Raw genomic sequence first — 223,159 nt, 5'->3', positions numbered from 1 at the left:
CGTCACCGCCGTCCAGCGCGCGGGGGAGGCACGCGGCTGCATCGACGTCGGCAGCGTGAAGGGCGGCGCCAGGGCCGCGGTCCGCGAGGGCGGCGGTGACCTCGCCGGGTACCTCGGCACGCACCCGATGTCCGGCCGGGAGCAGAGCGGCCCGCTGGCCGCGACCCCCGAACTCTTCGAGGGCAGGCCGTGGGTGCTGACGCCGACGGCCGAGACGCACACCGAAGTCCTCAACCTCGCCCTGGAGCTGATCGCGCTCTGCGGCGCCGTGCCCGTGATGATGGACGCCGACGCGCACGACCGTGCCGTGGCGCTCGTCTCCCACACCCCGCAGCTGGTCTCCAGCATGGTCGCGGCCCGGCTGGAGGACGCGGACGAGACGGCGGTACGGCTGTGCGGCCAGGGCATCAGGGACGTGACGCGGATCGCGGCCTCCGACCCCGCGATGTGGGTGGAGATCCTCTCCGCGAACCCGGGCCCCGTCGCCGACGTCCTCACCGAGGTCGCCGGGGACCTGGAGGAGACGGTGCGGGCGCTGCGCGCGCTGGAGTCCGAGGGTGCGGGCCGGAAGGAGACCGGGGTGAAGGGCATCGAGGCGGTGCTGCGCCGGGGCAACGCGGGCCGCGCCCGCGTCCCGGGCAAGCACGGCCAGGCGCCCGCCGCGTACGCGACCCTCGCGGTGCTCATCGGCGACCGCCCGGGCGAGCTGGCGCGGATCTTCGCGGACGCCGGTTCGGCCGGGGTCAACATCGAGGACGTGCGGATCGAGCACGCCACCGGGCAGCAGGCCGGGCACGTGCAGCTGATGGTCGACCCGGGCGCCCTGGCCTCGCTGGAGAAGGTGCTCCGCGAGCGCGGCTGGACGATGCGCCAGCAGTGAGGCGGCCCTGCCCTCGCGGGGGCGGGGGCCGGGCGTGAAGGGTTGTCCCGGGCAGCCGGTAGCCTGGTGCGGGGCCACCTGGCCCGATGAACGTGCCCGTGTTTCGAGAAAGGTCACCCACACCGTGTCTGCAGTGATTGTCGCCATCGACGGCCCCTCCGGCACGGGCAAGTCCAGCACCTCCAAGGCCGTCGCCGCCCAGCTGGGGCTGAGCTACCTCGACACCGGTGCCCAGTACCGGGCGATCACCTGGTGGATGCTGAACAACGGCGTGCCCGTGGACGACGCGGCAGCGGTCGCGGCCGCCGCCGAGCGTCCCGTCATCACCTCGGGCACGGACCCGCAGGCCCCCACGATCTCCGCCGACGGCGAGGACGCCTCGGGTCCCATCCGGACCCAGGAGGTCACCTCGTCCGTCAGCGCCGTGAGCGCCGTCCCCGAGGTGCGTACCCGGATCACGCAGCTGCAGCGGGACATCGCCGCCGCCGCGCCGCGCGGCATCGTCGTCGAGGGCCGGGACATCGGCACCACCGTGCTGCCCGACGCCGACCTCAAGATCTTCCTCACCGCCTCGCCCGAGGTCCGCGCCGCGCGGCGCAGCGGTGAGCTCAAGGGCAAGGACGCGGCGGACCTGGCGACCACCCGCGAGGCCCTGATCAAGCGGGACGCGGCCGACTCCGGCCGCAAGACCTCCCCGCTGAAGCAGGCCGAGGACGCGGTGGAGGTCGACACCTCCGAGCTCTCGCTGGAGCAGGTCATCGAGTGCGTCGTCACGCTCGTCGAGAAGGCGGCGGCCCAGAAGCCCGAGGCCGCGGAGCAGGCGGCGCAGTGACCGACACCGCTTCCGTGCCGAGCGCGCGGGGCGCCGCGACGGGGCGCAGGATCGGCATCGGCCTGATGTACGGCCTGTGGAAGCCGCGGGTGCTGGGCGCCTGGCGGGTTCCGGCAAGCGGGCCGGTCATCCTCGCGGTCAACCACACGCACAACATCGACGGCCCGATGCTGATGGGCACGGCGCCGCGCCCCGTGCACTTCCTGATCAAGAAGGAGGCCTTCGTCGGCCCGCTCGACCCGTTCCTGCGGGGCATCGGGCAGCTGAAGGTCGACCGGGAGGCCACCGACCGGGCCGCGGTCACGGACGCGCTGGGCGTCCTGCGCCGCGGGGGAGTCCTCGGGATATTCCCCGAGGGCAGCCGCGGCGAGGGCGACTTCGCCTCGCTCCGCTCGGGCCTCGCGTACTTCGCCGTCCGCTCGGGTGCCCCGGTCGTGCCCGTCGCCGTACTCGGCAGCGGGGAGCGGCACAGCCGCGTGGTGCGCGGGCTGCCGCCGCTCCGCGGCCGGGTCGACGTCGTCTTCGGGGACCCGTTCGAGGCGGGCGACGGCAGCGGCCGGCGTACGCGTTCGGCGATGGACGCGGCGACGGTACGCATCCAGCAGCGGCTGACCGAGCACCTCGGGCAGGCGCGGATACTCACGGGGCGCCCGGCGTCCTGACGGCCCCGGCCGTCACCACAGCACAGCACAGCAGCGAGCCGCGCGTCCGCACCCGCGGCGGCGGCAGCAGACCACCTGACACCGATCTACCCAGATCGACTCGCACAGATCGACGAGGACGAGACGTCATGAACGACCAGCACCATTCCGGCGGCGAGGAGCACGAGCACGGTGAGCTCGGCGACGCCGAGTTCGCGGAGTTCATGGAGCTCGCCGCCGAAGAGGGCTTCGACATCGAGGAGGTCGAGGGCGCGCTCGGCGAGGCCGGGCACGGCCCGCTGCCGGTCCTCGCGGTCGTCGGCCGGCCGAACGTCGGCAAGTCGACTCTGGTGAACCGCGTCCTCGGCCGCCGCGAGGCCGTCGTCGAGGACCGCCCCGGGGTCACCCGGGACCGTGTGACGTACGAGGCCGAGTGGGCGGGCCGGCGCTTCAAGGTCGTCGACACCGGCGGCTGGGAGCAGGACGTCCTGGGCATCGACGCCTCGGTCGCCGCGCAGGCCGAGTTCGCGGTGGAGGCGGCGGACGCCGTGGTCTTCGTCGTGGACGCGCAGGTCGGCGCCACGGACACGGACGAGGCCGTGGTCAAGATGCTGCGCCGCGCGGGCAAGCCGGTGGTGCTGTGTGCCAACAAGGTCGACGGCCCCTCGGCCGAGGCGGAGGCCGCGTACCTGTGGTCGCTCGGGCTCGGTGAGCCGCACCCGGTCTCGGCGCTGCACGGCCGCGGCACCGGCGATCTGCTCGACGTCGTGCTGGAGGCGCTGCCCGAGGCCCCGGAGCAGACCTTCGGCGGGATCGTCGGCGGCCCGCGCCGCGTCGCGCTGCTCGGCCGTCCGAACGTCGGCAAGTCCTCGCTGCTGAACCAGGTCGCCGGCGAGGACCGGGTCGTGGTCAACGAGCAGGCGGGCACGACCCGTGACCCGGTGGACGAGCTGATCGAACTCGGCGGCAAGACCTGGAAGTTCGTCGACACGGCGGGCATCCGCAAGCGCGTCCACCTCCAGGAGGGCGCCGACTACTACGCCTCCCTGCGGACGGCGGCGGCGCTGGAGAAGGCCGAGGTCGCGATCGTCCTGATCGACGTGAGCGAGTCGATCAGCGTGCAGGACCAGCGCATCCTCACCATGGCCGTCGAGGCGGGCCGCGCCCTCGTCATCGCCTACAACAAGTGGGACACCCTCGACGAGGAGCGCCGCTTCTACCTGGAGCGGGAGATCGAGCGCGACCTGACGCAGGTGCGCTGGGCGCCGCGGGTGAACGTCTCGGCCCGTACGGGACGGCACATGGAGAAGCTGGTGCCCGCCGTCGAGAAGGCCCTGGAGGGCTGGGAGACGCGGGTGCCGACGGGCCGGCTCAACTCCTTCCTCGGGGAACTCGTCGCCTCCCACCCGCACCCGGTGCGCGGCGGCAAGCAGCCCCGCATCCTCTTCGGGACGCAGGCGGGCACGAAGCCGCCGCGGTTCGTCCTCTTCGCCTCCGGCTTCCTGGAGGCGGGCTACCGCCGCTTCGTCGAGCGCAGGCTGCGCGAGGAGTTCGGCTTCGAGGGCACCCCGATCCAGCTGTCGGTGCGGGTGCGCGAGAAGCGCGGCAAGAACAAGAAGAAGTGACCGGGGCGGTACGCCTCGCACGCTGACGGGCGGTGGCCCGGGGTCGGAACCCCGGGCCACCGCCCGTCACTTCGTGGCTACGGCTCTCCCGGATCAGAGCCCGTAGCCGTGGCCGTCGCGGCGGCCCGGCGGCAGCGCCGCCGGAGGCTGTCCGTCCCGCTGCCGGCCGCCGTTCTGCCAGCCGGTGCCGCCCCACCCCGGGGGCTGCCAACTCCCGCTCCAGCGTTCCCAGTTGCCCGAGCCGGTGCCGCGTACGGTGCCGAACCCCTCGAACTTCAGGTCCTCCTCGTCCGAGCGGTCGCCCGGCAGGGTGCGGAAGAGCCTGCTGTACTCGGCGTACAGCGAGTCGTAGATCGGGGTGTCCGAACCGGCGGCACGCGCCGGGCTTCCCGAGCCGCCGGAACGTACGTCGTACGCCGGGCGCATCCCGGGGATCTGGCTCTGGTTGAGGTGCGGATGACGGTCGCGGGGCGGTTCGTAGGGCTGCACGACTGTGCAACGACCAGGCCGCCCGGCGGATGCGGGGCCGGGCGGCTCATGACCTGATCGCGGGTGTGGTCCGTGATCGTGCGTACGAAATCTCCGTGACCGGTCGTACGGGGTGACCGGGCGTACGGCGCGGGGGAGTTCGCCGGCCGCCCGGTGTCCGTCAGGAGGTCCCGGCGAGCGGCATCGCGGCGGCGACCAGTACGCCGCGGGCGGCCGCGGCCTCCAGCGCGTCCCGCAGCAGGTCCTCGCGCGGCTGCTGGCCGATGGAGCCGGCGGGCGCCGCGTAGACGAACACCGTGCTGGACTTGCTCGCGGCCGTGCGCCAGTCGTCGGTCACGGCCAGCGCCTGGTGCGCCTGCCACCAGGCGACGGGCTGGGCGCTGCCGCTGCCGGGGGTGGGCGGCTGGAGGATGGCGTGCAGCTTGCCCATGGCGAGCAGCACCGACCAGCCGTGCAGCGGCCCCGGTTCCTCGGAGACGTCGGTGACGGGCAGGAAGCCCTGTTCGATGAGGAGCGGCAGGAAGTCGTCGCCCGGGCCTTCCGAACCGGGGCGCGCGATCGGGCCGGTGGGCTCGACGACGATCGCCGCGTGCAGCGTGTCCCCGAGCAGCACCTGGCCGCAGGTGACACCGAGCACGGCCTGACGGGGACCGGGGCGGGGCGCGTCGGCGGGCTGCGGACGGGCCGCCGGCGCGGGCTGTCCGCCGGGCGTGTCCGTGCCGGTGATGGTGCGCACCGCCCCCTGGGCCTGCTCCTCGGAGACCTTGACGACCTGTGAGGGGATGCAGGTGGCGTGGGCGAAGGCCAGCACGGCGGTCTCGTCGCCGATGAAGAGGACGGTGCTGGTGCGCTCCTGGCCGGTGTCACCCGGGGTGCGGCAGGAGGTGCAGTCGTAACTGCCCGGGGCGTTGTGCCCGGTGAGCAGGCGTTCGGCTTCTTCGTCACCGATCTCGGCGCGTACGGCGTCGCTGACATCGAGCATGGGGGACACGGGAGGCTCCTGGCGTTCGGTTCTTGTCCACTGGGACAACGGAGTTGCTGTGTCCCTGGTCACGCGTGCGGGGGAGCCAACTCCTCGATCGGGCGTCCGCGCGCCGGTCCGGGCGCACCGGAACGCTCGGAACATCACGGGAGTTCCCGGTGAACGATCACGGTGTCGGAACTCTTCCGGAACAAGATGGTGATACTGCCCAACCCTCACACCCCCATCCCGGTCTACAGGGGTGACAGGCGGACAGTAAGGGCTGACCGCGACGAATCGTGGGACTCGGGGCACATGCACATCTCGTTTCTGATCAACAGCGGTTACGGAATCGGCGGGACGATCCGGACGACGTACAACCTCGCCAGGAGCCTCGCGGAGCGCCACGAGGTCGAGGTGGTCTCGGTCTTCCGGCACCGGGAGAGACCCTTCTTCGACCCGGGGCCCGGCGTACGACTACGCGCCCTGGTCGACCTGCGCGGCCCGGACAAGGAGCACCCCGAACACGCCCTCCCCGCCCGGGTGTTCCCGCGCGGCGACAACAAGTGGGGGAACTACAGCGCGCTCACGGACCGCCGGATCGGCGAGTTCCTCTCCACCACGCGCGCGGACGTCGTCATCGGCACCCGCCCCGGACTCAACGCGCACATCGCCCGCCAGACCAGGAACGGCCCGCTCCGCGTCGGCCAGGAGCACCTCACGCTCTCCACGCACTCGCCGCAGCTGAAGCGGATGCTGCGGGACACCTATCCGCGGCTCGACGCCGTCACCACCGTCACCGAGGCCGACGCGCGGGACTACCGGCGGATGCTGCGGCTGCCCGGCGTCCGCATCGAGGCGCTGCCCAACAGCGTGCCGGAGCCGGAGGTCGGGCCCGCCGACGGGCGGGGCAAGTGGGTTGTCGCCGCCGGGCGGCTGGCCCCGGCCAAGCGGTACGACCTGCTGATACGGGCCTTCGCGAAGGTCGCGGCCGAGCGCCCGGACTGGGGGCTGCGGATCTACGGCAGCGGACGCGAGCACGCGAAGCTGCGTGCCCTCGTCGACGAACTCGGCCTGTACAACCACGTGTTCCTGATGGGGCCTGCGCATCCCATCGAGGCCGAGTGGGCCAAGGGCTCCGTCGCCGCGGTGACGTCGAGCCTGGAGTCCTTCGGCATGACCATCGTCGAGGCGATGCGCTGCGGACTGCCCGTCGTCGCCACCGACTGCCCGCACGGCCCCGGCGAGATCATCCGCTCCGGCACCGACGGACTGCTGGTGCCCTCCGGCGACGTGGACGGCGTGGCCGGCGCGCTGCTCGGGCTGATCAACGACGACGCGCGGCGGGCCGCCATGGGCCAGGCCGCGCTGGTGGCCGCGTCCCGCTTCGACCCCGCGCACGTCGGCGCCCGGTACGAGTCGCTGCTGACCGAGCTCGTCACCAAGGGCGGCGGCAGGCTGCACCGGATGCGGGGCGTGCTGCTCGGCGGCGCCTACGCGGCCAAGGACGCGCTGAGCGGCATCGGCGGCCACGCGCTGCCGCAGGGAGGAAGAGCATGACGCTGCCGACAGAACGGAGCACCCCGAGAGTGCGTTTCACCGCCCGCGCCACCCCGCGCGCCTGCGCCACCGCCGCGCCCGCCCCCGTGCGCGGCGGCGACGGGACCCCGCACGCCTCGCTGCCCGCGCCCGCGTTCCCCGCCGCGCCGGTCCCGCCCGCCACCGGGACGTCCGCCGCGGAAGCCTCCGGCGCCGACGGCGCCACGGCCGAACGGCCGCGCGCCGACTGCACGGCCGACAGCGCGGGCGGGCTCACCTTCGACGTCCGGCTCCCGTACGGCGACCCGGCCCGCCAGGACGCGGCGCTGCTGCTGCGGCGCCGGGGCGCGGCCGAGGGCGCGAGCGGGACGGTCCGGCTGCCGCTCGCCCCGGTCGGCCCGCAGGGTCCGCTGCGGGCCGCGCTGCCGAGCATCATGACGCTCCCCGAGGGACGTTGGGACGCCTACCTCGTCACCGACGGCCCGGACGGCAGCGGCGAGTCCGAGCCGCAGCGCCTGCTGCCGGGGCTGCACGACCTGCGCTCGCTCGTCGACCGCACCCCGCGCTCGGGCCGCACCTGGCTCGGCGTCCGCATCCCGTACGCCACCCGCTACGGCAACCTCACGGTGCGGGCCTGGCTGCGCTGGCCGCACGCCGAGGCGGGCGAACTGCGCGTCACGGACAGCGGGTTGACGCTGCGCGGGCGGCTGTACGGCGCCGGGCTCGGCCCGTCGGCGCGGCTGGAGGCGTGGGCCCGCGGCGCCGCGGAGCAGCCGCCCGTGGTGGTGGCCGCGCCCGCGGACGACGGCGGCCGGGGAACGCCGGGCGGCGACGGCTCGGCCGGCGCGGCCTTCGCCGCCGAGCTGCCGTACGCCGGGCTCGTCGGGCACGAGGTGTGGGACCTGTGGCTGCGCCCCGACGAGACGGCGGCGCCTGTCCGTATCGCCCGCATTCTCGACGACGTGGCGGACAAGAAGCGGATATTCACCTATCCGCAGCTGAACGTTCCCGGCGACTCGGGACAAGCCGGAGAAGGGTGCTCTGTGCGCCCCTATTACACGCTCGACAACGACCTCTCCCTCCGCGTCCGCCGCACCGAATCCGAGGGGAGCCGGGAGGGTACGGCGGAGCGGCCGTAGGCCCGCGGGGCGCCGTACGCGTCCCGGGGCGTGTGCGGAGTATGTGGACGGGAGGTGTCTGTGTGGTGGGCCCACAGTCCCTCCCCGCACCCGAAGCCATACTGAGGGGAGCCGCGCGCGGTGGGGTCCGAGGCCGGTCCGGCCCGTCCCCGGCGGCTCCCCGAGTCGTTCCGTGCCGTGGTTCGCGGCGGCCGGCGGGTGGGACCGAGGGGGCGTGAAGGAGGGCTTCGGTTGTGCTCTTCTCACAAGATTTCGTTGTGTGCTAAAGGAGTGCGCCGCCGCCGGCGCGAGGGGGCGCGCACGCGGGCGGAAAACCGGAATTCCCCGGCCTCCTGAATTTCCCCGCAATCCGCCCGGAAGGAATTGTCCCCGGCTTTTTCCGGGAGGTCCGCGAGAGCCGCGCAAGGCGAATACCGGAAGCTTCCGCGGCACAAACGGGTGACCCGTCGAACGGGATACGGCGGCCGGGTTGTTGTGACACACATGTGACGCGGTGCGGATCGGGACCGGACTTCCGCACGGCACCGCGCACGCCGTACCGTGGCCGCCATGGCACCGGAATCCGCACCCCAGGACACCCCGCGCGACGAGCCCGAGAGCCCCGAGAGCTACGTCGGCCTGGACGCCGCCGCGGCCGAGCGCCGGGCGTACGACCACGGCTGGACGACCGTGCGGCGGCTGGCGCCCGACGCGATCGTCACCATGGAATTCCTCACCGGACGCCTCAACTTCACCGTCGAGGACGGCTCCGTCGTGCGCTGCTGGAAGGGCTGAACCCCGGGGCGGCGGGAGCCGCCCCGCACACGTACGCGGCCCCGGTCCCCTCCGTGGAGGGAACCGGGGCCGCGTACGTACGGGGTGAGCTGTGCGTACCGCCCCGCCTACCGCTCGCGGGGGCCCAGCGGTGCGGTGCGGGGCAGCGTGTGGTCCGCGTGCTGCGGACGCCGGGCGCCCTCGCCGCGCAGCGGCCCCTGGTGCGGGCCGCCGGCGGCCGGTCCGGCCGCGCGCAGTCTGGCGCCCATCCCGCCGGCGCCCGCCGGGGACGCCAGGGAACGGGAGGCGACGCCCGCGTGCTCGCCGGACTTGGACTCCTCCTGGGCCGCCTCCTGCGCCGCCGTCTCCTCGGCGGCCAGGCCCGCGGCCCGCGCGTGCAACGTGGACTCGGCGGGCACCGGCGGCGCGACGGGCGCGGAAGCGGGCCCGGGGACCAGGCCGGGGGCGCGTACGCCCGCCGCCCGCAGCCGCTCCCGGAACGCGAAGATCAGCGCCTCGGCGCGGGCGATGGCGGGCTCGCACCAGGGCAGGGCCAGCAGGATCAGCAGCCCGGCGGCCCAGCCGAGCAGCACGTCGCTGACCCAGTGGGTGCCGAGGTAGACGGTCGTCGCGCCGACGCCCAGCGCCGCGACGGCGCCGACGACGGACAGCACCCGCCGGGCGCGTGGCGTGGTGGCCAGGTAGGCGAGGATGCCCCAGGTCACGACGGCGTTGGCGGTGTGACCGGAAGGGAATATATCGCCGTCGGCGAAGAGCTCGGCCGAGCCGATGGAGGTCGCGTAGTGCGGCCCGAGCCGGCCGAGGCCGATCTTGACCGCGCCGACCGTGACGTTGAGCAGCAGCAGCGAGGTGCCCAGCACCAGCAGCGGGCGCAGCGTCCGCTGCCGCCAGGACCGCCAGCCCAGCCAGGCCATCACCAGCACCGCGGTGGGCCCGCGCTGCCCCAGGACGACGAAGTAGTCCAGCAGCGCGTGCACTTCCGGCCACTGCTTGTACGGCCGGAACAGCATCACCTGCCAGTCGAGCCGGACAAGGTCCGTCCCGGCGAGGACGGCCGCAACAATGACCGCGTAGAGCCCCGAAGTCGTGGCGAACAACATCTTGCGTGTTCGGCTCATCCGCGGGACATCGCGGCTGTTGGGTCGCTCAGGCTCTTGCTCGAGCCTGGCGAGGATTCGGTCGGTACGCACCCAATCGACGTTACAACGGGTGCGAGTGGCGACCGGACAGCTCCCCGTGTTCGTGATGACGATGTGATGTGGAGTGCGTCTCACCCGCCCCAATCCCCCGTGAATTCCCGCAGCTTATCCGACGTTTGACCGCCGTATTAGACGCGAGATTGCTCTCCCCCTCACGGGTGCCCGCACTGAATTGTTGTTCACCGCCGCTTAATCCGGAATTACGCGCGCCCTTCCCCGCGCGGGGAAGCCGCGGGGCCCGCGCCCGGCCCCGTCCCCGGTGACCCGTGGGTGACCCCGCGGTGTCCCCTCCGCCGGGCCGTACCGGACGGAACCCCTCCCACCTGCGGCGCGTTCCTCCCGGCGAAGGCGGCGTGTCGCGGTGCACAAGGTGAGACGCGCCACCCGGCGGTCCGGGGGACTCGCGTACGCTGACGCCACTCGTCCTTCCTCCGCACCGGGCCGCGCGGCGAGCCGGCAGGCGGCCGCTCCGCCTTCCACCGTCCGGTGCTCCCCACGCCCGGAAGGAACGAGGGCAAGAGGAGGTTCATACATGCCCGGGACGACCACGGCCGGGGGCCGGAAGGCGTCGGGCGTTCCCGCACAGGCCGGAGGCGGGCGCCCCGTACCCGTCGGGGGCGCGAACCGCTGGGCCGTGCTCGTCGTTCTCTGCGCCAGCCTGCTGATCGTCGCCGTGGACGCCACGGTGCTGCACGTCGCGGTGCCGGCCGTCTCCGAGGACCTGCGCCCCGGCGCCGTCGAACTGCTCTGGATCGTCGACGCCTACCCGCTCGTCACCGCCTCCCTGCTGATCCTCTTCGGCACCCTCGGGGACCGGATCGGCAGACGGCGCGTGCTGCTGTTCGGGTACGCGCTGTTCGCCGTCGCCTCCGCGCTCGCCGCCTACGCGCACACCCCCGGCGTGCTGATCGGGGCCCGCGCGCTGCTCGGCGTCGGCGGGGCCATGGTCATGCCGGCCACGCTCTCGATCCTCCGGCACGTCTTCCCCGACCGGCGCGAACGCGCCCTCGCCGTCGGGATCTGGAGCGCCGTCGCGGCCGTGGGGGCCGCCGTCGGACCGCTCGTCGGCGGGGCGCTGCTGGAGCACTTCTGGTGGGGCTCCGTCTTCCTGGTCAACATCCCGCTGATGGCGGCCGGACTCCTCGTCGGACGCTGGCTGCTGCCCGAGTCCTACAGCGAGGCGGACGGCCCGTGGGACCTGGTGGGCGCGCTGATGGCGGTGCTCGGCCTGTTCGGGGTGATCCTCGGCATCAAGCAGATCGGCACCGGCGACCTCGCACCGGGCCCGACGGCCGCGCTCCTCCTGGGCGCCGTCCTCCTCGCCCTGTTCGTGCGCAGACAGCGCCGCCGCCGCTACCCCCTCATCGACTTCCGGACCGTCGCCAGGCCCGCCTTCGGCACGGCCGTCGGCTGCATCGTGCTGACGGTGCTGGCCCTGGTCGGGCTGGCGCTGCTCGCCGCGCAGTACCTCCAGCTCGTCCTCGGGCTCTCCCCGCTGGAGACGGGGCTGCGGCTGCTGCCGCTCTCCGTCGCCGCGATCGTCGCCGGACTGCTCGGCTCGCGGATGCTCCAGTGGCTCGGGCCCCGGACGATGGTCGCGCTCGGCTTCGTGCTCACCGCCGTCGCCGTGCTCTGCCTCACCGGGGTCGGCCAGCACGACCGCCCCGAGCTGCTGATCGGCTCGTTCGTGCTGCTCGGGTTCGGCCTGGAGACCACGCTGTTCGGCTGTTACGAGTCGATGCTGAGCGAGGCGCCCTCCGGCCAGTCCGGGGGCGCGGCGGCCGTCGGCGAGACGGCGTACCAGCTCGGCGCCGGCGTCGGCATCGCGCTGCTCGGCAGCGTGATGAACGCGGCGTACGCGCCCGGCGTGCGGGACGTCAAAGGGGTACCGGCCAAGGCCGGGAGCGACGCCGGGCACTCGCTGGGCGAGGCGTACAGCGTCTCCGAGGGCCTCGGCGGCTCCGCCGGGCACGCGCTCCGGGAGGCCGCACGCGACGCCTTCGTGCACGGCCTGCACGTGACCCTCGCGGTCAGCGCGGCCCTGCTGCTCCTCGGCGCCCTCGCCGCCCTGCGCCTGCCCCGCACGATGACGACGGACTCCGGCGAGGCGGACTGACGGCGGGAGCGGGGCCCGGCGGCCTCTTGTGGAGGTCCGCGGGCCGGTCGTAGCGTCGCTCCGAGCCGATTCGATCTTCCCTGCCGGAGGCACCATGAGTTCGCTGCCCGCGTTCGCCGTCGAGGACCCGCTGGGGATCGACGACCTGCTGAGCGACGAGGACCGGGCCGTACGCGGCACCGTCCGCGACTGGGCAGCCGACCGCGTCCTCCCGCACGTCGCCGAGTGGTACGAGAGCGGCGAACTCCCCGGCATCCGCGAACTCGCCCGCGAACTGGGCTCCATCGGGGCGCTCGGCATGTCCCTGCAGGGCTACGGCTGCGCGGGCGCCAGCGCCGTGCAGTACGGGCTGGCCTGCCTGGAGCTGGAGGCCGCCGACTCCGGCATCCGCTCCCTGGTGTCGGTGCAGGGCTCGCTTGCGATGTACGCGATCCACCGGTTCGGCAGCGAGGAGCAGAAGCAGCGCTGGCTGCCCGCGATGGCGGCGGGCGAGGCCATCGGCTGCTTCGGCCTGACCGAGCCCGACCACGGCTCCGACCCCGCGGGCATGCGCACCCACGCCAAGCGCGACGGGGGCGACTGGGTGCTGACCGGCCGCAAGATGTGGATCACCAACGGCTCGGTCGCCGACGTCGCCGTCGTCTGGGCCCGCACCGACGAGGGCATCCGCGGCTTCGTCGTCCCCACCGACAGCCCGGGCTTCTCCGCGCCCGAGATCAAGCACAAGCTGTCCCTGCGCGCCTCCGTCACCAGCGAGCTGGTGCTGGACGAGGTGCGGCTGCCGGCGGACGCGGTGCTGCCCGAGGTCACCGGCCTGCGCGGCCCGCTGTCCTGCCTGAGCCACGCGCGCTACGGCATCGTCTGGGGCGCGATGGGCGCCGCCCGTGCCTGCTTCGACGCGGCGCTGGAATACGCCACGTCCCGTGAGCAGTTCGGCAAGCCGATCGCCGGATTCCAGATCACCCAGGCGAAGTTCGCCGACATGGCGGTGGAGCTGCACAAGGGCGTCCTGCTGGCGCACCACCTGGGGCGGCGGATGGACGCCGGACGGCTCCGTCCCGAGCAGGTGAGCTTCGGCAAGCTCAACAACGTGCGGGAGGCGATCGAGATCTGCCGCACCGCGCGGACGGTGATGGGAGCCAACGGCATCTCGCTGGAGTACCCCGTGATGCGGCACGCGACGAACCTGGAGTCCGTGCTCACCTACGAGGGCACCGTCGAGATGCATCAGCTGGTGCTCGGCAAGGCGCTCACCGGCATCGACGCGTTCCGGTGAGCGGCCCCGCCGGGCTCAGCTCTGGTTGAAGAAACCACCCTCGGAGGTGCGGCGTTCCTCACCGCTGACGATCTTGTAGTCGGCGGGGGACAGCAGGAAGACCCGCGTCGCCACGCGCTCGATCGAACCCCGCAGGCCGAAGGTGAGCCCGGCGGCGAAGTCGACGACGCGCTTGGCGTCGGCGGGCTCCATCGTCGTGAGATTCATGATGACCGGGATGCCGTCCCGGAAGAGCTCGCCGATGCCCCGGGCGTCCCGGAAGCCGTCGGGTGTGACTGTCGCGATCCGCGTTCCCTGGTCCTGGGCGGTCTCCGCCGTCACCCGGACCCGCGGGTCGGTCACCCACGACTCCTGGGCGGCGTCACCGGGTTCCGGCCCCTCTGCGTAATCGTCGTCGTAGTAACGCATCTCGCTGTCGTCGACGAGGCCCAGCCAGGCACTCGCCTTGCGCACCGATCCCATGGACGCCTCCTCTCCTCTACGCGCGGTTTCCTCTACCGTCCGCCCCTCTATGGTCGTCCATGATGCTGAGGATGCGCCAAGCGGATACCCGCTCGACTCGTGATTCGTGACGGTACTGGTGCAGAACAGGGGTACGGAACATCCCGCTTCGGATCAGGGCTCTTGCGGCACAGGGGTGCTGACGGTGCGAAGGATCGGGCCGGAGCCGCCGTACGGGTGGCCGTGCGGACAGACGAGTGACCGACGGGCCGTCAGTTCGGCTGCGCGCGGCGCAGGATGACCGCGGGCGTCCGGCGGGCCGCCACGGCCCGGCGGCGGCGCCGTCTACGGTCGGGGCCATGAGCGCAGACACGCACGCACAGCAGCGGGACGAACCGGCCGACGGCGAGGGCGGCGAGGAGCGGGGCGAGGCGGCCTGGCTGCGCTGGCACGAGGGGCGCCTCGCCTCCGTGTCGGCGCCGTACGGCCCGCTCTCGGTGACCGGGACGCACTGGATCACCGAGGTCGGCCCGCCCGCAACCGGAACCGGCACCGGGGCCGGAAGCGGAACCGGCTTGGCGGCTGCGGTCGGTGACGGTCCGTCGGCTGTGGAGCACGGGAGGATCGAGGGCGTGCCGGGGCAGTGGACCCTTGAGGCGGACGGCGGCGGCGTGCTGCTGGAGGCGCACGTCTCCGACGGGCTCGCGGTGGACGGCGAACTGCTCACCGGCCGGGTGCTGCTGACGGAGGACGGCGGCCCGCCCGCCTCGTCCCGCGTCTCCTACGGGGAGCGGCGGCTGGTGCTGATGCGGCGTGAGGACCAGTGGGCGGTGCGGGTGTTCGACCCGGACTCGGCGCTGCGCCGGGTGTTCGCCGGGATCGACGTCTTCCCGTACGACCCGGCGCGGGTGGTCTCCGGCACGTACCGGCCGTACGCGGGCGGCGAGCACAGCGTGCGGGTCGGCAACGCGGACGGGCGGGAGCGGGGGCTGGGGCTCGACGGCGAACTCGGCTTCGCCGGGCCGGACGGGGCCGAGCACACGCTGCGGGTCTCGCGGGTCGAGGGCGGCGGGCTGTGGGCCGTCCTCGCGGACGGCACCTCGGGCGTGAGCAGCTACCGCTTCCGGTTCCTGTACACCGAGGCGCCCGCCGCGTACGGCGCCGTGACGGTGGACTTCAACCGGATCACGCTGCCGCCGTGCGCCTTCACCGACCACTTCCTGTGCCCGCTGCCGCCGCCGGGCAACACCCTCCCGTTCGCGCTCCCGGCGGGGGAGCGGGGCCTGGCCGGACACTGAGTGCCGCCGGGCGGGCGGCCCGGACCGGAACCGTGAGCGGGGCGGAAGCGGAGGCTCCGGGTCGCCGGGGTCGCCCCGCCTTCGGCGGCGGAGCTACCGTTGAAGTGTCCGCTGAAGGTCTGCCGCTCGGACGCGAGGAGGCCGCCATGCTCATGGAGCTGCTGGCCGCGGGACTCTCGGGCGGGGCGCTGTACGTGGCGGCGGCGGCCCGCGTGGTGAGGCAGTACGAACGGGGACTGGTCTTCCGCCTCGGCCGGGTGCGTGAGGGGCTCCGGCAGCCCGGGTTCACCATGATCGTGCCGGGGGTCGACCGGCTGCAGAAGGTGAACCTGCAGATCGTGACGCTGCCGGTGCCGGCCCAGGAGGGCATCACGCACGACAACGTCACCGTGCGGGTGGACGCGGTCGTCTACTTCAAGGTCGTCAACCCGACCGACGCGATCATCAAGGTCGAGGACTACCGCTTCGCGGTCGCGCAGATGGCACAGACCTCGCTGCGCTCGATCATCGGCAAGAGCGACCTGGACGACCTGCTCTCCAACCGCGAGAAGCTCAACGAGGGGCTGGAGTTGATGATCGACAGCCCGGCGGTGGACTGGGGCGTCACCGTGGACCGGGTGGAGATCAAGGACGTCTCGCTCCCGGAGACGATGAAGCGCTCGATGGCACGCCAGGCCGAGGCACAGCGTGACAAGCGCGCCCGGGTCATCAACGCGGACGCCGAGCTCCAGGCGTCCAAGAAGCTCTCCGAGGCCGCCGACCGGATGTCGCAGAGCCCGGCCGCCCTCCAGCTGCGGCTGCTGCAGACCGTCGCGTCCGTCGCCACGGAGAAGAACTCGACGCTGGTGCTGCCCTTCCCCGTCGAGCTGCTGCGCTTCCTGGAGGGGCACGAGGCCGCTCCCGGCGGCGCCACCCGCGTGGAGACGTCCAGGACCGACCGGCCCGCGGGCGGCGAGGAGGACCCCGAGGCCGTCGCGCCGGAGGAGGTCAAGGCGCTGGAGGAGCTGCGGGCACTGGGCATGCTGGACGAGGCCGAACTCCGGCAGCACGAGGAGGAGCTGGACGAACGGCTCAGAGGACGCAAACGGGACGCGGAACCGGGAACCGGTGACGAGCGGGGCGAGCCCCCCGAGTCACGTCCTGACTCCGGAAGTTGAGGGTCGACAACCGGACAGATCCGTAACGGACCCGGAGAGCGCGGCGCCATCGGCGCCGCGCTTTTCCTGTGCCCTGCCTGTGGGGATTCTGTGCCCCAACTCCACTGCTCCGCCGTCGAGTTGTGCACGTCGGAGCGGCTGATACGGGCCAATTCTCCGGTGGTTCGCGTGAGCTGACGCGCACCAAGGCTTGTGTGCCGCGCCGCGTTCTCGCCATACTCGGCGCCACGAGTTGGCATGGACGCGACTTCCCTCGGGGAGGGGAGTGGTGTCCGTCCTTCCTCCGGGGCCGTTCACACCGTATCCACCAACGGCTCCCACCCCCCCACTGGAGGTTTGAAGTTGAGACACAAGCGACGCATATCCACGGGACGTGTGGCCATCGCGGGCGCCGGCGTGGCGGCCCTCGTCGCCGGGACCCTGACGCTGTCGAACGCCAACGCCGCTGAGGAGAGCACCCCCAGCGTCAAGACCCTCTCCGCCGGGTCCGCTTCGACGCTCGCCTCGCAGCTCACCTCGAAGATCAAGGACGACGCGGGCTCGTACTACGACGCGCAGGCCAAGAAGCTCGTTGTCAACGTCACGAACGAGGCGGCCAAGAAGGTCGTCGAGTCCGCGGGCGCCGAGGCCAAGGTCGTTCAGCACACGCTGAACCAGCTGAACTCGGCCAAGGACACCCTGACCGCGAAGGACGTCACCGGCACCTCGCGCGCGGTGGACGTCAAGACGAACAAGGTCGTCGTCACGGCCGACAAGACCGTCAAGGGCGCCGAGCTCGAGAAGCTGAAGAAGCAGATCGCCGCGCAGGACGGCCGGGCCGAACTCAAGCGCAGCAAGGGCGAGTTCACCACCAAGATCGCCGGTGGCGACGCCATCTACGGCGGCGGCAGCCGCTGCTCCCTCGGCTTCAACGTCACCGTGGGCGGCAAGCCCGGGTTCCTGACGGCCGGTCACTGCACCACCGCCGTCGACAGCTGGTCCGACAGCCAGAGCGGCCAGGAGATCGCCAAGAGCGGCGAGGGCAAGTTCCCGGGCGCGGACTACGGTGTCGCCACGTACACCGGCCAGACCGACGCGCCGAGCGAGGTCAACCTCTACAACGGCAGCACGCAGAAGATCAGCGGCGCGGCCAACGCCGAGGTCGGCCAGAAGGTCACCCGCAGCGGCAGCACCACCCAGGTCCACGAGGGCACGGTCAAGGCGCTCGACGCCTCCGTCTCGTACCCCGAGGGCACCGTCAACGGCCTGATCCAGACCGACGTCTGCGCCGAGCCCGGCGACAGCGGCGGCTCGCTCTTCGCCGGTGACAAGGCCCTGGGCCTCACCTCCGGCGGCAGCGGCGACTGCTCCTCGGGCGGCGAGACCTACTTCCAGCCGGTCCCCGCGGCCCTTGAGGCCGTCGGCGCCCAGCTCCCGTAACACCGCGAAACGCAGCGGAACCCCCGACCCGAGGCCGGGGGTTCCGTGCGTGGTGGCGCCGTTACTTCTTCTCGGCGGCGACGAGCTCCGCGATCTGGACGGCGTTCAGCGCCGCGCCCTTGCGGAGGTTGTCGTTGGAGAGGAAGAGCGACAGGCCGTGCTCGACCGTCTCGTCCTGGCGGATCCGGCCGACGTAGCTCGCGTCCGCACCGGCCGACTGGAGCGGGGTGGGGATCTCCGAGAGCGCGACGCCGGGGGCGCCGGCGAGCAGTTCCTTGGCGCGCGCGGGCGAAATGGGGCGCTCGAAGCGGGCGTTGACCTGGAGCGAGTGGCCGGTGAAGACCGGGACGCGGACGCAGGTGCCCGAGACCTTCAGCTCCGGGACGTCGAGGATCTTGCGGCTCTCGTTGCGGAGCTTCTGCTCCTCGTCCGTCTCCTCCGAGCCGTCGTCGACGACCGAGCCGGCGACCGGCACCACGTTGAAGGCGATCGGGCGCTTGAACTTGTCCGGGGCCGGGAAGTCCACGGCGTCACCGTCGAAGGCGAGGCGGGAGGCGTCGCTCTCGACGGCCTTGGTGGCCTGCTCGTTCAGCTCGGAGACACCGGCGAGGCCGCTGCCGGAGACGGCCTGGTACGTGGAGACGACCAGCGCGGCCAGCCCCGCCTCCTCGTGCAGCGGGCGCAGCACGGGCATCGCGGCCATGGTGGTGCAGTTCGGGTTGGCGATGATGCCCTTCGGACGCTGCAGCGCCGCCTCGGGGTTCACCTCGGAGACGACCAGCGGGACCTCGGGGTCGAGGCGCCAGGCCGAGGAGTTGTCGATCACGACCGGGCCCTGGGCCGCGACCTTCTCCGCGATCGCCTTGGACGTGGCGCCGCCCGCGGAGAACAGGACGATGTCGAGGCCGGAGTAGTCGGCGGTGGCCGCGTCCTCGACGGTGACCTCGCCGTCCTTCCAGGGCAGCGTCCGGCCGGCGGAACGGGCCGAGGCGAACAGCCGCAGCTCGTCGACCGGGAACTCACGCTCCGCCAGAATCTCGCGCATCACGCTGCCGACCTGACCGGTGGCTCCGACGATCCCGATCTTCATGGGGCTCCTTCTGCAGTCTGTGCTTGTGTCCCGAACGGCCCCTACCCTGCCGTGCCGCAGGCAGGGCCGCCAATCTTTTGACTTTGGTCACACCGGATACTCCGGGCATCCGGACGTCCGGGCCCGTCGACGCGGATCGCGGTGCGGGGATCGCGGTGGAAGGGGCCGCGGTGCGGGGCCCTCCGGGCGCGAGGCGGGCCCTCCTGGCCCGCGCCTCTATCGTATGCCGGTACCGATTTCCGCCCGCGGGCGCGCGGGTGCGCGGGCACGGCCGAGGGGTGAGGCATGGGCGAGGCACGGGCCGGCGGGGAACCGGGGGAGCTGCGGCGCCGGCTGGGGGTGTCCGACGCGGTGCTGATCGGCCTCGGCGCGATGCTCGGCGCGGGCGTCTTCGCCGCGCTCGCGCCGGCGGCGCGCGCCGCCGGGGCCGCGCTGCTGCCCGCGCTCGCCCTCGCCGCCGTCGTCGCCTACTGCAACGCGACCTCCTCGGCCCGGCTGGCCGCCCGGTACCCCGCCTCGGGCGGCACCTACGTCTACGGCCGGGAACGGCTCGGCCCGTTCTGGGGGCACCTCGCGGGCTGGGGCTTCGTGGTGGGCAAGACCGCCTCGTGCGCGGCGATGGCGCTCACGGCCGGTGCCTATCTGTGGCCGGGGCAGGCGCACGCGGTCGCGGTCGCGGCCGTGGTGGCGCTGACGGCGGTGAACTGCGCCGGGGTGCAGAAGTCGGCCTGGCTGACGCGGGCGATCGTCGCCGTGGTGCTGGCGGTGCTCGCGGCCGTCGTCGTCGCGGCGCTGAGCTCCGGCGGCGCCGACCCGGGGCGCCTGTGGGACGCCGGTGCCGGGGTCTCCCTCGGCGGGACACTGCAAGCGGCCGGCCTGCTGTTCTTCGCCTTCGCCGGGTACGCGCGCATCGCCACCCTCGGTGAGGAGGTGCGCGACCCGGCCCGGACCATCCCCCGCGCCGTCCCGCTCGCGCTGGGCGTCACCCTCGTCGTCTACGTGCTGGTCGCCGTCGCGGCGCTGTCGGTGCTGGGGCACCGGCGGCTGGCCGGGGCGGCGGCGCCGCTCACCGAGACGGTGCGCGCCGCGGGCGCGGACTGGCTGGTTCCGGTCGTGGGCGCGGGCGCCGCCGTCGCCGCGCTCGGCTCGCTGCTCGCGCTGATCCTCGGGGTGTCCCGGACCACGCTGGCCATGGCGCGCGACGGGCACCTGCCCCGCGCGCTGGCCGCTGTCCACCCGAGGACGCAGGTGCCGCACCGGGCCGAGCTCGTGGTGGGCGCGGTCGTCGCGGTGCTCGCCGCGTTCGCCGACGTGCGCGGCGCGATCGGGTTCTCCTCGTTCGGGGTGCTGGTCTACTACGCCGTCGCCAACGCCTCCGCGTGGACGCTGACTTCGGACGAGGGCCGCCCGCCCCGCGTCGTCCCCGCGGCCGGGCTCGCCGGCTGCCTGGCCCTGGCCTTCGCGCTGCCGTCCGGCTCGGTGCTGACCGGTGCGGCGGTGCTGGCGCTGGGGGCCGCGTCGTACGGGGTGCGGGGTGCGGTGGCGGCTCGGCGGGGGTAGGCGCCCCGCCCTGCCCCGTCCGTGCGTCGGCGGCTGCCCGTGCGCTGTGGCTGGTCGCGCAGTTCCCCGCGCCCCTGAAGGGGAGACTCCCGTCGCGCAGTCGATTTCCCGCCACGGCGTGACCCCTTATTACGGCTCCGACCTGCGACGACGTCATGTTCGAACGGAAGTTCGATGGCTGGTTTATGGTGGAGGGAGCAGCGAGGAAACGGGGGTGCGGACGACTGGAGGTGAGTGCGGGTGCCGGACTTCGTCCATCTGCACACCGCCTCGGGATTCTCCGTCCGCTACGGGGCCTCGCACCCCGAGGCGCTGGCCGAACGCGCCGCCGCACGCGGCATGGACGCCGTCGCGCTCACCGACCGGGACACCCTCGCCGGTGCCGTGCGCTTCGCGAAGGCGAGCGCCCGCGCCGGTGTGCGGCCCGTGTTCGGCGCCGACCTGGCCGTCGGGGAGCCGCCCGAGGAGCGCAGCGCCGTCGTCCGGCGGCGCGCCCCGGTCCGCGGCGGCGCCTTCGTCGACGAGACCGCGCAGCGGGCCGTCTTCCTCGCCCGCGACGGCGCCGCCGGATGGGCCCGGCTCTGCGCGCTGGTCACCGCGGCGCACGCGCGCGGCGGCGAACGCCCGCTGCTGGAAGCCGCCGACATGGCGCGGCTCGGCGGCGCCGACGAACGGGCCCTGACCGTCCTGCTGGGCCCGGACTCCGACGTCGGCCGGGCGCTCGCCGCCGGACGGCCCGACCGCGCGGCCCGGCTGCTCGGCGGCTGGCGGGAGATCTTCGGGGACGCGCTCCGGCTGGAGGTCGTCGCGTCCGCGCCGCTGCGGGAGGCGGCCCGGATGCTGGGCCTCGCCGCCGAGCGCGGCGTGAAACCGGTCCTCACCAACGCGGTGCGGTACGCCGACGCCGCGCCCCGCACCGGCGTCGGCCTGGCCGACGTCCTGGACTCGGCCAGGCGGCTCGTCCCCGTCGACCCGCGCAAGGGTCTGGACGGCGGCGACCGCTGGCTGAAGGGCGCGGCGGAGATGGCGGCGGCGGCCGGGCGCATCGCCGAGGCCGCCGGGCACCGGCGGGACGTCGCGCACCGGCTGCTGACGCTGACCGGGGAGACCGCCGACGCCTGCCGCGTCGACCCGGAGGACGACATCGGCCTCGGGCGCGTGCACTTCCCCGAGCCCCGGCTGGTCGGCGCCGCCGACCCGGCCGCGGGCGAGCGGGGCCGCACCGCGGCGCGGGTGCTGCGCTCGCGGTGCGCGGCCGGGATGGTCGCGCGGCGCTACGAGAGGGACCGGGCGCGCTGGGACCGGCTGGAGGAGGAGCTGCGGATCATCGAGAGGCTCGGGTACTCCTCGTACTTCCTGACCGTCGCGCGCGTCGTGGCGGACGTGCGGGAGGCGGGCATCCGGGTCGCGGCGCGCGGCTCCGGCGCCGGGTCGCTGGTGAACCATCTGCTGGGGATCGCGCAGGCCGACCCCGTCCGGCAGGGGCTGCTGATGGAGCGGTTCCTCTCGCCGAGCCGGGCCGCGCTCCCGGACATCGACATCGACGTGGAGTCGGCGCGCCGGCTGGAGGTCTACCGCGGCATCTTCCGGCGCTTCGGCGCCGACCGCGTCGCCACCGTCGCCATGCCGGAGACCTACCGGGTGCGGCACGCGGTGCGGGACGTGGGGGCCGCGCTGGGCATGGACCCCGACGAGACCGGCCGGCTCGCCAAGGCGTTCCCGCACATCCGGGCCCGCGACGCGCGCTCCGCCCTCGCCGAACTCCCCGAGCTGCGAGGGGTGGACGCGGGGAAGTACGGCGACCGCTTCTGGGACCTCGTCGAGGGGCTGGACGCCCTGCCGCGCGGGGTCGCCATGCACCCGTGCGGGGTGCTGCTCTCCGACGACTCGCTCCGCGCGCGTACGCCCGTGGTGCCGACCAGCGGCGAGAGCTTCCCGATGTCGCAGTTCGACAAGGAGGACGTGGAGGACCTGGGCCTGCTCAAGCTCGACGTCCTGGGCGTACGGATGCAGTCCGCGATGGCGCACGCCGTCCGGGAGACCGAACGCGCGCGCTCCGTACGCCTCGACCTGGACCGGGTGCCGGAGGGCGACCCGGCGACGTACGCGCTGATCCGCTCGGCCGAGACGCTCGGCTGCTTCCAGATCGAGTCGCCCGGGCAGCGCGACCTGATCGGCCGGCTCCAGCCGGCGGACTTCGACGATCTGGTCGTCGACATCTCGCTGTTCCGGCCCGGGCCGGTCGCGGCCGACATGGTGCGCCCGTTCATCGACGCGCGGCACGGCCGCAGGCCCGCGCGCTATCCGCACCCTGACCTGGAGCCGGTGCTGCGGGACACGTACGGGGTCGTGGTCTTCCACGAGCAGATCATCGGCATCCTCACGGTGATGACGGGCTGCGACCGGGCGCGGGCCGACGAGGCGCGGCGCGCGCTCTCGGACGACGAGCGGCGCGGCCGGGTGCGCGCCTGGTTCGGGCAGCTGGCGGCCGGGCGCGGCTATCCGCCCGACGTCGTGGGCCGTACCTGGGAGATCGTGGAGGCGTTCGGCAGCTACGGCTTCTGCAAGGCGCACGCCGTCGCCTTCGCCGTCCCCACGTACCAGTCGGCCTGGCTGAAGGCGCACCATCCGGCCGCCTTCTACGCGGGGGTGCTCGAACACGATCCGGGGATGTACCCGAAGCGGCTGCTGCTGGCGGACGCGCGGCGGCGCGGGGTGCCGGTGCTGCCGCTGGACGTGAACCGGTCGGGCGCTTCCTACCGGATCGAACTGGTGTCTGGTGAAAAGCGGGCGGAAAGGGAGAGCGGCGAGAGCTGGGGCATCCGGCTCGCCCTGTCCGAGGTGCGGGGCATCGGCGAGGAGGACGCCCGCAGGATCGAGGAGGGCGCGCCGTACGCCTCGCTCGCCGACTTCTGGCAGCGGGCCCGCCCGCCCCGCCCCGTGGCCGAAAAGCTCGCCCAGGTCGGCGCGTTGGACGCGTACGCGCCGCACGGCAACCGCCGCGACCTGCTGCTGCACCTCGCGGAACTGCACCGCGCCGGACGCGGAAAGGGCGCCCGCGAGGGCCAGCTGACCCTGGGCCGGGACGCCGACGCCACCGCTGCCGGACCGGATACGGAGGCGGAAGCGGAACCCGCCGGCCTGCCCGACCTGGACGCGGACGAACGGCTCGGCGCCGAGCTCGGCGTCCTCGGCATGGACACCTCGCGCCATCTGATGGGCGACCACGCCGAGTTCCTGACGGAGCTCGGCGCGCACCCGGCCCGCGCGCTGGGCTCGGCCCGGCACGGCGAGACCGTCCTCGTCGCGGGGGCCAAGGCGGCCATCCAGACGCCGCCGGTCCGGTCGGGGCGCCGGGTCGTCTTCACCACCCTCGACGACGGGACGGGGCTGGTCGACTGCGCCTTCTTCGACGACTCCCACCCGGCCTGCGCGCACACCGTCTTCCACTCCTGGCTGCTGCTTGTGCGCGGCGTCGTGCAGCGCCGCGGCCCGCGCAGCCTCAGCGTCGTCGGCTCGGCGGCCTGGGACCTGGCCGAACTCGCCGAACTGCGGCGCACCGGCGGCCTGGACGCCGTCACCGAACGGCTCGCCGCACCACCGGGGCCCACCGGCCCCGAACCGTCCCCCGGAACGGAACCGGAACCCGGAGCGGAACCCGAGCCCGCCGGTACGGGCGGCCGCACCGTCCGGGTCGCCGAGGGGTACGAGATGCACCCCTGGGCCGACCTCCGCCCCGCGGGCGAACCGGCGGGCTCGGCGAAGGCGGTACGGAAGCTGTGGCACTCCAGCCAGGGGAGCGCGGGATGACCCGGAAACCACCGGCGCCGGACGCCCGGCTCCGCGTCCTGTACGTCCGCCTCGGCCGGGACGACGCCCCGGACGGCACGGGCCCCGGCACGGAGGACCGGTACGCCCGGCTCCTCGCGCTGCTCGCCGACGTCAGCCCCGTCGTCCAGCCGCTGCCGCCCGACGCCGCGCTCGTCGACGTGGGCGGCGCGCTGCGCTACTTCGGGCGGGACGCCGTTGCGCTGGCCGGGCTCGTACGCCTGCGCACCACCGCGCTGTACGGCGGCGGCTGCACCATCGGCGTCGCCGCCAACCCGCTGCTCGCGCGCATGGCGGCGCGGGCCGCGCGCCCCGGCACCGTCCGGGTCGTCCGGCCGGGGGAGGAGGCGGAGTTCCTCGACCGGCGCCCCGTCATCGACCTGCACGGCGTCGGCCCGGCCACCGCGCGCACCCTGTGCGGGTACGGGCTGGACACCGTCGGGCGGGTCGCCGCCGCGCCGCCCGCCACGCTCCAGCGCATCCTCGGCGCGAGCGCCGGACGCCGGGTGTACGCCTACGCCCGCGGCATCGACCCGAGCCCCGTCGCCGCCCACCCGCGCGCGGGCGCGGGGACGACGGCGCAGCCGGGCCCGATGACCGCCGAACACCGCTTCGGGCACGACGAGTTGGACCCGTCCGAGCGCCGCCGAGCCCTGCTCGCCCTCGCCGACGACCTGGGCTACCGGCTCCGCTCGGACGAGCTGGCGGCGCGCGGCCTGACCCTGACGGTGCGCTACGCCGACCGCTCCGTCACCACCCGCACCCGCACGCTCCCCGAACCCACCGCGCACACACCGGCGTTGGCCTCTGCCGCCTACGCCCTGCACGACGCGCTCGGGCTCCAGCGGGCCCGGGTGCGCGGCCTCGCGCTGCGCGTCGAGGACCCGGCCGAGGGGCGTTCCGCGCCGCGTCAGCTGTCCCTCGACCCGCGCGAGGAGAAGGCCCGCCGCGCTGAGGCCGCCGCCGACCGGGCACGCAGGCGCTTCGGCGTCGGAGCGGTGCAGCCCGCCGGCGCCCACGGCCGGCCCCGTGCGGCCTGAACTCCCGTGCGGCGGGGGCGTGTTGACGGCGGCGTCCTCGCGCAGAGTCTTCCGATCATCCTTACCTGCCCGTAAGTTGACGGAAATTCAACAGCGCCGCTCCGTCCTCCGAGCCGCGAGGAGACCGTATGACCCCTGTCCGGAAGCGCGCCCTCCGATCCGCCGTCGTCGCCCTGACGGCCTGTGCGGTGACGGGCCTCACCGCCCCGCCCGCCACCGCCTCCGCACCACCGGCCGCCCCGGCCTCGGCCGGCGGCTGGAACGACGGTTCCTGCGAGCCGGCCCCCGAGCATCCGCGTCCCGTCGTGCTGGTCCACGGGACCGGCGGCAACCGGATCGACAACTGGCTGGGCCTCGCCCCGTATCTGGTCCAGCGCGGGTACTGCGTCTACTCCCTCGACTACGGCCAGCGCCCCGGCGTCCCGCTCGTCAACGGGCTCGGCCCCATCGAGGAGTCCGCCGAGCAGCTCGACGTCTACGTGGACGAGGTGCTGGCCGCCACGGGCAGCCGCGAGGTCGACATCGTCGGCCACTCGCAGGGCGGGATGATGCCCCGTCAGTACCTCAAGTTCCACGGCGGGGCCGAGAAGGTGAACGCGCTGGTGGGCATCGCGCCCAGCAACCACGGCACCTCCCTGTCCGGGCTGTCCGCGCTCGCCGACCTGATCCCGCCCGTCGGCGACACCGTCGAGGACCTGGGCCCGTCCCTGATGCAGCAGCGGGAGGGCTCGGACTTCCTGCGGCGGCTGAACGAGGGCGGCGACACCGTCCCCGGCGTCGCGTACACGGTGATCGCCACCAGGTACGACCAGGTCGTCACCCCGTATCAGTCGCAGTTCCTCAAGGGGCCCGACGTCAAGAACGTGCTGCTGCAGGACCTGTGCCCGGCGAACGTCTCCGAGCACGTCGCCGTCGGGCTGGCCGACCGGATGGCCTTCCACGAGGTCGCGAACGCCCTCGACCCGGCCCGGGCCACCCCCACCACCTGCACGGGCTGAGCCGCCCGCGCCCGCACCCCCGCCCGTGTGCCACCGGTACATGGCGGGGGTGCTTCTTGTGCTCCGGATGGCCGCTCCGCACAGGCCCGCCGGACCGCGCCCGCCCTATTCCTAGGTCAGTAGGTTTGTCGTATTTATGCACCTCTGACCCAGGAGCAGTGCCACGTGAACGGAAACGCACGACGCTGCGCGGTGGTCGTCTCGGCCGCCGCGCTGCTGGGAACCGCCGCAGGCTGCGGCACGACGGACGGACAGCGGGGTTCCTCCGAGCCCGAGCGCCAGGGCGGGCACCGGGCCGAGCAGGTCAGGGCGGCCGAGGCGAAACGCGGGTTCTCCCTCGTCGCGACGGGCGACCTGCTCGTCCACGACTCGATCATCCGGCAGGCCAAGTCCGACGCGGGAGGCTCCGGTTACGACTTCCGCACCATGCTCGGCCCGGCCAAGCCCATGGCGGACAAGGCCGACCTGGCCATCTGTCACATGGAGACCGTCTACGGCGCGGACGGCGGCCCCTTCACCGGCTACCCCGCGTTCAAGACGCCGCCCCAGATCGCGCAGGCCGTCAAGGACACCGGCTACGACAGCTGCTCCACGGCCTCCAACCACACCCTCGACGCCGGGGCCGAGGGCGTCGGCCGCACCCTGAAGGCGATGGACAAGGCGGGCCTCCAGCACGCCGGTTCGGCCCGCTCGAAGGAGGAGGCCACCAAGCCCGCGATGATGCGGGCCGGTGACGCCAAGGTCGCGCAGCTCGCCTACACCTACGGCACCAACGGCATCCCCGTGCCCGAGGACAAGCCCTGGCTGGTCAACCGGATCGACCCGGACCGCATCATCGCCGACGCCCGCGCCGCCCGCCGCGCCGGAGCCGACGTCGTGACCGTCAGCATGCACTGGGGCACCGAATGGCAGCAGGACCCCGACCGGCAGCAGCGCGAGCTGTCCGAGAAGCTCACCGCCTCGAAGAGTGACGGGCGGCGCGACATCGACCTCATCATCGGCACCCACGCGCACGTCCCGCAGGCGTACGAGAAGGTCAACGGGACCTGGGTCGTCTACGGGATGGGTGACCAGATCGCCGGGAAGATGAACGACCCGCGCGGCACGATGGGTTCGGCCGCGCGCTTCCGCTTCGAGCCGCCCGCGAAGAGCGGCGGCGCCTGGCGCGTGAAGCAGGCCGCCTTCACCCCGTACCTGATGGAGACCTCGCCCCGGCACAGCCTCGTCAACCTGGCCTCGAAGAAGAGCCGCGAGTCGGGCAGCGCCGAGCAGGAGAAGGCGTACAAGACCATCCGGGAGGCGGTGCTCAGCCGCGGCGCGGAGAAGGACGGGCTGCGGATGGTGGAGTGAGCGTCGGGGGAGGGCACCTCAGCGGTCGCGGTACAGCCCTTCGGTGTACCGCGGCCCGTAGTGCTCCTCCAGCGACTCCAGCGGAGCGTCCGGGCGTTCGAGTGCCTTGGCCATCCGCGCCCGGCTGGGCAGCGCCTCGGGCCGCCAGGTCTCCGGCTCCCAGGTGCGGGAGCGCAGGAACGCCTTCGCGCAGTGCGAGAAGACCTCCTCGACGGTGACCAGCAGGGCCAGCCGCGGCCGGTTCCCCCGTACCGTCATCGCGTCGAACAGCGGGGCGGTGCCCGGCGCTTCCTCCCGGACGATCCGCGCGGTGCCGTTGACGCGCAGGGTGTCGCCGCGGCCGGGGAGCAGGAAGACCATGCCGACGTGCGGGTTGCCGAGGATGTTGCGGAAGCCGTCGACCCGCTTGTTGCCCGGGCGTTCCGGGAGGGCGAGGGTCCGGTCGTCGAGGATCTGGACGAAGCCGGGCGGGTCGCCCTTCGGCGAGACGTCGCAGGAGCCGTCCGGGGCCGAGGTGGCGATCAGGCAGAGCGAGGAGTGCGCCAGCCACTCGCGGTCCAGCGGGTGCAGTGCCGCACGGGGCTTCCCGGCCGCGTACGGCGCGGGTTCACCGATCAGGGCGCGCAGTCCGGCCTCCGAGCCGACCTCGACGCAGCCGTCCGTGCAGGGTTCGTCGGCCATGGGTGCCCCTCGGGTCGCACGCTTCCGCCGTCCCCGCGAGCCTAGCCCCGGCCCCGTCCCGGGCCCCGCTGCGACCCGGCGGCCCCTCCACGCGCGGCGCCGCCGCCCCGCCCGGAGCGGGCGGGGCGGCGGCGAACAGCGGGGCGGTCAGCCGCGGTTGCGGGTGCGGCGGCGGGACGCGGTGAAGACGACGGCCGCGCCCGCGGCGAGGACGGCCGCGCCTCCGGCGGCGAGGGCGGTGGTGCCGTCGTCGCCGCCGGTCTCCGCGAGCTCGGTGCCGGAGGCGGCCTGGTGGCCGGCGTGCGCGGGCTCGGCGCCGCCCGCGGGCCTGGCGCCCTCGTCCGTGTACTCGGTGCCGTTGTGGCCCTGGTGGTCGGCGCCGTGACCGCTGTGGTCGACGCTCGACCTGCCGGCGCCCGCCTCGATCTGCCGGTCGTCCAGCGGCTGCGCCTCGGGCGCGGACGCCTGCCCGGGCGCCGCGTCCTCCGAGCCGGCGGTGGCGCCCGCCGCGCCGCCGCCGAAGGTCACGTCCGAGCAGGTGTAGAACGCCTCGGGGCTGTCCGAGCGCTGCCAGACGCTGTAGACGAGGTGGCGGCCGGACTTCTGAGGCACGTCGGCGTCGATGACGTAGCTGCCGTTCTTCAGCTGCGGGTCCTTCACCGTCGCGAAGGGCTTCGACTCCAGGTCGGACCACTTCAGCGGCTTGGACGGGTCGTAGCCGTCCTTGGTGAGGTACAGCTCGAAGCTGCCCTTGTGCGGCGCGGTCGCCTTGTACGAGAACTGCTGCGAGCCCGCCTTCATCTTCGTCGCGGGCCAGTCGGCGCGCGGCAGGTCCAGGCCCCGGTACTTGTCGCGGCCCGCGCTGCACAGCTTCCCGTCCGGGATGATCTCCTTGTGCTTGCCCGCCGCGTCGGGGATGTTCACCTCGTTCCAGTCGTAGAACGCCTGGGCCCCGCTGGCCTCGACGGCCGCCTTGCAGGCCGCCGACTTCGGGCTCTCCGGGCCCTCGGCGAAGCAGGTGGAGACGCGGCTGACGGGGTCCTCCATGGAGCCGTGCGCGGCGGCCGGTCCCGCGGTCTGGAGCGTCAGGGCGAGCGGTGCGATACCCAGGGCCGCGATCCCGGCGGCCTTACGGCGAACGGTCATGGTGGGGGGTCTCCTCGTGTGGGGCGTACAGCTGGTGCGTACGGCGCGCGGCCGTACGGCGGTTCGGGGGTCCACGGGCGGTGTCACGCGCCGGGTGCGGCGCGGGTGGCGGCCACGTGGCGCCGGTAACGCTAGCCCCGGGAAGCCCCTGGTCCAGCCCCTGAGAGCGGTCTCGGGCGATCTTTATGGTGCGGTTAAGAAACGCCTCAACGCCGATTAAGACCCGGCCCCCGCGAAGCCGCTTTGGGCGGCGAACCGCCCGTGCCCGCACGGGAGTTGCCCGGCCCGGGAACACGGCCGCGGCCCGGACGGCCGAACCGTCCGGGCCGCGGGGGCGGGCGGGCTCAGCCGCGTACGAGGAGGAGGACGCCGGCGGCGGCCGCGCCGACCACCAGTGCCGTCGCGCCGTAGCCGAGCCGGTGCGCGCGGAGGACGGGCAGCATCCGGTCGGCGGCGTAGCGCCCGGGGCCGGTGAGGGTGAGCGCGGCCGCGCCCGCGGTGAGCAGCAGCTCGTACTCGATGCCCTTGGGCGCGAAGAAGCCGCCGCCCCACTGGACGGCCAGGACGTTCAGCAGGGTGCCGAACAGCGCGGCGCCCGCGAGCGGGGTGAGCAGGCCGAGCGCGAGGGCGAGGCCGCCGAGGCCCTCGGTGAGACCGGCGACGACGGCCATCACGTCGCCCGCCGGGTAGCCGACGGAGGAGAAGAACTGGCCGGTGCCCTCCAGGCCGTTGCCGCCGAACCAGCCGAACAGCTTCTGCGCGCCGTGCGCCGCCATCGTCAGGCCCAGGACCAGGCGCAGGACGAGCAGGCCCGCGTCGTAGGCGTGCGGGGAGGTGTGCTCGCCGGGGCCGGTCCCGGCGCCGGTCGGGGACTCCTCGGGTGCGGGCCTGGAGTCGAGGGTGGTGGTGCCGGAGGTCGGCATGAGCGGAGCTCCTTCATGTCGGCTTCGTGTCGGTAGGGGGTGCGAACCCGGGACGTGACGCGGCGGACGCCCTCGGCCGCCGGTGCTGGTTCGCCCAAGCCATGTGCGCGGAGTTGTCCGGAGTCCGGGACGTCCGGAGTCCGAGTTGTTCAAATCCGAAGAGTCCCTGACGGTAGTGCATGGTTCCAATTTGAACAACCGCGTACGATGGGCCCCATGAGTGACACCCGGTGGCTGAACGAACGGGAGATGGCGGCCTGGGAGGGCTTCCTGGAGGCGAGCAGCCGCGTCGGCCACCGCCTCGAACAGCAGCTGAAGGACGAGGCGGGCCTCTCCCACCCGCAGTACGAGATCCTCGTCCGGCTCGCGGGCTCGCCCGAGGGCGAGATGCGGATGACCGAGCTCGCGCGGCTCCTGATCACCTCCAAGAGCGGCCTGACCTACCAGGTCGGCAGACTGGAGGCCCGCGGCCTGGTGCGGCGCAGGTCCTGCCCGACCGACGTCCGCGGCGTCTTCGCCGTCCTGACCGACGAGGGCCGCGAGGTCCTGGAGGCCGCCGCCCCCGGGCACGTCACGACGGTGCGCTCCGCGCTCATCGACGTGCTCACCCCTCAGGAGCTGGACGTCCTCGCCGCCGGCCTCGGCCGCGTCGGCCGCCGCCTGCGCGAGGGCTGACCCCTTCGGTCCGGTGCCGCGGCCGACTGTGCGCCGGGCCACATCGGCCGAGGCGGACGGAACCGTCCCGGCGCTTTTTGGCGTTCATTCCGGTGAGCAGCAAGCCGTGAGGAAAGGAGGGCACAGTGAACCTGCTGGACGTTCTCCTGGTGCTCGCAGTCGTCGTCTTCGCCGTGTCCGGATACCAGCGCGGGCTGGTCGCCGGAGTGGTCTCGCTCGCCGGGTTCGTCGGCGGCGCCGTGATCGGCGTCTGGCTGCTGCCGTTCGTCCTGGAGGCCGTCGAGCCGGAGACGACCGCGGCCACCCTCGTCGCGCTGCTCACCGTGCTCGTGCCGGCCGCCGTCGGCCAGGCCGTCACGGCCCCGCTCGGCTACCGGCTGCGGAACGCGCTGAGCTGGGCGCCGGTGCGATGGGCCGACGGCGTCGGCGGGATGGTCGTCAACGCGCTGGCCGTGCTCGTCGTCGGCTGGGTCGCGGGCAGCGCCCTGGCCGCCTCGCCCTCCCCGGCGCTCAACCAGGCCATCCGGGACTCGTCCGTGCTCGGCGCCGTGCAGGAACGCATGCCCGAGCAGGCGCCCTCCTGGTTCAACCGGGCCAGCGGCGCGCTGACCACGGCCGGCTTCCCGCCCGTCTTCAACCCCTTCGAGAACGAGCCGGGCGCGCCCATCGCCGAGCCCTCCGGCGACTCCGTCACCCCCGCCGCGCGGGCCGCCGCGCAGCGCAGCACCGTCAAGGTCGAGGGCACCTCGAACACCGGCGACGGGGCGCGCGGCCAGGAGGGCAGCGGCTTCGTCTACGCCGACGAGCACGTGATGACCAACGCGCACGTCGTCGCCGGGGTGGACGATCCGACGGTGCGCGTCGGCGGCGTCGGCCGCCCGCACGAGGCCGAGGTCGTGCTCTTCGACCCCGCCTCGGACGTCGCGGTGCTCGACGTGCCGGGCCTGGACGCGCCCACCCTCGACTTCGCGCCGGGCGCCGGGCGCGGCGACCCCGGAGTCGTCGCCGGATACCCGGAGAACGGCGGGCTCGACCTGCGGGCCGCCACCGTCGGCGAACGCGTCCACGCACAGGGCCGGGACATCTACGGCGAGAACCCCAGCGTCCGCGACATCCACGCGCTGCGCTCCCACGTCCGCCCGGGCAACTCCGGCGGGCCGCTGCTGACCACCGACGGCCGCGTCGCCGGTGTCATCTTCGCCCGCTCCACCAGCGACGCCTCCACCGGCTACGCGCTCACCGTCGAAGAGGTCCGCGAGCAGGCCGACCGCGCGGCGCGGGCCACCACCCCCGTCGACACCGGCGACCGCTCCGCGCTCTGAGCGCGCGGGCTCACAGCTCCTTGACGTACCGCCACTGCGCGCCCGCCGGGGCGTAGCCGAGGGCGCGGTTGACCGCCAGCATCGGGGCGTTCGTGCCGTCGTTGCAGGTGACGGCGCGGGCGTAGCCGGCCGCGCGGGCGCGGTGCAGCGAATCCAGCTTCACCAGCCGCGCCAGGCCCAGCCCCCGGTACGCGCGACGGCAGCCCGTCATCGCCGACCAGTACCGCTCCCGGCCGTCCGTCCTGGCCAGCGTGTACGCCACGACCTCGCGGCCGGCGAGCGCGACGGTGGACAGCCCGTGGTCCAGATCCGGGCGGTCCCGGTGCGGGCCCAGCCACTCGGCGTACGGCGGGAAACCGGCGGTGGGGGCGCCGGGTTCGTCCGCCGCGCACTCCACGTCCGCCTCGTACAGCGGGCGCAGGTCCCGGCCCAGCCCGGCCGCCGTGCCCAGGACGATCCCGCCCGCGAGCGCGGAGGCCGGCGGGACGGGCGGCAGCGCGGCCCGGGTCAGGTCCAGGGCGAGGAAGCGGGTGGGGTGGCCGGGGCGGTAGCCGCGGCGCTCGGCGAAGGCGGGGGAGTAGCCGTCGTCCGAGACCCGGGTGTGCACGTCCCGCGCGCCGGCCTCCCGCAGGTGCCGCTCCCCGGCGGCGGCCAGCGCGCCGCCGGTGCCGAGCCCGGCCGCCTCCGGGTGGACGGCGACGTTCAGCAGGCCCTGGCCCGTCTCGCGGCCCTCCGGCGCGAGGGCCGCCTCCGCGTACCCGGTGATCCGTCCACGCGCGCACTCGGCCACCAGCCACCGCGCCCGCCGCGCGGGCGGCGCGTGCGCCGCCTGCCAGGCCACCGTCCGCGCCGTGCACACCAGTTGCGGCACGGCCGCACGGCGTACGGCGGCCACGCCCTCGGCGTCGCCGGGGCGGAAGGGGCGGACGCGGATCTGCTCCGTCGGGTCGGGCCGGTCGGGGGTCATGCGGCCGTACGGTACGCCCGGCACCCGTGCCGTCGCCTCCGGTTTCCCGGCGGGCTGGGGGACAATCGTCGGCGTCCCCCAGAACGTCAAGAGACCGGAGCAGCAGTGCCGTTGCAGATCACCATCGACCCGTCCGGACCCGAGGCGCCGTACGAGCAGCTCCGCGCCCAGATCGCCGAGCAGGCGCGGGACGGGGACCTGCCCACCGGGCACAAGCTGCCGACCGTCCGCGGGCTCGCGGGGGAGCTGGGGCTCGCGGCGAACACCGTCGCCAAGGCGTACCGGGCGCTGGAGGCGGACGGGGTGATCGAGACGCGGGGGCGGAACGGGACGTTCATCGCCGCGGCGGGGGAGGCGGCGGACCGTGAGGCGGCGGAGGCGGCGCAGACGTACGCGCGGCGGGCGCGGCGGCTCGGGCTGGACCGGGCGGCGGCGCTGGACGCCGTGGAGACGGCGTTGCGGGCCGCGTACGAGTGAGGTGCTTCCGGGCCCCGCTAGGTGGGGAGTTGGGCGCCGCGGTGGGTGAGGAGGTGGGTGCGGGCGTCCATCAGGGCGAAGCCGAGGAGGTTCTCGCCGAGCCACTGCCCGGGGTGGCGGACGCGGTCGTCGTCGGCGGCCAGGCCCACGCCCCAGACGCGGTCCAGCGGACTGGCCTCCACCAGCACGCGGTTGCCCGTGCCCAGCAGGAACTCGCGCAGCGCGTCGTCCTCCCCGAACTTGCGCACGCAGCCCTCGACGACCACCGCGTACCGCTCGCGCCGCCAGACGGCCTCGTCGAAGCCCCGTACGGTGCGGCCGACGGCCTTGGCCTCCCCGGGATGGGAGGCGGCGATTATCCGGCGCTCGGCCTCCCCGTCGCCGAAGAGGCGGGCCTTTCCGGCCATCATCCAGTGCTCGGCCGTCCGGTACTCGACGCCGTCGGCGGTGAAGGGGGAGGGCCACCACTGGCTGAGGCAGCTCTTGCCCACGCCGCCGTCGCGCCGGGGCCGGTGACCCCAGAAGTAGAGGTACTTGAAGCGCTCTCCCTGCTCCGTGCGCGCGATCAGTTCAGCGACGTTTCCGACCATGCGCCGATTCTTTCAGCGGGCACCGACAACTCTCGACCGGATAACGCCCTGACGCGTGGTCACCCGGACGGTCCCGGCCGCCGGGCCGTCCCGGCGGCGGCTGCCTAGCGTTTCGGAGGGCCGTGCCGTCTCCCGCGGGTCCGCCGCGCGGCGGAGCGGCCCGTGCCCCGTGCCGCGTCCCGAGGAGGCCCCGTGCCAGGCAGCACCCCAGCGGCGAGAGCGGGCCTCGACGGCGCCGCGTCCGAACTGCTGCTGCGCACCGGCCGGTTCTTCACCCGCGGCGTGGCCTCGCCGGACCTGCGCACCGTCACGCACAAGGGCGGCCGCGAGGGCGACGTCTTCTACCGCGACCGCTGGAGCCACGACAAGGTCGTCCGCTCCACGCACGGCGTGAACTGCACCGGCTCCTGCCGCTGGAAGGTGTACGTCAAGGACGGGATCATCACCTGGGAGACGCAGGAGACCGACTACCCCTCCGTCGGCCCCGACCGCCCCGAGTACGAGCCCCGCGGCTGCCCGCGCGGCGCCGCCTTCTCCTGGTACACCTACTCGCCGACGCGGGTGCGCTACCCGTACGTGCGGGGCGTGCTGCTGGAGATGTACCGGGAGGCGAAGCGGCGCACCGGTGACCCGGTGCTGGCCTGGGCCGACCTCCAGGCCGACCCCGAACGGCGGCGCCGCTACCAGCGGGCCCGCGGCAAGGGCGGCCTGGAGCGGGCGAGTTGGGACGAGGCCGTGGAAATGGTGGCGGCGGCCCATGTGCACACCATCGCCACGCACGGCCCGGACCGGGTGGCCGGCTTCTCGCCGATCCCGGCCATGTCGATGGTGTCGCACGCGGTCGGCGCCCGCTTCATGTCGCTGATCGGGGCGCCCATGCTCTCGTTCTACGACTGGTACGCGGACCTGCCTGTCGCCTCGCCGCAGGTTTTCGGCGACCAGACCGACGTCCCCGAGTCCGGCGACTGGTGGGACGCGGCCTACCTGCTGATGTGGGGCTCCAACGTGCCCGTCACCCGGACCCCGGACGCGCACTGGATGGCCGAGGCGCGCTACCGGGGCCAGAAGGTCGTGGTGGTCGCGCCGGACTACGCGGACAACGCCAAGTTCGCCGACGAGTGGCTGCACCCGCACCCGGGGACGGACGGGGCGCTGGCGATCGCCATGGGGCATGTGCTGCTCCGGGAGTTCTTCACCGAGCGCACCACCCCGTTCTTCGACGACTACGTGCGCCGCTTCACCGACCTGCCGTTCCTCGTCACCCTGGAGGAACGGGACGGCTCCCACGTACCCGGCAAATTCCTCCGCGCCTCCGATCTGGGGGACGGCGGCGAGGGCGCCGAGTGGAAGACCGTCGTGCTGGACCGGGACACGGGCGCCCCCGTCGTCCCGAACGGTTCGCTCGGCTTCCGCTGGACCGAGAGCGGCAAGGGACGCTGGAACCTCGGCCTCGGCGAGGTCACCCCCGAACTGTCGCTGTACGGCCGGGAGTCCGCCACCGGCGCCGAGGTGCTGCTGCCCCGCTTCGACACCGACGGCGGCGCGCACGGGCAGGGCCGGGGCGACACCGTCCGCCGTGGCGTGCCCGCGACGCGGCTGGGCGGCCGGCTCGTCACCACCGTCTTCGACCTGCTGCTCGCCCAGTACGGCGTCGGCCGCGAGGGGCTCCCCGGCGACTGGCCCGAGGGCTACGACGACGCGGCCACGCCCGGCACCCCGGCCTGGCAGGAGACGCACACCTCGGTGCCCGCCGACCGCGCGGTGCGCATCGCCCGCGAGTTCGGGCGGACCGCCGAGGCGTCACACGGCCGGTGCATGATCCTGATGGGCGCCGGGACCAACCACTGGTTCCACTCCGAGACGATCTACCGCGCCTTCCTCGCGCTGCTCCAGCTCACCGGCTGCCAGGGCCGCAACGGCGGCGGCTGGGCGCACTACGTCGGCCAGGAGAAGTGCCGTCCCTCGACCGGCTGGGCCTGCCTGGCCTCGGCGAACGACTGGTCGCGGCCGCCGCGCCAGATGATCGGCACCGCCTACTGGTTCCTCCACACCGACCAGTGGCGCTACGACCACTTCCGGGCCGACGTCCTGGCCTCCCCGCTCGGCAAGGGCGCCTTCACCGGCATGACCGGCGCCGACTGCCTGGCCGCCGCCACCCGCGCGGGCTGGATGCCCTCGTACCCGACGTTCGACCGCAACCCGCTGGACCTGGCCGAAGAGGCGGAGACGGCCGAGCCGGACGACCCGGCCCGGCACGTCGTCGGCGAACTCACCGCCGGGCGGCTCGGGTTCGCCGGCGAGGACCCGGACGCGCCCGCCAACTGGCCGCGGGTGCTGACGCTCTGGCGGGCCAACCTGCTGGGCTCCTCCGCGAAGGGCGCCGAGTACTTCCAGCGGCACCTGCTCGGCACCGACTCCTCCGTCAGCGCGGAGGAGGCCCCCGAGGACGTCCGCCCCCGGGACGTGAGGTGGCACGAGCGGGCCCCCGAGGGCAAGTTGGACCTGCTGCTCTCGCTGGACTTCCGGATGACCTCGTCCACCCTGATGTCGGACGTCGTGCTGCCGGCGGCCACCTGGTACGAGAAGCACGACCTCTCCAGCACGGACATGCACCCCTACGTGCACTCCTTCACCCCGGCCGTCGACCCGCCCTGGCAGGCCCGCAGCGACTTCGACGCCTTCCACGCCGTCGCCCGCCGCTTCAGCGCCCTCGCCCGCGAGCATCTGGGCGTCCGCCGCGACCTCGTCGCCACCCCGCTCCAGCACGACACCCCCGGCGAGACGGCGCAGCCCGGCGGCGTCGCGCTGGACTGGCGGGCCGGGGAGTGCGCGCCGGTGCCGGGCCGGACGATGCCCGCGCTGACGGTCGTCGAGCGGGACTACCCGGCGGTCGCCGAGAAGATGGCCACGCTGGGCCCCCTCGTCGAGCAACTCGGCCTGCCCGCCAAGGGGATCGCGCTCCGGCCCGACGAGGAGGTCGGGCAGCTGCGGCTGCGCAACGGCACCCGCTCGGGCGGCCCGGCCGACGGGCGGCCACTGCTGGACACCGCCGTGAAGGCGGCGAACGCGATCCTCGCGCTCTCCGGCACCACCAACGGCCGCCTGGCCACCCAGGGTTTCCACACCCTGGAGGGCCGCGTCGGCACGGCGATGGCTCACCTCGCCGCCGAGCACGAGGGCAAGCGGATCAGCTACGCCGACACCCAGGCGGCACCCGTCCCCGTGATCACCTCGCCGGAGTGGTCGGGCAGCGAGTCCGGGGGACGCCGGTACACCGCGTTCACCCTCAACACCGAGCACCTCAAGCCCTGGCACACCCTCACCGGGCGGCAGCACTTCTTCGTCGACCACGACTGGATGCACGAACTCGGCGAGGGGCTGCCCGTCTACCGGCCGCCGCTGGACATGAACAGGCTGTTCGGGGAGCCGGAGTTGGGGCCCGACGGGGAGCGGCAGGTGACCGTCCGCTACCTCACCCCGCACAACAAGTGGTCCATCCACTCCGAGTACCAGGACAACCTGTTCATGCTCTCCCTCTCGCGCGGCGGCCAGACCGTGTGGATGTCGCCGCAGGACGCGGAGGCCGTCGGCGTACGCGACAACGACTGGATCGAGGCGGTCAACCGGAACGGCGTCGTCGCGGCCCGCGCCGTCGTCTCGCACCGCATGCCGCGCGGCACCGTCTACATGCACCACGCGCAGGACCGCACCGTGAACGTCCCCAAGACCCAGGCCACGGGGCGGCGCGGGGGCATCCACAACTCGCTCACCCGGCTGATCCTCAAGCCCAGCCATCTCATCGGCGGCTACGCCCAGTTCTCCTGGGCCTTCAACTACCTCGGCCCGACCGGCAACCAGCGCGACGAGGTGACCGTCATCCGGCGCCGCGCGCAGGAGGTGACCTACTGACATGCGGGTCATGGCACAGATCGCGATGGTGATGAACCTCGACAAGTGCATCGGCTGCCACACCTGTTCGGTCACCTGCAAGCAGGCGTGGACGAACCGGGGCGGCGTCGAGTACGTCTGGTTCAACAACGTCGAGACCCGCCCCGGCCAGGGCTATCCGCGCCGCTACGAGGACCAGGAGACCTGGCGCGGCGGCTGGGAGCTGAACCGGCGGGGGCGGCTGAAGCTCAAGGCCGGCGGCCGGTTCCGGAAGCTCGCCACGATCTTCTCCAACCCGCGGCTGCCGGACATCAAGGACTACTACGAGCCCTGGACGTACGACTACCGCAACCTCACCGACGCGCCGCTGGGCGAGGACATCCCCGTCGCCGAACCGCGCTCGCTGCTCACCGGCAAGCCCATGAAGATCGAGTGGAGCGCCAACTGGGACGACAACCTGGGCGGGGTGAGCGAGCGTCCGGACGCCGACCCGGTGGCGGAGAAGGTGCGGCGGCAGGCGGCGGACGCGGAGGAGAAGGTCAGGTACGCCTTCGAGCAGACCTTCATGTTCTACCTGCCGCGGATCTGCGAGCACTGCCTCAACCCGTCGTGCGTCGCCTCCTGCCCGTCGGGGGCGATGTACAAGCGCACCGAGGACGGCATCGTGCTCGTCGACCAGGACCGGTGCCGCGGCTGGCGGATGTGCGTGTCCGGATGCCCGTACAAGAAGGTCTACTTCAACCACAAGACCGGCAAGGCGGAGAAGTGCACGCTGTGCTACCCGCGGATCGAGGTGGGGCTGCCGACGGTCTGCTCGGAGACCTGCGTCGGCAGGCTCCGCTACCTCGGCGTGATGCTCTACGACGCGGACAAGGTACTGGAGGCCGCGGCCGAGCCTGACGAGACGAAGCTGTACGAGGCGCAGCTCGGCGTCTTCCTCGACCCGGAGGACCCGCGGGTGCGGCGCGAGGCCGAACGCGCCGGCATCGGCCACGACTGGATCGAGGCGGCCCGCAACTCGCCGGTGCACGCGCTGATCAGCCGGTACCGCGTCGCCCTGCCGCTGCATCCGGAGTACCGCACCATGCCGATGGTCTGGTACGTCCCGCCGCTCTCGCCGGTCGTCGACGCGCTCGCCGGGACCGGCTTCGACGGGGAGGACGCGGGCAATCTCTTCGGCGCCATCGACACCCTGCGCATCCCCCTGGAGTACCTCGCGGAGCTCCTCACCGCGGGGGACACCGGTCCGGTGCGCTCCTGTCTGACGAAGCTGGCCGCGATGCGCGCGCACCTGCGCCGCGTCAACCTCGGGGAGGACACCGGACCTTCGGAGGAGGAGGCCGCCGCCGTGGGCACGACCCCGGCCGAACTGGAGGAGATGTACCGGCTGCTGGCGATCGCCAAGTACGAGGAGCGGTACGTCATCCCCACCGCGGCCGTCGGCGACGCCAACCGGCTGGAGGAGTCGGCCCTGCCCGACGAGTGCAGCCTCGACTTCGACGGCGGCCCCGGCATGGGCGGGACGCTGGGGGAGGGCTCCGGCGGGGTGCCGCCCGTCGCCGTCGAGAACTTCCACGCGCTGCGCGACCGGCAGCGCGCCGACACCCCCGCCGACGCCGGCGTCGCCTCCCGCGCCGTCCGCGTCAACCTCCTCAACTGGGACGGCAACGGCACCCCGGACGGCCTCTTCCCGCCCCGGGACGACCCCGCGAGTGAACCCGAAGCGCCCGCCCCCGAACCCCCCGCCCGCGAGGAGGAGCGCCCGTGAGGAACGCCGAGGCGCGGGCCGTCGCGCACCAGGCCGCGGCCCGCCTGCTGGTCTACCCCGACCCGGGGCTCCGGGCCGAACTGCCCCTGATCCGGGCCGCGGTGGCCGCGCGCCGGGGCAGGCCCTTCCGCCGCCTCGCGGCCTTCCTCGACCACGCCGAGGCCACCGCGCCGGAGGAGCTCGCCCGGCACTACGTCGACGTCTTCGACTTCAAGAACCGCCGCTGCCTCTACCTCACCTGGTGGACCGACGGCGACACCCGCCGCCGCGGCATGTCCCTGGTCCGGTTCAAGGAGACGTACCGGCGTGCGGGGCTGGAGTACACCGACGGCGAGGAGCTGCCGGACTTCCTGCCCGCCGTCCTGGAGTTCTCCGCGCACACCCGCGGCCTGGAACTCCTCGTCCCGCACCGCCCCGCGCTGGAGCTGCTGCGGCTCTCCCTCACCGACTGCGGCACGCCGTACGCGCTGCTGCTGGAGGCGGTCTGCGCCACGCTGCCCGGCGCCTCGCCCAAGGACCGCGCCGCCGCGCAGGCCCTGGCGCGCGGCGGCCCGCCCCGCGAGGACGTCGGCCTGGAGCCGTACGGCCCCGCCGCTTCCCGCCTCCTGCCCGTCCTGAACGGAGACCCGTGATGAGCACCCTGTTGTGGGCCGTGCTGCCCTACGCCGCCGCGGTGCTGCTCGTCGCGGGCACCTGCTGGCGCTACCGCTACGACAAGTTCGGCTGGACGACGCGCTCTTCGCAGCTGTACGAGTCCCGGCTGCTGCGCGTCGCCTCGCCCGCCTTCCACTACGGCATCCTCTTCGTCCTCGTCGGGCACCTGGTGGGGCTGTTCATCCCCGAATCGTGGTCCGAGGCGGCCGGTGTCGGCGAGCACACGTACCACCTGTTCTCGCTGTACGGCGGAACGGCGGCCGGGGTGCTGACCGTCGCGGGGATCGGGCTGCTGGTCTACCGCCGCCGGACCACCGGGCCGGTCTTCCGCGCCACCACGGGCAACGACAAGCTGATGTACCTGGTGCTGGTCGGCGCGCTGGTGATGGGCATGTGGGCCAAGCTCGCGCACACCTCGGGCACCGGCTACCACTACCGCGACACCATCGCGCCCTGGGCGCGCAGCCTCTTCACCCTGCGGCCCGACACGGCCCTGATGGAGGGCGTGCCGGTGCTGTACCAGATCCATGTCCTGGTGGGGCTGGCGCTGTTCGCGCTGATCCCGTTCACCCGGCTCGTGCACATGTTCAGCGCCCCCGTGCAGTACCTGTTCCGCCCGTACATCGTCTACCGGAGCCGCGACGAGGGGCAGCTGTCCGCGCGCCGTGAGCGCCGGGGATGGGAGCGAGTCGAGTGAGCGCACGCGAGGTCACCACCCCTCCCGCGCCCGGGAGTTCCCCGTCCCCGGGGGCGGTGCCCGAGGCCACCGCCTACCGCAATCTGGCCACCGCCACCGTCGGTTTCGCGCTCACCTTCTGGGCCTGGAACCTGATCGCCCCGCTGGCCGTCCCGCTGGCGGCGCGCACCGGCGCCGGCTCCTTCGCGCAGTCCCTGATGGTCGCCGTGCCGGTGCTCGTCGGCTCGCTGGGCCGGGTCCCGGCCGGGGCGCTCACCGACCGGTACGGGGCCCGGCTGATGTTCCCGCTGGTGACGGCGCTGACCATCGTGCCGGTGCTGCTGCTGACCGTGGTGCAGGACAACTTCGCCGCGCTGCTCGTGGTGGGCTTCTTCCTCGGGCTCGGCGGCACCACCTTCGCGATCGGCATCCCGCTGGTGAACTCCTGGTTCCCGCCGGAGCGCCGGGGTTTCGCGCTGGGCGTGTTCGGCATGGGCATGGGCGGCGTCGCGCTCTCCGGGTACGTCACCCCGCGCGTCTACGAGCACGGCGACAAGCTGCCGTTCCTCCTCGTCGCGCTGGCGCTCGCGGTGTACGCGGTCGCCGCGTACCTGCTGCTGGCCGACCGTCCGGAGCGCACGGTGCCCACCACCCCGCTGGGCCGGCGGCTCGCGGAGGCCGGGGAACTGCGCGTCACCTGGGAGCTGTCGGCGCTGTACGCGATCGGCTTCGGCGGGGTCGTCGCCTTCGGCGTCTACCTGCCGACGTACCTGAAGACCTGGTACGACGTCACGCCGACCGACGCGGGCACCAAGGCGGCCGGGTTCGCGCTGGTCACCGTCGTCTTCCGGCCGGTCGGCGGGTGGCTGGCGGACCGGGTGCACCCGGCGGTGGTGACGGCCTGGGCGCTGGGCATCGTGGCCCTGTTCGCGATCGTGCAGGCCTTCGACCCGCCGCTCCAGCCGGTCGGCACCCTCGCGCTGCTGGTGATGGCCGCGGGTCTGGGCACCACCAGCGGGAGCGTGTTCGCGCTGGTCTCGCAGGTGACGCCGCAGCGGCAGGTGGGCAGCGTCACCGGCATCGTCGGCGCCGTCGGCGGCCTGGGCGGCTTCCTCCCGCCGATCGTGATGGGCGCCATCTACAGCGCGAAGGACTCGTACGCGATCGGCTTCATGCTGCTCGCCATGCTCGCGCTCGCGGGCTGCGTGTACGCGTACGGGCGGATGCGCGAGGCGGGCGCGGAGACGTAGCGGCCCCCTTCCGCCGTGGGACCCGCCGGGCGACGTTTCTACACGTGTGTAGAGTGACCCGCCGTGAAGCCCACACCCAGGAACGCGGAAGGGCACGAGTGTGGTTGACGAGCGCGGCTCCGGCAGGAGCGCGGGGCACCGCAGGCAGCGACGGCGCGGAACGGACGGGAAACCGGGGCGTGGGACGGACGGAAGGAAGGGGCGCCGGGCGGCGGGCCGGCGGACGCGGTTCACCCGGCGCGGCCGCATCCTCATATGGTGCTGCGGCGTCCTGTCCGTACTCGTCCTGGGCGTCGCAGGTCTCGGCACGTACGTCTACCAGCACCTGAGCGGCAACATCGGCTCCACCGACCTCGACCAGCGGCTCGGCGGGGACCGGCCGGACAACCTGTCCCCCGGCTCGAAGAACATCCTCGTCGTCGGCTCCGACAGCCGGGACGGCACGGGCAGCAAGTACGGCAAGGGCCTGGACACCATGCAGTCGGACACGCTGATGGTGGTGCACCTCGCCGCGGACCGGAAATGGGCCACGGTCGTCTCCTTCCCCCGCGACTCCTACGTCCCCGTGCCCGCCTGCGACCGGGGCGACGGCACGACCTCGGCGCCCACCACCTTCAAGATCAACAGCGCCTTCGCGACCGGCGGCAGCACCGGCGACATCGGCAGCGCCGCCGCCTGCACGATCAAGACCGTCGAGCAGAACACCGGCCTGCGCATCGACCACTTCGCCTCCGTCGACTTCCAGGGCTTCAAGGGCATGGTCAACGCGCTCGGCGGGATCGAGGTCTGCCCCGAGGAGGCCATCCACGACAAGAAGGCGCAGCTCGACATGGAGGCCGGCTGCCAGACCGTCAAGGACGAGCAGGCGCTGGGCTACGTCCGCACCCGGTACGCCGTCGGCGACGGCTCCGACCTCGGACGCATCGGCCGCCAGCAGGAGTTCATGCAGGCGCTCGCCGACAAGGCGCAGCACAAGCTGACCAGCCCCGACGCGCTCTACGGCTTCCTCGACTCGACCACCAAGTCGCTCACCACCGACAGCGCCCTGGCCGGCCTGAAGCCGCTGTACGACCTGGCCTCCGAGCTGAGGGACGTCCCCGGCGACCGGCTCACCTTCCTCACCGTGCCCAACTACCCGCGCCAGGAGGACGTCCCGGCCGACAAGGCCAACGTCGTCTGGCAGTACCCGCAGGCCGCGGACCTCTTCAAGCGGCTCCGGCACGACCGCGAGGTGGACAAGAAGAAGCTGGAGGAGGACTCCGCGCGCGTCGTGACCGCGCACTCCGTCCGCGTCCAGGTCCTCAACGGCACCGCCACCCCCGGCCAGGCCGCGAAGGCGGCCCAGCGCCTCCGCTCCCTCGGCTTCACCGTCACCGGAACGGGCAACTCGCCCCGGCCCACGGACACCACGACGGTCACCGCCCCCGAGGACCTCGCCGAGGAGGCCGAGGTCCTGGCCGGACGGCTGGACGGGCTCAAGCAGGGCGGCATCGACCCGGAGACCTCCCCCGAGGCCACCCCGGGCCTGGTCACCCTCACCGTCGGCAGCGACTTCGAGGAGGAGGCGGAACCCGGCGCCGGACAGGAACCTGACGGGGCCGCCCCACAGGGCTGAGCGCCCCCGGAGCAGGGGCACTCGGCGGCGGCGCCCTCAGAGGTAGAGCCCCGCGCCCTCCCGTTCGTGCTGGGCGGGCAGGGACGCCGGGGAGGCGCCCTTGCGCAGGGCGAACAGCTCGGCCAGCGTGGCCCCTTCGCGGCCGACGCCCTCGTCCGTGCCGAGCCAGCCCACCGCCTCCTCGCGGCTGAGCGCGCCCACCTCGATCCGGGCCAGACAGCGCCCGGGACGGACCACGGCCGGGTGCAGGCGCTCCAGGTCCTCGTTGGTGGTGACCCCGACCAGGACGTTCCGGCCCTGGCCGAGCAGCCCGTCGGTGAGGTTGAGCAGCCGCGAGAGCGCCTGCCCGGCGGCGTGCTTGGCCTCGCCGCGGATCAGCTCGTCGCAGTCCTCCAGCAACAGCAGCCGCCAGCGCTGCTGTTCGGTCTCCATGTCGTCGGCGCCGATGGCGATGTCCATCAGATAGCCGATGTTGTTGAACAGGTGCTCCGGGTCCAGCACGCAGTCCACCTGGCACCAGTCCCGCCAGGAGCGGGCCAGCGTGCGCAGGGCCGAGGTCTTGCCGGTGCCCGGCGGGCCGTGCAGGAGCAGCAGCCGCCCGGAGATGTCGTCCGGGGTGACCTTCATCAGCTCGTCCAGCGAACCGGCCACGCCCGCCGTGTAGTTGGCGCGTACGTCCTGCCAGCTCTCCGCCGTGATGGTGCGGGTGGTGCGGCGCGGGCCGCGCATCGGGGAGTGGTACCAGAAGCCCATGGACACGCTGTCCGACTGCGGTTCCGGCTCGTCCTCCGCGCCGTCGACCGCCTCCCGCAGCCGCCGCTCGGCCAGTTCGTCGCTGACGGCCGTCACGGTGACGTCGGCGCCGTGCGTCCAGCGGGAGATCAGGGCCGTCCAGCCCTCTCCCTCCGCGAGGGTGTTGCTGCGGCCGTCGCTCCGCGCCTCGCGCAGCACCGTGGCCCCGTCCGGGAGCAGCGAACTGCCCTTCTTCACGCGGTCGACGGAGTGGCTGCGGGCGTACGGCTGCTCGCCGTTGGTGAAGCGGCCCAGGAACAGCGCGTCGACGACGTCGGCGGGGGAGTCGGCGTCGTCGAAGGTGAGGCGGGCGGGCAGGGCGTCCTCGGGCGGGGTCGGCGAAGTCAGCGCGGCGCTCCTGTCGGTGGGGGAGGGCGTGGGACGGCTGCGGTTGGCAGACATGGCGCACATGATCCGGCATGACGGCCCGCCGTGCACGCAGGTTTCGGCCGTCCCTTCGGGGTCAGTCGTTCGTGCGCATTCTTCGTCACGCTGAGTGAGTGGCGCGGGAGCCGCGCGCGGGGCCCGGACGTGATGTGCGGCACCTCACGGGCGCCCGCGGGACGCCTCCGGCGCGCTCATTGCGCCCCCTTTGTGCCCCTGTCGGCTCCCGGGCCCCGCCCGTACGGTGTTCGTCAACGGGCTTGTGGGGCAGGTGAATCGGATGACCGGGATACACGCATGTCCGAGTCGGGCGTTACAGTTACCCTGCCCGGGCCGGGTGCCCTCGTATGGGTGGGGAGAGTCATGGAGCAGATAACGGTGAGCAGCAGGGCGCGAGTGCCCGCGATCAAGTGCGGGACGGGCGCGACGAGTTCGCGTCTCGACCGGCACCTCGCTGTGCTCGCTGGACCGGCTGTACCACAGGGCGAGACGGATGAGGCGACGACGCTTCTGCGTGAGATCACACGCCGTGATGTCATGCGGAACCACTCGAAGCATCGCAGCGCGCGGGTCTCGTTGTTCGCGCCGCTGAGGAAGCTGCGTCGCACGCTGTTCGGCGAGCGCCGCTGACCTCTTCCGCAGACCCTCCCTGTTCGGCGGGGCGGAGACCTCAAGGGGCTCCGCCCCGCCGCTGCGTTTCCGGCCCGGCCCGCCCTACAGCAGGGCAAGTTGGCCGGCGGGTCCTTCCTCGTCCGGGTCGAGCACCGAGGCCGGGCGGCGGGCCTCGGCCGGTACGGGCAGCACGCCCGCCGCGTCCAGTTCGGCGGCCGTGACCACCGGGGCGCCGGCCAGGCGCCGTGCCAGCTCCCGCCGTTCGGGCTCCAGCCGGGCCAGCAGCGTCAGCACCGTGATCAGCTCCAGCAGTTCGGACGTCCACTCCTGCGGCCAGTCCGCCGGATGCACCGCCTCCAGCGTGCCGCCCGCCGCCGAGGGCGTGGCCCGCTCCGCGCACCACGCCTCCAGCACCCGCCCGTCGCCCGCCGCGAACTCCCAGGCCTCCGGCGCCACGGGCGAGACGCGCCCCTCGCCGACCAGCAGCGCCCGCTCCTGCGCCTCGTAGCCCACCGGGGCGCCGGGCGCGGGCAACGGGGCGCGCACGTACGGGCGTTCACCGCCGGGCAGCCGCGGCCGTTCCGCGCCGCCCGCCGCCGCCCCGTGCCGGGCGCCCCGGGTGTGCAGCCAGACCGTACGGTGCCCGAGCGCGACGCCCGCGGCCCACAGCTCCGGGTCCGCGGTCAGCGGCACCCGGGGGTGCCCGGAATCCGGGACGGCGCACACCGCCGCCGTCCAGGCGAGGAAGTCCTCGGCGGACACGGGCAGTCCGAGCCGTTCCGCGAGGTGGCCGAGGAGCCCGGGGGCAAGGTTCGGCTCCGTGCCGCCCGGCCGCCGGTACAGCGGGCGGACCCGCGGCTGCCCGCCGCCCGCACGCCCCCGCCGCGTAGCGCCGGTACGCGCCGGCGCGAGCGGCAGATCGGGGGTGAGGACCACGGCGGGACCGCCCGGACGCGTCCCCTCCGGATGCTCGACGAGGTGGATCTGCCGCTCGTCCGCGATCCGCCACAGCTCCGTGCGGGGACCGTCGAGCACCCGGCTGTCCGGGATCAGCCACTGCCGGTCGTACGCGCCGTACAGCGCCCGCACCGGCTCCGGGCAGCCGCCGCGCTCCTCCGCCAGCCGCCCGCCGGGGGCCCGCCGCCCCGGCAGCGGTGCGACGGCGCTGCGCGTCGTACGGGCCCGGCTGGGCCCGAACAGCCGCTCGCGCGCGGCCTCGTCCTCGGTGCGGGTGAGCGCGGACCAGCGCTTGCGCAGGGTGCCGGCGTCGGCGGCCCGCACCCACGCGCGGCCCGGCCGCGGCGGCGCGACGGACCAGGGCATGACGTCGCCGAGCAGCGGCGCGTCCGCCAGGGGGTCGCCGCGCACCGGGTCGTGCGGGCCGCGCCGCTGGTCGCTGTGGTCGCCGTGCGGGCTGTCAACGGGGCCGTCTTCGCTCACCGCTCGATGCTACGAGGGCCCGCGCGCCGGTGTCAGGGGGCGTCGACGGTGACGGAGAAGGAGAAGCGGTCGCCCCGGTAGTGGATGCGGACGAAGTCGACGACGCGGGCCGACTCGTCGTAGGTCACGCCCGTGTAGTGCATGATCGGGCTCAGCAGCGGGACGTCGAGCAGCCGGGCCGTCTCCGGGTCGGCCAGCCGGGCCTCGACGGTGTCCGTGATCCGGCTGATGCGTGCGCCCGCGGTGTCCCGCAGCACCTTCGTCATCGAGGAGCCGCGCTCCAGCTCGCCCGGGTCGAAGCGGGCCGCGACGTCGGGGTGCACGAAGTTCTCGGCCCAGTTGGTGGGTTCGCCGCTGGCACCGTCGTACCGGAGCCTGCGGAAGTACGCGGCGCGCTCCAACGCGGGGAAGTGCTCGGCGAGTTCGGCCGGTACGGGGGCCTCGCCGTGCTCCAGCAGCGTGGCCAGGTCGCCGGACTGCTGGGCGACGATCGCGTCGACGGAGCCCATCACCCGCACCGGGCGGGCCCGCCGGGCACCGGGTTCGATGAAGGTGCCGCGGCGGCGGTGCCGGGTGATGAGCCCCTCGGTCTCCAGCTCCTTGAGCGCCTGCCGCATGGTGAGCACGCTGACGCCGTAGTGCTCCGCCAGCTTCTCCTCGGTGGGCAGCCGGTGCGGCGCCTCGGGCGGGCGGCCCAGTATGGAGGCGCGCAGCGACTGCGAGACCTGGTACCACAGCGGCAGCTTGCGGTTCAGGTCGAGCGAGTCGGGAGCGAAGACGGTCACGGTGCCTCCGGGGCGCTCCGGGTACGGGCAGCCGGATCGTACGGGCTGTCCTCCGGCGGCGGTAGTGCTCGGGGACGACGGCGGGGCTCAGGAGGCCTGCCGCCAGGGGGAGTCGGGATCAGCCGCGGTAGTGGCGTTCCAGGCCCTCCCACACGCGGTCGTAGCCGCTCTGGAGGTGGCCCGCGTCCCTGGCGGCCGGGGTGAGCAGCACCGGCCAGCGGGTCTCGAACATGAAGGCCAGCCCGTCGTCCAGCTTGTGCGGGGCGAGTTCGGCCGCGCTGGCCGCGTCGAAGGTGGTCCGGTCGGGGCCGTGCGCGGACATCATGTTGTGCAGCGAGCCGCCGCCCGGCACGAACCCGCCCTCACCGGCGGCCTTCGCGTCGTACGCGCCCTCGATCAGGCCCATGTACTCGCTCATCACGTTCCGGTGGAAGTACGGCGGCCTGAAGGTGTCCTCGCCGACGAGCCAGCGGGGCGCGAACACCACGAAGTCGACGCCCGCCAGGCCCGGGGTGTCGGAGGGCGAGGTGAGCACGGTGAAGATCGACGGGTCCGGGTGGTCGTAGCTGATGGTGCCCATCACGTTGAAGCGGCGCAGGTCGTAGACGTACGGCACGTGGTTGCCGTGCCAGGCGACGACGTCCAGCGGCGAGTGGTCGTAGTCGGCGGCCCAGAGGTTGCCGCAGAACTTGTTGACCACCTGGACCGGCGCGTCCAGCCGCGCCTCGTCCTCGGGCGCGGCGACCGGGGCGAGGAAGTCCCGGGGGTTGGCCAGCCCGTTGGCGCCGATCGGGCCCAGCTCGGGCAGGACGAAGGGCTGTCCGTAGTTCTCGCAGACGTAGCCGCGCACCGTCGGCTCCAGCGGCTCGACGCGGAAGCGCACCCCGCGCGGGATCAGCGCCACGTGCCCCGGCTCGGCGCGCAGCAGCCCGAACTCGGTGCGCAGCAGCAGCCCGCCCTGTTCGGGCACGATCAGCAGCTCGCCGTCCGCGTTCCCGAACACCCGCTCCAGCATGGGGTAGTTGGCGGCGTACAGGTGGACGGCCATGCCGGAGCGGGTGGCCGCGTCGCCGTTGCCGCCCAGGGTCCACAGGCCCGCGAGGAAGTCGGTGCCCGCCGGGGGCTCGGGCAGCGGGCCCCAGCGCAGCCGGTTGGGGTCGGGCTCGGTGTCGGTGAAGGGGGCGCCGCGCAGGCCGCCGTTGTCGGTGCGGGTGAACGCGGGGTGCGCGGCCGAGGGGCGGACGCGGTACAGCCACGAGCGCCGGTTGTGTGCGCGCGGCTCGGTGAACGCGCTGCCGCTGAGCTGCTCCGCGTAGAGCCCCAGGGGCGCCCGCTGCGGGGAGTTGCGTGCGAGGGGCAGCGCGCCGGGTACGGCCTCGCTGCTGTGCTCGTTGCCGAAGCCGGACAGGTGGGCGAGGCCCTCCGCCGCCTTGCGTGCCTGATCGATCGTGCCGTCCGTGCCCGTGCCGCTGCTCATGGGATGCTCCCGCCGGTCAACGATTCCTTTGCTTGACCATAGGAATGCGGCGGGGCGGCGTCAATGGCGCGGGCACGCCGGTACGGACGGCCGGACGCGGGGCGGGCCGCGGGGGTGTGCCGGGGTGGGGGAGCGGGTGCCGCGGGGGTGTCCGTACGCGGGGTCGGTCCGCTCGCACGGCTCTGAACTGGGGTTTTGCTCTTATTGTTCACGGCTGGACATCTTGTGGAGCCGGAATGGCCGCACCTACGTTCATCCAGCCGCCCTAAGCCGAGGCGGAGTTCAAGGGCGAACGATAGGTAACCCATGCTGACAATTCTCGGCTTCGTCATGATTGCGACATTCCTCGCTCTGATCATGACGAAGAAGATGTCGCCGATGGCGGCACTGGTCCTGATCCCGGCTGTCTTCTGCGTGATCGTGGGGCAGGGAGCGAAGCTCGGCGACTACGTCCTGGAGGGCATCGGCGAGCTGGCCCCCACCGCCGCGATGCTGATGTTCGCGATCGTCTTCTTCGGAGTGATGATCGACGTCGGCCTCTTCGACCCGATCGTCCGGGCGATCCTGCGCTTCTGCAAGGCCGACCCGATGCGCGTCGTCGTCGGTACGGCCGTGCTCGCGGCGATCGTCTCGCTGGACGGCGACGGCTCCACGACGTTCATGATCACCGTCTCGGCGATGCTCCCGCTCTACCAGCGTCTCAAGATGAGCGTGCTGGTCATGACCGGTGTCGCCGCGACCGCCAACGGCGTCATGAACACCGTCCCCTGGGGCGGCCCGACCGCGCGTGCCGCCACCGCGCTGAAGCTCGACGCGGGCGACATCTTCGTCCCGATGATCCCGGCCCTCATCGCCGGTCTGCTGTTCGTGCTGCTGCTGGCCTGGGTCCTGGGCCTGCGCGAGCGGAAACGCCTCGGCGTGCTGTCGCTGGATGAGGCGGGCCACGCGAAGGACGCCGAGGAGCAGGACACCGAGGAGCGCGAGAAGGTCCTCGCGGGTGCGGGCGCGACGACCGGTTCCGCCGGCACGGTCGCCCTGGGCAAGGGGACGACGGACGGCGCGGGTTCGGGGTCCGCGGGTTCCTCCGCGGCTTCCGGCGCGGGTTCCGACTCCGCCTCCGACGGTGCCGGCTCGGGCGAGGGCACCGCCGTCGGGCTGGACCCGAACCGCGCGACGCTGCGTCCCAAGCTGTACTGGTTCAACGCCACGCTGACGCTGACCCTGCTCGCGCTGCTGATCATGCAGGTGCTGCCGATCCCGGTGCTCTTCCTGCTCGGCGCCGCCATCGCGCTGACGGTCAACTTCCCGCACATGAAGGAGCAGAAGGAGCGGATCGCGGCGCACGCGGACAACGTCCTCAACGTCGCCGGCATGGTCTTCGCCGCCGCCGTCTTCACCGGCGTCCTCACCGGCACCGGCATGGTCGACGAGATGGCCCGCTCGCTGGTCGGCGCCCTCCCGGACGGGCTCGGCCCGTACATGACCATCGTCACCGGCGTGCTGAGCATCCCGTTCACGTACTTCATGTCCAACGACGGCTTCTACTTCGGCATCGTGCCGATCCTCGCCGAGGCCGGCGCCGCGCACGGCGTCGCCCCCGTGGAGATCGCCCGCGCCGCGCTCATCGGCCAGCCGCTGCACATGTCCAGCCCGCTGGTGCCCGCCGTCTACGTGCTGATCGGCATGGCGGGCGTCGAGTTCGGCGACCACACGAAGTTCACGGTCAAGTGGGCGACGCTCACCTCGCTCGTCATCCTCGGCGCCGGCCTGCTGATCGGGATCGTGTAAGTGGGCACACCGTTCCGCCGTGGACGGGGCGGCGGCGGGGCGCGGCGGCCGGCCGGAGGGCAGGGCTGGCTGCTGCGCCTCGTCGTCACCTTCTCCTTCGCGCAGGGCGCGGTGAGCATGTCCCGGCCCGCGGTCTCGTACCACGCGCTCGCGCTCGGCGCCGACGCCCGCGCCGTCGGTGTCGTCGCCGCGCTCTACGCGCTGCTGCCCCTGCTCGTCGCCGTCCCGCTCGGGCGGCGCACCGACCGGGGGCGCTGCGGTCCGCTGCTCGCCGCCGGCGTCGCCGTCATCACCACCGGCTGCCTGCTCTCCGGAACGGCGGGGACGCTGTGGGAGCTCGGCCTGTGGAGCGCGCTGACGGGGCTCGGGCACCTCAGCTTCGTCATCGGCGCGCAGTCCCTCGTCGCCCGGCGCAGCGGGCCCGGCGAACACGACCGCAACTTCGGCCTGTTCACCATCGGCGCCTCCGTCGGCCAGCTCATCGGCCCGCTGCTCGCGGGCTTCCTCGTCGACGGCGGCGCCGGCGGCGGGCCGGGGCCGGGACAGAGTTCCACGGCCCTCGCCCTGTCCGCCTCGGGCCTGCTGGCGGTCTGCGCGTACGCCACCCTCTGGCGCGTCGAGAGCGGGGCGAAGCGGAAGGGTGCCGACGCCGACTCCCGTCCGGCGGCGGACGGTTCGGTGCCGCTGCTGCGGATCCTGCGCTCGCGCGGGGTGCCCGCCGGGATCTTCACCAGTCTGGCCGTGCTCTCCGCGACGGACGTGCTCACCGCCTATCTGCCCGTCGTCGGCGAGGACCGGGGCATCGCCCCGGCCACCGTCGGGCTGCTGCTGAGCCTGCGGGCCGGTGCCTCCGTCGCCTCCCGGCTGGTGCTGCCGCCGATGTCGGCTCGGCTGGGCCGCCGGGGGCTGCTGGTCGGCAGTTGCCTGCTGGCCGCGGTGCTCTGTGTGCTGCTGGCCGTCCCGGTGCCGGTGTGGGCGCTGGCCGTCTCGATGGTGCTGCTGGGCTTCACGCTCGGCGTCGGGCAGCCGCTGACCATGACCACCGTCGTCCGCGCCGCGCCCGCCGGGGCCCGCTCGACGGCGCTGGCGCTGCGGCTGACGGGCAACCGGCTCGGCCAGGTCGCGGCCCCGGCGGGCGCGGGCCTCGTCGCCGGAGCCGCCGGTACCGCGGCCCCGTTCGTCCTGCTCGGCGTCCTGCTGCTGGGCGCCTCGGGCACGGCCCTGCGCATGCGCGAGGCCCCGCCGGACGAGGTACCGGAACCGGCCGCGGGCGGGCGGCCTCCCCAACAGCCCGCCGCGGCCCCGGAGTCGGCACCCTGCGGCCCCGGCGGGGAGTGACCCAGCGCACGTGGGCCGGTACTGACACCCCAAACTAGCGGCGCTAGTTTGGGGTGATGCAGGCACACGACGCTTTGTTCATCGACGGCACGTGGCGCCCCGCCGCTGCCGACGGCACCCTCCAGGTCACCAACCCCGCCAACGGCACCGTCCTCGCCACCGTCCCGGCGGGCGGACCCGAGGACGTGGACGCGGCCGTCGCCGCCGCCCGTGCCGCCCTCCCCGGCTGGTCCGGCACCCCGCCCGCCGAACGCGCCGCGCTGCTGGGCGCGTTGCACGACGTCCTCACCGCGCGCCGCGAGGAGATCGCGGAGATCGTCACCCGCGAACTCGGCTCACCGCTCGCCTTCTCGCAGGCCGTGCACGCCGCCGTCCCGGTCGCGGTGAGCGGCAGCTACGCGCGGATCGCCGCCGAGCACACCTTCGAGGAGCGGATCGGCAACTCCCGCGTCCTGCACGAACCCGTCGGCGTCGTCGGCGCGATCACCCCGTGGAACTACCCGCTGCACCAGATCGTCGCCAAGGCCGCGCCCGCGCTCGCCGCCGGCTGCACGATGGTCCTCAAGCCCGCCGAGGACACCCCGCTGGTGGCGCAGCTGTTCGCCGAGGCCGTGGCCGAAGCGGGCTTCCCCGCGGGCGTGTTCAACCTCGTGACCGGGCTCGGGCCGGTCGCGGGCCAGGCGCTCGCCGAGCACGAGGACGTCGACCTGGTGTCCTTCACCGGGTCCACCGCGGTCGGCCGCCGGATCGGTGCGGCGGCGGGCGGCGCGGTGAAGAACGTCGCGCTGGAGCTGGGCGGCAAGTCGGCCAACGTCATCCTGCCGGGGGCCGACCTGGCCAGGGCCGTCAAGGTCGGCGTCGCCAACGTGATGGCCAACTCCGGCCAGACGTGCAGCGCCTGGACCCGGATGCTGGTCGACGCGGCGCGCTACGAGGAGGCCGTCGAGCTGGCCGCCGCTGCCGCCGCGAAGTACGCCCCCGGCGACCCGGAGGCCGAGGGCACCCGGCTCGGCCCCGTCGTCAACGCCAGGCAGCGCGAGCGCGTCGCCGGGTACATCGAGCAGGGGGTGAAGGAGGGCGCCCGGCTGGTGGCCGGGGGCCCGGAGGTGCCCGAGGGGTTCGAGCGGGGCGCCTACGTCGCGCCGACCGTCTTCGCCGACGTCACCCCGGAGATGACCATCGCGCAGGAGGAGATCTTCGGCCCGGTGCTGTCGGTCCTGCGCTACGAGGACACCGAGGACGCGCTCCGCATCGCCAACGGAACCGTCTACGGACTCGCCGGCGCCGTCTGGTCCGAGGACGAGGAGGAGGCCGTCGCCTTCGCCCGCCGGATGGAGACCGGACAGGTCGACATCAACGGCGGACGCTTCAACCCGCAGGCGCCGTTCGGCGGTTACAAGCAGTCCGGGGTCGGCAGGGAGCTGGGCCCGCACGGGCTGGGCGAGTACCTGCAGACGAAGTCGCTCCAGCTCTGACCATGGGCGCGCGGCGGGCGGCCGCACGGCGCCGGGCGCGGCCCGCACCGTGCGCCCCCGGCGCTCCCTGGCCGGGAGCGGACCCGGGCCCGCACCACCCGCGCGAGACCGGGCGTGCGCCGTGCCTCGCCGTGCGCCCTGCGCCTGGGCATGCGCCTGTTGCCGGGCCGGCCGCCACGGCGCGAACGTCTCTCCCACGGCCGCCGCTCCACCGGAGCCGGCGCCCGCCCACCGACTCCCCCTCCACTCCACCCGTCCCGACAGTCCCCGCACCGCCGAGAGTCCCAGGAGCACCCTCATGGTCCGTGCCGCCGTACTGCCCGCCGTCGGAGCCCCGTTGGAGCTCACCGAGATCGACCTGCCCGAGCCCGGGCCCGGGCAGGTGCGGGTCCGCCTCGCCGCGGCCGGGGTGTGCCACTCCGACCTGTCCCTGTCCAACGGAACGCTCCGGCAGCCGGTCCCCGCGGTCCTCGGCCACGAGGGCGCGGGCACGGTCGTCGCCGCGGGCGAGGGCGTCACCTCCCTCGCGCCGGGCGACCGCGTGGTGCTCAACTGGGCGCCCTCGTGCGGCGCCTGCCACTTCTGCGTGCAGCTGGCCGAGCCGTGGCTGTGCGTGAACGCCAACGCGGGCACCACCGTCCCCTACGCCCGCTCCAAGGACGGCGAGGACCTCTACCCGGGCCTGAGCACCGCCGCGTTCGCCGAGGAGACCGTGGTGCCGGCGCGCGCCGTGCTGCCGCTGCCGGACGGCGTCCCGCTGACCGAGGCGGCCCTGCTCGGCTGCGCGGCGCTGACCGGCTACGGGGCGGTCAACCACAGCGCGCAGGTGCGGGTCGGGGAGTCCGTCGTGGTGTTCGGCGTGGGCGGCGTCGGACTGGCGACGCTCCAATCCGCGCGGCTCGCGGGCGCGGACCCGGTGATCGCCGTCGACGTGTCCCCCGAGAAGGAGGAGCTGGCCCGCTCGGCCGGGGCCACCGACTACCTCCTCGCCTCGGACACCACCGCGAAGGAGATCCGCGAACGCACCGGCGGATTCGGCGCGGACGTGGCCGTCGAGTGCGTCGGCCGCGCGGAGACGATCCGTGCGGCCTGGGGGGCGACGCGGCGGGGCGGGCGGACCACCGTCGTCGGCATCGGCGGCAAGGAGCAGCAGGTCACCCTCTCCGCGCTGGAGATCTTCCACTTCGCGCGGACCCTCAGCGGCTGTGTGTACGGCAACTCCGACCCCGCGCGGGACGTACCCGTCCTCGCCCGGCACGTGCGCGAGGGCCGGCTCGACCTGGCCTCGATGGTCACCGAACGGATCGGCCTGGAGGACATCCCGGCCGCCTTCGACGCGATGCTCGCCGGCCGCGGCGGCCGCGCCCTCGTCGTCTTCTGACGGCGGGCGGCGCCGTCAGGCCCGGTGGGCGGGGCCGCGCAGCGCCAGACCGTCGACGAGGGCGCGCAGGCCGGTCTCGAACGCGCCCTCGTCGACGTCCCGTTGGTGCCCGGCCAGCAGGTGCGCCTCGCCGAGGTGCGGGTACTCCTGCCCGTACAGCGCCGCGTCGTCGACGAAGCCGCGGGCGAACGAGCCGAGCGCCGAGCCCGCGACGAAGTACCGCATGAGCGCGCCGATATGGGTGGCGTGCGGCTTCGGCCAGCCCGCGCGGACCATCCCGCCGAACACCGCATCCGCCATCGCCAGCTGACTCGGCCGCCGGCCCGGGCCCTGCGCCAGGTACGGCACGATGTTCGGGTGCGCGCTGAGCGCCGCGCGGTACGAGCGGGCCCACCCGAGCAGCGCCGCGCGCCACTCCGTCCCGTCCTCGAACATCGACACGTCGACCTGGGCGCAGACGGTGTCGGCCACCGCGTCCAGGATCTCGTCCTTGGTGCGGAAGTGGTTGTAGAGCGACGGGCCGCTCACCCCGAGTTCGGCCGCGAGCCGCCGGGTGGACACCGCGGGCAGACCCTCGGCGTCGACGAGCGCGAGGGCGCACTCGACGATCCGGGCGCGGCTGAGCAGCGGCTTGCGGGGGCGGGCCATGCGGTTCATCGTAGAGCGCGCCCCGTGCGCCCCCGGCCTGGCGCGGGGGCTAAGCAGGTGCTCAGGGCTCGGGGTATCGTGTGCGCCCTGTCGAAGGAAGGGCGAGCGAGACCATGGCATCGGAGACGGAGCCCCGGGCCACCTCGGGCGAGGCGGAGACGGGACCTGCCGACGAGTCCTTCGAGGGCGTGACGCCCGACGCCGCCAGGCGGCTGCTGCTCGGCGCCGTCGAGGCCTTCGCCGAGCGGGGCTTCCACGCGACGACCACGCGGGACATCGCGGGCCGCGCGGGCATGAGCCCCGCGGCGCTGTACATCCACTACAAGACCAAGGAAGAACTGCTCTACCAGATCAGCCGCGTCGGCCACGAGCGTTCGGTGCGGCTGCTCACCGAGGCCGTCGAGGGCACGGACGCCCCGGCCGACGCCCCGTCCCGGCTGGCCCGCGCCGTCCACTCCTTCGTCCGCTGGCACGCGGAGCACCACACCACGGCCCGGGTCGTGCAGTACGAACTGGCCGCGCTCGGCGAGGAGCACTACACCGAGATCGTCCAACTCCGGCGCCGGAGCGAGGAGTTGCTGCGCGGGGTGCTGGAGGACGGCGCCGCCTCGGGCGAGTTCGCCGTCCGGGACATCCGGGGCACCGCGCTGGCCGTGATGTCCCTGTGCATCGACGTGGCCCGCTGGTTCAGCCCCTCCGGCGCCCGCACCCCGGACGAGATCGGCGAACTGTACGCCGACCTCGTCCTGCGGATGGTCGGCTCCGGGGCCCGGACGGAACCCGGGTCCTACCAGAAGTAGCGGCTGAGGGACTCGGCGACGCAGACGGGCTTGTCGCCGCCCTCGCGCTCGATCGTCACCTTCGCCGCGACCTGCACACCGCCGCCCGCCTCCGCGACCTCCAGCAGCTGCGCGCGGGCGCGCAGCCGGGAGCCGACGGGGACGGGAGCGGGGAAACGCACCTTGTTCACGCCGTAGTTGACGCCCATCCGGATGCCCTCGACGCGCATCACCTGCGGCACCAGCGAGGGCAGCAGGGAGAGTGTCAGATAGCCGTGCGCGATCGTCGAGCCGAACGGGCCCGTGGCGGCGCGCTCGGGGTCGACGTGGATCCACTGGTGGTCGCCCGTCGCGTCGGCGAACCGGTCGATCCGCTTCTGGTCGACCTCCAGCCAGTCGCTGGGGCCCAGCTCCTCGCCGACCGCCGCCGCCAGTTCGTCCGCCGAGGTGAACACCCGGGGCTCCGCCATCGCTGCAACCTCCTGTGTGAGTGCGCCGCGCCGATCCGCTAAGCGTCCGCTCAGCATGCGGGGGTGCGGGGGCGCTGTCAACGCCCGGAGAACGTCCGGATCTTCGGCCGGTACGGCGAAACGGAATGCGCCGCACCGTGCACCGGGAGCACCCTTGGGGGTGGCGGGGAGCGCTTGTGCGTTTGGGAAGGGAATGCCGCCCGCCGGGGTGAACCACGGTTCACGGGCGGGCGTGTCGCGCCGGGCAATTGCTATCAATTCCCTTGGGAATGCCGTCGCCCCGGGGCAGTCGGTCACCCCTGTCCGCGGCGTGGGAGGCGGGGGAGCACAAGCGCTGCGAGAATCGATTCGGGTCGGCCGTGACCATGCAATACCGGTGCCGAGGAAGAGGTATTGCGGTGCGCGGCCGGAATTCCGGGATGTTCTGGCAGGGGAATTCCTGTGAGGAGAAAAATGAATCGTGGGCCGGTGTCCACCCGCTTGCCACTCGGGGGCAGGGGCGTTTCCGCGCGCGGGTACCGGCTCTTCACCGGCAGACAGGGAGAAGTGCGCAGATGCCCAGAACCGAGGATGCCGAGGACGCTCGACGGAAGCGGTTCATCCTGATCACCGCCGCGTTACTCGCCGCGATCGCCGGGTTCGTCAACTCGGTCTTTCTGACGTCGCTGATATACCCGGTGAGCCACGTCACCGGCTCCCTCTCGCAGTCCGGTATGAGCGTGGTCGCCGAGGGGTCCGGTGAGCTGGGGAGCCTGGTGACGATCCTGCTCGCCTTCTTCGCCGGGGGAGTGGCCGCGGGTGTGCTGCTCGGCTCCCAACCTCCGGCCACCGGCCGCCGGTTCGGGCTGGCGCTGCTGGCGGAGGCCGCGCTGCTGGGGGCCGCCTCGCTGGTCGTCTCCAGGGAGCACCTGATCTGGGCGGTGGCGGCGGCGGCCGCCGCCTGCGGCCTGCAGAACGGGATGTTCTCCAACTACCGCGGCATGGTGCTGCGCACCAGCCACATGACCGGGACGCTGACCGACCTCGGCGTCCTCGTCGGCAGCGGCCGCTACCGCCGGGTGCAGGCATGGCGGGGCCTGCTGCTGACCGCGTCCCTGCTGACCTTCGTGGCCGGCGGCATCGTCGGCGCCTGCCAGGCGAGCACCGACGGCCTCACCGCGCTGCGCATCCCCGCCCTGTGCTGCGCCGTGCTCGGCCTGGGCTACGCCATCTACCGCCACCACCAACGCCTCGCCGGGGAAGGGGAGCACGCCGGGCCGGCGGTGGCACCGGAACCGACGCCGAACCCGGTGCCGACGTCGGCACCGAGACCGGCACCGAGACCCGCCCCGAAACCGGCCTCACGCCCCGGCTCCCCGGCACGCTGCCGGTGCGCCGACGGCGTCTGACCGGCCGCCCCGTACCCGCGACCCGTCCCCGAGCGCGCCGGTCCCGGCGCGCTCGCGGACGTCAACTCCCGGCCGTACGCCCGGGCTTGAGAGGCAGGCTCACCACACCGGCGGCTTGCGGTCGTGCCACGGCTGTGCTGCCTCGACCTGGGCGGAGAGGGCGAGCAGCGGGGCGTCGGCGCCGTAGCGGCCGGCCAGCATCACGCCGATCGGGAGGCCCTCGGGCGACCAGTGCAGCGGCAGCGAGACGGCGGGCTGGCCCGTGGAGTTGTAGAGCGCGGTGAACGGCGTGAAGTGGGTCAGCGCGGCGAACTCGGCGGCCGGGTCCTCCTCGTTCCGCAGTGCGCCCACCGGCAGCGGCGGCTGCGCCAGCGTCGGCGAGAGGAGCACGTCGTAGCCGCTGCCCGGCGCCATCAGCGAGTCCGCGATCACCTGGCCCGCCATCCGCAGCCCGTACAGCGCGCCCGCGAACTCCTGGCCCGTCACCTCCCGGCCCCGCGCGCGCAGATGCCGGCTGAGCGGCATCAGCCGGTCCTCGGCCTCCTCGGGGACGGGACGCAGCGTGGCCATCACCGACCAGGTGCGGGAGAAGGCGCCGGCCAGGGTGCCGTCCGCCGGGATGCTGATCTCGTCCACCTCGTGGCCGAGGCCGCGCAGCAGGTCGGCGGCGCGCCGTCCGGCCTCCGCGCAGTCGGGGTGCAGCGTGACGCCCTCCACCGGCGGCTCGGTCAGCGCCGCGATCCGCAGCCGCCCGGGCGCCCGGTCCGCGCGGGCGTGCCCGCGGAAGGTCTCGCCCTCGGGCAGCGAAGGCGCCGAGAACGGGTCACCGGGGTGCACGCCCGCCAGGACGTCCAGCAGCGCGGCCGTGTCCTCGACGGTGCGGCCGATCGGGCCGCTGGTGGACAGCCCCGTGACGTCGTGCAGCGTCGGGCCCGAACTCACCCTGCCGCGGCTCGGCTTGAAGCCGACGAGCCCGCACACCGAGGCCGGGATGCGGATCGAGCCGCCGCCGTCGCTGGCCTGCGCCACCGGCGCCAGCCCCGCCGCCACGGCCGCCGCCGCGCCGCCGCTGGAGCCGCCCGCCGAGCGGCTGGTGTCCCACGGGGTACGCGCGGGCGGCGCGACCCGGTTCTCGGTGTAGCAGGGGAGGCCGAACTCGGGGGTGTTGGTCTTCCCCGTCATCGGGGAGCCGCCCTCGCGCAGGGCCGTGACGATGTGGTCGTCCACCTCGGGCACGTACCCGGCGAAGACCTCGGAGCCGAAGGTGCAGGGCACCCCGGCAACCTGATTGAGGTCCTTCACCGGAACCGGTACGCCGTGCAGCGGCGGCAACTCCCCCGTGCCGCCGCCCGCGCGCGCCTCCCGGGCGGCCCGCTCGGCCTCCGCGGCCTGGGCGCGGGCCAGTTCGGGCGTCACGGTGACGAACGCGCCGACCTCCGCGTCGAGCCGTCCGATGCGCTCCAGGTAGTGCTCGGTCAGCTCGACGGGCGACAGCGCGCCCTCGCGTATCGCGGCGGCCTGTTCCGTCGCCGTCAGCTCGTGCAGCTCGGCCATCGCCGTCCTTCCCTCGTGCCCTGCGGCTTCTCGCGGGTCCGTCCGGCGAATCCTCGCACTAGGTCTGTGTGGTGACCACGGCTCCCTGCCCCGCGCGCAGTCCCCGGAGGGGGTTCGCGCCGCGCCCGCGGTCCTCGCCGCCGAGCTGTCCCCTGGCGCCGGCGCGGGACTGGGGGGCGGGGGCCGCCGCGGTGCGGGCCGTGGCCGTGGCGCCCGCGGGCTTCGCGCCGGTCCGGCCGTCGCCCGCCGTCGCGGGGCCGTCGAATCCGCCGCGGCTCTCGCGTACCGGACGCGGGCCCGGGGCGTCGCCGCGGCCGAGGCGGCTGTCGTGGTGCCCCGTCGCGCGGTCGGTGCCGTAGTTGACCGCGGCGATCATGCGGCGCAGCACGTCCGCGAGCCGCGGGGTGGGGGGAGCGGCCGGGTCGCAGCGGAGCAGCGACCTGCCGCCCCAGGTGAGCCGGTGCCACTCGTCGAGGGCCGTCGGCTGTCTGACCCCGGCGCGCTTCTCCCGTCTGCGCCGGGCGGCCACCTCCGCCTCGTACGCGAGCCAGACGGCGCGGGCCTCCTCCAGCTCCTCCAGCGCGGCCAGCAGCAGCGCGGGGTCGGGGTCGCGGTCCTCCGGGTGGATGCCGGTGCGCGAGCACAGGTGCTGCCAGGTGGCGCGGTGCCCGTAAGGGGCGAATCTCTCCAGGCACTTGCGGAGCGCGCGGCGGCGCTGCGAGGGCGCTCTGCCGGGATCGCGGACCTGCTGTGCGAGGGCTCTGAAGCCTGCCAATCAACCCACCTCCGACGGAGAGGACCCGGTGCTCGGCGGTGTGACGTGTCCGCCGCCGGATCGGATCCCTTCCGGTTGTCCTTTTCTTGTCGTCCCGGTCACCCGGTGGTTCCGGCCGTCCCGCCCGCCGGGGGCCGCGCGGCGCCTGCCGGTACGCGCGGCGCTCCGCCCGTTTCGTGCGGTGTTCCGGGTCAGGCGAGGTACCCCATACTGCGTGGAGTACGTGGGATGGAGGGGTTTTCTCACGGAGTTCTCAGGTTTCCGGCGGCTTTCTCATGTTTGAGAAGCGATCTTTGAGATTCACCGGGGGCCGCCCGCGGGGACGGTACGGAGACATCATCGCGCCTTCCGCGTACGGGAGTTCGCAGGGGCCTTCCCCCGTCACATACCGACTGGTTAGTCTGCGCCCGCAGGCAGCCGAGGTGAGGGGAGCCGGGATGGAGTCCTTGCGCGATACCGGAGTGGTCGTCACCGGAGCGGGAGGCGGGATCGGCGCGGCACTCGCCCGCCGCTTCGCCGCCGAGGGGGCCCGCGTCGCCGTCAACGACCTGGACGCGGCACGCGCCGAGGCCGTGGCGCGGGAGATCGGGGGCGTGGCCGTGCCGGGCGACGCCTCGACGGTGGTGCCCGACGCGCGTGCCGCGCTCGGCGGACGCATCGACACCTTCTGCGCGAACGCCGGCATCGCGACCGGCGGCGGGCCCGAGGCGGACGAGGAGAACTGGGCCGCCGCCTGGGACGTCAACGTCATGTCCCACGTCCGTGCCGCGCGGGAACTCCTGCCGCACTGGCTGGAGTCGGGCGGCGGCAGGTTCGTCGCCACCGTCTCGGCCGCCGGGCTGCTCACCATGGTCGGCTCCGCGCCGTACAGCGTCACCAAGCACGCGGCGCTGGCCTTCGCCGAGTGGCTCTCCGTCACCTACCGGCACCGCGGGATCGCCGTGCACGCCGTCTGCCCGCAGGGCGTGCGCACCGGCATGCTGGACGGCACCGGCGTCGCCGGCGACCTCGTGCTCAAGCCGACCGCCATCGAACCCGAGGACGTCGCGGACGCGCTGTTCGCCGCGATGGCCGAGGACCGGTTCCTCGTCCTGCCGACCGAGGGGACGGCCGAGATCTACGCGGCCCGCGCCACCGGCCCCGACGCCTGGCTCGGCGGCATGAACCGGCTCCAGCAGAAACTGGAGTCCCTCGTCGCGCAGCAGGCCGGCTCCCCCGAGGGGAGCGCGATATGAGCGGTTACGAGGACCGGCCCTGGCTCGCGCGCTACACCGAGGCCCAGCGCGCGCCCGTCCGGCCGCACGAAACCGCGCTGCACGCCTTCCGCGAGGCCGCCGAGCACACCCCGGACCGCACCGCGCTCGCCTACTTCGACGGACGGCTGAGCTACCGCGAGACCGACGCACTCTCCGACGGCGTCGCCGCGCACCTCGTCGCGGAGGGCTTCGCCGCCGGCGACCGCGCGGCGATCGTCCTCCAGAACAGCCCGCACTTCGTGCTCGCGCTGCTCGGCATCTGGAAGGCGGGCGGCACCGCCGTCCCCGTCAACCCCATGTACAAGGGGCGCGAGGTGGCGCACGTCCTGCGGGACGCCGAGGTCACCGCGCTGATCTGCGCCGACCGGGCCTGGGCGGCCCAACTGCGGGACACCGCGCGGGACTCGCCCGTCCGGATCGCGCTCACCGCCTGCGAACTCGACCTCCAGAGCAGGAACGACGCGCGCGTCCTCGCCTTCGAACGGGCCGCGCCCGCGGACGACGCCGAGGACCTGCTCACCGTCGCCCGCCGCGGCGGCCGGGCGCCGGAGGAGCGGACGCCCACGCGCGCGGACACCGCGCTGATCAGCTACACCTCCGGCACCAGCGGCAGCCCCAAGGGCGCCATGAACACCCACGCCAACATCGCCCACAACGCCGAGCGGCAGCGCACCGGGCTCCAACTGCCCGACAGCGCCTGCGTGTTCGCGCTCGCCCCGCTGTTCCACATCACCGGCATGGTCTGCGAGCTCGCCTCCTGCTTCGCCAACCGGGGCACCCTCGCGCTCGCCTACCGCTTCGACGCGGGCGTCGTCCTCGACGCCTTCCTGGAGCACCGGCCCGCCACCACCGTCGGCCCGTCCACCGCGTACATGGCGCTCGCCGCGCACCCGGAGGCGAGCCGCGAGCACTTCTCCTCCTTCCGCTTCCTCGCCTCCGGCGGCGCGCCCGTGCCGCCCGCGCTGGTGGAGAAGTTCCGCGCCGCCTTCGGCTGTTACGTGCACAACGGGTACGGGCTCACCGAGTGCACCGCGCCCTGCGCCTCCGTGCCGCCGGGCCTGGAGGCGCCGGTCGACCCGGTCTCGGGCACGCTCGCCGTCGGCGTCCCCTCGCCGGAGGCGCTGGTCCGCATCCTCGACGACGAGGGCAGGCCGGTGCCGTTCGGCGAGCACGGGGAGATCGCCGTCCGCGGGCCGCAGGTCGTCCCCGGCTACTGGCGGCGCCCCGAGGCCACGGCCGCGGGCATGCCGGACGGCGAACTGCGCACCGGAGACATCGGGTTCATGGACGTGGACGGCTGGCTGTACGTCGTCGACCGCAAGAAGGACATGATCAACGCCTCGGGCTTCAAGGTCTGGCCCCGCGAGGTCGAGGACGTCCTCTACGGCCACCCGGCCGTCCGGGAGGCGGCGGTCGTCGGCGTCCCCGACAGCTACCGGGGCGAGTCGGTCAAGGCGTACGTCAGCCTGCGCCCCGAGGGGACGGCGGACGGGGCCGAGCTGATCGACTGGTGCAGGGAGCGGCTCGCCGCGTACAAGTACCCGCGCGCGGTCGACATCCTGCCCGAACTGCCCAAGACCGCCAGTGGGAAGATCCTGCGGCGGGAACTGCGTTCCCGCGGCGAGACGGGACGACACGACGCGACGGGGCGGCACGGCGCCTAGCCGTCCGGACCCGTGCCGCCCCGCCCGGCGGCGGCACGGGCCCCGGCACCGCGCGCGTGCACGAACGAGAGGCAGGTGACGGCCATGGCGGCCACCGGAGCCCGGGAGGGCACCAGCGGGGGAACGGGCCCCGGGAACGGCGGCACGGCACCCGGTGGGGGAGCGGCGCCCGCGCCCGTGCCCAGGCGGCTGATGGCCGCCGCCACCCGGCTCTTCGCCGACCGCGGCTACGACCGCACCTCCGTGCAGGAGATAGTCGAGGCCGCCGGCGTCACCAAGGGAGCCCTGTACCACTACTTCGGCTCCAAGGACGATCTCCTGCACGAGATCTACGCCCGGCTGCTGCGCCGCCAGCAGGAGCGGCTGGACGCGGTGGCGGCGGCCGGAGGCTCCGTCGAGCGGCGGGTGCGCGAGGCCGCCGGGGACGTCGTCGTCACCACCATCGAGAACCTCGACGACGCGATGATCTTCTTCCGCTCGATGCACCAGCTCAGCCCGGAGAAGCAGCGGCAGGTGCGGGCCGAACGGCGCCGCTACCACGAGAGCTTCCGCGCCCTCATCGAAGAGGGCCAGAAGAGCGGGGTCTTCCACGACGGGACCCCGGCCGACCTGGTGGTGGACTACCACTTCGGCTCCGTCCACCACCTCAGCAGCTGGTACCGCCCCGAGGGCCCGCTCACCCCACGGCAGGTGGCGGACCACCTCGCGGACCTGCTGATGCGGGCACTGCGCCCGTAGCCCGCGCCGGGAACCACGGCGCGGCGGACGACACACACCACAGCGGCGCGGGGACGCGAGGACGCCCCCGCGCGCGGAGGGAGACACCGTGAAGGCATGGCGCGTCCACGCGAACGGCGAACCGCGTGAGGTGATGCGGCTGGAGGACATACCCGAGCCCGAACCGGGCCCGGGCGAGCTGCTGTTGCGCGTACGCGCGGCCAACGTCAACTTCCCCGACGCGCTGCTGTGCCGCGGCGAGTACCAGGTGCGGCCGCCGTTCCCGTTCACGCCCGGCGTCGAGCTGTGCGGCGAGGTGCTCGCCGCGGGGCCTGACACCCCCGGCGCGCCCGCGCCCGGCACCCGGGTGCTCGCGCAGCCCGCGCTGCCGTCCGGCGCCTTCGGGGAGCAGGTCCTCGTCCCCGCGGCGAGCGTCCGCACCGCGCCCGAGGCGCTGGACGACGCCGAGGCCGCCGCGCTCCACATCGGCTACCAGACCGGCTGGTTCGGCCTGCACCGCCGGGCCCGCATCCAGCCCGGCGAGACGCTGCTGGTGCACGCGGCGGCGGGCGGCGTCGGCAGCGCCGCCGTCCAGCTCGGCAAGGCGGCCGGGGCGCGCGTCATCGGCGTCGTCGGCGGCGCGGCCAAGGCGGCGACGGCCCGGGAGCTGGGCTGCGACCTGGTGGTGGACCGGCGGTCCGACGACATCGTCGCCGCCGTGAAGGAGGCCACCGGCGGCCGGGGCGCGGACGTGGTCTACGACCCGGTGGGCGGCGACGCGTACGCCAAGTCCGTCAAGTGCATCGCCTTCGAGGGCCGCGTGATCGTCGTCGGCTTCGCCGGCGGCGCCGTCCCCACCCCCGGCCTCAACCACGCCCTGGTGAAGAACTACACGATCCTCGGCCTGCACTGGGGCCTCTACAACACCAAGGACCCGGCCGCCGTCGACGCCTGCCACCAGGAGCTCACCAAGCTCGCCACCGACGGCGCGGTCAAGCCCCTGATCAGCGAACGCCTCCCCCTCCCCGAGGCGGCCGAGGCCGTCCAGCGCGTCTTCGACGGCGTCACCACGGGGCGCGTGGTCATCCAGCCGTGAGGAGAACGTCCCCGGGGTGGTGCTGCGGGACCGTGCGGCCCACCGCCGGGCCGACAGGAGGGGAGTGCGATGGGGCGCATCGAATACGCCGACGACCCGGGCGCCCCGGAGCCCAACTCCCTTGTCGCCGGGGCTCTCACGGCGGTCACGGACGCGGAGGGCCGGGTGCTGCTCCAGCGCCGGGCCGACAACGGGCTCTGGGCCTTGCCGGGCGGCGGCATGGACATGGGCGAGTCGCTGCCCGAGGCGGCGGTCCGGGAGACGAAGGAGGAGACGGGGCTCGACGTGGAGATCACCGGACTCGTCGGGATGTACACGGACCCGCGCCACGTCATGGCCTACGACGACGGTGAGGTCCGGCGCCAGTTCGCGTTCGTGTTCGCCGCCCGGGTCGTCGGGGGCGAACTCGCCGTCTCGGACGAGAGCACCGAACTGCGCTGGGCCGGCCAGGAGGAGTTGCCCGGCTTGCCGCTCCACCCGGCCCAGCGGCTGCGCCTCGGCCACGTGCTGGAGGGCCGGGGTGCCCCGTATCTCGGGTGAAGCGGCGAGCGGGCTCACCGCCGCAACGTCGGCCGGTAGGTGAGTTCCTGGGTGTGGCCGTCGAGGGTGCGGTGGTCGAGGAGTTCGAGGTCGAAGTCGGCGGCGTCCCGGAAGAGCGGGGCGGTGCCGGTTCTGCCGGTGAGGACGGGGAAGATCGTGAGCTGGACGCGGTCGACCAGGCCCGCCGCCATCAGGGCACGGTTCATCGAGAGGCTGCCGTGCGACCGGAGGGGGACGGGGGACTCCTCCTTGAGGCGGGAGACGACGTCGACGGCGTCGCCGCGTACCAGGTCGGCGGGGCCCGGCCAGTCGAGCGGGCCGTCCAGGGTGGTGGAGACCACCGTCGCGGGGAGGCGCCGCATGCGGGCGACCCAGGGGTCGCCGACGCCGGAGTCCACGTCGCCCGAGCCGAGCAGCTGCACGAAGTCCCGGTAGGTGCGGGCGCCGAGGACCATCCGCTGGTCCTCCCCGTACAGCGCGAGGCGGCGGGCGAGGAGCTCGGGGCCCTGTTTGCCCCAGTAGCCGCCCCAGTCGCCGGCGCGGTAGGAGCCGTAGCCGTCGAGGGTGGAGAAGACGTCGAAGGTGTACGGGACGGACATGGTGCTCTCCTCCAGCGGGTGGTTGCCGGTCTGTGAAGGGAGACCGGGCGGCGCGGCGGAACTCATCGCCGGGGGAGCGGGTGGAGAGCGCGGAGGGGGCGCCCGGGAGTCCCGGAGCGCCCCCTCGGGACGGCTCTGCCGTCAGGCGTACTTCTTCAACTCGCGGCGGGCCAGCGAGCGTTGGTGCACCTCGTCCGGGCCGTCGGCCAGCTGGAGGGTGCGGGCCGCGGCCCAGAGCTCGGCCAGCGGGTAGTCCTGGCTGACGCCCCCGGCGCCGTGCAGCTGCACCGCGCGGTCGAGGATGCCGACCACCGCGCGCGGGGTGGCGATCTTGATGGACTGGATCTCGGTGTGCGCCCCGCGGTTGCCCACGGTGTCCATCAGCCAGGCCGTCTTGAGCACCAGCAGCCGCAGCTGCTCGATCTCGACCCGCGCGTCCGCGATCCACTCCTGGACCACGCCCTGCGCGGCCAGCGGCTTGCCGAACGCGGTACGCGCGTGCGCGCGCCGGCACATCAGCTCGACGGCGCGCTCCGCCATGCCGATCAGCCGCATGCAGTGGTGGATGCGCCCGGGCCCGAGCCGGGCCTGCGCGATCGCGAAGCCGCCGCCCTCCTCGCCGACCAGATTGCCGACGGGCACCCGTACGTCGTGGAAGCGGACCTCCGCGTGACCGCCGTGGTAGTGGTCCTCGTAGCCGTACACCCGCATGGCGCGGCGGACCTCCAGGCCCGGGGTGTCGCGCGGGACGAGGACCATCGACTGCTGGCGGCGGATGTCCTCGCCGTCCGGGTCGGTCTTGCCCATCACGATGAAGATCCGGCAGTCCGGGTTCATGGCACCGGAGATGTACCACTTGCGGCCCGAGATGACGTACTCGTCGCCCTCACGGCGGATGCGGGTCTCGATGTTCGTGGCGTCCGAGGAGGCGACCTCGGGTTCGGTCATCGCGAACGCCGAGCGGATCTCGCCGTTGAGCAGCGGCTCCAGCCAGCGCCTGCGCTGCTCGGGGTTGCCGAACTCGGTCAGCAGCTCCATGTTCCCGGTGTCGGGAGCCGCGCAGTTCAGCGCGGTGGGGGCCAACTGCGGGCTGCGGCCGAGGATTTCGGCGAGCGGCGCGTACTGGAGGTTCGTCAGCCCCGCGCCGTACGTCCGGTCCGGGAGGAAGAGGTTCCACAGGCCCTTCCGGCGGGCCTCGGCCTTGAGCTCCTCGACCACCGGCACGGTCTGCCAGGGGTCGTCCTGCGCCTCGCGCTGCTCGGCCGCGACCTCCTCCGCCGGATAGACGTGCTGGTCCATGAACGTCAGCAGCTGGTGGCGGAGTTCTTCCGTCCGTGCGTCGAATGCGAAGTCCATGTGCGCCTCAGCCCTTCCGCAGTGTGGTGAGCCCGTTGTCGATGAAGACGGGGACGAGGGTGCCGATCCGGTCGAACCCGGGGCCGACGGTCTGGCCGAGCGTGTAGCGGTAGTGGATGCCCTCCAGGATCACCGCGAGCTTGAACCAGGCGAACGCGGTGTACCAGTGGACGTGGCTGACGTCCCGCCCGGACGCCGTCGCGTACGCCTCGATCAGCTCGCCGGGGGAGGGGTGGCCCGCGGCGCCCGCTGTGGTGCTGATCGGCGCGCCCGGGATGTCCAGCGGCTCGCTGTACATCACGAGCAGGCCGAGGTCGGTGAGCGGGTCGCCGAGCGTGGACATCTCCCAGTCGAGCACGGCGGCGACGGTGTCGTCGGCGGCCGCGAGGACGTTGTCCAGCCGGAAGTCGCCGTGCACGACGGCGGGCGCGGGCGACGGGGGCAGGGCGGCGCCGAGCGCCCGGTGCAGCTCGTCGATGCCCGCCAGCTCACGGCTGCGGGAGGCCTCCAACTGCTTGCCCCAGCGCCGCAGCTGGCGCTCCAGGAAGCCCTCGGGGCGGCCGAAGTCGGCGAGTCCGACCTCGGCCGGGTCCACCGAGTGCAGCGCGACGAGCGTCTCGGGCAGCGCCCGCACCAGCGCCCCGGTGCGCTCCGGGCCGAGCTCGGCCAGCTGCTCGGACGTGCGGTACGGCGTCCCCTCGACGTGCTCCATCACGTAGAACGGGGAGCCGGTCACCTCCTCGTCCCGGCACAGCAGCACCGTCTCCGGGACCGGTACGGGCGTGTCGCGCAGCGCGCTGATCACCCGGAACTCGCGGGACATGTCGTGCGCGGTGGCCAGGACGTGGCCCAGCGGCGGCCGGCGCACGACCCAGCGGCCGGTGCCGTCGGTCACGCGGTAGGTCAGGTTCGACCGGCCGCCCTGGATCACCTCGCCCCGCAACGGCCCGTTGACCAGGCCGGGGCACTCCCTGGCCAGGTGGGCGGCGAGCCGCTCCAGGTCGAGCCCGGGCGGGTTCTCCTCACTCATCGTGCGCGCTCCTCCGGTGGGTCGGCGGACAGATCGACAGGCGGCGGTGCCGGACGGCTGCCGGCGGTCGGGTACCGGTCGGCCTCGATCATGCCGACTGGTCGGTATGGCCGTCTAGGGGTGTGCGGCGCGCATCGGCGCCCGGGGAGTGTGGAGTTGGCCACGTGGGGACGGGGGCGGCCGGGGTTCCGCCGCCCGCCGCCCCTCACCCGGCGTCACGCGTGGCAGGCCAGCGGGCGGCCGTCGCGCAGGAGCTCCATGTCGCGCCAGGCGGCCGTGATGTCCAGCTCGGCGCCGGGCGGACGGCCGTCCAGCTCGGCGTACGCGCGGTGCAGGTTGGCCACCAGGCGCTCGCTCTCGGCCAGTTCGGCGAACTCGCCGAGCTCGGCGCCGCGCGCCGCCTCCAGCGGGGTCAGGCCGCGCGGGTGCGCGTCGCGGGCCAGCTCGTCGACGAAGCGCAGGTAGCGCTCCGTCGTGTCGTACACCTCGGGGCCGGTCACCGGGCCGTGCCCGGGCACGACCGTCCGCGCGTCCAGGGCGCGCAGCCGCTCCAGCGCCCGCAGGGAGCCGGCGAGGGAGCCCATCAGCAGGAACGGGGTGCCCTGGTGGAAGATCAGGTCCCCGGCGAAGGCGACCCGCCGCTCCGGCAGCCAGACCACGGTGTCGCCGGGCGTGTGCGCGACGCCCGGGTGGATGAGCCGTACCTCCAACTCGCCGACGTGCACCGTCAGTTCGTCCGGGTAGGTGACGGTGGGCGCGGTGACGACGACGTCGCCGAAGTCCACCTCGGGCCAGATCTGGTGCAGTTGGTGGCCCGCGCGCAGGGTCTCCCGGCGGCAGGCGGTGTGCCCGATGACGGTGGCCTCCGGTGCGAAGACGCTGTTGCCGTAGGTGTGGTCGCCGTGGTGATGCGTGTTGACCAGCGCCGACGGCAGCGGGGCCCCGCTCGCGCGCACCGCCTCGCGCAGCCGGTGCGCCCGCCGGAGGGTGGCGGCGGTGTCGACCAGCAGCGTGTTCTCCCCGTCGGTCACCCACCCCGCGTTGTTCAGGCACCAGCCCCCGTCGGGCTGCACATACGCGTGCACCCCGGGCGCCAGCTCCTGCACGTACGGCTCCCCGGCGCCTGCTCCGGCGGACGGCGGCATCGGATGACACAGATGTTCACTCATGGGACGACCTTGTCACCGCTCCCGGCCCTGCTGCCAGTCAGCGGGGCGTCAACGGGGGTGCGGGGGCGGGAGGTTGGGGCGGGTGGCTCCTGCTCGCGGCCGCGTCAAACGGGGGTGACGGAGGTTCAGCCCGCGCCGAGGGCGGCGAGGGCGCGGGTGGTGACCTCGTCCGGGGTGCCGTCGACGGGGACGGACGTGCCGTGCTCGTCCGGTTGCAGCGGCTCCAGGGTCTCGAACTGGGAGCGGAGCAGGGAGCGCGGCATGAAGTGGCCCTCGCGGCGCTCCAGCCGCCGGGCGATCAGCTCCTCCGAGCCGTCGAGGAGCAGGAAGAACACCCGGCCCGGGGCGCCGGCCGCGAGCCGGTCCCGGTAGCGCCGCTTCAGGGCCGAACTGGTGACGACGCCGCCGCGCTCCGCGTGCCGGCCCAGCCAGTCGGCGATGGCGTCGAGCCAGGGGCGGCGGTCCTCGTCGGTCAGCGGTGTACCGGCCGACATCTTGGCGATGTTCTCCGGCGGATGGAACGCGTCCGCGTCGGCGTACGGCACCTCCAGGCGTCCCGCCAGCCGCTCGCCCACGGTGCTCTTGCCCGAGCCCGACACCCCGGCGACCACCACCAGCCGTCCGGGCCGCTCGGCCCGTTGATCCGTCACCACAGCAACACTCCTCCCACGACCATCATCGTCAGGGTGCACAGCGCGGCGAGCCGGGCGAGCGCCGGGCTCATCGGCGGGGGTTCGGCCGCGTCCATCCGGGAGATGCGCCGGTGGCCCACGGCGAGGAAGCCGAGCCAGGCCAGGACGCCGACGGCCAGCGTCAGCACGTGGAAGGTCCCGCCGCCCTCGGTGACGACCGTACGGATGGCCAGCCCGATGGAGACCACGAAGGTGAGGGTCGTACGGCGCCAGGCCAGCCGGGTGCGTTCCGGCTGGGCCCCCGGGTCGCGCTCCGGCGCTCCGCCGGCGCCGGGCGGCCGGACGGGGGAGCTGCCCGTCACCTGCCCGCCCAGCCCATGGCGACGGCGGCGATCACGACGATCGAGGCCAGGCCCGTCGCGGTGGCCAGCAGGACGGGGAAGCGGGAGGCGGGCAGGTCCTCGCCGCGGCGCATGGCGCGCTCGCAGCGTATCCAGTGGTTCACGGCCCGGAACGCGCACAGCGCGGCGCCCGCGAGGACGGCGACGGCGATGGTGGTGCGGACGCCCCAGCGGAGGCCGGTGAGGAACTGGTCCACGGCGATGCCGCCCGCGACGAGGGCGAGGGCGGTGCGGATCCAGGCGAGGAAGGTGCGCTCGTTGGCGAGCGAGAAGCGGTAGTCGGGGGTGGTGCCCTCAGCGCGGATGCGGTGGGGGGCGAACCACAGCCGGAGGGTCGCCAGGAACCGGTGGATCATCCTCCGAGCGTAAGCGGTGGTCGCGGGGTTGCCACGGCTCGGGGTGCGGTTCGCCTTCGCGGGGTGCGGTGCTGCCCCGGGTGGTGCGTCGCCGGGTGCGGGCGCGTCGTGGCCCGGGTTTTCGCGCAGTTCCCCGCGCCCCTGATCGCGGGCCCGCCCCGCTTGGGAGGTCTGCGCCGTAGGCGCAGGGCTGGCAAGCGCAGCTCGGGCCCGCCCCTGCGCGGGGTGCTCCATGCCGTCACCGGACCACCCGTACGCCGTGGTCCTTCGCGCAGTTCCCCGCGCCCCTATGGGCGCGCCCCGTGCCAGGCGCGGAGGCGGTGGTGGGATTCGAGGCCGTCGGGGACGACGGGCCAGTGCGGGAGGCGGCGTTCGAGTTCGGGCTCGGGGAGGAAGTCCCACCAGGCGACCTCCTCCGGCTGCGGCCGGACCGGCAGGGCGCAGACGACCTCGTAGACGCGGACGAACCAGCTGTACTCGGGGGTGTCGAAGAGGAACGTGAAGCGTTCCTCCGGCATCGGCAGCCCGCTGACGCCCAGCTCCTCCTCGGCCTCGCGCAGCGCGCCCGCGTCGTAGCTCTCGCCCGCGCCGACGACGCCGCCCACCACCACGTCGTACATCGAGGGGAACACCAGCTTCTCCGGGGTGCGCCGGTGCACGAAGATGCGGCCCTCGGGGTCGCGGACCTGGATCGAGGTGCAGCGGTGCCGGAGCCTGCGGGCCATCGCCTCGCCGCGCGGCGCCTGTCCGGTGACCCGGTCCTCGGTGTCCACGATGTCCAGCAGTTCGTCGGCCGAGCGCTTCTGTTCCGTCATGCGGGCCATCTCAGCATCCCGCCCGCGCGGACCGCCCGGAAGGGGCTCCGGATCGTCCGTTCCGGACTGAATTCACGTCAACTCCACCTGGGATGACGGGAGTTCACAAAGTCGTCTTGACGTGCTCGGGTCACTCCGGGTTGGGTGACGGCTGACCATGACTCCTCCACCTCCTCCCCTCACCTTCCGGCGGCGCGGGGAGCGCCCCCGGTGCGACCCGGCCCTCGACGACGCGCCGCTGACCACGGCGCGCACCGCGCTCGCGCAGGGCCGCTGGCGCGAGGTCCGCTCGCTCCTGCTGGACACCGGCGACGACTGGGACCGCCGCGGGCACCGCCTGCTCACGCTCGCCGGGCTCTCGGCCGCCGAGGCGTGGGCCCGCGACTGGCGCCTCACCGAGCCGGACAGCGGCGACGCGCGCGTCCTGCACGCCTGCGCCGCCGCCTGGCGGGCCGCGCGGCGGCTGCACCCGTCCGAGGAGGCGCACGGCCTGCTCGCCGAGGCGGCGCGGCAGGTGCCGGACGATCCGACGCCCTGGGTCGCGCGGCTGCTCCTCGCCCGGCGCACCGGCGACCTCCCCGCGTGCGCCCACGCCTTCGCGGAGGTACGCGCCCGCCACCCCGACCACCACCACGCGCACCACCTGATGACCGCGGCCGAGGCCGAACAGGGCGCGCGGGTCTACGAGTTCGCCGAGGGCGTCGCCGACCGGGTGCCGGCCGACTCGCCGCTCACCCAGCTGCCCGTCGTCGCGCACGCGGAGCGCTTCCGGGTGCTGGTCGCCGCCGGGCAGGCCCACCCCGACCCGGCCACGGCCTGCCACTGGCGGGGGCGCCGCGCGGAGCACATCGTGCGCGGCGCCTTCGACTGGTGGCTCGAATGGGGCGCGGAGGACGGCCACCCGCGACGCCTCGTCGACCTCAACTTCCTCGCGCACGCCAAGCTGCACGAGGGCCGGACGGCCGAGGCGGCGGCGCTCTTCCAGCGCATCGGGACGCACGTGACCCCCGGCCCCTGGTCCTACTCGGGGCACGATCCGGAACGCACCTTCCGCGCGGCCCGCCGCCTCGTCCTGGGCACCTGACCCGCCACCGGGCCCCGCACCACCAGCACCGCCCCGCACCACGAGCACCGCGAAGGACCGCACCGTCCGCACCCGTTGGGGCCCGCCGGGCCCGTACGGAACACGTCAGACGAGAGGAAGCGCGCCATGCGCACGGGCAGCAGCGAGAGCGCCGAGGACCGGATCAGCACGTTCAAGGGGGAGGAACGCGCCCTGCGCGCGGGCCGGATCGGCACGGCCGGGCTGCTGCTGTCCGTGCTCGCCGCCACCGCGCCGCTGATGGTCGTCGCGGGCGTCATGCCCACCACGTACGCCGTGATGGGCATCGTCGGCGCCCCGTTCCTGTACGTCATCCTCGGGACCGTCATGACGCTCTTCGGCATCGGCTACGCGGAGATGAGCCGTCATGTCCACAACGCAGGTGCCTTCTACGCCTACGTCGCGCGCGGGCTCGGCGGGACGGCGGGGGCGGGCGCGGCCTGGGTGGCGCTGGTCTCGTACAACGCGCTCCAGGTCGGCACGTACGGCATCCTCGGCTTCGAGGTGGCGGGGCTGCTCCAGCGGTACCTGGGGGTGACCGTCGCCTGGTGGGTGCCCGCGCTGGTGGCCGTCGCGGTGACGGCGGTGCTCGGCGTCCGCAAGATCGACCTCAACGCCCGCGTCGTGGGCGCCCTGTTGGCGGCCGAGGTGCTGCTCGTCCTCGTCCTGGACGTCGCCTTCGCCGCCTCGCCAGGACCCGAGGGGCTGTCGCTCACCGCCTTCGACCCGGCCACCGTCTCGGGCGCCGGACTGGGCACGGCGCTGTGCTTCACCGTCGCCGCGTTCCTCGGCTTCGAACAGGCCCCGGTGTACGCGGAGGAGACGGACCGGCCGCAGACGGTGGTGCGCCGGGTGATGTTCCTGGCCGTGGGCATCGTCGCGGTGTTCTTCGCCGTCACGTCCTGGCTGATCGGGGTCGCGGCCGGTCCGGGGAACGTGGTCGCGGCCGCCAGGGAGCAGAGCGCGGGCCTGATCTTCTCGCTGGCCGAGCCCCGGCTCGGCACCGTCGTCACGGACCTGCTGCACGTCTTCTTCGTCACCGGGATCTTCGCCTGCGTGCTCGCGCTGCACAACGTCGTCGCCCGCTACTCCTTCGCGATGGGCCGCGAGGGGCTGCTGCCCCGCGCCGTCGGCCGCGCCTCGGCGGGCACCGGCGCGCCCGCGCTCGGCTCGCTGCTCCAGACCGGGACGGCCGTACTCGTCGTGGCCGCCTTCGCGTTCACCGACGGCCGTCCCGCGGGTGACCCGACGGCACCGGTGCTGCGGCTGTTCACCTGGATGGGCAACATCGGCGCGCTCGGGGTGATCGCGCTGATGGCCGTCACCTCGGTCGCGGTCATCGCCTTCTTCGTCCGCCGCGGCTCGGGCCGCGCCCAGGCCGGGCGGCTGACTTGCGCCGGGCTCGCGGTGCTCGGACTGACCGTCATCTTCTGCTACGCCGTCAAGGACTTCGACGTGCTGCTCGGCGCCCGTCCCGACTCGGCGCTCCGCTGGATCCTGCCGGGCGTCGTCGTGGCGGCGGCGGTGGCGGGCGTCGTCGCCGGGCTGGTGCTGCGCCGGGTGCGGCCCGCGACGCACGCCCGGATCGGCCTGGGCAACGAGGCGTTCCGGCTGGACCTGGAGGCGGGCGACCGGGCACAGCCGTCATGACCCCTGCGAGAGGACCGCACGCGATGAACGACCCGACACACCGCACCGAAGGCTCCGAGCGCGAGCTGCTGGAGTACCTGCTCGACCACCAGCGGGCCGAACTGGCCGCCACGGTGCGCGGCCTGTCCGAGACGGAGGCCCGCCGGCGCCTCGTCCCGTCCCTGACGACGCCGGTCGCGCTGCTCAAGCACGCCGCGTTCGCGGAGCGGAAGTGGTTCCAGCACATCCTGGGCGGGCTGCCGGAGGCCGAGTGCGACGGCCCGATGGTGGGCGAGGACAGCTTCCTCGTCGGTGACGGGGAGACGGTGGCCGAGGTGCTCGCCGAGTTCGAGCGCGCCGGCGACCGGGCCCGGGCGATCGCCGCCGGCGTCGGCCTCGACGCCACCCGGGAGCACCCGGACTTCGGCGCCGTCAGCCTCCGCTGGATCTACCTGCTGATGATCCAGGAACTGGCCCGCCACGCCGGCCACGGCGACATCCTGCGCGAACAGACCGAGGCGGCCCGCCGGGGCTGAACCCCCCCCGCGCGGGCCCGGGAGTTCAGGCCACCGCGAGGGCCCGGACGCCCGGGGCGCAGCGTTCCCGGAGCAGCTCCAGCTCGGCCGGGTCGAGGCGGAGCGCCGAGCCCCGGCGCCCGGTCCCGTCGAGGTGGTCGGCCCCGGCCTCCAGCCACTGGGGTACGGGGTCGACGCCCACGAACACGGCCAGGCGCGCGAGTTCGTCGTGCGGGGACTCCAGCAGCCGCTCGTAGCCGAGACCGGTGCGCAGCGGGGCCGGGACGGCGCGGAGCGCCTCGGTGCCCTCGGCGACCAGCTCCGACCAGAGCGCCCCGAACTCCGCGACGGGCATGGGCCTCTCCAGTACCAGCGCCGGGTCGAACTCGGGCCGCAGCAGCGCGGCCAGGTCCTCGGGGAGCCCGGCGACGTGCTCCGGCGTCAGCTCGGACGGCGAGTCGAGGCCGCAGCGGGCGAGGATGTCCCGCTGGAGGGCGATCATCCGGTAGCCCGGGTGCCGGCTCATCGACAGCGCACAGTCGGGACCGTCCCGGTACAGGTGCACGAACCGGGCCTCGGGGAAGGCGGCGTGCAGCGTCGCGACCCGGCCGAGGGAGTATCCGGAGCGTTCGACGGCGACGCGGCGGCCGCCGAGCCGGTCGGCCAGCTCGGCGAAGAGCGCCGCCCAGTGGGCCGCGGGCGGCCGCACGGGCCAGGCGGTGACGACGGGCTCCAACGCGTCGAGCAGCGCGTCGGGTTCGTCGGTGAGGTGCGGGAGGGTCATCAGGCTCAGGGCCGGGATGCCGGTGGTGTGCGCCGAGTACCGGGTGCCGGTCAGCCGGTTGTAGAGGAACTCGGGGAGCGGGGCCCCGCTGCGGATCATGCTGTCGAAGAGCGCGTTGGGCTCGCGCAGGAACCGCCAGAACTCCGGGCCGCCGAGCGCGGGCCCGCGCAGCGCCTCGCCCGGCATGCAGGCGAACAGCTCGTTCAGGCTGAGGACTTGGGGGTGCGCCCGCAGCACCCGCGAGAGCGCCGTCGAGCCGCTGCGCCCCGTCCCGACGACGAACGCCGGTGCCGGGCCCGCCGTGCCGTTCCCCTGTCCGGCCATGTGCCCCTCCTCGTCGACGCTGCCCCCGCCGTACCCGCCGCACCTGCCGCGCGACGAGCTCGGAGGGCGACTGTAGAAGCGTGATCAACGGGCGTAAAGAGGGCCCCTGCCGGGGCGGGCGCCGGCTCAGGCCGGGGCGGGGAGGCCGGTGGCGAGGGCGGTGAACGTCTCGTCGACCCGGTCCAGGAGTGCCCGGGTGCCGGACTGCGGGTCCCAGCCGCGCAGCGCCGTGCGCAGGGCGACGAGCCCGGTGCCCGCGACGAGCCGGGGGTGCAGGGCGTCCTCGGGGAGCCCGGCGCGCGCGGCGGCGGCCTGCACGAGGGCCTCCTCCATGCGCCGGTTGTTGTGCATGAGCTTCGGGACGAGCTCGGGGTGGGCGCGCATGAGCTTGCCGCGCGCGTGCCAGTCGGGGTCGTCGACCATGCCGGGAAGGGTGGCCTCGACGGCGCGGTGCAGCGAGGTCAGCGGGTGCTCGTCGGCGGGGCGGGCCGCGAACTCCTCCAGCAGCTGGTGGGTGAGCCGGTGGTCCCAGTCGAAGACCGCGTCGTCCTTGGTGTCGAAGTAGTTGAAGAAGGTCCGCGGCGAGACGCCGGCGGCCTCGCAGATCTCCTGCACGGTGACGGCGGAGGGGCCGTCGCGGAGGTAGAGCCGTACGGCGGCGCGGGTCAGGGCCGTGCGCGTCTCCAGCTTCTTCCGCTCCCGGAGGCTCGCCCCGTCGGTCATCGCTCTCCCCGGTCCGTTCACCGCGCGGCCGCTGCCGGGCGGCCACTTTGCCAAGTCCTTACAGTAGTGCATTTTTGCACGACTGCAAGCTTCTGTTAGCCTCACTAAATATTGACCGTGCCATCCATATCCGTGCCGCCGGCGACCCCGGGGCCGGAAGTGACCGAGAAGGGCTCGTACATGGCGGAAGAGCAGACGGACACCGCGTCCGGAGCTGAGGCGGCGGCCGGTGCGGAGCGGCGGACCGTCGGGCAGACGGTGCGCACCCTGGCGTCCACGCTCTGGTTCCCCGCGTTCTTCTTCACCGGCTTCCTCGTCTGCTACCTGCTGCCGTTCCACAACCCGACGCCGCACCACGTCGAGGTCGCGGTCACCGCACCGGCGGCCGCCGAGCTGCAGCAGGCGCTGGACGCGAAGAGCCCCGGCGCCTTCGACATCGAGGAGGTCCCCAGCGCCGAGGCGGCCCGGGACGCGGTGACCGACCGCGAGGCCAGCGCCGCCTACGTGCCGGGCCCCGGCGCGCACGATCTCTACGTCGCGAAGGCCGACGGCTACTCGCTGGAGTCGGTGCTGCAGAAGACCTTCACCTCGGTCGCGCAGCAGAGCGGCGCGAAGATCCAGATGCACGACCTGGCGCCCACGGCGCCCGGCGACGGCATGGGTACGGGGCTGTTCTACCTCGTCCTCGCGTGCACCATCCCCAGCTACGTGATGGTGATGATGCTGCTGCGGGCCACCAACTTCAGCCGGCGGGACAAGACCGTCACGCTGGTCGCGGCCGGGGCGGTGATCAGCTGCGTCGCCTACCTCGTCGGCCTGGCGATGGACGTGGTGCCGAACGAGCCGCTGGCCATCCTCTTCCTGTTCCTGATGACCCAGGCGGTGGCACTGACCTCGTACGGCCTGGTGCCCTTCTGCAAGCAGTTCTTCCCCGGCGTCGCGATGGGCCTGTTCGTCCTGCTGTCGATGCCGTCCAGCGGCGGCGCGATCCCGGTGCAGATGGTGCCCGGCTTCTTCCGTGCGCTGCACCCGGTCATGCCGATGGGCAACCTCATCGAGGCGCTGCGCGGGCTCTTCTACTTCGACGGCGTCGACGTCGTCCGGCACGTGCTGGTGCTCTGCGCCTGGGTCTGCGTGGGCGTCGTGCTGCTGGCGCTGGGGGCGTGGCGCGAGCGGCGCGCGGCGGCGCGCGAGGAGGCGGGCGAGCTCGCCGAACCGCCCGTCGAGGACCCGACGTTCGAGCTCCCGGAGCCCAGTGCCGTCCGCCCGCACGGGCACCGGCTCGGCCAGGGCGACCCCTCGCTGACCGGCCGCGTCACCGGCGCGGACGGGGAGCCGCTGAGCGGGGTGGCGATCACCGTGACGGGTACGCAGGGCAGCGAGCTGGTCCGCGCGATGACCGACGCCAACGGCGAGTACGCGGCGGCCGGCCTGCCCGACCGCTTCGTGAACGTCATCGCCAGCGCCCCGGACCGGCTCGCAGCCGTCTCCCGCGTCCGGGTACGCGAGGGGCACCCCGTACGCCAGGACTTCCGGCTCGACCCGCGCGCCTCCCGTGCGCGGACCACGGCGGGCGCCTGACCCGCTCCGTCCTCTCCGTCTCCCGGCCGCCGCATCCCGAGGGTGCGGCGGCCGGCCGCGTTCCGGCGGGGTGTGAGGAGGGGCACGGGGGAGGGGGCACCGCGGAAGCCTTTTACGAGTAAAACAACTGTTAATCTCATGGGCATGGGGAAGCACGCCAGATCCGTCCAGCACGTCCGGCCGCTGCCGCTGCGGAGCACGGTGCGGCTGCGCCGCCCGCTCGACATCTGGCACAAGCACGCCTTCAGCGCCGTCGTCGCCCTCGCGATCCCCGACCTCCTGCTGCTCGCCCTCGGCCGCCTCGACCTGATCATGTACACCTCGGCCGGCGGCATGTGCGCCCTGTACGCGCACGGCCTGCCCTACCGGGCCCGGGCCCGCGCCGTCGCCTGGGTGGTGCTCGGCATGGTCGGCGGGCTCGCCGTGGCACTGCTCGCCGCCGCGTACGTCGACTCGGCCGCCGTGCTGGTGCTGCTGGCCTCGCTGGTCGCCGCCGTACACAAGATGGTCTGCGACGCGACCCGCATCGGGCCGCCCGCCAACGTGGTGCTCACCTTCATCGCCGCCTCCGCCTTCTTCGTGCCGCAGCGCCCCGGTGACATCCCCCTCCACGTCCTGCTCGCGCTCGGCGGCGGCGTCCTCGCCTGGCTGGTGTGCATGGCGCCGGGGCTCGTCCGCCCGCAGGGCCCCGAACGCATCGCCACCGCCCGCGCGTTGGAGGCCGCGGCCGCCCTGCTCCGGGCCGAGTCCCCGGCAGGCGCCGCCCCCGGACCCGCACGGCACGGCGCCGCCGCAGCGGTGAACGCGGCCTGGCACACGCTGTCCCAGGTGTCCGCGCGCACACCCCGGCGCGCGGCCGACCTCCTCCGGCTCGAAAGCCTCCTCGTCCGCGCCGAGTCGGCGCTCGCGGCCCCCCACGGGACGACGGCCGGTGCGGCGCGGGAGGCCGGACGCTGTGCCGCGTGGGCCCGGGAGCTGCGCGGCGGCGGGCCGCTCCCCGCGGTCGCGCTCGACGCGGACGGGGCGGGCGAACTCGCGGGCCTCGCCGCCGAACGCGCGGTGACCGGCGGGGAGCACGGGCCGTACGTGCCGCGCCGCCCCGCGGCCGGGGCGCGCGGCGGGGTGCGGGGCGTGCTGGAGCGGCTCGGGCCGGGGTCGCCGCTGCTGCCCGTCGGGGTGCGGGTGGCCGCGGGGTGCGCGCTCGCGGGCTGGGCGTCGATGGCGCTCGGCGTGGGCCACCCGTACTGGGCCGTGGTCACCGCCGCGTCCGTCTTCCAGGCCAACACCACGCTCACCTGGCAGCGGGCCGTGCAGCGCACGCTGGGGAACCTGCTCGGGGTGCTGCTCTTCACGCTGCTGCTGCCGGTCATCCAGGCGGGGCCGCTCGCGATGGTCCTGCTCGTCCTGCTGCTCCAGATCGGCGCCGAGGCGTTCATCAGTCGCAACTACTGGCTGGGGAGTGTGTGCGTGACGCCGATGGCGCTGCTGCTCAGCGAGTTCGGCGGCCGTACGCCCGCGGGGCAGCTCGTGCACGACCGCTGGGTCGACACCGTCATCGGCGCCGTCGTCGGCCTGCTGTGCTGCCTCGCCGTCACCAACCGGCGGGCCGCGCACCGCATCGACCGCGCGCTGGACCGCGTCGAGGAGGCCCGCGCCGAGGTGGCCGCGGCGCTCGCTCCCGGCGCCGCGTACGGCGGGGACGAGGAGGGCCGGATACGGGACCGGCTCGCGGTCGCGCTCGTCGAACTGCGGGAGGCGGCCGACGTCGCCGCCGGTGAGTGGTGGCAGCGGGAGCTGCCCGAGGAGCGCCTCGCCCGCGCCGAACGGGAGGGCCACATCGACCTGGCCCGCCTGGTGCGCCGGCTGACCCCGCCGGTGCCGGCGGCCTGAGGCGAGCGGCGGCCGGGGGCCTGTGCCCTGGCAGAATGTGCGCGTCGGTCGAGAGGAGAGGCAGCGTGGCCGCAGACGCCGGGCAGCAACGGCCCGGAACCGGGGCGACGGACGGGCGCGAGGCGGCCGGGGCGCCGCCCGAGGACGCCGTCGCGGGGGTGCTGCGGCAGTGGCAGCGGGTGCACCCCGGCCTGGACACCGGGCCGATGGCCGTCATCGGCCGGATCAACCGGTGCGCGGCGCTGCTCCAGCAGGCCGCCGACGCGCCGCTCACCGAAGAGGGCCTCACCCGCCCCGAGTTCGACATCCTGGGCACCCTGCGCCGGACGGGCCGCGAGCTGACGCCGGGACGCATCGCCCGTGAGACCTTCGCCTCCGGCGCCGCCGTCACCAAGCGCGTCAAGGAACTGGAGCGGCGCGGGCTGCTGGCCCGCCGCCCCGACGACCGGGACCGCCGCGTCGCCCATCTCTCCCTGACGGACGAGGGGCAGGCGCTGATCGACCGGCTGCTGCCCGAACAGCTGCGGTACGAGGCCGTGCTGCTGTCCGGGCTGGACGCCGGGCGCCGGGACGAACTCTCCGACGGGCTGGGCGAATTGCTCGTCCTGCTGGAAGGGCGCCTCGGCGGCCTCATGCCGTGACGGGGGCCGCCGGTGCCGAAGTGCGCGCGGCGCCCGGGGGATTCGCGGGACCGGACGGAAATCGGACGTTTCCGGATTCTCCGTCGATCCGGCTGTTCTCTCGCTTCTCGCCGTTCTGGACGCGGCAGCCTTTTCCCTCCGCAAGTCCGGCCCTTTTCGGCTTTTCCCGCAATTCTCCGCCTTCGGCGCCCTTTTCGGTGCTCCCGGGCGCCGGAGATTGCCGTCGCGGCTGGTCCGACGTGCCCTTCCGGCCGTCTGTGGCCGGATTGTGCGCCGCGTAATACCCAGGAGTACCAAGTTTCAACCACCGGGTGCGCAGGGGCCGGAGAGGCATCCGTACGATCAACGTCGGCCCCTCACGGGCTCCACCCCCCACACCGCAACATGTCACCACCACAGCAAGGAAGAAGGGCTAAGTATGGGCCTAGGGACCCTTCTCAGGAGAAGGCCGAAGGACGGCGTCGCGGGCGGTCAGGTCGCCGGTCTCCCCGACGAAGCCGGATTCGCCGTTCTCCAGATAGTCGATCCCCTCGGCCAGCCACTGCCGAACGCCGACATCACGCTGACCTCCAGCGAGACCGGCCGCCGCATGCTGAAGACCGTCACGGACCCGTACGGGCTGGCCACGGCCGCGCTGCCGTACGGGAACTACGCGGTGATGGTCACGGTGGAGGGCCTTCAGCCCGCCCACCGCACCATCGAGGTCGTCGCGGGCACCCGGCCCGCGCCGGAACGCATCCACATGACCTCGGGCCAGATGCCCGAGCTGCCGCAGCCCGGCATCTGGCTGTTCGACCCGCCGCACACGGCCATCCGGTTCGTGGCGCGGCACGTCGGCATGGCCAACGTGCACGGCAGGTTCACCCGTTTCGACGGCGGGATACGCGTCGCGGAGCGGATGGAGGACAGCTACGTCGAGATCAGCATCGAGGCCGCGAGCCTCACCACGGGCAACAAGACCCGTGACAACCACCTGCGTTCGGCCGACTTCCTGGACGTCGAGCGCTACCCGTACCTGCACTTCGCCAGCAACAAGATGGTGCACAAGTCGGGCACCAAGTGGACGATCCAGGGGACGCTCACCCTGCACGGCGTCAGCCGGACGGTGAACCTGGACACGACCTACCTGGGCGCCGTGAACGGCGGGTACGGCGAGGAGCTGCGCTGTGCCGCACGCTCCACCACCGAGCTCCACCGTGAGGACTACACCCTCAACTGGCGGACCATGCTGGCGCGCGGCATCGCCGTCGTCGGTCCGACGGTGAAGCTGGAGATGGACGTGCAGGCCATGCACCGCAACGACAGCACCCCCACCCCGCCGGAGTGAGCGGGACGGGCCCCGGCAGCCTGCCGGGGCCCGGCCGGGGCCGCGGCCCGTGTGCGCCCGGCGCACACGGGCCGCAGGCGTCTCAGCGCATCCGGGCCGCGATCTCCTCGGCGCAGGCGTGCAACGCGGGGACGTGGGCGCGCAGTTCGTCCGCGTCGGTCAGCAGCACGGTGGCCCCGAGGGAGACCGTCATCGGCGCCCCGCCGCGCAGCCCGTCCGGGTCCGGCACGGCAACGGCGACGGAGCGCACGCCCGTCTCGTTCTCCTCGTCGACCTCGGCCCAGCCCCGCTCCCGCACCCCGTCGAGCTCGGCGCGCAGCGCCTCCGGGTCCGTCACCGTCCTGGCGGTGACCGCCGGCAGCGCGCCCGCGAGCAGCGCCTCGCGCTCCCGCTCGGGCAGCCCGGCGACCAGCACCTTGCCCATCGACGTCGCGTGCCAGCGGTTGCGGGTGCCCTCGGCGCTGCGCAGCTGGATGTGCTGGGTGCCCTCGGCGGTGAGCACCAGCAGCACGTCCCCGCCGTCCAGAATCCCGGTGAGCACGGGCAGTCCGGTACGGGCCGCGAGCCGCTGGACGGGGCCCGCCGCGGCGGAGTATCCGGCGGAGGAGCGCTGGAAGCCGCGCGAGAGCTCCAGCACCCGCACGCCCAGCGCGTACCGCCGCGCGTCCTCGTCGTAGGCGACGAAGCCCTCGGCGGCGAGCCGCCCGAGCAGCCGGTGCGCGCTGCTCACCGGCAGCCCCGCCGCGCGCGCCACGGCGCTCACGCCGAGCCCCGAGGGCTGCCCCGCGAGGACGGTCAGCAGCCGCAGGCCGCGGCCGAGCATGTCGTCACCGGGGGGCTGGCTCACCTGTGGAATCTCCTTGCGGCGCGGGGGAGTTGCCGCCGTTCGGCGCGGCGGCGGGTTCCGGGGGCGAGGCGCCGGGACGGGCTCCGCCGTCGTTCACCGTACCGGTCGCGGCGGCGTCCCCCTGCGGTTCGCGCACGGTGAGCATCAGCGCCGCCGAGACCAGGGTGCACACGGCCATGAAAGCGAAGGCGCCCGCGTCCCCGAGCTCGGTGCCGCGCACCCAGCCGACGAGGTACGTGCCCGCGAACGAGCCCAGCGCGCCGAGCGAGTTGACCAGCGCGACGGCCGCGCCGGACACACCCGCGGGGGCGAGCTCCGAGACGAGCGCGAAGTACGGCCCGTACGGCGCGTACATGCACAGGCCCGCGACGACGAGCAGGGCGAGCGCGAGCGGGAAGTTGGTGCCGGCCGCGTACGAGCCGAACAGCGCGAGCCCGCCCGCCGCGAGCCACGGCCACACGGCGGCGCGGCGGCTGCCGGTGCGGTCGGAGATCCGGGAGTTGAGCAGCATCGCCAGGACGGCGAAGGCGTAGGGGACGGCGGAGATCAGGCCCGTGGCGCCGATGCCCTCGCCCGAGCCCTTCTTGACGATCGCGGGCAGCCAGAAGACGAAGCCGTACATGCCGAACGACCAGAAGAAGTACTGGGCCGCGAGCAGCAGCACCGGCCGGGAGCGCAGCACCCTGCGGTACTGCTCGGCGGTGGTGTCCCCGTCGCCCGTCGCGGCCGGGCGCTCCTCGGCGGCCAGCCGCGTGCGCAGCGCCTCGTGTTCGGCGCGGGGGAGCCAGCGGGCCTCCGCCGGGCGGTCCTTGATGACGCGCAGGCACAGCAGGCCCCAGACCACCGAGGGCGCGCCCTCGACGACGAACATCATCCGCCAGTCGGACACCGAGACCAGCCAGCCCGAGACCGCGGACAGCCACATCACGGTGATCGGATTGCCCAGGATGAGCAGGGTGTTGGCCCGTCCGCGCTCGCCCTTGGTGAACCAGCGGCTCAGCAGCATCACCAGCGAGGGCAGCACCGCGCCCTCGACCACACCCAGCGCGAAGCGCACCGCGATCAGCTGCCCCGGGCTGCTCAACAGGCCCTGGAGGACGGCGAGCAGGCCCCAGGCGACGGTGGACCAGGCGATCAGCCGGCGGGCGCTGCGCTGCTCCGCGTAGATGGTGCCGGGGATCTGGAAGAGGAAGTACCCGAGGAAGAACGAGGCCGCGATGAGGGAGTCGAGGCCCGCCGAGAGGTTCAGCTCCTCGGCCATGCCGCCCGCCGAGGCGATCGAGTAGTTCGACTTGTCGAGGTACGCGAGCGAGTACGTGACGAACGCGACCGGCATCAAGTGCCGGGCGCGGGCGGAGGACCAGAAGCCCCCGCCGGGACGGGAGGCTGACGCCGCTGTCATTCCCGGACCCCCTTTTTTCCGTGAGATGGAAAGTGTTTCACTGGGCGGGAAGACGTTACGAGTGCATGACCAGCCGGTCAATGGAGTGCTCCGTGGCCGATCCCACACCCGCGCACCAGCACGACCCCGCCCCCCCCGCGGCACACGGGGCGACCGAGACGAGTGAGAGGCACCCCCATGCATGACACCCCCGCCGCCACCGGCGCCCCGGACGTCCTCGTCCCCTGGGCCGGGCTCGACACCCGGCACGGCCCCTGGCCCGAGGGCATCCGCGTACACGTCTGGGACGGCGGCGGCGACGGGCCCGGCCTGCCCCAGGAGGCCCTGGACCGGGTCGGGTTCTGGGTGTTGCCGTACGCCGTGCCGGGCGCCGAGGCGCTGCTGCCCCGGCTCCCCGGGCTCCGCGCCGCGCAGTCGCTCAGCGCGGGGGTGGAGAAGCTGCTGCCGCTGCTCCCCGAGGGCGTGAGCCTGCACAACGGCCGCGGGCTGCACGACGCCAGCACCGCCGAGCACGCCCTCGGCCTGATCCTCGCCGCCCAGCGCGACCTGCCCCGCTGGGTCGCCGACCAGCACGCGGGCCGCTGGGAACCGCACTTCACCCGCTCGCTCGCCGACTGCCGCGTCGCGATCGTGGGCCACGGCTCGATCGGTGCGGCGCTGGAGCGCAGGCTGCTGGCCTGCGAGGCCGAGGTCGTCCGGGTCGCCCGCAGGGCACGGCCCGAGGAGGACGTGCACCCCGTCGCCGCGCTGCCCGAACTGCTGCCCGGCGTCGACGTCGTGGTGCTGGTGCTGCCCGAGAACCCGGGCACCGTCGGCCTGTTGGGCGCGGCGGAGCTGGCGGCGCTGCCGGACGGCGCGCTCGTCGTCAACGTCGGACGGGGCCGCACCCTCGACACCGAGGCGCTGCTCGCCGAGACCGGGAACGGCCGGCTGCGCGCCGCGCTCGACGTCACCGACCCCGAGCCGCTGCCCGCCGCCCACCCCCTCCGCTCGGCCCCCGGCGTCCTGATCACCCCGCACGTGGCGGGCGGTTCGGACGCGTTCCGGCCGCACGCCGAGCGCCTCGTCGTCGACCAGGTGCGGCGCTACGCCTCCGGCGAGCCCCTCGCGAACCTCTTCGCCCGGGGCTGACCGAAGGGCTCAACGGGCGGGCGGCGGCGCGGAGTTGAACCCCGCGCCGCGCCCGTCACCTCACAGCCCGCCGGCCGCGTCCAGCACCCGCTCGGCCACCCGTACCGAGTCCACCAGCGGGTGCAGGGCGAGGGCGCGGACGGCGGCCGTGCGGGAGCCGTCCGCCGCGGCCTCGATCGCCGCGCGCTCCACGGACTTGAGCGTCAGCATCAGCCCGAGCTGGTCCGGGGCCACGGCGCCGGTCGCCAGCGGGCGCGCGCCCGAGGCGTCGACCAGGCAGGGCACCTCGACGACCGCCTCCTCGTCCAGGCCCGGAACGGCCGTCCGGTTGGGCACGTTGAGGATCAGCGTGGTGCGCTCGTCGCGCGCGATGGCCCGCATCAGCGCGAGCGCCACCCGGTCGTAGCCGCCGCCCTCCAGATCGCAGCTGTCCCGCTGCCAGCCGCCGGTGGCCTCCCGGCTCTCCGCCATGTACGTCTCCTCGCGCTCCAGCCGGGTACGGTCCCAGACCTCGAACGCGTCCACCGCACCCGCGGCTTCGGGCGTGCCCAGCTCCGCGTAGAAGCGGGCCTGCTGCTCGCGGAGGAACTCGCCCCGGGTGGCCTTCGCCTCCCGCACCGCCGCCACCGTCTCCCGGTGGAAGTAGTAGTAGTGCAGGTACTCGTTGGGCAGCGCGCCCAGCGAGCGCAGCCAGTCGGCGCCGAACAGCTTCCCCTCCTCGAAGGACTCCAGCCGCTCCCGGTCGGCCAGCAGCCCCGGCAGCACGTCCTTCCCGTCCACGACGAGACGGCGCAGCCAGCCCAGGTGGTTGAGGCCCACGTAGTCGTACGCGGCGCGGTCCGGGTCGGCGCCCGCCGCGCGGGCCGCCCGGCGGCACAGGCCGACGGGGGAGTCGCAGATGCCGATCACCCGCTCCCCGAGCCCGTGCGCCCGCAGCACCCGGCCCATCGCCTCGGTCACCATGCCCGCCGGATTGGTGAAGTTGATGACCCACGCGTCCGGCGCGACCGCCGCCACCCGCTCCGCGATGTGCACCGCCACCGGCAGCGTCCGCAGCCCGTACAGCACCCCGCCCGCGCCCACCGTCTCCTGGCCCAGCAGCCCCTCGGCCAGCGGAATCCGCTCGTCCCTGGCGCGGGCCTCCAGGCCGCCGACGCGGATCGCGGAGAAGACGAAGTCGGCGCCGCGCAGCGCCTCGTCCAGGTCCGTCGTCGCGCGCACCGCCGGGGCCGGGCCCCGGTGCCGCTCCGCCTGCCGGGCCAGGACGGCCCGGATCGCGGCCAGCCGGGCCGCGTCGGTGTCGTACAGCACGAGTTCGGTGCAGCGCCCCTCGCCCGAGGGGCCGCCGGTGTCCTCCAGCAGCGCCCGGTGCACCAGCGGCACCCGGAATCCGCCCCCGCCCAGCACGGTCAGCCTCATGCGTCCACGACCTCCACGATCTCGACGGCGGACTCGCGGAACCCCGCGAGCGCGTCCGGGTCCGGCCCGGAACCCGTCACCAGTACATCGATCTCCCCGGGACCGCACACCCGCGCCGTCCCGCTGCCCGGCAGCTTCCGCGCCGTCGCCAGCAGCACCACCTGCCGGGCCGAGGCCAACAGCGCCTGCTTGACCGGCACATCGGCCTCCCGCCCCGTCAGCACCCGGCCGTCCGGCAGGATTCCGCTCGCGCCGAGGAACAGCCGGTCGGCGTACAGCTGGCCCAGGCCCGCCTCCGTCAGCGGGCCCTCGGTCAGCGGCCCCGTCACCCGCCCGTCCCCCGCCCGGCCGCTGCGCACCCGGCCGCCCAGCAGGATCAGCCCGGTGCGCTCCTCGCCGCGCAGCTCCTCGTACACCGCGAGGTTGCCCGTCGCGACGGTCACGTCCCGGCCGCGCAGCAGGCGGGCCAGGCGGAGCGCCGTGGTGCCGTAGTCGAGCAGGACGAGCTCGCCGTCGCGCACCCGCGCGGCGGCGGCGCGGGCCACGGCGTCCTTCGCCGCGAGATCCTCGATCTCCGCCTCGGCGGGGCCCGTCGGTGCCGGCCGCTGCGGACCGCCGGGCGCCGGGGCGCGGGCGACGGCGCCGCCGTACACGCGCGTGAGTCTGCCCGCCCTGCCCAGGTCGTCGAGATCGCGCCGGGCGGTGGCCTCGCTGACGGCCAGCCGCCGCGCTATCTCCGTCACGTGAAGGACGCTCTCCTCACGGAGGAAGCGCAGCAACTGCTCGTGGCGGCTCTCGCGCAACATGACCGCAATGTAGCGCGCATGAGCGACTCTGCACGAGAGTGAGCGGGGTCTTGCACTTCCCCGCGGACCGCTGCAAGGTGTCCGTCACGGGGCCACCCCGCCCGCGCGGCAGGGGAGTTGGGGCACCCGGCGAAGCGACAGGCACACACACCGGGCCGCACCCGCGGCGGGACGACGGCGGAGGGACGCAGACGTGAGCACGACCGGCAGCCCGCCACCGGCATCCGCCGCGCCGGCGGAGGCATCGGCCGCCGCGGCCACGGACCCGCTGGCCGCGCTGCGCGGCCCCGGCGACCCCGAGCAGGACGTCTTCCTCACCGGCACCGTCTTCCTCGACATCGTCTTCACCGGCCTCGGGCACGCGCCCGTGCGCGGCACCGAGTCCTGGGCGCGCGGCATGGGTTCGAGCCCCGGCGGCGTCGCCAACATGGCCACCGCCTTCCGCAGGCTCGGCCTGCGCACCTCCCTCGCCGCCGCCTTCGGCGACGACGTGTACGGCGACTACTGCTGGGAGTCCCTCGCCGACGACGAGGGCATCGACCTCACCCCCTCGCACCGCGCCCCCGGCTGGCACTCCCCGGTGACGGTCTCCATGGCGTACGAGGGCGAACGCACCATGGTCTCGCACGGCCACGCCGCGCCCCCGCCCTGCCCGAGCGTCGCCGGACGCCCGCGCTCCCGGGCCTGCTTCACCTCGCTCACCCCGGGCGGCACCGAGGACTGGGTACGGGACGCGCACGCCGAGGGCAGCCGGATCTTCGCCGACGTCGGCTGGGACGGCACCGGCGACTGGGACCCGGAGACCCTCGCCGGGCTCGCGCACTGCCACGCCTTCCTGCCCAACGCCACCGAGGCGCAGCACTACACCCGCACCGACAGCCCCCGCCGCGCGGTCGCCGCGCTCGCCGAACTCGTGCCCGTCGCGGTCGTCACGGACGGCGCGGGCGGCGCCGTCGCCGTCGACCAGCTCACGGGCGAGAGCGCCGAGGTGCCCGCGCTCCGCGTCGAGGCCCTCGACCCGACGGGCGCCGGGGACGTGTTCGTCGCCGGGTTCACCACCGGCACCCTCGCCGGCTGGCCGCTCGCCGACCGGCTGGCCTTCGCCAACCTCACCGCGGGCCTGTCCGTCCAGCACTTCGGCGGCTCGCTCTCCGCGCCGGGCTGGACGGAGATCGCGACCTGGTGGCAGTACGCCACCCGCTGCGGCGGCCAGAGCGAGGACGTGATGCGCCGCTACCGCTTCCTCGACGACCTGCTCCCGCCCGGCACCCGCGCCGCCGCTCCCCGCCGGGCCACCCCCACGATCGGCTTCCGGGCGACCTGACCCGCCGGCCGTGAGGTGACCCGCGAGGCGGCAACCGGCCGCGCCCGCACGGCTGTTGACAGGAGACCAGGATGATCCGCTCACCCCGCCGCACCGGGCCCCCGTCCCGGAGCGCGCGCCCCGCGGCGGCCTTCGCCGCCGCCTGCTGCGCCCTGCTGCTCGCGACGGCCTGCGTGCCCGGCACCGACGGCTCCGGCGCCGCCCGGTCCGGGACCGCGGGGCCGGACGCGACCGCCGTGCCCGAGCCGTCGACGGCGGGGAAGGTGACGCTGCGGGTGTGGGACCAGGAGATCCGCGGCGGGCAGAACGCGGAGATCGAGCGGCTGAACGCGGAGTTCGAGAAGAAGTACCCCAACGTCCGCATCCAGCGCGTCGCCCGCAGCTTCGACGACCTCAAGACCACGCTGAAGCTCGCCGTCTCGGGCAACAACCCGCCCGACGTCGTCCAGGTCAACCAGGGCTACCCGGACATGGTCGCCTTCGTCCGCGCCGGGCTGCTCACCCCGCTCGACACCTACGCCGGGATCTACGAGTGGAACACCCGCTACCCCGGCACCCTGCTCGACCTCAACCGGGTCTCCGCCGACGCCGAACGCTTCGGCACCGGGCGCCTCTACGGCATCTCGCAGACCGGCGAGTACATCGGCGTCTACTACAACAAGGACGTGCTGCGGAAGGCCGGCGTCGAACCCCCGGAGACCTGGCGGGAGTTCACCGGGGCGCTGCCGGAGATCAAGAAGGCGGGCGAACTCCCCGTCCAGTTCGGCAACCTGGACAAGTACCCGGCCATCCACACCTTCGGCGTGCTCCAGAACCAGGCCGGCGGCGCGGAGAACGCCCGCGAGACGGTGCTCGGCGGCGACGGCTTCGACGAGCGGCCCGTCCGCGAGGCGGCCCGCACCCTCGCCGACTGGACCCGGCGCGGCTACCTGCCCAAGGCCGCCAACGGCACCGGGTACGACGACGCGGCCAAACGGTTCGCGGACGGCGAGGGCGCCTTCCTCGTCACCGGCACCTGGCAGCTCGCCGACCTGAAGAAGCCGATGGGCGACGCGCTCGGCTTCATGCCGCCGCCGCCCGCCAAGGCGGGAGAGGCGCCCGTGACCACCGGCGGCCAGGGCCTCGCCTGGTCCGTCACCGCCAAGTCCCGCCATCCCGAAGTCGCCGCCGCCTACCTGGACTTCCTCACCGGCGAACACGCGGCCGACGTGATGACCGAGGAGGGCGTGCTGCCCGCCGTCCCCGGCGCGGCCGCGAAGCGGGTGCCCGAGGACAGCCCCGACGGGCGGATGATCGAGGGCTGGCGGCGGCTCAGCGCGGCCGACGGCCTCGTCCCGTACCTCGACTACACCACCCCCGGCTTCTACGACCTGCTCGCCGCCGACCTCCAGGGCGTCCTCGACGGGAGCATCACCCCCGGCCGCTTCGCCGACGGCCTCCAGCGCGAGGTCGACACCTTCCGCCGCCAGCAGCGCGAGGGCAACCGTTGACCGCCCGCGCCCCCGGCAGCCCGCGCGCCGTCGGCTACCTCTACGTCCTCCCGGCGCTGGCGCTGTACGGGCTGTTCCTGCTGTTCCCCTTCGGGCAGACGGTCTGGCTCTCCCTGCTGCACTGGGACGGGCTGACCGTCGCCACCTGGGCCGGACTCGACAACTACCGTGCCCTGCTGGCCGATCCGCAGCTGCGCGCCCCCTTCCTGCACGCCCTGGTGCTGCTGCTGTTCTACGCGCTGCTCCCCGTCCTCATCGGGCTGCTGCTGGCCTCCTCCCTCTCCCGCTTCGCCGTCCGCGGCGCCACGTTCTTCCGGACGGTGTTCTTCCTGCCGCAGGTGCTGGCGATGGTCGTCGTCGGCGTCGCCTGGCGGTCCGTGCTCGCGCCGGACGGCCTGCTCAACGACGTGCTGCGGGGCCTCGGCCTCGACGGGGCGGCCCGCTCCTGGCTGGGCGACCCCGCGTGGGCGCTGCCCTCCGTCGGCGTGATCGGCACCTGGGTCGGCACCGGCCTCTGCCTGGTGCTGTTCCTCTCCGGCACCCGCCGCATCCCCCGCGAGCTGTACGAGGCGGCGCGGCTCGACGGGGCGGGCGCGGTACGGGAGTTCTTCGCCGTCACCCTGCCCGGGCTGCGCCCCGAGATCGCCGTGGCACTGACCCTCACCATCGTCGCGGGCCTGCGCAACTTCGACCTCGTCTACATCACCACCAGCGGCGGCCCCGGCAACGCCACCTCCGTCCCGGCGTACGAGGTGTACCACCGGGCCTTCGAGACGAACGAGGTCGGCACCGCGTCCGCGATGGGCGTCGGCCTGACCATCCTGATCTTCGCGCTCACGGTCACCGTCTCCCGGCTCGTGGAAGGACGTAACCGATGACGGCACGGGCACCGCGCGCGGGCGCGGGCGGGGTCACCGGACGGCTGGAGCGCACCGCCACCTACGGCATCCTGGGCCTGTTCGCGGTGATCGCGCTCACCCCCGTGCTCGGCATCCTCTCCACCGCCTTCGGCGACCCCGGCTCGCTGGACACCGGCTTCTCACTGCCCGACGGCCTGCACCTCACCAACTTCACCGAGGCGTGGACCCGCGGCCGCTTCGGCGGCTACCTCGCCAACTCCGTCCTGGTGGCCGCCGCCGTCGTCACCGCCACCACGCTGCTCGCCGTACCGGCCGCCTACGCGTTCGGCACGATGCGCTTCCCCGGCGCGACCGTCCTGTTCTACCTGTTCGTGATCGGGCTGACGCTGCCGCAGGAATCCCTCGTCGTCCCGCTCTACTTCGACCAGCGGTACTGGGGCCTCACCGACACCTACTGGGGGCTGATCCTGCCGCAGACCGCGCAGTCCCTGGCCTTCGGCGTCTTCTGGATGCGCACCTGGTTCCGCACCACCCCGCCCGCGCTGACGGAGGCCGCGCGGATCGACGGCGCGGGCAGCTGGACGACGCTGTGGCGCGTCCTCGTCCCCATGGGCCGGCCCGCGATCTCCACCATGGTCGTCATCGTCTTCATGTGGACCTGGAACGAGTTCCTCATGGCCCTCGTCATGGTCAGCGACGAGGCGCACCGCACCGTCCCCCTCGGCCTCGCCTTCTTCCAGGGCCAGCACAGCTCCGACACCGCCCTCCTCGCCGCCGCCTCCCTCCTCATCGCCCTCCCCGTCGTCCTCGTCTACCTCCTCCTCCAACGCCGCTTCCTGGAGGGGATGCTGAGCGGGGCGGTGAAGGAGTGACCTGCGCGCGGGTCAACGGAGCCGCATGAGCAGGACGTCATGCACGTCGGCACCGTCCCAGGGCCGCGCCTCGCCGACCTTGCGGTACCCCCACGACCGGTAGGCCGCCCGCGCGGCCTCACTCGACGGGTGAACGTTGAGCAGCACCCGCTCCTCCCGGCCACCGGCGAGCAGCGCCTCATGCAGCCGCCGCGCTACACCCTGCCGCCGCCAGGGCGCGCGTACGGCCATCTCCATGAGACCGAACGTCCGGTGGCCGTCCTCCCGCCTCATCTCCTCGGACACCGGGCCGGTCAGCCGGTCCCACCACCCCGTGTCGACGCCGAGCGGATAGCCGAACGCCATCCCGACAGGCTCCCCCTCGCCGGTACGTGCCAACGCGCCGCGGAAGCTGGCTTTGCGGGCCTGGGAGCGGAAGCGACGGAAGGCCGCGGCGATCTCCTCGCCGCTCTCGTGGTACGGCGGCCCGGCGAAGACCTCGGCGTACACGGCGGCGAAGTCCCGCTCCGCCTGGGCGGCCCCTTCGCCGCCGAGGGCCGTTACCGGGTCGTGTCGGTGGGGGTCATGGTGTGCTCCTCATGGGGTTCAGCCTGAAGGTCCATACCGAGCGCGCCGATTCATGCGCAGGGAAGGTTCACCGCGCGTCTCCGATAACTGGAGGGCGACGGCCGCTCACATCTCACCCCCGAGGCACAGTTCGGCCCACACGCGCTTGCCGCCCGGTACGCGGTCGCAGCCCCAGCACACGGCCAGCGCGCCGACGAGCAACAGCCCGCGCCCGTGCTCGTCGTCCTCCTCCGGGGCTCCGGTGTGCGGGCGGACCGGGGAGGTGTCGGTGACGACGAGGCGTACGCGTGCCGGGCTGATCCGGGTGACGGAGACGCCGACCGTCGTGGCTCCGGAGTGCTGCACGGCGTTGCTGACGAGTTCGGAGACGACCTGTTCGGCCGTCACGGCGGTGCCGGGGAGGCCCCAGTCCCGCAGCACGCCCGCCACGGCTCGGCGAGCGGCACGGACCGAGGTCTCGCGGGCGGGGTAGCGGGCCTGGTGGCGGCCGAGGCGGGAGGCAGCGGGCACGGCCGCTCCCCGGCTCCTGGGGGTGGCGGCGCCCGAGGGGCGTGGCGGCCGTTCTGCGGTGGTCATCGGCAGTCCTTTCGGGATGTCTGTGGAAGCGGGCCGCCCACGACGGAGACGCTCGACGGGCCGCGTGACGGACAGACAACTCCTCGTGACCTACGTGGGGTTAGGGGAATCCAGAGGTGTCTCCTCGAGGTGACCTAGGGGGATTTGGTGTTCTGTTGACCTGCCTTCGTGGGGGCGGTCCTACGGTGTGGTGATGAGCCCCAAGCGGAACCTCGCGTTGCAGGCATGGATGCGGGACCATGGCCACAGCTCCAACTCCGTGGCAGAAGCCGTCAATCGGGCCGTCGGAGACCTCACAGGGAAGGTGGGCGGCTTGGACGGCTCGGACGTCCGGGCCTGGAAGGCGGGACGGGTGACCTGGCCCAAGTCGGTCAGCCGTATGGCGCTGGAGACGGTTACAGGCGTTCCTGCCGCATCTTTAGGTTTCGTGCCACGGGGCCGTGGACAGCGTGCCTCGACATCGCCCTCGGAGGAGGCGCCCGTGCATCGTCGACGTTTCATCAGCGCTGCGGCGGCAGCCACGACCGCTGGTGCGGCCGCGACTTCTCCGGTGCCCGTCACGGTCCGCAGAATCGGAACCTCCGACGTCGAGCGTCTTGAACAGCGGTTCGCTCACCTCGTCGCCTCCGATCACCGGCACGGCGGCAAGCGGGACATCGAAGCCCATGCTCTGGGGCTCGCCGATGAGGCCATGCGGCTTCAGCGCGTGGGAGGCGCCAGTCAGCGCGTGCGCGGCCAGTTGTACGCGGTGGCTGCGGCGTTCACTTCCAGCGCGATGTGGGCCGCGATCGATGGCCGCCGTTTCGACGCCGCCCAGCGGCTCCACGAACAGGCAGCCAGCCTTGCCTCTCTGTCCGGTGATCAGCCGATCCAGTTCCGCATCTGGTCGCACACCGGCAGTCTTTACCGGCATCTGCATCGCCCCGCCGATGCCCTCGCTGCCAACGACGTGGCCCGCCGCTTGTCCCTCACCCGTCGCGACCCCGCGTATGCCTCTCTTGGCCACGCCCGTCACGCCGCAATTCAGGGCATGGCCGGAGACAGCACGGGGGTCCGGCGCTCCCTCGGGGCCGCGCAGGACGCATTCGGCCGCGCTGACGGTAACGCACCGCGGCCGGTGTGGCTGCGGGCCTTCTTCGGTCAATGCGAGCTGGACAGCCTTGCGTTGACCGCGAACCTGTCGCTCGGTAATTGGGAAGAGGCCGAGGCGCGGGCCCACCGCAGCCTTGCCGGGCTGGGCCCGCACATGCGCCGCTCCCTCGCCATCACCACCGCCCGCCTCGCCCGTGCCCAGCTCGGACAAGGTGATGTCGAACCTGCTGTGGCGACCGCCACGAGCATCCCCGCAGACAGCGTCCGGCACCCCCGGGTGGCCGACATGCTCACTGCCTTCGGTATCGAGTTGGAACGGCAAGCACCGCGCACTTCCCATGCCCTGCAGTGGAAACAGTACGAGCGAGAGGCCCTGGCATGACCGTGACACTGCGGCGCTTCAATGCGCTCACCGACGCCCGGCAGACTCTGGTCGACCTGTACGCGAACGTACGGGCCGAGCTGCTGCAGCTTCCGAACTACCGGCCCGCGGCGTTCGCCGAGCGTCTCGACCGCCACGGTGCCGAACCCGGCTGGGAGGCTGTGATCGCCTACGCCGGGGATGGCCCGGTCGGCTACGCGTACGCCAACACGGTGGAGGGCGACGACCGGTGGTGGAAGCGGATGGCCGGTCCGGTGCCGGACGCGTACACGGCCGTGCCCGCTGTGGCGGTCAAGGAGATCGGTGTCGTCGTCCCGTGGCGGGGCAAGGGCGTTGCCCGCCGTATCCATGACGAGTTGCTCGCGGGCCGGGATGAGCAGCACGCAACGCTGCTCGTCAACCCGGTGGCCGGAAAGGGCAAGGTTCAGCGTCTGTACGAGGGCTGGGGGTATCGGCACATCGGCACACAGCAGCCGTCCCCGGAATCGCCCCGACTCGCCTGCCTGACCCGCGCGTTGAGCTGACAGAGAACCGGAGTCCGACCGTGCCCGTCGCCCTGCATCAGTACGGACGCGAGGACGGCCCCGGCCTCCGGCAACTCCTCCTCGACATCCACGACGACTGCTACGCCGGAGAAGAGGACCCCTTCCACGCCCGCGAGCGGTTCACCTGGTTCGTGGACCACTGGTCCTCGCGGGAGGGATGGTGCTGCGTCATCGGCTACGACGGCGACGAGCCGACCGGCTTCGCCTACGGCGCACCGCTCCAGAAGAACGGCTGGTGGCGTGGCATCGACGGGCTGACCGGGCAGGACACCTGGGAAGACGGCACCCGCACCTTCGCCGTCAGCGAGATCATGGTCCGCCCTGCCTGGCGGGGACAGGGGCAGGCAGGGCGGATGCACGGAGCGCTGCTGGCGGACCGCCGCGAGCAACGGGCGACGCTGCTGGCCGACAGCAGCCACGTCAAGACCCTGAACCTGTACCGGAGTTGGGGCTATGTACCGCTGGGAGAGATGCGACCGGCGGACGACGCTCCCTCACGACACTGATGGTCCGCCCCCTGTGACCCCGAGGCGCTCCGGGCCGCACCCCGGCCGCAGATTGGATACCGTGACCCGTCGGCGTGCCGGGTCCGACCGCGCGTCGTGTCGTATGTGAGTCGAGGAAGCGCAGCATGGATGTACCGCCCCGCCCGCCCGTCTCCGCGCTGAGCTCGTTGCGGGCGCGGCGCTGGTTCACCGACGAGCCGGTCGGTGACGCGGATCTGTACCGCGTGCTCGAAGCGGGGCGGTGGACGGGGTCGGCCCGTAACCGGCAGCCGTGGCGGTTCGTCGTGGTGCGGGACCGCGGGGTGCGGGAGGAGCTCTCGCGGCTGGGGGCGTACGCGGGGCACCTCGCGGCCGCGCCGGTGGTGATCGTGCTCGCCGCGGACGAGGACACCGGCGGCGAGGACGCCCAGTTCGACGCCGGCCGGGCCGCGCAGAACCTGATGCTCGCCGCGCACTTCCTCGGCCTCGGCAGCTGCCCGGCCTCCTTCTTCCCCGCCGGGAACGCGGACCGGGCCGGGGAGCTGTGCCGGGTGACGCGCCCGTGGACGGTCCGCACGGCCCTCTCCCTCGGCCACCCGGCCCCGGCGCCGACGGGCAGGTCGGCCATCCCCACCGGACGGCTGCCGCTGGCGGACCTCGTCACGGAGATCTGAACACCCGCCCGGAGTGCCGGGGGTGACCGCCGCTCAGGGCAGCATCCAGGCCAGGACGTGGGCCTGGAGGTAGACCAGGACGCAGACCGCCAGCAGGAGCAGCACGCTCCACGCCACCGCCTTGCGGAACAGCACCGCCTCGCGCCCGACGAGGCCCACCGCCGTCGCGGCGATGGTGAGGTTCTGCGGGCTGATCATCTTGCCCACCACGCCGCCCGAGGTGTTCGCCGCGACCAGCAGCGACGGGTCGAGCCCCGCCCGCCCGGCGGCGGTCTGCTGGAGCGTGGCGAACAGGGCGTTGGCCGAGGTGTCGGAGCCGGTGACGGCGGTGCCGAGCCAGCCGAGGATGGGGGAGAGGAAGGCGAACGCGGCGCCCGTACCGGCGATCCAGGTGCCGATGGTGATGGTCTGCCCGGACAGGTTCATCACGTACGCGAGCGCGAGGACGGAGGCCACCGTCAGCATGGCCCAGCGCAGTTGGACGACCATGTCCCGGAAGGCGCGCACGGCGGTGCCGAAGCCCGTCCGGTAGCAGAGCGCCACCACCACCCCGCACAGCAGCAGCAGCGAGCCGGGCGAGGAGAGCCAGGGGAGGACGTACAGCGTCGTGCCCGAGGGCTCGCCGGTGGCAGTGAGGATCTGCCCGTCGAGCCAGGGCCAGGGCACCTCGACGTCGCTGGCGGCGAGCGCCTCCTTGACCGGGGTCCACAGCTTGGCCACCGAGAACACCGCGATGACCACCAGGTACGGCAGGAACGCCATGCCCACCCGCCGGGCGCCGAGCGGGGCGTTCGCCGCGTCCTGCCGCCCGGGCGCCTCCGCACCCTCCCCGCGTTCCCGCTCCGCCGCGGTGCGCAGGGCGTCGCGGACCCGGGCGCTCTCGCGCGGCTTCCAGACGCGGAGGAAGGCGACGACGGCGGCCAGGGCCAGCAACGAGGCGATGATGTCGGTGAGTTCGACGGAGACGTAGTTGGCGCTGACGAACTGCGCCAGCGCGAACACCGCGCCGCACACCAGCGCCACCGGCCACGTCTGCCGGATGCCGCGCACCCCGTCGACGAGCGCCACCAGCAGCAGCGGCACGAACAGCGCCAGCAGCGGCGTCTGCCGCCCCACGTACGCGCCGATCTCCTCGTACGGGATGCGGGTCAGGCTGCCCGCGGTGATGATCGGGGTCCCGATGGCGCCGAAGGCGACGGGCGCGGTGTTCGCGACGAGCACGGTGACGGCGGCCCGGACCGGCGAGAAGCCCACCGCGATGAGCATCACGCCGGTGATGGCCACCGGCGCGCCGAAACCCGCGAGGGCCTCCAGCAGCGCGCCGAAGCAGAAGGCGATGATCAGGGCCTGGACCCGCGGGTCGTCGCTGACGAGGCCGAAGGCCCGGCGCAGGTCCTCGAACCAGCCGCTGACGACGGTGAGTCGGTACACCCACAGCGCCGCCAGCACGATCCACATGATGGGCATCAGGCCGAAGGCCGCGCCCTCGGTGCCGGACAGCAGCGCGTACCGCAGCGGCATCCCGTACGCGAGGACGGCGACGGCGACGGACACGGCCAGCGCCGCGAGTCCCGCCCAGTGCGCCTTCAGCCGCAGCCCGCCCAGCAGCAGGAACAGGGTGAGCAGCGGCAGCGCCGCGACGAGCGAGGACAGCGCGAGGCTGTCGGCGACGGGGGACAGATCCGGCTGATACATGGCACGCACGACCCTCGTTCGGCACGGTCAGATCATTTGCGGAACTGATCGAAAGCTAGGGACAGCCACGGGGGTTGTCCAGGGTGCCGACAGCGAACGTCCGGTGCGTGCGAGGTGGGGGAGACGCGTGCGCCGCGTCTCCCCCACGGGGCGGGTGCCGCTCAGGAGGCGGGTGTGGCGCGGGAGTCGGGAGCGGGGGCCGGCTCGGTCTCCTCGGCCAGGCGCTCCATGCCGCTGGTGGTCTTCAGCGGCTTCTCCTTGATGAACAGCACGGCGATCAGCGCGAGCGCGGCGAACGGCGCGGCCACCAGGAAGAGATCGGCCGTGGCGGTCCCGTACGCCTGCTGCACGACCTCCTTCACCGGTGCGGGCAGCGCGGACATGTCCGGCACGGCCTCCTCGCCCGAGGACGACCCCGCACCGGCCGCCGCGCCGCCGGCGCCCGGCATCTCCGCGAGGCCGGCGGACATCTCGGTCGCGACCCGGTTGGCCAGGATCGCGCCCAGCACGCTGGTGCCGATGGTGCCGCCCATGCTGCGGAAGAAGGACAACACGGAGGTGGCGGCGCCGAGTTCGGCCGCGGGGACGTCGTTCTGCGCGGCGAGCACCAGGTTCTGCATCAGCATGCCGACGCCGACGCCGAGGACGGCCATGTACAGGCTGAGCAGTCCGAACCCGGTGTCCGCGCCGATGGTCGACAGCAGGCAGAGCCCGGCCGTCATGATGACGGCGCCGGAGACGAGGTAGACCTTCCAGCGGCCGGTGGCGCTGATGACCTGCCCCGCGACGGTCGAGGACAGCAGCAGGCCGAGGATCATCGGCAGGCTCATCAGCCCGGCGACGGTCGGGGACTTGCCGAGCGAGACCTGGAAGTACTGGGAGAGGAACACCGTGCCGCCGAACATGGCGACACCGACGAACAGGCTGGCCACCGTCGTCAGCGTCACCGTCCGGTTGCGGAAGATCCGCAGCGGGATCACCGGCTCCGGTGCGCGGGACTCGACGAACACCGCCGCGACCAGCAGCAGCACCCCGCCGCCGGTCAGCGCCGCGGTCTGCCACGAGGCCCAGTCGAACTGGTGGCCCGCCAGCGAGGTCCAGATCAGCAGTGCGCAGATGCCCGCGACGATCAGGAAGGCGCCCAGGTAGTCGATCTTCACCTCGCGCCGGACGGTGGGCAGCTTCAGCGTCCGCTGCAGCAGCGCGATCGCGAGCAGCGCGAACGGGACGCCGATGAAGAAGCACCAGCGCCAGCCCAGCCACGAGGTGTCCACCAGCACGCCGCCGACCAGCGGTCCGGCGACGGTGCCGACGGCGAACACGGCGCCGAAGATGCCCGCGTACTTGCCGAGCCTGCGGGGCGGGATGACGGAGGCCATCACGACCTGCGCGAGCGCGGTCAGACCGCCCGCGCCGATGCCCTGCACGACGCGGCTGAAGATCAGCAGCCCGACGCCCTGCGAGAAACCGGCGACGAGGGAGCCGACGACGAACATCGTCAGCGACAGCTGCAGCAGCAGCTTCTTGTTGTAGAGGTCGGAGAGCTTGCCCCACAGCGGCACGGTGGCCGTCATCGCCAGCAGCTCGGAGGTGACGACCCAGGTGTACGAGGACTGGCTCGCCCCGAGGTCGGCGATGATCCGCGGCAGCGCGTTGGCCACGACCGTGCCCGCGAGGATGGCGACGAACATGCCCGCCATCAGGCCGGACATGGCCTGGAGTATCTGCCGGTTGGACATGGAGGTCGGCGCCCGGTCGGGCGCCTCGGTAGTGGTCACGGTGTCCTTCTTCGCGGGTCGGCCGGTCCGGGCCGGCGGGTCGGGGGCCCCGGCGCCGTTGCCGGGCAGGTCGTGGTCGGCCCGTCTCGCGGGGTCAGTCGGTGCCGGGGCCGGGGGCCGGGAGGCCGGCGGAGAGCTGGGCGAAGGTCTCGCGGAAGATCTCCGCGAAGGGGACGCTCCGCCCGGCCGCGCCCGTGCCCTGGGCGCTCCAGTGCGCGACGGAGACGCGTACGGCGGTGGCCGCCACGGCGGCGACCAGGCGCGGGTAGAGCCCGGGCGGCTCGTCCTCGGGCACCTCCTCGCCGCCGCGCAACCGCTGGGTGACGGCGCGGGCCAGGGCCAGTTCGTCGGCCAGGTGCGCGCCCATGCTGCGGACGAGCAGGTGCGGGGACGCGTGCAGCACCTCGGCCCACAGGTCCCACAGCTCGTGCCGGCTCTCGATCCCGGCGAGTTCGGCGGCGAGCGCGTCCCGCAGCGCGGTGAGCGGGGGCAGTTCGGCCGGGGCGTCCAGCACGGCCTGGCGTACGCGTTCGCCGATGCCCGCGTCGATCATCGCGAAGGCGTCGTCCCGGGTGTCGAAGTAGTTGAAGAAGGTGCGCGGGGAGACCCCGGCCGCCTCGCTGATCGCCTCGACGGTGACGCCTTCCGCGCCGTGCTCGGCGGCGAGCCGGACGGCGGCCTCCGCGAGGGCGGTGCGGGTGGCCTGCTTCTTGCGTTCGCGGAGGCCGCCTCCGGTCGCTTTCTTCGCCATGTTTTGCATGGTATGCAAACCTGCATCTTCTGCAAAATTATTATTCGTTTGCCCGCACTGCCCGGGCTCCGGCACCCTTGAGGGCATGCGTACGCAGATCTTCTTCCTCTGATTCGGACCCGCCGACGCGGAGCCGACCCCCGGCGCCCGGCCCACCCGGCGCCGCCGCGCGGTCCCCGCGTCCGCCCCGCACGCGGACCGAATCCACCCGCCCCGCCGAGCCGCGCTCAGCCCTGCCCGAGCGCGCCCGGGGCACGGCATCCCAGGGAAAGACCATGCGCGCACGCGCCCAACTGTCCGTGCAGGACGTCTCCAAGACCTACGGCGAGAGGACCGTCCTCGACGCGGTGTCGCTGACCGTACGGCCCGGTGAGAAGGCTGCCGTCATCGGCGAGAACGGCTCCGGCAAGTCCACGCTGCTGCGGCTGCTCGCCGGAGCCGAGACGCCGGACACCGGGGAGATCACCGTCGCCTTCCCCGGCGGCACCGGCCACCTCGCCCAGACCCTCGACCTCGACCCCGCACACACCGTCCAGGACGCCGTCGACGCGGCCCTCGCCGGACTGCGCGCACTGGAGCGCGACATCCGTCTCGCCGAGGAACGGCTCGGCGAGGCCGGACCCAAGGAACTCGCCGCCTACGGCGAGCTGTTGACCACCTACGAGGAACGCGGCGGCTACCTGGCCGACAGCCGCGTCGCCGCCGCGCTGGACGGCCTCGGCCTCGCCGGCGTCGCCTGGGAGCGGCCGCTGGGCACGCTCTCCGGCGGCGAACAGTCCCGGCTCGCGCTGGCCTGTGTCCTGGCCGCCGCCCCGGAACTGCTGCTCCTCGACGAACCCACCAACCACCTCGACCGGCGCGCCACGTCCTGGCTGGAGGAGCACCTGCGCGCGCACCGGGGCACGGTCGTCGCCGTGACCCACGACCGCGCCTTCCTGGAACGCGTCGCCACCACGATCCTCGACGTCGACCGCGACACCCGCACCGTGCGCCGCTACGGCGACGGCTGGCACGGCTACCGCACCGCCAAGGCCGCGGCCCGCCGCCGCTGGGAGCAGGAGCGCCAGGAGTGGCTGGACGAGGTCGCCCGCACCCGCGCACTCGTCGACGCGGCGGGGCAGCGCCTCGCCTCCACCGGCGGGGACCCCCGGCAGGGGTACGCCAAGCACCGCCGCTCGCACGAGGCGAAGCTCTCCGGCCGGGTGCGCGCCGCCCGGCAGCGCCTCGACGCGCTGCTGAACGCCCCTGTACCGGCACCGCCCGAGCCGCTCCGCTTCACCGCCCGTCCGGCGACGGCCACGGGCGCGGACGGGGAAGGCCCCGGGCACGCGCCCGTCGAGCTGGCTGAGGTCCGGGTGGGGCGGCGGCTGTGGCTGCCGGAGCTGTCCGTCGCGCCGGGCGGGCGGCTGCTCGTCTCGGGTCCGAACGGCGCGGGCAAGAGCACCCTGCTGCGGGTCCTCGCCGGGCGGCTGGTCCCGGACGAGGGCCGGGTGCGCCTGCCGGAGGCCGTCGGCCACCTGCCGCAGGAGCTGCCGCCGCGGCCCTCGCGGCAGCCGCTGCTGACGGCCTTCGCGGCGGGTCGCCCCGGGCCGCCCGAGGAGCACGCGGACGCGCTGCTGGCCCTCGGGCTGTTCCGCGAGGAGGAGCTGACGGTTCCGGTGGCGCGGCTGTCCGTCGGCCAGCAGCGCCGGCTGGAGCTCGCCCGGCTGGTCACGGGCCCCGCCGACCTGCTGGTCCTGGACGAGCCGACCAACCACCTGGCGCTCTCCCTCGTCGAGGAACTGGAGGAGGCCCTCGCGTCCTTCGCGGGGACGGTCGTCTGCGTCTCCCACGACCGCGCCTTCCGCCGCCGCTTCACCGGCGCCCGGCTCGAACTGCGCGCGGGCCGGGCCGTCGAGGGCACGGACCCGGCGGACGGCACCGGCTCCGGCGAGGTGGTGCGGACGGGGGCCGCCGGGGCGTGAGCCCCCGCCGCGCGAGCCGGGTCGCGCCGGGCGTCCCCGGGCGGGGTGGACGTACCCCGCTCAGGGGCGCACGGCCCCGGCTCGCGCCCGCGGCCTGCCCAGTACGGGACCAACCGGCCGCCATGACCAGCGGGTTGGGCCCGCGGCCGGCCGCCGCGCCGCCGCCCCCGCTGCCGCACCGCCCCCGGCTGCGAGGGCGGGGGCGCACGGCGCGGCGGCCGTGACACCGGACGCGGGGTTCCCCGCCCGGCACCGCCGCGCACACTGGCCGTAGGGCGGGGGAACCGCACAGAGGCAGGGGGTTGACGCATGTGGGAGAGGATCCTCCGGCGACGGCGCAGGACCGGTGGGCACGGCGGGACGGGCGGTGACGGGTCCGCCGTACCGCCGCCCCAACGCCGCCGCGGGGCCAACCTGTTCGAGGTGGCCGCGGTCTACGTCGCGGCCAGCGCCGACGGCGACGACCGGAGCAGCGCGGAGGCCGCGTCCCTGGTCTCGCCCGAGGCGCTGTTCTTCGGCGTGGACGAACTGGCGTGCCGCGCCGTGATCGCGCTGGCCCGGACGCGGGACGAGTCGCCGTACACCGTGGCCGGCGAACTGCTGGGCGTCGCCCCGCCCGGCGCGCGGCCGGCCGAGGAGGCACAGCCCCCGGCGGGGGTGCGCGCGGGCTAGCGGGCCGGAACGCATCCTCCGCGCCGGAGACGTCGTTGATCTTCCCGTGGCACCGCACACCGGACGTGCGGTGCGTGGGCACAGGAAGAGAGCTCGATGAACTCCAGCCACCGGGGCATCCGTACCGTCGCCACCGCCGCGCTCGTGACCGCGCTCAGCGCGGGCGCCGTCCAGGCTTCCGCCGCACCGGCCGAGAGCGGCCAGGACAGCCGGAGGGGCACGGCCGCCGCGCCGGGCCCGGCCGGTCCCGAGACCAGGCCGGTTCCGGCGCCGGGCACCTCGGAGGGCTGGCAGCAGGGCGACCTGCGGCTCAGCCCGAACGACAACCGCACCGTCGACCGGTTCCTGGACCGGGCACGCACGGCCGAGAAGGACATCAGCCCGCGGGTGCGCGCGGCCGCGGTCATGTCCGGAGCCGAACTCAAGGGCTTCGACCACCGGTTGAAGTCCCCGGACTCGCTGAAGCGGAAGGTCGCGACCTGGATGAAGGAGGACCCGGGGCTGACCGTCAACAACGCGCTGTCCGGCATCAACGACTCCGTGCGCTACACCCTGGTGTGGCCGACGGGCGAGTACACCTCGGGCGTCACCCGCGCCTCCGGGCTGCTGTCGGCCTGGGGTGACGACAGCGTCCGCTGGGCCAACACCTGGAGCAGGGACCGGGGTTACAAGGCCGTCAACGCGGCCTGGCGGGAGCCGGGCGGGCACGTCTACGAGGTGCAGTTCCACACCCCGGAGAGCAAGCAGGCGCAGGAGACCACGCACAAGCTGTACGAGGAGCAGCGCCTCCCGAGCACCCCGCCCGAGCGCCGCGAGGAACTCCAGGCCCAGCAGGGCGAGATCTTCGCCGCCGTCCCGGTCCCGGCGGGAGCCGTGGACCTGCGGGCGCCCGCGCCCCGGCAGCCCGCCGAGCCGCAGCCCGTGCCGCAGTCCGCGAGCTGAACCGCGGCCGCGTGACGGACGGGACGGCGGGCCCGGCCCGCCGTCCCGTCCCCGGCCAGGTGCTCACCCCCGGCGGCGCGTGCCCACCATCCGCCGCAGGCCCAGGAGTTCGAGCTCGGCGAAGACGCCGACGAACAGCGCGCCGACGGCGAGGAGGACTCGCCCGGCCCCCGTCAGCGGCAGCAGCCCCGAGAAGGCCAGCACCAGACACCCCGCGCACGAGACCAGGTTGACGCCGATCACCGCGCGGACCAGCGCGCGCGGCAGCACCGGGTACCCGGCGATCAGCGCGAGCGCCGCGGCCCCGCCGAGCTGGAAGACCCCGAAGGCCAGGGCGAAGGCGAGCGGCATGCCGGTGAGCGGCGCCAGCAGCCCGCACCCGGCGGTCAGCACCCCGCCGGAGACGGCGGTGCCCACGCTGTCGACGCGGAGCACCGTACGCAACAGCGCCGCCGGATCACCGGCGGGCGGTGCGGGGGCCGGGGAAGCCGCGGGGGAGAGGGCGTCTGCGGGCACGGGGTACCTCCGTCGGGCTGCTTCGGGGGCCCGGGGCGCCGGGCGGGACGTCCGGGCCGCGTGCCCGGTGACGGCATCCTCGCCGTGCGGCCGCCGGACCCTCAATGACCTCCCGGGTCATGGGAGTTGACCGGCTACCCTCGGCGCATGAGCGTGGACGCGACCGTGAACCGGGGCCGCCGGCTGCCCCCGTTCGGCACCCTGCTGCGCGGCTGGCGGCGGGCCCGGGGGCTGAGCCAGCTGGCGCTCGCGCTGGAGGCGGACACTTCGGCCCGCCACCTCTCCTGCGTCGAGACGGGCAAGGCGCGCCCCAGCCGCCCGATGGTGCTGCGCCTCGCCGAGCACCTGGACGTACCGCTGCGCGAGCGCAACGACCTGCTGCAGGCGGCCGGGTACGCGCCCGAGTTCCGCGAGAGCGGCCTGGACGACGCGAACATGGCGGCCGTGCGCGGCGCGCTGGACACGCTGCTCGCGGGCCACGAGCCGTACCCGGGCGTGGTCGTGGACCGGCAGTGGAACCTGGTGGCCGGGAACGGCGCCCTGGCCGTGCTGACCGAGGGCGTGACCCCGGAGCTGCTGCACCGCACTCCGGTGAACGTCGTACGCCTCGCCCTGCACCCGGACGGGCTCGCCGCGCGGTGCGTCAACCTCGCCGAGGTGCGCGGCCACTTCCTCGACCGCGTCCTCCGCCAGGCCAATGCCACCGGCGACCCGGGCCTGCGCGCGCTGTACGAGGAGGTGCGCGGGTACGGCGGCGGCCCGGCGCCGGTTCCCGGGACGGACGGGGAGGCGGGGGCGTCGCAGGTGCTGGTCCCGCTCCGGTTCCGTACGCCGCACGGGGAGCTGTCGATGTTCAGCACGATGGCGACCTTCGGCGCCCCGGCCGACATCACCCTCTCCGAGCTGGCGATCGAGCTGTTCTTCCCCGCCGACGCGCACACCGAGCGGGTCCTCCGCGACCGCGCGTCCGGATAGGTATTCGAGAGCCGATTCGAGGGAAGGGAACGATCAACAGGCGCCTGTATCAGGGGTCTTGACGTGTCGTCACGGACCGGTTACCCATGGCCATGGCCTGGCGTTCCGTAGTACAGTCCGGGCGCTCTGCCCCCTCCGGTGATCATCATCGGACGTACCTCTGCGAGGTTGTGAATGAGTATCCCCCTGCAGACTGTCGCCATCGACCCGACAGGTTCCGACATCTACGGGGAGGCGGCCCGTTTACGAGCAGAGGGACCCGCCGTACGCGTCGAGCTCCCCGGCGACGTGGCGGCCTGGGCCCTCACCCGACAGGACGTCCTCAAGCGGCTGCTCACCGACCCCCGGGTCTCCAAGGACCCCAACAAGCACTGGCCGATGTGGCAGAACGGCGAGATATCGCCCGAGTGGCCGCTGTTCACCTGGGTCGCGGTGCAGAACATGTTCACCGCCTACGGCAGTGAGCACAAACGCCTGCGCACCCTCGTCTCCAAGGCCTTCACCGCCCGCCGCTCGGCGCTGCTGGCCCCGCGCATCGAGGAGATCACCGGGCAGCTGCTGGACCGAATAGCCGAGGCCGGGCGGGACGGTGCACCCGTCGACCTGCGCGAGCACTTCGCCTACCCCATCCCGATCCGGGTCATCAGCGACCTGTTCGGGCTGCCGGAGGAAGGCGGCGAGGAGCTGCGCCAGGTCGTCGACAGCATCTTCCACACCTCGGCCGACCCCGAAGAGGTCACCAGCACCTACGCGCGGCTGTACGAGATCCTCGGACAGCTCGTCGCCGACAAGCGGGAGAACCCCGGCGACGACATGACCTCAGCGCTCATCGCCGCCCGCGACGACGAGGGCGGCGGCACCCGGCTCAGCGAGCGCGAGATGGTCGACACCCTCGTCCTCATGATCAGCGCGGGCCACGAGACGACCGTCAACCTGATCGACAACGCCGTCCACGCGCTGCTCACCCACCCGGAGCAGCTGGAGCACGTCCGCGCCGGACGCGCCACCTGGGACGACGTGATCGAGGAGACGCTGCGCTCCCGGGCCCCGGTCGCCAACCTCCCGCTGCGGTACGCCGTCGAGGACATCGAGCTCGACGACGGCACCGTCATCCGCCAGGGCGAGGCCATCCTCTGCGCCTACGCGGCCGCCGGACGCGACCCGGGCCGGCACGGCGAGAACGCCGAGGAGTTCGACGTCCGCCGGGCCGACAAGGAGCACCTGGCCTTCGGCTACGGGGTGCACTTCTGCGTCGGCGCGGCACTCGCCCGGCTGGAGGCCAGGACCGCGCTGCCCGCGCTGTTCGCGCGCTTCCCGGACCTGGCCCTCGCGGTCCCGGACGAACGGCTCGTCCCCGTCGAGTCGTTCATCTCCAACGGGCACCGCGCTCTGCCTGCGCGCATCACGGGCTGAGCGCCCGCGGGGTGGCCCGCACCCGGCCCCCGACCGGACCTCGGAAGGGGCCTGGGACCCGGGCCACCCCGCGCGTCACTCGCCGCCGCGCCACCAGGCGCGCAGCGAACTCCACATCCGGCGCGGCCCGCTGCCCCGCGGGCCGGGAACCTGCGCGCCCTGACTCGGCCGCGCGGCCGGGACACCCCCGCCGGACACCCCGGCGGAGGACGTGATCGGCGCGGGCGCGCCGGAGGACGCGTCCGCCGCACCGGCAACACCCGGCGCACCGGCCGCCGTTGCCGAGGCCGCGTCCGCCGTCTCCGGCCGGCCGTCCGCCGAGGACACCGCCGTCGCGGGGAACCGCACCGGCAGGGACTGGAGCGCCCGGTGGAACGGGCCGGGACGCCAGATCAACTGGTCGACGGGCAGGGCCAGTTCCATGTCCGGGAGCCGGTCCAGCAGCTTCTCCACCGCGACCGCCGCGATCAGCCGCGCCGGACCCTGCGCGGGGCACGAGTGCGGGCCCGCGCTCCACGCGAGGTGGGCACGGTTGCCGGCGCGCTGGTCCGAGGCGATCGACGGGTCGGTGTTCGCCGCGGCGAAGCTCACCACCAGCGGCTCGCCCGCGCGGATCGGGACACCCGCGTACTCGGTGTCCCGCACCGCGAAGTGCACGCCGTAGTTCGCCATCGGCGGGTCCATCCACAGCACTTCGTCGAGCGCGTCCTCGACGGGCAGGCTGCCGCCGGAGAGGCTGCCGGAGAACCGGTCGTCGGCGAGCAGCAGCCGCAGCCCGTTCGCGATCAGGTTCTGCTGCGGCTCCGTACCCGCGCCCATGAGGACGACGATGTGGTGCATCATCTCCTCGTCGTTGAGACCCGCCTGGTGCGCGATCAGCCAGGACGTCACGTCCGGTCCCGGCTTCCGCCGCTTGAGCGCGACGAGTTCGGCGGTGGTCTGCGTCAGCAGCGCGTTCGCCGCCTCCGCGTCGACCCCGTCGAAGATCCCGGACATGCCCTCGACGAGCTTGTCCCCGAGGTCCGGCGGGCAGCCGAACAGCTGGTTGAACACCAGCAGCGGCAGCACCTGCGCGTACTCGCCGAGCAGGTCCGCCTCGCCGGTGGGCGCGAACCGGTCGATCAGGGTGTCCGCGCTCTGCTCGACGTAGCCGCGCAGCGCGGCCGGGTCGACGTGGTCGAGGCTGTCCGAGACCGCCTCGCGCAGCCGCCGGTGCTCCTCGCCGTCCGCGAACAGGCAGTTGGGCCGGTGCATCATCATCGGGACGACCGGACTGTCCGCCGGCACTATGCCCTCGTTCAGCGCCCGCCAGCGGCGCGGGTCCTTCGAGAACGTCTCCGGGCTGCGCAGCACGTGCAGCGCGGCGTCGAAGCCCAGCACCAGCTGCGCGTCGACGCCCGGGGCCAGTTCGACCGGCGCGATCGGCCCCGACCGCCGCAGCCGCGCGTACACGGCGGACGGATCGGCGGCGAAGTCCGGGCCGTACATGGGCTCACGCACCGGGCCCGCCGTCGCAGGCCCCGAGCCCGGCAGCGGACCGGCGCCCGGCGCGGGCCCGGTGCCGTGCGCGGGGCAGCCCGGCGGCGGCAGGGGGGCGGAGTGGGGCTGTGACGTCACACGTGCTCCAGTGAGTGCGGCTCGCTGATTCGGGTCTGCAGATATTCGACGAGGGAGATCAACGCCGTGGCGGAGGAGGTGTAGTCCCGCGCGTCGCAGGTGACCAGCGGCGTCTCCGGCAGCAGGTCGAGCGCCTCGCGGATCTCCGCCTCGTCGTACACGGGTGCCTCGTCGAAGTGGTTGATCGCGACGGCGTACGGCAGACCGTGCTCCTCCAGCAGCCCCATCACGCCGAAGGACTGCTCCAGCCGCCGGGTGTCGGCGAGCACCAGCGCGCCCAGCGCACCCCGCGTCATGTCCTGCCACAGCTGGGTGAAGCGCTCCTGGCCCGGAGCGCCGAACAGGTACAGCACCAGGGACTCGCTGAGCGTCAGCCGGCCGAAGTCCATGGCGACCGTGGTGGTCGTCTTGTCCTTCGTACCGGCCAGGTCGTCGACGAGCGCTCCCGCCTGCGTCATCACCTCTTCGGTGTGCAGCGGCCTGATCTCCGACATCGAACCGACGAACGTCGTCTTGCCGACGGCGAAGTGACCCACCACCAGGAGCTTGACGGCCGTCTGCACACTGCTGCGCAGATAGACCGCCTCAGAGCCGGGCGCGGAGTCCATCGAGCACCTCCTGGAGGATTCGGGCGTCTGTCGGCTGGGCCGAGGGGATCGGGGCGCGGGTCACTATGTGGCCGCTGTCCATCAGGTCGGCGGCCAGCACCTTCACGACGCTGACGGGCAGCGACAGATGACCTGCCACCTCGGCGACGGACAGTGCCCCCGGGCGGCACAGGTCCACCAGCCGCCGTTTCTCCGGGCTCAGCCCGGAGATCGCCGGGTCAGTGACGGAGACCAGCAACGTGACCAGATCCAGCGTGTTGCGGGTCGGATAGGCGCGTCCGTCAGTGACGACGTAGGGCCGCACCAGCCCTTCCGTCCGTTGGCGGGGCGGGGTCATGCCGGGGCGCCGGTATCCCGCCGCGCCGGACTGGTCAGTTCCCGGCCGAGCCGGTCGACCAGCTTGTGCATGCGGTACGTCACCGCTTCCATGTCCACCTCCGCGCTCGTGGAGACCGCGAGATACGCGCCCTCACCGGCGGCGACGAGGAACACGTAACCGTGCGCGAACTCGATCAGCGTCTGCCGCCACGGCGTGTCCGGCGTCCCGCAGAACTCGGCCGTGCTGCGGCTGATCGACTGCAGACCCGACAGTCCCGCCGCCAGACGCTCCGCGTCGTCCCGGCTGATGTCCGCGGAATGCGAACGGAGCATCCCGTCGGCGGACAGCAGGATCGCGTGCCGTGCTTCGGGCACCTTGAGGACCTCGTCGAGCATCCAGCCCAGCTCGTTGGCCACTGCGTCGATCATTCTTGCGGCTTCCCTTCATCGTCTCGGGCTTCACGACCGGACCTCGTGCCTCGCGCGAACGCGCCCATCCGCTGGGCGGTTTCCTGAGCCGACCGGGCGCCGGCGTCCTCCGTGCCCGGCGTTCCCTGCGCTCCCCGCCCGCCCGGCTGCGCGGCGGAGGGCACCCCCAGGTGCGCCCCGGACGGGGCGCCGACGTGCCAGGGCTGCATGCCGCCCTGCATTCCCGACTGCGCCCCGGACTGCGTCCCCGAAGGTCCGGCACCGGCGCCCGCGGACTGCGTCCCGGCCGCCTGCCGTGGCGTGTGGCGGCGGCGCTTGGGCAGGCCGCCCGCCGTTTTCTCCCCGGTGCTGCCTGTTGCCATGGCATCCCCTGCGCCTTGTCCCGGCCTCGCGTCACCCGCCGCGGCGCCCGCGCCGGTGGCGGCCCGCGGCGCGGGCGCCTGCGGCGCGGACGCGGCGGGCTGCGCCGCCGGCGCCACGGGCCGCTGTGCCGCCCGCGGTGCTTGCTGGTGCTGTGCCTGCCGCTGCGGAGCGGACTGCCGCGGCGCCTGCCACTGCTGCTCCGCCGCCCCGCCCCGCGCCGGTGCCGGCACGGAGGCCGCGACGGGCGCGGCCGGTTCCTCCGGCGCGAGATGCGTGAGCAGCTCGCCCGGCAGGAACAGCACGGCACGCACACCGCCGTACGGGGAACGCGTGTCTGCGGAGACGCTGAAGCCGTACCGCGCCGCCAGCACGCCTATGACCGGGAACCCGAACTGCGGCGGATCGTCGAGCCGGGTGACGTCCACCGTCTGCTGCCCCGAGAGCAGCGTCGTGGCCCGCTGCGCGACCTGGCCGTCCATGCCGATGCCGGCGTCGTCGATGATCACGCAGGCGCCGTTGTGCACCGTCTGGAGGTTGACCTCCACCTGGGTGTTGGGCTGCGAGTGCCGCGCCGCGTTGTCCAGCAGCTCGGCCAGCGCGAGCACCACCGGCTCGACGGCGCGGCTGACCACGGCGATGTCGACCTGTCCGTGTATCCGGACGCGGCGGTAGTCACGGATGCGCGAAGTCGCCCCGCGCACCACGTCGGTGAGCGCGGAGGCGGCCCGCTGCCGTCCCGGCCAGGAGCCGCAGAGCACGGCGATCGCCTGGGCGCGGCGGCCGAACTGGGAGTTCGCGTGGTCGATCTCCAGCAGGTCCTGGAGCACGTCCGGCTGGTGGTGCCGGTTCTGCATCTCGGAGATGGACATCTGCTGCTCGTTCGCCAGCGCCTGGATGGAACGCATCGAGGTCTTCAGCGCGGCCTTCGCCGAGGCGTCGGCCCGCGCCTGCGCGCGCTCGACCGCGCCGGAGAACCGCTCCACCACACCTTCGAGGCTGTACGCGAACTCCGTGCCCACGAGCTGCGGATGGAGCAGCCCCGTCTCGGGCACCGGCTGGTGCAGGGAGTCCTCCAGTGCGGGCAGCCGCACCGAGGCCAGGTGCTGCACCTCCACGTCCCGCGCCCGCAGCCCGTCGGTCAGCTCCGCGTTGCGCTTGCGCACGGTCGACGTGATGTGCCGCTGGCGGAACAGCAGGACGGTGATGGCGAGCAGGCCGGCGGCCAGGCACCAGAACAACACACCCTGTATGTCTTGTGTCATGGCTTCCTAGAGGAGGGTTTCGGGACGTGCGGCCGCTGTCGGACGGTCCGGCCCGCGGCCGGTGCGCGTCCTGGGCCCGACGGGGTGCTGCCGGGCCGGGCGGGACGGAGCCGGGCGGTGCGGGCCCGAACGCTGCCCGACGGGGCGGTGCCTGGTCCGGCGTGGGGGGCCGGGGGAGCTGCGGAATCCGCAGCCCTCCGGCCGGCGGTCCGGCGCCGAGCGGCCGCTGTCACCCTGTGCTCCGACCGCGCCGTCGGTCCGTCCTGCCCCGCCCGCCGCTCTGTGGAGTGCGGGCGCCGTCCACGGTCCCGGTCCGTACGCCGAGGGCGCAGGAACGAAACTGCGGGGACGGAGGCGAAGGACGGCCGGGCTGTCGTGTGGACTGTCCGGATCCGGTGGGGCACGGACGGTAGCAGCCTGGTGACTTCGGACAAACTTGAGGAATGGTCGAGCTGGTGAGGAATGTTGCTGTGCTGAATGCGCAGAGACTAACCGGATCACGCTCAGGAATCACATTCGAACTGTCGCTCGTCGGCCAATAGTTGGTTCAGGTGTGCACCTGTGCCCCTGCGCTGCCAGGACTCCGCCGCGCGGCTCCGGCCGCGCCGCTCACGGTCCCGAGCCGGTGACTGAGCGTCAACTGCCCTGTCTGTCCAGCCGAGTTGGCGCTCGCGGCGATGGCCGAATCTGAGCGGCGGCGAAACGCACGGAATCCGACACGTCGTCATCTCGCGGACCCCTGGCCCTGCCCTGCCCCGGTGGACTTCACCCGTAAGTGCGCTCACGCGAAGGGGTGAGCAACCGGTGCGGGACGCGCAGGTGTTCGGCCCCGGGACGGTGGGGCGGGCCGTCGTCGTCCGGTGCGGCTCGCGGTGGTGCCGCGCGTGGCGCGGGCTCCTTCTCGTCGCAACTGTCCGAGTGCGGCCCGGCTTTCGCGCGCCAGACCGGATTCGGACGGCGCGCGGCGCCCGCCCCGTGACCGGTTGCGGACGTGCGGAGCGTCGACTCCCGGCCGTTCCTCGCCGCGTGGTGGGAAACCCCGCTCCCGGACGAGGAGTTGAGCAGGCGCTCAAAACCTCGTACTGTCCGTGTTGAGCGACCGCTCAAACGGGGGGTGGTCGCTCCACCGTCGGAGGGGGACGAGGGATGGGGCCGGGGCTCTACGTGGAGACGCTGATCGGGGCCGACCTCGACGTGATCTGGGGCCGCACCCAGCAGCCGGACCAACACCAGCGCTGGGACCTGCGGTTCACGTACATCGACCCGCTGCCGCGCGCCTCCGCGGACGCGCCGCTGCGGTTCCGCTACGGGGTCCGGCCGCTCCCCGGCTGGACGATCTCCGGCACCGGGATCTCCGCGGGCGAGAAGCGCCGCCCCGACGGCACCCGGACGTCGGCGCTCCGCTTCAGCTCGCCGCACCCGCTGTGCCCCCTCGTCGACGGCCGGGGGTACTGGCGTTACGTCCCGGAGGCGCCCGGTTCCGGGGGTCCGTCCGTGCGGGGCGCCGAGGACGGGGGTCTCGGCGCCCCGCACGTCCGGTTCCTCACCGGGTACGACTACGTGCCCAGGTGGGGAGCGTTCGGACGGGTCGCCGACCGCTTCCTCTTCCGTCCGCTCATGGGCTGGGCCACGGCCTGGTCCTTCGACCGGCTCCGGCTGTGGTGCGAACGCGGCATCACGCCCGAGTCCGCACTCCGGCGCGCGCTGGGCGAACTCGCCCTCCGCGCGCTCGCCCTCGGTGCCGCGGCCGCCGTCGCGTACGGCCTGTCGGTGCCGGAACCGGGCGGTGGCCTGTCGGGCGTGCTCGCGGGGACGGTCCGGTGGGCCGCCGTGCTGCTGCTCGCGGGCGGTGCCGTCCTGGTGCCGCCGCTGCCGGGGACGCCTGCCGCCCGGCGCTGCCGACGCCGTCCCGTGCGCCGCGAGACGGCCACCCCGCCCGTCCTCCTCGAACGACTGGAGCAGCCATGACCTCGATCTTCCAGCAGGCCCTCGGCGACGACTTCGCCCGCCTCCACCCGCGTCTCCAGCGGCGGTTCGGCACCGGGATCGACAGTGGTGAGGCGTGCGTCGGGCGCGGGGTGATGGACCGGGTCTGGCACGGGCCCGGCTGGGTGCGTCCCTTTCTGGCGCTGGGCGGCAGCCGGAACATCCTCGTTCCCGAGGCGGGCCGGAACATCCCGTTCACGATCGAGAACGTCCCGTACCGCGACTCCCACGGGCGCGAAACCGTCACCTTCGTCCGCAGCTTCGCCTTCCCCGGGCGGGTGCGGCGGTTCGACGCGACCATGATCTACAGCCCCGAACGCGGCCGCATCGTCGACTACCTCGGCACCCACCAGCACCTCGCCACCGACCTGTGGCCCGAGGTGGACGAGGCCGGGGCGCTGGTCATTCGCTCCGGTGAACACCGGTTCCGGGAGGGCCGGTTGGACGTGCGGGTGCCGGAGCTGATCGGGGGAGACGCCCTCGTGCGCGAGTCCTACGACGAGGCGGCGGACCGCTTCCGCATCCAGGTCCGGGTCGGCAACCGGTACTTCGGGCCGCTGTTCGGCTACGAGGGCAGCTTCACCGCCGAGTACACCGCTCTGGCGCGCGGCCCCCGCCCCGGCCTCCGTCCCGTGCGCGAGGAGGCGCGGGCGTGAGCGGGCGTCCGGTGGGCGCCGGGGGAGCGCGCCGGGGCGCATGTGAGAGTACGGGACCATGAGCAACGACACCCGTACGAAGCTGCTGGCGGGCGCCCTCACCGTGCTGACCGAACAGGGCTTCGCCAAGGCCTCGGCCCGGACGATCGCCGCGGCCGCAGGCGTCAACCAGGGGCTGGTCTTCTACCACTTCGGCAGCGTCGACGAACTCCTCGCCGCCGCCTGCCGGCACGGTGCGGAGCAGCGCGTCGACGTCTACCGCGACCGCCTCGCCGGGGTGACGACGCTCGCCGAACTCCTCGCGCTCGCCCGCGAGTTGCACGTCACCGAGCGGGACGGCGGGCATGTCGCCGTACTCGGGCAGCTGCTCGCCGGGGCGCAGTCCCAGCCGCGTACGGCGCCCGCCACCGCGGCCGGTCTCGCGCTGTGGACCGACGAGATCGAGCAGGTGCTCGGGCGGGTGCTCGCGGGGACCCCGCTGAGCGAGTTCGTGGACGTCGCGGGGCTGGCCAGGGCGGTGTCGGCCTCGTTCGTCGGCCTGGAGCTCTACGAGGGCGTCGACCCGGACGGTGCCGCGCGCGCCCTCGACGCGCTCGAACAGCTCGCCGCGATGGCCACGGCCCTGGAGGAGCTCGGCCCCGTCGCCCAGCGCGCCGTCCGCTCCCGCCTGCGCCGCACGGCGGCCGCCCGCCCGGCCCGCGACTGACCCTGGCGGGAATCAGGCGCGTGCGCGGCGCGGACCGGGCAGACTGGCGGGATGCGGGAGACATCCGAGGACCTGGAGTGGATGCGGCGCCTGCTGGACGACTCCTACGCGAAGTCCGGCGCGCACACGCGGTCGATCATCGGCGAGGACCGCCGCCTGGACACCGCCGGAGTCGTCGAGGCGATGCGGCACGTGCGGGTGATGGCGCTGGCGACCACGACCTCGCGAGGGGAGCCGCGCGTCGGACCCGTCGACGGGCTCCTCTACCGAGGGCGGCTGCACTTCGGCTCCGACCCCGGCTCGTTCCGCTTCCGGCACATCCGGGCCCGCCCGGCCGTCTCCGCCTCCGTGATCGACCGCGAGCGGCTCCAGATCACCGTCCACGGCACGGCACACGAGGTGGACCCCGCCGAGGATCCCGGGCTGCTGGCCTGCCTCGTCGAGGAATACGGGCAGGCCGCATGGGACCGCTGGATGCGGGAGCTGTCCTGGGCCCGCATCGAACCCCGGCGGATGCTGACCTTCACCAATCCGCCGACGGAGGAGTGACGCCCGAAGCGGCCGCGCCCGCCCGCAACACCCGCCTGGGCAGGGCCCGTTGGGCCGCGCCCGGCTACGCCTGGCCGCCCGCGTCCGCGGAGGTGCGGGGCGCTTCGGTGAAGTGCGCGCCGTTGGCGGGGACGCCGATGCCGCGCCAGGTGAAGGGCAGGCCGCTGGCCGCCTCCAGGTCGTGGTGGTCCATCAGCTGGAAGTGGACGTGCGGTTCCGTGGAGTTGCCCGAGTTGCCGCAGCGGGCGAGGAGTTGGCCGGCCGTGACGCGCTCGCCCTCGCGGACGGCGAGCGAACCGCGCCGCAGATGCGCGTACAGCGCGTACCTGCCGTCGCCGAGATCGAGCACCACGTGGTTGCCGACGATCTGCCCCGGGCCGCCGAGCTCGCGGAACAGCGCCTCGAACACCAGATACAGCAGCGCCGGGTACGAGTTGCGGCTCCGGTGGTCCCGGCGGTGGTCCGAGGCGTGCACCACCGTCGCGTCACCCACGGCCAGTACGGGGGCGCCGAACGCGGGGAAATCGCCGTTGCCCCGCGACAGGGGCCACCAGCCGAACGCCGGGCGCTGCTGCCCGCCCTCCTCGGGGTCGGCCACGATGTCGATGGCGAACGTCTGGCCGTAGGCGTGCGTGCCGTGGCTGGGGGTCTTGTCCGCCGGGCTGTTCAGCGCAACCCAGCGCCCCCGCACCGGGCTCTCCACCTCGACGGGGAGCCGCGCGCCGTCGGCACCCTCCCCGGAGGTGGTTTCCGGGCCGGCGGACGTGCGCCCGCGCGGGGTCTTCGCCGCGCCCGGCCCGCGGACGAGCGTCAGCAGGACGGAGAGGACCAGCGGCACCCAGTCCCAGGGCAGGGCGTAGTCGAAGACCAGGCGCGCGAGCACCAGCGCGACGAAGAGCCAGAGAAAGTATCTGGCGAGGACCGAAGTGGCCTTGCGCACCTTCGGGTTGGCGAACACGGGATCTCCTGCTGTCCGGGAAAGCGGTCGGGAGTCGGGTGCGCGGTGGCCGTCAGCGGCGTGCGGCGGCCAGCATCACCATCAGCGGGACCACGCGCTCCGGCGGTACTTCGTACCGGCCGCGCGCGACGGTGCGCAGCCAGCCCGTCGACGTCAACTGCCGCAGGTGGTGGTAGATCTGGCCGGTCGTGCCGAGCTCCTCCAGGGACGCCAGCTCCGCCACGGTGCGCCGCGGTGCGCCGTGTATCTCGCGCATCAGCCGCATCCGCACCGGGTGGCCCAGCGCGGCGAAGGAATCCACCGCGACTGTCCAGTCCTCCTCCAGGACGTCGTCCGTGGACGCGCCCTGCTGCCACTCGTACTGCCTGCCGTCGGGCATCTCCACCGCGCCGGTGAAGAGCACGCCCCCGTGGTGCAGCCCGTGTCCGGACAGCTCGGCCTTCCAGCGCCGCAGGGCCCAGAAGGTGTCCTGCTCACCCGGCGCCGCGCCGCCGCCGTCCTCGCCGCCGCCCCCCTCGGCGGGCTTCTCCTCCGCCGCCGACTCCAGCGCGGCGATCCGCCGCTCCAGCTCGGTCAGGCGCTCACCCAACTCCATGACACGAGACTACGTAATTACGGAATTTTCGCAAGTCCCCGATCGGGGGACGGGAAGGGCGGGGCGAACACGACGTCCGGTCGCCGCCGGCGGACGCCCCGCCGCCACGGAGCACCGCCCCGTCACCGACGCCGAGCTGCGCTGCCGCCTCCGCGAGCGCACCGCGGGCTCGGGCTGCACGGCCCGCGGCGGGTGCTGCGGGCCTGCGACGGCCGGGGGCACATCCCCGGCGGGCGGCCCGCCGAGGTGCCCAGGGGCCGCGGGTACGAGGTCGGGGCGACGGTGGCGGAGCTCTTCGCGGACCCGGCCGTGGTGCTCGCGGAAAAAGGACATGCGGGGCCCTCGGGCCCCCAGGCATGATCACGAGCCATGTCGCAGAAACCGGACGCCCCCGCCGTTCACCACGCGCTCCAGCTGGCGGGTGACTGCGGGAGCTGCTTCGGGCTGTGCTGCGTGGCCCTGCCCTTCGCCGCCTCCACCGGGTCCGCCGGCTTCGCCGCGGACAAACCGGCGGGCGAGCCCTGCGGCAATCTCGGCGCCGACTTCGGCTGCGGCATCCACGCGCGGCTGCGGCAGCGCGGCTACGCGGGGTGCGCCGTCTACGACTGCTTCGGCGCCGGGCAGAAGGTCTCGCATCACACCTTCGGAGGCACCGACTGGCGGCAGGCTCCGGACACGGCGCGGCGGATGTTCCACGTCTTCCCCGTCGTGCGTCAGCTGCACGAACTCCTGCGCCACCTCGCGGAGATGCTCGACCGCCCCGCCGCCGCCCCGCTCCACGCCGAGCTGCGCCGGGCACTGACCGGCACCGAGAAGCTGACGTCCGGCACCCCGGACGACCTCGCGGCCGTGGACGTCCCGGCCGTCCGTGAGGAGGTCAACCCGCTGCTGCTGCGGGCCAGTCGGCTGGTGCGGGACGCCGAGGCCCCGGGCCCGAAGAAGGAGCACCGGGGAGCCGACCTCGTGGGCGCCCGGCTGCGGGGCGCCCGGCTGCGCGGGGCGAGCCTGCGCGGGGCGCTGCTCGTCGCCGCCGACCTGCGCGGGGCCGACCTGCGGTACGCCGACGTCATCGGCGCCGACCTCCGCGACACCGACCTGCGCGGTGCCGACCTCACCGGTGCGCTCTTCCTCACCCAGCCGCAGCTCACCGCGGCCCGGGGCGACTCCGCCACCGTCGTCCCGCGCCCGCTCACCCGCCCCGCCCACTGGTGAGGCTGCGGGACGGTCACTTCAGCAGGCGGGACATCCGCCGGTCCGCCAGCGGTTTGCCGCCGGTCTGGCAGGTGGGGCAGTACTGGAGGGAGGAGTCGTGGAAGGACACCTCGCGGACGGTGTCACCGCAGACCGGACACGGCTCGCCGGTACGTCCGTGGACGCGCATGCCGACCCGCTTCTCCGCCTTCAGCTCCCCGGCGACCACGCCGCGGGAGCGCTCGACCGCGCCCCTGAGCGTGCTCAGCGTCGCCTCGTGCAGGCGCGCGACCTCGGCCTCGGTGAGCCGGTCGGCGCGGGCGTAGGGGGACATCCGGGCCGCGTGCAGGATCTCGTCCGAGTAGGCGTTGCCGATCCCGGCCAGGACGGACTGGTCGCGCAACAGGCCCTTGATCCGGTGCCGTTGGCCGTGCAGCAGCGCCGCGAACGCCGCCAGGTCCGTCCCGGGGTCCAGCGGGTCGGGCCCGAGCCGCGCGATGCCCGGCACCTCCTGGAGCGGGTCGCGGACGACGTACACCGCGAGGCTCTTGCGGGTGCCCGCCTCCGTCAGGTCGAAGCCCTCGGCCGGGCCGTCCTCCTCCGGGACGAGGCGCACCCGCAGTGCCAGTGGGCCCTTGCCGGGGCGGGCCGGGGCCGCGGGGAGGGGCGAGCGCCAGCGCAGCCAGCCGGCCCGCGCCAGGTGCGTCACCAGGTGCAGGTCCCCGGTGTCGACGCCGAGGAACTTGCCGTACCGCCGCACCCCGAGAACCGTCCGCCCGTGCAGGGCCGTCGGGGGCGGGTCGTAGCTCTTGAGGACGCTGACCGCCAGCGGCTGCACCTCCTCGACGGTGCGGCCGGTCAGCCGCGCGTCCAGGAAGTCCCGCAGCGCCTCCACCTCGGGCAGTTCCGGCACTCCGCCTCCCGTTTCCGGTATGCACACGAACGCGGCGGATCGTACCCCGCGGGGACGGCCGGGGCCCGGACGATCACGCGCCCCCGCGCAACGAATCACTGTCTGCCGGGGGTTCGGCGCAAGGAAAGCGCGGGGATGCGCAAGGCTGATGCATTACGGGCGTGCGGACCCGGCTCGTAGGGTCGGCGCTGTACGTGGAGTGGCGGGGACCGTCGGCTCGGCGGTCCCCGCAGACTCAGGTGTCGATGACGCGTGGGCGCCCGTCGTGCCCGGTTCCGCCGCCCGCCCTGCCCCGAGCGGCAGCGGACCCGGCAGCGAACAAGGAGCCACGCGTGTTGGAGCACAGCGCCACGCCGCCCACCCCCGATCCAGCGGAGGCGAACCGCGCTCCGGGGCCCGAAGGCGGGGGCGGTGGGCCCGGGTTCGGGGCCCGGCTGATGCGGCGGAAGCCCGTCGAACAGCTCGTCGCCGAGAGCGGCCGCAGCGCGGAGGCGGCCGGCGCCGGAGGCGGCGGGACGCTGCGCCGCACCCTCGGCATGTGGCAGCTGACGATGATCAGCATCGGCGCCACGCTCGGCACCGGCATCTTCGTCGTCCTCGGCGAGGCCGTGCCGCACGCCGGACCCGCCGTGACCGTCTCCTTCGTCATAGCGGGCCTGACCGCCCTCTTCTCCGCCCTCTCCTACGCCGAACTCGCGGGCACCATCCCGGTGTCCGGCTCCTCCTACTCGTACGCGTACGCCACCCTCGGCGAACTCGTCGCCTGGGTCTGCGGCTGGTGTCTGATCCTGGAGTACGGGGTGTCCGTGGCGGCCGTCGCCGTCGGCTGGGGCCAGTACCTCAACGAACTCCTGCACGGCACCCTCGGGTTCACCATCCCCGCCTTCCTGTCCGCGCCCCCGGGCGACGGCGGGGTCTTCAACCTGCCCGCGCTGCTGGTCGTGCTGCTCGCGATGGCCTTCCTGCTCGGCGGGGCCCGCGAGAGCGCCCGGGCCAACACCGTCATGGTCGTGGTGAAGATCGCGGCCCTGCTGCTGTTCTGCGCCGTCGCCTTCACCGGCGTCCGGGCGGGCAACTACGCGCCGTTCATGCCGCTGGGCATGGCCGGGGTCAGCGCCGCCGGGGCCACCCTGTTCTTCTCGTACATCGGCTTCGACGCCGCCTCCACCGCGGGCGAGGAGGCCAAGAACCCGCAGCGCGACCTGCCGCGCGCCATCATCCTGTCGCTGGTCATCGTCACCGCGCTGTACGTCCTGGTCGCCGCCGTCGCCGTCGGCGCGCGCCCCTGGAAGGGCTTCGAGGGCTCCGAGGCCGCGCTCGCCGGCATCCTCAAGGACGCCACCGGGCACGAGTTCTGGGCCACGATGCTCGCGGCCGGCGCCGTCATCGCGATCGCCAGCGTCGTGCTGACCGTGCTCTACGGGCAGACCCGCATCCTCTTCGCCATGTCGCGCGACGGTCTCGTCCCCGCCTTCCTCTCCCGGGTCCACCCGCGCACCGGCACCCCGCGCGCCAACACCGTCGTCGTCTCGCTCTTCTGCGGCCTGCTCGCCGCCGCCGTGCCGCTCGGCCGGCTCGCCGACGCGACGAGCATCGGCACCCTCTTCGCCTTCGGCCTCGTCAACATCGCCGTGATCGTGCTGCGCCGTACGCGCCCGGGGATGCACCGCGCGTTCCGGGTGCCGCTCGCGCCGGTGACGCCGCTGATCGGGCTCGGGCTGTGCCTGTGGATGATGGGCAGCCTCGACACGGCGACGTGGATCGTCTTCGGCTGCTGGATGGCCGCCGGGCTCGCGCTGTACTTCGGCTACGGCGCCCGCCGCTCCCGCCTGGCCGCCGAGGGCACGAAGACGGGCTGACCCGCCCGGCGGACGCTCCCGTGCAGGTCCCGGACTTCTCCGGAAGGAAAGCGGGCAGTCTCCGAACACCGCCCGGCACAGGGGGCGTTCCCCGGGGAACGGTCTTCCCACGGCGTGGCCGGTCGGCGTACGGTCCTCTCGGTCCGGCAGCGCGGCTTCCCGCGCGGTCCGGTCCTGAGCCGACGTTTCCGGCCCGGCGGCCGCCCGCCGCCCGAGCCTCGGGGAGGTACGCGCAGGTGACCAGTCCGGCCGAACCCGCAGCTGCGGGAGCCCACGACGCGCCGTCACCGGAGCAGCGGCCCCCGGCCTCGTCGACGGGGCTGCGCGGCGGCGCCGTCGGCACCGGGGACCTCGTCTTCTTCGTCGTCGCCGCGGCCGCGCCGCTCACCGTGATGGCCGGCGTCGCCCCGCTCGCCATCGGCATGGCGGGCCGCGCCGCGCCGCTGGGCTATCTCCTCTCCGGGCTGCTGCTCGTCGTCTTCGCCGCCGGGTTCACCGCGATGAGCCGGCACGTCAGGAACGCGGGCGCCTTCTACGCCTACGTCGGGCGCGGGCTGGGCCGCGCCGCCGGCGCCGGGGCCGCGTACCTGGCGGTGCTGGCGTACAACGCGATCGAGGCCGGACTCCTCGTCGCCTTCGGCTGGTTCACCGAGGCCGGGGTCGCCGACCTGGCCGGGGTGCGGGTGCCGTGGTGGCTGTGGTCGCTGGCCGGGCTGGCGGCGATCGGCGTCCTGGGCTACCTCCGGGTCACGCTCAGCGCGAAGGTCCTCGGCGTCGCGCTCGCGCTGGAGGTGCTCGTCCTGCTGGTGTTCGAGGCGGGCGTCTTCGCCGGCGGCGGCGGGCCGGAGGGCCCGGACCCGGGCGTCCTCTCCCCGGCGCACCTCGGCGAGGCGGGCGTGGGCGGCATGTTCGTGCTGGCGATCGGCGCGTTCATCGGTTTCGAGGCGACGGCCATCTACGCCGAGGAGGCCCGCGACCCGGAGCGCACGGTGCCCCGCGCCACCTACATCGCGGTCGGATTCCTCGCGCTGTTCTACACCTTCACCGTCTGGACGGTGATCACCGCGTACGGCGCCGACCGCGCCCAGTCCGTCGCGAACGGCGACGGGGGCGGGGACATGGTGTTCGCCGCGACCGAACGGCTCGTCGGGGCCTGGGCTTCCGACACCATGCACGCGCTGCTCGTCACCAGCGCCTTCGCCGCCACCCTCGCCTTCCACAACGCGGCCGCGCGCTACTTCTACGCGCTCGGCCGCGAGGGCCTGCTGCCCCGCCGCCTGGGCACCGTCACCTCGCGCACCCGCTCCCCGGCGCTCGCGGTGCTGCTCCAGTCGGCGCTCGCGCTGCTCGTCGTGCTGGTCACGATCGCGGCCGGGGCGGACCCGTACACGGTCACCTTCCTGTGGACCAACGGCACCGGAATCCTCGGGGTGATGGTGCTCCAGGCCGTCACCGCGCTCGCCGTGTACGGCTTCTTCCGGCGCGACCGCCGGGGCCTGCCCGCCTGGCGGGTGGCCCTCGCACCGCTGCTGTCCGGGCTGGGTCTTTCGGTGCTCATCGTGATGGTCGCGGCCAACCTCGACCTCCTCACGGGCGCCCCGACGGCCGTCAATGTCGCGCTGCTCGTCCCGCTGCCCCTCGCCTTCGCCGCGGGGGTGGCCGTCGCCCTGCGCATCCGGCGCCGCGACCCGGCGGCGTACGCGCGGCTCACCACCACCGGCACCGACTGAACCCGCCGCGCGTCGGCCCAACTCCCTTCCGCCCGCCGCTCGTTGGCCCGTACACCAGCTCGCCGTCCCCCCGTCCGTCCTCAGGCAAGGAGCGCCCATGACCCCCCAGCCCGAAAACCCGCACCCCGCCTCGCTCGTCGTGCTCGGCACCGTCCGCACCGGCAGCCGGGAGTACGCCGACACCACGGCGCTCGCCGTCCGCGACGGGCGGGTCGTCGCGCTCGGGGCCGAGGCCGAGGCCCTCGCCGCCACGGCGGACGAGACCCTCCGGCTCGGCCCCGGCGAACTCCTGCTGTCCGCCTTCGCCGACGGCCACGCGCACCCGCTCTTCGGCGGCCTCGAACACTTCGGCCCGGCCGTGAAGGGCCTGGACTCCGTCGAGGCCGTCGTCGCCGAGGTCGGCCGCTGGGCCGCCGAACACCCCGAGGAGGAGTGGATCGTCGGCGCCTCCTACGACCCGGCCCTCGCCCCCGACGGCGAGTTCGACGCCCGCTGGCTCGACGAGGCCGTCCCCGACCGCCCCGTCGCGCTGCGCGCGTACGACTACCACACGCTGTGGTGCAACACCGAGGCCCTGCGCCGCGCGGGCATCACCGAGGCCACCCCCGACCCGCGGCTCGGCTGGATCGTGCGCCGCCTCGACGGCTCGCCCATGGGCACCCTGCGCGAGTGGCACGCCTGCGACCTGGTGCTCGACCGGCTGCCCGCGCGCGGCACCGGCGAGCTCGTCGAGGCGCTCCGGATCGCGGGCGAGTCCTACGCGCGCGCCGGGCTCACCTGGGTCCAGGACGCCTGGGTGGAGCCGGAGATGATCGGCCCCTACCTGGAGGCGGCCCGCACCGGCGCGCTCGCCTTCCGCGTCAACCTCGCCCAGCGCGCCGACCCGGACCGCTGGCGCGATCAGCGTCCCGCCTTCCGCGCGGCCAGGCGGCGGGTGGAGGAGGAGGGCGGCGAACTGCTCTCGGCGCGCACCGTGAAGTTCTTCGGCGACGGCGTCATCGAGGGCGGAACCGCCGCGATGCTCGACCCGTACGCGGACGTCACCGAGCCGGGCGCGCCGCACAGTTGCGGCATGCCGGTGTGGGAGCCGGAGGCGCTGGCGGAGGCCGTCACGGCCTTCGACGCGGACGGCTTCCAGACGCACATCCACGCGATCGGCGACGCGGGCGTCCGCGCGGCACTGGACGCGGTGGAGGCGGCCGTGCGCACCAACCCGTCCTGGGACCGGCGGCCGGTCATCACCCACGTCCAGCTCGTCGACCCGGCGGACCTGGAACGCTTCGGACAGCTGGGCGTGATCGCGAACTTCGAGCCGCTGTGGGCCCAACTCGACCCGTTGCAGACGGAGTTGACCGTACCCAGGATCGGCGAGCGGCGCGCGGCCCTCCAGTACCCGATGGCCGGGCTGGCCCGGGGCGGCGCCCGGCTGTCCTTCGGCAGTGACTGGCCGGTCAGCTCCCACGACCCGCTGGAGGGCATCCAGACGGCCGTGACCCGGCGGACGTTCGGCGGCGCCCCGGCGGGCGGCTGGACACCGCACCAGGCGCTGACGGTCGACGAGGCGCTGGACGCGGCCACCGCCGGCGTCGCCTACCAGGCGTTCGCCGACGAACGCGAGCGCCTCGTCCCCGGCGCCCCCGCCGACCTGGTGTGGCTGTCCGACGACCCGCGCGCGACGGACCCGATGGCGATCCGGCACATCCGGGTCCGCGGCACCTGGCTCGCGGGCCGCCCCACCTTCCGCGCGGAGGAGAACGGTGACGCGTACGCGGCGAACTCCCCGGACGCGGCAGGCATGGCGGGCGGACTTCCCGGATAGGTACACAGGTTCGCCGGAGGTCCGCGGCCCGGCGTGATTCCGGTAACTCCCCGCCGCATTACCCCCGGTGTCACGGGCCGCGCGGCGGGGAGTCGTCGTCGTTTACCGCTTCCGTCAATGCGCCGGCGCATGACCGGCGCGGCGGCGGGCAGGGAAGTATTCCTGGCCGATTCACCGAGTCCCGCTCCGTGGGCGGTTCGCCGCCGGAAGGCCCCGGCGAAGGACGTAGTGAACCACAAAGAGAGGGCCAGAAGGCGGGAATCCCATCGGAATTGACGACGCAACGATGCGTGGCCGATGATGTGTCGCCATACAACTCTTATGGAGGCGCACCATGGCTCAGAAGGTCCAGATCATCTACACGGACGACCTCACCGGGGAAGAGAGTGAGGACATCCAGACCCATGAGTTCAGCCTCAACGGGGTCTACTACCAGATGGACCTGACGCCTGGGAACTACGACCAGTTGAACGAGGCTCTGAACCCCTTCATCGCCAAGGCGCAGCGGGTGAAGAAGTCGCGCAAGGCCGTGGCCGGCGCCTCCAGGAAGCAGTCCTCCAGCACGGAGACGGCCAAGATCCGTGAATGGGCCAAGGCCCAGGGTTACGAGGTCAACGAGCGCGGCCGTATCCCGGCAAACATCCAGGAGGCCTACGCCAAGGCCCACTGATCCGGGCGCACTTCGCCCCCTCCCACGGCGCGGGAGGGGGCTTTTTGCGTCCCCGGCCGGATGCCGGGCGGGGACCGGCGGGCGAAACCGCGGCCCGGACGTTCGGGGAAGTCGGTGTGCGGGCCACCCGAACTGGCCGGCCGGCGCACGCCAATTCCCCTCCGCCGAGCCCGGTGCGGGAATGCGGCGGAGACGGGAATACGCGTCACCGCTTCCGCAGTCACTACTGCGCGGTACAGGGACACCGGCGGGCCTCTCATTCTCCGAATCCGCGCCCGGTGACAGGTACTCATCTCGCATCGTCCCGCCTCTTCGGCGCGTGTTCTCCACGCCGGTGAATGCGCCCGGAGCCGCCGCTCTCCGGGCTCTTCCGGCACCGAGTCCGGGCCTTCACGCGGGGCTTACGCCGTATGAGTGCCGCGTGCGCGCGGCGACTGGAGCAGGGCAGGGACGGGACGGACGATGGCCCCCGACGAGTGGAGGTCAAAAGTGTTCGAAGCGGACAATATCCGTGAATGGCGTGGTCAGGATGTCGTCGACGCGGAAGGCCACAAGATCGGTGCGCTGGAATCCGTCTATGTGGACACCGCCAGCGACGAGCCGTCCTTCGCGACCGTGACCGTCGGCATTCCGATGCGCCACCGGCTGGTGTTCGTTCCGCTCCACGAGGCGATGGTCGGCCCCGGCTACATCAAGGTCACGTATCCCAAGAGTCAGGTGAAGGACGCCCCGTCCATCGACCCCGACGGCGAGCTGCCCGCCGAGCAGGAGCCCGAGGTCTTCGCGCACTACGGGCTCGAGTACGTACCCGGCGCCGGGGGTGAGCGCCGCCTCGCCCGACGCTGATCCGGCCGGCACGCGCCCGGACCCTCGACCGTCCCCCTGCCGCAACGGACCCCGTGGCCTCCGCGCCACGGGGTCCGTTGCTGTGCTCAGTCCTCCGGCGGGGCGAGGCGGGCGCGGATGCCGTCGAAGTGACGGTGCATCGCCCGGGCCGCGCGGGCGCCGTCCCCGGCGGCCACGGCCTCGACGATCTCCCGGTGGTCGGCGCAGGTGGTGGCCGGGTCCTGGTGCCGGTCGTCCAGCTCGTCGCGGACCCGGTCCATCGCGGCCCAGAAGGCGTCCAGCACCTCGCTCAGCAGGTGGTTGCCGAGCGAGCGGTACAGCGCGAGGTGGAAGGCGCGGTCGGTGTCGCGGGTGACCTTCCCGCCGGCGGACTCGCGCTCCATCGTCGCCACCAGCCCGCGCAGCACGTCGAGGTCCTCGTCGGGCAGGCCGCTGGCCACGCCTTCGATCACCCCGGCCTCCAACGCCTCGCGCACCCGCATCAGTTCGTACAGGCTGGGCTCGCCCTGCTGGTGGCGGACGGCGGCGCGGAAGGCGAGCCCCTCCACGAAGGGCGTCAGCGACAGCGAGCCGACGAAGGTGCCGTGGCCGCGCCGGATCTCGACGACGCCCACCGCCTGGAGCGCCTTGAGCGCCTCGCGCACCGAGACCCGGCCGACGTCGAAGCGGCTCATCAGCTCCGACTCGGTGGGCAGGGGGTCGCCCGGGGCCAGTCTGCGGTCCAGGATCAGCTGCTTGATCTGCCCCTGGACGTCCTCGGACATCGTGCTGCGCGGCACCGATCCGCTCCTTCTCGCTCCGCCTGCCTCTGCTGTCCCTCGCCGGTCCGCGTCGCCGAATCCCGCGTGCGGACTCTTGACCTCCGACAGTCGCCGCAGTCTATGGTGACCGCAACATAGGACATCAGACATCCTATAAGTGCATGGACGCATCGGACCCCGCGCGGTCACAGCTCGTCGATGCTCCGTGCGCTCCGCCGCACCACCGCAGGAGCCCCCATGGCACTCACCACCCCGCTGCACGGCGTCGTCCCGCCCGTCTGCACCCCGCTCGACGCCGAAGGAGAGGTCGACACCGCCTCCCTCGCCCGGCTCGTCGAGCACCTCCTCGACGGGGGAGTGCACGGACTCTTCGCCCTCGGCTCCACCAGCGAGGTCGCGTACCTCACCGACCGGCAGCGGCGCACCGCGCTGGAGACCGTCGTCGCCACGGCCGCCGGGCGGGTGCCCGTGCTCGCCGGGGTCATCGACACCACCACGGCCCGGGTCGTCGAACAGGGCCGCGCCGCCGCCGAGTCGGGCGCCGACGCACTCGTCGCGACCGCGCCGTTCTACACCCGCACCCACCCCGTCGAGATCGCCCGGCACTTCCGCCGCGTCCGCGAACGGACCGGGCTGCCGCTGTTCGCGTACGACATCCCCGTCGCCGTGCACAGCAAGCTGACCCCCGCGCTGGTGCGCGAACTCGCCGCCGACGGCACCCTCGCCGGGCTCAAGGACAGCAGCGGCGACGAGGGCGGGCTGCGCCGGCTCCTCGTCGCGCTCGGCGGCCGCGCACGCCGTGACGGCACCGGGTTCAGCGTCCTCACCGGCTCCGAACTCACCGTCGACGCGGCCCTGTTGGCCGGGGCCGACGGCGTCGTCCCCGGGATCGGGAACGTCGACCCGGCCGGGTACGTCCGGCTGTACGAGGCCGCGCGGGCCGGGGACTGGGCGCTCGCGGCGAAGGAGCAGGAGCGGCTGGTCGCGCTGTTCTCCCTCGTCGACGCCGGGCCCGAGGACGTGATGGGGCGCAGTTCCTCGGCGCTGGGCGCGTTCAAGGCGGCGCTGTGGCTGCTCGGCGTCGTCGACCGCCACGACACCGCCTTCCCGCAGGTCGTCCTGGACGACACCGCGGTCGCCGCCGTCGCCGAACGGATGCGCGCCGCCGGGCTCACCCCGGTCCGCACCGCCGGGGACGCCCGGTGAGGGCCGGGCCCGTGATCGGGGCCGACCTCGGCGGCACGAAGATCGACGCGGCGCTCCTCGGCCCGGACGGCACCCCGCGCTCCCGCGTCACCCGGCCGACCCCCGCCGACGCCGGCGCCGAGGCCGTTCTCGACGCGCTCGCCGGCGCCTGCCGCGAGGCCGCCGACGCCGGGGGCGGGGGAGCGGTGGCCGTCGGCGTCGCGGCGGCCGGGGTCGTGGACCCGGTCACCGGCGTCGTCACCAGCGCCACCGGCACCCTCGGCGGCTGGGCGGGCACCGCGCTCGCCGCCGGGCTGGCCCGCCGGACCGGACTGCCGGTGGCCTGCGACAACGACGTGCGCGCGGCCGCGGCGCCCGAACTCGCCGCGCTGGAGCGGCCGTCGGGCTCGCTGCTGTACGCGGCGCTCGGCACCGGCGTCGGCGGCGCGCTCGCCGTGGACGGGCGGATGCTGCACGGGGCCGACGGCCTCGCCGGGCACCTCGGCCACCTGCCGAGCCCCGAGGCCGAGGGGCTCCCGTGCAGCTGCGGCGCGGCCGGGCACCTGGAGGCCGTCGCCTCGGGCCCCGGCATCGTCGCCCTCCACCGGCGGCTGGGCGGCCGGGACGCGGAGCGGCTGGAGACCGTCGCCGCCCGCGCGGCCGCCGGCGACGAGCTCGCTGTACGGGCCGTCACCACTGGCGGCGCCGCGGCCGGCCGGGTGCTCGGCGGGCTCGCCAACGCGCTCGGTCCGGACCGGGTCGTCGTCGGCGGCGGGGTCACCCGCCTCGGCGCACCGCACCGGGACGCGCTGGCCGCCGCCTTCGCCGCCGAACTCCTGCCCCCGCTGCGCGGCCTCCGCCCCGCGCCACCCCGCTTCGGCGACGAGTCCGCCGTACGGGGCGCGGCCCTGCTGACCGCCACGCTTCCGCTGCACGCACCGGAGGGGGCCTCAACCGGCGTACGGGCGCCGGGAGTTCAGAAGCCCGCCGGGAGGCCGGTCGTCGAGCGGCTGGCCGGGCGGCTGGTGGTGTCCTGCCAGGCGCCGCCCGGTGACCCGATGCGGGACACCGGGACGCTCGTGCGGCTGGCCAGGGCGGCGGCCGCGGGCGGCGCCGCGGGCGTCCGGGTCAACGGGCCCGAGGTCGTCGCGGCCGTGGCCGGGGCGGTCGGCCTGCCGGTGATCGGGCTGTGGAAGGACGGCGACACCGACGTCCACATCACCCCCACGGTCCGGCACGCGCTGGCCGTCGCCCGCGCGGGCGCGGACGTCGTCGCCGCCGACGCGACCGGCCGGCCGCGCCCCGACGGCAGCGGCTTCGCCGAACTGGCCGCCGCCGTCCACGCGTCGGGTGCCCTGGTGATGGCCGACGTCGCCACCCTGGAGCAGGGCGTCGCCGCCGAGGCGGCGGGCGCCGACCTGGTCTCCACGACCCTCTCCGGGTACGCGCCGGGCAGCCCCCGCCAGGACGGCCCCGACCTCGCGCTCGTCGCGGAACTGGCCCGCGCCGTGCGCGTCCCCGTCGTCGCCGAGGGGCGCGTCGCCGGACCCGAGGACGCGGCGTCGGCGCTGGCGCACGGCGCGCACAGCGTCGTCGTCGGCACCGCCATCACCGCGCCCACGGCGCTGACCGGCCGCTTCGTCACGCGCCTGGCCGCGACGGAGAGCCCGCACCGAGCGGCCCCGCACGTCCCGGCGGACCGTTGACGGCCGTGCCGGAAGTCCCCTGACCCGCACCGCAGACAGCGCTCGACGGTGAGCCTGTCCGGCCCTTGGAGACCCCGTGACCCCCATAGGCAAGAACCCGGCGCCGCAGTCCGCACCGCCCTGGTACCGCGAAGTCCGGCCGACGCAGTGGAAGTCCTTCCTCGCCGCCTGGATCGGCTACGTTCTCGACGGCTTCGACTTCGTCCTCATCACGCTCGTCCTCACCGAGGTCAGCGCGGACTTCGGGCTCAGCACCGTGGAGGGCGCCAGCCTCATCTCCGGCGCCTTCATCACCCGCTGGCTCGGCGGCGCGGTGCTCGGCGCGCTCGGTGACCGGTACGGGCGGAAGCTGTCGATGATCGTCAGCATCCTGCTGTACTCGCTGGGCACCTTCGCCTGCGGGTTCGCCTGGGACTACACCAGCCTGTTCGTCGCCCGGCTCGCCATCGGCATGGGCATGGCCGGGGAGTACAGCGCCAGCGCCACCTACGTGATGGAGAGCTGGCCGGTACGTGTGCGGAACCGGGCCAGCGGGTTCCTCATCTCGGGCTTCTCGGTCGGCTCGGTGCTCGCCGCGCAGGTCTACAACTGGGTCGTGCCCGCGCTCGGCTGGCGCTGGATGTTCTACATCGGGCTGGTGCCGATCGTCATCGCGCTGTGGATGCGGCGGGCGCTGCCCGAGGCGGAGGAGTGGAGCGCGTCCGTCGCCGAACAGGGCGTCAGGCCCAACCCGTTCCGGCCGCTGTTCGCCACGCCCGCGCGGGCCACCGCCAACCTCGCCGTCGTGGTGGTGGCGAGCGTCAGCCTGTTCGCCGTGTTCACCCCGTTCGGGGGCGACGCCGTGCCGGTCCTCGCCGTCGTCGCCGGGGTGGCGCTGCTGGCCTTCGCGGTGCAGCTCGGCGGGCGCAAGGGGTGGGCGCTGTACGTCGCGATGATCGTCACGGTGTTCTTCGCGTTCCTCTACACCTGGCCCATCCAGGGGCTGCTGCCGACGTACCTGAAGACCGAACTCGGCTACAGCGCGGACCAGGTGACCGACGTCCTGTACTTCGCCGGGTTCGGCACGATGTCCGGCTGCGTCCTCGCCGGGTTCGTCGGCGACTGGATCGGGACGAAGCGGGCCTACGCGCTCACCCTCGTCGCCTCGCTGGCCTTCGTCTTCCCGGTCTTCGCCGTCCAGGACAACCTGCTGGTGCTCGGCCTCCTCCTGTTCGTGCTCCAGGCGTTCAGCTTCGGCATCTCCGGGCTGCTGCCGCGCTACATCGGCGGGCACTTCCCCACCGAGAGCCGGGGCGCCGCGCTCGGCTTCACCTACAACGTGGGCTCGCTGGGCGGCGCGGTCGCGCCCGTGCTCGGCGCCCACCTGGCCTCCGGAATGGAACTCGGGCGCTCCCTCGCCGTGCTGACCTTCGCGGGCACGCTCATCGTCGTCCTCCTCGTCGGCCTGGACGTACCGCACCGGCTCGGCAGGCTCACCGACCCCTCGGGCCCGGCCGACCACCTCTCCGCCGAGGGCTCCCGCACGGACGGTGCGCCGCCGGAGCGGGAGGAGCGGCCCGAACCCTCCGTCGCCGAGCCCGAGTAGGCGCGCGGCGGGCCCCGCCGGGCCGGTGGTCCGGCGGGGCGAACGGGGCGGCACGTCGGGGTGGTCCCGGCGGGCCGGACGGCTCGCCGGGCCGCGGCCGCGGGTACGGGCGCGCCATGACCGACTTCGGATACACCCTGATGGGAGAGCAGGCCGGACCGCGCCGGCTGGTGCAGGACGCGGTGGCCGCCGAGCGCGCCGGGTTCGACTTCGCCGTCGCCTCCGACCACCTCTTCCCCTGGCTCACCGAGCAGGGGCACTCGCCGTACGTGTGGACGGTGCTCGGCGCCGTCGTGCAGGCCACCGAGCGGCTGCCGCTGATGAGCTACGTGACCTGCCCGACCTTCCGGTACCACCCCGTGGTCGTGGCGCAGAAGGCCGCGACCGTGCAGCTGCTGTCCGAGGGGCGCTTCACCCTCGGGCTGGGCTCGGGCGAGAACCTCAACGAACACGTCGTCGGCCCGTGGCCCTCCGTCGACGTCCGGCACGAGCGGCTGGAGGAGGCGATCATCATCATCCGCTCGCTGTTCGAGGGCGGGTACGTCAGCTACGAGGGCGTCCACTACCGCGTCGAGTCGGCGAAGCTGTGGGACGTGCCCGACCTGCTCCCGCCCATCGGCGTCGCCGCCTCCGGTCCGAGCTCCTGCGACATCGCGGGCCGCCTCGGCGACGTGCTCGTCGCGACCGAGCCGCGCGCCGAGCTGTGCCGGATGTTCGACGACGCGGGCGGCGCGGGCAAGCGGCGGGTGGGCCAGATCCCGGTCAGCTACGACCCGGACCCAGGCCGTGCGGTCGCCCGCGCGCACGCGAACTTCCGCTGGTTCGCGGGAGGTTGGAAGGTCAACACGGAGCTGCCGGGGCCCGCGGCCTTCGCCGGGGCCACGCGGTCCGTACGCCCCGAGGACGTCGCCGAGCAGATCCCCTGCGGCGCGGACGTCGACGAGTTCGTGGCCCGCATCCGGCCGTTCGCCGAAGCGGGCTTCGACGGGATCGCCCTCGTCCAGGCCGGGGGAGAGGCCCAGTCCTCCTTCATCGACTGGGCGAAGACCGACCTCCTCCCGGCCCTGCGGGAGGCGCTGTAGGGCGGGCCGCGGGGTCCGCTCCGCCCTGAGTAGGCTCGGGCACCGAGCTGCGAGGGGGGAATCATGGCCGTCCACAACGTGCACGAGCGGTCTCTGCCGGTGCCCGCGGGTGAACTCGCCCCGCTGCTCGACGGGCTGGCCTCGTCCGACGACCGGCTGTGGCCGCATGACCGGGGCCGCTGGCCCGCCATGCGGTTGGACCTGCCGCTGGGTGCAGGCGCCAAGGGCGGCCACGGGCCGGTCCGTTACACCGTCACCGAGTACGTCCCCGGGCGCCGGGTGCGGTTCGGCTTCACCGGGCCCAGGGGCTTTCTCGGGTTCCACGAGTACACGGTGCTCCCGGCCGGGGACGACGAGGGCGCCGGGTCCTGCGTGCTGCGGCACACCCTCGCCATGCGGGTCCGCGGCTCCGCCCGGCTCAGCTGGCCGCTCGTCTTCCGCCCGCTCCACGACGCCGTGCTGGAGGACAGCCTCGACCGGGCCGAACTCGCCTGCACCGGCGCGCTGGTCCGGCCCGCGCGCTGGAGCCCCTACGTGCGGCTGCTGCGCCGCCTGGCCGTGGGCGCGCGGCGGAGGCGTACGCGCCGCTGACGGTACGGGTGCCGTCCGCGGGTCACAGGTTGGTTTCGGACAGGCGGCCGGTTTCGAACCCTCGGGCGGTTAGCTTAGGGTTGCCTTACTTTCTTCGGCCCGGCGCTCCGGCGCCGGGCGTGCGGAACGTCCCACCGCACCGACGGAGAAGGCGTCGCCACCGCCGCAGCAGGGCGGGGGCGGCACCGCGGCACCGCGTCCCCCGGCGCGCCGCCGCGGCACCACGGCGGGCGAACGGGCGGCACTCCCCAGGCCGTTCGGACGTCCGGGCCGCAAGGCCGGCCGCCCCCCACGTCCCCTGTCGGTACCCATGAAAGGCGCACACGTGACACGCTCCGCTCGCGGTCGCACCGCCACCCTCACCGCCCTGGCCCTCTCCGCCGCGCTCGGCCTCTCCGCCTGCGGCACCGGAGGCGGCGGCGAGAGCAAGAACGCCGAGAAGCGCACCCACCCGGTGAAGACCGCCAAGGGCACCGTCTCGGTGCCGGACGCCCCCGAGCGGGTCGTGGTCCTGGACACCGGGGAGCTCGACTCCGCCATCACGCTCGGCGTGAAGCCGGTCGGCGCCACCAAGGCCGACGTCGGCAAGGCCCTCCCCGGCTACCTGCCGAAGGACAAGGTCGAGGGCATCGAGAACGTGGGCACCATCGGGCAGCCCAACCTGGAGAAGATCGCCTCCCTCAAGCCCGACCTGATCCTCACCAGCGCCCTCCGCGACGAGGCCAACTACGAGGAACTCAAGGCCATCGCGCCCACCGTGATGACCGAGGCCACCGGCTACCCGTGGAAGCAGAACTTCCGGGTGCACGCGGACGCGCTCGGCAAGAAGGCCGAGGGCGAGAAGGTCGTCGCGGACTACGAGAAGCACGCGGCCGAGGTCACCGAGGCGCTCGGCGGCCGGAAGAAGGCCAAGGAGCTCAAGACCAACGTGATCCGCTTCACCGAGGGCTCCGACACCCGGATCTACGGCGACAAGAGCTACATCGGGACGGTGCTGAAGGACGTCGGCCTGGGCCGGCCGCCGATCGTGAAGAAGGCCAAGGAGGCCGACGGCCTCTACGTCGGGGTGAGCCCCGAACGGATCGACGAGGCCGACGCGGACGTGCTCTTCCACTCCTCCTACGGCGACCCCGACAAGTCCGGCTACTCCAAGGCCGTCAAGAGCGACCTGTGGAAGGACGTCCGGGCGGTGCGGGACGGCAAGGCGTTCGCCGTCGACGACGACCGCTGGTTCCTCGGCATCGGCTACACCTCGGCCCACCAGATCCTGGACGACATCAGCAAGAACCTCGCGGGCTGACCGCTCCTCCACCGGCGTGCTGCCGGGGGCACCTCCCGGCCCCCGGCCGCACGCCGTTGTGCGTTCCGGTCCCGTCGCCCGCGAAGCCGGTGGCCTGAACGGGTCGCGTGCGGCCGTGACGCCTGGGGCGAAGCGGAACGCGAGGGGTGCGGGAGAGCGGTGACCGGGAAAGGAACGGAAAGCCGGTTCACCGGGCCGAACGGCACCCCCGGGAACAAGCCATTGAACTCCCGGCACCTTCCTCGGACATCAGGGGGTGGTCCACAATCTTGGAGACATCGAAGCTGCTTGTTTCCGTACGGGCGCACGGACCGCAAAGGCCCGGGCGTCCGGGATCTCCCCTGCGCACATTTCCTCTCCCGCGCAATACGAGGAGGGCTCCATGGCCGCTCAGCACGATTTCCCGGTGATCGACGCGGACAGCCACATCGTTCTTCCCGATTCGGACGAATGGTGGCGCGGCAGGATTCCGCGGCAGTACGAGGATTGGATGCCCAGGTACCAGGACGACGTCCTCTTCGCCGAGGGACGGGTCATCGAGGGCCCCTCGCCCACATTCCACGGAAAACCCACCCAGGCGGCCTGGTTCGGCAGCACCCAGGGCGCGACGTACACACCGGGAAGCTGGCTGTACGACGACCCCGCCACCGTCGAGGTGCTCGGCGCCCTCAAGCGCGGCGGACTCGACCCGCAGGACCGGCTCAAGGCCATGGACCGCGAGGGCATCTCGCAGGCGTACATCTTCCCGTCCAAGGTGCTCGGCCTGCTCCCGGCGCTGCGCAGCGCCGCCTTCGCGTACGAGATCGCCAAGGCGTACAACGACTGGGCCATGGCCTACTGTTCGGCGGAACCCGGCAGGCTGCTGCCCGTCGCCGTGCTCCCGCAGCACGACGTCACGCTCGCCGTCGCCGAGGCCCGCCGGGTGCGGGACGCCGGCATCCGCACCGTCATCCTGCGGCCCAACACCGTCGCCGGGACGAACATCGACGACCCGGTGTACGAGCGGCTGTGGGAGTTCTGCGAGACCAACGGAATCGCGGTCTGTTTCCACGAGGGATTCGGCGTCGCGAAAATTCCCCGGGTCGGCACGGAACGCACGCACGACACCATGCAGGGCCATCTCGTCAGCCACACCTTCGAGCACATGACGGCGGTCATGGTGCTCATCACCGCCGGTGTGCTGGAGCGTTATCCCCGGCTGAACTTCGCCTTCATGGAGAGCGGCGCCGGATGGGCGCCGTTCTGGCTGCACCGTATGGACGACCACGTCGAGCAGTTCGCCAAGGACAGGGAACCGCTGCCGCTGAAACCCAGTGAATACTTCCGGCGTCAGTGCTATCTCGGAATCGAGCCGGAGGACCCGCTGCTGGCGATGCTGGTGGAACACGGGCTCGCCGACAATCTCCTGTTCGCCAGCGACTTCCCGCACTTCGACGCGAAATTCCCCGGCGCCGTCACCTCGCTCGCCGAACGGGGCGATCTGAGCGACCAGGTGAAGCGGAAGCTGCTCTGCGACAACGCCCACCGCTTCTTCGGAACCGGAACCGGAAGCGGTCCCGCATGACGGCGGCCGTCGAGCGGGCCGTGCCCGACGACCGGGTCGACGCCGTCCTCAAGGAACTGGAGGCGCGCTCCCGCAAGGAGCAGCAGCAGCTGGAGGAGCTGCGCGCCGCCGGCGGCACCGCGCTGCGCGAACAGGCCGCCTCCTTCATGCTCGACGTCGGCCCCGAGGCCGGACAGTTCCTCAACACCCTGGTGCGCGGCACCCGCGCCCGGATCGTCCTCGAAGTCGGCGGCTCCGTGGGCTACTCGACGGTCTGGCTGGCCGAGGCGGTACGCGCCACCGGCGGGCGGCTGTACTCCATCGAGGTCGACCCGGAGAAGCGCGCCGAGCAGCACGCCTTCCTCACCTCGGCCGGCCTGCGCGAGTACGTGGAGCTGACCGGTCTGGAGGCGCCCGAGCTGGTGCCCACCCTGCCGGGGCCGGTGGACCTGGTGCTGCTCGACCACTGGAAGGAGCTGTACCCCCGGGACTTCGACGCGACCTGGGCGGTGCTCCGGCCCGGCGGTCTGGTGGTCGCCGACAACATCGTCACGCCCCGGAAGAACGCCGCCGTCATCGCCGCCTACCAGCGGCACGTCGCCGGGGTCCCGGACGCGCAGAGTCAGGTGCTCGCCGTGGGTGACGGACTGGAGATCACCGTAAAGCGTGAAGCCCCGTTGTGTGACTGAGAGTCGCGAGGACGGTGACCGTACCCTCGTGCCCGACCCTGCTGGCACTGCGGCGAAGGCGTATTCGTGAACATTGGCATCGAGTCGGAACTGCCCGTCGTCGACCACAGCGGGACGGCGGCCGACAGCCCGCCGGTGCACGCCTTCTTCCAACGGCTGGCCGGGCACGAGGGGTTCGACACCTACCGTGACGGCACGACCGGAACCGTCGTCGGTGTCCGCGCCAAGCGCGGCGACGGCACGCTGGACATCGGCAACGACTACGGCATCTGCACCGTCGAGATGGCCCTCCCGCCGGAGGACGGCTTCGCCCGCAGCAGGGCGGCGTGGAACGGCACGCTGGACTCGCTGCTGCTGCCGGCCCTCCGCGCGGAGGGGCTGTCCGCGCTGGCGCACGGCTGCCAGCCGCGCACCGAGACCCTCGGCCGCCCCTACCTGGCGGACAAGGGCCACTACACCTTCTGGCTGGCCCAGGCGGAACGCCGGCCCGGGCACTACGCGCCGGACGCCTGGCCCGGCTTCGCTGCCGTCCAGTTCAACATCGACGTGCCGCTCGCCGACGTGGTGCCCGCCTGCAACACGCTCATCGCGATGACCCCGCTGCTGTGCGCCTGGGGCGCCAACTCGGCCGTGTTCGGCGGCCGCGTCCAGCCCTGGCAGTCGCTCCGCCTGCGCGGCTACACCGAACTCGCCGCCACCAACCCCTTCTTCGCCGACCGGCTGCTCTACCCCCGGCGTACGTACCGGAACCTGTCGGACTACATGCGGGACGCCTGGGCGCTGCCCGTCTTCGAGGTCGTCCGGCAGGGCACCATCTACCGCCCCGTCGACCCGGAACTGACCACGGAGGGCTTCGCGGCCCTGGGCGAGGCGGAGTTCACGGACGTGCACGGCGCCAAGCGCAGCCTGCGCTGCACCACCCCCGACCTGGCCTCGGGCCTCGTCTTCTACTGGCCCGCCGTACGGGTGCGGATGCGGCTCGACGAGTCGTGCAGCGTCCAGGAGGTGCTGGACGCGGTCGACGCCGGACGCCCCGAGGCGGTGCTGCGGGACGCCGGGCGCGGCACCTTCATCGAGGTGCGGCAGCTGCCGACGATGGGGCGCGAGGAGACCTTCGCGTGGCTGGCCATAGTCCTGGGCTGGCTGGACAACCTGACCGCGTGCCGGGAGCTGTTCGCGCCGTGGACCCTCGACGTCTCCCGCGCCGCCACCGAGCAGGCGCAGACCCGGGGCTGGCACACCGAGGTCGTGGGCGCCCGGATGGACGCCTGGGGCGAGCGGGCCCTGCGGGCCGCCCGGGAGGGCCTGCGCCGCGGCGGCGCCGCCGACGTGACCGAACTGGAGCCGCTGGAGCGCCGGTTGACCGACCTGCGGAACCCGGCGGCGGACGCCGTCGACCTGCTGCGGCGCGACGGGATCGAAGCACTCGTGGAGCACCTGAGGATGTGATCGCGTGACCGGACAGCCCGCCGGACCCGAGCCCGCCCCCGTGGCGGTGACCCCGCACGGGACGTACAACTTCTGCGCCGGGCCGGGGACGCTGCCCCGCGCGGTCGCCGCGCGGGTACGCGCGGAGTTCGCCGGGCACGTGCGGGACGGGGCCTCCGTCGTCGAGATCAGCCACAAGAGCCGCAGGTTCACCGCCCTGCTGGAGGAGACCGAGCAGCGCTTCCGGCGGCTGTGCGAACTGCCCGACGACCACCGGCTGCTGTTCGTGCACGGCGGCGCCCGGATGCAGTGCTCGGCGGTGCCGCTCAACCTCCTCGCCCGCTCGCCCAGCCGTACCGCCGGCTACGTCGACAGCGGCCTCTTCGCCCAGCAGGCCCGGCGGGAGGGGGCCCGCTTCGGCCGCGCGGTCACCGTCGCCTCCAGCGAGGGGACCGGCTTCGACCGGATACCCGAGGTGGATCCGCGGCGCTGTCCGGGCGACGCCGCGTACCTCCACCTGACCAGCAACAACACGGTCTACGGCACCCGTTGGACCCGCTTCCCCGAGGTCCGCGCCCCCCTCGTGGTGGACGCGACCAGCGACATCCTCTCCCGCCGCCTCGACCTCGGCCGCTTCGGACTGCTGTACGCCGGGTTCCAGAAGAACCTCGGCCCGGCGAGCATGGCCCTGGTCACCGCCAGGAGCGACCTGCTCGGCCACGCGCTGCCGCACACCCCCCGGCTGCTCGACTACTCGGTGTACGCCTCGACCCGTTCGCTCGACAACACCCCCAACACCTTCGCGGTGTTCGTGCTCTCCCTGGTCCTGGAGTGGATCGCGGAACAGGGCGGCCTCGGGCCCGTCGAGAAGGCGAACGAGCACAAGGCCGCGACGCTGTACCGGGAGCTGGACGCCTCGGACTTCTACGTCCCCATGGCCCTGCCCGCGCACCGCTCCGTCACCAACATCGTCTTCCGCCTCGCCGACGAGTCGCTGACCGGCGCCTTCGTCGCACAGGCCGCCGACGCGGGGCTGTTGGGCCTGGCCGGGCACCGGGTGGCGGGCGGTGTGCGGGCCTCCGTCTACAACGGCATGCCGCAGGAGGGCGTCGCCGCGCTCGCCGGTTTCCTCCGCGACTTCGAGCGCCGGATGGGCTGAGATCCCGCTCCCGCCGGAGGGGACGCCTCCGGCGGGAGCGGGGGAGCCGGGTCAGTCCGGCTTGCGGAAGGTGAAGGCGTACCGGCCGAGGCTGAAGAAGTACCGTCCCTCGGCGGCCAGTTGACGCAGCTCCTCGGCCCAGGCGCGGACCCGCGCCGCCTCGGCGCGCGGATGGGTCTCCAGGAACGCCTCGATGAACCCGATCTGCCAGTAGCTGTACGCGCCCGGGTCGCAGCGCCGGTCCAGGAACGTCAGCGTGGTCAGGCTCTCCTCGGCGAAGCCCGCCTCGCGCAGCAGCGGGCTCAGCTGCTGCGGCAGGCGCGGGTGGGCGACGTGGTCGTCCCACAGCTCCTGGATCTCCCGCATCCGGGGGCGGTCGGCCGAGTGCCACACCAGCGAGTCCCAGTCGGTGTCCAGCACGACCGCCCGGCCCCCGGGGCGCAGCACGCGGTACAGCTCGCCCAGCGCCCGCCGGATGTCCTCGACGTACTCGTAGACCTGCACCACCACCGCCGCGTCGAACGTCCCCTCGGGGAACGGGACGTTCTCCGCGCGGCCGGTGCGCAGCTCCACCCGGCCGTCCGCGGTGGCCCCGGCGCAGCGCCGCCCGGCCAGGTCCAGCATGGACTCGCTGATGTCGATGCCGACCGCGCGGCCCTCGGGGCCGACGTCCGGCAGCAGCTCGGAGATCAGGTAGCCGGGGCCGCAGCCGATGTCCAGCAGCCGGTCGCCCGGCCGCAGGTCGAGGCAGCGGCGCAGATGGCGGCGCTGGGCCAGCATGTCGGGCGTATGGGCCTCGGTGTCCGCCTCGGTGGCCCGCTCGCCGTCGAAACGCAGCAGTTCCGTCACCGGTGTGCTCCCTCCGGGGTGGCTTCGGGGCACCAGGCACGGGCCCGGGCCAGGGCGCGGTCGGTGAGCTCCCGTGACTCGCCGACGTACCGGCCCGGGTCGAGCAGCCCGTCCAGGTCGTCCGGGGTCAGCACGGCGCTGACCGCCGGGTCGGCCAGCAGCGTCGCGCGCAGCCCCGCCCCCTCCGAACGGGCCTGCTGGCTGAGCCGGTAGACCAGCGTGTGGGCGCTCTGGCGGCCCAGGGAGCCGCTCAGCGCGAGCATCACCGCCTCGGTGCACAGCGACTCGGCGAAGGCGTGCGCGTTCTGCGCCATCCGCTCCGCGTGCACCTGGAGCCCGGCCAGCACCTCGTTCAGGATGCCGAGCGCCGCCAGGGTGTGGTGCGAGACGTCCGCGACCGCGACCCACTCCATGCGCAGCCCGCGCGAGTCCCGCTCGTGCTCCTGCACCATGGCCTCCAGGCCGAGCGCCGCGTCGGAACGGGCGAGCCGCGCCAGCAGCACGACCTGCGCCGAGCGTTCCGGGTTCCGCTTGTGCGGCATCGTGCTGCTGCCGACCCGGCCGAACTCCCAGCCCTCGCTGACCTCCCCGACCTCGGGCCGGGAGAGCACCCGTATCTCGTCGGCGACCCGGGCGAGCGTGCCGGTGACCATCGCCAGCGCGCTGCCGAACTCGGCGACCCGGTCCCGGGTGGAGTGCCAGCCGATCTCCGGGGTGCCGAGGCCGAGTTCGGCGGCGAAGTCGGCCAGCAGCCTGCGGCCCCGGCCGTCGAAGCCCGCCATCGTGCCGACGCCGCCGGACAGCTGCGCGACGAGGACGCGCGGGCGTAACTGGGCCAGGCGCTCGCCGTGCCGGGTGAGTTCGTCGAGCCAGCCCGCGACCTTCAGGCCGAAGGTCATCGGCAGCGCGGGCTGGCCGTGCGTGCGTCCCGCCATGAGACTGTCCCGGTGCTCCTCGGCGAGCGCGGTCAACCGCCGTACCATCGCGCCGAGTTGACGGTCGGCCTCGTCCAGTACGTCCCGCATCTCCAGGGACTGGGCGGTGTCCTGGATGTCCTGCGTGGTGGCCCCGAGATGCACCATCTCCCCGGACACGTCCTCGCAGGCGGCCTCCAGGCCCCGCAGCAGCGGTACCAGCGAGTGCCCGGTGCGCCGGAACTCGGGGGCCAGCGCGGTCAGATCGACGCGCCCCGGCTCGCAGGCCCGCGCCACCTGCGCGGCCGAGCCGGGGGGCACCATGCCCAGCCGTTCCTGGCAGGTGGTGAGCGCCGCCTCGACGCGCAGCCAGCGCTGGAGGCGGCACCGGTCGCAGAAGATGCGGCGGCTGGCGTCGGTGGCGTAACCGCCGCCGTGGAACAGGGAGTCGACGATGTGGGCCCGTCGGTGGCGACAGGAGCCCTCGGGCGCGTCGGGCCCGCCGTCGGAAGCGGGGTCCTCGGCGGCGGCCCCGGGCGGGACGCCCTCGCCGGGGCGGTGGTCGCCGGGTGCGGTGTCCGGCCGCTGGTGCCGGTAGGAAAGAGCCATGGTTACCTCGTTTTCCAGAGGTTGCCTTGCCTTCCCCGAGAGAGTTCCCCGCCGGGTCCCGTCCACGCGCCGGAGGTGAGGCGGCGTCAGGTTCCGTTTCCCCGCCACGGCCGGACTCCGGCGGCCGCCCCGGTAGATGGCCCGGGCAACGGCCCGTGGCAGGGTGGCCCGAGGCCGGGCCGAGCGGCGCCGGCGCGAGCGACGGGAAGGCGGCCGAGGGATGACGGACACGGCACGCGGGCTGGCCGCGGCACTGGGCGGGGAACATGTCGTGCTGGACCCGGGCGTCCTCGCGGCGTACCGGCACGACGAGGCCGAGTGGGCGCCGTACGGCGAACCCCTCGCGCTGGTGCGGCCCCGCGGGACCGGCCAGGTGCGCGAGCTCGTCCGGTACTGCCTGGAGCACCGCATACCCCTCGTGCCGCGCGGCGCCGGAACCGGGCTGTCCGGCGGCGCCAACGCCGTCGACGGCTGCGTCGTCGTCTCCTTCGAGGCGATGAACGCGGTGCTGGAGATCGACCGCGAGGAGCGGCTCGCCGTCGTCCAGCCCGGCGTCGTCAACGACGACCTGCGCGCCGCCTGCGCCGAGCACGGGCTCTGGTACCCGCCGGACCCGGCCAGTTCCCCCTGGTCGACGATCGGCGGCAACGTCGCCACCAACGCGGGCGGCATGTGCTGCGCCAAGTACGGGGTGACCCGGGACTACGTGCTCGGCCTGGAGGCCGTCACCGGGCGCGGCGAGACCGTCCGGCTCGGGCGGCGCACCGCCAAGGGCGTCACCGGGTACGACCTGTGCGGGCTGATGGTCGGCTCCGAGGGCACGCTCGGGGTGATCACCGAGGTCACGGTGCGGCTGCGGCCCGCACGGCAGCCGGAGCGCACCGTCGCGGGCTTCTTCGACTCGGTCGTCACGGCGGGGGAGGCCGTCAGCGCCGTCGTCGCCTCCGGCGCGGTCCCGTCCGCGCTCGAACTCGTCGACCGGCACTGCCTGGAGGCCGTCGACGCCTGGAAGAACATGGGCCTCTCGGCCGACGCCGACGTGGTCCTCCTCGCCCGCGTCGACACCCCCGGCGAGGCCGGGGACGCGGAGGCCGCGGGCGTCCGGGACAGCTTCGCGGCGGCGGGCGCCACCTGGGCCGCCGTCTCCGCCGACCAGCGGGAGGCCGACGCCCTGTTCGACGCGCGCCGCCTCGCCTACCCTGCGCTGGAGCGGCTCGGCCCCGTCCTCACCGAGGACGTGTGCGTCCCGCGCACCGTCGTCCCCGAGATGCTCGCCCGGATCGAGAAGACGGCGGCGGCGCACGACGTGCTCATCGCCAACATCGCGCACGCCGGGGACGGCAACCTGCACCCGCTCATCATCACGCCCGCCGGCGACGAGCGGGCGCGCACGCGGGCGCAGCGGGCCTTCGAGGTCATCCTGGACGACGCGATCGCGCTGGGCGGCACCGTCACCGGCGAACACGGCGTCGGCCTCCTCAAGAAGCGCGGCATGAGCACCGAACTCTCCCCGCCCGTCCTGGACATGCACCGCGCCGTCAAGGCCGCCCTCGACCCGCACGGCATCCTCAACCCGGGCAAGGTCTTCGACGGGGCGGAGGCGCCCGCGAGTTGATCTCCGGCGGGCCCCGGGGCGTGCGCCGGGGCCCGCCGGCCGGTTCGGCAAACCCGTGGCGGCCGCGGCGCGGGTGAGATACGCATAGGGGATGCGGCGGGGGATACGGCGGGCGTCGTGCCGGGTATCCGTTCCGTGATGAACCGCTTGTGGCGCAGGGGAAGTTGACGAAGACAGGGGTGTGGCCGTGATCAAGGGTGTCGATGTCTCCTCGTACCAGCCGTCCGACTACAGCACGAAGGGCCTCGACTTCGTCTTCATCAAGGTCAGCGAGGGCACGTCCTACAAGAACCCGAAGTGGGTGAAGCAGCGCAGCACCGCGCGCGAGGCCGGACTCGTCACCGGCTTCTACCACTTCGCCCGCGCGGGCAGCATGAGCGCCCAGGCCGACTACTTCCTCGACGAGATCAAGCTCGCCGCCGGCGACATGCTCGTCCTCGACTGGGAGGACCCGGACGTCAGCAACGCGGACAAGGACCGCTGGATCAAGTACGTGCAGGACAAGCGCCCGAACCACAAGGTGCTGCTGTACTGCAACGTCGACTTCTGGCTGAACCGCGACACCACGTCCTTCCCCGGCGACGGCCTGTGGATCGCGCACTACAACGGCAAGCCGGGCAGCCCCGGCGTCCAGCACCCGTGGACGTTCCACCAGTACACGGACGACCCGATCGACACCAACCTCGGCAAGTTCGACAGCCGCGGCGCGCTGCGCGACTGGGCGGGCGGCTGAGCTCTTCCGGCCGGCGGCGGGCCCGGTTCGGGGACGCCCCTGTCCGCGCGTCGCGGGCCGCGGGTGCGTCGTGGCCGGTCGCGGAGTTCCCCGCGTACGGACCCGGGGGCGGGGGAGGAGGCCCGGGCGGATAATGTCCGGGACATGCCCGAAGCCAAGCACCCGTCCCGGTCCGACGCCGCCACGGACCGCACACCCGCCGCACCCGCTCCGGACGGCGACGCCGCGACCGAACCCCTGCCGGAAGGCGGAGCCCGGGCGGAAGCCGGGGACGGGGTGAAGGAACTGCCGGGCGCGGACGGGGAGAAGGCCGTCGAGGGCGGCGGTGCGGGAGGCCGGGGCAAGGGGGCGGCCTCGGAGACGGGGGCGGACGAGGGCCCGGAGAAGGCCCCGGCACCGGACGTGGACGAGCGTCCGGACGAGGACGTCGACGAGCGTCCCGACGGCCCCCCGGACGAGGGTCCCGGAGAGGGCCCGGAGGACGACCCGGAGGACGACGAGGCCCGCGACGAGGCGCCGCAGGGGCTGACGCCGCGGCAGGCGCGGCGGGTGCGGATCGTGCTGTCGGGGGCCGTGATGGCGGCCGTGGCCGTCGCCCTCGTCGTGCGGGTACGGAGCGAACCGTCGCTGGTGACCGTCGGGTTCTACGGGATGGCGCTGCTGCTCTCCGGCACGGCGATCGAGCTCAGCCGGCGGGGCCGCACCCGCGTCGCCACCGCCGTACTGCTCCTCGGCTTCGCCTCCGTCGCGCTCGGAGAACGGGTGCTCGCCGCCGCCGGGTAGCGGCCGGGGCCCGGTGCTCCGGCGTAGGCTGCGCGGCATGACGGACGACCTTCCGGACATGCGGGCCTCCGACGCCGAACGTGAGCGGGTCGCCGACCTGCTGCGGGACGCGCTGGCCGAAGGCCGCCTGGACATGGACGAGTTCCAGGAGCGCCTGGACACCGCCTACCACGCCCGCACCCGGGGCGAACTCGTCCCGCTGGTACGCGACCTGCCCGCTCCGGCGGAGCGCCCGTCGCCGGCCGCCGAGGTGCCGCCCGGTACGGGGACGCGCTGGCCGGAGCGGATCGGCGGGCCCGGCGGCTCGCGCTGGGGACTGGGTCTGCTGGGCGGCTTCCGCCGCGTCGGCGGCTGGACGGTGCCCCGCCTGTTCACGGCCGTCGCCTTCTGCGGGGGCGGCGAACTCGACCTGCGCGAGGCGCGGTTCGAGGACCGCGAGACGGTGATCCGCTGCTTCGCCGTCATGGGCGGCGTCAAGATCACGGTTCCGCCGGGCGTCGAGGTGGTCTCGCGCGGCCTCGGTGTCATGGGCGGCTTCGACGCGACGGCCGAGGGGCCGGGGGAGCGGGGGGCGCCGCGCGTCGTGGTCACCGGGTTCGCGTTCTGGGGCGGCGTGACGGTGGAGCGGGGGCGCGCCAAGGGGGTGCCTGAGCTGGGCGACGGGGGTTCGCGGGGGTAGCGGCTGGGTGTCCCGTGCGGCGCCGTCGTGGTTGTTCGCGCAGTTCCCCGCGCCCCCCTTTGTGGGGGCTGGTGTGTGTGCCCCGTGCGGCGCCGTTGTGGTTGTTCGCGCAGTTCCCCGCGCCCCTGACGCCCCGCGTTCACCACCAGGTGCAGGGGTCGGTTCCCGGGTGGCCTGGTGGGTGGGGCCAGGTGGTGGGGGCGTTGGTGTAGTGGAGGGGGGAGCGGGCGTGGTGGAGGTGGCCGAGGGGGGTGTCGGACTCGGTGAGCCAGGGGGTGAGGGGGGTGTCGGCCTGAGTCGGTTGTGCGGGTGGGGTGTTGGTGTTGAGGAGCCAGGTGGCGGTGCGGGCGAGGGTGAGGCGGAGGACGCGGGAGCCTGCGGTGGCCGTGTGCGCTTCGGTGACGGCGCGCAGGACGGCGGCCGCCAGCAGGTAGCCGGTGCCGTGGTCGAGGGCCTGGACGGGGAGGGCTCCGGGGGTGCCGTCGGGGGCCGACTCGGTGGCGGCGATGCCGGTCGCGGCCTGCACCAGGCTGTCGAAGCCGCGCCGCCGGTGCCACGGGCCGGGCGCGCCCCAGGCGCTCAACTGCCCGACGACGAGGCCCGGTCGGCGGTCGGCCAGGGACTCGGGGGCGAGGCCGAAGCGGTCGAGCGCGCCGGGGCGGTAGCCGGTGAGGACGACGTCGGCCGAGGACAGCAGCTCCTCGAAGGTGGCCTGGCCGCTGCGGCGGGCGAGGTCCAGGGTGGCGGAGCGCTTCCCGAAGCCGGTGTCGGCGTGCGCGTCCGGGGGCTCCGGGAGGTGCGGCGGGTCCAGACGCAGCACCTGCGCGCCGAGCAGCGCGAGCGTACGGGTGGCGACCGGGCCCGCGATGACCCGCGTCAGGTCGAGCACCCGCAGCCCCCGTGCCGCGCCGGACGCCTCGCCGGGGGCGCGGAAGGGGAGGGCCGGGGCGCTGTCGAGGCGTTCGAGGGTGAGCAGGGGTTTGGCCGCCACGGCGGTGCCCTGCGGGTGCTCGGCCCACTCCTCGGGGCCGCGTACGGCGACGGCGAGGCCGCCCGCCGCGAACACGGCCTCCTCCACCTCCGTGGCCTTCCGCTCGGCGAGCAGCCGGGCCACGGCGGCGGCCGCCGCGTCGTCGCCGGAGTCGTCGACGCCGAGGGCGTGCAGCAGCCGCGCGCGGTGGTGCGGGTAGTTGGCGTGGGTGCGCAGCCAGCCGTCGGCGGTGGGCCAGAACCGGGACAGCGGCGCGAAGTTCACCGGGGACCTGCCGTCGATCAGGAGCTTCCGCTCGCTGGAGAAGGCGGCGGCGACGGCACCGTCGTCGACCCGGACCTCCGGGACCTCCCCGCCCGCCGACCGTACGGACGAGAGCTCGGCGGCGGCCAGCGAGCAGGCGGCGACGCTCGCCCGGGCGAGGCCGAGCACCGGCAGCCGCGCGGGCAGCAGCCCGGGCCTGGTGGCGTGGCCGACCCGGTCGAGCAGCGCGGGGTCGCCGCGCAGGGCGTGCCAGGCGTCGGCCGTGCCGGGTCCGGCGCCGGGGGGACCGTCCGGGGGAGCCGTCCCCGCCGGTCCGGAAGTGCCGTCCGCTGCCGCTGAAGACCATTCCATACCGGGCATTCTGGCATCCGGCGCCGAAGCCGGGCAGTACTGCCCGCCGGGACGGAGGGCTCCGCGGGATGCGGCCGGGGCGAACTGCTGTACGGTGACGCTCCCATGAGCAGCAGTGACGTACCCGCGCGGGCGGCGGCGTGGCCCCGTAGCGAGACGGAGGCGCGGGCCGAGCAGGACCGGCTCCGGGCCCTGGTCGATCCGGCGGACCACCTTCCCGCGCCGGGCACCCCGGGCGCCACGGCCGTCGGGCTGGACGTGGCGTACGACGACGAGCGCGACCGGGTCGCGGCGGCGGCCGTCGCGCTGGACTGCGGCTCGCTGGAGACGGTCGCCACCGCCACCGCCACCGGCCGGGTCGCCTTCCCCTATGTGCCGGGCCTGCTGGCCTTCCGGGAGATCCCGGCCGTGCTGGACGCGCTCGCCGTGCTCCGCGAGCGGCTGGGCCGGGAGCCCTCGGCGCTGGTCTGCGACGGCTACGGGCTGGCCCACCCGCGCCGCTTCGGGCTCGCCTCGCACCTCGGGGTGCTGACGGGGCTGCCGTCGATCGGCGTCGCGAAGAACCCCTTCGGCTTCACGCACGCACCTCTCGGCCCCGCGCGGGGCGAGGCCGCGCCGCTGCTGGACGGCGCGGAGGAGGTCGGGCGGGCGCTGCGCACCCGGGCCGGGGTGAAGCCGGTGTACGTCTCGGCCGGGCACCGCGCGGGCCTGGACGGGGCCTGCGCCCTCACGCTCGCGCTCGCCCCCGGCTACCGGCTGCCCGAGACCACCCGCCGCGCCGACGCGCTGTGCCGGGAGGCGCTGCGGGAGCACGGCGCGGGCTGAGGAGGCACGTCGGGGTCGAACTGAGTACCCGCACCTCGAACTGAGTAGCCATGCCTATGGGTTGGACGGCCGGTGACCGCGAGGCTGGAGGCATGAGCAAGATCCACCACACCTCCCTGCTGTTCGCCACCGTCCTCGCCGTCACCTGGGTCGTCGCCATGACCTACGTGCTCGGCTCCTGGGCGTTCGGCGGCTGAACCGCGCCGGTTCCGCGAAGCGCCCGCGCGGGCCGCGTCCGCGTGAGAGGCTCGGGCGGCCGTGCCCCGAGCGGCGCGGCCGTGATTCGTGAATCCGATCCGTGGGAGCGCAGGTGGGAATCCGCAGGGTGATGCCCGACATCCGGTCCGGCGCGCTGGAGGAGAGCAAGCGGTTCTACGGCAGGCTCGGCCTGGTGGAGGTCATGGACCTGGGCTGGGTGGTGACGATGGCCTCGCCCTCGAACCCCACCGCGCAGGTCACCTTCTTCGACGAGAACGCCGCGGAGGCCGTGGAGCCGGATCTGAGCGTCGAGATCGAGGACGTCGCCGCCGTCGACCCGCTGCACGCCGAACTGGCCGCCGCCGGCGCCGAGATCGTGATGCCGCCCCGCGACGAACCGTGGGGCGTGCGCCGCTTCTTCGTCCGCGACCCGAACGGCAAGGTCGTCAACGTGGTGGCGCACCGGCCGGACTGAGGCCGGCGGCTCAGTCCTCCTCCCGCGGGGTCTCCAGGACGCGGAGGCCGCTCGCCTCGAAGCGGTCGCGGGTCTCGGCCGGGACGGGGCCGTCGGTGAGGAAGGTGCTGAACAGCTCGGCGCCGCCCACCAGCGCGAAGCACCGCACCCCGAGCTTGGAGCGGTCGGCGGCCACGACGGCGCGTGCGGCGCGCTCGGCCATCAGCCGGTTGACGCCCGCCTCGGCCTCGTCGTGGACGGTGGCGCCCGCCTCGGGGTCGACGCCGTTCGCGCCGATGAAGGCGGTGTCCAGGCTGACCTGGCGCAGCACCGACTCGCTGAAGGGGCCGGTCAGTTCGAAGGAGCGGGAGTGCGCGACGCCGCCCGTCACGACGGTCTTGATCTGCGGGCGCACGGCCAGTTCGTGCGCGATGTTCAGCGAGTTGGTGACCACCGTCAGCCGGGGCAGCGGGCCGCTCTCGGCGAACTCGGGGCGGGTGGCGAGCGCGCGGGCGATCTCCGTCGTCGTCGTGCCGCCGCTGAGGCCGACGGTCTCGCCGGGGCGGACGAGCCGGGCCGCGGCGCGGGCTATCGCCTGCTTCTGCCCGGCGCGGCGGCTGCGCTTGTACCGGATCGGCAGGTCGTAGGCGACGGAGCCGAGCACGGCGCCGCCCCGGGTGCGGGTCAGCAGCTGCTGTTCGGCGAGGGTGTCCATGTCGCGGCGGGCCGTCGCGGCCGAGACCGCGAGCGCTTCGGCGGCCTGTTCCACGTCCAGCCGGCCGTGCTCGCCGAGGAGTTCGAGCAGCGCGTTCATCCGCTCGTGCCGCTTCACGCGGGGCTCCCGTGCGCGTCGAGCAGCGCCTCGGCGGCGGCGCGGGCGTGCCGGGCGGCCTCGGGGCAGTTCCGGACGGCGGCGACGGAGGCCGCGCCGTCGAAGAGCAGCAGCAGCTGGTCGGCCACGGGCTCCGGGTCCCGTACGCCCGCTTCGGAGGCGAGCTGCCGCAGGTAGCGGCGGAGCGCGTTCTTGCTGTCGCGGACGGCGCGGGCGACTCCTTCGGAACCGGCGCCGAGTTCGCCGAAGGCGTTGAGGAACGCGCAGCCCCGGAAGCCGGGTTGCTCGCACCAGCCGTGCATCCAGTCGAAGACGGCCAGCACGCGCTGTCGCGGCTCGCGGGCCGCGTTCGTGACGAACTCGGTGAGCGCGGCGCGGTAGTGGGTGTCCCGCCGGCGTAGCACTGCCTCGACGAGCGCGCCCTTGGAGGGGAAGCACTGGTAGAGGCGCCGGAGGGTGACGCCGGCGGCGTCCCGGATGCGGTCCATGCCCACGGCGTTGACGCCGTGCGCGTAGAAGAGGGCGTCCGCCGCGGCGAGTACGCGTTCCTCGAATGTTGCCGTGTCAGTCATGCGTGGTTTCCGCCACCCCTTGAGAACCGTCGTTCTCAACGTTTACAGTGCCTTCGGCGAGAACGGAAGTTCTCAGGAACATCTTCGGTCCCCCGGGCGGTACTTGTGTCCCCCGGAGAGGATCACGCGACCGCGCCCCGGAGGGCGAGTGTGCCGCGCCGCAGTCGGGGGAGCGGCGCGGCCCCACCCCTCCGGGGCGCTTCTCATGCATGCCCCGCACGCGCGGGGTTTCATGTGTGCCGGTGCTCAACTGACCGTATCCGTACGTCAGTTGGGGTGAACGGGTGCGGTCCGGGCCGGGGCGCGGGTGCCCAGCGCGCCCAGCAGGCGGGCGGCCTCGTCGGTCACCGCGGCGCGGGCGGGTGCGACGTACTTGCGCGAGTCGTTCAGCTCCGGGTCGGCGCCGAGCGTGGCGCGGACGCTGCCGGTGAACACGGACACCAGGTGCGTCGAGATGTTGACCTTCGTCATGCCGGCGCCGATCGCCGCGCGCAGCTCCTCGTCGGCGACGCCCGAGGAGCCGTGCAGCACCAGCGGCACCGTGAGGCTCCGCCGCAGCGCCCGGATCAGCTCCTTGTCCAGAACGGCGGTGCGCTCCCGCATGGCGTGCGAGGAGCCGACGGCGACGGCCAGCGCGTCCACCCCGGTGGCGGCGACGAAGGCCGCCGCCTCGCCCGGATCGGTGCGCGCCCCGGGCGCGTGCACGCCGTCCTTGCCGCCGACCTCGCCCAGTTCGGCCTCGACGGACACCCCGCGCTCGTGGCACCAGGCGGTGAGGCCCGCGGTGGTGGCGACGTTCTCCTCGTACGGCAGCGCGGAGGCGTCGATCATGACCGAGTCGATGCCCGCCGTGACGCCCTCGCGGGCCAGCGCCGGGTCGGTGATGTGGTCCAGGTGCACCGAGACCCGGGCCGTCGAGGACTCGGCGAGCGCGAGGCAGGCGCGCGCGATCGGCAGCAGACTCCCGTGGTAGCGCACGCAGTTCTCGCTGATCTGGAGCGTCACCGGCACCCCGCTGCGCTCGGCCGCGGCGACCAGCGCCTCGGCGGTCTCCAGATGGATCACGTTGAACGCGAGCGCCCCGCACCCGGCCGCGCGGGCCGACTCGACGAGGGACGCGGTGGATACGAGCGGCATGGCCTGGACTCCCCTTCACGGAGCACGGAGCACGGAGCACGGACAGGACGGAGCGGGCGGGCGGCACCGCGCCTCAGTGCGGGCCGAGCTGGACGGAGCGGGTGAGGGCGCGGGGGTGGTCCGGGTCCAGGCCGCGGGCGCGGGCGCGCTCCAGCGCGACGCGCTGCACCAGCACGAGCTCGGCCATCGGGTCCCGGGGGTGCGCGACGAACTCGGCGCCGGTACGGGCCACTTCACCGGCCAGGCCCTCGGGCGCGGGCCCCAGCGTCCACGTCACCCGGCCCGGCGCGGCGACGGCGACGGGGCCGTGCCGGTACTCCATCGCCGGGTAGGACTCCGTCCAGCTCTGGGACGCCTCCCGCATCTTCAGCGCGGCCTCGTCGGCCAGGCCCGCGCACCAGCCCGTGCCGAGGAAGGTGAACTGCTCGGCCTCCGTCCAGCGCGGTTCCACGGGCGCGGCCAGCGCGTCCTCGGCGTCCCCGAAGGCGGCGGTCAGGTCCTGGCCCAGGTGGGCGCGGAGCAGGGCGAGCGCCGTCGTGGCGAACCGGGTCTGGACGACGGAGAGTTCGTCGGCGAAGGGCAGCGCGATCGCGGTGTCGGCGAGCAGCGCGGCGGGGCTGTCGGCCGCGCCGACGACGGCCACCGCGGGTATTCGGCCGTCGACGGACTCCAGCAGGCGCAGCACCTCCGTCGTCGTGCCCGAGCGGGAGAGCGCGAGCACGGCGTCGTAGCCGCGGTCCGCGCCGAGGAACGCCTCGGAGGCGGCGAAGGCGTCCGTCACGCCCAGCCCCGAGGACTCCCGCAGCGCCGCGTACGCCTTCGCCATGAACCACGACGTCCCGCAGCCCACGACCGCGACGCGCGCCCCCGGCGCGGGCAGCCGCCCGCTGTCCGCACCGATCCGCGCCGCCTCCCGCCAGGTGCCGGGCTGGCTGCGCAGTTCCTGCTCCATGTGCGTGCTGTCGGCCACCTCGGCCACCTCTCGGTCGGTACGGGTGTGAGTGAGTGAAGTTGCAGTTTTGGGCGGGCTTTTCGGCAAGATTACGCAGCCTCGGCGGGGCTGGGAAGAGGGCAACTCGCCTGCGGTGCACGGGGGTTGTGGCGCACGCCACCGCCGGGAGGGGTACCGGGTGCCGTCCGGGGCTTGTGGTGGGCGCGGCGCGTTCTTAGCATCACCGGTGTTACATCAGTTGTGTCACACGGCTGGGGGCTTGATGACGACAGCGGAAGAGCACGGCAGGGGCGGCCCGCTCGCCGGAGTGCGCGTCGTGGAACTGGCCGGGATCGGACCCGGACCGTTCGCGGCGATGCTCCTCGCCGACCTGGGCGCGGACGTCGTACGCGTGGACCGTCCCGGCGGGAGCGCCCTGGGCATCGAGCCCGCCAAGGACGTCACCAACCGCAACAAACGGTCCGTCGTCCTCGACCTGAAGAGCGAGGACGGGCTGCGCACGGCCCTCGACCTGGTCGAGCGCGCCGACATCCTCATCGAGGGCTACCGCCCCGGCGTCGCCGAACGGCTCGGCCTCGGCCCCGACGCGTGCCTCGCCCGCAACGGCCGCCTGGTGTACGGCCGGATGACCGGCTGGGGCCAGGACGGCCCGCTCGCGCACACGGCCGGGCACGACATCGGGTACATCGCCGTCACCGGCGCGCTCGGCATCACCGGCTCGGCCGACGGCCCGCCGTACGCGCCCGCGAACCTGCTCGGCGACTACGCGGGCGGCTCCCTCTACCTCGTCATCGGCATCCTGGCCGCGCTTCAGCACGCCGCGCGGGAGGACGGCGCGGGCCAGGTCGTGGACGCCGCCATCGTCGACGGGACGAGCCACCTCAGCGCCATGCTGCACGGCATGCTCGCCGCCGGCAGCTGGCAGGACCGGCGCGGCAGCAACCTGCTGGACGGCGGCAGCCCGTTCTACGGGGTGTACGCGACCTCGGACGGCGGGCACATGGCCGTCGGCGCCCTGGAGCCGCAGTTCTACGCCGAGTTCGTCCGCCTGCTCGGCCTGGGCGAGGACGGCGCGGAGGTGCCCGACCGGAACGACTTCGCCGCCTGGGGCGCCCTCCGGGACGCCGTCGCCACCCGCTTCGCCACCCGCACCCGCGACGAGTGGGACGAGGTCTTCGCCGGCTCGGACGCCTGCGTCGCGCCCGTCCTCTCGCTCCGCGAGGCGCCCGCGCACCCCCAACTGGCCGCGCGCGGCACCTTCGTGGAGCACGCCGGCCTCACCCAGCCCGCACCCGCGCCCCGCTTCTCCGCCACCCCGGGAGCGGTCCGCCGCCCGCCCGCCGAACCCGGCGCGCACACCGCCGAGGTCGCCCGCGACTGGGACGTACCGGGCCTGGACGCGCCGCGCTGAACGAGCACCCCACCCGCATTTCCGAGCACCCGCCGCCCCGGCCGCGGGCCCGAAGGAGCGCCGAACGCATGCAGCGCCAGATCTACACCGAGGACCACGAGGCCTTCCGGCAGACCGTGCGGACCTTCCTCACCAAGGAGGTTCAGCCGCACTACGAGCAGTGGGAGCGGGACGGCATCGTCTCCCGCGAGGCGTGGCTGGCCGCGGGCCGGCAGGGGCTGCTGGGCATCGCCGTGCCCGAGGAGTTCGGCGGCGGGGGAGTGGACGACTTCCGCTACGGCGCCGTCCTCGCCGAGGAGTTCGCGCGCGCCGGTGCCGCCGGTCTCGCCGTCGGCCTGCACAACGACATCGTCGGCCCGTACCTCACCTCGCTCGCCACCGACGAGCAGAAGCGCCGCTGGCTGCCGGGCTTCTGCACCGGCGAGACGATCACCGCCATCGCGATGACCGAGCCGGGCGCCGGCTCCGACCTCCAGGGCATCCGCACCTCGGCCGAGGACAAGGGCGACCACTTCCTGCTCAACGGCTCCAAGACCTTCATCTCCAACGGCCACCTGGCCGACCTCGTCGTGGTCGTCGCCAGTACGACGCCGGACGGCGGGGCGCACGGCCTGAGCCTGCTCGTCGTCGAGCGGGGCATGGAGGGCTTCGAGCGGGGCCGGAACCTCGACAAGATCGGCCAGAAGTCCCAGGACACCGCCGAGTTGTTCTTCCACGACGTCAAGGTCCCCAAGGAGAACCTGCTCGGCGAGCGGGACGGCGCCTTCCTCCACCTGATGACCAACCTCGCGCAGGAGCGGATGGCCATCGCCGTCGCCGCGATCACCGCGTCCGAGGAGCTGCTGGAGACGACCAAGACGTACGTCAAGGAGCGCGAGGCCTTCGGCCGTCCGCTGGCGAAGCTCCAGCACATCCGCTTCGAGATCGCCGAGATGGCCACCGAGTGCGCCGTCACCCGCAGCTTCCTGGACCGCTGCATCGAGGACCACGCCAAGGGTGAACTGGACGCCGTGCACGCCTCGATGGCCAAGTGGTGGGCGACCGAGCTCCAGAAGCGGGTCGCCGACCGCTGCCTGCAACTGCACGGCGGCTACGGCTACATGAACGAGTACCGCGTCGCGAAGGCGTACACCGACGGCCGCATCCAGACCATCTACGGCGGGACGACCGAGATCATGAAGGAGATCATCGGCCGCTCGCTGCTCGGCTGAGCCCCTCCCGGAACCCCGAAACGGCCCGAACCCACCCCGAAAGGCCCGACCTTGAGCACCGAAGCGTACGTCTACGACGCCATCCGCACCCCGCGCGGGCGCGGGAAGGCCAACGGTTCCCTGCACGGCACCAAGCCCATCGACCTCGTCGTCGGCCTCATCCACGAGCTGCGCCGCCGCTTCCCCGGGCTGGACCCGGCCGCGATCGACGACATCGTCCTCGGCGTCGTCGGCCCCGTCGGCGACCAGGGCTCCGACATCGCCAAGATCTCCGCCATCGCGGCCGGACTCCCGGACACCGTCGCGGGCGTCCAGGAGAACAGGTTCTGTGCCTCGGGCCTGGAGGCCGTCAACCTCGCGGCGGCGAAGGTGCGTTCGGGCTGGGAGGACCTGATCCTCGCGGGCGGCGTGGAGTCCATGTCCCGCGTGCCGCTGGGCACCGACGGCGGCGCCTGGGCCATGGACCCGATGACCAGCTTCGAGACCGGCTTCGTCCCGCAGGGCATCGGCGCCGACCTGATCGCCACCGTCGAGGGCTTCTCCCGCCGCGACGTCGACGAGTACGCGGCCCGCTCCCAGGAACTGGCCGCCGAGGCGTGGAAGGACGGCCGCTTCGCGCGCTCCGTCGTCCCCGTCACCGACCGCAACGGGCTGACCGTCCTCGACCGGGACGAGCACATCCGCCCGGGCACCACCGCCGACTCCCTCGCCGCGCTCAAGCCCTCCTTCGCGGGCATCGGCGACATGGGCGGCTTCGACGCCGTCGCGCTCCAGAAGTACCACTGGGTGGAGAAGATCGACCACGTCCACCACGCGGGCAACTCCTCGGGCATCGTGGACGGTTCGGCGCTCACCGCGATCGGCAACGCCGAGGTCGGCAAGCGCTACGGGCTGGAGCCGCGGGCCCGCATCCTCTCCGCCGCGGTCTCCGGCGCCGACCCGACGATCATGCTCACCGGGCCCGCGCCCGCGGCCCGCAAGGCGCTCGCCAAGGCCGGGCTGACCGTCGGCGACCTCGACCTCGTCGAGATCAACGAGGCGTTCGCGGCCGTCGTGCTGCGCTTCGTCAAGGACATGGAACTCCCGCTGGACAAGGTCAACGTCAACGGCGGGGCCATCGCCATGGGCCACCCGCTCGGCGCCACCGGAGCCATGATCGTCGGCACCCTCATCGACGAACTGGAGCGCCGCGACCAGCGCTACGGCCTCGCCACGCTCTGCGTCGGCGGCGGCATGGGCATCGCCACCGTCATCGAACGCCTGTAGCGCGTCGCCCCGGCCCCGCCGGGCACCACCGCCCGACCGCAGACCTCTCGGCCCGGGGACACCCCGGCCCGAAGACCCCTTGGAGAGCCACGCCATGCCAGCCACACCCGAAGCGAACGCGATCCGCTGGGACCGTGACAGCGACGGCATCGTCACCCTCACCCTCGACGATCCCGCCCAGTCGGCCAACACCATGAACGAGACCTTCAAGGCCTCCCTCACCGCCGTCGCCGACCGGCTCGAAGCCGAGGCCGACAGCATCCGCGGCGTCATCTTCGCCTCCGCCAAGAAGACCTTCTTCGCGGGCGGCGACCTGCACACCCTCATCGCCGCGCGCCCCGAGGACGCCCAGCAGGTCTACGAGGCCGGCCAGGGCATCAAGCGCGACCTGCGCCGCATCGAGACCCTCGGCAAGCCCGTCGTCGCCGCCATCAACGGCGCCGCGCTCGGCGGCGGCCTGGAGATCGCCCTCGCCTGCCACCACCGCGTCGCGCTGGACGCGAAGGGCTCCAAGATCGGCTGCCCCGAGTCGACCCTCGGCCTGCTCCCCGGGGGCGGCGGCGTGACCCGTACGGTCCGGCTGCTCGGCATCGCCGACGCGCTGCTGAACGTGCTCCTCCAGGGCCAGCAGTACTTCCCGGCCAAGGCCAAGGAGAAGGGCCTGGTGCACGAGGTGGTGGCCACGGAGGAGGAGATGTACGCCGCTGCCCGCGCGTTCATCGAGGCCAACCCGGAGTCCCGGCAGCCCTGGGACGAGAAGGGCTACAAGATCCCCGGGGGCACGCCCGCGCACCCCAAGTTCGCGGCGAACCTCCCGGCCTTCCCCGCCAACCTCAAGAAGCAGACCAGCGGCGCCCCGTACCCGGCCCAGCGCAACATCCTGGCCGCCGCCGTCGAGGGCTCCCAGGTCGACTTCGAGACCGCGCAGGACATCGAGGCCCGGTACTTCGTGGAGCTGGTCACCGGCCAGACCTCGAAGAACATGATCCAGGCGTTCTTCTTCGACCTTCAGGCCGTCAACGCGGGACGCAGTCGGCCGCGGGGCGCCGACATCACAGAGAAGCGCACGGTGCGCAAGGTCGCCGTCCTCGGTGCCGGGATGATGGGCGCGGGCATCGCCTACACCTGCGCCAAGGCCGGGATCGAGGTCGTCCTCAAGGACGTCACCCAGGAGGCGGCCGACAAGGGCAAGGCGTACTCCGAGGGTCTGCTCGCCAAGGCGCTCGCGCGCGGGAAGACCACCGAGGCCAAGCGGGACGCGCTGCTCGCCCGGATCACCCCGACCGCCGACCCGCAGGCCGTCGCGGGCTGCGACGCCGTCATCGAGGCCGTCTTCGAGGACCCGGCGCTCAAGCACAAGGTGTTCCAGGAGATCGAGGGCATCGTCGACGCGGACGCGCTGCTGTGCTCCAACACCTCCACCCTGCCGATCACCACGCTCGCCGAAGGCGTCGAGCGGCAGCGGGACTTCATCGGCCTGCACTTCTTCTCGCCGGTCGACAAGATGCCGCTGGTCGAGATCATCACCGGTGAGAAGACCGGGGACGAGGCGCTGGCCCGGGCCTTCGACCTGGTGCAGCAGATCAAGAAGACGCCGATCGTGGTCAAGGACTCGCGCGGCTTCTTCACCTCGCGCGTGATCGGCCACTTCATCAACGAGGGCGTGGCCCTGGTCGGCGAGGGCGTCGAGCCCGCCACCGTCGAACAGGCCGCGGCGCAGGCCGGTTACCCGGCCAAGGTCCTCTCCCTGATGGACGAGCTGACCCTCACCCTTCCGCGCAAGATCCGCGACGAGACGCGCCGCGCGCTGGAGGCCGAGGGCGTCGACTGGCCCGAGCACCCCGCGGACAAGGTCATCGACCGCATGGTCGACGAGTTCGGCCGCACCGGCCGCAGCGGCGGCGCCGGCTTCTACGAGTACGGCGAGGACGGCAGCCGCGGCGCGCTCTGGCCCGGACTGCGCGAACACTTCGGCCCCGCCGACGGGAAGGCGCCGCGGATCCCCTTCGAGGACATGCGCGAGCGGATGCTCTTCTCCGAGGCGCTGGACACCGTCCGCCTCTTCGAGGAGGGCGTCCTCACCTCCGTCGCGGACGCCAACATCGGCTCCATCATGGGCATCGGCTTCCCGCCGTGGACCGGCGGCGTCATCCAGTACATCAACGGCTACGAGAGCGTCACCGGCGGAGAGCACGGCATCCGCGGCTTCGTCGCCCGCGCCGAGGAGCTCCGGGAGCGCTACGGCGACCGCTTCGCGGTCCCGGCCCTGCTGGCCGAAAAGGCCCGGAGGGACGAGAAGTTCACCGACTGAGCGTTCCCGCCGAGGCAGGGGACGGAGCGGCCGGGTGCGGTACCACCGCACCCGGCCGCGCGCGTGCCCGCGGTCATAGGCTCGGAGGGTGACTGCTGACGACTCCGCCGACGACCGCACCCTCGACGTCCTGGGCGTCCTGGGCGACCCCGTGCGCCGCCGCCTGTACCGGTACGTGGCCGCAGCGCCCGACGAGGTGGGCCGGGACGCGGCCGCCGAAGCGGCCGGGGTGTCCCGCTCCCTGGCCGCCTTCCATCTGGACAAGCTGGCCGAGGCCGGGCTGCTGACGGTGTCCTTCCGGCGGCTGTCCGGACGTACCGGGCCCGGCGCCGGGCGCCCCGCGAAGGTGTACCGGCGCTCCGAGGGCGAACACGCCGTCTCGCTGCCGCCCAGGGCGTACGGCGACGCCGGGCTGCTGCTCGCCGAGGTGCTCGAAGAGGCGGGCCTGGACCGGGAGTTGCAGGCGGCGGCGCGGGCCGCGGGCGCGGGGGCGCCGGACGCGGCCGCCGACGACGTCGTGGAGGCGCTGCGCGCCCGCGGCTACCAGCCCTTCTGGGACGGGGGGACGCTGCGGCTGCGGAACTGCCCCTTCCACGCGCTGGCCACCGAGTTCCCCGCGCTGATCTGCGGGATGAACCTGGCGCTCGTCGAGGGCCTGGCGCCCGGCGAGTGGTTCCCGTCGATGGACCCGTGCCCCGGCGGCTGCTGTGTGTCCCTTTCTAAAAAGAAAACTGATTGACTATAGAGAACGGGCCGGGCCATGCTGGGCCCATGACTGAGTCCCACCTGGCCCAGGTCAACGTCGGCCGCATCGTCGCCCCGCTGGACAGCCCCGAACTGGCCGGTTTCGTCGCCCAGTTGCCGGAGATCAACGCACTCGCCGACCGCAGCCCCGGCTTCGTCTGGCGCCTGGTCGACGAGGGCGGTGAGGAGGCCACCGGCATCCGCCCCGAGGGGGAGGACGACTACCTGCTGATCAACTGCTCGGTCTGGGAGTCCGTCGAAGCGCTCCGGAACTTCACCTACCACAGCGACCACCTGCGCGTCCTCGGCCGCCGCCGCGAGTGGTTCCACCGCATGGCCGAGCCGCACCAGGCCCTGTGGTGGATCCCCGCGGGCCACCGCCCCACCGTCGCCGAGGCGATGGACCGGGTGACCCGGATCCGCCAACACGGCCCGGGCCCCGACGCGTTCACCTTCCGGGACCCGTATCCGGCGTCCCTCAGCCGATCGTCCTGACCACCCGCGCGGGCACGCCCGCGACCAGGGTGCGGGCGGGAACGTCGCGCGTGACGACCGCCCCGGCGGCGACCACCGCGCCCGCGCCGACGGTCACTCCCTGCGTGACGGTCGCGCCCGCGCCGATCCAGACGTCGTCCTCGATGACGATCGGGGCGAGGGAGAGGTACGCGCGGCGCTCGGCGAGGGGCAGCGGGTGGCCCCCGGTGATGAGGCTGGCCTTCGGGGCGATCATGACGTCGTCGCCGATCCGGATGCCGCCCCTGTCCATGAACGTGCAGCCCTGGTTGACGAAGACCCGCTCCCCGAAGGCCGTGTGCAGCCCGCACTCGGTGAAGAACGGCGGGTAGACCGTCACCGACTCCGGGAGCGGACCGCCGAACACAACGGAAAGGAGTTCCGCGCGGCCCACGGTGTCGCCGAACGGCAGCACGTTCAGCCGGGACGTCGCGTCGGTCACCTCCGCGACGCGCTCCATGTGGCGGGCGAATTCGGGTGTTTGGACATACATGATCTGCTCGGTACGCGTGGACATGCGCCGAGCTCACCACCCAGCGGAGCGCCTGATCAAACAACCGCACGACCGGCCCGTAACAACCCATCGTTGTGAAACTAGGCTGGGTGCGTGGATGTGGAAGCGCTACGGACGTACGTGGTCGTCGCCGGCAGCGGCCAGTTCCAGGCGGCGGCGGACGAGCTCGGGATCAGCCAGCAGGCGGTCTCCAAACGGATCGCGGCACTGGAGAAGCACCTCGGGGTGACGCTCCTGGTGCGGACCTCCCGCGGCTCCCGGCCGAGCCTGGACGGGCAGGTCCTCCTGCCGCACGCCAGGAAGGTCCTGGCCGCCGTCGCGCAGGCCGAACAGTCCGTGCGCCCCGGCGGACGGCCCCTGCGCGTCGACGTCCTCAACCGGCGCATCGCCCCGGCCCAGGCCGTCTACCGCTTCTACCGCTCCCGGCCCGGGACGGAGCTCGACGCCGTCACACTGGGCGAGGAGAACGCCGCCCAGGCCGCCCGGGCGGTGCTCGACGGGACGGTCGACGCGTCCTTCCGCGCCCTGCCCGGGGGCCGGGTCCCGGCCGGGATCAGCGCCGAACGGCTCCTGGACGCGCCCCTGGAGCTCCTCGTCGGCCCCGCCCACCCGCTGGCGGACGCGCCCCGCGTCCGTCCGGCGGAGCTGGCGGGCCACCGCATCTGGATTCCCGGGATCAGACCCGGCACGGAGTGGGCGGCGTACTACCAGGCGCTGTCCGAGACCTTCGGCCTGAGCGTCGACGCACTCGGCCCCCACTTCGGCGACGAGGCCCTCATGGACGCCCTCGCCGACTCGGCCTCCCTGGCCACCCTCGTCGGCACCGGCGACCGCTACCTGTGGCCCCACACCCACGACCTGCGCCGCATCCCGCTGCACGACCCCACCCCGGTCTACCCGCACACCCTGCTCTCCCGCACCGGAGACCGGCACCCCGTACTGACCGCACTGCGCGACCACCTGCGCACCACCGCACCGCCGGCCCCGGAGGACGTGTGGGTGCCGGACTGGACGGGGCACTGAGCGGGTGGCGGTTCCGGCGGGCACGTCAACTGCTCCTGCCCGGCGCCGGATACGCGGGCTGCCGGGTGCCGACGGGGAGCGGGTCCGTCCGTGCAGGCCCGGGGTGCTGCGTCAACTCCCGGACATCGCACGGAAGTTGCCCACCGTCCGGGCCGGCCGCCTTCCTTCCCTCGCGTGCCCCATAACCTCGGCTCCGGGCACCCCGCGGTATCCGCATCCTCCAACGCCGTCCGGGCAGTGCGAGTGCGGCCCGCGCACTCCTTGCGCTCCGGTTCGCGAAGCACCACAGTGCTGCCGACACCCGCTCCCGTCCGAGCGACCCCGTACGTCAGATGTCCTCATCCCGACACTGGAGGGTCCATGCCCAAGGGCTACTGGGTCAGTTCCTACCGCACCATTTCCGACCGCGAGAAGCTGGCCGCCTACGACAAGCTGGCCGGTCCTGCGGTCGAGGCCGGGGGCGGCCGGCTTCTCGCGGCTCTGGACAGCCGAGTCGTGGCGCACGACGACGGAGTCGCCGAGCGCACCATCCTGATCGAGTTCGACAGCTTCGAGCAGGCCGTCGCGGCGCACGAGAGCGTGGCCTACCAGGAGGCGCTGGCCGCCCTCGCCGACGGCGTCGAGCGCGACTTCCGCATCGTCGAGGGCACGGACTGACCTTGCGTCGACGTCATCCCCCGACGCTCCGGTGCCACCGGACTTCGCCGTCGTGCCACTCCTCGGTGGGCGTGAGCCCGGCGGCGGTGGCGACGGCGGCGGACGCCCGGTGCCCGGGGTGGATGTGGGCGATGACGGTGTGCACCGGCCTGCGGCCGATCCAGGCGACGAGTCCGCGGACTGCCTCGCCGGCGATGCCGCGTCCCTGCCACGGCGTCCCCACCACCCAGGCGATCTCGGCGACGGGACCGGGGCCGACCGTCGCCTGGACGGTGCCCGTCAGACAGGACTCCTCACGGAGCCGGATCACCCGGTTCAGCCAGGAGACGGCCGGGTCGGGACAGCCCGCGGCCAGGCGCCGGTAACGCGAGCGCAGGGCCTGCGGGGTGTCCGGAGCGCCGCCGGTGAAGGTGTGCAGGGCCGGGTCGGCCGGCACGGCGGCCATCTCCCCGGCGTGCTCGACCTCCAGCGGCAGCAGACCCAGCCGCCCGGTACTGATGACCTGCTCCGCGAGGGCATTCACGCCGCTTTCTCCCTGGGACGTTCGATGTGCCCAGGCCGTGAACTGCCCGTCCGTGGCGCCGGATACGAAGGAATGGCAGGCGTCGTACGGGGACTCGGTCCGACGCGGAAAGCCGGTCGTGGGAGAGCGCAGGGCGACAACCGGCCACCGGGCGAGGGGTCCTGGGGCGCCCTCGGCTCAGGACGTGGACGGCTCGATCTCCCCGGCGAAGACGATGATCTGGTCGACGAGGCCCCGTCGCAGATGGACGACGTCCGTTCCCGCCAGGCGGGGGCCTCCGTCGGGAGTGGTGAAGACCCACTGGTACCGGGCCCATTCGTCCGGCATGTCCACCGCTGAGCAGCGCACCATCGTGCCGCTGCCCGCCGGGTGACGCCGGATCTCCAGCACGAACCGCTCGACCTCCACGATTCCTTCGCTGCGGCCCAACGGCCCCCAGAAGACCACGTCCGAGGTCAGGGCCTGGGAGAGCAGGTCAGCCACGTAGCTGTCGTCCGAGGTGTTGAACGCGGAGATGAATGTGTCGATCGCAGAGCGTGCGGCCTCTTCATGCATGCCCCAGTAATATCAGCCGTTTCGCGTGCGCTAGTCCCCTGAGCCGCCGCCGTGAACCGTGCCGAGGGGAACGTCTGCCACGCGTCGCCGTGGACGGCCCCGTCGTCTGCGACGTCAGTAGGTGTTTTTGAACCTGCCGAGATCCCGTGGCCGCTGGCATCGGCTCTGACACGGGTGTTCAAGGTGTCAGCGGTCGACGTAGCCTTCGCGGAGAGGGCCGCCTGTCAGGTTCAGCACTCGCATAGCTGAGGTTGTCAGCGATGTCGGGTCAGCGTGCCTGGCCAGGGCGAGGTGTCCGTCGAGTAGGTGTTGGCCGAGGTCGGGATCGGCCGCTTTCAGGCGCCTGGGCAGCCATTTTCCGGCGCCGTTCCACGTGCGATGGTGCGCGGTGAGCAAATGTGCCGCTTCGCGCAGGACTCGGTCTGCCACCGCCAGCTGTTCGTGAGGGTCGCTGGGGCCAGTGTCAGTGAGGTCGTCCAGGAGGTCTGTGAGCAGGGCTCGCTGGGCATCGCGCTCAGGCCCTGTCAGGGGATCCGGGCCTGCCGTCAACAGGGCTTTCGCTTCTTGTCGGAGCGCCTCGACATGACCGTCGTCATCGTGGAGAACGATGGAATCGGCGAAGAGGAAGAGTGCTGTCGCCCTGCGCGTTGTGCGGCTTTCCGCGAAGGCGGTTCGCAGGTCGGAGCGGCTGTTGAGAAAGACCTCGGCCAAGCGGCCGTCATGACGAAGCACCTCACGACGTCTCATGCCGTGATCGGGGAGAAGGACTGTGATGTCGAGGTCGCTACTGGAAGTGGACTGACCGCGGGCGGCAGAACCGCCCAGCACCGCTCCGGTCGCTTCCGGATAGCGCGCGGAAACGAGTCCGGCAGCCGCCCGGACGTCTGCGGCCGCTTGGTCAGAACCGAGCCAGGGGCAGGGGTCCGGCTGGGGATTCATGGCCGTCATCGTGTCAGGTTGGGTCAGGGCCGCTTCGTCCAGCTGTCGGTGCGGGGTCCTCTGCGGGTGATGCGCCGGGTCATCAGGGTGATGGCGGCGCAGGTGATGAGGGTCTCCGAGTGCTGGATGAGCCGCTCGTAGTCGCGTGCGTGTCGGCGGGCGTTCATCATCCAGGCGAGCGATCGTTCGACGACCCAGCGGCGGGTTTCCTGCGTACGCACGGTCGCCCCCCCCGCGAAGAAGGTCAGGCGGAGGCGATGAGGTCGAGGGTGGTGAGGAGGCCACCGGCAGCCGCCCGGGAGAGCACAGGACGACAACCGGCCACTCAGCGGAAGAGGGCCCCGCCAACGCGCTGTTGGCGGGGCCCTCCCTGTCACCGTGCGAGCTCTAGGCCGTGAACCGGCCTGCCTTGGTGTACGAGACGAACTCGTGCCAGGCGGCGGCACCGAACACGACCGCGGGGCCCTGGGGGGCCTTCGAGTCCCTGACGGGCACGCCTGCCGGGTGCGCGTCGGAGACCTCGACGCAGTCACCGTTACTACCGCCGCTGTAGCTGGACTTCCTCCAGCCGGACAGAGTCGAGGCGTTGGGGATCGTCTTAGTGGGCATTTCCATGTTCCTCCGCTACAGCCCGAATCCGGGCCAGGGACTGCTGCTGCGACATCGCGTCGCTCAATGCCAAATCGTAGGCAGAGTAATACTCATCGACCTCACGTTGGCTGTCCACCACACGACCGGTCGCCAGCCCTTCGACGTAGGCAGCGGGCCCTGTGTCAGGGAAGGACATGAGAGTGACGGCGCCCTCCATGAGGGCGTGGGCCCCTGCTCCGTACGGCAGCACGTGGATGCGGAGACGGCCGGAGGCTGCGATGTCGGCGATCCTGGTGAGCTGCTGCGCCATTACCCCGGGGCCGCCCACTCTGCGGTGCAGTACGGCTTCGTCCAGCAAGCTCCAGACCACCGGGTTCTCCGGATCGTCCAACAGCCGTGATCGCTCTATGCGGTTGACAACGAGTCCGTCAAGGTAATCGGGCGTGTGGTTGGGGCGGTAGGCCGCGTAGATGGCGCGGGCGTACTCCTCGGTCTGCAACAGCCCGGGAACCAGGAGCGGGCTGAACATCCGCAGCTCCTTGGCATGCTTCTCCAGTTCGGCCGCTTCCTGGAAGTGGTCGGCGTACTTGGGTTCCAGGTCCTTCAGCCAGCGTTCGAACCAGCCGTCAGCCCCCAGCGCCTTGTCGATCCGTTTCGCGTCCTCCACCGTCGGCAGGCGTCGCCCCGCCTCGATGTGGCTGATCAGGCTCGCTGAGCAGTAGAGGATCTCGCTCAGTTCCTCCTGGGTCATCCCCGTGCGCTCACGGCGCAACCTGAGTTCTTCCCCGTATTTGACTCGGGCCGACGACGTTTCCTCGCCGGTTCCGTATTTCTCCCGTGCGGTCTTGCCGCGCTTCTGTGCGGTGGCCATCCCGGTGCCTCAACTCCCTGGCCTGACAGGCGCCTTGTCATGGTGTCGCCCCTGGCAGCGTAGCCACGGGAGCACCAGGCTGTGAGCAGTTCGGCACAGAGAGCGAAAGGTGCGAGTGCGGCAATGACGTGCGCAGAGACGGTCGGGGAAGCGGGGCGGCTCGTCAGGGACGAAGCCACTCTGCGGGTGGGGGTCCTGATGTACATCGGTCCGTGGCGCGACCCCGGCACGAGACGGGCGTACGACGTGGCGTTCCTCCGCCCGGAAGGCGGCGGGTGCGAGTGGCTGACCGGCCCCGGTGCTGTGGTCCCTCTGCCGGTCTCGGAGGAGGCGGAGTGACACTCGTGATCGCACCGGGGGGATTCGCCCCGTCGGTCAACTTCCGGCAGTGGCGGGACAGCTGGCCGCTGCCGGCTCAGCGGGACGACGGGAACGCGTGGGTGCGCGGGCTGTGCATGCTGTACTGCCGGAACAGGTGTGCGGACGTGCTGTGGCTCGGGCCGGTGCGGACGCCGGGCGCGGCCGGGCAGGTGTACGCGTGCGGCGCGTGCCTCGCCGAACTCGACCACATGGTGCGGCTCCAGAACGAGGCGCTGGACGCCGTGCCCAGGCGGCACGGGACGGCGCCGGGCGCGGACGTGAACCTGTCGCTCCCTCCGCACCGGCCCCGAACCGCCCACGAGCCCCGGGCCGTTGACAAGACCGCGTACCCGGCGTCCGGCGGCCGTCACCGCCGCCGGCGCGCGTCCGTCGCCTCGCTGCTCCCGTGGCTGCGCCATGGCTGAGACGGCGGAGAAGAAAACGTGCACGCATCCGGAAACGGAGAAGCGCGCCGGGAAAATCCACTGCGCGCGCTGCCACCGGCAGATCTACCTGTAATGGAGCGGGAATTGCCGTACAGCGAATGCGGGGAACGGGTGGTACTCGGGGCGCCGTTCCTCCACGTCGTCCCCGCCGTCCCGTCCGGAATCACGGACGGGATGCTGATGACCGACGAGTCGGGCGGAGTCACCTGCGAGATTTCCGCCGGCCACCTCGGCGACCATTCCGGCCCGGCCCGCGAGACCGACCCGCACGGCTACGTCTGGATCTCCTGGAACCGCGAACTCGGCATCACCGGAATCCAGTTCCGCGAAAAAAACTGCCCCGCGAGCCACGGGGAAACCCCCACGGAAAGCCAGGCATGCATCCTCTACCTCGGACACGAGGGCGCGCACACCAGTGCCCCGGGCGGCCCGGTGTGACGCGGGGGCGTCCGCCACCCGCAGATGCTCCCCCCCGGCGCCCGCTCATCAGACCTCGCGCCGGCGATAGCGGATATGGGTGGTCAGCGGTGAGTGGAGCACCTCGACGGGGTCGAAATCGAAGGATTCGATGCCGTCGAAGAGGCGTTCGCCGCTGCCGAGGAGGACGGGGGCGATGTCGAGGGTGAGTTCGTCGATGACGCCGGCGTTGAGTGCCTGGCGGACAGTCGAGGCGCCACCGGCGATGTCCACGCCCTTGCCGTCGGCGGTTTCGAGCGCCTGCGCGTACGCGGCGTCGAAGCCTTCGGTGACGAAGTGGAAGGTGGTCCCGCCCGCCATCCTGATCGGCTCGTGGGCGTAGTGGGTGAGCACGAACACCGGGGCGTGGTAAGGCGGTTCGGCGCCCCACCAGCCGTCCCACGCCTCGTTCCACTCGCCCCGGACCGGCCCGAACATGTTCCGGCCCATGACGTAGGCGCCGCGCGGGCGCATCAGCCAGCTGTCGGCCGTCCGGTCGGCTTCGGTCGCGCGCGGATCGCCGATGTGCCAGCCGTGCAGCTCCTGGCCGCGCGTGCCCAGCGGGTTCTCCCGGCTCTGCTCGGGTCCGGCGGCGAAACCGTCGAGCGAGATCGACATGTGGCAGGTGGTGTCGGACATCAGCTTCTCTCCGAAGTAGCAGTGATCGGACCGCACGGCACGGATACAGACTGGCAGGGGCGGCCGAACTCATCGCACAAGCCGGGCAGGACCTAGGCCGGGTGCCTACGTCTCCAGCCCGTTACGCCGCCCGGCGCCCCGCCCTAACGTCCTCGCCATGGATACGACAGGGACCCTGGACGAGGCGCTCCAGCGGCTGCACGGCTCAGGGCCGGAGCGGCTCGGACGGCTCACCAATCACGCGCCGATGGCCGTCGAGGCCCTCGCCGCTCACGGACAGGCGCGTTCGGTGCACCGCTGGCTCGATCTGTACGCGGACAAGCTGGAGGAGTTCCCGTCCGGCGTCGAGCCGGTCACGGCCGGCAACTGGCGTTCCGCGCTCGGCGACCCGCGCCGTGCGGCCGACTGGATCAGCCACTTCGAGCGCGAGATCGCCGCACGCCCCTGGCGCGAGGTCCTCACCCAGTGGTGGCCGCGTCTCCTGCCCGGCATGTACGGCGGGTCGACGCACCCGGTGATCCGCGTGGGCCATGCCGTGCGCACGCTGTTGGCCGGCGAGAGCACCGCACCCCGGCTGGCCGAACTCGCCCACGGCCTCGGCTACTGGGCCGCCCGCCACCGTCCCGTCGCGGGGCTCGCCCAACTGCCCGGCGCCGACAGCGCGGCCGCCGCTCTCGACGCGGTCCCGCCCGTCGCGGTACGGGAGGGTGAGTTCCCCGCCAGGCTCGACCGCGTCCGGGGCCTGCCGGTGTGGGCGGCCGAGGTCACGGACCCGGGCGACGCGCGCCGCCGCCTCACCGAACTGGTACGGGCGGCCACCCACCGGTACGCCACCCACGGCCACGGTGAGGAGACGATGCTGGTCCACGCGGCCACGGCGCCCAACGCCGTCCTGCGCACCCTGCCCGCGCTCCCGCACGCCCTGTGGGTACCGAGCCTGCGGGCCGCCTGGACGGCCTCCGCCGCGGTGACCGCGATGTACGCCCCCGACACCCCGGTCGCCTGCACCCCGCCGGGCACCCGCACTCCCGAAGAGGTCTTCGAACGGGCCCTGGAGCACGGCGACGAACACGTCATCAAGCTGACCGACACGGCCCTCGACTTCGCCGACGAACCGGCCCTGGCGGCGGCCCTGCGCGCCGTCGAGCTGAGCGAACCACTGAGGTAGGCGCACGGCCCGCCACGGCGTACGCCGGGTCACTCCGCCTCCCGCGAGACGGTGAGCGGGCACGGCTTGGCGGTGCCCGCCGCGCGGAGGGCGTCCAGGGTGATCTCGGTGATCCAGGCGGCGGTGCCGAGCGTCCACTCGCGGGTCTCGCAGGCGAAGGACAGGGTGGGTTGCATGCCGCCGGTGAAGAGGTTCTGTTCCGGTGGCTCCAGCGCGAGGCCGGTAAGTTCCGTGGCCGGACGAGGAGTTGTGGCCCGGAAGGCGTCGAGTCCGTGAGCTCGTTCCGTGGCGGCCGGCACGGTGTCAGCGGAGGCCCTGACCTCCCGGGGCTGCCCGGCAGGCACGGTCACCGCCAAGGGATTCACGTCCGTCCGGGTCGGAAAATGCGAACCAGCCCGCCGCCACGGCCCGCGGGACGCTGCTGTCGACGGTCAGGTGGGTGGGCGCGGGGACGTGCGCTCCGGTGAGGCGGACGTCACCGATCCGCGTCAGACCGTCGTGCAGGACGGTCATGGCGGGCAGGCGTTGGTTCCGGAGCTTCTCGACGGTGCACTGCAGCCGGCCGAGTTGACGGACCCGGCCGTCCTGCGTCCAGTCCTCGCCCGCGTCGCTGTGCGCCCAGCGCTGTCCCGCGAGTCCCGCACCGGCGCCCAGGTGCGTCGAGCTCCATCCGTACGCCTCCGCCCGGTCCACGGCGAGCCCGAACATGTCCGGAACGTCTTCGCCGCCCGCGTCCTCGATCCACGGGTGGGTGCGCAGGGTGCCGTGCAGTCCGGCGAGCAGGGTCGGTGTCCGTCCGTTCATGAGTCCGCGTCGGGCGCCCCGTCCGGGACCCAGCGGAGGATGTCGGCCGGCTGGCAGTCGAGGGTGCGGCAGATGGCGTCGAGGGTGGTGAAGCGGATGGCCTTGGCGCGGCCGTTCTTGAGGACGGCGAGGTTGGCGGGGGTGATGCCGACGGCGGCGGCGAACTCGCCCACGGACAGGCGGCGTTCGGCGAGGCGGCGGTCGAGGTCGACGACGATCGCCATCAGACGACCCCGGCCATCTCCGCGTCGAGCTCGGTGGCCCTGCGCAGCAGGCCCCGCATGACCAGGGTGAGCATGGCGAAGGCGGCGCCCGTGGCGGCGGCCACGACCGCGGCGGCCAGGGCGCTCTCGACGTCCATGCTGTCGCCGGGGGAGGGGATCTCGGCCACGGCCAGGTGCGCGGCGGCACCGGCCGCCAGCACCGTGGCCACCACGGCGGCGCCGATGACGACGTCGACCCAGCGGAAGGCCAGCCCCGTGAAGATCGCCCCCTGCCGGACCATGCCCAGCAGCCGCCACACGGCGACCAGCGCGACCTGGACGCAGGCGACGCCGAGGATCGCCACCGTCACGTAGGGCGTGGCGAACGGGGCGTACGCGGGGAAGAGTTCGACCTCGGCGGCGGCCGTCGAGGGGATGACCACGATCTGGCCGAAGAAGCCGAGCGCGACGGCCACCGCGATGCCGGCCCGGAGCACGCCGGTGAGGAAGGGATGCATCTATCGATTGTCGATCGGTATCTATCGAAAATCAATAGGTGAAGATGGCGGCACTGGTCAGGAGCCCCCCACGCGCGGCGCCCCCTCCTCCGGGAACGCGCCGCGCAGTTCGTCGTTCAGGGAGCGCTGGAAGGCCGTCACCAGCGCCTGGAGGACCATCGGCTGCATGTGCGCGGAGAGCGTCTTCATCCGCTCGACCTGCTCCGGGTCCGCCTCCTTCTGGCGGTACGGGCGCCACACCTCGTCCTTGAACAGCCGGCTCAACTCCCGTGCCGCGGACCGCGTGTGCTCCAGCACCACCTCCCGCGCCGCGACGATGCTCTCCTGCGAGATCGGCACGTCCAGCAGCCGCACCCCGAGGTGCACCAGGCCCGGGTCGACGCGGAAGACGCCCGGGTCGTCGGTGGCGGTCAGCACGTTCATCGCCTCCAGACGCTTCAGGTCGTCGTCCCCCAACTCCCGCCCCACGCGCCCCTCCAGCTGCTCGCGGGTGGCCTCGTCGACGGTGTCCGGCATCCAGGAGGCGACCAGGGCGCGGTGTATCGCCAGGTCGTGCGGCGAGACGTCGTCCGGGAGGCGCTGGAGGTAGCGCTCGATGGCCGAGAGCGTCATGCCCTGGTGCTGGAGCTCCTCGATCAGCGCCAGCCGCGAGAGGTGCTCCATCCCGTAACGCCCCACGCGGCGGGGGCCGATGGCGGGCGGCGGGAGCAGGCCCCGGGTGCTGTAGAAGCGGACGGTGCGTACCGTGACGCCGGCCCGCGCGGCGAGCTGGTCGACGGTGAGGTTCTCGCCGTCGGCGGTGCCACCCGCCGTGCCGGGACGCGCCGTTGCCGCCGCGCCGCCGCCCGGCTCGCCCGCGCCGGCCTGGTCCGCGTCCGCCCGTGCCGCCTGCCCGTCCATCGCCCGCGCCTCTCTGCCGACGTCCTGTCCGCTGTCCGTACCACGGCCAGTGTGCGGCAGGGTACGAAAGCCGTTCAACAGTACTGGTGTCTCACCACATTTGCCGCACACGGGGAGTACGCGGAAGGCAGGTGTGACCCATACCACCGCATGGTCCGGGGCCCCGGGGAAAGGCGTGGTTTCGGCCACCGGGGCCGGACCGCCCCGGACGGCGACAGGCGAGACCGGAATGAGTTGAGACCGATCGTGAGCAGACCATCCGCCCCGTTCTCCGGCGCCCCGGCGCAGGAACCGCCGGTGTCGAAGACCGGGGGTGCGGGCCTGGCAAGTGCTCCCGACGCCGGGGACATCGGCTACAGCAAGGACCTCAAGGCCCGCCACATCAACATGATCGCCATCGGCGGCGCCATCGGCACCGGCCTCTTCCTCGGCGCCGGCGGCCGTCTCGCCCAGGCCGGGCCCGCGCTGGCCCTGGCGTACGCGGTGTGCGGGCTGTTCGCCTTCTTCGTGGTGCGGGCGCTCGGCGAGATGGTGATGCACCGGCCCTCCTCCGGCTCCTTCGTGTCCTACGCGCGGGAGTTCCTCGGCGAGAAGGGGTCGTACGTCGCCGGGTGGATGTACGTCGTCAACTGGTCGACCACCGGCATCGCGGACATCACCGCCATCGCGCTCTACACCCACTACTGGAGCCTGTTCAGCGACATCCCGCAGTGGCTGATGGCGCTCGTCGCGCTCGCCGTGGTGCTGGCCATCAACCTGATCTCGGTGAAGATCTTCGGCGAGCTGGAGTTCTGGTTCGCCATCATCAAGGTCGCGGCGATGGTGCTGTTCATGTGCATCGGCATCTTCCTGATCGCCACCCGGCACCCGGTCGGCGAGGGCACGCCGGGGCTCGGGATGATCACCGACAACGGGGGCTTCTTCCCGGAGGGCGTCGTGCCCGTCGTGCTCGTCATGCAGGGCGTCATCTTCGCGTACGCCTCCGTCGAACTCGTCGGCGTGACCGCGGGCGAGACCGCCGAACCGCACAAGGTCGTCCCCAAGGCGGTCAACGCGATCATGTGGCGGGTGGGCGTGTTCTACGTCGGCTCCGTCGTGCTGCTCGCGCTGCTGCTGCCGTGGAGCGCCTACAACGACGGGGAGAGCCCGTTCGTCACCGTGCTCTCGAACATCGGCGTCCCCGCGGCCGGTGACGTGATGAACCTCGTCGTGCTCACCGCCGCCGCCTCCAGCCTCAACTCCGGCCTGTACTCCACCGGACGCATCCTGCGCTCGATGGCGATGTCCGGCTCCGCGCCGGGCTTCACCGGCCGGATGAACAAGAGCAAGGTGCCCTACGGCGGCATCCTGCTGACCTGCGCCGTCTGCGTGCTCGGCGTCGGGCTCAACTACGTCGTGCCGGGCAAGGCGTTCGAGATCGTGCTGAACATCTCGGCGCTGGGCGTCATGAGCACCTGGTGCATGGTCATGCTGTGCCACATGGTTTTCGTCCGCCGCACCCGCGAGGGGCTGCTGCGGCGGCCGTCCTTCCGGCTGCCGTGGTCGCCGTACACCGAGATCGTGACGATCGTGTTCCTGCTCTGCCTGATGGGGCTGATGTGGAACGACACCGCGATCGGGCGGCCCACCCTGATGATGGTGCCGGTGCTGGCGGTGTTGCTGACCGGTGGCTGGTTCCTGGTGCGGGGGCGGGTGGACCGGATCGCCCGTGCGCGTGCGGAGGGTCAACACCCGGTCGAGTAGCGGGCGTTCGGGCCGGTGCGTGCCTCGCGGGCCGCGGGGCCGTCGTGGCCGGTCGCGCCGTTCCCCGCGCCCCTTTGCGCCGTTCCCCGCGCCCCTTGTCGGGGCGCGGGGAAGTGGGGTCAGCCGAGGTGGAGGGGCAGGGCGTAGAGGTCGTTCTGGGTGACCGCCGGCTTGTTGCGCAGGTCTTCCGGGGGGACCGCCAGGGACAGGGCGGGGTAGCGGTCGAAGAGGGCCGGGAGGGCGGTGCGGGCCTCCAGGCGGGAGAGCGGGGCGCCGGGGCAGACGTGCGGGCCGTGGCCGAAGGACAGGTGGCGCTTCGAGGCGCGGGTGAGGTCGAACTCCCCGGCGGTGGGCCCGTACTGGACCTCGTCCCGGCCCATCGCGCCGTACGAGATGATCACGGCCTCGCCCTGGGCGATGGTGTCCTCGCCGACCTCGATGTCCTCGGCCGCGCACCGGATGAGCACATGCGTCGTGGGCGGGTCCCAGCGCAGCGTCTCCTCGATCACGTCGTCCCACGTCACCTCGCCGGCGCGCAGCAGCGCCAGTTGATCCGGGTGGGTCAGCAGCGCGCGCACCGCGCTGACGACCAGGCTGACCGTCGTCTCGTGCCCGGCCGCGATCATCACCTGGAGCGTGGCGAGGACTTCGTCCTCGGTGAGCCGGTCGCCGTTCTCCGAGGCCTCGATCAGCGCGCTGGTCAGGTCGTCACCCGGGGTGCGCTGCTTCTCCCGCACCACCTCGCGGAAGAAGCCGAACAGCTCGGCGATGACGGCCTGCACCTCGTCGGCCGGGGTGACGCTGGAGAAGAACTTCCCGTACAGCCGGTGCAGCCGCGGGTGGTCGGCCACCTCGATGCCCATCAGCTCGCTGATCACCCGCATCGGCAGATGCGCCGCGAACTGCGCGCGCAGGTCCACCCGTCCGTCCGCGTCCGCCGTGCCCGGCAGCGCGTCCAGCAGCTCGGCGGTGATCGCCTCCACCCGCGGCCGCAGCGCCTCCACCCGGCGCGGGGTGAGCGCCTGCGCCGCGAGGGTGCGCAGCCTGCGGTGCTCGGCGCCGTCGAAGGTGAGCATGCTCGGGCCCGGGTCGGCGAGGCCGATCAGCGGCCAGGTGCGCGGGATCTCGCCGTGGCTCCACGCCTTCCAGTGCCGGATGTCCTTCACCAGCCGGGAATCCAGCAGCAGCGCCCGCGCCTCGGCCTGCCGCGTCACCGCCCGCACCCGCACCCCGCCGGGCAGCTCGACGTGCGCGACGGGCCCCGCCGCGCGGAGTAGTGCCCCTTCACCGGCCAGATCCCCGACCAGCGGGTCCAGTACGACGAGTCCGTCCCCGGACGCCGGGCAGCCCGGGCCGGTGCGGCCCGGGCTGTCGTACGTTCCGTGTGCGCTGCTCTCTCCGGTCACGGGGCAGGAAGTCATCCATGTCCTCCAGCTGCTGTGGTGGGTGTGAAGTGGACCGGCAGCGACTCCAGTCCGCGCAGCCAGGGCGAGGGGCGCCAGGCCAGCGTGCGCGGAGGCACCGACAGGTCCACGTCCGGCAGCCGGTCCAGCAGCACCTCGACGCCCGTGCGGGCGATGCCCTCGGCGATGTCCTGCGCCGGGTACGGGCACCGGTGGTCGCCGTGGCCGAAGGAGAGGAACGCGTTGTTCCCCCCGGTGAAGGTGTGCTGGTCCGGCCTGATCTGGGGGTCGGCGTTGGCCGCCGCGAAGCTGAGGATGAGCAGGTCGCCCTGGCGGATGCGCTTGTTGCCGAGCTGGGTGTCGCGGGTCGCCCAGCGGCCCGCGATGTTCTGCGAGGGAGTCTCCTCCCACAGCACCTCGTTCATCGCCTCGGCGACGCTGTGCCGCCCGCCGGACAGCGAGACGGCGAACCGGTCGTCGGTGAGCATCAGCCGCAGGGTGTTGCCGATCCAGTCGGCCGTCGGATTGTGCCCCGCGATGATGTTCACCATCATGTCCTCGACGATCTCGTCGAAGGTGAACTCGCCGGAGTACTCGTGCTCCTGGATCGCCGAGGAGACGTCCGCGCCGGGACGCGTCTGCCGCTCGCGCAGCAGCCGCTTCATGTCGTTCATGATCCGGTCCCGGCCCTCCAGCGCGCCCTCGGTGCCGTTCACCAGCGCGTTGATGTGCGGGACCAGCTCGGCGCCCTCGGTGTCGCCGAAGCCGTAGAGCCGGGCCAGCACCATCGCGGGCAGCGCCTTGGCGTACTCGCCGATCAGGTCGGCGTCGCCGCGGCCGCAGAAGCGGTCGATGAGGACGTCCGCGAACCGCTCGGCGTGGTCCCGCAGTTCGAACGGGTCGACCGAGTCCAGCGCGTCGCTCACCAGCGCCGAACGCCGCTGGTGCCGCTCGCCGACGGTGTACAGGATCGACGGCTGCTTGCCCACCATCGGCAGCAGCGGCCAGTCGGCCGGGATCTCGGGCCACATGTTCCACAGCGCCGAGTCGCGGCTGTAGAGCGCCGGGTTGTTGGTGATGTTGTGCAGCTCCCGGTAGCCGAGGACGAGCCAGCCCGGCACGTCGCCCGGCAGCACGATCGGCGCCACCGGGCCGTGCTCGCGCCGCAGTTCCCGGTACAGCTGCGCCCGGTCGTTCTGGAAACGCGGGCCCATCATCGGCACCGCGTCCGGGTGCACCGCCGTGTGCGCCGGGCAGCCGGGCGGCGGGGCGGCACCCGCACCGGGCGCTCCGGCGGACAGGTGGGCTTCGCTGAGGGGCTCGGTCATGGTGCGGGCTCCTGCTCCGGGGCGGTGGTCGCCGGGGCCGTCGGGTACGCCGGGTCCGCGGGGTCTGCCGCCCCCGGTACGGACGCGGCGTCCGGCGCGGACCCGGTGGAAAGGGCGTAGAGGTGGTTGACGAGCGTGATCAGCACGTCCCTGCTGGAGGTGCGGGCGCGCGCGTCGCAGTCGACGAGCGGGATGCTCTCCGGCAGGTCCAGGGCCTCCCGTACCTGCTCGGGGGTGTGCCGGGGGCCGCCGAAGTCGTTCACGGCGACGACGAAGGGCGTGCCGTGGTGCTCCAGCCGGTCGATGGCGTACCAGGAGTCCGCCAGCCGCCGGGTGTCGACGAGCACGACGGCGCCGAGCGTGCCGGAGAACAGCCGGTCCCACAGGAACCAGAACCGTTCCTGCCCGGGCGCCCCGAACAGGTACAGCACGGTCTCGGCGTTCAGGCTGATCCGGCCGAAGTCGAAGGCGATCGTGGTCGTGGTCTTTCCCCGCACGTCGGTGAGGTCGTCGACGCCCTCACCGGCCTGCGTCATGGTCTCCTCCGTGCTCAGCGGCCTGATGTCGCTGACGGACTGGACCATCGTCGTCTTGCCGACCCCGAAACCGCCGACCACGACGATCTTGAGCCCGTTCTCTGCGGTCGCGCTGAGCGGGGGGCGGTCGGCGTTCGGGTCAGATATTGCGGAGTCCAACGAGCACCTGCTTCAGGATTTCTGGGTCGGGGAGTCGGTCCGAAGAAGCGGCCGTCCGCGGGTGCCGGGCCGTGACCCGGCCCGCCGCGTGCAGATCGCCCAGCAGGATGCGGACGATGCTCACCGGAAGGGACAGGTCGGAGGCCAGCTCCACGACCGCCGTGGGGTTGCGGCAGATCCGGAGGATGGTGGCGTGCTCCGACTGCATTCCGGGTACCGGATCGCATTCGCTGACGACGAGGGTGACGAGGTCGAAAGCGTCCGAGTCCGACCGGCTGCGACCGCCCGTGACGGTGTACAGCCGGTCGGGGTTCTCGTCCCGGCCCGGCCGCGTCATGCCGGACCGCTGCCTTCGTCGCTGCGGGGCGGCGCGCTGAGGTACTCGCCGAGCTGCTCCACGAGTTCGTTCATGTTGTGCCCGATGACCCCGACGTCGGAGTCCTCGTCGGCCACGACGGCGAGGTGCGCGCCGTCACCGGCCCCGACGACGAACAGGATGCCGCCGTGGAACTCGGCCATCGCCTGCCGCACCCCGGGGTCGCCGTCGCCGAACTCCACGGAGGCGCCGTGCGAGAGGCTCTGGATTCCCGCGCTGATCGCGGCCAGTTGATCCGCCTGGTCGACGGTCAGTTCGGGCGTACGGCACAGCCGCAGGCCGTCGCGGGAGAGGACAAGGGCGTGCCGCGTGCCGGGCGTGCGCTCCAGCAGGTTCTCCAGCAGCCAGTCGAGCTTGCTGTCGGTCATCATTCGGTTTCGTTCTCCGGGCGGGACGGGGGAGTGGGAGAGGGGTTGGTCGGACCGGCGGCCTCGGGGTGGCCGTCGTCCTGGTGACCGGGGGCACCGCTGGTCTGGTCGGCCGCCCCGGTGCTGGTGCTGTCGGCCGTGGGGGACGAGGTGCCCTGCACAGCCGAGCGGAAGGCGCCGAACCGGGAGCCGGACTGCTGGGCCGAACGCCGCGGCGCCGGCCGCTGCGCGGACTCCCGCGCCGCCGCGCGGCCGTCCCGCGCGGCGGCCAGGGTCTGGCCCCGGCGGCGTTTCGGCAGCCCGCTCTCGCCGTACTCGATCCGGACGGTGTCCTCGTCGGGCGAGGCACCGGCCGCGTTCTGCCCCGACTGCCGCTCGGCGGGCAGGGGTTGGGCGGCCTCGCCGCCGCGCGTGGGCTCACCGCGCGCGGGCTCGGGACGGGGTGCCTCGGGTGCCGGGCGGGTGGGTTCCGGCGCGGCGGGTTCGGTCCGGGCCGGTTCCGTGCGGGTCGGTTCGGTGCGGGCGGACTCCGTGCGGGTGTGCTCCCTGGGGTCCTGGGGCCTGGTCCGGGGGCGCGCGGGGGTCTGCGCCTGGGCCTGGCCCTGCGCCGGGACCTGGGCTGCGGCCGCCGGGGCCGCGGGGTTCTCCCGCTTGACCTCGGTGACCAGTTCCTGCGGGATCATCATCAGGACGCCGGTGCCGCCGTGCGCCGAGGGCCGGAACGAGACGGCCAGCCCGTGCTTGCGCGCGAGCCGCCCCACGACGGGCAGGCCCAGCCGGGTACCGGACAGCGTCGAGAGGTCACCGGACTCCACCGAGACCGCCTGCTGCGCGCGCCGCAGCGCGACCTCGCCCATGACGAGCCCGCCGTCCTCGACGGTGACGACCACACCGGCCGCCACCTCCTCGACGTACACGTGGACCTCGGACGTCGGCGGCGAGAAGTTCGCCGCGTTGTCCATCAGTTCGGCCAGCGCGTGCATGACGCCCTCGGCCGCGTGCCCCGCGACGGCGATCTCGGTGGACGAGTGCAGCCGGATGCGCTGGTAGCCGCTGATCCGGCCCATCGCGCCGCGCAGGATGCTCTCCATCCCGATCGGTTTCGCCCAGCGGCGGCCCGAACGGGCGCCGGTGAGCACGGCGATGGAGTCCGCCATCCGGCCCGCCTGCGCGGTCCGGTGGTCCAGGTGCAGCAGGTCGCCGAGGATGTCCTCGCCCTGGTGCCGGTGCTGCATGTCGCGCAGGTCGGCGGCCATGCTCGTGGCGAGCGCCTGCACCCGGCCCGCGGCGTTCGCGCAGGCCGCCATGGCGGCCGCACGCAGGCCCTCGCCCCGGTGCACCTCGGTGGCCAGGGCGTTCAACAGCCGTGCGTGCGCCGGGTCCTCGACCGGCGGCGCGTCGGCGAGCGCCGTCTTGGCGGCCGCGCCCGCGCGCAGTCGCTCGACGACGGCGGGCGCGATCTCGTCGGCCAGGCGCGCGTTGCGCGCGTGGCCCGCCGCGATCTCGCCGTCCTTGGCCGCGACCCGGGCACGCAGGTCACGCGCGGTGAAGTGGAAGTACGCGGCGACGGTCACGGCGGCCGTCAGCAGCAGCGCCGCCACCCCCGCCGTCCAGGCCGGCGCGGCACTGTCCGTCGGCTCGGTGGAGTACACCACCAGCAGCCAGGCGGGCCCGGTGACGAGTACGGAACCGAGCAGGGCGAGGGCAGTGCCCGTACTCCTGCTCGGAGGCCGTCGAACACCCCCTTCCGGCGGGGGGAGTTGCTGCGACGGGGTGGTAACGGGGGTCATGTATCAGGGTCCTTGTGGACAGGTCCGGACAGTGAGCAGTCAGGAGCCGTGACAGTCCGATCAGCGCCGCACCAATATAGGCGAGTTGGAGATCTTGTGATGCGGCCGGGACCGGTTCATGGCCGAGAACCCCCTCCCGCAGCCCCAACCTCCCCGCCCACCACCCCCGTAACCCCCCACTCCCCACCCGCCCCACCACCGAACTTCCCTCCCCCTACCCCCAGTTACCCCCTCCGGCCCCCACCCCACCCACGGCCGGATTTCTCCGACGCTTAACCCACGTGCCCCAGCTCCTCCGCCGGACCTTCACGGGGTGTCCACGGGGGCGCCTGAACAGCCGCTCCGCGCCGCCGGGTCAGCAGGCGCTCCGCAAGGCGCCACCGCTCCAGGGCCCCTCGAAGTCGGCCGCGCTGAGCGTCACGCCGGTCAGCACGCGCACGGCGAGGAGGAGGCAGCCGTCCGGCTCCTCGGTGTCGGCCTCGCCCGTGGGCTCGCACGCGTCGGACGCGTCGAAGCCGGCCGCGGTGAGCGAACGGACGACGGGGTGGCCGGTGTCCACGGCGCCGGACGGGCCGCCGAAGTACCCGCCGGACAGCTCCAGGAAGCCGAGGACGTCACCGTCGTGCGCGACGGTCGCCGTCTTCGTGTCGGGATCGCGGTAGGCGCCGACGGCGGTCCGTCCGCCGGCGCTGAGCGCACCCAGCACCTCGTGCTCACACCCGGCCCAACTGTCGAACTCCACAGCGAGCACCCAGCCCCCACGCACCTCACGCCCGAGCACAAAGGCCCCCGCCCCCTCTTCGAGGAAGCGCGAAGCACCGTCCAGCCCCTCGGGGCACTCCACCGGCTCCGCAACACCCATCACCCGCAGAGTCTCGGCAACCGGCCGGGGAGAGAGCGTCACACACCATCCCTCGCCGAACATCTCGTCCAGGTCCACGGCGCGGCCCCTCGCTACTCGACTCCCATCGGCGGGCCGATCGTAGTGGGCCGGCGTTCCGCGGACAGGCACACGTCCGAGCGCCCCGGAGGCTGCGCCACCCCGAACTGCCCGACGCCTGCGGCGAGTTGGGCGGCTGCCGGGTAATGCTCCGGGAGGAATCCTCGGCTACGGTGTCGGCGCATGCGCCCGGTGTTCGAGCTTCCGCCTCATTCCGCCTTGTCCACGGCTGTTTCCGACGACTGGAACGCCATCCCGCTGCGCGTCCCGGCCGGTTGGAACGTCATCCACAACGCGCTGGACGCCCGGCGTCTTCCGGACGGACGGGTCGAGGTCAACGACTCCGAGGATCTGTACTGGGCCCGCACTGCCCCACGGCCGTGGCTGACCGCGGAGCAGCTGGCGGAGGACCGCGAGATCGGCAGCCTGCGGGCCCGGGAGATCAACATCGATGTCGGCTGGTACGCGGGCGCCGGCTTCCGCGTCGTCGTCCTCGACCCGGGCTGGGACGACGAGCGGGCCTCCCGCACCACTCCTCACCTCGACGAGCTCGTCGCCACCCTGGAGGCGTGGATGGGGAGGATCACCGGGTACGACGAGTTCCCCGAGCCGTGACCGCGCACACCCCCGCCCCCACCCCCACCATGGGGACATGGACGTGGCCCGGAGTGGTGGCGCGCGGGGGTGTGGGGAGCCCGTGCCGCCGCCTCCCGGGGGGATGTTGTGGGAGGTGGCGGGGGAGGTGCGGGGGGTGATGATGCTGCCGGCGGCGATGGTGATGCAGGTCGCGCATCCGGCTGTGGGGGCGGGGGTGGATGCGTACAGCGGGTTCCGGAGCGATCCGTGGGGGCGTGGGGCGCGGTCGCTGCGGAGTGTGCAGTTGTGGGTGTACGGGGGCGCGGCGGCGGTCGAGGAGGGGAGGCGGGTGCGGGGGCTGCACCGTGGCATCCGGGGCACCGACACCCGCGGCCGCGCCTATCACGCGCTCGCGCCGGGCCCGTACGCCTGGGTGCACGCCACCGGGTTCCCCGTCTACCGGCACGCGCAGCGGTACCTGGGGCGCCGCCCGTACACGCCGGGGGAGGAGCGGCGGCTGTACGCGGAGTGGCTGCGGGTCGGCCGGGTCCTGGGGGTCGGGGACCGGGACATGCCGGGGACGGTCGAGGAGTTCTGGCCGTACTACCGGCGGGTGCTGGCGGAGGAGCTGGAGTGCACCGCCGTGGTGCGGGAGCTCGTCGGCACCGGCCCGGTGCCCCCGCCGGACCGTGGCCCGCGGCCGCTGCGCCGCGTGCTGCGGGTGCTGTGGCCGGTGCTGTACCCGCCGCTGGGGCGCTTCCGCCGGTTCCTCACGATCGGCCTGATCCCGCCGGAGGCGCGGGCCGCGATCGGGCTGCCGTGGACGGTGCGGCAGGAGCGGCGGCTGCGGCGCTTCGGCCGCGCCGTGAGCGTCCTCGTCCCGCTGCTGCCCGAACGGTGGCGCTACCTCCCCCTGGCCCGCCGCGCCCGGGCGGCGCACCGGGCGGCCGTGCGGGCCGGGACGGCGGGCTGAGCCCCGCCGGACGCGGGCCGGAAGGGACGCGCCTCCCGGCCCGCGAACGGTCACCTTCAGTGGCCGTGGGCCGCGTGCTTGGCGGCCTGGATGCTGTCCCAGGAGGCGGGCTCCGTCGTCGCCGCGCGCGTCGTGGCCGTGCTGCCGCCCAGCGCGGCGCGGTCCGGCTTCCCGGCCGTGTACAGCCAGGTGTCGAAGAGCTCGGCCAGCGGCTTGCCCGAGACGCCCTCCGCGTACCGCACGAAGTCCGCGACCGTCGCGTCGCCGCCCTCGTGCTCGGCGGGCCAGCCCTTGAGGATGGCGAAGAAGTCCTTGTCGCCGATCTCGTTCCGCAGCGCCTGGAGGGCCAGCGCGCCGCGGTCGTACACGGCGTCGTGGAACTGGTTCTCCGGGCCGGGGTCGCCGGGCTTGACCTTCCAGAACGGGTCGTCGGCGGGCCGCGAGTCGTAGGTGTGGTCGGCCAGTTCCTGCGCCGTCCCCTCGCCCTCGTGCTCGGACCACAGCCACTGGCTGTACGCGGCGAAGCCCTCGTTGACCCAGATGTCCTTCCACCGGCTGAGGGAGACGCTGTCGCCGTACCACTGGTGTGCCAGCTCGTGCACGACGACGGAGACGTTCGAGCCCTTGTCGAAGGCCCGCTTGCCGTAGAACGGCCGGGTCTGGGTCTCCAGCGCGAACCCGGCGTCCACGTTCGGCACGTACCCGCCGACCGAGTTGAAGGGGTACGGGCCGAACACGCCCTCCAGCCAGTCGGTCACCTCGGCCGTGCGGTCGAGGCTGGCGCGCGCGGCGCCGTCGACCGCGCCGAGGTCCTTGCTGTACGCGGTGATGACGGGGATGCCGTTGCCGGTGGTGTCCTCGGTGACGTCGAAGCGGCCGACGGCGAGGGTGGCCAGATATGTCGCCTGCGGCTTGTCCGAGCGCCAGCTCGTCCGCGTCCAGCCGTTGCTCGAACTCTCGGACTGGAGCGTGCCGTTGCTGATCGCCTGCGTCCCGTCGGGGACGGCGACGCTGACGTCGTAGGTCGCCTTGTCCGTGGGGTGGTCGTTGCTGGGGAACCACCACCAGGCCGACTCGGGCTCGTTGGCCGCGACCCCGCCGTCCTTCGTCCGGTGCCAGCCGGTGAACCCGCCGACCTCGACCTCGGACGGGGTGCCCGAGTAGCGCACGACGACGGTGATCCGCTCGCCCTTGCCCAGCGACTGGGCCGGGGTGATCTCCAGCTCGTGCTCACCGGAGGTGTCGAAGTGGGCCTTCTTGCCGTTCACCCGCACCTCGCTCACGTCCAGCGCGAAGTCCAGGTTGAACCGGGAGAGTTCCTGCGTCGTGGTGGCGAGCAGGGTGGCGGTGCCGTCGAGCCGGTCCGTCTTCGGCTGGTACTTCAGCCGCAGGTCGTAGTGCGATACGTCGTAGCCGCCGTTGCCGTAGGACGGGTAGTAGGGATCGCCCACCCCCGGTGCGCCCGGCGCGGGTTCGGCCGCCGACGCCGGGATCGCCAGCGTGAGGGCTGCGGCTGCCGCGGCCGGGACGATGAGTCTGTGACGCACGTGTCCTCCAACTCCCTTGTGACGCCTGCCTGCTGAGCGGGCGGGCTGTCATGCCTGTGACAGCAGCCTAGGCACTGGCGCCGCCCGGCACCGCCCACAACGCGCCTTCTTCATGTGATCGACACGGGGCCGCAGCGCCCGCCGGAGAACCGTTCCCGGCCCGCCCCGCGTCTCCACCCGGAACGGATCACGAACGCACAGAAGGTCTCCCGATGACGACCGGAACGCAGCACGACCGCACCGCCCCGGCGGGCGACGGCCCCCGACGCGCCCTCCCCGTCGAGGTGTTCGCCGTACTGCGACGGCACCGGGGCACCCTGGCCCGGGCGACGGGCCGCGTCGTCGGCCTCGCCGGGCTCGCCTGGCTGCTGCTGACGGCCGCGCTCTTCGCGCTCTCCTGGCCGCTCTTCACCCACATGCGGAACCAGGTCAACTGGTACCGCCACGTCGAGGACCCCTACCTGCACGACAGCAGCGCCCTCGGCACCGTCGCCCTCTGCGCCCTCCCGCTCCACCTGCTCCTCCTCGGCCTCGGCAGCGCGGCCCTTCAGCGGGCCTGCTCCCGCGCCGTCGCGGCGGAGCGCCGGCCGGCCGTTCCGGAGGACGAGCCGGCGTCCCCGGGCATCCGCTCCCTGGTCGCCGTCTACGTGCTCCGGGGCCTGGTCGTATGGCCCCTGCCGGTGCTCGTCACGGCGGTCTCCGAGAGCCTCGTCGGCTACCACATCGACACCGAGGACGAGATCGTCTCCCGCGGCACCTGGCTGCACACGGCGCTCCAGAACCTCCCGTTCGCGGCTGTCGCCGTCGCCGTACTGCTCCGGCTCGCGCTCACCCTCGCCCCGGCGGCGGTGGCCGACGGGCTCGCGCCCCGCGCGGCCCTGCGCCGCTCGTGGTCGCTGATGTGGACGCGCGCCGGGGGAGTCCGCGTCCTCGCCCTCGCGCTGCCGCTGGCCGCGCTCACCGCCGGCCTGCTCCGGCTGACGACGGAGCTGGCGCTGCCGCTGCGCCCCCTGGTCAGGGCCCTGCTCGAACAGGTCACGGGGAACTTCTTCGCCGCCTACTACGCGGGCATCCTCGCCCCCGTGATCACCGGCCTCCTGCTCACCGCCGCGCTGGCCCTCCCGCTCGCCTTCACCGCCTTCGCCGTCTTCCACGACCGCCTCCGCCGCCCCGGCGCCTGAGCCCTCGGGGCGGTCAACTCCCGTGGCCGCAGGCGTGATCGGCGTCGGGGAGGCGTCCGCAGGGCCCTCGCTCGTCATGGGAATCATTTTCATGTAGAGTCCGGTGCTGTCCACGCACCAGGAGGAACCCCATGGCCGTCCCCAAGCGGAAGATGTCCCGCAGCAACACCCGGCACCGCCGTTCGCAGTGGAAGGCCGTCACGCCGCAGCTGGTGCCCGTCACCGTCGACGGCGTCGTGCACCACGTGCCGCAGCGCCTGGTCAAGGCGTACCAGCGCGGACTCCTGCGCCCCGAGGGCTGAGCCCCGGCGCCCCTCACACTCCGGGCCGGGCGGCGGTCGCAGCCACGGCGCCGCTCAGCCCGGCATCCGCAGCCGCCCACCCCTCGGGACGTCACTCCCCGAGGGGTGGGCGGTTTCGTGCTGCCGCCGCACGCGCCGGCGACCGTGGGCCGCACCCCACGAGGGGGTACGGCCCACGGCCTTCACGTCAACCCGGCGCCTACCAGGACGACTTGGTCACCCCGGGCAGCCACCCCGCGTGCGCCTGCTCGCGGACGCGTACGCGGGAGAGTCCGAACTTGCGCAGGTGTCCGCGCGGGCGGCCGTCGACGCTGTCCCGGTTGCGCACCCGGGTCGGGCTCGCGTCGCGCGGCTGACGCCGCAACTCGGCCAGCGCGGCCGCCCGTTCGGCCTCCGGCGTGGACGGCCTGCGGAGGATCTCCTTCAGTTCGGCGCGACGGGCCGCGTACCGCGCGACGACCGCCTTGCGCTTCTCGTTCTGCGCGATCTTGCTCTTCTTGGCCATCAGACCTTTCCTCCTCGTGCGCGGATGCGGGCGACGGCCTTCTCGACGCCGATGCCGTCGACGGTCTTGATGCCCCTGGCGCTCAGCGTGAGCCGGACGTACCGGCCCTCGCTCGCCAGCCAGTACCGCTTGCGCTGGATGTTCGGGTCGAACCGGCGCGAGGTGCGCCGGTGCGAGTGGGAGATGTTCTTGCCGAAGCCGGGCTTCGCCCCGGTCAGTTGGCAGTGGGCCGACATGCGTGAGCTGCCTCTCTTCAGGCGGGGGCCTGTTTGGGAATGGAAACCATTTCCATATACTAGCCGCATGGCTCGCAACGAACTGCGCCCGGTCATCAAGCTCCGCTCCACGGCGAAGACCGGCTACACCTACGTGACCCGCAAGAACCGCCGCAGCAACCCGGACCGCCTGGTGCTGCGCAAGTACGACCCGGTGATCCGGAAGCACGTCGACTTCCGCGAGGAACGCTGACCCGTCCCCGCCCGTCACCCCGGCCCGCCGGCCCCGGCGGGACCGCACGCACCACAGAGAAGGAGGCCGGGATGAAGCCCGGAATCCACCCCGAGTACCGCCCCGTCGTCTTCCGCGACAAGGCCGCCGACTTCGCCTTCCTCACCCGCTCCACCGCGACGAGCGAGCACACCGTCGAGTGGGAGGACGGCCGCACCTACCCCGTCATCGACGTCGAGATCTCCTCGCGGAGCCACCCCTTCTACACCGGCACCGCCCGCGTCATGGACACCGCCGGACGCGTCGAGCGCTTCGAGCGCCGCTACGGCCGCCGCGGGGCCCGCTGATGGGCCCCGGCAACGGCCCGCACGGGGAGGCCCGTTCCGGGGGAGCGGACGGCAGGCTCCCGGTCGTGCTCGTCGGCGGGCTGCACGCCGAGGCCAGGCAGGAGACCGTCGAGCGGCTGCTCCGCGCCGTGCCCGGCAGCGTCGCCCTGCACCACGACCTGGCCACCGCGGCCGAGGGCACCGTGCGCCGCACCATCCGGGACGCCGGAGGCCAACTGGACGTGGGCGAGGCCCCGTTGGTGAACGACTGCGCCTGCTGCGCACTGCGCGAGGACCTGGTCCCGGAGCTGGAGCGGCTCGCCGACTCCGGGACCACCCGGCTCGCCGTTGTCGAGCTGTGGGACTCCGTCGAACCGCGCGCCATGGCCGAGGTGACCGACGCGCACGGCGGCGACGTGCTCCGGCTGACCGGCGTCGTCACCGCCGTCGACCCCGCGCTGGTGCTCTCCTGCCTCGGCAACGGCGACGACCTGGCCGAGGCAGGGCTCGCCGCCGCCGCGTCCGACCAGCGCACCGTCGGCGACGCCTGGGCGCGGCAGCTGGAGTACGCGCCCGTGCTGGCCCTCGTCGACGGCGGCGAGGCCGAGGAGGAGGACCGGGCGCTGCTCACCCAACTCCACCCCACCGCACGGCAGGTGGACGTCCGGCGGGAGACCGGGGCGCTGGCCTCGCTCGCCCTCGCCGGGTTCGACGTCGAGGCCGCGGCGGCCGCGCAGCACCCCGCGTGCGCGCTGCTGCCGCACGACGCGGACGAGTCCGGCGTGGGCACCTTCGTCTGGCACCGGACCAGGCCGTTCCACCCCGAGCGGCTCTACCAGGCGCTGGAGGACCTGACCTGCGCCGCGGCCCGCAGCCGCGGCCGGTTCTGGCTGGCCGACCGGCCCGACACGCTGCTCTCCTGGGACGCCGCCGGCGGCGCCCTGTGCGTGGAGAACGCGGGACCGTGGCTGGCCTCGCTGCCGGACGCCGCCTGGGAGATGGTGCCGCCCATGCGCCGGGCCGCCGCCGCGCTCGACTGGCACCCCGAACACGGCGACTGCTGCCAGCACTTGGTGTTCACCTCGCCCGGCCTCGACCGCGAGGGCCTGGAGCGGCTCCTCGACTCCTGCCTCCTCACCGACGCCGAGTACCGGGCGGGCCCCGAGGGCTGGAAACACCTCCCCGCCGCCTTCGACACCCTCCTCGACCCCGTCTCCTGACGCCCCGAACCCGGAAGGACCGCACCCCATGCCCCGCCGCGACGACCCGCGCAAGCCCCGTAAGCCCCGCCCCAACCCCATTGACCAGGCGGGCATCACGTACATCGACTACAAGGACACCGATCTGCTGCGGAAGTTCATCTCCGACCGGGGGAAGATCCGCAGCCGCCGCGTCACCCGGGTGACCAAGCAGCAGCAGCGGCAGATCGTGCAGGCGGTCAAGACCGCGCGGGAGATGGCGCTGCTGCCGTACGCGTCGAGGTGAGCCGGGGCCCGGCGCGGCCCGGCCGGGGGCGTGCCCCGGCCGGGCCGCGGACGGCAACAGCGGTGGTGGGGCGAACGGCTGACGCCACGTCAGGGTGCTGACGACCTCTTCTGTCACGGCCGTGACGGGGGCTAACGTCCGGGCATGGTGATACGTGCGCGGTTCGACCGCCTCCCGTGGAGATCTGCCGTCCTCTGCTCCCTCGCCCTCGTCGTGCCCCTCGGCGCCGCCCCGGCCGCCACCGCCTCGGGCCCCGGAGCGAGCGGCACCGACGGGCCCCGCACCGGATTCGAGCGGACCGACGGCAAGCGCTGGACCACCCAGCCCGAGGAGCAGGACTTCCTCGCCGCCGTCGACCGCGCCAGCGAGCGCGTCGCGATCGACGAGATCGGCCGCACCGCACAGGACCGGCCGCTGCAACTGGTCCGCATCGGCGCCCCCGCGCCCGCCGACGCCGCGAAGACCCGGCAGGGCAACTCCGTCATGCTCGTCTGCTCGCAGCACGGCGACGAGCCCTCGGGCCGCGAGGCGTGCCTGTCCACCATCCGCGACCTGGCCTTCGCCGAGGACAAGGCGACCCGCGACTACCTGCGGGACACCAGCGTCCTCGTCGTCCCCACCGCCAACCCCGACGGGCGCGCGGCCGACACCCGGGAGAACTCCGAGGGCGTCGACATCAACCGCGACCACCTCGCGCTGAAGACCGCCGAGGCCCGCGCCACCGCCGCCGTCTTCCGCGACTACCGCCCCGACACCATCTACGACCTGCACGAGTACGGCGCGACGGTCCCGTACTACGACAAGGACCTGCTCTCCCTCTGGCCCCGCAACCTCAACACCGCGGACGGCGTGCACCGGGAGTCGGTGAACCTCTCCGAGCGGTACGTCCGCCCGTCCGCCGAGGACGCGGGCTTCAGCTCCGGCATCTACGGCATCTGGACCGACCCCGAGACCGGTGAGCCGATCAAGCAGACGGCGGGCGACGGGCAGGAGCGCATCCTGCGCAACGCGGCGGGCGTCAAGCACTCCGTGGGCCAGCTCGTCGAGACCCGCACGGACGCGCTGACGGACGAGGAGAAGGACGACCCGGCGGTCAACAACCGGCGCCGCGTCGACTCCCAGCTGGCCGCGCTGAAGGGCGCGTTCGACTTCACCGACCGGCGGCGCGGCGCGATCGAGTCCGCCACCACGGAGGCCCGCGAGGCGGGCAGCGCCGACGAGGGGCCCGTCCACTTCGGCGGGGCCGACAACGAGAAGCCCGAGCCGGGCCGCACCGAGCCCGACCCGGCCTGCGCCTACCGGCTGACCGGGAAGCAGTGGAAGACCGCAGGCGACGAGCTGGCGCTGCACGGCATCCGCGCCGAGCGGCAGGACGACGGGGGAGCGGTGGTCCGGCTCGCGCAGGAGCAGCGCGCGCTGGTGCCGCTGCTCCTCGACGACCGCGCCGAGTTCAAGCTGGTCTCGGCGGAGCCGGTTCGGCGCTGCGGGTAGCCGCGGGCGCGTCGCCGGGTGCGGGTGCTTCGGGGATCGCGCCGTTCCCCGCGCCCCTTTCGGGGCGCATCCGCTCCGGTGAGGTTCTGTGACGGGGGGTTGGGGCGGGCCGTGTCGTGGCACAGCGGGTGCCATGCGTAGAAATCCGGCACGGCACAGGCGTCCCTCCCCAGCCGCGACGGCGTCCGGTGACCCGCTGGTGCGGGCACTGGACGCCCTCGGCGAGTTCACCCCTCTCGACACGGTGGCCGGGCCGCTGAGCCGGGCCGTACGGCGGCTGCCGCTCGGCCCGCTCCGCGACGTGCTGCACGGCCGCTGGCTCGGCCACCCGCTGCACCCGGCGCTGGTGCAGGTGCCGGTGGGCGCCTGGATGTCGGCCGCGGTGCTCGACGTCGTACCGGGCGCGGAACGCGGCGCCCGCACCCTCGTCGGGCTCGGCGTGCTGAGCGCGCTGCCCGCCGCCTGGTCCGGCTGGGTCGACTGGGCGGAGCAGCACGAGGCCCAGCAGCGCACCGGCGTGGTGCACGCCGGTGCCAACGTGCTCGCGATCGGCCTGTTCGCCGGCTCCTGGGCCGCGCGCGGCCGCGGCCGCACCGGCCTCGGCCGGGCCCTCACCCGCGCCGGCCTGACGAGCGCGAGCCTCGGCGCGATGATCGGCGGGCACCTGGCGTACCGGCAGTCGGCCGGCGCCAACAAGGCCGAGCCGGTGCCGCACCTGCTGGAGCCGCGCTGGTACGGGATGGGGCCGCTGGACGAGTACCCGGCGGGCGAGCCGGTGCGCCGGATGCTGGGCGAGGTCCCGCTGCTCGTGGTCCGGATGACGGAGGACGAGGCGTACGTGCTCGGCGACCGGTGCAGCCACGACTCGGGGCCGCTCTCGGAGGGCGAGGTGCGGGACGGCTGCGTCGAGTGCCCCTGGGACGGCAGCCTCTTCCGCCTCTCGGACGGCTGGAACGTGCACGGCCCGGCCACCGCGCCCCAGCCCTCCTTCGAGGCGGGCTTCGACGGCGACGGCTCCCTCCGCGTCCGCCTGCCCCGCGCGGACTGACGCACGGGAACGGGCCGTCGGCGCGGGGCAGCCCCCGCGCCGACGGCCCGTTCCGTGTCAGCTTCCCGCCGGTCCGACCAAGGCGGCCGCGTCCACCGCGCAGCCCCAGGAGACGGTGATGCCCGCGCCGCCGTGCCCGTAGTTGTGCACGCAGGGCGTGCCGTCCGGCAGCGTCCCGGCCTCCAGCCTGACGCCCTCGGGGCGGAACGGGCGCAGGCCGACCCGGTGTTCCAGCACCGCCGCCTCCGCCACCTCGGGGCGGATGCGGGCGCAGCGGCGGATGATGGCCTCGGCGGTGGCCGGGTCCGGCGCGGTGTCCTCGGCCCCGTCCTCGGCGGTGCCGCCGAGCAGGAGCCCGTACGGCTGCGGCAGCAGGTACGCCGACTCGCCCGCCGCGCCCTCGTCGGTCGCGACGTACCACTCCTCGACGCCCGGGTTCTCCACGACCACGACCTGCCCCCGCACCGCCCGCACCCCCGGATCGGGGACGAGCGTACGGGCGCCCAGGCCGGTGCAGTTGACCACCGCCCGGGCCTCGGCCGCCGCCTCCGTGAGCGAGCCGGCGGCGCGCTGCTCGTACACGCCGCCCGCCTTCTCCAGCCGGGCCCGCAGGTACGGGAGATAGGCGCGCATGTCGATCAGCGGGGTGCGGGGCGGGCTGCCGACCAGGGCCCGCCACTCCTCCGGTACCGGATCGCCGCCCTCCGCCATCTCGCCCCGCACCAGCCGCACTCCGGTCTCGGCCGGCTGTTCGGCGAGCCAGGAGAAGTGCCGGAAGGAGCGCACGGCCCAGTCCGTGGCCCGGTCGAGGGGTTCGATCCGGTACGGCCAGGCGAGGCCGCCCGCGACGGCCGAGGTCGTCTCCGGCTCCGGGTCACGGCTCCAGACGCGGACCAGGGTGTCGCCCCGTTCGGCGAGTACCACCGCTGTCGTGAGTCCGATGACGCCGCCGCCCACCACGATTGTCTGTTCCATGCCCGGAGGCTATCCGTCCGCGTCCGCCGCCGAACGTCCCGCGGACGCCCCCTTCGGCGCGTGCCCGGCACCGTGCCTCACACCTCCTCCCGCAGCTCTCCGTCCGCCAGCCGCAGCCACCGGGTGACACCCAGCTCCCGCAGGAACGCCAGGTCGTGGCTGACGACGATCAGCGCGCCCTGGTACCCGTCCAGCGCCGTGCGCAGGTGGCGGACGCTGGCCAGGTCGAGGTTGTTCGTCGGCTCGTCCAGCATCAGCAGCTGCGGCGCCGGTTCGGCGAGCATCAGCGCGGCGAGCGTCGCGCGGAACCGTTCGCCGCCCGAGAGCGTGCCCACCGGCCGGTCGGCCCGGGCGCCCCGGAAGAGGAAGCGGGCCAGCCGGGCGCGGACGCGGTTGACCGTCGCGTCCGGTGCCAGCCGGGCGACGTTCTCGGCCACGGACAGCCCGTCGTCGAGGACGTCGAGCCGCTGCGGCAGGTACCGGTGCGGGACGTGCGCCCGCACCTCCCCGCGCTCGGGCGGGAGTTGACCGGCGACGGTCCGCAGCAGTGTCGTCTTGCCCGCGCCGTTGTCCCCGACCAGCGCGATCCGCTCCGGGCCGCGCAGCTCCAGCTCGACGCGGACGCCGCCGCGCAGCACGGCGCCCTCGGCGGTGAGCACCGTCCGGCCGGCGGGCACCGCCGTGTACGGCAGGTCGACCCGGATCTCGTCGTCCGAGCGGAGCTGGCCCTCGGCCTCCTCCAGCCGGTCCTTCGCCTGCTCCAGCCGCTGCTCGTGCGTCGCCCGGTGCTTTCCGGCCGACTCCTGCGCGGCGCGCTTGCGCTGGTTCATCACGATCCGCGGCTCGCGCTTGCTGGCGTACATCTTGTCGCCGTAGCGCACCCGTTTGGCCAGCTTGCCCTGGGCCTCGGCGAGTTCGCGCTTCTGCCGCCGCACGTCGGACTCGGCGGACCGCACCATGCGCCGCGCCGCCTCCTGCTCGGTGGCGACGGCCTCCTCGTACGCGTCGATGCCGCCGCCGTAGGTGTGCACCGAGCCCTCGCGGAGCTCGGCGATCTGGTCGACGTGGCGCAGCAGTTCACGGTCGTGGCTGACCACGATCAGCACTCCCTTCCAGGCGGCGAGCGCCGCGTACAGGCTCTGCCGGGCACTCAGGTCGAGGTTGTTCGTCGGCTCGTCGAGCAGCAGCACGCGCGGGCGGCGCAGCAGGAGTTCGGCCAGCCGCAGCAGCACCGACTCGCCGCCCGAGACCTCGCCGATGGTGCGGTCGAGGCCGATGTGCGCGAGTCCGAGCTGGTCGAGGGTGGCGCGGGCGCGCTCCTCGACGTCCCAGTCGTCGCCGAGGACGGTGAAGTGCTCCTCGGCCGGGTCCCCGGCCTCGATGGCGTGCAGCGCGGCCCGCCGTCGGTCGATGCCGAGTACCGCGTCGACGCGCAGGCCGGTGTCGAGCGTGAGGTCCTGCGGCAGGTACCCCGTCTCGCCGGTGACGTGCACGGAGCCCTCGTCCGGGCGCAGTTCGCCGGCGAGGAGCCGCAACAGGGTGGATTTTCCGGAGCCGTTGGCGCCGATCAGGCCGGTACGTCCGGGGCCTGCCGTCCAGTCGAAGCCTTCCAGCACCGGGGTGCCGTCGGGCCAGGCGAAGCCGAGGCCGTCGCAGGCGACGGCGGCGGAAGCGGAGGGCACGGCCGGGGCGGAGCCGGGGCGCGGGGTGGGGCGGGTGGCGGACACGGGGTCTCCCGTTCTGGACGCGCGGGCGCGTCCGGGGCGCAGGTGCAGGGGCGGCGGGGAGACACCGGGCCCGCGGCCGACGGCCGGGCGGCCGGAGCGCCGGCCGGGCCGAGGGGCGGGGATCGGGCGGGGAGAGGGGAGCGGGGGAGCCGGGGATTCCCGGCGCGCGTGCGTGCGCGGCGGCGGTGCCCGCGTACGGGCGGTCCGGGGGAATCGGGGGCTCCGGAAGGCTCCGGGCTCGCGTCCGAGGTCGCACTCGTGGCCGTACGCGCGCACAGGCGGCGGGGCACACGGTGTCTCATGACCTCAGTCGAGCAACGTCCTTCTCCTTGTTCGGCAACAGAGCCACCGAGAACGGTAGGGATGCGCCAAGTCCGCCGCAACTCTTTTTCGCCCGGGCCCGCTGTGCTGTGCTGCGTCCATGGTCCATACCGGAGAATCCGCACCCGCGCCCCGTACGGTCCCGCTGCGTCCGATGACCGTGCCCGCCGAGCAGGCGGCGGAGCGCTGCCGTGCCTTCCACGACGTGATGAGCCGCCGCCGGACGGTACGCGACTTCGACCCGCGTCCGGTGCCGGACGGCGTCGTCGAGTACGCGATCCGTACGGCCGCGACGGCGCCGAGCGGGGCGCACGTGCAGCCCTGGCGGTTCGTCGTGCTCACCGATCCCGCGCGCAAGCGGCGGCTGCGGGAGGCGGCCGAGGCGGAGGAGCGGGAGTTCTACGGGCGGCGGGCCTCCGAGGAGTGGCTGTCCGCGCTGGCGCCGCTGGGCACCGACGAGCACAAGCCGTTCCTGGAGACGGCGCCCGCGGTGATCGTCGTCTTCGAGGTGCACAAGGGGCCGCACACGCCCCGCCCGTACTACACGAAGGAGTCCGTCGGCATCGCCGTCGGACTCCTCCTCGCGTCCCTGCACCAGGCGGGGCTGGCCACGCTCACGCACACGCCGAGCCCGATGCGCTTCCTCAACGACATCTGCGAGCGCCCGGCGGAGGAACGCGCCGCCTACGTCGTGCCCGTCGGCTATCCGGCGCCGGACGCGCACGTGCCGGACCTGCGGCGCAAGCCGCTCGACGAGGTCATGGTCCGGCTCTGAGACGGGACGGGGGCGGGCCCGCGCGGGCCCGCCCCCTCGTCGTCAGGCGCTCGCGCGGGCCTGCTTGCGGGCCTCGCGGGCGGCCAGCTTCTCGTCGAACTTGCGGGCCTCGCCGTCGAGTCCGTCCAGGTAGAGGCCCAACTCCTCCTGGGCCTTGAGACCTTCGGGGCCGAGCCCGTCGATCTCCATGACCTTCAGGAAGCGCAGCACGGGCTGGATCACGTCGTCGTGGTGGATGCGCAGGTTGTAGATCCCGCCGAGCGCCATCCGGGCGGCGGCGCGCTCGAATCCGGGCATCCCGTGGCCGGGCATCCGGAAGTCGACCACGACGTCCCGCACGGCCCGCATCGTCAGGTCGGGCGCGAGGTCGAAGGCCGCCCGCAGCAGGTTGCGGTAGAAGATCATGTGCAGGTTCTCGTCCTTGGCGATGCGGGCGAGCATGCGGTCGCAGACCGGATCGCCGGACTCGTGGCCCGTGTTGCGGTGCGAGACGCGGGTGGCCAGCTCCTGGAACGCGACGTACGCGACCGAGTGCAGCATGCTGTGCCGGTTGTCGGACTCGAAGCCCTCCGACATGTGCGCCATCCGGAACCGCTCCAGCTCGTCCGGGTCCACCGCGCGCGAGGTGAGCAGGTAGTCGCGCATGACGATGCCGTGCCGGCCCTCCTCGGCGGTCCAGCGGTGCACCCAGGTGCCCCAGGCGCCGTCCCGGCCGAAGAGGGTGGCGATCTCGTGGTGGTACGAGGGGAGGTTGTCCTCCGTGAGGAGGTTGACGACGAGCGCCGTGCGCCCGATCGCGGTGACCTTCGACTGGTCCGGAGCCCAGGGCTCGCCCTCCAGCGGACCGGCGAAGTTCCGGCCGTCGCTCCAGGGCACGTACTCGTGCGGCATCCAGTCGTTGGCCACCTTCATGTGGCGGTTGAGTTCCTTCTCCACCACTTCCTCGAGCGCGTAGAGCAGCCGGGCGTCCGTCCACTCGTCGGTGTTCGGGTGCAGGGCGGTGCTCACGGTCACGGCGGCTCCAGTCATTCGGGGACGTTCTGCGGGGACGGTGCGGCGGTTCGAGCAGTGCGGGGAGACGCACCTACGGCGCCGTAGGTTACGAGACCGTAAGTTCTAAGAAAGGTAAAAAGCAAGACCGGGATCCCGAACCCCTTACCGGCGGGCACACCCCCCGAAGCCGCATGTACGCACAGTGAGTTGGCGAGTGCGACATGTGTACGGAAACCACGCTCCGTACGTCCCTTATGTCCGCTGCGTGTGCGCGTCCCGTGCTCGCACGGCCGTTCCGGAAAACCCCCGGAAGGAGGACAATGGGGACATGACGCGGCACGGAGCAGTTCCCCGGTTTCGGACCCGGGGCGGCGCGGGTCCCCTCGCGGCGCTCCTGATGGTGCTCGCCGTCGTCGCGGCCCTGCTCGCCCTCGCCGTCCCCGCGCAGGCGGCCGACCCGGCCACCCCCGAGGAGATCGGCAAGGGCCTGCGCGCCGAGCCCGTGTACGTGGACGACGCCGCCCGTGAACGCCTCAGCCGGGCCGAACAGGACGCGCTCTCGCAGAAGATCGAGTCGACGGACCGGCCGGTCTACGTCATCGTCCTCCCGGACGACCCCGCCTACCACCAGCAGACCGTCCTCTCCGACATCCGCGAGGCCACCGGACGCGCCGGGGTCTACGGCGTCCTCCTCGGGGATGACTTCGGCGCCGCCGCCGACACCGACCTGATGTCCGCCGGCACCGCCCAGTCCCTCGCCCGCGAGACCGAGCAGCACGGCACCGTCGACGCCGCCTCGCTCGGCACCTTCGTCGACACGGCGGCGGCCGCCGTCGGTGACGGCACCGGCAGCGCGGCCGACGGCAACGGCAACAGCAACGGCAACTCCGGCGCCCCCGACGGCAGTCCGGGCTTCGGCGGGCTCGCGCTCGGCGTCCTGATGCTCGGCGGCCTCGCCTCCCTGGCCTTCCTCACCGCGCGCAACGCCCGCCGCGTCCGCCGTGAGAACGCGGCCGAGCTGGAGCGCGTCAAGGCCACCGTCGACGAGGACGTCACCGCCTACGGCGAGGAGCTCGACCGGCTCGACTTCCGCCCCGGCGCCCCCGGCGGCGCCACCCGGGAGGAGAACGAGGCGCTGCTCCGCGACTACACCGAGGCACTCGACGCCTACGAAGAGGCCAAGTCCGCCATGCGGCGCGTCCGTTCACCGCGCGACGTGCAGGCCGTGACCAGCGAACTGGAGGCCGGCCGCTTCGCGCTCACCACGCTGCGCGCCCGCCGCGCCGGCGAACCCCTGCCCGAGCGCCGCTCCCCGTGCTTCTTCGACCCGCGGCACGGCCCGTCCGTCGACGACCGCCAGTGGGCGCCCGAGGGCGGCGAGCCGCGCGCGGTCCCCGTCTGCGCCGCCGACGCCGCGCGGCTGGACGACGGTGAGCCGCCGATGGCCCGCGAGGTGGAGACGGCGCGCGGGCGCCGGCCCTACTGGGAGGCGGGCCCGGCCTACGGGCCCTGGGCCGGCGGCTTCTTCGGCGGCTACGGGACGTCGATGATGTCCGGCATGCTGATCGGCACCATGCTCGGCTCCTCCATGGGCGCGGGCACCGCCTGGGCCGGCGACGCCGATGCCTACGGCGGCGACTACGGCGGCGACTCCTTCGGCGGCGGTTTCGACGGCGGCGGAGGCGGCTTCGGCGGAGGCTTCGACGGCGGGGGGTTCGGCGGCGGGTTCTGAGCGGGCGTGGGCCCGCGTCCGCGCCCCCGGCGCGCGGGAACTCCCGCCCCGCGCGCCGGAGTCCGCGCCTCGCACCGCATCCGGCCCGCCCGTCCCGGCCTCAGACCGCCAGCAGCCGCTGCCAGTCGGCCTGTCCCAGCGGCCCGGCCGCCGACGTGCGGGTGCCGCCCGCGCGGCGCAGCGCCTGTACCGCGCTGTCCACCTCGGCGGTGTCGCCCTCCGGGACCCGGGGGGTGATCAGCGGCCACAGGTCGGCGCCCAGGTAGCCGGTCTCGTCCGCGCCCTGCCGCATCGCCGAGCACCGGTGCGGCCTGACCCCGTGCACGGAGGCCAGCCGCGCCACCGCCCGCCGGGTGCCGCCGCCGAACACCCCGTCCGCGCGCAGCGAGGGGAAGCCGGTGGCCCGCAGCAGGTGCTGGGCCGCGCGTACCCGGGGCCCGCTGCTGCCCGGGCGCAGCAGCGGCCAGGTGGACGCGCTCGCCGGGACGGGGCCGCGGCCGAGCGAGGCGGCGACGGCCTCGCGCAGTTCCCGGAGCCGGCCGTAGAGCACGTCCCCGGGGCACTCGGTGGAGTTGAAGTCCCGGTGGCCGACGATGTTCGCGGTGTCCGTGCCGTACCGCTCGGCGATCCAGGAGACCAGGCCGACCAGCGACTCCCACAGCGCGCGGGGCACGTCCACCTCGGAGTACAGGCCCTCGTTCTCGATGCCGACGACCTCGCTGTTGTGCCCGCTCACGTTCGCGCCCTTCACGTGCTGTCTGCCGCCGCGCACCACCTCCAGGCTCCGGTGCCGCCCCTCCAGGACGTGTCCGCCGCGGCTGTTGGTGAACTGCTGCCCGGTGTCGCCCCAGCCGCGCGCCATGTGCGCGTCCTGGATCTCGCGGGCGATCCGCTTGGCGTGCGCGAGCGAGTAGTCCTCGCCGTTGCCCGGCTCGACGGTGTGGTGCACGACGATGTACGCCGGTTTGTGGTCCTCGACGACGATGTCCGAGGACGGGGGACGCGCCTTCCACTCGGCCGTGGTGTGGACGCGCGGTTCGGCGGCCGCTCCGCGCGCCCCGGCGCCCGGTGACGCCGCGTACGCCGTGCCGCCGGTGAGGCCCAGCGCCCCGGCGGCCGTGGCGGACAGTCCGCCGCGCAGCAGCGTGCGGCGGCCGAAACCTGCTGGTGAGGGAGTCATGATGCGCTCCTTCGGCGGCCGGCCCCGGCCCTGCCTCGCCCGACGGGGCCCCGGCCCCGGCCGCCCGTGGTGGGGGGAGTGGGGACAGGTGGTGCACGGGGGAGTGGGGTCCCCCGGTGGTGATCCGTACGGCCCCGGCGCCCCGCCGCCGGGACGCGCGCACCGGTGGGACGGTGCGCGCGGCGGACGGGGTGCGCGCCGACGGTGCGCCTCGCGGACGGGGCGCACGGCGGACGTACCGGGGACGGACGGCACGGGCAGAATCCGCCCCCCGGCCCAAGTCCCGTCGGTACGGCGGGGGTTGCGGATTCTTCCGTCTCCTCGCTGTTTCGCCGCTCGGGCCGCCCGGGAAACCCGCACGACAGCCCGCGCTGCGGCGCCGTACGATCGGCCCTCATGTCCGCCACTCTCGTCGCCAAGGGTCTCGCCGCGGGGCACGGAGACCGCTCGTTGTTCACCGGCCTCGACCTCGTCGTCGCCCCGGGGGACGTCACGGGGCTCGTGGGCGCCAACGGCGCCGGGAAGTCCACGCTGCTGAGGATGCTCGCCGGGGAGGAGACCCCCGAGGAGGGCGCCGTCCAGCTCTCCCCGCCGCACGCCACCGTCGGGCACCTCCCGCAGGAGCCCGAGCGCCGCCCCGGGGAGACCCTGCGCGGCTTCCTCGCCCGCCGTACGGGCGTGGCCGCGGCCCAGGGCGCGCTGGACGCGGGCGCGGACGCGCTCGGCCGCGGCGTCCCCGGCGCCGACGACAGCTACGCCACGGCCCTCGACCGCTGGCTCGCGCTGGGCGCCGCCGACCTGGAGGAACGGGCCGCCGACGTCACCGCGCAGCTCGGCCTGGACGTCGGCCCCGAGCGGCCGATGACGGCGCTCTCCGGCGGCCAGGCGGCCCGCGCCTCCCTCGCCTCGCTGCTGCTCAGCCGGTACGACGTCTTCCTGCTCGACGAGCCCACCAACGACCTGGACCTGGACGGGCTGCGCCGCCTGGAGACCTTCGTGTCCGGGCTCCGCGCGGCGACCGTACTGGTCAGCCACGACCGGGAGTTCCTCGCCCGCACCGTCAACGGCGTCCTCGAACTCGACCTCGCCCAGCGGCAGGTGAACCACTACGGCGGCGGTTACCAGGCGTACCTGGAGGAGCGCGAGCGCGCCCGCACCCACGCGCGCGAGGAGTACGAGGAGTACGCCGGAACCCGCGCCTCCCTGGAGGCGCGCGCCCGCACGCAGCGCAACTGGATGGAGAAGGGCGTACGCAACGCGCGCCGGAAGATGACCGACGGCGACAAGATCGGCCGGAACGCGCGCATCGAGACGACGGAGAAGCAGGCCGCGAAGGCCCGCCAGACGGAGCGGCTGATCGAGCGCCTGGACGTCGTCGAGGAGCCGCGCAAGGAGTGGGAGCTGCGGATGGAGATCGGCGCCGCGCCCCGCTCCGGCGCGGTCGTCGCGACGCTCCGCCAAGCCGCCGTCCGGCGCGGGGAGTTCCGGCTCGGCCCCGTCGACCTGCAGATCGACTGGCGGGACCGGGTCGCCGTCACCGGCGCCAACGGCGCGGGCAAGTCGACGCTGCTCGCGCTGCTGCTGGGCAGGCTGGAGCCGGAGTCGGGGGCCGCCTCGCTGGGCAGCGGGGTCGTCGTGGGCGAGGTCGACCAGGCGCGGCAGCTCTTCCACGGCGAGGAGACGCTGCTGGACGCCTTCCGCGCCGCGTCCGGCCTGGAACCGGAGGAAGTCCGCACGCTGCTCGCGAAGTTCGGCCTCACCGCGGCCCATGTGCTGCGCCCCGCGGCGACGCTCTCACCGGGCGAGCGCACCCGCGCCGCCCTCGCGCTGCTCCAGGGCCGCGGCGTCAACCTGCTCGTCCTGGACGAGCCGACGAACCACCTCGACCTGCCCGCCATCGAGCAGCTGGAATCGGCGCTCGCCGCCTACGAGGGCACCCTGCTGCTGGTGACGCACGACCGCCGGATGCTGGACGCCGTGCACACCACCCGCCGCCTGGCGGTGGCCGAGGGGCGGGTCACGGAGAGCTGATCAGCCCTTGTCGAGGGACTTCCTGGAGCGCCTCATGCCGAGGCGGTACCAGGCGATCTGCACCAGCGAGGTCAGCACCCGGCCCAGGGCCACCAGCGCCGTGAAGGGGAACAGCTTGCTGCTGCCTCCGGAACCGCCGCCGGTGGCCGTGTCGTTGTCGCTCATGTCCGCGACCCTACCTGTGCCCTGCACGGATACGGGCCGCGGGGACGGCGGGTGCCGAACGGACCGTCCCCGGCCACGAGTTCGGCACCCGCCGTACGCCGCTACTTCTTGTCGCCGCGGAGCAGCCCCGCGCGCCGCAGCGCGTCCGCCATCTCGCTGTTCGCGGGGGCGGCGTCCCGGCGCTTGCCCGCGCCGCCGCTGCCGCCGGAGCCGTTGCCGCCCCGGCCGCCGTTCCCGCCGGGCCGGCCGCCCTGGCGTCCGCCCTCACCGCGGCCGCCGCCCTGGCGCCCCGCGCCCTGACGCTGCCGCGGGGGACGCTCGCCGCCCCGCTGCCTGCGCCCGCCCGACTCGGCGCCGGCACCGGCCGGTTCGCCCGCCTCGTCGTCGAGCCGCAGCGTCAGCGAGATCCGCTTCCTGGGGACGTCGACGTCGAGGACCTTCACCTTCACGATGTCGCCGGGCTTGACGACGTCCCGCGGGTCCTTCACGAAGGTCTCCGACATCGCCGAGACGTGCACCAGGCCGTCCTGGTGGACGCCGACGTCGACGAAGGCGCCGAAGGCCGCGACGTTCGTCACGACGCCCTCCAGCACCATGCCGGACTCCAGGTCGCCGATCTTCTCGACGCCGTCCTTGAAGCTGGCCGTCCGGAACTCCGGACGCGGGTCGCGGCCCGGCTTCTCCAGCTCCCGGAGGATGTCCCCGACGGTCGGCAGACCGAACGAACCGTCCACGAAATCCGCCGCGTTCAGCGAGCGCAGCAGCGCCGTGTTGCCGAGCAGCGAGGGCACGTCGGTGCCGGCGGCCCGCACCATCGAGCGCACCACCGGGTACGCCTCGGGGTGCACGGCGGAGGCGTCGAGCGGGTCGTCCCCGCCCTGGATGCGCAGGAAGCCCGCGCACTGCTCGTACGCCTTCGGGCCGAGCCGCGGCACCTCCTTCAGGCCGGTGCGGCCGGAGAACGGGCCGTTCGCGTCCCGGTGCGCGACGATGTTCTCCGCGAGGGAGGCGCCGATGCCCGAGACGCGGGAGAGCAGCGGCGCGGAGGCGGTGTTGACGTCCACGCCGACGCCGTTCACGCAGTCCTCGACCACCGCGTCCAGCGAGCGGGACAGCTTCACCTCGGCCAGGTCGTGCTGGTACTGGCCGACGCCGATCGAGCGCGGGTCGATCTTCACCAGCTCCGCGAGCGGGTCCTGCAGGCGGCGGGCGATCGAGACGGCGCCGCGCAGCGAGACGTCCAGCTCCGGCAGCTCGCGGGAGGCGTAGGCGGAGGCGGAGTACACCGAGGCGCCGGCCTCCGAGACCATCACCTTCGTCAGCTTCAACTCCGGCCTGCGGCCGATCAGTTCACCCGCGAGCTTGTCCGTCTCGCGGGAGGCGGTGCCGTTGCCGACGGCGATCAGCTCGATGCCGTGCGCCTCGACCAGCGCGCTCAGCTTCTCCAGCGCCTCGTCCCACTTCTTCTGCGGCGCGTGCGGGTACACCGTGTCGGTGGCGGCGACCTTGCCCGTCGCGTCGATCACGGCGACCTTCACGCCCGTCCGCAGGCCCGGGTCCAGGCCGAGGGTGGCGCGGGTGCCGGCCGGGGCGGCGAGCAGCAGGTCCCGCAGGTTCGCCGCGAAGACCCGCACCGCCTCGTCCTCGGCGGCCGTGCGCAGCCGCAGCCGCAGGTCGATGCCGAGGTGGGTGAGGACGCGGGTGCGCCACGTCCAGCGGACCGTCTCGGCGAGCCAGGCGTCGGCCGGACGGCCGCGGTCGGCGAGGCCGAAGTGGTGCGAGATCGCCCGCTCGTACGCGCCGGGGGTGCCGTCCTGCGGGGCCTCGGCCGGGTCCTCCGGCTCCAGCGTCAGGTCGAGGACCTCCTCCTTCTCGCCGCGCAGCATCGCCAGCACCCGGTGCGAGGGCAGCTCGGTGAAGTTCTCCGCGAAGGCGAAGTAGTCCTTGAACTTGGCGCCCTGCTCCTCCTTGCCCTCGCGGACCTTCGCCGCGAGCCGCCCGCGCTGCCACATGCGCTCGCGCAGCTCGCCGATCAGGTCGGCGTCCTCGCTGAAGCGCTCGGCGAGGATCGCGCGGGCGCCCTCCAGCGCGGCGGCGGCGTCGGCGACGCCCTTCGCCTCGTCCACGAAGCGCTCGGCGGCGGCCGACGGCTCGGTGGCGGGATCGCCGAACAGCGCGTCCGCCAGCGGCTCCAGACCGGCCTCGCGGGCGATCTGGGCCTTGGTGCGCCGCTTCGGCTTGTACGGGAGGTAGATGTCCTCCAGCCGGGCCTTCGAGTCGGCGGAGCGGATCCGCGCCTCCAGCTCGCCGTCGAGCTTGCCCTGGGACCGGACGGAGTCGAGGATCACCTCGCGCCGGTCCTCCAGCTCCCGCAGATAGCGCAGCCGCTCCTCGAGCGTGCGCAGCTGCGCGTCGTCGAGAGCGCCCGTCGCTTCCTTGCGGTAGCGCGCGACGAACGGCACGGTCGACCCGCCGTCGAGCAGCTCGACCGCGGCGCTGACCTGCCGCTCGCGTACGCCGAGTTCCTCGGCGATCCTGCCTTCGATGGTCGTCGTCACGATGGTTCGTTCCGCCTTCTCAGTGCTGGTTGTCCCCCGGTGACCTGCATTGTGGCAGGTGGCCCCGACAGCCGGGTCCCGCCGTCGGCCCGGGTGCGCCGGGCGGGGCCTCAGCCCTTGCCGAACAGGTCCTCGGGGAAGGCGCCGTTGCCCAGGGCCGTCGTCGTGAGCCCGGTGGCCAGCTCGGTCAGCCGGGCCACGCCCTCGGCGCCGAGCTTCTCGTACGGGCGGGCGTCGAGCCGGTCGGTCTCCTCCTCCAGCTGCTTGCGCAGTTGCTGCCCGGCCTCGGTCAGTTCGCCCTCGGCGTCGGTGAGGCCGCGCTCCCGGAGCCGGTCGTGGGCGGCCTGCCAGTCCCGCTCGTTGTAACCCCGGGTGGCCAGCACCCACTTGGGGGTCATGCCCCGGCCGGAGGCCGTGTGGCTGGCCAGCGCCTCCAGCGGGTCCAGCTCGGCGGCCTGGAGGGCGGCGATGTGGATGTCGCCCCGGTGCTCGCGCAGCAGCGTCGCCGCGTGCCAGAACGCCAGGTGCGGCGCCTCGGGCACGGGCAGGTCCGCGTTGGCCGCGTACAGCGGGCGCCCGCCGCGGGCGCACCCGTCGGCGGCCCGCAGCGCGAGCTCGGCGGCCTCCCGCATCTCGGGGGACTCCACGGTCTCCTCGCCGAGCAGCCGCCGCAGCGTCGCGTCGACGGCCCGGAGGCGGGCGGCGAGGACGGTCTCGGGGGAGGCGAACTCCCAGATCTCGGGCACGAAGCGGGCGACGAGCGAGTGGTTGAAGTTGAAGAACGTCGCGGTCACGACCCCGGCGCCGACCGCGCCGAAGGGCGCGGCGCGGCCCGCGAAGTAGACCGCGCTCGGGTCCTCGAAGCCGTACGGCGCGAGCTCCTTGCCGAGGTCGGGGGAGAAGTAGACCGTGGAGTGGACCGGGTTGATCACGTTGTGGCAGTGACGCGCGGCGCGCTCGGGGAGAGTCGTCATCCCCGTACGTTACCTATAGGTAATACCGCGCCAGGAAGCCCCCGGACCGTGCTCTTCCGGAACCTTGACGCGGCCGCTTTGGGCCGCGCCGTGCGCAGGCTCAGCCGAGGGCCTCCGGGGTCCAGGTGAAGTGCGGAGTGCGGCGTTCCAGGAACGCGGCGACGCCCTCGGCGGCGTCCGGGCCCTCGGCCGCCGCGCGCTGCCAGGCGGCGGCGCGCTCCTCGTCCGCGCGGCCGTCGGCGAACTCCTTGGCCGCGGCCTGGGTGAGCTGCGAGCGGCCGGCGAGGACGCGGGTGAACTCCCGGACGCGGGCGTCCAGTTCGCCGTCCTCGTGCAGCTCGTCGACCAGTCCGGTGCGCAGCGCCCGTTCCGCGTCGGTCAACTCGGCGGAGAACAGCAGGTACTTGGCGGTGGACGGGCCGGCCACCCGGACCAGGCGGCGGGTGGAGGCGGCCGGGTAGACGATGCCGAGCTTCGCCGGGGTGATCCCGAACCGCGCCTCGCGGGAGGCGAACCGGAGGTCGCAGGCGAGGGCGAGCTGGCAGCCGCCGCCCACGCAGTGCCCGCGCACGGCGGCCAGCGTCGGCTTGGGGAACGCGGCGAGCGCCTCCTCGGCCGCCACCGCGAGCCGTTGCGCGCTGTCCGCCTCGCCGCGCAGGCTGGAGATGTCCGCGCCCGCGCAGAACGTGCCCCGTGCGCCGGTGAGGACGAGCGCGCGTACGGCGGGGTCGTCGGCCAGCTTCCGCAGCAGCGGGGGGAGACCGGCCCACATGCCGGGCGTCATCGCGTTCCGCTTGGCGGGGTTGCTGAGGGTGACGGTGGCGACGCCGTCGGCGTGCTCCGTGAGCAGGGCGGGAGGGGATGACTCCATTGTCGGATCGTATCCGGACACCTGTCATCGAGTGACGATCCCGGCCTGCAACTTCAGTCACAGGTGACCTCGGCCCGGAAGCGTTCTGTCAAATGCCATCGATACGTGCCGACTTGCGGTCATGAGGGGAGACCAGGCCGCTGGCATACCAACACTCGATGCAAGTACATCTGCAAGAACGCCGGGAGGAGAGCGGGGTGCGGAAGATGGACAGCCGTGGAGGGTTCCCGCCGGGAGCGGGCGCAGTGGCCCCGGTCGCGACACCGGTCCAGGAGCGCGCCGAGCCCCGCCCGCAGGAGGGTGCCTGGCGGTTCACCGCCCCCACGCTGGACTCCTCCGTGCCGCGCCTGCGGCACTCGGTCCGCGAACTCATCGACCGCCAGGGGCGGCGGGTGCCGGAGGACCTGGTGCACAGCGTGCTGCTGGTCCTCTCCGAACTGGTCACCAACGCCGTACGGCACGCGGCGCTGCTCTCGCCGGAGATCGGCGTGGAGATCTCGATCCGGGACGGCTGGCTGCGGGTCGCCGTCGAGGACAGCCACCCCTACCGCCCCAAGGCCCTGGCCGCCGAGCCGGACCAGGAACACACCGGCGGCCGCGGCCTGTTGCTGGTCAAGATGGTGACGACGGAGGCCGGCGGGCTCTGCGACGTCGAGCAGACCTGCGCCGGCGGCAAGGTGGTCTGGGCGGCCTTCCCGCTCGCCCTCAGGTGAGCCGCCGCCCCTGAACGACGCGGTGCCCGGGGCCCCGCCGCCCTCGCGGACGGCCGGGCCCCGGGCACCCGGTGCGGATCACCAGCCCGCGGTCTCCCCGGTGACGTCGCGGATGCCGGGACGCGCCGCGTCCAGCACCGTCATGAACCACGTGGAGAACGGCTTCTCCTCGTGCAGCGCCTTGAGTTCGTCCGGGGTCACGAACCGGGTGTCCCCGATCTCCTCGGGGTCCGGGCGCAGTTCGGCCTCCACCAGGCCGGTGAACAGGTGGTTGAACTCCTGCTCCACCAGGCCCGAGTCCGGGTCCGGGTGGTTGTACCGGACCGTCCCCGCCTCCCGCATCAGCGAGGGCGCCACCCCGAGTTCCTCACCGACCCGCCGCGCGGCCGCCACGAAGGGCGGCTCCTCCGGGTACGGGTGCCCGCAGCAGGTGTTGGACCAGACACCGGGCGAGTGGTACTTGCCCAGCGCGCGGCGCTGGAGCAGCAACCGGCCGGCCCGGTCGAAGAGGAACACGGAGAACGCGCGGTGCAGTTGGCCCGGGGCGATGTGCGCAGAGAGCTTCTCGGCCGTGCCGATCGTCCGCCCTTCCTCGTCGACCAGTTCGAGCATGATCGGAGCGGCTGCGCTGTGTGCCATCTTCATCCTTCTTCCGGGCTGCTTGTCCGACAACGGCGCCCCAGTGTGCCGCACGTCAGTGGCACAGATTCGCCTCGTGCTCAGCATGTCCGCGCGGTTCGAGCTGGAACGTGCAGTGCTCAACGTCGAAGTGGCCGCCCAGGCACTCCTGGAGTTCGTGGAGTATCCGTTCCTGGCCCCTGGAGTCCAGGACCTGCTGCGAGACGACGACGTGTGCCGAGAGCACCGGCATGCCCGAGGTGATCGTCCACACGTGCAGGTCGTGCAGCCCCTCGACGCCCTCCACGTCCAGGATGTGCGCACGCACCTGCTCCAGGTCGACGTTCTTCGGCGCCGCCTCCAGCAGCACGTCCAGCGCCTCCCGCGCGAGCCGGAGCGTACGCGGGACGATCATGAGGCCGATGACGAGCGAGGCGATCGGGTCGGCGGGCTGCCAGCCGGTGAGCATGATGATCCCGGCGGAGACCAGCACCGCGACCGAGCCGAGCGCGTCGGCCAGCACCTCCAGGAAGGCGCCGCGGACGTTGAGGCTCTCCTTCTGTCCCCGCATCAGCAGCGACAGCGAGACCAGGTTCGCCAGCAGCCCGAAGGCGCCGAAGGCGAGGGTGAGCGGCCCGTCCGTCTCGGCCGGGGTCATGAAGCGCTCGATCGCCTCGTAGAGGATGTAGCCGCCGACGCCGAGCAGCAGCAGACAGTTGGCCAGCGCGGCGAGGATCTCGGCCCGCGCCAGGCCGAAGGTCCGCCGCCCGCCCGCGGGCCGGTTCGCGAAGTGGATGGCCAGCAGGGCCATGCCGAGACCGAGCGCGTCCGTCGCCATGTGGCCCGCGTCGGCCAGCAGTGCCAGTGAGTCGGCGAGCAGCCCGCCGACGATCTGCGCGACGAGCACCGTGAGCGTGATGCCCAGTGCCACCCGCAGCCGTGCCCGGTACGCGGAGGACGCCGTACCCGCCGCGGGCCGCGGCCCTCCGTGATCGTGCCCTGCCCCCATCGCTGGTGCCTCCCGTGTCCCAGTGGTGCTCCGGATTTCCGCTGACGACCGCCAGTGAACTACGGGTGGGGGGTATGTGCAACGCGACGCTGAACACCGTTGTCATGTGCCCTGACCTGCGGTTTTGTACGGGAGGCTGGTCCGCAGGTCAGAGCGTTGCGACATCGGACGGGAGGCCGCGGGCGCCCGCGGAAAAAGATTGCCGGGGCGCGGCCGAAGAGAGGGGAACCCGGCGTCAGCCGAGCTCCGGGTGCCGCAGCAGCCAGCCCTCCCAGGCGGAGGCGACCATCGCGCGGACGTCGTGCCGCGCCGTCCAGCCCAGCTCCTTCTCCGCGCGCCGGGCCGAGGCCACCACCCGGGCCGGGTCGCCCGCCCTGCGCGGGGCCACCTCGGCCGCGGGCTCCCGCCGGCCGGTGACCTCCGCGACCAGCGAGGCCATCTCCCGCACCGAGACGCCGCTGCCCGTGCCGATGTTCAGCGTCAGGTCGCCCGCGCTCCCGTCCGGGGACAGCAGACCGGCGGCCTTGACGTGCGCCTCCGCCAGGTCCTGCACGTGGATGTAGTCCCGCACGCAGGTGCCGTCCGGGGTCGGGTAGTCGTCGCCGAAGATCTTCGGGGCCTCGCCGCGGGTCAGCGCGTCGAAGAACATCGGGATGATGTTGGAGACCCCGGTGTCCGCCAGCGCCGGCTCGGCCGCGCCCGCGACGTTGAAGTACCGCAGGCAGGACGTGGAGATTCCGTGTGCCTGTCCGGCCGCCCTGACCAGCCATTCTCCGGTGAGCTTCGTCTCGCCGTAGGGGTTCATCGGCAGGCACGGGGTGTCCTCCGTGACGAGGTCCACATCCGGCATCCCGTAGACCGCGGCCGAGGAGGAGAAGACGAACCGGCGCACACCGGCCGCCGCGACGGCCTCCAGCAGCACCGTGAGCCCGTGCACGTTCTCGCGGTAGTAGTGCAGCGGCCGCTCCACCGACTCCGCGACCTGCTTGCGGGCCGCGAGGTGGATCACCCCCGTCACGCCGTACTCGGCGATCGCCGTCTCCAGCGCGGCCCCGTCCAGCGTCGAGCCGCGGACGAGAGGGATGTCACCCGGGACGCCGGGCTCCCCGCCCGCGCCCGGGACGGCGCGCAGCCGCTCCGGGAGCCCGGTCGAGAAGTCGTCCAGAACGACGGCCTGTTGGCCGGATTCCGCCATCGCCCGCGCCACATGCGCACCGATGTAACCCGCCCCGCCTGTGATCAACCACGTCATAACGGCACCCTAACCGGCAGCGGAAAAGCCCCCCGCCGCTTCCGGGTTTGTGACCGGCGGTCATGATCCACCATGCTGTCTGCCCATCACGGCGGAGCGCGCCTGACGTCGCGGCGATGACGGGTGAGTCCGTCATGGCAAGACGGGTTCGGTGAACGCGTGGTGAAGCCTCACTCCGGCGATCCGATAGCCTCTGCCGCGTGCCGCCCACCCCCCGAACGGGCGATGGCGCACCGTGACCGCTGCCCGGCCTCCCTCGGGGCCGAGGAAGGCGGATCTGCCAGCTTCCAAGGAGTGAGTTCGTCTGCCGACCGCCATTCTCACCGGTCCTGTGGTCGCCGGGTCGCCGCTGGAGAGCGACCTGCGGGCGCTGGGTTTCGCCGTGCGTGTGCCGGACGACACCAGGGCGCTGAGCGCCGAGCTGGCCGCCGTCCCCGCGGGCGAGCGCGTGGCGCTCGTCGACCCGCGCTTCGTCGGCCACCGGCACAGCCTCCGGCTCGCCCTCACCGACCCCCGCTTCCCCGCCGCCGCGGCACCCGGCGCGCTCACCGCGCAGCCGGAGGCCCGCGCCGCGCTGCTGCGCGCGGTGGAGGCGGCCGACGCGGTCGACGCGAGCCGCCCCGAGGCGCTCGCCGATGTGCTGGAGGCGGAGGGCACGGCCGTGCACCGCCCCGTGCTCGGCGCGCTCGTCGCCGCCGTCCCCGGCCACGACGCCGAACGCGCCGAGGCCGAACGGTCGGTCGCGGCCGTCGACGACGAGGCGATACGGCTGCGGTCGGCGGTGAAGCCGCGCGACGGCTTCGTCACCACCTTCCTGGTCAGCCCGTACTCCAAGTACATCGCGCGCTGGTGCGCCCGGCGCGGGCTCACCCCGAACCAGGTCACCACCGTCTCGCTGATCACCGCGCTGATCGCGGCCGGCTGCGCGGCCACCGGCACCCGGGGCGGCTTCGTCGCCGCCGGTGTGCTGCTGCTCGTCTCCTTCGTGCTGGACGCGGCCGACGGCCAGCTGGCCCGGTACGACCTCCAGTACTCCACCCTCGGCGCCTGGCTCGACGCCACCTTCGACCGGGCCAAGGAGTACGCCTACTACGCGGGCCTCGCGCTCGGCGCCTCGCGCGGCGGGGACGACGTGTGGGCCCTGGCGCTCGGCGCGATGGTCCTCCAGACCGCGCGGCACGTCGTCGACTTCTCCTTCAACGAGGCCAACCACGACGCCTCGGCCAACACCAGCCCCACGGCGGCGCTCTCCGGCAAGCTCGACAGCGTCGGCTGGACGGTCTGGCTGCGCCGCATGATCGTGCTGCCCATCGGCGAGCGCTGGCTGCTGATCGCGGTCCTCACCGCCTGCACCACGCCCCGCATCACGCTGGCCGTGCTGATCATCGGCTGCGCCCTCGCCGCCTGCTACACCACCGCCGGACGCCTGCTGCGCTCCGTCACCCGCAAGGCCAGCAGGACCGACCGGGCCGCCACCGCGCTCGCCGAACTCGCCGACAGCGGCCCGCTCGCCTCCGGCGTCGCCCGCGCCGCCGCCGGCCTCCGGCTCCCCGGACCGGCCGCGCCGGCGCTGGCTCTCGCGGGCTCGGCGGCGCTGGTCGCCACCGCGCTGTGGACGCCCGCCGGCAGCGGCTGGATCGTGCTCGCCGCGCTCGCGTACGCCCTCTTCTCGGGGCTCGCCGTCGCGCGGCCGCTCAAGGGCGCCCTCGACTGGCTCGTACCCCCCTTCTTCCGCGCCGCGGAGTACACCGCCCTCCTCGTGCTCGCGGCCCGCTCCGAGGTGAGCGGTGCGCTGCCCGCGGCATTCGGGCTGGTGGCGGCGGTCGCCTACCATCACTACGACACGGTGTACCGCATCCGCGGAGGCACCGGCGCGCCGCCGCACTGGCTGGTGCGGGCGACCGGGGGGCACGAAGGACGGACGGTGCTGGTCGCCGTCGCCGCCGCGCTGCTCGTCGGCGGAGGCGACCGCTCCGGTCCAGGTTCAGGTTTCACCATCGCGCTGACCGCGCTCGCCGCGGTCGTCGCGGTCACGGTGCTCATCGAGAGCATCCGTTTCTGGGTGTCCTCCACAGCACCCGCAGTACACGACGAATCAGGAGAACCCGCATGATCGGCCTCGTGCTGGCCGCCGGCGCCGGACGGCGTCTGCGCCCCTACACCGACACCCTGCCCAAGGCCCTGGTGCCGGTGGGTCCCGAAGGCGACGAGGAGTCGCAGACGGTCCTCGACATCGCGCTGTCGAACTTCGCCGCCGTCGGCCTGACCGAGGTCGCCGTCGTCGTCGGCTACAAGAAGGAGGCCGTCTACGAGCGCAAGGACGCTCTGGAGGCCAAGTACGGCGTCAAGATCACCCTCGTCGACAACGACAAGGCCGAGGAGTGGAACAACGCCTACTCGCTGTACTGCGCCCGTGACGTGATCAAGAAGGGCGTCATCCTCGCCAACGGCGACACCGTCCACCCCGTCTCCGTCGAGAAGACCCTCCTCGACGCGCGCGGCAACGGCCAGAAGATCATCCTCGCCCTCGACACGGTGAAGAACCTGGACGAGGAAGAGATGAAGGTCGTCACCGACGACGAGAAGGGCGTTCAGCAGATCACCAAGCTGATGGACCCGGCCACCGCCACCGGCGAGTACATCGGCGTCACCCTCATCGAGGCCGAGGCCGCCGAGGAGCTCGCGGACGCGCTGAAGACCACCTTCGAGCGCGACCCGCAGCTCTACTACGAGGACGGCTACCAGGAGCTCGTCAACCGCGGCTTCAAGGTCGACGTGGCGCCCATCGGCGACGTCAAGTGGGTCGAGATCGACAACCACGACGACCTCGCCAAGGGCCGGGAGATCGCATGCCAGTACTGACCCGCCTCATTCCGTCCCCGGTCGTCGTCGACATCCGTCCCGGCGCGCTGGACGGCCTGGCGGGCCTGCTGGCCGATCAGCGCATCTCCTCCAACGGCAAGCTGGCCTTCGCGATCAGCGGCGGCTCCGGCGCGGCGCTCCGCGAGCGCTTCGCCCCGGAGCTGCCCAACGCGGACTGGTACGAGGTCGGCGGCGGCACCATCGACGACGCGATCAAGCTCGCCGACGCGATGAAGTCCGGCCGCTACGACGCGGTCGTCGGCCTCGGCGGCGGCAAGATCATCGACTGTGCCAAGTTCGCCGCGGCGCGGATCGGCCTGCCGCTGGTCGCCGTCGCGACGAACCTGTCGCACGACGGTCTGTGCTCGCCGGTCGCCACCCTGGACAACGACGCGGGCCGCGGCTCCTACGGGGTCCCGAACCCGATCGCGGTCGTCATCGACCTCGACGTCATCCGGGAGGCACCGGCCCGCTTCGTCCGCTCCGGCATCGGTGACGCGATCTCCAACATCTCCGCGGTGCGGGACTGGGAGCTCGGTCACGAGGTGCGAGGGGAGGACATCGACGGGCTGGCCGCCGCCATCGCCCGGCAGGCCGGCGAGGCCGTGCTGCGGCACCCCGGCGACGTCGGCGACGACAGCTTCCTCCAGGTCCTGGCCGAAGGTCTGGTGCTCACCGGCATCTCCATGTCGGTCGCGGGCGACAGCCGCCCCGCGTCCGGCGCCTGCCACGAGATCAACCACGCCTTCGACCTCCTCTTCCCCAAGCGGGCGGCGAGCCACGGCGAGCAGTGCGGCCTCGGCGCCGCCTTCGCCACGCACCTGCGCGGGGACGCGGAGACCGCCGGGCTGATGGCCGAGGTGCTCAAGCGCCACGGTCTGCCCGTACTGCCCACGGACATCGGTTTCGACGAGGACGAGTTCCTCAAGGTGGTCGAGTACGCCCCGCAGACCAGGCCGGGCCGCTACACGATCCTCGAACACCTCGACCTGTCCACCGATCAGATCAGGGACGCATACGCCGACTATGCACAAGCCGTCAGTAGCTGAACTACGTCCGGTCGTTCACCCCGCGGGCGTGAAGGACCGGACCAGCGGTGAGCACTGGGCGGGCCGGCTCTACATGCGGGAGCTGTCCCTCCGCGTGGACCGGCACCTGGTGAACACCAGGGTCACGCCCAACCAGCTGACCTACCTGATGACGCTGTTCGGCGTCCTCGCGGCCCCGGCACTTCTGGTGCCGGGGATCGCGGGGGCGGTGCTCGGCGTGCTGATGGTGCAGCTGTACCTGCTGCTCGACTGCGTCGACGGCGAGATCGCCCGCTGGAAGAAGCAGTACTCGCTCGGCGGCGTGTACCTGGACCGCGTCGGCGCGTACCTGTGCGACGCGGCGGTCCTGGTCGGCCTCGGGCTGCGCGCCGCCGACGTGTGGGGCGAGGGCCGGATCGACTGGCTGTGGGCCTTCCTCGGCACCCTCGGCGCGCTCGGCGCGATCCTGATCAAGGCCGAGACCGACCTGGTCGGCGTCGCCCGGCACCAGGGCGGGCTGCCGCCGGTGCAGGAGTCGGCGTCCGCGCCGCGCTCGTCCGGACTGGCGCTGGCCCGCAAGGCGGCCGCGGCGCTCAAGTTCCACCGGCTGGTCCTCGGCATCGAGGCGTCCCTGCTGATCCTGGTCCTGGCGGTCCTGGACCAGATCTCGGGCGACCTGTTCTTCACCCGGCTCGGCACCGCCGTCCTGGCGGCCATCGCGGTCCTCCAGACGCTGCTGCACCTGGTGTCCATCCTGGCCTCGAGCAGGCTGAAGTGAGCGGGAGCGAAGGCATGAAGCTGGGCGCCGTCATCCTGACCATGGGAAACCGCCCCGAGGAGCTGCGGGCGCTGCTCGCGTCCGTCGCGGCCCAGAAGGGCGAGAAGATCGAGACCGTGGTCGTCGGTAACGGCGCCCCGCTGCCCGAGTTGCCGGAAGGTGTACGGGCGGTCGAACTTCCGGAAAATCTCGGGATCCCCGGCGGCCGGAACGTCGGCATCGAGGCGTTCGGCCCGTCCGGCGCCGAGGTGGACGCGCTGCTCTTCCTCGACGACGACGGGCTGCTGCCGAACACCGACACCGCCGAGCTCGTCCGCGAGGCGTTCGCGGCCGACCGCAGCACCGGCATCATCAGCTTCCGCATCGTCGACCCCGAGACGGGCGAGACCCAGCGGCGGCACGTGCCCCGGCTGCGGGCCTCCGACCCGCTGCGCTCCTCCCGCGTGACGACCTTCCTGGGCGGCGCGAACGCCGTGCGCACCCAGGTGTTCGCCGAGGTCGGCGGCCTGCCGGACGACTTCTTCTACGCGCACGAGGAGACCGACCTGGCCTGGCGTGCGATGAACGCCGGCTGGAACATCGAGTACCGCGCCGACATGGTGCTCAACCACCCGACCATGCCGCCGAGCCGGCATGCCGTCTATCACCGCATGGTCGCCCGCAACCGCGTGTGGCTGGCCCGTCGCAACCTGCCCGCGCCGCTGGTCCCCGTCTACGTCGGCGTCTGGCTGCTGCTGACCCTCGCCCGCCGTCCGTCCCGGCCCGCGCTGCGCGCCTGGTTCGGCGGTTTCCGTGAGGGATGGCGCACCCCGTGCGGTCCCCGCAGGCCCATGCGGTGGCGTACGGTGTGGCGGCTGACCCGGCTCGGGCGCCCACCGGTGATCTGACAAGCTCGGATCAGACAGCAACAGCTCCAGCCCACCTGAGCAGTGTGAGGACGAAAGTTTCCAACGTGAGTGAGACAACGCACGGCGATGCGACGACAGGCGTGAAGCCTCCGCCGTCGCCGGATGACCGTCTGTCCCCGGCCGAACTCGCGGACAAGTACGGACTGTCGGTGAGCGGGGCGCGGCCCTCGCTGCCGGGGTACACCCGTCAGCTGTGGGCGCGACGGCACTTCATCCTCGCCTTCTCCCGCGCCAAGCTGACGGCGCAGTACAGCCAGGCGAAGCTCGGGCAGATCTGGCAGGTCGTGACGCCGCTGCTGAACGCGGCCGTCTACTACTTCATCTTCGGCCTGCTGATGGGCGGCCGGAACGGCACCCCGGGCGGCAAGGAGAACTACATCCCGTTCCTGGTGACGGGTGTGTTCGTCTTCACCTTCACCCAGACCTCGGTGCTCAACGGGGTCCGGGCGATCTCCGGCAACCTGGGCCTGGTGCGGGCGCTGCACTTCCCCAGGGCCTCGCTGCCGATCTCGATCGCGCTCCAGCAGCTCCAGCAGCTGCTGTTCTCGATGATCGTCCTGGTCGCGATCCTGGTCGGATTCGGCCACTTCCCCGACTGGCGCTGGCTGATCGTCTTCCCGGCGCTGACCTGCCAGTTCGTCTTCAACACCGGCATGGCGCTGATCATGGCCAGGATGGGCAGCAAGACCCCGGACCTGGCCCAGCTGATGCCGTTCGTGATGCGGACGTGGATGTACGCGTCCGGCGTGATGTTCTTCCTGCCGTACCAGCTGTCCAAGCGCGTCGGCGCGGACCAGTGGATCATCGACCTCCTCCAGTGGAACCCGGCCTCGGTCTACATGGACCTGATGCGCTTCGCGTTCATCGACGAGTACCCGGGCAGTGCGCTCCCGCCGCACGTGTGGGCGCTGGCGGTCGGCTGGGCTCTCGTGGTCGGCATCGGCGGATTTGTATTCTTCTGGAAGGCGGAGGAGCGTTATGGCCGTGGCTGAGGACACCGGAAAGGCGGCAGCGGACAGCACGTCCCTGGAATCCCGTGCCCCGGCCGGGGAGGAGCACTCCGCGCAGCCCTGGACGCCCACCGTCATCGCCGAGGACCTGCACATCGTGTACCGCGTCTACGGCGGCGCGAAGGGCAGGGGCAGCGCGACGGCGGCGCTCAACCGCATCGTCCGCCGGAAGCCCGGCGGCGGCGCCCGCGAGGTGCACGCGGTCAAGGGCGTCAGCTTCACCGCCTACCGCGGCCAGGCCATCGGCCTCATCGGCTCCAACGGCTCCGGCAAGTCGACGCTGCTGAAGGCGGTCGCCGGCCTGCTCCCGGCGGAGAGCGGCAAGGTCTACACCGACGGCCAGCCGTCCCTGCTGGGCGTGAACGCCGCGATGATGAACGACCTCACCGGCGAGCGGAACGTCGTCCTCGGCGGTCTCGCGATGGGCATGTCCCGCGCCGAGATCGAGGAGCGGTACCAGGGCATCGTCGACTTCTCCGGCATCAACGAGAAGGGCGACTTCATCACTCTGCCGATGCGCACCTACTCCTCCGGCATGTCGGCCCGGCTGCGGTTCTCCATCGCCGCGGCCAAGGACCACGACGTGCTGATGATCGACGAGGCGCTGGCCACGGGCGACAAGAAGTTCCAGCGCCGCTCCGAGGCCCGGATCCGCGAGCTCCGCAAGGAGGCCGGGACGGTCTTCCTGGTCAGCCACAACAACAAGTCGATCCGCGACACCTGCGAGCGGGTCCTGTGGCTGGAGCGCGGCGAGCTCGTCCAGGACGGTCCCACCGAGGAAGTGCTCAAGGAGTACGAGAAGTTCACGGGCAAGTAGCCGCCGGCGCGTGAGCCCCGCGAAGGGCGAGCGCGCGGCCGCGCGTACCCACCGCCCCGGCACGGCTTCCGTGCCGGGGCGGCGTCGTACGCACTCCTTCGGCGGCGGCGCGGCCCAACCCCGTCGTACCGCCTCTGGCCTGCGGCGCGGTGCCCGCGCCGGGGGCGCGCCGGGGGTCGCCCGCCGGTAGCGGGGCCGGACGCACCGCGTAAGCTGTGCCGGACTTCCTTGCGACATGCCGGGCGTAACGCCCTGTATCCCCCTTTTCCGTTGGCGGCCACGAGCCGGGACCGCCGGGGCCAGGACGGCGCGGCGTGTCCGAAATAGGATGTTTTGTACCAGCGGTGTAGAAACGGAGTTGTGACGGCAATGGCTACGGGCAGCATCTGGTGACCCCCGGGGCGGACGCGCACGCGGACGCGACGCTCGCCAAGGCCGCGCACGAGAACTTCCCCGTAGCACCCCGGTTCCTCCCGCGTCAGTGGCGTGACGACCTGATGGCGGTGTACGGATTCGCCCGCCTCGTCGACGACATCGGCGACGGCGACCTCGCCCCCGGCGGCCACGACGCCGCCCGCCTCGGCGTCGGCCCCGGAGAGGCGGCCGGTCCACTGGCCCTGCTCGACGCCCTCGAAGCGGACCTGCGCCGCGTCTTCGCCCGCACCGGACCCGGCCCCGGACACCCGCTGCTGCGCGCCCTGACCCCCACCGTCCGGCGCTGCGGCCTGAGCCCCGAGCCCTTCCTCGCGCTGATCGAGGCCAACCGGCAGGACCAGAAGGTCCACCGGTACGCCACCTACGGCGAGCTCCTCGGCTACTGCGAACTCTCCGCGAACCCCGTCGGACGCCTCGTACTCGCCGTCACCGGGACCTCCTCGCCCGAGCGCGTCCGGCACTCCGACGCCGTCTGCACCGGACTCCAGATCGTCGAGCACCTCCAGGACATCCCCGAGGACCTCGCCCGCGACCGCGTCTACCTGCCCGCCGAGGACATGGCCCGCTTCCGCGTCACCGAGGACGACCTCGCGGCGCGGGTCTCCGGCGCCTCGCTGCGCACCCTCGTCGCCTTCGAGGCGGAGCGCGCCCGGGAACTCCTGGCCCACGGCCTCCCGCTGACCGCCGACAGCGACGGCCGGCTCCGGCTGCTGCTCGCCGGCTTCACCGGCGGCGGCCGGGCCGCGCTGCGCGCCATCCGCGACGCGGGCTACGACGTACTGCCCGGACCTCCCCGGCCCACCCGGCGCGGACTGCTGCGCGAGGTGGTCGCGACCCTGCGACGAAGAGAGGGGTGACGGCTCGATGGTCAAAGAGGCCGGAACCCGGCCCGCGGAAGGGATCGCCCCTCCCGTGGCAGCCGCGTACAGCTACTGCGAGACGGTCACCGGACAGCAGGCCCGCAACTTCGCCTACGGCATCCGGCTGCTGCCCGCGGGCAAGCGGCGCGCGATGTCCGCGCTCTACGCCTTCTCCCGCCGGGTCGACGACATCGGCGACGGCGACCTCGCCCCGCCCGCGAAGAAGGCCAGGCTGGAGGACACCCGCGTGCTGCTCGCGCGGATCAGGGACGGCGAGGTGCGCGAGGACGACACCGACCCGGTCGCCGTCGCCCTCGGGCACGCGGCCCGCAGCTACCCGATCCCGCTGGACGCGCTCGACGAACTGATCGACGGCGTCCTGATGGACGTGCGTGGCGCGCACTTCCGGACCTGGGAGGAGCTGCGGGTCTACTGCCGCTGCGTCGCCGGTGCGATCGGACGGCTCTCGCTCGGCGTCTTCGGCACCGTCCCCGGCGCGCGGGACACCGCACGCGCCCCGGACTACGCCGACACGCTCGGGCTCGCCCTCCAACTCACCAATATCCTCCGGGACGTACGGGAAGACGCTGACAACGGACGTACGTACCTGCCTGCGGAGGATCTTGAAAAGTTCGGCTGCTCCGCCGGTTTCCGCAGCGCGGGTCTCCTCGACGGCTCCACGTCCGGGAGTGCCGCCCCCTTCTCGCCGCCGCCGGGAGGGGACTTCCCGGGGCTGGTGCACTTCCAAGTCCGGCGCGCACGCGCCCTGTTCGCCGAGGGGTACCGGCTGCTGCCCATGCTCGACCGCCGCTCCGGCGCCTGCGTCGCCGCCATGGCCGGCATCTACCACCGGCTCCTGGACCGGATCGACGCGGACCCGCGGGCCGTGCTCGAACGCCGCGTCTCCCTCCCCGGCCGGGAGAAGGCGTACGTCGCCGTGCGCGGACTCTCCGGCCTGGACACCCGGCACGCCGCGCGGAGGAGCGCCCACGCATGACCGCCCCTGACCCCCGCTCCCCGCACGGCGCCGCCTCCCCGGCACCCGCGCCCGGCCACCCCTCCGTCCCGCACGCCGCCCCCGCGCGGGACCGCACCGGCCCGGGCGACGGCGGGGACGTGCGCCGCCGGGCCGTCGTCGTCGGCGGCGGGCTCGCCGGCACCACCGCCGCGCTCCAACTGGCCGACGCGGGGCTGGAGACGACGCTCGTCGAGACCCGGCCCCGGCTCGGCGGACTGGCCTTCTCCTTCCCGCGCAGCTCACCCGTCGGCGACCTCACCGTCGACAACGGGCAGCATGTGCACCTGCGTTGCTGCACCGCCTACACCTGGTTCCTGGAGCGGGTCGGCGGGGAGGCGCTCGCCCCGGTGCAGCGCCGGCTCGACGTGCCCGTCCTCGACGCGGCACCGGCCCGGCACCGGCTCGGCCGGCTGCGCCGCAACGGGCTGCCCGTGCCGCTCCACCTCGCCGCCGGGCTCGGCAGGTACCCGCACCTCTCGCCCGCCGAGCGGGCGGCCGCGGCGCGGGCCGCGTTCGCGCTGGGCCGCCTCGACCCGGCCGACCCGGCCCTCGACGGCATCGACTTCGCGACCTGGCTGCGCCGGCACGGGCAGAGCGACCGCGCCGTCGAGGCGCTGTGGGACCTCGTCGGCACCGCCACCCTCAACGCCCGCGCCCCGCACGCCTCGGCGGGGCTCGCGGCCAAGGTGTTCAAGACCGGGCTGCTGTCCGCGCCGGGCGCCGCCGACATCGGCGTCTCCCGCGTCCCGCTCGGCGACCTGCACGACGTCCTCGCCCGCGCCGCCCTCGAACGCGCCGGCGTCCGCACCCGGTTGCGCTCCCGCACCCGCGCGCTCGGCCGGACGCCGGACGGCGGCTGGCGGGTGACCGTCGAGCACGGCAGGGGAGCGGCGCCCGAGGAGCTGGAGGCCGGCACCGTCGTGCTCGCCGTGCCGCAGGACGAGGCCGCCGGACTGCTGCCCGAGGGGGCGCTGTCCGACCCGGGGCGGCTGCGCGAACTCGGCGCCGCGCCCATCCTCAACCTGCACGTGATCTACGACCGCCGGGTGCTGCGCCGCCCCTTCTTCGCCGCGCTCGGCTCGCCCCTCCAGTGGGTCTTCGACCGTACGGCGCCCTCGGGGCTGACCGGTCCCGGCCAGTACCTCGCCGTCTCGCAGTCCGCGGCGGCGGACGAGATCGACCTGCCGGTCGCCGAGCTCCGCAGCCGCTATCTCCCGGAACTCGCGCGGCTGTTGCCCGCCGCGCGGGCCGCCGCCGTACGGGACTTCTTCGTCACCCGCGAACGCGCGGCCACCTTCGACCCGCGCCCCGGCGTCGCCCGGCTCCGCCCCGGCGCGCGTACCGGGGCGCCCGGTGTCTACCTCGCGGGCGCGTGGACCGATACTGGCTGGCCAGCGACCATGGAGGGCGCCGTACGCAGCGGAGCCGCCGCTGCCGGAGCAGCCCTCGAAGCCCTCGGCCGCCCGCACGAGACACCGGTGCCAGGAACAGAAGGAAGAGCGGCCGGATGAGACCCGACGGCAGACCCGGCGCGCACCCCGCGCCCCTCCCGCCTCACTCACCCGTACCGTCCCGCGCGCAGCCCGGAACGGTACGGAACGCACCAGCGCAGAACACCAAGGAGACATCGTGACCCCGGCGAACCAGCCCACCGTCGTCGACACCGCCAGCGTCCAGGCCCTGCTGGAACGCGGGCGGACGCTCGCCACACCGGTGCTGCGCGCCTCCATCGAACGGCTCGCCCCGCCCATGGACACCGTCGCGGCCTACCACTTCGGCTGGCTCGACGCGGAGGGCAAGCCCTCGGACGCCGGCGGCGGCAAGGCCGTACGCCCGGCCCTCGCGCTGCTGTCCGCCGAGATCGCCGGCGCCGCGCCGGAGACCGGCATCCCGGGCGCCGTCGCCGTCGAGCTCGTGCACAACTTCTCGCTGCTGCACGACGACCTGATGGACGGTGACGAGCAGCGCCGGCACCGGGACACGGTCTGGAAGGTGCACGGCCCCGCGCAGGCGGTCCTGGTCGGCGACGCCCTGTTCGCGCTCGCCGGGGAGATACTGCTGGAGCTCGGCACCGTCGAGGCGGGCCGCGCCGCGCGCCGTCTCGCCGTCGCGGGACGGAAGCTGATCGACGGTCAGGCGCAGGACATCTCCTACGAGCACCGCGAGCGGGTCACCGTCGAGGAGTGCCTGGAGATGGAGGGCAACAAGACCGGCGCGCTGCTGGCCTGCGCCTGCTCCATCGGCGCCGTGCTCGGCGGCACCGACGACCGTACGGCCGACGCGCTGGAGTCCTACGGCTACCACCTCGGCCTCGCCTTCCAGGCCGTCGACGACCTGCTCGGCATCTGGGGCGACCCGGACGCCACCGGCAAGCAGGCGTGGAGCGACCTGCGGCAGCGGAAGAAGTCGCTGCCCGTCGTCGCGGCGCTCGCCGCGCCGGGCGCGGCCGCCGAGCGGCTCTCGGCGCTGATGGCGGAGGACGCGAAGAAGAGCCAGGCCGAGTTCGAGGACTTCGACGAGGCCGAGTTCGCCGCGCGCGCCGCGCTCATCGAGGAGGCGGGCGGCCGCGAGTGGACCTCCCAGGAGGCCCAGCGCCAGCACGCCACCGCGCTCGCCGCCCTGGAGGGCGTCGGCATGCCCGGACACGTACGTGACCAACTGACCGCCCTGGCCGACTTCGTGGTCGTGCGGCAAGGGTGAACCTCACCGGCCGGCGATGACGCCGGGCCCTTCGGAAGGGAAGCGATGACAGCCACGACCGACGGCAGCACGGGGGCCCCGCGCCCCGGCACCCTCTCCCCAACGAAGCGTGACGGCAGCCCCGTCCGGGCCGGCGGTCACGGCCCGGACGGGGAGCCCGGCGCGGCGAGGAGCGCGGCACAGGCCGCGCTCCTCGCGCAGCGGACGGCGGATCTCGCCGTCACCAACCTCCTCTCCCGCCAGGACGAGGAGGGCTGGTGGAAGGGCGACCTGCAGACGAACGTCACGATGGACGCCGAGGACCTGCTGCTCCGCGAGTTCCTCGGCATCCGCGACGAGCGCACCACGCAGGCGGCGGCCCGCTGGATCCGCTCCCAGCAGACCGCCGAGGGCACCTGGAACACCTTCCACGGCGGCCCGGGCGACCTGTCCGCCACCGTCGAGGCGTACGTCGCGCTGCGGCTCGCCGGGGACGAACCCGAGGCACCGCACATGGCCCGCGCCGCCGCCTGGGTGCGGGAGAGGGGCGGCATCGCCTCGGCGCGCGTCTTCACCCGTATCTGGCTGGCGCTGTTCGGCTGGTGGCGCTGGGAGACGCTGCCCGAACTGCCGCCCGAGATCATCTACTTGCCGAAGTGGTTCCCGCTCAACATCTACGACTTCGGCTCCTGGGCCCGCGGCACGATCGTCCCGCTCACCATCGTCTCCGCCAAGCGGCCCGTACGCGAGCAGCCCTTCGCGCTGGACGAGCTGCACACCGACCCGGAGCACCCGGAGACGCCCAAGGAGGCCGCGCCGGTGGCCAGTTGGGACGGGGTCTTCGAGCGCATCGACCGGGTGCTGCACGCCTACCGGCGGACGGCGGTGGGCCCGCTGCGGCGCGCGGCGATGAACAGCGCGGCCCGCTGGATCGTCGAGCGGCAGGAGAACGACGGTTGCTGGGGCGGCATCCAGCCGCCCGCCGTCTACTCCCTGATCGCCCTGAACCTCCTCGGCTACGACCTCGAACACCCCGTCATGCGCGCCGGGTTGGAGTCCCTGGACCGCTTCGCCGTCTGGCACCGGGACGGTACGCCCGAGGAGGCGCGGATGGTCGAGGCGTGCCAGTCCCCGGTGTGGGACACCTGCCTGGCCACCGTCGCGCTCGCCGACGCGGGCCTCTCGCCCGACCACCCGGCCCTGGTCAGGGCGGCGGACTGGATGCTCGGCGAGGAGATCGTGCGGCCCGGCGACTGGTCGGTGCGCAGGCCCCGGCTGCGGCCCGGCGGCTGGGCGTTCGAGTTCCACAACGACACCTACCCCGACATCGACGACACGGCCGAGGTCGTGCTCGCGCTGCGCCGCGTCCGCCACCCCGACCGGGCGCGTGTCGACGACGCCGTGCGCCGGGCGGTGCGCTGGACGCTCGGCATGCGGTCGAAGAACGGTGCCTGGGCGGCGTTCGACGCCGACAACACCAGCCCCTTCCCGAACCGGCTGCCGTTCTGCGACTTCGGCGAGGTCATCGACCCGCCCTCGGCGGACGTCACCGCGCACGTCGTCGAGATGCTCGCGGGCGAGGGCGGCAGCCGCGACCCCCGCGTCCGCGAGGCCGTCTCCTGGCTGCTCGCCGAACAGGAGCCGGACGGCGGCTGGTTCGGCCGCTGGGGCGTCAACTACCTGTACGGGACGGGTGCCGTCGTCCCCGCCCTCGTCTCCGCCGGCGTACCCGTCTCGCACCCGGCCGTGCGGCGCGCGGTGGGCTGGCTGAACGGGGTGCAGAACGAGGACGGCGGCTGGGGCGAGGACCTGCGCAGCTACGTGGACGGGGAGTGGACGGCGCGCGGCGCGTCCACCGCCTCGCAGACCGCGTGGGCCCTGCTGGCGCTGCTCGCGGCGGGGGAGCGGGAGTCGGAGTCCGTCGTACGGGGCATCACCTGGCTCGCCGAGACGCAGCGCGAGGACGGCTCCTGGGACGAGCCGTACTTCACCGGCACCGGCTTCCCCTGGGACTTCTCGATCAACTACCACCTGTACCGGATGGTGTTCCCCGTGACAGCGCTGGGCCGGTACCTGCACGGGGACGGCCTGCCGCAGCGGGCGGGCTGATGACGGCCCCGCTCCTGGTGGTGTGCGCGCTCGGCATCGAGCGCCTGGCCCTGCGCG

209 protein-coding genes and 3 pseudogenes (1 of these 212 cut by a window edge) are annotated in these 223,159 nt (G+C 73.6%); 124 read left to right on the top strand and 88 right to left on the bottom strand.

Annotation, left to right across the window (positions count from 1 at the left end; genetic code table 11):
- The 4 genes from HCC30_RS17635 to der form a co-directional block, all read left to right on the top strand.
- Positions 1-880, top strand: partial view of a prephenate dehydrogenase gene (locus HCC30_RS17635; RefSeq protein ID WP_169443525.1) — the 3' portion only. Its footprint begins 209 nt before the window's first position; 880 of the gene's 1,089 nt are visible here — the last part of the coding sequence; the start codon falls outside the window, past its left edge; the stop codon is at positions 878-880.
- A 124-nt stretch (positions 881-1,004) separates the two neighbouring features.
- A complete protein-coding gene (gene cmk, locus HCC30_RS17630) occupies positions 1,005-1,712 on the top strand; it encodes a (d)CMP kinase (RefSeq protein WP_169443524.1) in 708 nt (235 codons plus the stop codon).
- Positions 1,709-2,374, top strand: a complete 666-nt coding sequence (locus HCC30_RS17625; protein ID WP_169443523.1) for a lysophospholipid acyltransferase family protein — start codon at positions 1,709-1,711, stop codon at positions 2,372-2,374. Before cmk ends, HCC30_RS17625 begins: the two co-directional genes overlap by 4 nt.
- Before the next feature lie 128 nt (positions 2,375-2,502).
- The gene (der, locus tag HCC30_RS17620; protein ID WP_169443522.1) at positions 2,503-3,978 is read left to right on the top strand and encodes a ribosome biogenesis GTPase Der; all 1,476 of its coding nucleotides are present in this window, start codon (positions 2,503-2,505) and stop codon (positions 3,976-3,978) included.
- A 93-nt stretch (positions 3,979-4,071) separates the two neighbouring features.
- On the opposite strand, the gene HCC30_RS17615 is transcribed toward der, so the two are convergent.
- Both HCC30_RS17615 and HCC30_RS17610 read right to left on the bottom strand, forming a co-directional pair.
- Positions 4,072-4,404 (bottom strand): hypothetical protein, encoded by a 333-nt coding sequence (locus tag HCC30_RS17615; protein ID WP_169443572.1) that lies wholly within the window; start codon positions 4,402-4,404, stop codon positions 4,072-4,074.
- Between the two features lie 223 nt (positions 4,405-4,627).
- Complete coding sequence (locus HCC30_RS17610; RefSeq protein ID WP_169443521.1) at positions 4,628-5,449, bottom strand: hypothetical protein; 822 nt, start codon at positions 5,447-5,449, stop codon at positions 4,628-4,630.
- 294 nt (positions 5,450-5,743) lie between these two features.
- Here HCC30_RS17610 and HCC30_RS17605 point away from each other — a divergent pair, with 294 nt between their 5' ends.
- The 3 genes from HCC30_RS17605 to HCC30_RS17595 all read left to right on the top strand — a co-directional run bounded on the left by HCC30_RS17605 (position 5,744) and on the right by HCC30_RS17595 (position 8,880).
- Positions 5,744-6,988, top strand: coding sequence for a glycosyltransferase family 4 protein (locus HCC30_RS17605; RefSeq protein WP_169443520.1), 1,245 nt, complete (start codon positions 5,744-5,746; stop codon positions 6,986-6,988).
- Positions 6,985-8,106 carry a hypothetical protein gene (locus HCC30_RS17600; protein ID WP_240979666.1) on the top strand — a complete coding sequence of 374 codons (1,122 nt, stop codon included), beginning with the start codon at positions 6,985-6,987 and terminating at the stop codon, positions 8,104-8,106. Before HCC30_RS17605 ends, HCC30_RS17600 begins: the two co-directional genes overlap by 4 nt.
- A gap of 549 nt (positions 8,107-8,655) precedes the next feature.
- Positions 8,656-8,880, top strand: coding sequence for a hypothetical protein (locus HCC30_RS17595; RefSeq protein WP_169443519.1), 225 nt, complete (start codon positions 8,656-8,658; stop codon positions 8,878-8,880).
- Positions 8,881-8,987: 107 nt separating this feature from the next.
- Here HCC30_RS17595 and HCC30_RS17590 read toward each other — a convergent pair whose 3' ends face one another.
- A complete protein-coding gene (locus HCC30_RS17590) occupies positions 8,988-10,070 on the bottom strand; it encodes a phosphatase PAP2 family protein (protein ID WP_169443518.1) in 1,083 nt (360 codons plus the stop codon).
- 541 nt (positions 10,071-10,611) lie between these two features.
- On the opposite strand from HCC30_RS17590, the gene HCC30_RS17585 reads away from it, so the two are divergent.
- Positions 10,612-12,195, top strand: a complete 1,584-nt coding sequence (locus HCC30_RS17585; protein WP_169443517.1) for an MFS transporter — start codon at positions 10,612-10,614, stop codon at positions 12,193-12,195.
- A 94-nt stretch (positions 12,196-12,289) separates the two neighbouring features.
- Positions 12,290-13,471: an acyl-CoA dehydrogenase family protein gene (locus tag HCC30_RS17580; RefSeq protein ID WP_169443516.1), complete on the top strand. Its 1,182-nt coding sequence runs from the start codon at positions 12,290-12,292 to the stop codon at positions 13,469-13,471.
- A gap of 15 nt (positions 13,472-13,486) precedes the next feature.
- Here the strand turns inward: HCC30_RS17580 and sepF are convergent, their stop codons facing one another.
- Positions 13,487-13,933: a cell division protein SepF gene (sepF, locus tag HCC30_RS17575; RefSeq protein WP_169443515.1), complete on the bottom strand. Its 447-nt coding sequence runs from the start codon at positions 13,931-13,933 to the stop codon at positions 13,487-13,489.
- Between the two features lie 338 nt (positions 13,934-14,271).
- On the opposite strand from sepF, the gene HCC30_RS17570 reads away from it, so the two are divergent.
- The 3 genes from HCC30_RS17570 (at position 14,272) to HCC30_RS17560 (ending at position 17,786) form a co-directional block, all read left to right on the top strand.
- The gene (locus tag HCC30_RS17570) at positions 14,272-15,210 is read left to right on the top strand and encodes a DUF1684 domain-containing protein (RefSeq protein ID WP_169443514.1); all 939 of its coding nucleotides are present in this window, start codon (positions 14,272-14,274) and stop codon (positions 15,208-15,210) included.
- Positions 15,211-15,356: 146 nt separating this feature from the next.
- Positions 15,357-16,367, top strand: coding sequence for a slipin family protein (locus HCC30_RS17565; protein ID WP_169443570.1), 1,011 nt, complete (start codon positions 15,357-15,359; stop codon positions 16,365-16,367).
- A gap of 342 nt (positions 16,368-16,709) precedes the next feature.
- The gene (locus tag HCC30_RS17560; protein WP_240979664.1) at positions 16,710-17,786 is read left to right on the top strand and encodes a S1 family peptidase; all 1,077 of its coding nucleotides are present in this window, start codon (positions 16,710-16,712) and stop codon (positions 17,784-17,786) included.
- A gap of 61 nt (positions 17,787-17,847) precedes the next feature.
- Here the strand turns inward: HCC30_RS17560 and HCC30_RS17555 are convergent, their stop codons facing one another.
- Complete coding sequence (locus HCC30_RS17555; protein ID WP_169443513.1) at positions 17,848-18,876, bottom strand: aspartate-semialdehyde dehydrogenase; 1,029 nt, start codon at positions 18,874-18,876, stop codon at positions 17,848-17,850.
- A 285-nt stretch (positions 18,877-19,161) separates the two neighbouring features.
- Here HCC30_RS17555 and HCC30_RS17550 point away from each other — a divergent pair, with 285 nt between their 5' ends.
- The 5 genes from HCC30_RS17550 to HCC30_RS17530 all read left to right on the top strand — a co-directional run bounded on the left by HCC30_RS17550 (position 19,162) and on the right by HCC30_RS17530 (position 27,652).
- On the top strand, positions 19,162-20,436 hold the full coding sequence (locus HCC30_RS17550) for an amino acid permease (protein ID WP_169443512.1): 1,275 nt from the start codon (positions 19,162-19,164) through the stop codon (positions 20,434-20,436).
- 240 nt (positions 20,437-20,676) lie between these two features.
- Positions 20,677-24,246, top strand: coding sequence for a DNA polymerase III subunit alpha (gene dnaE, locus HCC30_RS17545; protein WP_169443511.1), 3,570 nt, complete (start codon positions 20,677-20,679; stop codon positions 24,244-24,246).
- A complete protein-coding gene (locus HCC30_RS17540) occupies positions 24,243-25,304 on the top strand; it encodes a hypothetical protein (protein ID WP_169443510.1) in 1,062 nt (353 codons plus the stop codon). Before dnaE ends, HCC30_RS17540 begins: the two co-directional genes overlap by 4 nt.
- A gap of 128 nt (positions 25,305-25,432) precedes the next feature.
- The gene (locus HCC30_RS17535) at positions 25,433-26,302 is read left to right on the top strand and encodes an alpha/beta fold hydrolase (protein WP_169443509.1); all 870 of its coding nucleotides are present in this window, start codon (positions 25,433-25,435) and stop codon (positions 26,300-26,302) included.
- A 165-nt stretch (positions 26,303-26,467) separates the two neighbouring features.
- On the top strand, positions 26,468-27,652 hold the full coding sequence (locus HCC30_RS17530) for a CapA family protein (RefSeq protein ID WP_169443508.1): 1,185 nt from the start codon (positions 26,468-26,470) through the stop codon (positions 27,650-27,652).
- Positions 27,653-27,670: 18 nt separating this feature from the next.
- Here the strand turns inward: HCC30_RS17530 and HCC30_RS17525 are convergent, their stop codons facing one another.
- The 3 genes from HCC30_RS17525 to HCC30_RS17515 form a co-directional block, all read right to left on the bottom strand.
- The gene (locus HCC30_RS17525) at positions 27,671-28,333 is read right to left on the bottom strand and encodes a pyridoxamine 5'-phosphate oxidase family protein (RefSeq protein WP_169443507.1); all 663 of its coding nucleotides are present in this window, start codon (positions 28,331-28,333) and stop codon (positions 27,671-27,673) included.
- Between the two features lie 147 nt (positions 28,334-28,480).
- Positions 28,481-29,479 (bottom strand): lytic polysaccharide monooxygenase, encoded by a 999-nt coding sequence (locus HCC30_RS17520; RefSeq protein WP_169443506.1) that lies wholly within the window; start codon positions 29,477-29,479, stop codon positions 28,481-28,483.
- A gap of 344 nt (positions 29,480-29,823) precedes the next feature.
- Positions 29,824-30,402, bottom strand: a complete 579-nt coding sequence (locus tag HCC30_RS17515) for a DoxX family protein (RefSeq protein ID WP_169443505.1) — start codon at positions 30,400-30,402, stop codon at positions 29,824-29,826.
- Between the two features lie 216 nt (positions 30,403-30,618).
- Between HCC30_RS17515 and HCC30_RS17510 the strand changes: the two genes are divergently transcribed.
- Together HCC30_RS17510 and HCC30_RS17505 are read left to right on the top strand one after the other, a co-directional pair.
- On the top strand, positions 30,619-31,077 hold the full coding sequence (locus HCC30_RS17510; protein WP_169443504.1) for a MarR family transcriptional regulator: 459 nt from the start codon (positions 30,619-30,621) through the stop codon (positions 31,075-31,077).
- A 125-nt stretch (positions 31,078-31,202) separates the two neighbouring features.
- Entirely contained in the window at positions 31,203-32,399 is a 1,197-nt protein-coding gene (locus HCC30_RS17505) for a MarP family serine protease (RefSeq protein WP_169443503.1), read from the top strand.
- Positions 32,400-32,409: 10 nt separating this feature from the next.
- Here the strand turns inward: HCC30_RS17505 and HCC30_RS17500 are convergent, their stop codons facing one another.
- Positions 32,410-33,366, bottom strand: coding sequence for a GNAT family N-acetyltransferase (locus HCC30_RS17500; protein WP_169443502.1), 957 nt, complete (start codon positions 33,364-33,366; stop codon positions 32,410-32,412).
- A 105-nt stretch (positions 33,367-33,471) separates the two neighbouring features.
- Here HCC30_RS17500 and HCC30_RS17495 point away from each other — a divergent pair, with 105 nt between their 5' ends.
- Complete coding sequence (locus tag HCC30_RS17495) at positions 33,472-33,843, top strand: GntR family transcriptional regulator (RefSeq protein ID WP_169443501.1); 372 nt, start codon at positions 33,472-33,474, stop codon at positions 33,841-33,843.
- A gap of 17 nt (positions 33,844-33,860) precedes the next feature.
- On the opposite strand, the gene HCC30_RS17490 is transcribed toward HCC30_RS17495, so the two are convergent.
- Positions 33,861-34,433 carry an NADAR family protein gene (locus HCC30_RS17490; RefSeq protein WP_169443500.1) on the bottom strand — a complete coding sequence of 191 codons (573 nt, stop codon included), beginning with the start codon at positions 34,431-34,433 and terminating at the stop codon, positions 33,861-33,863.
- 192 nt (positions 34,434-34,625) lie between these two features.
- Here HCC30_RS17490 and HCC30_RS17485 point away from each other — a divergent pair, with 192 nt between their 5' ends.
- The 6 genes from HCC30_RS17485 (at position 34,626) to HCC30_RS17460 (ending at position 44,284) form a co-directional block, all read left to right on the top strand.
- Positions 34,626-38,342 (top strand): nitrate reductase subunit alpha, encoded by a 3,717-nt coding sequence (locus tag HCC30_RS17485; RefSeq protein WP_169443499.1) that lies wholly within the window; start codon positions 34,626-34,628, stop codon positions 38,340-38,342.
- A gap of 1 nt (position 38,343) precedes the next feature.
- Positions 38,344-40,089: a nitrate reductase subunit beta gene (gene narH / locus HCC30_RS17480; protein WP_169443498.1), complete on the top strand. Its 1,746-nt coding sequence runs from the start codon at positions 38,344-38,346 to the stop codon at positions 40,087-40,089.
- Positions 40,086-40,721 carry a nitrate reductase molybdenum cofactor assembly chaperone gene (gene narJ / locus HCC30_RS17475; RefSeq protein WP_169443497.1) on the top strand — a complete coding sequence of 212 codons (636 nt, stop codon included), beginning with the start codon at positions 40,086-40,088 and terminating at the stop codon, positions 40,719-40,721. Before narH ends, narJ begins: the two co-directional genes overlap by 4 nt.
- Complete coding sequence (gene narI, locus HCC30_RS17470; RefSeq protein ID WP_169443496.1) at positions 40,721-41,440, top strand: respiratory nitrate reductase subunit gamma; 720 nt, start codon at positions 40,721-40,723, stop codon at positions 41,438-41,440. Before narJ ends, narI begins: the two co-directional genes overlap by 1 nt.
- A gap of 56 nt (positions 41,441-41,496) precedes the next feature.
- Positions 41,497-42,669 carry an MFS transporter gene (locus HCC30_RS17465; protein ID WP_346776674.1) on the top strand — a complete coding sequence of 391 codons (1,173 nt, stop codon included), beginning with the start codon at positions 41,497-41,499 and terminating at the stop codon, positions 42,667-42,669.
- Positions 42,670-42,916: 247 nt separating this feature from the next.
- Positions 42,917-44,284, top strand: coding sequence for an LCP family protein (locus HCC30_RS17460; protein ID WP_346776673.1), 1,368 nt, complete (start codon positions 42,917-42,919; stop codon positions 44,282-44,284).
- A 36-nt stretch (positions 44,285-44,320) separates the two neighbouring features.
- Here the strand turns inward: HCC30_RS17460 and HCC30_RS17455 are convergent, their stop codons facing one another.
- Positions 44,321-45,487 (bottom strand): DUF5925 domain-containing protein, encoded by a 1,167-nt coding sequence (locus tag HCC30_RS17455; RefSeq protein WP_240979663.1) that lies wholly within the window; start codon positions 45,485-45,487, stop codon positions 44,321-44,323.
- A gap of 336 nt (positions 45,488-45,823) precedes the next feature.
- Between HCC30_RS17455 and HCC30_RS17450 the strand changes: the two genes are divergently transcribed.
- Positions 45,824-46,090 (top strand): hypothetical protein, encoded by a 267-nt coding sequence (locus HCC30_RS17450; protein ID WP_169443492.1) that lies wholly within the window; start codon positions 45,824-45,826, stop codon positions 46,088-46,090.
- Positions 46,091-46,174: 84 nt separating this feature from the next.
- Here the strand turns inward: HCC30_RS17450 and HCC30_RS17445 are convergent, their stop codons facing one another.
- The 3 genes from HCC30_RS17445 to hmgA all read right to left on the bottom strand — a co-directional run bounded on the left by HCC30_RS17445 (position 46,175) and on the right by hmgA (position 49,774).
- Positions 46,175-47,395: a type ISP restriction/modification enzyme gene (locus tag HCC30_RS17445; RefSeq protein ID WP_169443568.1), complete on the bottom strand. Its 1,221-nt coding sequence runs from the start codon at positions 47,393-47,395 to the stop codon at positions 46,175-46,177.
- Positions 47,396-47,544: 149 nt separating this feature from the next.
- The gene (locus tag HCC30_RS17440) at positions 47,545-48,297 is read right to left on the bottom strand and encodes a GntR family transcriptional regulator (protein ID WP_169443491.1); all 753 of its coding nucleotides are present in this window, start codon (positions 48,295-48,297) and stop codon (positions 47,545-47,547) included.
- A 118-nt stretch (positions 48,298-48,415) separates the two neighbouring features.
- Positions 48,416-49,774 carry a homogentisate 1,2-dioxygenase gene (hmgA, locus tag HCC30_RS17435; RefSeq protein ID WP_169443490.1) on the bottom strand — a complete coding sequence of 453 codons (1,359 nt, stop codon included), beginning with the start codon at positions 49,772-49,774 and terminating at the stop codon, positions 48,416-48,418.
- 306 nt (positions 49,775-50,080) lie between these two features.
- Between hmgA and HCC30_RS17430 the strand changes: the two genes are divergently transcribed.
- From HCC30_RS17430 to HCC30_RS17415, 4 genes are all read left to right on the top strand, one after another.
- Positions 50,081-51,562: a CitMHS family transporter gene (locus HCC30_RS17430; protein ID WP_169443489.1), complete on the top strand. Its 1,482-nt coding sequence runs from the start codon at positions 50,081-50,083 to the stop codon at positions 51,560-51,562.
- Entirely contained in the window at positions 51,563-52,900 is a 1,338-nt protein-coding gene (locus HCC30_RS17425) for an MFS transporter (protein ID WP_346776669.1), read from the top strand.
- A gap of 56 nt (positions 52,901-52,956) precedes the next feature.
- The gene (locus HCC30_RS17420; RefSeq protein ID WP_169443488.1) at positions 52,957-54,375 is read left to right on the top strand and encodes an aldehyde dehydrogenase family protein; all 1,419 of its coding nucleotides are present in this window, start codon (positions 52,957-52,959) and stop codon (positions 54,373-54,375) included.
- 298 nt (positions 54,376-54,673) lie between these two features.
- Positions 54,674-55,756, top strand: coding sequence for a Zn-dependent alcohol dehydrogenase (locus tag HCC30_RS17415; protein ID WP_169443487.1), 1,083 nt, complete (start codon positions 54,674-54,676; stop codon positions 55,754-55,756).
- 15 nt (positions 55,757-55,771) lie between these two features.
- Here HCC30_RS17415 and HCC30_RS17410 read toward each other — a convergent pair whose 3' ends face one another.
- The gene (locus tag HCC30_RS17410) at positions 55,772-56,404 is read right to left on the bottom strand and encodes a TetR/AcrR family transcriptional regulator C-terminal domain-containing protein (protein ID WP_169443486.1); all 633 of its coding nucleotides are present in this window, start codon (positions 56,402-56,404) and stop codon (positions 55,772-55,774) included.
- 113 nt (positions 56,405-56,517) lie between these two features.
- Between HCC30_RS17410 and HCC30_RS17405 the strand changes: the two genes are divergently transcribed.
- Entirely contained in the window at positions 56,518-57,204 is a 687-nt protein-coding gene (locus HCC30_RS17405) for a TetR/AcrR family transcriptional regulator (protein WP_169443485.1), read from the top strand.
- On the opposite strand, the gene HCC30_RS17400 is transcribed toward HCC30_RS17405, so the two are convergent.
- Positions 57,192-57,653, bottom strand: coding sequence for a MaoC family dehydratase (locus HCC30_RS17400; protein WP_169443484.1), 462 nt, complete (start codon positions 57,651-57,653; stop codon positions 57,192-57,194). The two genes, HCC30_RS17405 and HCC30_RS17400, sit on opposite strands and share 13 nt — an antisense overlap.
- A gap of 554 nt (positions 57,654-58,207) precedes the next feature.
- Here HCC30_RS17400 and HCC30_RS17395 point away from each other — a divergent pair.
- Positions 58,208-59,041 carry a YoaK family protein gene (locus tag HCC30_RS17395; protein ID WP_169443483.1) on the top strand — a complete coding sequence of 278 codons (834 nt, stop codon included), beginning with the start codon at positions 58,208-58,210 and terminating at the stop codon, positions 59,039-59,041.
- Positions 59,042-59,140: 99 nt separating this feature from the next.
- Here the strand turns inward: HCC30_RS17395 and HCC30_RS17390 are convergent, their stop codons facing one another.
- A complete protein-coding gene (locus HCC30_RS17390; RefSeq protein WP_169443482.1) occupies positions 59,141-60,595 on the bottom strand; it encodes an amidase in 1,455 nt (484 codons plus the stop codon).
- Between the two features lie 58 nt (positions 60,596-60,653).
- Positions 60,654-61,370, bottom strand: coding sequence for a hypothetical protein (locus tag HCC30_RS28690; RefSeq protein WP_240979662.1), 717 nt, complete (start codon positions 61,368-61,370; stop codon positions 60,654-60,656).
- A gap of 437 nt (positions 61,371-61,807) precedes the next feature.
- Between HCC30_RS28690 and HCC30_RS17380 the strand changes: the two genes are divergently transcribed.
- The 5 genes from HCC30_RS17380 (at position 61,808) to HCC30_RS17360 (ending at position 66,643) form a co-directional block, all read left to right on the top strand.
- Positions 61,808-62,605, top strand: a complete 798-nt coding sequence (locus tag HCC30_RS17380) for an SDR family oxidoreductase (protein WP_169443481.1) — start codon at positions 61,808-61,810, stop codon at positions 62,603-62,605.
- A complete protein-coding gene (locus HCC30_RS17375; protein ID WP_169443480.1) occupies positions 62,602-64,290 on the top strand; it encodes an AMP-binding protein in 1,689 nt (562 codons plus the stop codon). The genes HCC30_RS17380 and HCC30_RS17375 overlap by 4 nt, the downstream gene beginning before the upstream one ends.
- Positions 64,291-64,482: 192 nt before the next feature.
- On the top strand, positions 64,483-65,028 hold the full coding sequence (locus tag HCC30_RS17370; protein WP_240979681.1) for a TetR/AcrR family transcriptional regulator: 546 nt from the start codon (positions 64,483-64,485) through the stop codon (positions 65,026-65,028).
- Positions 65,029-65,116: 88 nt separating this feature from the next.
- The gene (locus HCC30_RS17365) at positions 65,117-66,103 is read left to right on the top strand and encodes an NADPH:quinone oxidoreductase family protein (RefSeq protein ID WP_169443478.1); all 987 of its coding nucleotides are present in this window, start codon (positions 65,117-65,119) and stop codon (positions 66,101-66,103) included.
- A 69-nt stretch (positions 66,104-66,172) separates the two neighbouring features.
- Positions 66,173-66,643: an NUDIX domain-containing protein gene (locus HCC30_RS17360; protein ID WP_169443477.1), complete on the top strand. Its 471-nt coding sequence runs from the start codon at positions 66,173-66,175 to the stop codon at positions 66,641-66,643.
- Positions 66,644-66,657: 14 nt separating this feature from the next.
- On the opposite strand, the gene HCC30_RS17355 is transcribed toward HCC30_RS17360, so the two are convergent.
- The 8 genes from HCC30_RS17355 to HCC30_RS17320 all read right to left on the bottom strand — a co-directional run bounded on the left by HCC30_RS17355 (position 66,658) and on the right by HCC30_RS17320 (position 73,001).
- Positions 66,658-67,242: a dihydrofolate reductase family protein gene (locus HCC30_RS17355; protein WP_169443476.1), complete on the bottom strand. Its 585-nt coding sequence runs from the start codon at positions 67,240-67,242 to the stop codon at positions 66,658-66,660.
- Between the two features lie 141 nt (positions 67,243-67,383).
- Positions 67,384-68,598, bottom strand: coding sequence for an acyl-CoA dehydrogenase family protein (locus HCC30_RS17350; protein WP_169443475.1), 1,215 nt, complete (start codon positions 68,596-68,598; stop codon positions 67,384-67,386).
- Between the two features lie 7 nt (positions 68,599-68,605).
- The gene (locus tag HCC30_RS17345) at positions 68,606-69,628 is read right to left on the bottom strand and encodes a phosphotransferase family protein (protein WP_169443474.1); all 1,023 of its coding nucleotides are present in this window, start codon (positions 69,626-69,628) and stop codon (positions 68,606-68,608) included.
- 215 nt (positions 69,629-69,843) lie between these two features.
- Positions 69,844-70,797, bottom strand: a complete 954-nt coding sequence (locus HCC30_RS17340; protein ID WP_169443473.1) for an MBL fold metallo-hydrolase — start codon at positions 70,795-70,797, stop codon at positions 69,844-69,846.
- Positions 70,798-70,922: 125 nt separating this feature from the next.
- Complete coding sequence (locus HCC30_RS17335) at positions 70,923-71,447, bottom strand: gluconokinase (RefSeq protein ID WP_169443472.1); 525 nt, start codon at positions 71,445-71,447, stop codon at positions 70,923-70,925.
- Complete coding sequence (locus tag HCC30_RS17330) at positions 71,444-71,791, bottom strand: DUF202 domain-containing protein (protein ID WP_169443471.1); 348 nt, start codon at positions 71,789-71,791, stop codon at positions 71,444-71,446. The genes HCC30_RS17335 and HCC30_RS17330 overlap by 4 nt, the downstream gene beginning before the upstream one ends.
- Positions 71,788-72,186: a DUF202 domain-containing protein gene (locus HCC30_RS17325; protein WP_169443470.1), complete on the bottom strand. Its 399-nt coding sequence runs from the start codon at positions 72,184-72,186 to the stop codon at positions 71,788-71,790. Before HCC30_RS17325 ends, HCC30_RS17330 begins: the two co-directional genes overlap by 4 nt.
- Before the next feature lie 287 nt (positions 72,187-72,473).
- On the bottom strand, positions 72,474-73,001 hold the full coding sequence (locus HCC30_RS17320) for an NUDIX domain-containing protein (RefSeq protein ID WP_169443469.1): 528 nt from the start codon (positions 72,999-73,001) through the stop codon (positions 72,474-72,476).
- Positions 73,002-73,158: 157 nt separating this feature from the next.
- On the opposite strand from HCC30_RS17320, the gene HCC30_RS17315 reads away from it, so the two are divergent.
- The 3 genes from HCC30_RS17315 (at position 73,159) to HCC30_RS17305 (ending at position 76,268) form a co-directional block, all read left to right on the top strand.
- The gene (locus tag HCC30_RS17315) at positions 73,159-74,085 is read left to right on the top strand and encodes a hypothetical protein (protein WP_169443468.1); all 927 of its coding nucleotides are present in this window, start codon (positions 73,159-73,161) and stop codon (positions 74,083-74,085) included.
- 126 nt (positions 74,086-74,211) lie between these two features.
- Positions 74,212-75,753, top strand: coding sequence for an APC family permease (locus tag HCC30_RS17310; RefSeq protein ID WP_169443467.1), 1,542 nt, complete (start codon positions 74,212-74,214; stop codon positions 75,751-75,753).
- A gap of 23 nt (positions 75,754-75,776) precedes the next feature.
- A complete protein-coding gene (locus HCC30_RS17305) occupies positions 75,777-76,268 on the top strand; it encodes a DinB family protein (protein WP_169443466.1) in 492 nt (163 codons plus the stop codon).
- Positions 76,269-76,293: 25 nt separating this feature from the next.
- Here the strand turns inward: HCC30_RS17305 and HCC30_RS17300 are convergent, their stop codons facing one another.
- Together HCC30_RS17300 and HCC30_RS17295 are read right to left on the bottom strand one after the other, a co-directional pair.
- Entirely contained in the window at positions 76,294-77,355 is a 1,062-nt protein-coding gene (locus HCC30_RS17300; protein ID WP_169443465.1) for a sulfotransferase, read from the bottom strand.
- 126 nt (positions 77,356-77,481) lie between these two features.
- A complete protein-coding gene (locus HCC30_RS17295; RefSeq protein WP_169443464.1) occupies positions 77,482-78,078 on the bottom strand; it encodes a TetR/AcrR family transcriptional regulator in 597 nt (198 codons plus the stop codon).
- A gap of 180 nt (positions 78,079-78,258) precedes the next feature.
- On the opposite strand from HCC30_RS17295, the gene HCC30_RS17290 reads away from it, so the two are divergent.
- The 4 genes from HCC30_RS17290 to HCC30_RS17275 all read left to right on the top strand — a co-directional run bounded on the left by HCC30_RS17290 (position 78,259) and on the right by HCC30_RS17275 (position 83,517).
- Positions 78,259-79,659: an ABC transporter permease gene (locus HCC30_RS17290; RefSeq protein ID WP_169443463.1), complete on the top strand. Its 1,401-nt coding sequence runs from the start codon at positions 78,259-78,261 to the stop codon at positions 79,657-79,659.
- 144 nt (positions 79,660-79,803) lie between these two features.
- Positions 79,804-81,549: an FUSC family protein gene (locus HCC30_RS17285; protein WP_206323937.1), complete on the top strand. Its 1,746-nt coding sequence runs from the start codon at positions 79,804-79,806 to the stop codon at positions 81,547-81,549.
- A gap of 158 nt (positions 81,550-81,707) precedes the next feature.
- A complete protein-coding gene (locus HCC30_RS17280; protein WP_346776672.1) occupies positions 81,708-82,190 on the top strand; it encodes a MarR family transcriptional regulator in 483 nt (160 codons plus the stop codon).
- A gap of 418 nt (positions 82,191-82,608) precedes the next feature.
- Positions 82,609-83,517, top strand: a complete 909-nt coding sequence (locus HCC30_RS17275) for a YceI family protein (RefSeq protein WP_169443460.1) — start codon at positions 82,609-82,611, stop codon at positions 83,515-83,517.
- Between the two features lie 82 nt (positions 83,518-83,599).
- Here the strand turns inward: HCC30_RS17275 and HCC30_RS17270 are convergent, their stop codons facing one another.
- Entirely contained in the window at positions 83,600-84,364 is a 765-nt protein-coding gene (locus HCC30_RS17270; protein ID WP_346776668.1) for an IclR family transcriptional regulator, read from the bottom strand.
- On the bottom strand, positions 84,345-85,766 hold the full coding sequence (locus HCC30_RS17265; protein ID WP_169443459.1) for an MFS transporter: 1,422 nt from the start codon (positions 85,764-85,766) through the stop codon (positions 84,345-84,347). Before HCC30_RS17265 ends, HCC30_RS17270 begins: the two co-directional genes overlap by 20 nt.
- 177 nt (positions 85,767-85,943) lie before the next feature.
- Between HCC30_RS17265 and HCC30_RS17260 the strand changes: the two genes are divergently transcribed.
- On the top strand, positions 85,944-86,897 hold the full coding sequence (locus HCC30_RS17260; protein WP_169443458.1) for a 2-hydroxyacid dehydrogenase: 954 nt from the start codon (positions 85,944-85,946) through the stop codon (positions 86,895-86,897).
- A 60-nt stretch (positions 86,898-86,957) separates the two neighbouring features.
- Here HCC30_RS17260 and HCC30_RS17255 read toward each other — a convergent pair whose 3' ends face one another.
- Both HCC30_RS17255 and HCC30_RS17250 read right to left on the bottom strand, forming a co-directional pair.
- Positions 86,958-88,316, bottom strand: a complete 1,359-nt coding sequence (locus HCC30_RS17255; protein ID WP_169443457.1) for a 6-phospho-beta-glucosidase — start codon at positions 88,314-88,316, stop codon at positions 86,958-86,960.
- Complete coding sequence (locus HCC30_RS17250) at positions 88,313-89,122, bottom strand: DeoR/GlpR family DNA-binding transcription regulator (protein ID WP_169443456.1); 810 nt, start codon at positions 89,120-89,122, stop codon at positions 88,313-88,315. Before HCC30_RS17250 ends, HCC30_RS17255 begins: the two co-directional genes overlap by 4 nt.
- Positions 89,123-89,390: 268 nt before the next feature.
- Here HCC30_RS17250 and HCC30_RS17245 point away from each other — a divergent pair, with 268 nt between their 5' ends.
- The 4 genes from HCC30_RS17245 (at position 89,391) to HCC30_RS17230 (ending at position 93,668) form a co-directional block, all read left to right on the top strand.
- Positions 89,391-90,446, top strand: a complete 1,056-nt coding sequence (locus tag HCC30_RS17245; RefSeq protein ID WP_206323963.1) for a PfkB family carbohydrate kinase — start codon at positions 89,391-89,393, stop codon at positions 90,444-90,446.
- 71 nt (positions 90,447-90,517) lie between these two features.
- Positions 90,518-91,936 carry an extracellular solute-binding protein gene (locus tag HCC30_RS17240; RefSeq protein WP_169443454.1) on the top strand — a complete coding sequence of 473 codons (1,419 nt, stop codon included), beginning with the start codon at positions 90,518-90,520 and terminating at the stop codon, positions 91,934-91,936.
- Positions 91,933-92,814 carry a sugar ABC transporter permease gene (locus HCC30_RS17235; protein ID WP_169443453.1) on the top strand — a complete coding sequence of 294 codons (882 nt, stop codon included), beginning with the start codon at positions 91,933-91,935 and terminating at the stop codon, positions 92,812-92,814. Before HCC30_RS17240 ends, HCC30_RS17235 begins: the two co-directional genes overlap by 4 nt.
- Positions 92,811-93,668 (top strand): carbohydrate ABC transporter permease, encoded by an 858-nt coding sequence (locus HCC30_RS17230; RefSeq protein WP_169443452.1) that lies wholly within the window; start codon positions 92,811-92,813, stop codon positions 93,666-93,668. The genes HCC30_RS17235 and HCC30_RS17230 overlap by 4 nt, the downstream gene beginning before the upstream one ends.
- A 12-nt stretch (positions 93,669-93,680) precedes the next feature.
- Here HCC30_RS17230 and HCC30_RS17225 read toward each other — a convergent pair whose 3' ends face one another.
- Together HCC30_RS17225 and HCC30_RS17220 are read right to left on the bottom strand one after the other, a co-directional pair.
- On the bottom strand, positions 93,681-94,157 hold the full coding sequence (locus HCC30_RS17225) for a GNAT family N-acetyltransferase (RefSeq protein WP_169443451.1): 477 nt from the start codon (positions 94,155-94,157) through the stop codon (positions 93,681-93,683).
- A 183-nt stretch (positions 94,158-94,340) separates the two neighbouring features.
- Positions 94,341-94,811 (bottom strand): ATP-binding protein, encoded by a 471-nt coding sequence (locus HCC30_RS17220; RefSeq protein WP_169443450.1) that lies wholly within the window; start codon positions 94,809-94,811, stop codon positions 94,341-94,343.
- Between the two features lie 193 nt (positions 94,812-95,004).
- Between HCC30_RS17220 and HCC30_RS17215 the strand changes: the two genes are divergently transcribed.
- The 4 genes from HCC30_RS17215 (at position 95,005) to HCC30_RS17200 (ending at position 97,989) form a co-directional block, all read left to right on the top strand.
- On the top strand, positions 95,005-96,285 hold the full coding sequence (locus tag HCC30_RS17215) for an XRE family transcriptional regulator (protein WP_169443449.1): 1,281 nt from the start codon (positions 95,005-95,007) through the stop codon (positions 96,283-96,285).
- Complete coding sequence (locus tag HCC30_RS17210) at positions 96,282-96,809, top strand: GNAT family N-acetyltransferase (protein ID WP_169443448.1); 528 nt, start codon at positions 96,282-96,284, stop codon at positions 96,807-96,809. The genes HCC30_RS17215 and HCC30_RS17210 overlap by 4 nt, the downstream gene beginning before the upstream one ends.
- Before the next feature lie 20 nt (positions 96,810-96,829).
- Positions 96,830-97,336, top strand: a complete 507-nt coding sequence (locus HCC30_RS17205) for a GNAT family N-acetyltransferase (protein WP_169443447.1) — start codon at positions 96,830-96,832, stop codon at positions 97,334-97,336.
- Between the two features lie 125 nt (positions 97,337-97,461).
- Positions 97,462-97,989: a nitroreductase family protein gene (locus HCC30_RS17200; protein WP_169443446.1), complete on the top strand. Its 528-nt coding sequence runs from the start codon at positions 97,462-97,464 to the stop codon at positions 97,987-97,989.
- Between the two features lie 33 nt (positions 97,990-98,022).
- Here HCC30_RS17200 and HCC30_RS17195 read toward each other — a convergent pair whose 3' ends face one another.
- The 3 genes from HCC30_RS17195 to HCC30_RS17185 all read right to left on the bottom strand — a co-directional run bounded on the left by HCC30_RS17195 (position 98,023) and on the right by HCC30_RS17185 (position 102,213).
- Complete coding sequence (locus HCC30_RS17195; protein WP_169443445.1) at positions 98,023-99,684, bottom strand: L-lactate permease; 1,662 nt, start codon at positions 99,682-99,684, stop codon at positions 98,023-98,025.
- Positions 99,685-99,845: 161 nt separating this feature from the next.
- Positions 99,846-101,462: an MDR family MFS transporter gene (locus HCC30_RS17190; protein ID WP_169443444.1), complete on the bottom strand. Its 1,617-nt coding sequence runs from the start codon at positions 101,460-101,462 to the stop codon at positions 99,846-99,848.
- A 94-nt stretch (positions 101,463-101,556) separates the two neighbouring features.
- Positions 101,557-102,213: a TetR/AcrR family transcriptional regulator gene (locus tag HCC30_RS17185; RefSeq protein ID WP_206323936.1), complete on the bottom strand. Its 657-nt coding sequence runs from the start codon at positions 102,211-102,213 to the stop codon at positions 101,557-101,559.
- 275 nt (positions 102,214-102,488) lie between these two features.
- Here HCC30_RS17185 and abc-f point away from each other — a divergent pair, with 275 nt between their 5' ends.
- From abc-f to HCC30_RS17170, 3 genes are all read left to right on the top strand, one after another.
- Positions 102,489-104,177: a ribosomal protection-like ABC-F family protein gene (gene abc-f / locus HCC30_RS17180; protein WP_169443443.1), complete on the top strand. Its 1,689-nt coding sequence runs from the start codon at positions 102,489-102,491 to the stop codon at positions 104,175-104,177.
- Positions 104,178-104,486: 309 nt separating this feature from the next.
- The gene (locus HCC30_RS17175) at positions 104,487-104,849 is read left to right on the top strand and encodes a hypothetical protein (protein ID WP_240979661.1); all 363 of its coding nucleotides are present in this window, start codon (positions 104,487-104,489) and stop codon (positions 104,847-104,849) included.
- Between the two features lie 96 nt (positions 104,850-104,945).
- Positions 104,946-105,791 carry an ATP nucleotide 3'-pyrophosphokinase gene (locus HCC30_RS17170; protein ID WP_169443442.1) on the top strand — a complete coding sequence of 282 codons (846 nt, stop codon included), beginning with the start codon at positions 104,946-104,948 and terminating at the stop codon, positions 105,789-105,791.
- Between the two features lie 63 nt (positions 105,792-105,854).
- On the opposite strand, the gene HCC30_RS17165 is transcribed toward HCC30_RS17170, so the two are convergent.
- Positions 105,855-106,307 carry a hypothetical protein gene (locus tag HCC30_RS17165; RefSeq protein ID WP_169443441.1) on the bottom strand — a complete coding sequence of 151 codons (453 nt, stop codon included), beginning with the start codon at positions 106,305-106,307 and terminating at the stop codon, positions 105,855-105,857.
- Between the two features lie 147 nt (positions 106,308-106,454).
- Here HCC30_RS17165 and HCC30_RS17160 point away from each other — a divergent pair, with 147 nt between their 5' ends.
- Positions 106,455-107,282, top strand: a complete 828-nt coding sequence (locus tag HCC30_RS17160; RefSeq protein WP_169443440.1) for a helix-turn-helix transcriptional regulator — start codon at positions 106,455-106,457, stop codon at positions 107,280-107,282.
- A gap of 174 nt (positions 107,283-107,456) precedes the next feature.
- Entirely contained in the window at positions 107,457-108,695 is a 1,239-nt protein-coding gene (locus tag HCC30_RS17155; RefSeq protein ID WP_169443439.1) for a cytochrome P450, read from the top strand.
- Between the two features lie 75 nt (positions 108,696-108,770).
- On the opposite strand, the gene HCC30_RS17150 is transcribed toward HCC30_RS17155, so the two are convergent.
- The 5 genes from HCC30_RS17150 to HCC30_RS17130 form a co-directional block, all read right to left on the bottom strand.
- Entirely contained in the window at positions 108,771-110,183 is a 1,413-nt protein-coding gene (locus tag HCC30_RS17150; RefSeq protein ID WP_169443564.1) for a cytochrome P450, read from the bottom strand.
- A gap of 125 nt (positions 110,184-110,308) precedes the next feature.
- A complete protein-coding gene (locus HCC30_RS17145) occupies positions 110,309-110,920 on the bottom strand; it encodes an ATP/GTP-binding protein (RefSeq protein WP_169443438.1) in 612 nt (203 codons plus the stop codon).
- Positions 110,898-111,257 (bottom strand): DUF742 domain-containing protein, encoded by a 360-nt coding sequence (locus tag HCC30_RS17140; protein WP_169443437.1) that lies wholly within the window; start codon positions 111,255-111,257, stop codon positions 110,898-110,900. The genes HCC30_RS17145 and HCC30_RS17140 overlap by 23 nt, the downstream gene beginning before the upstream one ends.
- On the bottom strand, positions 111,254-111,667 hold the full coding sequence (locus HCC30_RS17135; protein ID WP_169443436.1) for a roadblock/LC7 domain-containing protein: 414 nt from the start codon (positions 111,665-111,667) through the stop codon (positions 111,254-111,256). Before HCC30_RS17135 ends, HCC30_RS17140 begins: the two co-directional genes overlap by 4 nt.
- The gene (locus tag HCC30_RS17130; RefSeq protein ID WP_169443435.1) at positions 111,664-113,292 is read right to left on the bottom strand and encodes a sensor histidine kinase; all 1,629 of its coding nucleotides are present in this window, start codon (positions 113,290-113,292) and stop codon (positions 111,664-111,666) included. Before HCC30_RS17130 ends, HCC30_RS17135 begins: the two co-directional genes overlap by 4 nt.
- A 1,146-nt stretch (positions 113,293-114,438) precedes the next feature.
- Between HCC30_RS17130 and HCC30_RS17125 the strand changes: the two genes are divergently transcribed.
- From HCC30_RS17125 to HCC30_RS17110, 4 genes are read left to right on the top strand one after another with little or no spacing between them, the layout of a single operon-like run.
- The gene (locus HCC30_RS17125) at positions 114,439-115,260 is read left to right on the top strand and encodes a hypothetical protein (protein WP_169443434.1); all 822 of its coding nucleotides are present in this window, start codon (positions 114,439-114,441) and stop codon (positions 115,258-115,260) included.
- Positions 115,257-115,934: a DUF4166 domain-containing protein gene (locus HCC30_RS17120; protein WP_169443433.1), complete on the top strand. Its 678-nt coding sequence runs from the start codon at positions 115,257-115,259 to the stop codon at positions 115,932-115,934. The genes HCC30_RS17125 and HCC30_RS17120 overlap by 4 nt, the downstream gene beginning before the upstream one ends.
- Positions 115,935-115,992: 58 nt before the next feature.
- Complete coding sequence (locus HCC30_RS17115; protein WP_169443432.1) at positions 115,993-116,640, top strand: TetR/AcrR family transcriptional regulator; 648 nt, start codon at positions 115,993-115,995, stop codon at positions 116,638-116,640.
- 51 nt (positions 116,641-116,691) lie between these two features.
- The gene (locus tag HCC30_RS17110) at positions 116,692-117,189 is read left to right on the top strand and encodes a pyridoxamine 5'-phosphate oxidase family protein (protein WP_169443431.1); all 498 of its coding nucleotides are present in this window, start codon (positions 116,692-116,694) and stop codon (positions 117,187-117,189) included.
- 64 nt (positions 117,190-117,253) lie between these two features.
- On the opposite strand, the gene HCC30_RS17105 is transcribed toward HCC30_RS17110, so the two are convergent.
- Positions 117,254-118,129, bottom strand: a complete 876-nt coding sequence (locus HCC30_RS17105) for a M23 family metallopeptidase (protein WP_169443563.1) — start codon at positions 118,127-118,129, stop codon at positions 117,254-117,256.
- 70 nt (positions 118,130-118,199) lie between these two features.
- Positions 118,200-118,742: a helix-turn-helix domain-containing protein gene (locus tag HCC30_RS17100; protein WP_169443430.1), complete on the bottom strand. Its 543-nt coding sequence runs from the start codon at positions 118,740-118,742 to the stop codon at positions 118,200-118,202.
- A gap of 369 nt (positions 118,743-119,111) precedes the next feature.
- Between HCC30_RS17100 and HCC30_RS17095 the strand changes: the two genes are divergently transcribed.
- Entirely contained in the window at positions 119,112-119,954 is an 843-nt protein-coding gene (locus HCC30_RS17095) for a pentapeptide repeat-containing protein (protein ID WP_169443429.1), read from the top strand.
- A gap of 13 nt (positions 119,955-119,967) precedes the next feature.
- Here HCC30_RS17095 and HCC30_RS17090 read toward each other — a convergent pair whose 3' ends face one another.
- On the bottom strand, positions 119,968-120,846 hold the full coding sequence (locus HCC30_RS17090) for an Fpg/Nei family DNA glycosylase (protein ID WP_169443428.1): 879 nt from the start codon (positions 120,844-120,846) through the stop codon (positions 119,968-119,970).
- A 332-nt stretch (positions 120,847-121,178) separates the two neighbouring features.
- On the opposite strand from HCC30_RS17090, the gene HCC30_RS17085 reads away from it, so the two are divergent.
- From HCC30_RS17085 to HCC30_RS17065, 5 genes are all read left to right on the top strand, one after another.
- The gene (locus tag HCC30_RS17085; protein ID WP_346776667.1) at positions 121,179-122,705 is read left to right on the top strand and encodes an amino acid permease; all 1,527 of its coding nucleotides are present in this window, start codon (positions 121,179-121,181) and stop codon (positions 122,703-122,705) included.
- Between the two features lie 236 nt (positions 122,706-122,941).
- A complete protein-coding gene (locus tag HCC30_RS17080; protein ID WP_169443427.1) occupies positions 122,942-124,435 on the top strand; it encodes an APC family permease in 1,494 nt (497 codons plus the stop codon).
- Between the two features lie 97 nt (positions 124,436-124,532).
- Positions 124,533-126,254 (top strand): amidohydrolase, encoded by a 1,722-nt coding sequence (locus HCC30_RS17075; protein WP_169443426.1) that lies wholly within the window; start codon positions 124,533-124,535, stop codon positions 126,252-126,254.
- A gap of 334 nt (positions 126,255-126,588) precedes the next feature.
- Positions 126,589-126,924, top strand: coding sequence for an Lsr2 family protein (locus HCC30_RS17070; RefSeq protein WP_169443425.1), 336 nt, complete (start codon positions 126,589-126,591; stop codon positions 126,922-126,924).
- A 489-nt stretch (positions 126,925-127,413) separates the two neighbouring features.
- A complete protein-coding gene (locus tag HCC30_RS17065) occupies positions 127,414-127,770 on the top strand; it encodes a PRC-barrel domain-containing protein (protein ID WP_169443424.1) in 357 nt (118 codons plus the stop codon).
- 86 nt (positions 127,771-127,856) lie between these two features.
- Here the strand turns inward: HCC30_RS17065 and HCC30_RS17060 are convergent, their stop codons facing one another.
- A complete protein-coding gene (locus HCC30_RS17060) occupies positions 127,857-128,549 on the bottom strand; it encodes a FadR/GntR family transcriptional regulator (protein WP_169443423.1) in 693 nt (230 codons plus the stop codon).
- Between the two features lie 219 nt (positions 128,550-128,768).
- Between HCC30_RS17060 and HCC30_RS17055 the strand changes: the two genes are divergently transcribed.
- The 11 genes and pseudogenes from HCC30_RS17055 (at position 128,769) to serC (ending at position 140,799) form a co-directional block, all read left to right on the top strand.
- Positions 128,769-129,737, top strand: coding sequence for a dihydrodipicolinate synthase family protein (locus HCC30_RS17055; RefSeq protein WP_169443422.1), 969 nt, complete (start codon positions 128,769-128,771; stop codon positions 129,735-129,737).
- Positions 129,734-130,657, top strand: a pseudogene (locus HCC30_RS17050) (ROK family protein); the annotation flags it as partial. The gene HCC30_RS17055 and the pseudogene HCC30_RS17050, both read left to right, overlap by 4 nt.
- A gap of 69 nt (positions 130,658-130,726) precedes the next feature.
- On the top strand, positions 130,727-131,422 hold the full coding sequence (locus tag HCC30_RS17045) for a putative N-acetylmannosamine-6-phosphate 2-epimerase (RefSeq protein ID WP_169443561.1): 696 nt from the start codon (positions 130,727-130,729) through the stop codon (positions 131,420-131,422).
- A gap of 76 nt (positions 131,423-131,498) precedes the next feature.
- Complete coding sequence (locus tag HCC30_RS17040; protein ID WP_346776666.1) at positions 131,499-133,007, top strand: sialate:H+ symport family MFS transporter; 1,509 nt, start codon at positions 131,499-131,501, stop codon at positions 133,005-133,007.
- A gap of 116 nt (positions 133,008-133,123) precedes the next feature.
- The gene (locus HCC30_RS17035) at positions 133,124-134,089 is read left to right on the top strand and encodes a TIGR03557 family F420-dependent LLM class oxidoreductase (protein ID WP_169443421.1); all 966 of its coding nucleotides are present in this window, start codon (positions 133,124-133,126) and stop codon (positions 134,087-134,089) included.
- Between the two features lie 63 nt (positions 134,090-134,152).
- The gene (locus HCC30_RS17030) at positions 134,153-134,680 is read left to right on the top strand and encodes an SRPBCC family protein (protein WP_169443420.1); all 528 of its coding nucleotides are present in this window, start codon (positions 134,153-134,155) and stop codon (positions 134,678-134,680) included.
- A 310-nt stretch (positions 134,681-134,990) separates the two neighbouring features.
- Positions 134,991-135,980: an iron-siderophore ABC transporter substrate-binding protein gene (locus tag HCC30_RS17025; RefSeq protein ID WP_169443419.1), complete on the top strand. Its 990-nt coding sequence runs from the start codon at positions 134,991-134,993 to the stop codon at positions 135,978-135,980.
- A gap of 382 nt (positions 135,981-136,362) precedes the next feature.
- A complete protein-coding gene (locus HCC30_RS17020; RefSeq protein ID WP_169443418.1) occupies positions 136,363-137,544 on the top strand; it encodes an amidohydrolase family protein in 1,182 nt (393 codons plus the stop codon).
- Positions 137,541-138,212, top strand: a complete 672-nt coding sequence (locus HCC30_RS17015; RefSeq protein ID WP_169443417.1) for a class I SAM-dependent methyltransferase — start codon at positions 137,541-137,543, stop codon at positions 138,210-138,212. Before HCC30_RS17020 ends, HCC30_RS17015 begins: the two co-directional genes overlap by 4 nt.
- A 66-nt stretch (positions 138,213-138,278) precedes the next feature.
- Positions 138,279-139,661, top strand: coding sequence for a glutamate-cysteine ligase family protein (locus tag HCC30_RS17010; RefSeq protein ID WP_169443416.1), 1,383 nt, complete (start codon positions 138,279-138,281; stop codon positions 139,659-139,661).
- 4 nt (positions 139,662-139,665) lie between these two features.
- Complete coding sequence (serC, locus tag HCC30_RS17005; RefSeq protein WP_346776665.1) at positions 139,666-140,799, top strand: 3-phosphoserine/phosphohydroxythreonine transaminase; 1,134 nt, start codon at positions 139,666-139,668, stop codon at positions 140,797-140,799.
- A 51-nt stretch (positions 140,800-140,850) separates the two neighbouring features.
- Here serC and HCC30_RS17000 read toward each other — a convergent pair whose 3' ends face one another.
- A complete protein-coding gene (locus tag HCC30_RS17000; protein ID WP_169443415.1) occupies positions 140,851-141,648 on the bottom strand; it encodes a methyltransferase domain-containing protein in 798 nt (265 codons plus the stop codon).
- On the bottom strand, positions 141,645-143,171 hold the full coding sequence (locus tag HCC30_RS16995) for an adenylosuccinate lyase family protein (protein ID WP_169443414.1): 1,527 nt from the start codon (positions 143,169-143,171) through the stop codon (positions 141,645-141,647). The genes HCC30_RS17000 and HCC30_RS16995 overlap by 4 nt, the downstream gene beginning before the upstream one ends.
- 220 nt (positions 143,172-143,391) lie before the next feature.
- On the opposite strand from HCC30_RS16995, the gene HCC30_RS16990 reads away from it, so the two are divergent.
- The 4 genes from HCC30_RS16990 to HCC30_RS16975 all read left to right on the top strand — a co-directional run bounded on the left by HCC30_RS16990 (position 143,392) and on the right by HCC30_RS16975 (position 146,981).
- On the top strand, positions 143,392-144,786 hold the full coding sequence (locus tag HCC30_RS16990) for an FAD-linked oxidase C-terminal domain-containing protein (RefSeq protein ID WP_169443413.1): 1,395 nt from the start codon (positions 143,392-143,394) through the stop codon (positions 144,784-144,786).
- A 187-nt stretch (positions 144,787-144,973) separates the two neighbouring features.
- Positions 144,974-145,519: a glycoside hydrolase family 25 protein gene (locus HCC30_RS16985; RefSeq protein WP_169443412.1), complete on the top strand. Its 546-nt coding sequence runs from the start codon at positions 144,974-144,976 to the stop codon at positions 145,517-145,519.
- Positions 145,520-145,663: 144 nt separating this feature from the next.
- Entirely contained in the window at positions 145,664-146,302 is a 639-nt protein-coding gene (locus HCC30_RS28685) for a hypothetical protein (protein ID WP_240979660.1), read from the top strand.
- Between the two features lie 37 nt (positions 146,303-146,339).
- Positions 146,340-146,981 carry a DUF1707 domain-containing protein gene (locus HCC30_RS16975; protein ID WP_169443411.1) on the top strand — a complete coding sequence of 214 codons (642 nt, stop codon included), beginning with the start codon at positions 146,340-146,342 and terminating at the stop codon, positions 146,979-146,981.
- 139 nt (positions 146,982-147,120) lie between these two features.
- Here the strand turns inward: HCC30_RS16975 and HCC30_RS16970 are convergent, their stop codons facing one another.
- Positions 147,121-148,587: a CoA transferase gene (locus HCC30_RS16970; RefSeq protein WP_169443410.1), complete on the bottom strand. Its 1,467-nt coding sequence runs from the start codon at positions 148,585-148,587 to the stop codon at positions 147,121-147,123.
- 105 nt (positions 148,588-148,692) lie between these two features.
- Here HCC30_RS16970 and HCC30_RS16965 point away from each other — a divergent pair, with 105 nt between their 5' ends.
- On the top strand, positions 148,693-149,412 hold the full coding sequence (locus tag HCC30_RS16965; RefSeq protein ID WP_169443409.1) for an endonuclease V: 720 nt from the start codon (positions 148,693-148,695) through the stop codon (positions 149,410-149,412).
- Between the two features lie 310 nt (positions 149,413-149,722).
- Positions 149,723-150,085: a VOC family protein gene (locus HCC30_RS16960; RefSeq protein WP_169443408.1), complete on the top strand. Its 363-nt coding sequence runs from the start codon at positions 149,723-149,725 to the stop codon at positions 150,083-150,085.
- Between the two features lie 10 nt (positions 150,086-150,095).
- Here the strand turns inward: HCC30_RS16960 and HCC30_RS16955 are convergent, their stop codons facing one another.
- The 4 genes from HCC30_RS16955 to HCC30_RS16940 all read right to left on the bottom strand — a co-directional run bounded on the left by HCC30_RS16955 (position 150,096) and on the right by HCC30_RS16940 (position 153,575).
- The gene (locus HCC30_RS16955) at positions 150,096-150,896 is read right to left on the bottom strand and encodes a DeoR/GlpR family DNA-binding transcription regulator (RefSeq protein WP_169443407.1); all 801 of its coding nucleotides are present in this window, start codon (positions 150,894-150,896) and stop codon (positions 150,096-150,098) included.
- Positions 150,893-151,468, bottom strand: coding sequence for a TetR/AcrR family transcriptional regulator (locus HCC30_RS16950; protein ID WP_169443406.1), 576 nt, complete (start codon positions 151,466-151,468; stop codon positions 150,893-150,895). Before HCC30_RS16950 ends, HCC30_RS16955 begins: the two co-directional genes overlap by 4 nt.
- A 267-nt stretch (positions 151,469-151,735) precedes the next feature.
- Entirely contained in the window at positions 151,736-152,605 is an 870-nt protein-coding gene (locus HCC30_RS16945; RefSeq protein ID WP_169443405.1) for a class II fructose-bisphosphate aldolase, read from the bottom strand.
- A gap of 73 nt (positions 152,606-152,678) precedes the next feature.
- A complete protein-coding gene (locus HCC30_RS16940; protein ID WP_169443404.1) occupies positions 152,679-153,575 on the bottom strand; it encodes an SIS domain-containing protein in 897 nt (298 codons plus the stop codon).
- Positions 153,576-153,819: 244 nt separating this feature from the next.
- Between HCC30_RS16940 and HCC30_RS16935 the strand changes: the two genes are divergently transcribed.
- From HCC30_RS16935 to HCC30_RS16910, 6 genes are all read left to right on the top strand, one after another.
- Positions 153,820-154,968 carry a CaiB/BaiF CoA-transferase family protein gene (locus HCC30_RS16935; RefSeq protein WP_169443403.1) on the top strand — a complete coding sequence of 383 codons (1,149 nt, stop codon included), beginning with the start codon at positions 153,820-153,822 and terminating at the stop codon, positions 154,966-154,968.
- 68 nt (positions 154,969-155,036) lie between these two features.
- Entirely contained in the window at positions 155,037-156,179 is a 1,143-nt protein-coding gene (locus HCC30_RS16930; protein ID WP_169443402.1) for an acyl-CoA dehydrogenase family protein, read from the top strand.
- Between the two features lie 51 nt (positions 156,180-156,230).
- Entirely contained in the window at positions 156,231-157,445 is a 1,215-nt protein-coding gene (locus tag HCC30_RS16925) for an acetyl-CoA C-acetyltransferase (protein ID WP_169443401.1), read from the top strand.
- A gap of 94 nt (positions 157,446-157,539) precedes the next feature.
- Positions 157,540-159,756, top strand: a complete 2,217-nt coding sequence (locus HCC30_RS16920) for a 3-hydroxyacyl-CoA dehydrogenase NAD-binding domain-containing protein (protein WP_169443400.1) — start codon at positions 157,540-157,542, stop codon at positions 159,754-159,756.
- Between the two features lie 88 nt (positions 159,757-159,844).
- Positions 159,845-160,495: a helix-turn-helix domain-containing protein gene (locus HCC30_RS16915; protein WP_169443399.1), complete on the top strand. Its 651-nt coding sequence runs from the start codon at positions 159,845-159,847 to the stop codon at positions 160,493-160,495.
- Between the two features lie 32 nt (positions 160,496-160,527).
- Positions 160,528-160,995 (top strand): DUF3291 domain-containing protein, encoded by a 468-nt coding sequence (locus HCC30_RS16910; RefSeq protein ID WP_169443398.1) that lies wholly within the window; start codon positions 160,528-160,530, stop codon positions 160,993-160,995.
- On the opposite strand, the gene HCC30_RS16905 is transcribed toward HCC30_RS16910, so the two are convergent.
- Positions 160,979-161,506: a DapH/DapD/GlmU-related protein gene (locus HCC30_RS16905; RefSeq protein ID WP_206323949.1), complete on the bottom strand. Its 528-nt coding sequence runs from the start codon at positions 161,504-161,506 to the stop codon at positions 160,979-160,981. The two genes, HCC30_RS16910 and HCC30_RS16905, sit on opposite strands and share 17 nt — an antisense overlap.
- Before the next feature lie 114 nt (positions 161,507-161,620).
- Between HCC30_RS16905 and HCC30_RS16900 the strand changes: the two genes are divergently transcribed.
- Both HCC30_RS16900 and HCC30_RS16895 read left to right on the top strand, forming a co-directional pair.
- Positions 161,621-162,550, top strand: a complete 930-nt coding sequence (locus tag HCC30_RS16900; RefSeq protein WP_169443396.1) for a LysR family transcriptional regulator — start codon at positions 161,621-161,623, stop codon at positions 162,548-162,550.
- Positions 162,551-162,910: 360 nt separating this feature from the next.
- Entirely contained in the window at positions 162,911-163,207 is a 297-nt protein-coding gene (locus HCC30_RS16895; protein ID WP_169443395.1) for a DUF1330 domain-containing protein, read from the top strand.
- A gap of 13 nt (positions 163,208-163,220) precedes the next feature.
- On the opposite strand, the gene HCC30_RS16890 is transcribed toward HCC30_RS16895, so the two are convergent.
- The 6 genes and pseudogenes from HCC30_RS16890 to HCC30_RS16865 all read right to left on the bottom strand — a co-directional run bounded on the left by HCC30_RS16890 (position 163,221) and on the right by HCC30_RS16865 (position 166,686).
- On the bottom strand, positions 163,221-163,730 hold the full coding sequence (locus HCC30_RS16890) for a GNAT family N-acetyltransferase (protein ID WP_169443394.1): 510 nt from the start codon (positions 163,728-163,730) through the stop codon (positions 163,221-163,223).
- A 177-nt stretch (positions 163,731-163,907) separates the two neighbouring features.
- A complete protein-coding gene (locus HCC30_RS16885) occupies positions 163,908-164,285 on the bottom strand; it encodes a nuclear transport factor 2 family protein (RefSeq protein WP_169443393.1) in 378 nt (125 codons plus the stop codon).
- Positions 164,286-164,471: 186 nt separating this feature from the next.
- A pseudogene (locus tag HCC30_RS16880) lies at positions 164,472-165,134 on the bottom strand (nucleotidyltransferase domain-containing protein); the annotation flags it as partial.
- Between the two features lie 23 nt (positions 165,135-165,157).
- Positions 165,158-165,427, bottom strand: a pseudogene (locus tag HCC30_RS29200) (IS5/IS1182 family transposase); the annotation flags it as partial.
- A gap of 184 nt (positions 165,428-165,611) precedes the next feature.
- The gene (locus HCC30_RS16870; protein WP_169443390.1) at positions 165,612-165,833 is read right to left on the bottom strand and encodes a DUF397 domain-containing protein; all 222 of its coding nucleotides are present in this window, start codon (positions 165,831-165,833) and stop codon (positions 165,612-165,614) included.
- Positions 165,823-166,686: a helix-turn-helix transcriptional regulator gene (locus tag HCC30_RS16865; RefSeq protein ID WP_169443389.1), complete on the bottom strand. Its 864-nt coding sequence runs from the start codon at positions 166,684-166,686 to the stop codon at positions 165,823-165,825. Before HCC30_RS16865 ends, HCC30_RS16870 begins: the two co-directional genes overlap by 11 nt.
- 335 nt (positions 166,687-167,021) lie before the next feature.
- On the opposite strand from HCC30_RS16865, the gene HCC30_RS16860 reads away from it, so the two are divergent.
- Complete coding sequence (locus HCC30_RS16860) at positions 167,022-167,471, top strand: hypothetical protein (RefSeq protein WP_169443388.1); 450 nt, start codon at positions 167,022-167,024, stop codon at positions 167,469-167,471.
- Positions 167,472-167,576: 105 nt separating this feature from the next.
- Positions 167,577-167,930, top strand: a complete 354-nt coding sequence (locus tag HCC30_RS16855) for a hypothetical protein (protein WP_169443387.1) — start codon at positions 167,577-167,579, stop codon at positions 167,928-167,930.
- Positions 167,931-167,978: 48 nt separating this feature from the next.
- On the opposite strand, the gene HCC30_RS16850 is transcribed toward HCC30_RS16855, so the two are convergent.
- Positions 167,979-168,587: a dihydrofolate reductase family protein gene (locus HCC30_RS16850; RefSeq protein ID WP_169443386.1), complete on the bottom strand. Its 609-nt coding sequence runs from the start codon at positions 168,585-168,587 to the stop codon at positions 167,979-167,981.
- 157 nt (positions 168,588-168,744) lie between these two features.
- Here HCC30_RS16850 and HCC30_RS16845 point away from each other — a divergent pair, with 157 nt between their 5' ends.
- Positions 168,745-169,755: a questin oxidase family protein gene (locus HCC30_RS16845; RefSeq protein ID WP_169443385.1), complete on the top strand. Its 1,011-nt coding sequence runs from the start codon at positions 168,745-168,747 to the stop codon at positions 169,753-169,755.
- Between the two features lie 29 nt (positions 169,756-169,784).
- On the opposite strand, the gene HCC30_RS16840 is transcribed toward HCC30_RS16845, so the two are convergent.
- The 5 genes from HCC30_RS16840 to HCC30_RS16820 are packed head-to-tail and all read right to left on the bottom strand — an operon-like array spanning position 169,785 to position 172,180.
- Positions 169,785-170,054, bottom strand: a complete 270-nt coding sequence (locus HCC30_RS16840; protein ID WP_169443384.1) for a hypothetical protein — start codon at positions 170,052-170,054, stop codon at positions 169,785-169,787.
- A gap of 4 nt (positions 170,055-170,058) precedes the next feature.
- Positions 170,059-170,559: a hypothetical protein gene (locus tag HCC30_RS16835; RefSeq protein WP_169443383.1), complete on the bottom strand. Its 501-nt coding sequence runs from the start codon at positions 170,557-170,559 to the stop codon at positions 170,059-170,061.
- Positions 170,556-170,783, bottom strand: coding sequence for a helix-turn-helix transcriptional regulator (locus tag HCC30_RS16830; protein WP_169443382.1), 228 nt, complete (start codon positions 170,781-170,783; stop codon positions 170,556-170,558). Before HCC30_RS16830 ends, HCC30_RS16835 begins: the two co-directional genes overlap by 4 nt.
- Positions 170,783-171,280, bottom strand: a complete 498-nt coding sequence (locus HCC30_RS16825; protein WP_169443381.1) for a DUF2975 domain-containing protein — start codon at positions 171,278-171,280, stop codon at positions 170,783-170,785. Before HCC30_RS16825 ends, HCC30_RS16830 begins: the two co-directional genes overlap by 1 nt.
- Positions 171,281-171,337: 57 nt before the next feature.
- A complete protein-coding gene (locus HCC30_RS16820) occupies positions 171,338-172,180 on the bottom strand; it encodes a MerR family transcriptional regulator (protein ID WP_169443380.1) in 843 nt (280 codons plus the stop codon).
- Between the two features lie 297 nt (positions 172,181-172,477).
- On the opposite strand from HCC30_RS16820, the gene HCC30_RS16815 reads away from it, so the two are divergent.
- On the top strand, positions 172,478-173,923 hold the full coding sequence (locus tag HCC30_RS16815; protein WP_346776671.1) for an amino acid permease: 1,446 nt from the start codon (positions 172,478-172,480) through the stop codon (positions 173,921-173,923).
- 119 nt (positions 173,924-174,042) lie between these two features.
- On the opposite strand, the gene HCC30_RS16810 is transcribed toward HCC30_RS16815, so the two are convergent.
- The 7 genes from HCC30_RS16810 to HCC30_RS16780 all read right to left on the bottom strand — a co-directional run bounded on the left by HCC30_RS16810 (position 174,043) and on the right by HCC30_RS16780 (position 180,808).
- Positions 174,043-175,344, bottom strand: a complete 1,302-nt coding sequence (locus HCC30_RS16810; RefSeq protein WP_169443378.1) for a cytochrome P450 — start codon at positions 175,342-175,344, stop codon at positions 174,043-174,045.
- On the bottom strand, positions 175,341-176,543 hold the full coding sequence (locus HCC30_RS16805; protein ID WP_240979670.1) for a cytochrome P450: 1,203 nt from the start codon (positions 176,541-176,543) through the stop codon (positions 175,341-175,343). The genes HCC30_RS16810 and HCC30_RS16805 overlap by 4 nt, the downstream gene beginning before the upstream one ends.
- 107 nt (positions 176,544-176,650) lie before the next feature.
- Positions 176,651-177,349, bottom strand: coding sequence for an ATP/GTP-binding protein (locus tag HCC30_RS16800; RefSeq protein WP_169443377.1), 699 nt, complete (start codon positions 177,347-177,349; stop codon positions 176,651-176,653).
- Complete coding sequence (locus HCC30_RS16795; RefSeq protein WP_169443376.1) at positions 177,330-177,686, bottom strand: DUF742 domain-containing protein; 357 nt, start codon at positions 177,684-177,686, stop codon at positions 177,330-177,332. Before HCC30_RS16795 ends, HCC30_RS16800 begins: the two co-directional genes overlap by 20 nt.
- Positions 177,683-178,096, bottom strand: a complete 414-nt coding sequence (locus HCC30_RS16790) for a roadblock/LC7 domain-containing protein (protein ID WP_169443375.1) — start codon at positions 178,094-178,096, stop codon at positions 177,683-177,685. Before HCC30_RS16790 ends, HCC30_RS16795 begins: the two co-directional genes overlap by 4 nt.
- The gene (locus tag HCC30_RS16785) at positions 178,093-179,883 is read right to left on the bottom strand and encodes an ATP-binding protein (RefSeq protein WP_169443374.1); all 1,791 of its coding nucleotides are present in this window, start codon (positions 179,881-179,883) and stop codon (positions 178,093-178,095) included. The genes HCC30_RS16790 and HCC30_RS16785 overlap by 4 nt, the downstream gene beginning before the upstream one ends.
- A 355-nt stretch (positions 179,884-180,238) precedes the next feature.
- Positions 180,239-180,808 (bottom strand): DUF6461 domain-containing protein, encoded by a 570-nt coding sequence (locus tag HCC30_RS16780; protein ID WP_240979669.1) that lies wholly within the window; start codon positions 180,806-180,808, stop codon positions 180,239-180,241.
- 234 nt (positions 180,809-181,042) lie between these two features.
- On the opposite strand from HCC30_RS16780, the gene HCC30_RS16775 reads away from it, so the two are divergent.
- Both HCC30_RS16775 and HCC30_RS16770 read left to right on the top strand, forming a co-directional pair.
- Positions 181,043-181,438, top strand: coding sequence for a hypothetical protein (locus HCC30_RS16775; protein WP_169443372.1), 396 nt, complete (start codon positions 181,043-181,045; stop codon positions 181,436-181,438).
- Positions 181,439-181,475: 37 nt separating this feature from the next.
- Positions 181,476-182,372 (top strand): oxygenase MpaB family protein, encoded by an 897-nt coding sequence (locus HCC30_RS16770; RefSeq protein WP_169443371.1) that lies wholly within the window; start codon positions 181,476-181,478, stop codon positions 182,370-182,372.
- 56 nt (positions 182,373-182,428) lie between these two features.
- Here the strand turns inward: HCC30_RS16770 and HCC30_RS16765 are convergent, their stop codons facing one another.
- On the bottom strand, positions 182,429-183,919 hold the full coding sequence (locus HCC30_RS16765) for a M1 family metallopeptidase (protein ID WP_169443370.1): 1,491 nt from the start codon (positions 183,917-183,919) through the stop codon (positions 182,429-182,431).
- 212 nt (positions 183,920-184,131) lie between these two features.
- Between HCC30_RS16765 and HCC30_RS16760 the strand changes: the two genes are divergently transcribed.
- Together HCC30_RS16760 and rpmF are read left to right on the top strand one after the other, a co-directional pair.
- The gene (locus tag HCC30_RS16760) at positions 184,132-185,100 is read left to right on the top strand and encodes a hypothetical protein (RefSeq protein WP_169443369.1); all 969 of its coding nucleotides are present in this window, start codon (positions 184,132-184,134) and stop codon (positions 185,098-185,100) included.
- A gap of 131 nt (positions 185,101-185,231) precedes the next feature.
- Positions 185,232-185,402, top strand: a complete 171-nt coding sequence (rpmF, locus tag HCC30_RS16755; protein WP_169443368.1) for a 50S ribosomal protein L32 — start codon at positions 185,232-185,234, stop codon at positions 185,400-185,402.
- 199 nt (positions 185,403-185,601) lie between these two features.
- Here the strand turns inward: rpmF and rpsN are convergent, their stop codons facing one another.
- Positions 185,602-185,907: a 30S ribosomal protein S14 gene (rpsN, locus tag HCC30_RS16750; protein ID WP_169443367.1), complete on the bottom strand. Its 306-nt coding sequence runs from the start codon at positions 185,905-185,907 to the stop codon at positions 185,602-185,604.
- A complete protein-coding gene (rpmB, locus tag HCC30_RS16745; protein ID WP_169443366.1) occupies positions 185,907-186,143 on the bottom strand; it encodes a 50S ribosomal protein L28 in 237 nt (78 codons plus the stop codon). Before rpmB ends, rpsN begins: the two co-directional genes overlap by 1 nt.
- Positions 186,144-186,210: 67 nt before the next feature.
- Between rpmB and rpmG the strand changes: the two genes are divergently transcribed.
- The 6 genes from rpmG to HCC30_RS16715 all read left to right on the top strand — a co-directional run bounded on the left by rpmG (position 186,211) and on the right by HCC30_RS16715 (position 190,704).
- Positions 186,211-186,375: a 50S ribosomal protein L33 gene (gene rpmG / locus HCC30_RS16740; RefSeq protein WP_169443365.1), complete on the top strand. Its 165-nt coding sequence runs from the start codon at positions 186,211-186,213 to the stop codon at positions 186,373-186,375.
- Positions 186,376-186,446: 71 nt separating this feature from the next.
- Positions 186,447-186,701 carry a type B 50S ribosomal protein L31 gene (locus HCC30_RS16735; protein WP_169443364.1) on the top strand — a complete coding sequence of 85 codons (255 nt, stop codon included), beginning with the start codon at positions 186,447-186,449 and terminating at the stop codon, positions 186,699-186,701.
- Positions 186,701-187,900: a GTP-binding protein gene (locus HCC30_RS16730; protein ID WP_169443363.1), complete on the top strand. Its 1,200-nt coding sequence runs from the start codon at positions 186,701-186,703 to the stop codon at positions 187,898-187,900. Before HCC30_RS16735 ends, HCC30_RS16730 begins: the two co-directional genes overlap by 1 nt.
- 28 nt (positions 187,901-187,928) lie before the next feature.
- Positions 187,929-188,165 carry a 30S ribosomal protein S18 gene (rpsR, locus tag HCC30_RS16725; protein WP_169443362.1) on the top strand — a complete coding sequence of 79 codons (237 nt, stop codon included), beginning with the start codon at positions 187,929-187,931 and terminating at the stop codon, positions 188,163-188,165.
- 144 nt (positions 188,166-188,309) lie between these two features.
- The gene (locus tag HCC30_RS16720; RefSeq protein ID WP_169443361.1) at positions 188,310-189,656 is read left to right on the top strand and encodes a M14 family metallocarboxypeptidase; all 1,347 of its coding nucleotides are present in this window, start codon (positions 188,310-188,312) and stop codon (positions 189,654-189,656) included.
- 199 nt (positions 189,657-189,855) lie between these two features.
- The gene (locus tag HCC30_RS16715; protein WP_346776664.1) at positions 189,856-190,704 is read left to right on the top strand and encodes a Rieske (2Fe-2S) protein; all 849 of its coding nucleotides are present in this window, start codon (positions 189,856-189,858) and stop codon (positions 190,702-190,704) included.
- A gap of 57 nt (positions 190,705-190,761) precedes the next feature.
- Here the strand turns inward: HCC30_RS16715 and HCC30_RS16710 are convergent, their stop codons facing one another.
- Together HCC30_RS16710 and HCC30_RS16705 are read right to left on the bottom strand one after the other, a co-directional pair.
- The gene (locus tag HCC30_RS16710; protein ID WP_169443359.1) at positions 190,762-191,679 is read right to left on the bottom strand and encodes an FAD-dependent oxidoreductase; all 918 of its coding nucleotides are present in this window, start codon (positions 191,677-191,679) and stop codon (positions 190,762-190,764) included.
- A gap of 77 nt (positions 191,680-191,756) precedes the next feature.
- Positions 191,757-193,406 carry an ATP-binding cassette domain-containing protein gene (locus HCC30_RS16705; RefSeq protein ID WP_346776663.1) on the bottom strand — a complete coding sequence of 550 codons (1,650 nt, stop codon included), beginning with the start codon at positions 193,404-193,406 and terminating at the stop codon, positions 191,757-191,759.
- 475 nt (positions 193,407-193,881) lie between these two features.
- Here HCC30_RS16705 and HCC30_RS16700 point away from each other — a divergent pair, with 475 nt between their 5' ends.
- Positions 193,882-194,502: a nitroreductase family protein gene (locus tag HCC30_RS16700; protein ID WP_240979659.1), complete on the top strand. Its 621-nt coding sequence runs from the start codon at positions 193,882-193,884 to the stop codon at positions 194,500-194,502.
- 42 nt (positions 194,503-194,544) lie between these two features.
- Here HCC30_RS16700 and HCC30_RS16695 read toward each other — a convergent pair whose 3' ends face one another.
- On the bottom strand, positions 194,545-195,531 hold the full coding sequence (locus HCC30_RS16695) for an acyl-ACP desaturase (RefSeq protein WP_169443357.1): 987 nt from the start codon (positions 195,529-195,531) through the stop codon (positions 194,545-194,547).
- A 292-nt stretch (positions 195,532-195,823) separates the two neighbouring features.
- Between HCC30_RS16695 and HCC30_RS16690 the strand changes: the two genes are divergently transcribed.
- Positions 195,824-197,227: a hypothetical protein gene (locus tag HCC30_RS16690; protein ID WP_169443356.1), complete on the top strand. Its 1,404-nt coding sequence runs from the start codon at positions 195,824-195,826 to the stop codon at positions 197,225-197,227.
- A 100-nt stretch (positions 197,228-197,327) separates the two neighbouring features.
- Here HCC30_RS16690 and HCC30_RS16685 read toward each other — a convergent pair whose 3' ends face one another.
- A complete protein-coding gene (locus HCC30_RS16685) occupies positions 197,328-198,407 on the bottom strand; it encodes an N-acetylmuramoyl-L-alanine amidase (RefSeq protein WP_169443355.1) in 1,080 nt (359 codons plus the stop codon).
- Positions 198,408-198,803: 396 nt separating this feature from the next.
- On the opposite strand from HCC30_RS16685, the gene HCC30_RS16680 reads away from it, so the two are divergent.
- Entirely contained in the window at positions 198,804-200,438 is a 1,635-nt protein-coding gene (locus tag HCC30_RS16680; protein WP_169443354.1) for an ABC-F family ATP-binding cassette domain-containing protein, read from the top strand.
- On the opposite strand, the gene HCC30_RS16675 is transcribed toward HCC30_RS16680, so the two are convergent.
- From HCC30_RS16675 to HCC30_RS16660, 4 genes are all read right to left on the bottom strand, one after another.
- The gene (locus HCC30_RS16675) at positions 200,439-200,603 is read right to left on the bottom strand and encodes a hypothetical protein (protein ID WP_169443353.1); all 165 of its coding nucleotides are present in this window, start codon (positions 200,601-200,603) and stop codon (positions 200,439-200,441) included.
- Between the two features lie 101 nt (positions 200,604-200,704).
- On the bottom strand, positions 200,705-203,161 hold the full coding sequence (locus HCC30_RS16670; RefSeq protein ID WP_169443352.1) for a Tex family protein: 2,457 nt from the start codon (positions 203,159-203,161) through the stop codon (positions 200,705-200,707).
- 110 nt (positions 203,162-203,271) lie between these two features.
- On the bottom strand, positions 203,272-204,135 hold the full coding sequence (locus HCC30_RS16665; protein ID WP_169443351.1) for a hypothetical protein: 864 nt from the start codon (positions 204,133-204,135) through the stop codon (positions 203,272-203,274).
- A 100-nt stretch (positions 204,136-204,235) separates the two neighbouring features.
- On the bottom strand, positions 204,236-205,006 hold the full coding sequence (locus tag HCC30_RS16660; protein ID WP_169443350.1) for an enoyl-CoA hydratase/isomerase family protein: 771 nt from the start codon (positions 205,004-205,006) through the stop codon (positions 204,236-204,238).
- 206 nt (positions 205,007-205,212) lie between these two features.
- Between HCC30_RS16660 and HCC30_RS16655 the strand changes: the two genes are divergently transcribed.
- Entirely contained in the window at positions 205,213-205,719 is a 507-nt protein-coding gene (locus HCC30_RS16655; RefSeq protein ID WP_169443349.1) for an ATP-binding protein, read from the top strand.
- Positions 205,720-205,797: 78 nt separating this feature from the next.
- On the opposite strand, the gene idi is transcribed toward HCC30_RS16655, so the two are convergent.
- From idi to galE, 3 genes are all read right to left on the bottom strand, one after another.
- Positions 205,798-206,358 carry an isopentenyl-diphosphate Delta-isomerase gene (idi, locus tag HCC30_RS16650; protein WP_169443348.1) on the bottom strand — a complete coding sequence of 187 codons (561 nt, stop codon included), beginning with the start codon at positions 206,356-206,358 and terminating at the stop codon, positions 205,798-205,800.
- A gap of 55 nt (positions 206,359-206,413) precedes the next feature.
- Positions 206,414-207,346, bottom strand: coding sequence for a cation diffusion facilitator family transporter (locus HCC30_RS16645; RefSeq protein ID WP_169443347.1), 933 nt, complete (start codon positions 207,344-207,346; stop codon positions 206,414-206,416).
- 235 nt (positions 207,347-207,581) lie between these two features.
- Positions 207,582-208,598, bottom strand: coding sequence for a UDP-glucose 4-epimerase GalE (gene galE / locus HCC30_RS16640; protein WP_169443346.1), 1,017 nt, complete (start codon positions 208,596-208,598; stop codon positions 207,582-207,584).
- A gap of 304 nt (positions 208,599-208,902) precedes the next feature.
- Here galE and HCC30_RS16635 point away from each other — a divergent pair, with 304 nt between their 5' ends.
- From HCC30_RS16635 to shc, 12 genes are all read left to right on the top strand, one after another.
- Positions 208,903-210,711: a DUF5941 domain-containing protein gene (locus HCC30_RS16635; RefSeq protein WP_169443555.1), complete on the top strand. Its 1,809-nt coding sequence runs from the start codon at positions 208,903-208,905 to the stop codon at positions 210,709-210,711.
- Positions 210,708-211,460 (top strand): phosphocholine cytidylyltransferase family protein, encoded by a 753-nt coding sequence (locus tag HCC30_RS16630; RefSeq protein WP_169443345.1) that lies wholly within the window; start codon positions 210,708-210,710, stop codon positions 211,458-211,460. The genes HCC30_RS16635 and HCC30_RS16630 overlap by 4 nt, the downstream gene beginning before the upstream one ends.
- Positions 211,448-212,509 carry an iron-containing alcohol dehydrogenase family protein gene (locus HCC30_RS16625; protein WP_169443344.1) on the top strand — a complete coding sequence of 354 codons (1,062 nt, stop codon included), beginning with the start codon at positions 211,448-211,450 and terminating at the stop codon, positions 212,507-212,509. Before HCC30_RS16630 ends, HCC30_RS16625 begins: the two co-directional genes overlap by 13 nt.
- On the top strand, positions 212,487-213,266 hold the full coding sequence (locus tag HCC30_RS16620; RefSeq protein WP_169443343.1) for a CDP-alcohol phosphatidyltransferase family protein: 780 nt from the start codon (positions 212,487-212,489) through the stop codon (positions 213,264-213,266). The genes HCC30_RS16625 and HCC30_RS16620 overlap by 23 nt, the downstream gene beginning before the upstream one ends.
- Before the next feature lie 14 nt (positions 213,267-213,280).
- The gene (locus HCC30_RS16615) at positions 213,281-214,153 is read left to right on the top strand and encodes a glycosyltransferase (RefSeq protein WP_169443554.1); all 873 of its coding nucleotides are present in this window, start codon (positions 213,281-213,283) and stop codon (positions 214,151-214,153) included.
- A 65-nt stretch (positions 214,154-214,218) separates the two neighbouring features.
- Complete coding sequence (locus tag HCC30_RS16610) at positions 214,219-215,166, top strand: ABC transporter permease (RefSeq protein ID WP_169443342.1); 948 nt, start codon at positions 214,219-214,221, stop codon at positions 215,164-215,166.
- Entirely contained in the window at positions 215,153-216,001 is an 849-nt protein-coding gene (locus HCC30_RS16605; protein ID WP_240979658.1) for an ABC transporter ATP-binding protein, read from the top strand. The genes HCC30_RS16610 and HCC30_RS16605 overlap by 14 nt, the downstream gene beginning before the upstream one ends.
- Positions 216,002-216,390: 389 nt before the next feature.
- Complete coding sequence (gene hpnC / locus HCC30_RS16600) at positions 216,391-217,293, top strand: squalene synthase HpnC (RefSeq protein WP_169443341.1); 903 nt, start codon at positions 216,391-216,393, stop codon at positions 217,291-217,293.
- A 7-nt stretch (positions 217,294-217,300) separates the two neighbouring features.
- A complete protein-coding gene (gene hpnD / locus HCC30_RS16595; RefSeq protein ID WP_169443340.1) occupies positions 217,301-218,293 on the top strand; it encodes a presqualene diphosphate synthase HpnD in 993 nt (330 codons plus the stop codon).
- On the top strand, positions 218,290-219,825 hold the full coding sequence (gene hpnE / locus HCC30_RS16590) for a hydroxysqualene dehydroxylase HpnE (protein WP_169443339.1): 1,536 nt from the start codon (positions 218,290-218,292) through the stop codon (positions 219,823-219,825). The genes hpnD and hpnE overlap by 4 nt, the downstream gene beginning before the upstream one ends.
- 118 nt (positions 219,826-219,943) lie before the next feature.
- Positions 219,944-221,014: a polyprenyl synthetase family protein gene (locus HCC30_RS16585; RefSeq protein WP_346776662.1), complete on the top strand. Its 1,071-nt coding sequence runs from the start codon at positions 219,944-219,946 to the stop codon at positions 221,012-221,014.
- Between the two features lie 45 nt (positions 221,015-221,059).
- Complete coding sequence (shc, locus tag HCC30_RS16580) at positions 221,060-223,102, top strand: squalene--hopene cyclase (protein WP_169443338.1); 2,043 nt, start codon at positions 221,060-221,062, stop codon at positions 223,100-223,102.
- The last annotated feature ends 57 nt before the right edge of the window (positions 223,103-223,159 follow it).

This window comes from Streptomyces sp. HNM0574, assembly GCF_012726235.1.
GTDB lineage: Bacteria > Actinomycetota > Actinomycetes > Streptomycetales > Streptomycetaceae > Streptomyces.
This window is presented reverse-complemented; position numbering and strand designations above follow the sequence as displayed.

What these genes read in the sequence shown, in the direction of transcription:
- HCC30_RS17020 (WP_169443418.1), top strand. Translation starts at nt 136,363, where the DNA reads ATGGCCGCTCAGCACGATTTCCCGGTGATCGACGCGGACAGCCACATC.
- HCC30_RS17550 (WP_169443512.1), top strand. Translation starts at nt 19,162, where the DNA reads ATGGGCGAGGCACGGGCCGGCGGGGAACCGGGGGAGCTGCGGCGCCGG.
- HCC30_RS16660 (WP_169443350.1), bottom strand. Translation starts at nt 205,006, where the DNA reads ATGGAGTCATCCCCTCCCGCCCTGCTCACGGAGCACGCCGACGGCGTC.
- HCC30_RS17500 (WP_169443502.1), bottom strand. Translation starts at nt 33,366, where the DNA reads ATGACCCCCGACCGGCCCGACCCGACGGAGCAGATCCGCGTCCGCCCC.
- rpmB (WP_169443366.1), bottom strand. Translation starts at nt 186,143, where the DNA reads ATGTCGGCCCACTGCCAACTGACCGGGGCGAAGCCCGGCTTCGGCAAG.
- HCC30_RS17390 (WP_169443482.1), bottom strand. Translation starts at nt 60,595, where the DNA reads ATGGCCGAGCTGCACGAGCTGACGGCGACGGAACAGGCCGCCGCGATA.
- HCC30_RS17095 (WP_169443429.1), top strand. Translation starts at nt 119,112, where the DNA reads ATGTCGCAGAAACCGGACGCCCCCGCCGTTCACCACGCGCTCCAGCTG.
- narI (WP_169443496.1), top strand. Translation starts at nt 40,721, where the DNA reads ATGAGCACCCTGTTGTGGGCCGTGCTGCCCTACGCCGCCGCGGTGCTG.
- HCC30_RS17515 (WP_169443505.1), bottom strand. Translation starts at nt 30,402, where the DNA reads ATGCCGACCTCCGGCACCACCACCCTCGACTCCAGGCCCGCACCCGAG.
- HCC30_RS16630 (WP_169443345.1), top strand. Translation starts at nt 210,708, where the DNA reads ATGATCGGCCTCGTGCTGGCCGCCGGCGCCGGACGGCGTCTGCGCCCC.
- HCC30_RS16720 (WP_169443361.1), top strand. Translation starts at nt 188,310, where the DNA reads ATGGTGATACGTGCGCGGTTCGACCGCCTCCCGTGGAGATCTGCCGTC.
- HCC30_RS17055 (WP_169443422.1), top strand. Translation starts at nt 128,769, where the DNA reads ATGGCACTCACCACCCCGCTGCACGGCGTCGTCCCGCCCGTCTGCACC.
- HCC30_RS17415 (WP_169443487.1), top strand. Translation starts at nt 54,674, where the DNA reads ATGGTCCGTGCCGCCGTACTGCCCGCCGTCGGAGCCCCGTTGGAGCTC.
- HCC30_RS17200 (WP_169443446.1), top strand. Translation starts at nt 97,462, where the DNA reads ATGGATGTACCGCCCCGCCCGCCCGTCTCCGCGCTGAGCTCGTTGCGG.
- HCC30_RS17130 (WP_169443435.1), bottom strand. Translation starts at nt 113,292, where the DNA reads ATGACACAAGACATACAGGGTGTGTTGTTCTGGTGCCTGGCCGCCGGC.
- HCC30_RS16695 (WP_169443357.1), bottom strand. Translation starts at nt 195,531, where the DNA reads ATGACTGGAGCCGCCGTGACCGTGAGCACCGCCCTGCACCCGAACACC.
- HCC30_RS16690 (WP_169443356.1), top strand. Translation starts at nt 195,824, where the DNA reads ATGACGCGGCACGGAGCAGTTCCCCGGTTTCGGACCCGGGGCGGCGCG.
- HCC30_RS17290 (WP_169443463.1), top strand. Translation starts at nt 78,259, where the DNA reads ATGGCGGAAGAGCAGACGGACACCGCGTCCGGAGCTGAGGCGGCGGCC.
- HCC30_RS17610 (WP_169443521.1), bottom strand. Translation starts at nt 5,449, where the DNA reads ATGCTCGATGTCAGCGACGCCGTACGCGCCGAGATCGGTGACGAAGAA.
- HCC30_RS16825 (WP_169443381.1), bottom strand. Translation starts at nt 171,280, where the DNA reads ATGCATCCCTTCCTCACCGGCGTGCTCCGGGCCGGCATCGCGGTGGCC.
- HCC30_RS17195 (WP_169443445.1), bottom strand. Translation starts at nt 99,684, where the DNA reads ATGTATCAGCCGGATCTGTCCCCCGTCGCCGACAGCCTCGCGCTGTCC.
- HCC30_RS16965 (WP_169443409.1), top strand. Translation starts at nt 148,693, where the DNA reads ATGAGCAGCAGTGACGTACCCGCGCGGGCGGCGGCGTGGCCCCGTAGC.
- hmgA (WP_169443490.1), bottom strand. Translation starts at nt 49,774, where the DNA reads ATGAGCAGCGGCACGGGCACGGACGGCACGATCGATCAGGCACGCAAG.
- HCC30_RS16810 (WP_169443378.1), bottom strand. Translation starts at nt 175,344, where the DNA reads ATGACTTCCTGCCCCGTGACCGGAGAGAGCAGCGCACACGGAACGTAC.
- HCC30_RS16895 (WP_169443395.1), top strand. Translation starts at nt 162,911, where the DNA reads ATGCCCAAGGGCTACTGGGTCAGTTCCTACCGCACCATTTCCGACCGC.
- hpnD (WP_169443340.1), top strand. Translation starts at nt 217,301, where the DNA reads ATGGTCAAAGAGGCCGGAACCCGGCCCGCGGAAGGGATCGCCCCTCCC.
- HCC30_RS16605 (WP_240979658.1), top strand. Translation starts at nt 215,153, where the DNA reads ATGGCCGTGGCTGAGGACACCGGAAAGGCGGCAGCGGACAGCACGTCC.
- HCC30_RS17565 (WP_169443570.1), top strand. Translation starts at nt 15,357, where the DNA reads ATGCTCATGGAGCTGCTGGCCGCGGGACTCTCGGGCGGGGCGCTGTAC.
- HCC30_RS17100 (WP_169443430.1), bottom strand. Translation starts at nt 118,742, where the DNA reads ATGGAGTTGGGTGAGCGCCTGACCGAGCTGGAGCGGCGGATCGCCGCG.
- HCC30_RS17370 (WP_240979681.1), top strand. Translation starts at nt 64,483, where the DNA reads ATGGCCGCCGCCACCCGGCTCTTCGCCGACCGCGGCTACGACCGCACC.
- HCC30_RS16950 (WP_169443406.1), bottom strand. Translation starts at nt 151,468, where the DNA reads ATGACTGACACGGCAACATTCGAGGAACGCGTACTCGCCGCGGCGGAC.
- HCC30_RS17405 (WP_169443485.1), top strand. Translation starts at nt 56,518, where the DNA reads ATGGCATCGGAGACGGAGCCCCGGGCCACCTCGGGCGAGGCGGAGACG.
- HCC30_RS17255 (WP_169443457.1), bottom strand. Translation starts at nt 88,316, where the DNA reads ATGAGGCTGACCGTGCTGGGCGGGGGCGGATTCCGGGTGCCGCTGGTG.
- HCC30_RS17580 (WP_169443516.1), top strand. Translation starts at nt 12,290, where the DNA reads ATGAGTTCGCTGCCCGCGTTCGCCGTCGAGGACCCGCTGGGGATCGAC.
- HCC30_RS17120 (WP_169443433.1), top strand. Translation starts at nt 115,257, where the DNA reads ATGACCTCGATCTTCCAGCAGGCCCTCGGCGACGACTTCGCCCGCCTC.
- HCC30_RS17315 (WP_169443468.1), top strand. Translation starts at nt 73,159, where the DNA reads ATGACTCCTCCACCTCCTCCCCTCACCTTCCGGCGGCGCGGGGAGCGC.
- HCC30_RS17210 (WP_169443448.1), top strand. Translation starts at nt 96,282, where the DNA reads ATGACCGTGACACTGCGGCGCTTCAATGCGCTCACCGACGCCCGGCAG.
- HCC30_RS16620 (WP_169443343.1), top strand. Translation starts at nt 212,487, where the DNA reads ATGCACAAGCCGTCAGTAGCTGAACTACGTCCGGTCGTTCACCCCGCG.
- HCC30_RS17430 (WP_169443489.1), top strand. Translation starts at nt 50,081, where the DNA reads ATGCTGACAATTCTCGGCTTCGTCATGATTGCGACATTCCTCGCTCTG.
- HCC30_RS16850 (WP_169443386.1), bottom strand. Translation starts at nt 168,587, where the DNA reads ATGTCCGACACCACCTGCCACATGTCGATCTCGCTCGACGGTTTCGCC.
- HCC30_RS16665 (WP_169443351.1), bottom strand. Translation starts at nt 204,135, where the DNA reads ATGACGACTCTCCCCGAGCGCGCCGCGCGTCACTGCCACAACGTGATC.
- HCC30_RS17035 (WP_169443421.1), top strand. Translation starts at nt 133,124, where the DNA reads ATGACCGACTTCGGATACACCCTGATGGGAGAGCAGGCCGGACCGCGC.
- HCC30_RS17185 (WP_206323936.1), bottom strand. Translation starts at nt 102,213, where the DNA reads ATGGCGAAGAAAGCGACCGGAGGCGGCCTCCGCGAACGCAAGAAGCAG.
- HCC30_RS17375 (WP_169443480.1), top strand. Translation starts at nt 62,602, where the DNA reads ATGAGCGGTTACGAGGACCGGCCCTGGCTCGCGCGCTACACCGAGGCC.
- HCC30_RS17355 (WP_169443476.1), bottom strand. Translation starts at nt 67,242, where the DNA reads ATGTCCGTCCCGTACACCTTCGACGTCTTCTCCACCCTCGACGGCTAC.
- HCC30_RS16835 (WP_169443383.1), bottom strand. Translation starts at nt 170,559, where the DNA reads ATGAACGGACGGACACCGACCCTGCTCGCCGGACTGCACGGCACCCTG.
- HCC30_RS16845 (WP_169443385.1), top strand. Translation starts at nt 168,745, where the DNA reads ATGGATACGACAGGGACCCTGGACGAGGCGCTCCAGCGGCTGCACGGC.
- HCC30_RS17160 (WP_169443440.1), top strand. Translation starts at nt 106,455, where the DNA reads ATGAGCGTGGACGCGACCGTGAACCGGGGCCGCCGGCTGCCCCCGTTC.
- HCC30_RS17230 (WP_169443452.1), top strand. Translation starts at nt 92,811, where the DNA reads ATGACGGCACGGGCACCGCGCGCGGGCGCGGGCGGGGTCACCGGACGG.
- HCC30_RS17075 (WP_169443426.1), top strand. Translation starts at nt 124,533, where the DNA reads ATGACCCCCCAGCCCGAAAACCCGCACCCCGCCTCGCTCGTCGTGCTC.
- HCC30_RS17215 (WP_169443449.1), top strand. Translation starts at nt 95,005, where the DNA reads ATGAGCCCCAAGCGGAACCTCGCGTTGCAGGCATGGATGCGGGACCAT.
- HCC30_RS17345 (WP_169443474.1), bottom strand. Translation starts at nt 69,628, where the DNA reads ATGAGTGAGGAGAACCCGCCCGGGCTCGACCTGGAGCGGCTCGCCGCC.
- HCC30_RS16975 (WP_169443411.1), top strand. Translation starts at nt 146,340, where the DNA reads ATGACGGACGACCTTCCGGACATGCGGGCCTCCGACGCCGAACGTGAG.
- HCC30_RS16710 (WP_169443359.1), bottom strand. Translation starts at nt 191,679, where the DNA reads ATGGAACAGACAATCGTGGTGGGCGGCGGCGTCATCGGACTCACGACA.
- HCC30_RS28685 (WP_240979660.1), top strand. Translation starts at nt 145,664, where the DNA reads ATGCCCGAAGCCAAGCACCCGTCCCGGTCCGACGCCGCCACGGACCGC.
- HCC30_RS16760 (WP_169443369.1), top strand. Translation starts at nt 184,132, where the DNA reads ATGACGACCGGAACGCAGCACGACCGCACCGCCCCGGCGGGCGACGGC.
- HCC30_RS17615 (WP_169443572.1), bottom strand. Translation starts at nt 4,404, where the DNA reads ATGCGCCCGGCGTACGACGTACGTTCCGGCGGCTCGGGAAGCCCGGCG.
- HCC30_RS16770 (WP_169443371.1), top strand. Translation starts at nt 181,476, where the DNA reads ATGGACGTGGCCCGGAGTGGTGGCGCGCGGGGGTGTGGGGAGCCCGTG.
- HCC30_RS17305 (WP_169443466.1), top strand. Translation starts at nt 75,777, where the DNA reads ATGAACGACCCGACACACCGCACCGAAGGCTCCGAGCGCGAGCTGCTG.
- HCC30_RS16865 (WP_169443389.1), bottom strand. Translation starts at nt 166,686, where the DNA reads ATGGCCACCGCACAGAAGCGCGGCAAGACCGCACGGGAGAAATACGGA.
- HCC30_RS16675 (WP_169443353.1), bottom strand. Translation starts at nt 200,603, where the DNA reads ATGAGCGACAACGACACGGCCACCGGCGGCGGTTCCGGAGGCAGCAGC.
- HCC30_RS16730 (WP_169443363.1), top strand. Translation starts at nt 186,701, where the DNA reads ATGGGCCCCGGCAACGGCCCGCACGGGGAGGCCCGTTCCGGGGGAGCG.
- HCC30_RS16655 (WP_169443349.1), top strand. Translation starts at nt 205,213, where the DNA reads ATGGACAGCCGTGGAGGGTTCCCGCCGGGAGCGGGCGCAGTGGCCCCG.
- HCC30_RS16700 (WP_240979659.1), top strand. Translation starts at nt 193,882, where the DNA reads ATGACCGTGCCCGCCGAGCAGGCGGCGGAGCGCTGCCGTGCCTTCCAC.
- HCC30_RS17240 (WP_169443454.1), top strand. Translation starts at nt 90,518, where the DNA reads ATGATCCGCTCACCCCGCCGCACCGGGCCCCCGTCCCGGAGCGCGCGC.
- HCC30_RS17030 (WP_169443420.1), top strand. Translation starts at nt 134,153, where the DNA reads ATGGCCGTCCACAACGTGCACGAGCGGTCTCTGCCGGTGCCCGCGGGT.
- HCC30_RS17275 (WP_169443460.1), top strand. Translation starts at nt 82,609, where the DNA reads ATGGGCCTAGGGACCCTTCTCAGGAGAAGGCCGAAGGACGGCGTCGCG.
- HCC30_RS16935 (WP_169443403.1), top strand. Translation starts at nt 153,820, where the DNA reads ATGACGACAGCGGAAGAGCACGGCAGGGGCGGCCCGCTCGCCGGAGTG.
- HCC30_RS16645 (WP_169443347.1), bottom strand. Translation starts at nt 207,346, where the DNA reads ATGGGGGCAGGGCACGATCACGGAGGGCCGCGGCCCGCGGCGGGTACG.
- HCC30_RS17360 (WP_169443477.1), top strand. Translation starts at nt 66,173, where the DNA reads ATGGGGCGCATCGAATACGCCGACGACCCGGGCGCCCCGGAGCCCAAC.
- HCC30_RS17570 (WP_169443514.1), top strand. Translation starts at nt 14,272, where the DNA reads ATGAGCGCAGACACGCACGCACAGCAGCGGGACGAACCGGCCGACGGC.
- sepF (WP_169443515.1), bottom strand. Translation starts at nt 13,933, where the DNA reads ATGGGATCGGTGCGCAAGGCGAGTGCCTGGCTGGGCCTCGTCGACGAC.
- HCC30_RS17150 (WP_169443564.1), bottom strand. Translation starts at nt 110,183, where the DNA reads ATGTACGGCCCGGACTTCGCCGCCGATCCGTCCGCCGTGTACGCGCGG.
- HCC30_RS17450 (WP_169443492.1), top strand. Translation starts at nt 45,824, where the DNA reads ATGGAGCAGATAACGGTGAGCAGCAGGGCGCGAGTGCCCGCGATCAAG.
- HCC30_RS16805 (WP_240979670.1), bottom strand. Translation starts at nt 176,543, where the DNA reads ATGATGGGCCCGCGTTTCCAGAACGACCGGGCGCAGCTGTACCGGGAA.
- HCC30_RS17340 (WP_169443473.1), bottom strand. Translation starts at nt 70,797, where the DNA reads ATGAGTGAACATCTGTGTCATCCGATGCCGCCGTCCGCCGGAGCAGGC.
- HCC30_RS17295 (WP_169443464.1), bottom strand. Translation starts at nt 78,078, where the DNA reads ATGACCGACGGGGCGAGCCTCCGGGAGCGGAAGAAGCTGGAGACGCGC.
- HCC30_RS17520 (WP_169443506.1), bottom strand. Translation starts at nt 29,479, where the DNA reads ATGACCGTTCGCCGTAAGGCCGCCGGGATCGCGGCCCTGGGTATCGCA.
- HCC30_RS17320 (WP_169443469.1), bottom strand. Translation starts at nt 73,001, where the DNA reads ATGACGGAACAGAAGCGCTCGGCCGACGAACTGCTGGACATCGTGGAC.
- HCC30_RS17110 (WP_169443431.1), top strand. Translation starts at nt 116,692, where the DNA reads ATGCGGGAGACATCCGAGGACCTGGAGTGGATGCGGCGCCTGCTGGAC.
- HCC30_RS16780 (WP_240979669.1), bottom strand. Translation starts at nt 180,808, where the DNA reads ATGTTCGGCGAGGGATGGTGTGTGACGCTCTCTCCCCGGCCGGTTGCC.
- HCC30_RS16885 (WP_169443393.1), bottom strand. Translation starts at nt 164,285, where the DNA reads ATGCATGAAGAGGCCGCACGCTCTGCGATCGACACATTCATCTCCGCG.
- HCC30_RS16920 (WP_169443400.1), top strand. Translation starts at nt 157,540, where the DNA reads ATGCCAGCCACACCCGAAGCGAACGCGATCCGCTGGGACCGTGACAGC.
- HCC30_RS16615 (WP_169443554.1), top strand. Translation starts at nt 213,281, where the DNA reads ATGAAGCTGGGCGCCGTCATCCTGACCATGGGAAACCGCCCCGAGGAG.
- rpmF (WP_169443368.1), top strand. Translation starts at nt 185,232, where the DNA reads ATGGCCGTCCCCAAGCGGAAGATGTCCCGCAGCAACACCCGGCACCGC.
- HCC30_RS17400 (WP_169443484.1), bottom strand. Translation starts at nt 57,653, where the DNA reads ATGGCGGAGCCCCGGGTGTTCACCTCGGCGGACGAACTGGCGGCGGCG.
- HCC30_RS17145 (WP_169443438.1), bottom strand. Translation starts at nt 110,920, where the DNA reads ATGGACTCCGCGCCCGGCTCTGAGGCGGTCTATCTGCGCAGCAGTGTG.
- HCC30_RS17535 (WP_169443509.1), top strand. Translation starts at nt 25,433, where the DNA reads ATGACCCCTGTCCGGAAGCGCGCCCTCCGATCCGCCGTCGTCGCCCTG.
- HCC30_RS17175 (WP_240979661.1), top strand. Translation starts at nt 104,487, where the DNA reads ATGTGGGAGAGGATCCTCCGGCGACGGCGCAGGACCGGTGGGCACGGC.
- idi (WP_169443348.1), bottom strand. Translation starts at nt 206,358, where the DNA reads ATGGCACACAGCGCAGCCGCTCCGATCATGCTCGAACTGGTCGACGAG.
- HCC30_RS16795 (WP_169443376.1), bottom strand. Translation starts at nt 177,686, where the DNA reads ATGACGCGGCCGGGCCGGGACGAGAACCCCGACCGGCTGTACACCGTC.
- HCC30_RS16735 (WP_169443364.1), top strand. Translation starts at nt 186,447, where the DNA reads ATGAAGCCCGGAATCCACCCCGAGTACCGCCCCGTCGTCTTCCGCGAC.
- HCC30_RS17510 (WP_169443504.1), top strand. Translation starts at nt 30,619, where the DNA reads ATGAGTGACACCCGGTGGCTGAACGAACGGGAGATGGCGGCCTGGGAG.
- rpsN (WP_169443367.1), bottom strand. Translation starts at nt 185,907, where the DNA reads ATGGCCAAGAAGAGCAAGATCGCGCAGAACGAGAAGCGCAAGGCGGTC.
- HCC30_RS17605 (WP_169443520.1), top strand. Translation starts at nt 5,744, where the DNA reads ATGCACATCTCGTTTCTGATCAACAGCGGTTACGGAATCGGCGGGACG.
- HCC30_RS17285 (WP_206323937.1), top strand. Translation starts at nt 79,804, where the DNA reads ATGGGGAAGCACGCCAGATCCGTCCAGCACGTCCGGCCGCTGCCGCTG.
- HCC30_RS17600 (WP_240979666.1), top strand. Translation starts at nt 6,985, where the DNA reads ATGACGCTGCCGACAGAACGGAGCACCCCGAGAGTGCGTTTCACCGCC.
- HCC30_RS17595 (WP_169443519.1), top strand. Translation starts at nt 8,656, where the DNA reads ATGGCACCGGAATCCGCACCCCAGGACACCCCGCGCGACGAGCCCGAG.
- HCC30_RS17585 (WP_169443517.1), top strand. Translation starts at nt 10,612, where the DNA reads ATGCCCGGGACGACCACGGCCGGGGGCCGGAAGGCGTCGGGCGTTCCC.
- HCC30_RS16685 (WP_169443355.1), bottom strand. Translation starts at nt 198,407, where the DNA reads ATGACTCCCTCACCAGCAGGTTTCGGCCGCCGCACGCTGCTGCGCGGC.
- rpmG (WP_169443365.1), top strand. Translation starts at nt 186,211, where the DNA reads ATGGCTCGCAACGAACTGCGCCCGGTCATCAAGCTCCGCTCCACGGCG.
- HCC30_RS16910 (WP_169443398.1), top strand. Translation starts at nt 160,528, where the DNA reads ATGACTGAGTCCCACCTGGCCCAGGTCAACGTCGGCCGCATCGTCGCC.
- HCC30_RS17540 (WP_169443510.1), top strand. Translation starts at nt 24,243, where the DNA reads ATGACCCGGAAACCACCGGCGCCGGACGCCCGGCTCCGCGTCCTGTAC.
- HCC30_RS17070 (WP_169443425.1), top strand. Translation starts at nt 126,589, where the DNA reads ATGGCTCAGAAGGTCCAGATCATCTACACGGACGACCTCACCGGGGAA.
- HCC30_RS17250 (WP_169443456.1), bottom strand. Translation starts at nt 89,122, where the DNA reads ATGTTGCGCGAGAGCCGCCACGAGCAGTTGCTGCGCTTCCTCCGTGAG.
- HCC30_RS16905 (WP_206323949.1), bottom strand. Translation starts at nt 161,506, where the DNA reads ATGTATGTCCAAACACCCGAATTCGCCCGCCACATGGAGCGCGTCGCG.
- HCC30_RS16625 (WP_169443344.1), top strand. Translation starts at nt 211,448, where the DNA reads ATGCCAGTACTGACCCGCCTCATTCCGTCCCCGGTCGTCGTCGACATC.
- HCC30_RS17555 (WP_169443513.1), bottom strand. Translation starts at nt 18,876, where the DNA reads ATGAAGATCGGGATCGTCGGAGCCACCGGTCAGGTCGGCAGCGTGATG.
- HCC30_RS17420 (WP_169443488.1), top strand. Translation starts at nt 52,957, where the DNA reads ATGCAGGCACACGACGCTTTGTTCATCGACGGCACGTGGCGCCCCGCC.
- shc (WP_169443338.1), top strand. Translation starts at nt 221,060, where the DNA reads ATGACAGCCACGACCGACGGCAGCACGGGGGCCCCGCGCCCCGGCACC.
- HCC30_RS17380 (WP_169443481.1), top strand. Translation starts at nt 61,808, where the DNA reads ATGGAGTCCTTGCGCGATACCGGAGTGGTCGTCACCGGAGCGGGAGGC.
- HCC30_RS17265 (WP_169443459.1), bottom strand. Translation starts at nt 85,766, where the DNA reads ATGACAGCGGCGTCAGCCTCCCGTCCCGGCGGGGGCTTCTGGTCCTCC.
- HCC30_RS16870 (WP_169443390.1), bottom strand. Translation starts at nt 165,833, where the DNA reads ATGCCCACTAAGACGATCCCCAACGCCTCGACTCTGTCCGGCTGGAGG.
- HCC30_RS16945 (WP_169443405.1), bottom strand. Translation starts at nt 152,605, where the DNA reads ATGCCGCTCGTATCCACCGCGTCCCTCGTCGAGTCGGCCCGCGCGGCC.
- HCC30_RS17125 (WP_169443434.1), top strand. Translation starts at nt 114,439, where the DNA reads ATGGGGCCGGGGCTCTACGTGGAGACGCTGATCGGGGCCGACCTCGAC.
- HCC30_RS17015 (WP_169443417.1), top strand. Translation starts at nt 137,541, where the DNA reads ATGACGGCGGCCGTCGAGCGGGCCGTGCCCGACGACCGGGTCGACGCC.
- HCC30_RS16930 (WP_169443402.1), top strand. Translation starts at nt 155,037, where the DNA reads ATGCAGCGCCAGATCTACACCGAGGACCACGAGGCCTTCCGGCAGACC.
- rpsR (WP_169443362.1), top strand. Translation starts at nt 187,929, where the DNA reads ATGCCCCGCCGCGACGACCCGCGCAAGCCCCGTAAGCCCCGCCCCAAC.
- HCC30_RS17300 (WP_169443465.1), bottom strand. Translation starts at nt 77,355, where the DNA reads ATGGCCGGACAGGGGAACGGCACGGCGGGCCCGGCACCGGCGTTCGTC.
- HCC30_RS16830 (WP_169443382.1), bottom strand. Translation starts at nt 170,783, where the DNA reads ATGGCGATCGTCGTCGACCTCGACCGCCGCCTCGCCGAACGCCGCCTG.
- HCC30_RS16785 (WP_169443374.1), bottom strand. Translation starts at nt 179,883, where the DNA reads ATGACCCCCGTTACCACCCCGTCGCAGCAACTCCCCCCGCCGGAAGGG.
- HCC30_RS17395 (WP_169443483.1), top strand. Translation starts at nt 58,208, where the DNA reads ATGCCCAGAACCGAGGATGCCGAGGACGCTCGACGGAAGCGGTTCATC.
- HCC30_RS17140 (WP_169443437.1), bottom strand. Translation starts at nt 111,257, where the DNA reads ATGACCCCGCCCCGCCAACGGACGGAAGGGCTGGTGCGGCCCTACGTC.
- HCC30_RS17115 (WP_169443432.1), top strand. Translation starts at nt 115,993, where the DNA reads ATGAGCAACGACACCCGTACGAAGCTGCTGGCGGGCGCCCTCACCGTG.
- HCC30_RS17310 (WP_169443467.1), top strand. Translation starts at nt 74,212, where the DNA reads ATGCGCACGGGCAGCAGCGAGAGCGCCGAGGACCGGATCAGCACGTTC.
- HCC30_RS17260 (WP_169443458.1), top strand. Translation starts at nt 85,944, where the DNA reads ATGCATGACACCCCCGCCGCCACCGGCGCCCCGGACGTCCTCGTCCCC.
- galE (WP_169443346.1), bottom strand. Translation starts at nt 208,598, where the DNA reads ATGACGTGGTTGATCACAGGCGGGGCGGGTTACATCGGTGCGCATGTG.
- HCC30_RS17490 (WP_169443500.1), bottom strand. Translation starts at nt 34,433, where the DNA reads ATGGTCGGAAACGTCGCTGAACTGATCGCGCGCACGGAGCAGGGAGAG.
- HCC30_RS17350 (WP_169443475.1), bottom strand. Translation starts at nt 68,598, where the DNA reads ATGGACTTCGCATTCGACGCACGGACGGAAGAACTCCGCCACCAGCTG.
- HCC30_RS16995 (WP_169443414.1), bottom strand. Translation starts at nt 143,171, where the DNA reads ATGGCTCTTTCCTACCGGCACCAGCGGCCGGACACCGCACCCGGCGAC.
- HCC30_RS17525 (WP_169443507.1), bottom strand. Translation starts at nt 28,333, where the DNA reads ATGGCCGACGAACCCTGCACGGACGGCTGCGTCGAGGTCGGCTCGGAG.
- HCC30_RS17025 (WP_169443419.1), top strand. Translation starts at nt 134,991, where the DNA reads ATGAAAGGCGCACACGTGACACGCTCCGCTCGCGGTCGCACCGCCACC.
- HCC30_RS17455 (WP_240979663.1), bottom strand. Translation starts at nt 45,487, where the DNA reads ATGTGCGCCATGTCTGCCAACCGCAGCCGTCCCACGCCCTCCCCCACC.
- HCC30_RS16680 (WP_169443354.1), top strand. Translation starts at nt 198,804, where the DNA reads ATGTCCGCCACTCTCGTCGCCAAGGGTCTCGCCGCGGGGCACGGAGAC.
- HCC30_RS17325 (WP_169443470.1), bottom strand. Translation starts at nt 72,186, where the DNA reads ATGATCCACCGGTTCCTGGCGACCCTCCGGCTGTGGTTCGCCCCCCAC.
- HCC30_RS16820 (WP_169443380.1), bottom strand. Translation starts at nt 172,180, where the DNA reads ATGGACGGGCAGGCGGCACGGGCGGACGCGGACCAGGCCGGCGCGGGC.
- HCC30_RS17410 (WP_169443486.1), bottom strand. Translation starts at nt 56,404, where the DNA reads ATGGCCCGCCCCCGCAAGCCGCTGCTCAGCCGCGCCCGGATCGTCGAG.
- HCC30_RS17445 (WP_169443568.1), bottom strand. Translation starts at nt 47,395, where the DNA reads ATGCCCTGGTCCGTCGCGCCGCCGCGGCCGGGCCGCGCGTGGGTGCGG.
- HCC30_RS16990 (WP_169443413.1), top strand. Translation starts at nt 143,392, where the DNA reads ATGACGGACACGGCACGCGGGCTGGCCGCGGCACTGGGCGGGGAACAT.
- HCC30_RS17170 (WP_169443442.1), top strand. Translation starts at nt 104,946, where the DNA reads ATGAACTCCAGCCACCGGGGCATCCGTACCGTCGCCACCGCCGCGCTC.
- HCC30_RS17220 (WP_169443450.1), bottom strand. Translation starts at nt 94,811, where the DNA reads ATGACCACCGCAGAACGGCCGCCACGCCCCTCGGGCGCCGCCACCCCC.
- HCC30_RS16970 (WP_169443410.1), bottom strand. Translation starts at nt 148,587, where the DNA reads ATGGAATGGTCTTCAGCGGCAGCGGACGGCACTTCCGGACCGGCGGGG.
- abc-f (WP_169443443.1), top strand. Translation starts at nt 102,489, where the DNA reads ATGCGCGCACGCGCCCAACTGTCCGTGCAGGACGTCTCCAAGACCTAC.
- der (WP_169443522.1), top strand. Translation starts at nt 2,503, where the DNA reads ATGAACGACCAGCACCATTCCGGCGGCGAGGAGCACGAGCACGGTGAG.
- hpnE (WP_169443339.1), top strand. Translation starts at nt 218,290, where the DNA reads ATGACCGCCCCTGACCCCCGCTCCCCGCACGGCGCCGCCTCCCCGGCA.
- HCC30_RS17155 (WP_169443439.1), top strand. Translation starts at nt 107,457, where the DNA reads ATGAGTATCCCCCTGCAGACTGTCGCCATCGACCCGACAGGTTCCGAC.
- narH (WP_169443498.1), top strand. Translation starts at nt 38,344, where the DNA reads ATGCGGGTCATGGCACAGATCGCGATGGTGATGAACCTCGACAAGTGC.
- HCC30_RS17135 (WP_169443436.1), bottom strand. Translation starts at nt 111,667, where the DNA reads ATGATCGACGCAGTGGCCAACGAGCTGGGCTGGATGCTCGACGAGGTC.
- HCC30_RS16790 (WP_169443375.1), bottom strand. Translation starts at nt 178,096, where the DNA reads ATGATGACCGACAGCAAGCTCGACTGGCTGCTGGAGAACCTGCTGGAG.